The sequence below is a fragment of the Candidatus Paceibacterota bacterium genome (genome assembly GCA_041661265.1).
Classification (GTDB): Bacteria; Patescibacteriota; Minisyncoccia; order JAHIHE01; family JAGLIN01; genus JBAZUT01.
Genome location: JBAZUT010000001.1, coordinates 1 through 230,686, shown reverse-complemented (window position 1 = coordinate 230,686; position 230,686 = coordinate 1). Strand labels below are relative to the sequence as shown.

Here is a 230,686-nt window from a genome sequence, read left to right as displayed (position 1 = left end):
CCTTCTTATTTCTTCGAGCGAAGTTACGCCATTCAGCGCTTTCAGTATCCCGTCTTCTTTCATGGTTATCATTCCGTCTTTTCGAGCCGCTTCAAGCATTTGAGATGACGATGTATCGCCCAAGATGATCTTTTCTATGCCGGGCGACATGCCGAACATTTCATATATTCCGATTCGTCCTGAATATCCGATGAAGTTGCACTTTGCGCATCCTCTGCTCCTGTAGAGAACCTTGATTTCCGTCGGAATGCCCAAGCCGTCATTTTTTGGGATCTGGTCGATTATTTCCTTGACCTTGTCTATTGTTTCTTGGGCAGGTACATATTCTTCTTTGCAGTGCGTGCAGAGTTTTCTGACGAGTCTCTGGGCGATTATCGCGTTTATGGACGGTGCGATCAAGGCGGGATTCACTTTGAGATGGAGAAGCCTTGGAATCGCGCCGGCAGCGCTGTTCGTGTGTAGCGTCGAGAGCACCAGATGTCCGGTTAGAGCGGCCTGAACGGCAGTTTCGGCAGTTTCGGCATCTCTGATCTCTCCGACCATTATGATATCAGGGTCTTGCCTGACGACCGATCTCAGGCCCTCGGCAAATGTTATCTGCATATTTTCTCCGACCTCGGTCTGGGTTATGCCTTCCACTTTATATTCCACCGGATTTTCCAGAGTTATGATCTTTTCACTCGGCTCATTGAGGCGATGTATCATGGCGTATAGCGTCGTGGTTTTTCCGCTTCCGGTCGGTCCGGTAGTGAGGACCATTCCATTCGGTTTCAGCATTTGTTCTTCGATGAACTCGAGATAATATTGATTGAAGCCAAGCTCATCCAGTTTCAGGCCTATAGAGCTTTCCGAGAGAAGCCTCATTACGATGCTTTCTCCGAAACTGGTGGGGAGGATCGAGGCCCTGATGTTGACAGTAGTATTTTCAAGTTCGATGCTGAAATGTCCATCCTGGGGGACATCTGACACGTTTAATTTCATTTTTGAAAGCATTTTTAGCCTGGAAACTATGGTTTTATGGACTTGTTTCGGCAAATTGATTATATCCTGGAGCACGCCATCGATCCTATACCGCAATCTTATCTGATTCTCTTGCGGTTCTATATGCACGTCGCTTGCCTTGGTCTTTATGGCTCCTGCCATGACTATATTAAAAACTTCAGTCGTGTGTATTTCGGCTATCCTTTTTTTCAGTTCAATGAGATTGTTTATGCCTTTTTCGAATTCCGTGAGATCTTCCTGTTTCAATGACATTCCCTGGTTTTCGTAGGTTTCGGAGACGCTGCCCTTGCCATAGCTTGACCATGCCTTGTTCAGGCTGTCGCTGGAGACAATGACCAGGCTGTAGTTTATGCCTTCATCTTTTTTTATTTTTTCCAGAAGCTTTTTCGTTTCGTAATTTTCGGGATCCGTTACGGCAACCTGATATTTCTTGCCGACCTTATAGATCACTGCAAGGTTCGCTTTTTTTGCTTCTTCCTCGGATATCGCATTAACTGCATCGTCCGTAACCGGGATCAGGCTCAAATCAACATATGGCAGTTTGAATCTGGTGGCGACTCCATTCGCTTTTTCTTCCTCGCTCTTGTGGTATAGCCGCTTAAGGGTTTCTTCTTGTATCTTATCTTTGACCTTTGTGCTTTCTGCGGATGTACCGTCTTGTTTGGTTGTGTGCTGCATATGATTGAACGATAAATGGTTATCTGTCTTCATTTTACTTTATTGAGAAAAAAATGACAAATAAAAAATACCCCGCCACGAGGCCGGATACCGATATGATAATAGTTTGGAAGCGGATCTATCCTTTCAGGCCATCGGCCCAGTCCTTGATATTTTTCAATGTTTCTTTTTCCGCATTCTCTATGAGCTGTTCCTTGCTGGCAAATACGATCTGTCCATTGTCAACTTCTCCGCCAAACGATCTGGCGAGGGAGTCTATGGGGGCTTTTTCCGAAAAATTTATAATTCCCTTTATCGCATTGTTCTGCTTAAAAAGAACAAAAAGAAGACTGAACTCCGGAGAACTGCTGCCGAGTTCTTTTATCGCTGTCCGCAGGTTTTCCAATTGCGCGTCGTCGGACGCGAACTCTTCATTGATGACGGACCATCCGAGTTTGTATTGGCTGTTGTATTTCAAATTGGACATGACCTTGCCCATCAGTTTCAGGAGTGAAATGGATTTCGTCTTATATAGGAATCTGGTTATATTCTGTTTATTCGCCCCGAATGAAACAAGCGATGCGGCCGCCAGGAATGCTTTTGGCGTCGTATTTTTGTTCTGGAAGCTTTCTGTTTCGGAGATGATTCCCGCAAGCAGATTTGTCGATATGTTTTCGTCAAATAGTTTTTCGTCGATGGATGATATCAGGTTGAAAATTATTTCCGAACTGGATGAAACCGTGACATCCACAAGGTTTATTTTTCCGAAATATTCATTTGACGGATTGTGATCTATATTAACAACCGGAGCTTCATAAAAGAGCTCCGAATTGTCATCATAGATAGTTCCCAGGTTCTCAAGATCTCCCGTTCCAACGACGATAATGAGGTCATATTTGAATCTTGCAGACTCGATCGATATGTTGTTTTCTTTCAATTCTCCGCTTTTTGCAGTGATATAGATCCTCAGTTTCTTTTCACTGACCTCGTATCTGAGCTGTTGCAGCTTCTCTTTATCTATGTCCAAAGAAAGGACATAGTCCTTTGCGCCTTCCAGTTTGTGAGTGATGAGGTTCGCAGACGGAAGGAACAGATATTTGCTCACTATTCCGGTGGGGCTTACTATATCGGTTTTCTTCCCGAGTTTCTTCAGGGCCAAATAAAAACCCAAGGCAGCGCCTAGGGCATCACCATTCGGGTTTTTGCTGGTACATATCAAAATGGTCTCGCTCTTGTTGATCTGGTCTATTATTTGTTCTTTTGGTGAAAGCGCCATAGCGTTAATTAGAGGTATTATATCGGTTGATTAAACATTCTAACAGCATATTTTTCGGGTGTCAATAGCCATTTGTGTCTAAATCTAAACATTCTATTACATCGGCAAGCATTCGTCAAGGGGGTGCGGATTTTGCGAGGATTTGCGTATGCCCAGGCTGCAGATTGATATATTCATTGAGGAAGTGATATAATTAGCATAGCCACAAATATCCGTTTAACGGGATGATTATGGCTGAGTTACGGAATAAATCTATTGAAAAAGATTATGAAAAGAAAAATCGTTTTCTCGGAAAGTCCGGCAGATACGCGGGTCCTGGCGAAGATCCTTCTTCGCGGATGGCTTGAGGCGAACAAGAAAAAAAACTCCAATTGGCTCATCTGCCTTTCGGGGGAACTTGGTTCCGGGAAAACTGCATTTACGAAATCGCTTGCCGAAGAACTTGGAGTCGGGGGGATCGTAAACAGTCCGACTTTTGTGATAATGAAAAAATATTCCTCAAAAAAGAATAAGAAATATACGCTTTATCATTTTGATTGCTATAGGATTCGGGAGGCGAAGGAAGTCTCGGATCTCGGTTTTGAAGAGATATTGCATGGAGAAAACAATATAGTCATCATTGAATGGCCCGAAAAGATCAAAGAAGCATTGCCCAGAAAAAGATTGAATTTGAAATTCGAGGTCGTTGACGAAAACACCAGGAGAATCGAACTTTCATAATGAAACTGAGACAAATGATATTATTTTTATTGTATCAGCATGCCGACATGTTAAAATGCTAATAGGTTAAAATGATTTTTTATGATCACAAAAGCATATCTTGACGGGAGATTAAGCGACCTTGAAGAAAAGCTGGAAAAGAGGATCGATATTAAGATCAGTCAGGCTGTTCAAAAAAGGGAATCCGAAGTAGCGAAACTGAAGGACGATCTCAAGGTGCTGGAAGAAAAAAAAGTTGATGGAAGCCTGCTCGATGAGATCGGGTCACTGAAGGGGAGAATTGAAAGGCTGGAAGGTTCTGTTCCGGGAGCAGGGGCAGTGCGGGAGTCTAAGGAAGAATTGAAAGAGAGCAAAGAAGAGCCTGACACGATAACTCCGGACGAAATTTGAATCGGGAGTCATTGACAAGGACCCGATGTTTTGATAATTTTACATTACTTAAGGGCGACTTAAGAGGATGTGATTTGATTGCACGAAATTAATAAGATAGATGAAAATATTTCATTTCCGGAGGCTATCGGGCTTGTTGTCCGGATAAGAGATGGAGAATTAACTCTTGCTTCCCTAAGAAAAGAGGCGTCCGACGGGCTGATCTTCCTGATTAAGGATAAACTGGGCTGGATAGCTGCGCCAGGCGAAGACTCCAAGATCGAGATTTCCGCCAAAGTGCAGGAATATGTCACCGAATACCGGTCGATGATCGTTTTGGAAAACATAAAGAACAGAATGGAGATCGGGAACAACAGAAAGGGGATGAAAAAGTCTGACTTCGAGAACAATGCTCCTCCTGGCACAGTTGATTTCCTGATCAATAATAGCCTTGTTAAAATCGTGGAATATCCGGCTGAGCAAATTATTCACATGACAGACAAGGGTGAGCTTGAACTGAAGGAGTATTTCAAAAAAGAATATAATAAAAAAGAGGAATAGGATTTCCTCATTTTTTTTGGATATGAAAAAAGTAATAAGGTGGTTTTCTCATTCTTTGAGAAGGTCTTATTACTTGTTTGGTTTAGCCATATATGGCTAGACTGTTCGTCTCCTCGATGTTTTCTTGGAGATCTTTCTTGGCTGCTGTGTTGGCAGCAACAACTTCTTCTGCTTCCGTTGCAGCTTCCTCTCTTGCTTTCCTGAGCTGCTCGATCTGTTCTAGCAGAGCTTTTTCTGCCTGTTCTTCCGCAGTTGTTATCTGGGTATTTGCCGTGCTTAGCTCAGAGACCTCTTTGGTCATCATGGCAACTTCCTTCTGGATGTCTGCTTTAACAGTGTTTTCGACGTCGAGAATGTTAAGCATTGCAGTTACTGTGTCAATGCTCACTTTCTTGCCATCTTCCAATGCTTCTTGCAGTAGCCGGGCTTCTTTTAAGCCAAATTTCTTTCCAAACAACAGTTCCAATAGTCTTGATATTACATTGCTCATATACATTTCCTCCGTAATTTTTCATATACAATTGCTTAATCCCAATTTCCTAGGATTCGGGATTAAACCGCTACTATGCATAGATTTATAGCAGCTTTATAGCTCGTTTCCTGTGCGGGCTCTAAATCTGCTATAAATTGCACTGTATTCAAAGATCATAAATCAACTGCTTATTATATCATATCCACAAATTTTGTCAATACCCCCCTATATTCATAAATACTGCTCATAATAGTATGGGAAAAAATGAAAATTGGCAATATTTTTTTGCTCCGATGGATAAAAAAAGCTATAATTAATCATTATCAATATTATTCCCGAATGACGAAGATGAAGAGTAAAAAATTAATTTTAATTGACGGTAACGCCCTGATGCACAGAGCATATCATGCGCTTCCGCCCCTCACAACCAGAAAGGGCGAGCTGGTCAATGCGGTATACGGGTTCACATCGGTGCTGTTGGGGGTCATAAAGGAACTGAAACCGGATTATATGGTTGCGGCTTTTGATGTGGCCGGAGGAACTTTCCGCGACAAGATATATGACAAATACAAGGCGGGAAGGGTGAAGCCGGACCAGGAATTCTATGACCAGATACCTAAGATAAAAGATGTGGTGAGGGTTCTGAATATTCCCATCGTCGAAAAGAAAGGATTTGAAGCTGATGACATCATCGGAACGCTGGCCAAAAAAGCTGCACAGGAAAAACTCGAGACAATGATCGTTACGGGGGATCTCGATGTTCTTCAGCTGATCAATGACAATACGAAAGTTTACACTTTGAGAAAGGGGATCAAAGATACGGTCATTTATGATGCCGCGGCGGTTGGTCAAAGATACGGCCTTACGCCGGACCAGATCATTGATTTCAAGGGATTGCGCGGAGACCCTTCCGACAACATTCCCGGCGTAAAGGGAATAGGCGAAAAAGGGGCGACAGATCTTCTGAAAAAATTCAAAACTATGGAGGGGATCTATGAAGCCCTGGAAAAAGGAAAGAGTGGGGATCTTATTAAGCCGAAAGTCCGGGAAAAGCTCGTCGCTCAGAAAAAGGAAGCTATGATGAGCAGGGAGCTTGCCACGATCAAGAGGGATGTTGATGTGGAATTGGACCTTGTAAAAGCGGTTTGGGGCGATTACGACAAAAACGAGCTCAATAAGCTTTTTAAAGAGCTTGAGTTCTACAGCCTCATCGAAAGAGTCGAGAATGTGAATACCCTGGAAAGATCTGAAAGGCCCAAGGAAAAGACAGCAAGTTCAAAAAATATAAAATGCGTTTTGATTGAAAGCGATACTGAGTTCAAGCGCTTCCTCGATGAGCTCAAAAAACAGGAAAATATTGCCATGAGAACCGAGCGCGAAGACGGAACTTCGGGCGGGGATATCATATCCATATCTTTTTATTTTGGAAAAGGCAAAGCTTATAAGATACCAATCAAGAAATCGGAGAATAAGCTTGATCTTTTCTCGGCTTCCAAAGGAGAGCTGCCCGGCGATCTGGGCGCCTTGAAGCCTTTTCTGGAAGATGCCGGGTTGAAAAAGATAGGATTTTTCCTGAAACCGGACATAGAAACGCTTCTTGAAAACGGAATTGCGATTGATGGCCTGTATTTCGATTCCAAGATCGCAGCCTATCTCCTTGATCCGGGAAAAAGGGACTATGGCGAGGATAAGATCATTTTCAGCTATCTTGAAACTGTGCCTTCGGGCGAGATCATCTTTGAGAAAAAAGGAAAAACGGAAAAAGGCGAATCCAAAGAGACCGCAAATCTTGGGGTTTCATTTGAACTTATGGAAAAGCTCGAAAGCGAACTCGAGAAGGCGGGGATGAAGGATCTTTTTCACAAGATCGATATGCCACTCTTAAGAATACTTTCAAAAATGGAGGCTAGGGGTGTGAAGATAGATTCGGTGATACTCAAGAATCTTTCAAATGAGGTTGAAGAGAAAGTAACCAAGCTTTCCGCAAACATCCACAAGCTTTCCGGCGATGATACTTTCAACATAAATTCCTCTCAGCAGCTTTCCGAGGTCCTTTTCGGAAAAATGAAGCTTCCGACAGCAGATATCAAAAAGACTACGACGGGATATTCGGTCGCTTCCACCGAGCTGGAAAAGCTGCGCGACAAACATATAATCATTGATTTCATATCGCAATACAAAGAGCTCACGAAACTGAAGAATACGTATATCGACGCCCTGCCGAAGCTTGTGAACAAGAGGACGAAAAGGCTTCACACGACATTCAATCAGGATGTCACATCCACCGGCAGGCTTTCTTCCTCGGACCCGAATCTTCAGAATATTCCCGTCAGGACGGAAGAAGGGCGCAGGATCAGGAGGGCTTTCATTGCGGAACCGAAAAGAAAACTGGTTTCCTGCGATTATTCGCAGATCGAGCTCAGGATCATCGCCATGATCGCGGATGACAGGATAATGAAAGATATTTTCAACAAGGGGCTTGATATTCATGCAGCAACGGCGGCCGAGGTCAACGAAGTTCCGATAGACAAGGTCACTCCTGAAATGAGGAGGGCGGCAAAGGCGCTGAATTTCGGCGTGATCTATGGAATGAGCGTTTATGGATTTTCCCAATCGGCGGGGATCGATCGCGCCAAGGCTAAAAAATTCATTGACAGCTATATGAAAAGATTTTCGGCGGTTGCAAAATATATCGAGAGATCAAAAACGGATGCGAGGGAAAAAGGCTATGCCGAAACGCTTTGGGGCAGAAGGAGATATCTTCCGGAACTTAAATCTCCGAATGCGATCGTGAAGAATGCGGCGGAAAGGATGGCCATCAACATGCCGATCCAGGGAACCGCGGCTGACATCATCAAGATCGCCATGATAAAGCTGGATAAATGGATCGAAGACTACAACCGGAAAAATGAAGATGCGGTTTGGATGCTCCTGCAGGTGCATGATGAGCTCGTATTTTCGATCAAGAATGAAAATGCGGATGAGGCAAGCACGGATATAAAGCGCATCATGGAAAACGGCCACCTTGAGCTTGACGGAAAGAAAATAGATTTTCCGGTGCCGATCGAGGTGGATGTTAAGATCGGGGATAATTGGGAAGAAATGGAGGAGGTTTAGCTTTTCAGGTTGTATTTGTCCATGGCCTATTATATAATATAGAAGTAATAATAAATTAGTTTCTGTTGAAATAATGATGATTTCAAGTGTATTGCGAGGCTCAGCAGAGCCGTGGCAATCCCGATACTATGCAAATTATGCCTTATTCTATAATTTTTTCGGCTTATCTCAGAGATTGCGGAGCTTGTCCCGATGAATATCGGGATCGTACCTCCTCGCAATACAGCCAACATCATACTATTTCAATAGGAACTACTTATATAAAATAAGTTTTAAATAAAAAAATGGCGGAGAAAAAGAAAAAGATAATGATAGTTTTGGCTTCCTTTGCGCTTCTTGCAACCGGTGTTTTCGCCTCCAATCCGCAAAGCTGGATGGGGGACAGATCGATCAGCATAGAGAATGACGGCACGGATACGCCGGCGCAAAATCCGAATCCGGAGGAAGACGAGGCCGAGGAACCGAAAAAGGATGCCAATCCCTACACGGGAACCGAGTGCGACAACGCGAAGAGGCGCCCCTTTGCGGTCATGATGGCGGGGGATCTTGAGGCGTGGCCTCTCTCGGGGATCGCCGATGCTGACATTGTTGTTGAAATGCCGGTGATCACCGACAGCATAACAAGATACATGGCTGTTTTTGTCTGCAATGATCCCAAAGAGATCGGAAGCATAAGAAGTTCCCGGCATGATTTCATACCGCTTGCCATGGGATTCGATGCCATATATGCGCATTGGGGAGGATCCTATCTGGCTTTGGAAAAACTGGACAATAAGATCATGGACAATATCAACGCCCTTTATCTCGATGGAAGCGTTTTCTATAGGAAAGCGGGGCCTCCAAAGCCCCATGACGGATTTACGACCATTGAAAGGATGGCGGATTATGCGAAAAGAATGGGCTATCGGCAGGAAAGCATTTTTGAAAGCTATAAATTCTATGATGAAGAGAATCCGCAGGGGAAAAACGGAAAGTTGACCATAGGATACCCTTCCATTTTCAAGGTTGATTATGATTATGATTCCAAGACAAATTCATATTTCAGGTTCAAGGGGGATAAAAAAGATGTGGACAAATTGACCGGGCAGCAGATCGAAGCGAAGGATGTTGTGATCATGTTCGCAGCGTCCAGGCAGGTTGATGGGCAATATAATGACATGGACATAGAAGGAAAGGGGGATGCAATCATCTATCAGAACGGATGGGAAATAAAGGGCACGTGGAAGAAAGACAGCGGAGACCAAAAAAGCAAGATATTTTTCTATAACGAATCCGGAGAAGAAGTTAAGTTTGTGAGGGGCAAGATCTGGATCCAGGTCGTCCAGCCGAATCAGAAAGTGGCGTGGAGCGTCGAGTGACGAAAATGAAAAGATCAAATATCAAAATGGAAAATGATAATGTAAAATTTAAAATCACCAAACATCAAGATACAATAATCAGACAATAACCAATTTGTAATAATCAAACCCTCCGCATTATGTTCATTTGGTAATTGAAGTTTGTTTGGTGTTTGTTTCTTGATTATTGGTTATTAAATGCAAGCTTTTTATCATTTTGATCTGTCATTTTTATTTTTGATATTTACATTTTGATTTTTTATGGAATGGATGGAAGATATAGAAATCCTATAAAGATATATTATTATGCCAAAGGACGAAGATAAAAAAACAATTCATTTCTGGTTCGGGGAGGACGATTTTAGTATTTCCGAAGAACTCGCAAAAAGGAAAGCCGATTTTGCAAAAAAACATGGCGCTATGAATATTTACCAGATCGATTGGAAATATGACTCTGCCGATGAGCGGGAAAAGATGTCCCGGCTCCAGGTCGGCCTTTCATCCGATTCGCTTTTCAGTTCCGATAAACTGCTGATCCTGAAAAATGTCCTTTCAGTTTCAAAGAAGAAGAAAGAAAAAGGATATTCTGAGGATGAAACGGATGAAGATAAAGGCAGTGCAAAAGACGATATGATACTGAAATATTTTGCAAAACCCAAAGACGGCATCGAACTGTTCATCATCGAGGAGAGCGTGGACCAGAGAAAAAAAACCTACAAAGAGCTTGTGCGTCTTGAAAAAGAGGGGATGGCGGAATTGAAGGAATTCCTGCTTCCCGTTGATCGCAGTTTTGACGCGTGGATCTGGCAAAGGATAGAAAAAAGCGGAGGAAATATCAAGAAAGACGCTCTGGACATTCTTTCCGTATCGCTCGGAAAAGGCTTTTCCCAGCGCGACAGGAACAAGAAGGTCACGCAGTCCTATAATCTCTGGGAGGCGGACAACGAGATCGGGAAGCTCGTTTGCTTTGCCGAAGAAAGGGATATCACGAAAGAGGATGTCGAACTTCTTGTGAGGTCCAAGGTGGATATGAATATTTTCAGCCTGACAGACAGCATAAGCCGGAGAGACAGGCAAAAAGCGATACTCATGCTTAATATGCAGATCGAGAAGGGAGTGAATGAGATATACATTTTGACAATGCTGATCAGGCAATTCCGGAATCTGCTTATCATAAAAGATCTTTTGGAAGAAGGTCTTTCTGATTCTCAGGTGGCCCAGAGAGCCAAAATGCATCCCTTTGTCGTGAAAAAAACCATCGAGCAGTGCCGTAATTTCAAGCTGCCGGACCTGAAGAAGATCTATCGGAAGCTCTATGACGCCGATGTCGCCATAAAGACGGGGAAGATGGAGTCCGGATTGGCCCTTGATCTTCTGGTCGTATCGATCGCATAAAAAATATTTTTGGATATAAAACAAACCGCCTTTTGGGCGGTTTGTTTGGGTCTATTCCTCGTTTTGTTTTTTTGGGTACGTCTTTTTGTTTTCTATATTATAACTGCCTTATTATTTTTTCTCGATCTTATTGATCTTCTGGGCGAGGTTTGATTTCTTTCTTGCAGCGGTATTCTTTTTCAAAACTCCCTTTTTCACGGCCTTGTCGACTGCCTGATATACTTCCGACAGTTTCGCATAGGCTTCCTTCTTGTTTTCGGCGGTGACTTTTTTCGAGGATTTTTCAAGACTATTTAAAAATGTGTTGAGATCCTTCATGAGCTTTTTTATATGATTGCTTTTTGCGAGATTCCGCTCCCTTTTCTTTATGTTTTGCTTCAGGGCTTTCCTTGCAGATTGTGTCATTGGCATAATTCTGTAGTTTTAAGATTATTATTTAGGTTAATTTCGTGTAAATTCCAGCGTTTACGTTAATTGCATACTATTACAATTTGCTGGAATTGTCAAATGGCATTATCATATAAACATGAAACGTGAAACATGGAACATGAAACGGTGATCGTTTGTGCAGTTCCAATTTTCCGATTTTTAATCTGTAATTCCTAACTCACGCACATGATCTCATACGTAAAAGGGCAAGTTATTCTGAAAAAAGAAAAGTTTGTCATTGTGTCTACGGGAAACATAGGATATAAGGTGTTCGCTTTGTCCGATTCAAGCAAGATTGGAGACACGGTGGAGTTTTTCACATATCTGAACGTCCGGGAAGATGCGCTCACTCTTTACGGGTTTCCGGATTATGGGGATCTGGAGCTTTTTGAGCATCTGATCTCTGTTTCGGGGATCGGACCGAAAACGGCTCTCGGTGTACTGTCTCTTGCGGATTCGAGAACGATCAAGATCGCGATCGCGAAAGAGGATTCAAGCATCCTGACTCGCGTTTCCGGGATCGGGAAAAAAACGGCGGAGCGTATCATTTTGGAGCTCAAGAACAAATTCTCAATTTCCGATGTCGACAGATCGGAGGAGAAAGGCAAGGAGATCAGCGACCATTCTGATGCCTTTGAGGCTTTGGTGAGTCTGGGATACAGCTCATTCCAGGCGAAGAAAGCGCTGTCGGAAATTTCTCCCGAGATAAAGGATGTCGGCGAAAGAATTAAGATGGCATTGAAAGAGCTTGGACGAAAGTAGGCGATTCACTGGCGTTTATGTCATATCACAAGGCGAATGGAAAAATGATATCCTTTCTTCATTGGAAACCGTGAGTAATATTATTCGTATGACTTGTTTTTTTAATGTGGTCTGTCTTTAAAAAATAGAAAAAGCACGGTGCTATTTCCGTGCTTGATTAGGTCATTACGATGATATAGAGGAGAAGCGGGGTTATTATAAATGATATTATAAAAACGATTGCTGATCCTCTGCAATCTTGGTTTGTTGAATGGATGCTCCATTCCAATTCAGATAGCGGAGTTCCGTTCTTGATCTTTTCTTCGATATTTTCCAAATATGTCCTGTTCCACCAGTCTTCAAAACTTTCTTCTCTCGGCATTAAGTCCCTCCTTTTTCGCCATTGTAACACAAATAAAGCATAAGGCAAGGATTACCGGGGGATTATAATCTGGGAACATCCGTCGGAATTGAAGCGATGAAGTCATCGAGAGAAAGACCTTGCATATTTTGGGATTGTTGACAGGATACAATTTCACTGTTATTGTCTTTTTGGAGGAAAATTATGATCGAAGTGATCAAATATGCGCCTCCGGAACTGAAAGATAAAGTTCTGGATCTGCTGTATCAGAACCTGAAAATAAACAAAAATGTGAAAAGCGGAGGAAATATAACCGGCATCCTGCTGAAGGGATATCGGGAACAAAGATGCATGCGCCTTGAAACCCTGATCGAGCTTCATGAAGAAATTCTTGAGAGGGAAATATATGAAACGAAAGAAAGCATGCTGAATGTTCAGATCTTGAGGAACATCCTGAATACGCTTTCCGAGATAAGGTATGAAAATGAGGTTAAGGCATACCTTAAGGGTGTTATGGCCAGGATCGAGGTATCGAAAGAAATAAGGGGAAAAACGAAGGAGGACATCAAGAATGTTATAAAGGTATTTATGGAATAAAACCATATCGGTTTTGCAGAACACAGAGCGGGCAATAAGCGCGCTTTTTTATTTCATTATCGGAACCATACGGGCCGGTACTTCGCAGCTTAGCAGAGCAGGGTCCATTGACTTTCGTTGTTTAAGTGGTAAAATTTTATAGAGGTGAGAGTATTATGAGGACGTTGTTGATTATGGTAGTTCTGATAAATGGCCTTTTTGTTTTGGGAGCGCAGTTTGCGCTGAATATCGGCTATATATCAGTCCAAGAAGCGGTAATGGGAATAGTTTTTATGGGAGTTTTCGCTCTATGGTTCATGTGCGATACCTATTTTGCATGGAAAGACCTTGGCTACATAAATTAAAAAGAGGCTTGATCTCCAAGCCTTTATTTTTTTGAAACATACTCATTATTTTTGATATAGAATCTCAGCAATTTATCTTTCCAGGCTCCCGCATAATCCACGCCGATACGCTTGGATTTTTTTATCCGATCTGGTCCTATTTTTTCGCCATCTTCGATCCAAAGCTTTTTTCCGGATGTCAGGTCCCAGCCGTTCAACTCTTTATCTATTTTAAATTCTCTGCAAAGTTTTGCAGGACCATTCAGTTGTTTATATTTTGTGTTGTCGGAGCAGAAGACTGTCGGTTCTAGCGCTCTTATTAAAACCGCACACGGATTTCCTTCTTTTTCTGAGACAATATTGAAACAGTGATACATGCCGTATATGAAATAAACATAGGCGCGTCCAGGAGGTCCGAACATAACCTCATTTCTCGGAGTTTTTCCCTTTGAGGTGTGGCAGGCGAGATCTTTTACTCCCAGATACGCTTCCGTTTCTACGATCTTGCCCTTAACAACCTTGCCGCCTATTTCTCTGCATAAAAAACTGCCAAGAAGTTCTTTGGCAACAATTTCAGTAGGGCGATCGTAAAATGATGTCGGTAAAGCACCCATTTATTTATAATTAAGCATTTCCGTCATTGTCATAAATTCATAACCTTGCGTTTTTAATGCGCTGATTATTCCGGGCAGGGCCTCGGAATCAAGTTGGGTTTTGTCGTCGGGATTGGTCCCAAGGTGCATCAGGACGATTGCGCCGGCAGCGGCTTTTGAAAGGACCCTGCTTTCGACCGATTCCTTTGTCATTCCGCCGGAGGTTCCTTCCCATCCCAGGGAATCGACTGTCCATCTTATGCTGATGTAATTTTTGCCATTTATGGCGTAAATTGTCTCCCTATTCCTGTCGCCGTATGGAAAGCGGAAAAAAGGATGGAATTCCAAATTCAATTTCAAAAGGGCATTTTCGGTTTTTTCAAGCTCGGTGTTGATCTCCTCGCCTGTTAATTTCGTAAAATACGGATGGGAATAGCTATGATTTCCGACATTGCCGCCGCTTGCGAATATCATTGCGGTTTCACCGGGATATTTTTCGATGAATTTTCCCGTGAGGAAGAATGTTCCTTTTATGCCGTTATCTTTCAAAATAGATAATATCTTTCCAGCTCCATCCGCGTTCGCTCCGCCGTCAAATGTCAGCGCGATGAATTTTTTATCCGTCTTGATCCGGGAAATGTCCTCTCCCTTCCATTTTTCAACAGTAGCTTGCCGATCGATCGTCTCGGTATTTTCTTTTTTAATGCTATCTCCGGAGGGCTTGTCGCCCTGCGGACTGTTTTTAATTATTTTGCCTCTGTCCCCATTGTCGTAATTTATGGTTATTTTTTCCGGAGGATCATAGGACAGCACAAAGAACGCGGATAAAAACGCCGCAATTGCGAATAGGATCAAAGCCAGCCGGATTTTGCATTTCTTTTTCATATCAATAGCTTATCATACAAGACACACTATGACGAGAGCGGTATTTTTTGTGTTCTTCAAAAAAAGCCCTTTGAAAGATAATATCAAAGGTCTCTTACATTGTCATGGAAATTCTGTTTTTTCCGGTTATTTTTATGTTTTTGACGATGAATTGCTTGATATTTTCGGGCACTGTTCCATCGATAATGAATCCTTTTTTTTCCAGAATATTTTTTATATCCGCGGGTATTTCGAAGTTTTCGTCATGGCATTTTCTCACAAGCGGGTGCAGAAGCGCCGGTGCGGCATAAAACATTTCACTAATCGTGTTGAGAAGTCTTTCTTCTTTGGTTTGTATGTTGATTCCTCCTTTTTCCAATTTTATATTGGAAATATAATAAATAAAGCAGGAAAAGGAAACGATGTCAATGATCTAAGTCACAGGTTTAGTCTTCATGATCCATATTTTATGATGTTTGTGATGGTTTTGTTTGAAACCGATACGTTATTGCGATATAATATATATGGAGCAGCAGCAGAGATTTTTTATTTACCAATAACCAAAAAAATATGATCTGGCAAGACGGTGTTATATCAGTTGCAAACGTGCTTTTTTCCGTTTCACTGATCTTTCAGGCTTATTATGGCTTTAAGGAAAAAACTGGACCCATAAAGTTCCAAGCCTCGATCCCGACCTTTGTCGGCCTGTTCGCCATGTCCATTGCTTTCTGGAGTCTCGGATTATATTCTTCCGCCGCAATTTCGATCTTAAATGGAACCCTATGGTTCGTTTTGTTCATTCAAAGGATCTTATATGGCAAAAAGAAATGATCAAATCTTCTGCAAAAAACATTATGAATGGAACCAAGGTCGTACTATTCGATGTCGATGGAGTTTTGATAAATCTCCCTCACTATTTCAGTAAAGAATTGCAGAGGCAGGGATATGAGGATGCTCAAGAGAGTCTGAATGCATTCTATCAGGGAGAGGACAGCCGGCAATGTTCAGAGGGGAAGGCTGATGCGCAAATATGCATTATGCCATATCTTGAAAAATTCGGATGGACCGGATCGGCCGGGGATTATTTTGAGCGGCAGTTCGATTTCGAGAGGAAATATCTGGACAAGGATCTGGTTTCTCTGGTGGCAGAACTCCGGGGCGGGGGAGTGAAGTGCTATTTATGCACTGATCAGATGGCAAACAGGGCGGAATTTCTTTTGAGGGAGATGGGCTTCGGGGATATCTTTGACGGTCATTTTATCTCATGTCGCATCGGATTTCGGAAATGCCATGAAGAATTCTGGGATCAGGTGGCGGCGGAACTGAAAAAGGAATTCCCGGAACTGAAGCTTGATGAGGTCGTATATTTCGACGATATCCAAAATAACATCGATGTTGCGTCAAGATTTGGAATTCGGGCATTTTTATATAATGGTATAGATCAAGTGAAGGCGTCGGTTATTTAGAGTCAGAATTATTTATGGAAAACAAAAAGAAACTTTTTTATTGGGATTTTGCGAGGATCATCGTACTTTTTTTTATCTTTTATCCGGTGTTCGGCGGAGCCGAGATCGATCAGGCCGATCTTTCCGGATGGGCGATCGAGACGGGAATAAGCGAGCTCCTCACGAATGACGGACATGTGTGGGGGGACATCCCCTGGATACTTTTCAATATTGATTTTCGCGGACAAATTTGGATCTTTGCCCAGCCCGTCATAGTGGCACTAAGTTTTTTGTGGGCATATAAAAATTCGGTAATTGCGAAAAGACTAAGGATAGCCAATTGGTTCATTGCGCTCTGTCTTTATGCAGGATGGACTATATTTTATCCGACGACCCCGAAGTATGATTATTTTATTTTTGCTTACGTTTTGTCACAGACCGGATGGCCGCCCATATTGCTTGTTTCATTCCTAATATCCATTTTAATGATGTGGGCCGGAGTCGTGCTGGTTTCCGGTTATTATATCTATAAATCGCTTCTGGATGAAAAAAACGGTCTGGAAAAAATAATTCCGCTTGCAATGTCTATGGGCATACCGGGCACCGGTCATTTTGCTGTCGGAAAGCGCAGGCGCGGAGCAATTTTTCTTTTTATGGGATCTCTTGTTTGGGCAATTGATTTCTATTTATTTTTTATAACACCCCTTGCATTCATTCCAACGCTTTTATTCTGGGCGTATTCAGCATATGATGTGAATAGGCCGGAAAAATCTATGCGAAAGTCTAATGGTTTGCGCGAACGATAGATGCTGAAATATTAATGAATAATAACAAATAAATATCAATAATATGTCCGGAAAAAACAGATACAGGCTTACGAATATTTTTGCGGTGATCTCTCTGACGAGCGTCGCAGTGATGTGGAGGAGCAGTTTAATGGTATTTGCGGTTTTGCTTGTTATGGCAGTGCTGATGCTCTCGATCGAAAGATCAAAAGAAGAGGTGAAAACTTTTCTTCTCTGTTCGATCTTCGGCTCGATCGCCGAATATATTGCGATAAGCCTTGGGGCGTGGACCTATGAGAACCCGGATGTTTTCAATATACCCATATGGCTTCCGCTTCTTTGGGGCATCGCCTCAGTGTTCATCGTCAGGGTCTATAAGAATTTTTCGAAATAATATCAGTCGGGCAGTCCTATAATTCATTTATGCAGCTTCAATAGATCAATTCTATGTGGACAAAACAACAAATAGAATATCATAAAAAAGCGGCGAGATCGCTTATCAAAATAAAAGATCTGACGTTTGATCTTCTCAGAAGAGATAGATCCATTTCCGAGCATGAGACGCAGCAATTCATAATCGGGAAATATAATGAGTACGGTCTGGAAACCGATAAATATCCGCCCATAGTGGCATTTAATAAAAATTCCGCAATTCCATTATATTATCCCAAAAAAATTTCTGAAAAACTGAAAGACAACACCCTTGTTCTCATTGATCTTTGGGCAAGGATGGGGACGGAGGGTGCTCCTTTTGCGGATATAACCTGGGTCGCCTTTAGCGGTAAAAAAGTCCCCACGGAAATTAAAAAGGTATTCGATATTGTGATAGACTCCAGGGACAGTTCCCTGGGCTATATTGTTGATCGGTTGAAAAACAATGAAATTCCCACCGGAAACGACATAGAATCGGTTGGTTTCGGGATAATCAAAGAGGGGGGATATGAAAAGAACATCTTGCATGAACTCGGACATTCGATCGGAACACGGGAGGATCATGGTCCCAAGCCGAATTGGATCTATAAAAGAAATAAGCGAAGGCTGGTAAAAAATCTGGCATATACTATTGAGCCGGGGATCTATCTTAAGGATAAATTCGGTATAAGAAGCGAAATAGACTTTTTTATTTCGGATAATAACGAAATTGTTCTAACTACGGATCCGCAAAAAGAAATTGTTTTGTTATAAGGCCCTGTGGATCATCTGCGGATTGATCGAGAATAACTGTATTGCCGGAATTATCATCTGACATTCTCAGTTCCTATAAATACCTTTTTATTTGTCCGGATTCATGTTTCATTACATGGATCTTTTTTGTAATTATTTTTTAAACGATGCGTCTTTGCTTTGGTGGGCAGGTAAACGATCGATAAAATTTTATAAGATCGCGCGAAGTTTATCACTAACATGAATATTATGGAAAAAAAAACAAGACTAAGAAGGATGGCTTTAGGCATTTTAACTTTAGGATCCCTCCTTCTGGTATATCCGATGCTGGATATTGGAAGTGCCAGGCGGATAAATGCGCAAACTATAGATCCTGCAAATATGGCAAAGCATAACGCTCCCGGCGACTGCTGGCTCGCCATTAACAATAAAGTTTATAATGTCACTAATTTTCTGAGCCGGCATTCAGGTGGGGCTTCCGCTATCACCCCATATTGCGGAAAAGACGCTACGGCGGCTTTTTCGGGTAAGCCCCACCCGGGGAGCGATCTTGCCGCCCTGAGTGCATATTATATAGGGGATATCGGAGTCGTTCCGCCTCCTCCTCCAAGTCCGGCCCCACAACCGCCCCCGCCTCCCGAAATATCCCCGGTCCTAACAAAGATCATTATTTCGCCGGCGATAGTCGAAATGAAAGCAGGAGATACTGAGTTGTTCAGGGCCACAGCCTATGATCAGAACAATAAGCCGATGGCGGGAGTTGTGATTACATATTCCAGCTCTGATGCCAGCGTCGGGAATATCGATGACGGCGGATCATTCCATGCGCAAAGCCCGGGATCTGTATTGATCACAGCTTCAAGCGAACAGACCAGATCGACTGCCTCGGTCACAGTCAAGGAGAACCAGCCATTGCCGGTCCCTGCCGTTTCTCCCGGTCCGCAGGCAGTATCTGATACGGACCTGTTGAAAAAACGCTGTGAAGAAATATTCGGAAACAATGAAGACAATGACGATGAAGATGACAGCGAATATATGGAAGAAGAAAAAGAGGATGAGCAAGATGATCAGGAAGATGAATATGGCGATGAAGAAAGAGATCAGCCAAGGGCGTCAAGAAGCGGAGAACGGGCAGGGGGCCGCTATGTCATGTAGATGAAATTATTGGAAAGCTTAGAAATAGCAAGTTTACTCACACGAAAAACCGCTTTTTAACCAGGCGGTTTTTTGCTATAATATGATCAATAAGCTCGGAACCATGAAAAACAGTTTAACGCCATATAGGATCAAAATAGCCGAAGAAAGAGACGCTGAAACCTGCGTCAAATTAAGCATGGAGTCATGGCCCGAATGGTGGAGCAGGAACATGACATCAGGCGAAATGCACATAAAAGAATGCATTAAGGAGAAAAGATCCCTTATCGCGGTTTCCGGCGGCCGGGTGGTCGCATATTGCGTCTGGGGACGACTCTGGAACAAGATCCATCTTCAAGATATATTCGTAAAGAAGAAATGCCGGAGGACGGGTCTGGCCTCGCGGTTATTTGAAAACATGAAAAAGATCGCGAAAAAACAGGGGATAAGGGAGATCATGAGCGATTGCGATATCGACAATGAAGCCTCGATAGGATTTCATCTCAAAAAAGGCTTTAAGAAGTGCGGATATATTAAAAATAACTGGGCGAAGAAAGACTCATTGGTTTTCTCAATGAGAATTTAATAATATTTTCAATGGATCGCATGTAACTTGGCTTTCCGGGCGCATTTAATCATTATAATAAAAAGATCATGAAAAAAGTTGTCATTGCTTCGAAAAATCCGGTTAAGATCGAAGCGGTAAGGCAGGGATTTGAAAAAATGTTTATCGGCGAGAAGTTCGAGTTTGTCGGAGTCTCGGTTCCTTCCGGGGTCAAGGATCAGCCGTTTGATAATGAGGAAACTCTGAGGGGCGCAACAAACAGAGTTGATAATGCATTCGCCGAGGATAGGTCTGCGGATCTCTATGTCGGCATTGAGGGCGGGATCGAACCGGTCGGCAAAGAGATGGAAGCTTTCGCGTGGGTGGTTATAAGGTCGTCAAAAAAATATGGAAAATCCAGGACGGGAACTTTTTTTCTGCCGAAAGAAGTTGTGAAACTTATCAAAGAAGGAAGAGAATTGGGGGAGGCGGATGACATTGTTTTCAAAAGGAATAATTCCAAACAGCAGAACGGAGCTGTAGGCATATTGACCGGAAATGCGATAGACAGGACGAAATATTATTCGGAAGCGGTGGTTCTTGCGCTCATACCTTTCAAAAACGCTGATCTGTATTAGATCCGGAGAAAATCTCCGTGATTGACAATATCCGACAGGGGACTATAATCGATCTTGGTCTTAAGGAGGTTTGACATATGGACCTTTCGCAATTAATGGATTTGGCATATAGCATCCCGAATACGGTAGACATGCAGCAGGTCGCGGCAATATTAGAGACGGTTTATTTTATCATAATCATCGTTTTTATAATGATGTTGCCTGCCGAAGACGATTTAAAAAGAAAGATGTCGGCGGTTCTGAAAGACCTGTGCCTGCTGCTTGCGATATTGTCGGTGATCCTGTTCGCGATAAAGGGATCCCAGCTCTCAAGGAGCTTCTACCTGTTATCGCTAATAGCCATTATTGTGTATGCTATATTGAAAAAATATTTTCCAAAGATGATCGAAGCGCAAGAATAAAAGCGCTTTTTTTCTTATTCGGATGCCCGGGACATGTTTTTGTGCGCGTTGAATTTCGGAGTTCCGCACAAAGTTTGACCGTTCGGTCCCTTGATTATAGAATTATCATATAATGCAAATTAATCTTTTATCGATGGCGAATGTTGTCATAGTTCACGGTACAGGGGGAAGCCCCGAAGGTAATTGGTTTCCATGGCTCAAGTCGGAACTTGAAGGATATGGGTGCCAGGTTTTTGTCCCGAGATTTCCGACGCCCCTGGGCCAGTCTCTTGAAAAGTGGCTGGAAATTTTCAACGAATATGAACGATATCTGAACAAGGATGCCATTATTGTCGGGCATAGCCTTGGAACCGCGTTCCTGCTTTCAGTGCTAGAAAGGATCGATCATCCGGTCAGAGCCGCATATTTTGTTGCGGGCTTTACGGGACTTCTCGATAATCCCGACTTTGACGTACTGAATAGAACTTTTACGGTGAAGGCTTTTGATTGGAACAAAATAAAGCGCAACTGCATGCATTTCTATGTCATCAATTCAGACAATGATCCATATGTTCCGGTCCAAAAGGGGATAGACCTCGCAAGAGATCTGAACGTTGAGCCGGCAGTTCTCCGGAATGCGGGTCATATTAACAGGGATTCAGGTTATGTCGAGTTTGGGTTTCTCGCTAAGTCAATAAGGGAAGAAATAAAAAATTAGATGCCGATATTTCATAAATAAAAAGGATCCCGCTGTTAAGCAGGATCTGTTTCGTCTGATGGAGAGATATATTCCTTCTGGAGAGTGAACATTTTTGCCACTCTTACGATGTTTTTGGCATCGTTCTTTCTGAAGGTCAGCATCCTCCATGCCTGGTCTTTCAGATCAGCCATGTTTATCGGAATGTTGCAGCCGCATTTCTCGCAGTCTACATTTCCTCCGATAACGCAAGGATATTTATCCATATCCGCGGGATTCCGCGATCTGACCCATCCGGGTTTTTCCGGACTGGCTTTCAGGCTGCAGTTCGGAACATGCTCCTTTGTGACGAACAGGTCGATCATCCCTTCTGTCAAAAAGACAATATCAGGGTTCTCCCGAAGAACTTTTCTCAGCATTCCCGCTGTTTCAAGAAGTTCTTTGCCTTGAAGTGTCAGCTGATCATCCGGATCGGCGGGATGTTTTTTCTTCTCAGGAGTATAAAGGCTGAAAGTTATGCCATAAACTCCCAGTTCGCGGGCCAGTTGGACCAGCTTCTCGATCTCTTTGTAATTCGTCATTGAGATCGTCGGAGCCAGTATCACTCGCTTATCTCCTCTGATGTTTTTGAGGATCTTTTTAAATGTGCCGGGTTTTCTTCTTATACTGTCATGCAGCTCTTCTGTGGCTGCATCAAGGCTTATGAAGACCCTGGTTTCAATCGCCAGCGGGAATTTTATGGTTCCGTTGCTGATCAATATCAACCTTCTTCCAAGAACTCCAAAAGCTTTTTTTACGAGCGACATGCGAAGCGCCGGCTCTCCTCCTGTGAAAACAAAAGGTTTGTCGCTATTCTCGTTGACGACTTTCATCCAATATTCGTCCTCGAGGTCTCTATTTTTTCCACAGTTCCATTCCCTGTGGAAATAGCAATGTTCGCAATCCAGCGGACAATCGCCGGTTATCTCGATATTGTAGACCAAAGGGGTTCGCAATATTCGGAAACATGCATAATTGTAGAGGAGGTTTCCGCCACCCTCCAATACAGCCTGAATGGTTTCTACTGCAGTCATTTAATTCTTACCTCCTAAAAGTATTTTTGTTTGATGTTTGATTATAGCACAAAAACATCATAATGTCAACTGCTGCAAGAATCAGCTTAGAATCAGCTTAATGGGCTATTGATTTATGTATGAAAGTGTGCTATACTTATTGCACGGGTGAGCATACAATCTATTGTATGCTTAATTAATTAAGCAAATAATATGGAAAGATTCATTGATTCCATGCTGGACATGGCGCTAAGCGTAACCATAATGGTCCTTTCGGGGACATTATATGGCGTGGTGGCATATTCTGCAAGCGTCATGTAGCACCCAATTTGAAAATTGATAGACACCGCTTTATTGCGGTGTCTTTTGTAATATAAGCGCTGTGTGTTAATTCCAAAAAATCACTTGACATGATCAATAGAAAGTGTAGAATATTAATGCGATGCATAATAACATTCAGCCATGAGCCCTATTGAAAGAAAACTAATATTGTCTTCGTCATCCAGTTCATCATCAGTTGGACGGTTTTTGCGTGTCTAGGACATACATCAAAAGATACGCAAAAGCGGTTCACAAAGAAGGTGAGCTGTTTTTTAAAAATAACATATAATAATGAAGATGCAGGATCGTACGGATGTGCTTGTAAGTCCCGACAAAAACAAAAGTCCGCGGCTTAAAGACGGTTTTAGTAATATTATAATAGACATTGACGGAGTCGTCTGCGAAGATATTCCGAATGAACAGCCCGAAAGGATGCCGTCGGCGGGGGAAATCGAGGGATCGAAAGAGAAGATCAATGAATGGTTCAATGAGGGTCATATAGTTACGTTTTTCACTTCCAGGACCGAAGAGCACAGGCGGGTAACCGAAAAATGGCTCAAGGCGCATGGGTTCAAATTCCATAAAGTCATCTTCGGAAAGCCCAGGGGAGGGAACTATCACTATATAGACGACAGAGATATCAAGGCGACCAAATTTACCGGCAAACTGAATTTTGAAATAACTTGATCCCATAAATAATAAAATGACATTAGATCGCAAAAACCTATCATCATGTTTGAGCTCATCCGTTCCGGATGGACGGTTTTTGTGTATTTAAAAAACATTTTAAACACATAAAAGCGGTCCATCGGGAAAAGATGGGCTGCTTTAAAACAGGAGGGATAAATAATGGCAAATTGCATCAGTCTTGGAAAATTATTATCTTTGAATGTACGGGATATAGAGGATCTTTTCGGGAAAGAAAGGCTTCCGGAGATCCTCGGAATACTTCGCACAAATAAAAAGATAATAGAAAAAGACGCGATAGAAGAAAAACTGAAAGAGATCGAAAGGGATAGAAAAGAACTTGCCAAAAAATTGATTTTGGCGAAGAATGAGCTGGAAAGCATGGGAATAGCGTACTAGGAGGAATGAGTGATGAAGAACGGAAAACAAGAACAGGAAAAAGAAAAAGCTGTTGAAAAAGGTTTTGAATGGGATCAGAAAGACGATTCTCCGGTAGGGGAAGCGAGAAGAAGCTTCTATAGCGGAGCGTAAATAGCAGGATCAACGCATCTTGCTTTTTTTTTATTTGACTTTGCCGGTATAATTAATTAAAATTGTCCAATGGAGGAAGATAAATGGAGAAAGAAAAGAGAGAGTCATCTTTGGATGAAGTGATCGCGAAGATGAATATCGAGCGCGAAAAGATCATGAAAGAGCAGGAGGAGGCAGATAAAATAAAGCGGAAAGAGGAATATAAAAAAACTATAGAAAAAATATATGATGCGGTTTCCGCCGGGAATCCCGAAAAAGCTTGCAGGATACTGAAAGAATTTGTGGAAAAAGAAGGATCGGGGATCGCGATGACTATGCCTGACGATCCGAGGCTTCCAATACGACATGTATATGGAGGAAGGCCATCGCAAACGATATTTTTCTAACCGGAAACAAATGTTTCCTTTTTTATTTGAAAAAAGACTGAAATAGTCATTCAGTCGTTATTGTTTGTGACATCGATCCTGATCATGTCGCGGGATTCTTCATTTGATATGATGTTCATGAATTCCATATTTGCCAGGATCCATCCGATCCATCGTCCCGCTTTTGCGGATTGGTCGCACTTCATGTTCTCGATCTCGCCAAGCATCCATAGGATATGACCGATCGTTTTCTGTTGTCCGGGTTCCCGCATTCCTTTTTGAGCAGGATATATTTTTGTCCGTATAGTCTTTATGCTATGAGGATAATACATAGCCCTCCTATTCATGTATGAATATAAATGTGATTATGAATGATGTCAACTTCATATCGATTATGGGGGTGGTACTTTTCGGAAGATCGTGCGTATCGATAATAATAAAAAAGCCTATTAATAATAGGTTTTTAGCAATTTCCCATACCCGAAGAGAAAAGCGTTGCCGAAAATGCAATTCCGAAAGCAATATAATGTGCGATTATTGATAATGCGGATTTTTCCACTTCGCCGCTCATCAGGCTAAAGATTGTAAGTAGTGTGGCCAGAAATGATATAAAAAATATCACTTCTCCTAGTTTTTTGTTCTGGTATAGGATATAATGCCTGAATCTTTTAAAAATACATTCCGTTTTCTTTATTGTTATCCCTCCTATTGTTGATTATTGCTATTATAATCATTTTGCCCGATTTGTCAACGGGCATAAGATGGAAAAGAATAAGATGGAAAAGATGGAAAAGATGATTTGATATTGAAAAGGCAGGTGGGTATCAAATGATATTTTATAAAACTGTTTCTTGTTTTCGTCACAGAATAATTAGCAATTGATTATGCTTGACATATTGTCTTTATGCTATATATTAAAGCTAATCAGGAGGGATCAAATGAAACATATAGAACTCAGCAGGGCTACAAAGATAGCGTCTCTAGTGACAATTGCAGGATTACTTGTCGCAAAAGCAGTATTTCCCGAAGCCGTGCTTGCCGTTCCGATAGTCATAACGCTTGGCATGATGATCTTGCTTCCGGTATTGAAAAAGGGAGGAATTACGGGATCAGCGGAGTATGCACAAGCTGGATTCGTGGTAGTAGCAATCTCATTTATTGTAATTATATTAATGATGCTAACGGCACATACAGCAAAATAATGCTGTTTTTTTAATAAAAAAAAGTCCCTGTTGGGGGACTTGTTGCTGATCTATGGCAGATAGTAATCCGCATTTGTGGGATACCATTTTCCGCTCGGAGACATTATCTGAGTTATCGGCTTTTGGGAAAGTCCGACTCTTATAATGGTCCAGTTCTGGTTGTTTCCAGGATCGGCATATTTGTATGCACTTGCTTTTTTGGTCAATGTTACGGTCCTCGAATAGGCATAGCTTCCATATGCGCATTTTGCGAATTTCTTTGCTTGGTTCGGATTGTTCACAAGATACGCATAGCTTTTGTCCCAGCACTTCTTGGGAACCGGAACGACGGTTATATTCACCGTTGCCGGAGCGCTTTCCAGCATGCTATCGTTCGCTGCGAATTCAAAATGGTCCAAACCGGTAAATCCCGGATTGGGATTGTAGGTGGTATTGCCATTCGAAGCAAAATTCGGATCGAGATTCAGAGTTCCGTTTGTCGGATACGAAACGATCCTATATTTCAGGTTGCTGCTGTCCACGTCGTTTGCCGTACCGGTTATTTTCAGCGCCGTATTTTCATTGGTTATCGCATCTTGCGAATTTGCTGTCGGAGCGTCGTTCACCGCGTTTACGGTCACTTCAACAGTTGCGGGCGCACTGTCGATCAGCCCGTTGTTTATCCTGAAAAGGAATGGATCTATGCCGTTAAAGTTCAGCCGCGGCATATACGTCAATTTTCCATTATGGATAAAATCCGGATCCAATCTTATTAAGCCATTTTGAGGCTGAGCTTCCATGAAGAACTCTATGGGATTTCCAAGCGGATCATGACCCGCTAAGGTTATATTGATGGAATTGTCTTCATCTGTCGCTACATTCTGCTCGATCGCTGTCGGAGGGCCGTCCGGAGGCATTTCCGCCGCTTCGCCCAGGACGCTGACGTCATCGATGTACCATCCTTCATAATAGAAGATGGAGTAATCAGTGCCGAAAGTGAATCTGATCATCACGTTATCGTTTCCGATATAGTTTGAAAGATCGAACGTTTCCTCAGTCCAGCCGGGAGCCGATCTTCCGCTATATGCCGGAACTGCTCCGAGCGGGTTGCCTGAGGACAAGGCGTCTTCGGGATATCCATTGATGGGCGCGATCTCGGACCATGAAGTTCCTCCGTCAAATGAGATTTCCACTATTCCTCCGTCATAATGCGGTTCGGTCGAATAGTAGTGCCAGAATCGCAGAATCGCAGATTTCAGATTCTTCAGACTGAAAGCGGGGGATGTCAATGACTCCTTCATATTGTCATATTGATAGTTGCCGTTCAAATTGGTTCCCCAGACATTTACTCCCGAGTGAGCCGATATGATAGTTGAAGAACCTAATTGCCAATTATCATAGTTTCCGGAATGCCACCATCCATTAAGCCCATTTTCGAAGTTATGGTTCATAACAATAACGGGAATCTTTGTGATCCCATTGGCAACATTCGAGATGTCCGCCGGATTGCCGACATTATCGACAGCTTCTATGGCAAATGAATATTCGGTGTCGGAATTCAAATCGGTAATTTCCAAAATTTCGGTCAAACCTGCCTCTTTGGGAATAATGACGCTGTTCAGTTGCGTCGCTGTGTCCCATTGGAAATTCACTGCCGGAGCATATCTTATGATATATGCGCTTGCTCTTCCTTCCATGCCGTCATCTCCCGGAGCTGTCCAGGTTAGTGTTGCGGACATCGTAGACGTGCCGCTCACATTCAGATCGGAAATTGCTGCAGGAGGAATTATGTCGGTTTCCAGAGCATTGAACGCATTCAGTCTTCCTCCGGTCACTGTTTTTCCGGATAGAGACGGGATTCGATCCGTTCCGCCAAGAAGCCGGGCTTCTATTGCCGGAACGTTGCGCCTGATCTCATTGAATTGCGAGATGATCAATCCAACGACTCCTGAAACATGCGGTGTTGCCATCGATGTTCCGCTAAGCGTGTTGTAGCCTGTTGGGCTGCAAAGAGCGCAAGTTCCATTCGGAACCGTGGAATAGATATCAACTCCCGGAGCTCCGAGGTGAACCGTGTTTTTTCCATAGCTGGAGAAATATGCAAGCTGATCGTTATGATCCGTTGCTGCAACTGATATTACCCCGGGGTAATTCGCAGGATATGCCGGATAGGCATCGTTGTCGCTTGCGGAATTTCCCGCTGCCGCTATGAACACTACGCCTTTTTCAATTGAAGAAGTTATGGCATTTTCCAGAAGCGAGGAATATCCTCCTCCGCCCCAGCTGTTGCTCATCACATCCGCGCCATTCTCTCTGGCATAATTGATCGCATCGATCGCATCGCTCAAATATCCCGAGCCGTCAGCACCGAGGAATTTCACTGCCATGATCTTTACATTGTGGTTTACGCCGGCAACACCTATGCCATTATTTGCAACGGCTCCGATCGTACCGGCGACGTGAGTGCCGTGCCCATGGTCATCCATAGGGTCGGAATCGTCATTAGCCGTATCTATTCCATGAATGTCGTCAATGTATCCGTTTCCATCGTCATCGATCCCATTTCCCGGGATCTCATCGAGATTGATCCATATGTTGTTTATAAGATCGAGATGAGTATAGTCGGTTCCGGTATCGATAACTACTATAACGGTTGTGTTATTTCCCGTCTGAACGTTCCAGGCTTCCGGTGCATCTATATCGGCATCCGGAGTACCGCCCGTTTGGCCTACATTATCCATTCCCCAAAGCTTTTGGAACTCAGGATCGTTTGGTACGGAACTTATATGAACAATATAATTCAAGCTTAAGAATTCGACATTCTTATCCTTGCTGTATCTCTCAAGTTCTTTAAGTTCGGAACCGGGCGACACCTTTATTTTTTTATATTTTTCATCCCCTTTGAATTTGATCAGGATCTCTCCTGGAGCAAATTTGTCTTTTTCCTTCTTGTCTTTCTCTATTGTCTGTGCAGACACTACTGCAAGGGCCATTGATGCCACAAGCATCATAACGATGGCAACTGCCAGTGTCTTGACTAGATTTCTGTCTTTCAACTTTTCACCTCTGTATTTTGTTGTCAAAAAACATTACCCTAACAGTTAGGGTAACGCTATGATAGATTATACTGAAACTTCTGACTTGTCAACCCGCTTTTCTGCAGATACGCTGCTGTCATTGACATTTAGCTAAAATATGATACAATGTTGGGTACTTTAAATAATAATTACCGGTTAATATTTAAAGGAGATATTTAAATTTCGGAGGTGATCGGATGAAAAAAACAGTTTGTTTAATAGGCCCTTCCGGAGTGGGGAAGAGCTTCTATGCGAAGCTGCTTGTGAAAGAACTGGATTTCGCAAGGCCCAAAACCATTACAACAAGGAAGGCCAGGCCTGACGATGACAATCACATATATGTCAGTTCGGAAGAATTTCAGGGCATGATCAGAAACAGAAAACTTTTGGAATGGGATGAATATTCCGGAAACTATTATGGAATCATGTTGGATGAATTCCGGAATTTGCTTCTGGATGAAAACAACAACGGAGTCGTGATGGATCTTACGCTGAACGGATGCAGGCAGGTGATGGAACTTTATGGAGAAGTGATGGTCATAGCGCTGCTTCCCGATGATGTTTCATGGCTCAAAAAGAGGCTTGTTGAAAGAGGAGTGAACGGCGTTGATGAGATCGAAAAGCGCATGAAAATATCCGAGAAGGACATAAATGCTATCGGAAAAATGGACGCCTTGATCGTATATTGCAGATTCGAACCGGAAAATACAGATGAGGTTCTTGGCGATATCGTCAGGGCCATAAATAAGGATAAAAAAAACTGAATGTTTCATGAACACATCCGCAGGGCATAAGCCGGCGGATCTTTTAATTGTATTCAGGAATGAAAACCGGAATCATTGACTTTTTCCGATATCTGTGCTAAAAACTTTACAGGAGGAATCGGAAATTGACAGAAATGTTCTGAAGAAAGAAACGATATATGTAGATGATCTTATTGAAGAGCTGGAGCTGTTCCTTTTGAAAATAGATGAGAAATTGAAGCCGGAGCACATTGCATCAGCCGTGACGGCTGAAAAATTTGTTTCTGATTTCAGGCATAAGGAATATATGTATGAGCTGCTTGGCGTGAATACCGAAGATATCAAAAAGGATGTCGCGAAAATGGAGGTTCACCTTGGCAATTACAGGGAGACGGCTCAATTGAGGAAAAAGATCACGGACCTTCTTGAAAAGGCGAGAAAACTGAAATCGGAAGGCAAGGAGTACGCGATAATTCCTGTGAATCATTAGATCAAACGGATCGCTTTATGAGCGATCTTTTTTATTGTGGCGCCAAAAAGCCTGATGGTTCGTACAGTTGTTGGTTTAGATCCGGGAAATAAAAAAAGAGGAACCCGATCTTATTTATAAGATATCCTCATTTCCACTTTTTTTCTTAAGCGATATATTTTTTTTCGCATTCGTCGCACACAAGGATGATCGCGTCAATTCTTGAAAGGATGAACTCCGACAGAGTGCTATTCTCAAGTTTCACGGAATAGACATTCCCGGCATCATCCTTCCGGATCTCTTTAATAATGCCCATCACACCGTCGTGCGAAAATCCATGTCCGTTCCGTCTGCTGAGCGCATCTGCGTTGAAGAACAGCGCTATTCTCTGAGCAACGCGCATTTTCTCTTTTTCTATTTTTTCACATAGCCTGCAATCCGGCAGGCGTTTTTCGATATTTATCACGTGCATTTTTTCCTCCAGGCAACAGCAATTGCTGTCGACATGGAATTATACGGGAAATATGCTGATCTGTCAACCACAAACTACTTGATTTATTCAAAAAAATATGCTATAATTAAATCATTAAAACAAAAATAAAAAACAAAAATGCTAAAAATTGCCTGTAAAAATCAAAAAGGGAACGTCAACATGTTCGCCATTATCATGATCGCGGTCGGGTTATTGTCAATTGCTGCCATATTGGCAGTTATTTTATATTCCGGCAGGATCGGGAAAAACCGTGAAGATATTCTTATTGAAAAAGATTTCAACGGTCCGCAGGAAGTAATCGATTATTCGGTCCAAAATACTCTGAGCCAGAAAACATATTCCATAAATGGAAATATGAACCTGGATATGGGGATAAGATCGACTGAAGCTGCCGGTACGGGTTTCTTGACCATTATGCCGGATTATCGGGTGGCTTATAAAGCGAATTTCAAAGAAAACGTCGATCAATCGGAAATTGGAAACGAGAGATCGTCGGCAAATGTCGGATTGGATATCGAGATGTCTTCTGAAGGGGGGAGCGATGATTATAGCGCCAATTTTGATGTAATGCTTTTCGGCAAGGATTTTGCCTATTTCAAATTGAATAATTTTGATCTGGGCATGATGGGGTTGATGCTGGGATCACAGGCAAAACAATATAAGGGGAAGTGGTACGAAATGAATCTTGAAGAGATGAGGAAGAAGAGCGAAGGAGATTTTTCATTCGACAAATATTCCAGCGAAGAAGTAAAAAAGACGCTTAGCGAATTCAAAATAATAAAATTTTCCGAAGATCTGGGAGTTGAAAATATCGAAGGAACCGATTCTCAGCATTATAAGGCAAAGATCGATGCACAAGCGGTTCTGGGGTATTATAAGGCGTTATTGGATATGCGGGACGCCGAGGCGCGCGGAAGCGATCTGAAAGAGATAACTTCGCAGTCATCCAAGGAATTCGATGAGTTTACAAACAAATATTTCGAACTGATAGGCAGCGTCCTTGAAAAGATCGATATCGATATCTGGATCGGCAAAAAAGATTTTCTTGTCCGAAAAATGAGCCTGAATGGCGTTTACGATAAGGACTTTGTGGGAGGGATCATCAAGAAGACCGTTGCCGAGGAGCAGGTAAAGGCGAGATTGCAGTCGAAAGATTCCTCAGTTAAAAGCTACGCACAGCGCATGAAGAGGGATATGGATGCTTATTATCAGAAGAATGGGAGTTATGAAAGTTTCAAGAAAAGCTCTTCATGGGGAAGTTCCTATTCGGATTCGGTCAATTACAATTCAGACAGCAATTCATATGTCATTTGGACAGCTCTTGGATCCACGGATGATATTTGGTGTATTGATTCCGCGGGAAGGGAAGGATATGCTCCGCTTGGCTTTAATGAATGGGATTGTTCGGAGGCAAGCAGTGAGCCGAAAGGCGCGCCGAAGGACATATCCGTGCTTGTTGATGAAGAGATGGCCAACATAAAAGCGGAGATGGATTTCGGGCTGAAAGCCGATATTATTTTCGGAGAATTCAATGTTCCAGTCGATATTCAAAGACCGGAGAATGCCGAAGACATGTCAAAAATATTCGATAATATGTGAGTTTTTCATTTCGTATAGTTATCGAAAAAGAACGGACGTGTCCGCTCTTTTTTCTATGCAGCCTCAAGGGGAGATCATACTGCTTATCCCGAGTCCTCGGGACTGCGCTCCATAGGGCTTCTGCCCTCTGGCGTTCAGCTTCGGCAAGCTCAGCTTCACTGTCACCCCAGGCGGGTAACTTCCGTTCCCCGACCCCCTCCCGTCCGACTCCCAAATGTACATAAATAAAAAAAACGGAGCAAGTCCGTTCTTTTCAATTATGCAGCCTCAAGGGGAGTCGGACCCCTATTACCAGGATGAAAACCTGGTGTCCTAACCGTTAGACGATGAGGCCATGATCACATTAACATTCTAGCATATTAACATAAAAACAAGAATGCAGGATAAATATGCTTAAAAATAATAGTAAGATATTTATCACTGTCGTATGTTATCAGGAATATGTCCTTTTGTAAAGAGACGGGCCTTAAGACTGAATTATTGCATGTTATTAATGGCGTTTGTTTCAATATAAGATTATATTGACAAATACCGCGGAAGACATTAAATTAATTCCAAAACCCAAAGAAGATGAAAGCTTAAATGACAAAAATAGAAAAAGAACAGTTGGTTATTGCGAACGTAACATTAAAGGCGGGCGGAGCGCCAATTGTCTTGGATCTGCCGGACGCTATGTCGGAAACATTTGGAGAAATAAAGTTGAGGCTTCTTGAAGGACATCTCGGTTTGTGGGAAAGAGAAGTCGGAATCATGTTCCCAACTTCATTCGAGATGAGCAAAGAAGAGCTTGTGCTGGAGATCGAAGAGAAAGCGAAAAAAAGAAACATTTTATTTGAAAGGCATAGCATCGGACTGCTTGGACTGGGAAGCACTAAATTCAGGGAAGAGGGTATTGGAGGGAACAACCTGGATTGGCCAACTTCGCTCTTTATAAAAACAGTCCATTATAACAGAGAAAGAAAGGTAACTTGGGTTGACCTTTATGTTCTTATGGACTGTTATAGTGAAAATGAAACGATCATTGAGAGGCTTATGAATAGGATCAGGAAAACACCTCAGAAGTCCGGCAAGCTCCTCTCGCTAAGGGATATTCTTGAAAGAAATAAATCAGCTGGATAAAACCGGCTTTTTTTATCCTCGAAATTTATTCGGTCGTAAAAAAGTATCTAGATTTTTAATATATCTATGCTAATATGTTATTATGCTAATATGTTAAAATGACTTATGATCATCCTTTCCATAGAAACATCCTGCGATGAAACGGCCGCGGCAATTGTTGAGTTTTCCCGCGGGAGAGCAAAGATCTTCTCCGACGTAGTTTCATCTCAGATAAAAATTCACCAAAAATATGGCGGGGTCGTACCTTCGCTTGCTTCCAGGATGCATCTGAAAAACACGGTCCCCATTTTGCATAAGGTTTTCAGGCAGGCAGGGATCAAGAAGGATAAGATAGATTATATTGCCGTGACGAACGGTCCGGGACTTATTCCGGCGCTTATGATCGGTGTGAGTGCGGCAAAAACCTTGTCATTCGCTTTGAAAAAGCCTTTGATCGGGATCAATCATATCGAGGGGCACATATATGCAAATTGGCTGAAAGATAGTTCGAACAGTAGGGACAGGTCGCGACCTGTCCGTACAAAAAATGCCGAGATGGAAGATCAAAATATTTTTGATCTTTTGAAGCCGGAATTTCCGATCCTGTGCCTCACTGTTTCAGGAGGGCACACTCAGCTCATCCTGATGGAAAAAGATCTGGATTACAGAATTGTCGGGGAAACGATCGATGATGCGGCAGGGGAGGCATTCGACAAGGTGGCCAAACTTTTGGATCTGGGATATCCCGGCGGGCCGGTCATAGAAAAAATGGCGAAGTCGGGGGATGAACAAAGGTTCAAATTTACGCGTCCTATGATGCAAAGCAGGGACTATAACTTCAGTTTTTCAGGGCTGAAGACCGCTGTATTATATGAGATCAGGAAAAAAGCAGGCGATGTCGATCCGGAATATAAAAGAGATATGGCGGCATCATTTCAAAGAACGGTCATAGACGTCCTGGTCTCAAAAACAATAAGAGCGGCAAGGGAATATGGCGCAAAAACGATATTGCTTGGCGGAGGAGTGTCGGCAAACCAGGCGCTAAGAAAAGAACTGAGTATTAAGATAGGAGAAGAGCTGCCACTTTCCACTTTCCACTTTCCACTTTCCAGCCTGACTACCGATAACGCTCTTATGATCTCTATGGCGGCTTATTATCATGCGTTGAATAAGAAAGGAATAGCTGACTGGCGGGATATAAAGGCGGACTCGAACTTAGCATTAGCGTGAGGTGTAAAGTTTACAGTATTAAGTATCCGGTATGAATATCTGAAAACATATGCAGGTAATCAAAATAATAGAAAATCAAAATAATATTTGGAACGATTTCATAGCTGAAAACAATTCGGAGTGTTTTTTGCAGAGCTGGGAGTGGGGGGTGTTCCAGAGAAGCGCGGGAAAGAAGGTTCGGATGCTCGCTGTTTTTGATAGGAATAAGATAGCGGCCTTGGCGCTTATCATAAAGAACGATCTGCCGTATTTCGGAAACTATCTTTATTGTCCGAGGGGTCCGGTTATGGATAAATTAAAATATAAAAATGAAAAAATAAAGATTTTGGAGCATTTATTCAATGAAATAGGAGATATGGCAAAAAAGGAAAAAAGCGTGTTTTTGAAGATAGAACCTCTGACGGAGTCCGACTATGAATTGCCCAAGGGTTTCAGAAAGTCGAATATGGATATTCAGCCGAAAAATACGCTTATGCTTGATCTTTCCGGACCGGAGGAAAATCTTATGGCTGGAATGAAACAGAAGACAAGATATAACATCAGGCTTGCTGAAAAGAGGGGGGTTAAGATAAGGATCTCCTCGGACCTCGCGGGCGACTTTCCAAAATTCTGGAATTTGATCGAGGAGACGTCCAAAAGAAATAATATAACTTCCCATTCCGGAGAATACTATTTGAAAATGCTGGAGTCTCTGAAGGAGAACTCGGAGACCGTGCGGAATAGGCTATTCTCACGCCTGTATCTTGCCGAATATAACGGAAAGGTGATCGCTTCGAATATTGTTTTGTTTTTTTCGGATCTTGCGATATATCTTCATGGCGCATCGTCTGACGAAAACAAGAACGTCATGGCGCCCTATCTTCTTCAGTGGAATCAGATCCGGGATGCAAAAAATATCGGATGCAAAAAATACGATTTTTGGGGAATAACGATTGACGGAGAAAAGGAAAGCTGGGCGGGGATAACCAGATTCAAGAAAGGATTTGGCGGTTTTGAAAAAAGATATCCGGGATCTTTTGATCTTGTATATGACAAGATAGGTTATTTCGGATATGGAGTGATAAAAAAAGTTCGAAAGATCCTCTAATTTCAGATCATTGAGACGGATGCGTTCGTCGTATCCGAATAGCCATTATGCAACAAAACGAGCTAAAGGTATAGCTCGTTTTTGTTTGTGCGGAATATATCTATTTATATATTCTCGAGGATCAGCATCAGGATCGATGTTATCACAAGTCCCATGACGGCGCCGACGAAAACTTCCGTAGGCCGATGTCCGACCCTTTCGCGAAGTATCGGATAGTTATCTTTTTTGATCCCGGTCAGTTCTCTTATCAGGTCGTTCATAACCTTTCCGTTGTATCCGATATTGGTCCTTATGAACATGGCATCGTAGATGACTATGTATGAAAAGACGAAAGTTATTGCAAAAAGCATGGAAGACAATCCTTCTTTGATCGCGACCATTGATGTCAGGGAAACAACGAAGGCGGTATGGCTCGATGGCATATGTCCGGAGGTGAGAAGGTATTTAACTTCTATTTTTCCGTGCTTTACGATGGACAATATGAATTTTGTGGCTTGTGTTATGCATCCGGCGATTATCGGGATGATGAAATAGGGATAGATCATTTTTTTTGATATGATTATATCTGAATTATAGCAATAAATCCTTAAAAAATAAAGATATGGGCCGCACATTGTTTTCGGCTGTTGACAGTCCTTGGAATAGTGATATAATCGATATATATCGATATAATAACAATAAGCCATGTTCCCATTCCCAAAATTCTTCAAAGCCGTCGGAGATCCTGTCCGCCAGAGGATACTTTTTTTGCTGAACAAGAATGGCGAGATGCCGGTAAAGGATCTGGTGGAAGAGCTTGGACTTGCACAGTCGACCGTTTCGCATCATTTGAGCATTTTGAAGAAAGCCGGTATTATAGAGGCGCGCGAAGAGGGGACTCAGGCTTATTATTGCGTATGCTGCGATATGATCGCAGGATGCTGCTCGTGCATGAAAAAATTCTTCAAAGGAAAATCGTGATATTTTTTTATCTTAATTAATCGATTTATATCGATGAATAACGCAGGAATCGGCCGATTCAATATAATTAACTAACTAAAAAAAATGAATGAAAGCGACAAGAAGATCGGGGAGAAAATTATGAAATTCCTCGAATTCATAAAGAAAGAATGCCCAGGCTGCTATAAGAAAATGCAGAAGTGCTGCCTGGAAGATGATTGCGGATCGAAAGAATAAAAAAAGAGGGGCTGCAGCCCCTCTTTTAAAATTATCCCGAATCGGATGGATCAGTCTTTTTCAGGTGAATTTTCGAAGGATAAAAAAAGCGATACTTTGTTGTATCGCGGTCATTCAAACCGGAAGAGAGGTTTCGGCTCTTCGGGAATGGCTATTTGATCCCTTGATCTTTTTATTTCTCGGGCATGGTTGGGATGGCACAAGACATAGTCTCTGTCAGATGCATATTTTTCCAAGGTTGACCTCATATATCTTTCTCTGAGAAAATTCAGCCTTTTCCTTATTAGTTTGCTTCTGTCCATAAGTCTGTCGATCCTGTGATAGGTCCAGTATATTATCCAGCAAGCACGATCAACATCCTCGGCCGGAATTTGTGGCAGGATAATTTTCATTATTTTCGGGATAGTTTCCTGGTGGTCAAAACAAGCCAGTCTTACAATGTCGTATATTATTTCCAAAGCGAATTCCGGGGAGCTTTCTTTGAACAGGAAATTGATCGCTTCTTGGGACAGGTTGGCCTCAAGGTCCATGTTGACGACCCTTCCTTCCGTTCTTGTGATGATATAATCACTGGCTTGTGCAAAGGGGTCTTTTGCGGCCATTAGCTTTTCCCATATTGAAGGTTCTTCCCGGAAGTCTCTCCTGATGTCCGCATGGTCATCTGCTATTTTCTTGAGCCTTTCAGTATAATAGTCCTTCTGCTTTGGCGATCCTTGTTCCACAAAAAGCGTATGCTTGCCGATACAGTTTCCCATCGCTTCAAATATGAAATCCAGGTCTTCCTTGCTCCCGTGAGGACATTCGATGAAATTCAACCGTTTCGTTTCCCCGGATTCCAATATTAAATGTACACAGTGAGCGGTTCTCGTTGTTATGATCTCGGGAAAGATTTCGTCCGGATTCGACCTTTTCGTTTCATGCATATTCGCTCGCCTCCCTACCGGAATTGCCACCATTTTCTCTTTATTGTTTTTTCAGGGGCAGTTTTTAAAAGCTCTTTCTTCAGAGTTTCCATCACCATATTAATGGAATCTTCTTTTGCTTTTTCAAACTCGGCAGCGTGTGCTGCAATGCCGCTGATATCAACTGTTATATCTCTCTCTATGCTTTCACCAGGAGCCGGAGTTTCCCCGTCTTTCGGCAATGCGAATTTGACGTCCCAGCTTCTGAGCTTTAATTCGGGAGTATATATGATCCGATTGACTGTTCCGTCCCTTATTGCCATTATGAGATCGGCAAAATCTTGCGCACCCATCTTGAATTTATACATTCCGTAGATTACTATTCTTATCATTTTCTGGTCACCTCTTGTCAATGAACTTTTTCCTATGGTTGATACAGGAAGCAGGCCGGTTAACTGTTAAGCCTGACCGCATATTATATGCTAAAAACATCTTTTGTCAACACTAAGCTTGCCGAATTCTTCAATTAAAAACTCAGATCAAATAAAAGAGCGGTACATGTTTTGTACCGCTATTGTTTATTGCTATGAGAAATCATGAGATTCTGTCTGGCCATCCTTTTTTATCGTTATCCGAATATGGTCCGGCAAGACATGCTGTTTTATGGTGATCTCTCTTGGCGCAGTTTCAATTTCCTGCTTGAAATCTTCGGGTAGCAGACCCGTTCTGGCCTTAGCCTTACCGGAAGGAATAGAGAATGAGATCTCATAAGTCCCCGGATCATAGAACCTGAACGTCAGGTAATCGTCGCTATTCCCTGTTTTTGTCTGCCGGTATTCAACGGCAACTGTGCCATTGAAATACGAAGATTTCGAATAATATTCCGTACATCCGCTCAGCGATACGATTATTGCAAGCGCCAACAAAAGTGTTGTAGTTTTGGACATTTTCCTCCATTCACGCTTTTTATCGCGTTTTCAGCTCTATATTCACTTTCCATTTCAAAAGCAGTTCATCAACCGCTTTTTCGAAGTCTATTTTCATTTTTTCCGCTTCAGGGCCTGACACGACATTCGGGTCGAATGAGATTCTTACGACTTCGTCGATCCTTTTTCTCGTTGTCTCGTCATAGAGCGGTTTTTCCCGCCAGAAGAAAAGTTTGGCATTATCTTCTCCTCCGTTAAGACTGGAACCGAAGCGTAATCCGCAGGAAAGATTGTTGCGGATATATTCCAATCTCAATGCCATTGGCTCTGATGATCTTTGAAGGGCATATTGTCTTACATTCCCTCCGACGATCTTTTCATAAAGAAGCAGGATGTCCCTTAGTCTTTCTTCGTTCAACTCTGAAAGTCTCATACCGTACATTTTTTCCTCCTGGCGTATATTTTGCGCTATAGATCAATGTTTACGCCCCATTTCACGAGAAGCTTATCGGCCGCTTCTTCAAAATCTGACCGCATATTTCTCGACTCTTCTGTATCGATCGAATGCGTATCAAAGGAGAAGCGGATCAGCTTATCAGTGAGTTTTTTATCCTGATAGAGACCGCTTTCATACCACACTATAAGTTTGGTATTCTGTTCTCCGCCATTGAGATTAGAGCCGTAGCAGAATTCCGCCGCGTTGCCTGAGCTGAATTGTTTGTTAATGTATGCCAAATGCGTTGCAAAGGGCGGGGAGGACTGCATGAGCGCGTAGTCTCTTATTCTTCCTCCGATTATCCTGTCGTAGAGCAGGAAAATTTCCATCAGTCTCTTTTCCGTAAGCTGTGAAAGCATCATTTTATACATTTACGATTCCTCCGTTACCAGAATTTTAACCAATGTTTTTTCTTTTTTATTTCCGATTCGGTAGCATCTGCACTTTTTAATATTTCTGTTCTTTTGCCCATTTCGATCACCTTTTGTGTTTTTAATGAACTGTTTTTCTCTTTATCTACATTGAATGCAGGTTGAAGGTATTTCAGCCTGACGGAGGATTATATTATAAAATAAGGCTTTTGTCAATATTTCCAGGTAATGCAAACAGCACTTTTTTGAGATGAGGCTATATAAAATCAGATTAAAATCAATATAAGAGGAGATTTGCATGCCGGATATGGCTGATCATAGCGGATAATTATCGGCAATTGTCATAATATATAAAATATGCTAAAATACCACTATAGTTATTTTTATACCAAATCTTTATGGAGGATAAAGAAATAAAATATATATCTCTTTCCAAGGCGGCAAAGATGACCGAATATTCTCAGGAATATATCAGCTTGCTTTGCAGAACGAAAAAAATGAAGGGCGTTAAGCTCGGAAGGAATTGGGTCACGACAGTAGACTGGGTCAGGGAATATATCGACAGAACGAACGGAAAAAGCGAGTTTGTGGTTCCGGTGAGGATTGAAAATAAAAAGAAAGAACCCGCTCCACAGAAGCCTGGATTTATTGTCTACAAGCCTCATTATTTATCATTCAGCGAGGTGACCGTTTTCACGATCTTTTTTGGGATTATGCTTGCGGCTTTCGTATATTTCCAGGAAATGCTTTTGCTTCGAGTTCTGACATAAAGTGAGTTTGCGTCGGGGATTCGATATGAAAGCGGATATATAGGCACGGTTTTGGCCTATTTTGTTTAATTGTCTCATTTTGATCGATAAAATTCTGATAATATATTTTGACAAATTTGCATTTTTCGCGACTTGTTCTACAAAAGTGTTTTGCAAAAAAGTTAAACGGTATTAAAATATAACAAAAGATTGAATAAATATAGTCAGATTTTCGCAAATTAAGTTAACGCGATATTATCGATAAATCAGTTAATTTGGATCAAAGTGAATAAATATATTTTAATAATTTTTAGCCTGATTTTACCTTTCCAGGCACTAAGCATGGAAAGCGCTAATTATAAAATAGAGAAGGATTCGGTCAACATCGGCGGAGTGGATTCCGGACAAAGTGCCAATTATAACTTGAAGGATACGGCGGGTGAAGTTGGAACAGGATCATCAGATAGCGCCAATTATACAATAAAAGCCGGATATAGGCAGATGGAAGAGGATGCGGTTTTGACCTTTGCCATCCGAAACTCAGCTGAAACTGCCGACACCAATGCCTGCGCCCTGGGAACCTTGAGCACGTCTTCTGTTTCTTCCTGCTCGTATAGACTGAAGATCGGCGCAAGCACATCTGCGGGATTTCAGGTGGGACTTTGGGCGGATGATCAGCTTAATCAAGCTTCTGCTTCCATCGACATAGACGATATCGCGGAAAATGGGACGGTTTCTGCCGGAACCGAGGGCCACGGAATTACTGTCGCTTCTCCAACCAATGCCGGAGCAGCTGGAACGGCTACGACCTGGACTGAGCAATCGCCGTTCGACGACGACGACACTCCCATTCCCGTTGGAGAACCCAATATGGATGTCATCTTCTCTTCCAACGGAACTCAGGATGTCGACATGCTGGGAACGGGAGATACCGATGGCACGACCTTGATCACTCACGAAACTGCGATTTCTACGGCGACCCAGGCGGGAAGCTATGATCAGATCATAACTTATGTGGTTTCAAGCATATTATAAAAGATATAATAAATCATTGATCAATCAACATGCATCATAAAACAAAAAAAATCATTGCTTCGGCCATGATTTTCGTGCTGATTTTTGCGATGAACATTATTTCATCTCCGATTCAGACGGCAAAAGGAGCGGTGATCTCTTCGGCGCAGATCCAGCTTTCAAGGATCGGTCCAAGCGAGAATCACAGCCAAATTCTTACCTTTACCATAAATGACGCATTCAGTTCTGCCGATCAGACAATGATCATAACCTACCAAAGCGATTTCGATATAAATGGCAGCGGAAATGATCTGGACTTTTCCGACATTGATTTCATAGATGACGTTGCGGACGTCGCTCTTGCTGCCAGTCCGGCGGCTTCCACTCTCGGGGTTGGAGTTACAGCTTCGGCAATAACTTTTACTCAGCCTGCCGCGACCCCGGTTTCTATTGCTTCCGGATCGGTGATAACAATAAAAATTGGAACGAATGTAGCCGCAGCAGCTGATAAGCAGCCGATCACTCCGACAGCTGGGGGAACTTATAGTATAGTAACAAGCGGGACTTTTGGCGGAACGGGCACCTTGTATGTTCCAATCACAACGACAGTCGATGATGATCAAGTTACTGTTAGCGCTGAAGTTCCCGGAACATTGACCTTTGCCATCCGAAACTCAGCTGAAACTGCCGACACCAATGCCTGCGCCCTGGGAACCTTGAGCACGTCTTCTGTTTCTTCCTGCTCGTATAGACTGAAGATCGGCGCAAGCACATCTGCGGGATTTCAGGTGGGACTTTGGGCGGATGATCAGCTTAATCAAGCTTCTGCTTCCATCGACATAGACGATATCGCGGAAAATGGGACGGTTTCTGCCGGAACCGAGGGCCACGGAATTACTGTCGCTTCTCCAACCAATGCCGGAGCAGCTGGAACGGCTACGACCTGGACTGAGCAATCGCCGTTCGACGACGACGACACTCCCATTCCCGTTGGAGAACCCAATATGGATGTCATCTTCTCTTCCAACGGAACTCAGGATGTCGACATGCTGGGAACGGGAGATACCGATGGCACGACCTTGATCACTCACGAAACTGCGATTTCTACGGCGACCCAGGCGGGAAGCTATGATCAGATCATAACTTATGTGGTTTCAAGCATATTATGATATTCAACAAAATAAAGAAAATAATTTTAGGCAGCTCGTTGTTTTTCGCGATTCTTTTGAATGCGGAGCATGAAGCGAGCGCAGTTTCGATTTCCCCTCCGGTTATTGACGTTGCAGTGGATCCCGGGGTCGCCATAGAGAGATCGATTATCATTGACAATGAAACAGACAAAGAAAGGACATATTCTGTCGGGGTGATGAATTTTGAAATGACCGGAGAAGAGGGATATCAAAAATTTATTCCGGTGGAAGCTGATAAGAATATCGATCTTGCGGGATGGATTAGATATAACGAAGACAAGATCGCAGTTCGCCCCAAGAGCGCGAAAAAATTCATATTTACGATTAACATTCCTTCGGATGCGGATCCCGGAGGTCATTATGCTTCGATCTATTTCAGTACGGGAGTAACGGAGGCTGACGAAAACAAAGAATCAGGCGTCGGCATTCAATCGCAAATAAACTCTCTCATTCTCCTTCAAGTATCGGGCGATGTGAAAGAAAGCGCCTCGATTGACAATTTCAACTTGGAGTATGGCAGCATGTTGCTAAGCAGTCTTCCTGTTAAATTTGTCTATAGGATGAACAATCAAGGAAATGTGCACATCAGGCCGAAAGGGAACATAGAAATAAAAAACATTTTCGGAAAAAGGACAGTGCTTCTTGATGCCAATTCAAAGAACAACAGGATACTTCCTCAGAACATAAGAAAAATTGAGTCACAATGGGGGGATGATCTGAAATATTCGTCAGATCCCGTAAATAAATTCATTGAAGAAGTTAAATATGACTTTGGAAATTTTGCTTTTGGAAAATATACGGCTCGATTGGATGTAGTCTATGGAAACGGAAACGGAAAGTTTCTTTCAAAAGAGCTTGTTTTTTGGGTTTTTCCATGGAAGGCGATCTTGTTTTCGGCGCTTTTTATAATAATTATCCTGATCTCTTCAGCAACTTTGATCAAAAAATACAATAGATGGATCATCAAGAAACACGTTCAGCTTGCGCAATGATGACGTTAAAATATTTGCCCCCGGCAAATTGATGAACGCAAATCTCAATAAAAATACCATAATTTGTTTCCAGGAAGCTTAATTCGGGATTTCTTTTTTAATGAAGGCGCCGAGCAGTATTTCCAAACAAAACATTAATAAATCTCAATGCGGAATAAATCGATCAAATTACTGGTAAAAATATTTATAATAGTCTTATTGCCCGGTTCATTCGCAGTAAAAATATCAGATGCCCAAGAGGATCGGGTTAATATTTCGGCAAGTGTTCCTTCCGGAGAGGTTGCAAATCCCGGAGGCGGTGCCCCCATTATTGATTCAGATCCTCCTCAAATATTTGCAGTTGAAATTGATGATATATCGTTCACCGGGGCGGATATAAGATGGAGAACAAACGAGAACTCTTCGGCATATTTGTATTATGGAAAAACATTGTCATATGAAATCGGCGTTCTTGAGGATCACGCGGAGAGCCTGGTTTCATCGCACAGGATCGAGATCCGAGATCTTGGGGGAAATACCGTTTATTACTTCCAGATCAGATCAACCGATAGTGCCGGAAACCAGGGAATAAAGGACGGATATAGCTTCAAGACGCTTTCTGAAAAAATATCTCCCGAAAATGTAAGCGGTCTTAAAGCAATTGCGGGGGATTCCAAAATAGCGCTTTCCTGGAATAATCCTTTCGGACAGGATTTTGACAAGCTCGTTATCCAGAGAAGCGAAATATTTTATCCAAAAAACACAAGCGAGGGTCTTGAAATATATTCAGGAAAAGAAAGATCTTTTGTCGATGAGGATCTCATCAATGGAACAAGATATTATTATACTGTTTTTTCTTTTGATGAATTCAACGATATATCTTCAGGGGCGGTTGCATCTGCGATTCCCGACAAACCCGCTGCGGAAAAGCCGGAGCTTCTTCCCGAAAAACCAGAAGGTCCTCCTGAAATACCGCCTGAAATACGGCCTGAGTTCCCTCCGGGAGAACCTCTTTTGCCTCCAGAAACACTTCCGGACATCGAAAAAATAACGATCGATGATTTTAATTTTATTCAAGACGGCTCAACGATAAAGCTTGAAGGAGGAAGGATAGAGATCGATCAGGGGAAAGAGATCGTTGTTGTTGTTGACTCGACAAATATCCCAAAAGAGATTGGCTCGATCATGATAATCCTGACTCGAGAGAATGAGGAATATTCATATTTGATGAAAAAAGACGAACAAGGAGGGGGGTATTCTGCATCGATCAAGCTTTCAGAAGAAGGTTCGTTTGACATAACCATAGTTCTATTGGACAAAGAGAATAGGATAATAAAGGCGCTAAATGGCAGCCTGTCGCCAACGATCACAACAAAACCTCCGGAAAGCCGCTTTTCTCCAACAAACTACATTTTCCCGCTTATCATTTTTATATTGATAATTATATTATACAAGATCATAAAGCGACTGCCGCGCGATCGAAAGAAACAAAAAAATAAAATGGACGGTGGGGTAGTATGAGATTAAAAAATGGTCATGCAATGACGGCATTGTTATAATTCTTTCAAGTTGTTCAAGGCAACAAGGCTAGTTTTGGCTTCAATAAGAATTTTCCAGCTTTATCAATAAACTTGGTCAGAATGCTAAAACAGTTTCACAAACTGTTGTTTTTGTTGTATAATTAAGGCAAATAAGAGAATATAGTCCAGAATTGGTAGAGCTCTTAAAAGAAAAAAATGGAGAGCTGTATCGATAGAAAATTTATTCTAGTTTTGCTAGCAGCCGTTTTGATTTTCGGTTGTTTTGACGTTGTCCGTGCAGCATTTAACGAGAAAATCAATTATCAGGGAAAGCTGACGAATACAAGCGGCGTCAGTGTTCCGAATGGATCATACAACATCAGATTCCGACTTTGCACGGCATCGAATTGCGCCGGAGGCACTGATCCGATTTGGATTGAAACGCTTTGCTATAGTCCGGATTCCGGAACAACTTGTGATGGAACGGGAACTGATCAGAGAGTTTCAGTATCAAATGGGTTATTCAGTGTTTTGGCAGGCGGCGTTTCCAGTTTAGCGAGTGTTAATTTCAACCAGACTTTATATCTGGAAGTGCAAGTCGGGGGTTCGGCAGCGACGCCTTCATGGGAGACGTTGACTCCTCGCAAAGCGCTTGGCGCGGTGCCGGCGGCTTTTGAAGCGAAACAGCTTGGTGGAAAAACATGGGCGGCGCCGGACGCAATCGGGTCCGGAACTCCGGCCGGCGGTGCGTTCACGACCTTTTCTTCAACCGGACTCACTACTGTTGGAAATAATTCTGCCACGGTGGCGATTGATTCTTCAAGTTGGGATATTTCTACTGCCGGCGCAATGACTGGAATTCCCAGCATTGCATCTAGTGGCGCGCTAAATTTATCGGCTGCTTCCGCTTCAACTTGGACGCTTGCCAATGTTGCCAATGCATTGAATGTTGATTCGGATACTTTAACTATTGATGCTTTGAATGGTCGGGCGGGGATTGGCACGGCTTCGCCAAGCGAAAAATTGCATGTTTACGGAACAGCAGCGCAAACGAACGCTATCATTGGAACGTCTCAGGGATCTTTAGATATGCTGTCTTTAAATCTGGGAGGAAACGGCTATGTTGATGTTTCCGCAAATGCTTATTTTAAAGCCAGTGATTTAACATGGTATAGACGAAATGATTTGAATGATTCCTGGACAAACTCTATGACCACAACTGCAGACAATAGCGGTAGCTGGCAGGTGATGCATAAAAACGTCGGAACGGGTGCTATAGGATCATTTGAATATCCATTTACGATTTTAGCTAATGGCAATGTTGGTATCGGCGATGCTGTGCCGGATTCTCAATTTACAGTTGGGACCACTTCTCAATTTCAAGTTAATTCTTCCGGTCAAATTGCAGCGATTGCCGGTTATACTCAAGCGACAGGAAATTTTTCTATATCTGGTACCGGTACTTTCGGCACCGGTACCGGCGCTGTATCTTTGAACGGCGCCACTTCCGTTACGGGTACGAATACTTTTACCGTCGGCACCGGACTTACCACTCTTGGCGGCAACTTAACTGTTACTGGCACGGCTTGGACTGCTGTCCCAACTATTTCCGGACTCATTACTGCCACTTCCGGCCTGACTTCCAATGGTGCGGTGACTGTGCAAAATAATTCTAATTTTTCTCTTGCTTCCGGAACTGGAACTTTTACCCAAACCTATACAGGCACTGGCAATGCTTTCTCGGTCGCTTCATCTTCTACTACCGATTTAAATAAGGCTCTTAATATTTCTCAGTCAGGGGCTACCGTCGGAATCGATTACGGATTATACGCCGTCAATACCGGAGCTGGCACAACCAACGTCGGTGGATATTTCTCGGCATCCGGAGCCACGAATAATTATGGATTGATTGTGGAGAATGGCAACGTCGGAATCGGGACGGCGACGCCGACATCTCTTTTGCAGTTATCATCAGTTAATCCACAGGTTAGTTTGATAGACATTACAAATAGTTCTAGTGCCGGTATAGTTAATGTTTCTACGCTATCTATAAATGGAACTGATCCTGTGATGAATTTTGGTTTTGGCGCAGCAGAAGGCGCATCGCGTCATTTTAATTTTCGTGTCGGTGGAGTAAATTTACTGACTATTCGCGGATCAGGATATGTTGGTATAAATGATATTACGCCTGATGGTTGGTTAGATGTTGAGCCGACTGGTGCGACAACAGTAGCCAGTTATGGAATCAATCTTAATAACACAGCCACTTCTTCCACCGCTTCCATCAACAAATATGGCGCCTATATTTCCTCCACCGGTACATGGAATGGCGCCAGCGCCAATAATTATGGATTGTATGTTGATACCCCGACCGGCGGAACAAATAATTACGCTGCAGTTTTTGCCGGAGGAAATGTTGGAATCGGAACGGCGACTCCGGATGCGGCATTAAACGTGGCATCGGGGCAAATTTCGTTTGGGTCAGTTTATAGTACTACATTGTTTAACGTATCTACAAATTTCTCTTCTGCAGGAAATGCTGTAGGCATGCGCTTAGTTTCTGTTCTTACTCCAGGTTCGGGCAGCAGCGTGTATGGCTTAAATCTTGCGCCGACTGCCGGAAGCAGTACGGAAAATATTGCGGACGCCGCTACTATTCTTGTTACTCCTCCGGGAAAGGGTAATAGCGGAACACTGACAAATCTTTACGGATTAAAGATAGCAACCAGCGCGTCTACAAGTACAAATGCGTATGGTTTATATGTTGACGCGCCAACAGGCGGAAGCAGCGTTAATGCTGCGGCGTATTTTAGCGATAAGGTTGGAATTGGAATAACAGCGCCAACTGAAATATTGCATATTATTAAAAATCAAAACGCCTCTACAAAAATTCTTGTTGAAAATACTACGGCTGGCGCGGCGGCTTCTGCAAATATAAGAGTATCAAACGATACGGGTTTGCAAAATCAAATCGGCATTTATTCCGCATCAACCACAGCATTCGGAGCGATCGCGGCCAGCGATGCTTATTTATATTCAACTGCAGCCGGTTTGAATTTGATGGCTAATAATGCAAGCGGTATTATAAAAATTTCAACTGGCGGCAATGCGGAAAAAATGCGAATTGATAATTCAGGCAATGTCGGCATCGGCGATACTGCCCCAACGAATAAAAAATTATCCATTTCCGCTTCTGGCGCTCAAACCGCCGCCTATTATGGCGCTTATCTTGCCAACACAGCCACTTCCTCCACTGCCTCCATCAATAAATATGGCGCCTATATTTCCTCCACTGGAACATGGAATGGCGCCAGCGCCAATAATTATGGATTGTATGTTGATACTCCGACCGGTGGAACAAATAATTATGCCGCAATCTTTGCAGGGGGGAATGTGGGGATTGGGGTCATAAACCCAGCATCACTTCTATATATGCAAAAGGATCAAAACTCCGGCACTTATTTGACTGTTAGAAACGCGACAGCAGGAACTGCTGCTTATGAAACTTTTCGTTTGACGGAAGATGATAGTAATAAAGCGTTAGATATTTTTCATTTAAATACTTCTTTTACAACTAATGGCATTTTGACAGCGAATACTAGTTATATTGATAGTTTAGATTCGGGAGGACTTGTCTTAGGATCGAGGAATACTGCTGGCGTTGTTAAGTTTTTTACTGGCGGGCTTGCTGCAACTAACGAAAGAATGCGAATTGATAATGCAGGCAATGTCGGCATCGGAACTACGACGCCAGCTTATAGTCTTGATATACAAAAAGATGGAGATAATGCGATTGTAAATACTACTACTTATGGTGCAACTTTTGCCGGGTCATTTTATGGTGCTTCGGCACGCGGCACACAAGCTTCTCCGACAGCGAGTCAGCTTGATGATCTTTTAGGCGTATTTGGGGCAAAAGGTTATGGCGCTACCGGATTTTCTGCCTGGAGTAAAGCGGTAATTATGATGAAAGCGGCGGAGAACTGGACTGATTCCGCACAAGGAACTTATATGCTGTTTGCCACAACTGCGGCTGGGGGGACGACACGATCAGAAAGAATGAGAATTACTGATGCAGGATATGTTGGTATCGGCTTGACGCCGACATATCAATTTCAGCTTTCTACCGATTCGGCAGCCAAACCTTCGACGAACACATGGACAATTGCTTCGGATGAGCGGATAAAAAAAGACATAACGCCTTTTAGCGATGGTCTTTCTGTGATTGAAAAAATAAATCCTATTTGGTATAAATACAATGGATTAGCGGGTTTTACGGCAGATGGAAAAGAAAATATCGGAGTTTTGGCGCAGGAAATAAAAGATGTTGCGCCATATACGGTCAGTAGTTATATGACTAAACTGCATTCGGACGATGCACAAGAAACAGAATTGTTTAATTTTAATTCTCATGCTTTGACCTTTATTATGATAAATGCCATTAAGGAACAGAAAAAACAAATCGAAGAATTAAAGCTCGCAGTTAATCCAAGTGGAAATATTATCGATTCTAGCGGCGAAGCAATTATCGTCTCGCTCGGGCAGAACCAGAGTTTCAAAGATTTGGTGGCAAGTGCCGTGAAAGATGCATTGACGTCTTTGAGCGGCACTATTGCAACGGCAGGGGAATGGACATTCGGAAAGATTACCACGAAAAAGTTATGTGTCGATGATGTCTGTGTCGATAAGTCGCAGTTGCAGGAATTGCTGAATAAAAATGAGACTGAGAGCCAATCAAATATTGCGGATCCAAACGATCAAATAATCGACGTTGACAATACCAATTCGGACGCGTCTTCATATTTTGAAAATAATTAGACAGTTTTTCCAATAAAAGTTAAAATTATAAGTAACGTTTATTCTTCAAGCGATCTGCCGGTTTCCGTCTCGACGATAGCAAGAGTTCTCGACTTGCGGATTATCGCTCACTCGAACAATAAAAAGTTTTGTAAATGTTATGCAAAAATGGAAATGGTACGTATATATTATAGAATGTGAAGATGGTTTGTATTATACTGGAATGACGTGGAAGCCAGATCAAAGATGGACTCAGCACATTTCAGGATCAGGATCTAAATTTACGTCAAAACATAAGCCAAAGAAAATAGTTTATCTGGAAGAATATGAAAATCTCGAGATGGCAAGAAAAAAAGAAATACAAGTAAAAGATTGGAGCCGAAAGAAGAAGCTAAAACTTATCGAAGGACGCTGGGGAAAGTGGGAGTAAGTTTATTCTTCGAGCGAATGTACTCATGAGTCGAGAAGCTTCAAAACAAATACCGCAAAGATTCTCGACGCGGGAGTACCCTTGCTCGAACCATAATAATGCGTTATCGCTTGTTCTAAAAACAACAACCGAACGACCGCTCACTTGAATAATAATTATTATTCGATAACTAATTATTCATAATCAACATAAACAGAAAGAAATGGTTTCAAAATTCCAAGATGGAAAATTAGCAAATATAAGCAGGACTATTTTCCTGTTTGTAATTTTTCTTACGCCCCTGTTCTTTCTTCCACTGACTATTCTGCCGGTTGAGATCAACAAACAATATATGGCGCTTTTTCTCGTGATCTTTTCTTTTACGTTCTATCTTTTAAATGCAATTTCCACGAAAACGATCATCTTTCCAAGGTCAATTTTTGCGATTTTAGTTCTTGCTGTTTTTGTTTCGGTCGGCATAAGCGCCGCTTTTTCCGATGCGAAAACCGTAAGTTTTTTCGGAAACCTGTACCAATCGGACAGTCTGATGAGCTTTTTGGTCTATTTTATCGCTTTTATAATTTCATCGACATTGTTCAGGAAAAAAGATTTTGTTTTCATAGGGATAGCATTCATTGCAGGCATTGTTCCAGTTTTGATCCTGAGCCTTCTTCAGATGAGGGGATATTTTTATCTGCCGTTTGAATTTGCAAAAAATGCCGGATTCAACATAATGGGCATGACTTTCGATTTTGGCTTTTTCATATCGTTTGCGCTTGTTCTGATCATTGCCATATTGTCCGAATTTAAATTAACGATGGTGCCAAAAATTGTTTTGGCAATGACAGGTCTTTTGATCCTTTCGAATCTTATCATTTTAAATCAGAGATTTTTATGGGCAGCAATTTCAGTCGCGATGCTTTTTGTTGTCGCCCGAAAATTTTCCGAATCAATAGATCCGCATGAACCCCATACGGCAAGCAGTCAAAAAATCGGAAGAATGGAAATACCCCTTCTCGTGATGATCATCTCATTCCTTCTTTTCGTGATTAGCGTGTCGCTTCCGCCTTTTGCCGATCTTCCGGTTCAGGTCAAGCCGAATCTCTCCTCAACTCTTGATGTTGTAAAATATAATTTTTCGGCAAAAAACATAATGATAGGCTCCGGACCTTCGACTTTCGGCTATGCCTTTTCATCAAGCAGGCCAATAGAGCTCAACAACACTGATTTCTGGTCGGTCAGGTTTATTGAGGGATACAGCTTTCTTTCCACAGCTATCTCAACTTTTGGCATTCTTGGAGCTGCGCTGCTGGCTTTTTTGGTAATATATCTGGCCGTGTTCCTTATAAGAAACGGAACAAAAGGCAAGCTGTTTCCCATTTCCCTCGGGATCTTATTTCTTGCAGCCGGATGGTTTGTCTTTAATTCATTTTTCGTGCAGATGCTAGCCATATTTATCGGGTTGGGGTTGATTTCGACGCTTAGCCGGACACATAGCTATATTTCTCTTGAAAGAACATCAAAGAGTTTTTCATTTATAATTTTTATCATAATAGTTGTTTGCATAACCGGAAATTTGGCTATTCTTCTTGTTTCGAGCCAGAAATATGCTGCAGCTGTCTATTATCAAAAAGGACTGGAAGCAAGCAGCATCGATGATGCGCTCAAAAATCTCGACCTTGCGATCAAACTTGATCCGGACTCCGATCTATATCTTAGAACCGCGAGCCAGTCTCTAATTTTAGGTGCAAAAAATGAAGCATCAAAGGAAGATAAGACAGCGCCGGATATATTAAATGCGAGGATCCAAAATGATATAGCCCTTGCAGTGCAAGTTGCACAGAAAGCGACCGTGATCAATCCTGCTGATTCTTTGAACTGGGCGAATCTTGCCAACGTTTATGAGCAGATAATTCCTATTGTTGATGGGTCTGACTTGTTCGCGGAAAATAATTATAAACAAGCTTTGAAAAGAGACCCTAAGAATTTCGAGCTCGAGTTTGCTTTAGCCAGGACGTTATTAACTTCTGCCGACAAAATTAAACTTCTGGATTCTCAAAAAGAAAATAAGGAGGGGGAAAAATTGGTCATTAATAGCGTTTGGAGCGATAAACTCGACCAGGCGATGTCAGCTCTTGAAAGATCCATTGCCCTTAATGGCAATTATGCGCCGGCGCATTTCCAGATCGCCATGATCTTTATGCGCGAGAATGAGGTTGATAAAGCGATTCAAAAACTTGAAGAAACAAAAAATATTGCACCTTATGACAGCGGTCTGGCATACCAGCTTGGAGCGATCTATTATGATAAAAAAGAGATAGCAAGGGCTCAATTTGAACTTGAAAGAGCTGTTGCTCTGAATGATAAATATTCCAATGCTCGATATTTACTCGGATTGATATTCGACGAACAGGGCAAAAAGGATCTGGCGATCGAACAATTCAAGAAGATATCCGAACTGAATCCGGACAATGAAGACATCAAGAAAATTTTATCGAACTTGAAACAAGGAAAACCGATCGCCGAAGAAAAACAGCTCCTGCCAATGAAAGAAGAGGTTCCAGGCGGAGTTCTTGAGAATATTCAGAGTAATGGCATAGGGGAACAGAGTGGAAATGGTGCAGAGCTTTTGGTTGAAACGCCGAAATAGAAAGTAATCCGGAAGAGCTGAAATAATAATTAAAATCAATGAAATATAAATTAAAAATCGAAGTTATTGGCGTAAAAGCGAGCCTTTTTTTGCTGGCCAAAAAGGGAAATGCAGTCGATGAGTTGAGCTGGATCGACAGCAGGGATCTTGCGGAAAAAATTCTTGAGAATATCGAAGCCTTGTTCGTGAAAAATCATATATCGATCAAAAACATATCCGAGGTTGTCTTTGATTGCGATTCGCCGTATTATAAGAAAAAGAAGAGCGCCTCATTCGGGCTCGAGAATGAAAATTCAAAAGGAAAATGCGGATTCACTTCATGGCAGATAGGGGAGATGACTGCAAAAACATTGAATTACTGTCTCAGGAACAAGGCGGAGTGGTTCTGATCTCAGTTGCCAAATTTGTTGAGAATATTATTAGGTTGTGGTACAATGTATCCATAACAAATAAGCATATGCTTATGACCCATACCGATAATTTAAAAAAAAGAATATCGTACACTTTGCTTTGCATGCTGTTCGGTTTCAGTCTGGGTGTGATCTTTCTATCTTCGGTCATTAATCTCGGGGATGCCGGATCAAGATTGAAGAATGCCGCAAGTATCGGAAGAGAAGGAAGCGTCCTGAGCGACAGCAAGAACGAAGAAGACTGCGTCATAACTGATAATCAGGCTATCCGGGACAACAGTGAGAATGACACTCTTTTCATAGGCTGTAATGGGTTTTTTTAGAGCAGGTTCGTGGCAGATTTCACTCCACTTTAATGAGCCGATATGCTTGAAATCAAAGATCTTCATGTTAAATATAAGAATACCGGAAAGATAGCTCTTCGCGGTATTTCTTTGATAAGATCCCGCTTTCGGACCGTCCAATAATAATATTAAGAACACTATGACAAAACGAAAAACACTCTTTGCGAGAAAAATAAATCTGTCGTCCAGATCATCATCACCAACTTCGAGAACACCTTCGGGTGGGTGAAGAACATAGGGATGTAGGGTTGATAGTCGAAAGTCTCTAAAGTCAAAGGTCTGTAAAGTGGAAATGCGAGATGTAACAAAAAAACCTTTCTGTTCGGGAAGGTTTTTTGTTTAGGGTATCCATATTTGAGAAGATCGATACTAATTATGCATATATTTTTTATCTATTATTTCTTTTGCCAGTTCCAGATCCCGAATCGCCTGCGGGGACATTTTATATCTGGTTCGAAGATATTGAGTAAAGTCCGGAAGGAAATCCGATTGTTTTTTCGTGAAACCCGCTTCTTCAAGCATCGATGAGATCGATATGCCATAGAATTCGGAGAGGCTAACGAGCGTACTGATCCCGATCGTATTGAAAAAGCTGCCATTCTCGATCTTCGAAAGATAACTGGGAGAGATGTTGTTCTTCTTTGCGACGTAGCGTATGCTGTATCCATTGTCTATTCTTATCTTTTTCAGATATTTACCCAGATTGTCGATGCATCTTGGATTGTTGTTTCTGCCATTGTCTTGGGTTGTGATGTTTTTTACAAAAGGCATTATTATGAAAATTAGTTGTTATCCTTCAGCTTCATGCTGGATCGCAAGGAATCCGATCAGATTATTTTTATCATCAACGATCGGGTTGGTGTAATCTTCTATTCTGATCAATCTGCCATCTTTCGTCTTGTTCAGTATCTTGCTTTTTATAACCTGTCTCGCAAAGATCTTTTGTTTCAGGTCTTCGTGTTCTTTATCGCTTATTTCATGACCCCTTAGAAGCTTATAACTTGCTTTTCCAATGATTTCGTTTTTATCATATCCATAGATTTTCGTGAATTCCGGATTTATAAAAGTAATTACCCCGTCTTTATCCGTCATGAAGATGACCTCATTCGAGTATTCAACCGCCTTTTTCATTTTGGTCAGTTCCTTTTCCCGCTCTTTTCTTTCTGTTATGTCGAAAAATACAGCCATCCAGGCGGTCGGTTCTCCCTTGCTGTTCTTAATGGGGGAGTGCAGTCCCAGTACGAAAAGCGTTTCTCCGTTTTTTTTACGGAATTTCAATTCGAAACTGCGCATTGGGACCTCTCCTCTAACCTTCTTTTTTAATCCCTCCGAGATCGCTTGCGCATCGTCCGGATGCCAAAAAACAAATGGCGGTTTCTTGCCGAGCAGCTCTTCCTCGTTGTATCCGGTCATCGTGCAAAAAGCGGGGTTGACATATGTCATAACTCTCTCAAGATCGACAATCGCAATTCCTACAAGAAGCGAGTGTTCAATGGATTTTCTGAAAGAGTATTCCTTCTGCAGTTCTTTTTCTTGCGCTTTTTGTTCGGTAATATCCCTTCCGCAGCTTACCGTTCCGATTATCTGGTCTTTTTTGAATATCGGCGCGGTATTTACGGATAATATAAAGATGTCTCCATTTTTCTTTTTTACCCTGATTTCGTATTTATTGACATTTCCGGACATAACGCTTTGAAAAATAGCTCTGATCCGGTCAATATCTTCTGTAAAAAGCAGAAGTTCAAAGCTTGCACCTACCACCTCCTCGGGCCTATACCCACTTATTGATTCAGCTGCTTTGTTTATATAAACAAACTTGCCGTTCGTGTCCAACGACCAAATGACATCATTTGAATTTTCGACTAGCGTACGATATCTTTCCTCGCTTTCCAATAGCAGGTTTTTAGAAATTTTTTCCTCAGTAATGTCTTTTGCAAAACTTACAGTGCCGATAATTTTTTCGTCCTTGTATATTGGTGCCGTATTCACTGATAAGATCAGCGAACTTCCGTCAGCCTTATTGACCTTTGCTTCATAATTGTTTTTTTCTCCCCGCAATGTCCTGGTGAAAATATCCTTTATTCTGGGAATATCCGCGGGGGATAGCATTAATGTGTAGCTTTGTCCTATTATTTCTTCTTTTTTCATGCCACTGCATATTTCGGCCGCAGGGTTTATGTAGGTGATCTTGCCTTGCGTATCAAGAATATAGATCATGTCATTCGAGTTTTCAACCATTGTGCGGTATCGCTCTTCGCTTTCGATCAGAAGATTTTCAGACTTCTTTTTTTCCGTGATGTTCCTGCCGATAGCTATCAGGCCCTCGATCTTTCCATTCTTATAGAGAGCGTTAAGCTTAATCCAGACGTCGATCAATTGGCCGCTCTTCTGTTTTATTTTAACCTCAAACTGTTCTGGATTTCCGGAAAAAGCGGATACTATTATTTTTTTTAAGCGTGGCAGATCCTCCCTCGGGATTAACGGCTCGTAGCTTCTGTTTTCGAGCTCACCCAATTGATAGCCGAATAATTTTTCAGCTTCTTTGTTGAAAAATGTTATATTTCCTCTGAGGTCTCCGACCCAAATGGGATCATTTGAATCTTCGATGATGTTCCGGTACTTTTCCTCGCTTTCTTTCAGCAATTCTTCCATTTCTTTTCTGTCGGAAATATCGATTATTATTCCCCTGAGCCCGTCAAATTCTTTTCTTTCATTTAAAATAGAAGAGATATGTATAAGGGCGGGGAATGTGCCGCCATCTTTTTTCTTTGCGATCTTTTCGCAAGAATGGAACTTTTTTTTTCTGATGAAGTCTATGGTGCAATCTTTGATCTTGATGGCATTTTCTTCCACAAACAACTTGTCAAAGCTCATTCCGTTCGCATAATCATTGCTGTTATAGCCAAAAACCGAAATGGCATTATTGTTAAGAAAGGTCAGATTGAAACCGGGATCGGTTTCGAATATGATCTGTGGCAGGGAATCCGCGAGTTCCCTGTACCTTCTCTCGCTTTCAAGGATATTGTCATTTATAGCCCCGACGATCTTGGACGAGGGGCGTTTTTTGATTATTGTTTCAATTGATTTTTTGAAATTGCCGAAAATCATGGATATTATTGATTATTGCTGGTCAAGGGAGTTCGATTAAAGTGATTCAGATAAAATTGAAATAATACGAGTAATAGCATGTTAAGAATTGTTGAAACAATAGCTAGAATCGCCTGTGGATAACTTTTATATATTTTATCATACGATTTAACAGATGTAAATATCTATATGCATTGTGTAGATTATAGGACTCATTATTGGCCAGTAATAAACATAAAGATCGTGTAAAATACATTTAAGCGATCACAAAAAGAAACATCTGTGTATTATAGGATATGATATTGACCGTGTATTGAATAATACAATCCCCGATGATACAATAAATACATCAGAAACTTCACATACTAAGATAATAACCAAATACAGATGAAAACGACCGAATACAGAAAGCACGATCAATTGGTGCATTGCGCGAAATGTAACGGAGTATTGTTAAAAAATGTCGAAAAAAAGGATATGTCAGGAGAGGTGTCTTTCTTAACGAGATGTCCTCATTGTGGAGGTATTGTGGATATCAAATTATCCCTGCAAGGCAATTTTTTAGAAATGAGTGCGGGGACATAAATGGAGCATGGGGGAATCAGGCCAGGGAGGGGTGTTTTTTGGCTGGCAGACCGGCTTGACAGGATTATTTATTCGTATATAATATACATATATCTAAGTTTGAAGTTAAAAACTTAAACTTTATGATTTATAAAACAATTTAGAAGGAGTTATGGAGTTGTGCCGACAGCGCGCGCTGTTTTGGCTTGTTTTTGTATCTTAAAAAATATTTTTGCATAGATAATAACAGGATATCGATAGTAGATCAAAAATAGATCAAAATTCACTTTGTAAAATAATTTATTATATATTTATTTCAAGCATAATCTAAAAGAACATGCCCAAAAAAGACCTGCTACCATTAAGATCAACGCGAAGATTTTTTAGAAAAAGAAGAGAAGTGGTGGAGCCGCCATTTCTGATCGAGTCGCAGATACAATCATATAAGTGGTTTATCGAAAAAGGACTCAGGGAACTTCTGGAAGAAGTTTCTCCGGTGGTCAGCTTTAATAAAGAACTGGAATTGGAATTTGTCGATTACTATCTCGACAAAGTAAAATACGACGAAGAAACATCAAAGAAGAAAAACATTTCATATGAAGCTCCGCTCCGATGCAAAGTGAACCTGATAAACAAGAAAACCAAAGCATCCAAGGAACAGGAAATATATTTTGGAGAATTTCCGATCATGACGGATCGGGGCACTTTTGTGATAAACGGAGTGGAGCGAGTCGTGGTGAGCCAGCTGATCAAATCGCCCGGCGTGTTTTTCCATTACTCGAGCGAGAAGGAAGAGAAAAAATTCTTCGGGGCGAAATTGATCCCGACGCGCGGCGCATGGCTTGAGATCGATACGGAATCCAGTGGAGCGATCTTTGTAAGGATCGACAAGAAAAGGAAAGTTGCAATAACATCCCTCATGAGAGCGTTTGGGAACGGTACTGACGAACAGCTCTTGAAGCTGTTCTCGGATGTTGATACGGGAGAGATCAAGTTTATAACCGAAACCATCAAGAAGGACGTCGCCAAATCACAGGCCGAAGGATTTATTGAGGTTTACAAAAGAATAAGGCCGGGAGACCTTGCGACATCTGACAATGCCAAGCAGTTGATCGAAGGCATGTTCTTCAAATTCGACAGGTATGATTTGGGAAAAGTCGGACGCCACAAGATCAACCAGAGATTGAAGATCGACCTTGCTGATAAAGTGGAGCATAGGGTTTTCCAGCCGAACGATCTTATTCTGGCGGTCAAGGAGATCATCAAATTGAATAATTCCATAAATGCTTCGGCAGACGATATCGATCATCTCGGAAACAGAAGAACGAGATCGGTCGGAGAGCTTATCCAGGAAAGGTTCCGCTTGGGGCTGATGAGGGTTGAAAGGAATATAAAGGACAGGATGAGCACCATAGATTCAAATACGGCGACCCCTGCTCAATTCATAAACACCAGGCCTCTCATTGCTGTGATCAGGGAGTTTTTCATGTCCAGCCAATTGTGCCAGTTCATGGATCAGGTCAATCCTCTTGCCGAGCTTGAACACAAAAGACGGCTTTCTGCCATGGGTCCGGGAGGACTCACAAGGGAAAGAGCCGGGTTCGAGGTGCGTGATGTGCACAGAAGCCATTATGGAAGGATCTGCCCGATTCAGACCCCTGAAGGTCCGAACATCGGATTAGTCGGACATCTTTCGATTTACAGCAAGGTGAATGATTTTGGTTTTTTGGAAACACCGTACAGGAAAGTTGTCAACGGAAGAGTTACAGACGAGGTTGTATATCTCGATGCGGCGGTTGAAGAAGAAGCTTCGATCGCGCATGCCAGCGTTCCCACTGACGAGAGCGGAAAGTTCACTGAAACGGAAGTACAAGCCAGGATCAAGGGCAGGCCGGGAATTATCAATGCGAAGGAAGTCGATTATGCCGATGTGTCTCCCAATCAGGCGATCAGCGTCGCAACATCTCTCATACCGTTCCTTGAACACGATGATGCGCACAGGGCGCTCATGGGTTCGAACATGCAACGACAAGCCGTGTCATGCATTTTGCCGGATTCTCCGGTTGTCGGAACCGGGCTTGAGATGAAAGCAGCAGTCGATTCGGGGCATGTGATCCTTGCCAAGGAGCCGGGAGAAGTCGTCGAGGTGGACGGTTCTCATATAAAGATAAAGCATAAATCAGGATTCGATGAATATAATCTATATAATTTTGTAAGGTCCAATTCCGCAACCTCTATGACCCAGCACCCAAGGGTCGGAAAAGGGGAGATGGTGAAAAAGGGAGATATCCTCGCCGATGGAGCCGCAACGCAGAACGGAGAACTTGCATTGGGCCAGAATCTTCTTGTTTCCTTCGTTCCGTGGGAAGGCGCGAATTTTGAGGACGCCATCATAATATCCGAAAAAGTTGTGGAAGATGACCGATTCAGTTCGATCCATATCGAAGATTTCTCAATCGATGTCAGGGATACCAAGCTGGGTCCGGAGGTCATCACCAGGGACATCCCGAACGTCGGAGAAGAAAAATTGAAAGATCTTGATGAAGACGGGATCATCCGAGTCGGAGCGGAAGTCAGGTCTGGAGATATTTTGGTCGGAAAGATAACGCCTAAAGGCGAAAGCGATCTGACTGCGGAAGAAAGATTACTCCGATCCATCTTCGGAGAAAAAGCGAGAGACGTGAAAGACACTTCATTGTATCTGCAGCACGGCGAACAGGGAAAAGTCGTCGATATCAAGATATTTTCAAGAGAGCAGGGAGACAAGCTTTCCTCGGGGATCATAAAAACGATCCAGGTCAGCGTGGCGCAGCTCAGGAAAGTACAGGTCGGAGACAAGCTTGCGGGGCGTCACGGGAACAAAGGTGTCATCTCGAAGATCCTTCCGGTTGAAGATATGCCATACCTCGAGGACGGAACCCCGGTTGATGTCATCCTGAATCCGTTGGGAGTCGCCAGCCGTATGAACATCGGCCAGATCCTTGAAACGCATCTTGGCTGGGCCGCTCAGAAGCTCGGTTATAAGGTTGCGTGCCCGGCGCTGGACGGAATAACCGAAGGGGAAATAAAACGCGAGCTTGAAAAAGCGGGACTTCCGACCGACGGAAAAGTTGATCTTTATGACGGCAAGACCGGGAGAAAATTCGACAACAAAGTGACGGTCGGGATCGTATATATAATGAAACTGAACCACTTGGTCGAGGACAAGATCCATATGAGGTCTATCGGTCCGTACTCTTTGATAACACAGCAGCCTCTCGGAGGAAAAGCGCAATTTGGCGGACAGAGATTCGGAGAAATGGAAGTCTGGGCGCTGGAAGGATATGGAGCGGCTCACACTTTGCAGGAAGTCCTGACCATAAAGTCGGACGATGTTCTCGGCAGGTCCAAGGCCTATGAATCGATAATCAAGGGAGAGAAGATCAAAAGTCCGCATGTTCCGGCTTCGTTCCATGTTCTTGTGAACGAGCTCAAGGCGCTTGCTCTCGACGTCGAGCTGATGGGTGCGAAGAAAGTTGAAATTCCGGAAGAGGGGATCGCGGAAGCCGAACCCAAGGAAGCAAAGTAGTTTTCGGACACAAAAATTTTCAATAAATTTATTTATAATTTCATAAATCATGTCAATAAACACTAAGGTTGAAGATTTTAATGCCGTAAGGCTTAAACTCGCAAGTCCGGAGGAGATCCTGGAGTGGTCAACCGGGGAAGTGACGAAACCCGAGACGATCAATTACAGGACTCAGAGGCCTGAAAAGGACGGGCTGTTCTGCGAGAAAATTTTTGGTCCGACGAAAGACTGGGAATGCTATTGCGGAAAATACAAAAGGATAAGATACAAGGGGATCGTCTGCGATAAATGCGGGGTCGAAGTGACCAAGTCGATCGTAAGAAGGGAAAGAATGGGGCACATCAAGCTTGCCGTTCCGGTGGCGCATATCTGGTTTCTCAGGGGTGTTCCTTCGAGCATCGGTCTTACGCTTGATATGTCTGTCCAGAATCTCGAGAAAGTCGTCTATTTTGCAAGCTACCTCATTACCAATGTGAACGAAGAGGAAAGAAAGGTGGTATCTGATCAGATAGAAGCGGAATATAAATCCAGGGCAAAGGCGGGAAAATCAAAATTGACCGTTCCGGAATTGAACGAACTCAAAGAAGCGAGGGACAAAGCGAAAGAAGATCTGAAGAGCATCAAGAAATTGAAGGTGATCTCTGAAATGGAATACAGAACTCTGTCTTTGAAATATGCTTCGGTTTTCAGAGCCGATATCGGAACCGGCGCGATCAGAAAAGTATTGGAAGAGGTTGATCTTCCCAAACTTTCCAGAAAACTTGAGAAAGACCTCGATGAGATCCCAAATGCCTCAGCTCAGAGGAAAAAGACCATGAAGAGATTGAGAGTCGTGCAGGGATTCATAAAAGCGGGGATCAAGCCGCAATGGATGTGTCTTGATGTCCTTCCCGTGATACCTCCCGACCTTCGCCCGATGGTTCAGCTTGACGGAGGAAGATTTGCGACATCCGATCTCAATGACCTATATAGAAGAGTGATAAACAGAAATAATCGTCTGAAGAAATTGATCGAGCTCGGGGCTCCCGAAGTCATTTCCAGGAACGAAAAAAGGATGCTTCAGGAAGCTGTTGACGCTCTTATAGATAACAGCGCGAGAAAAGGCCAGGCAACTATGGCCGCAACCGGCAAAAAGAGGCAGCTGAGGTCTCTTGCGGACATGTTGAAAGGAAAACAGGGAAGATTCAGACAGAACCTTCTTGGAAAACGCGTTGACTATTCTGCGCGTTCCGTTATCGTCATCGGTCCGACTTTGAGGCTGGACCAGTGCGGACTTCCGAAGAAAATGGCCCTTGAACTTTTCAAGCCGTTCGTAATGAAAGAACTTATTGAAAGAGGTTTTGCATATAATGTGAGGAGCGCAAATAAATTGATAGAACAGGGTATAAACGAAGTGTGGGATATCCTCGAAGAAGTGATCCAGAATAAAGCGGTACTTTTGAACCGCGCTCCGACTTTGCACAGGCTCGGTATCCAGGCATTCTATCCGGTGCTGATCGAGGGAAAAGCGATCCAGATCCATCCGATGGTCTGCAAGGCGTTCAATGCCGACTTCGATGGAGACCAGATGGCTGTCCATCTTCCTCTCACCGAAGAAGCGCAGAAAGAGTCCAGGGAGATCATGCTTTCGGCAAGGAATCTTCTAAAGCCTGCGACCGGAGATCCGATCGTGACGCCGAGCCAGGACATAGTTCTCGGATGCTACTATATAACCAAGATGATCGACGGCAAAAAGGGAGAGGGCAAGGCTTTCAATAATTTTGACGAAGCCATAATGTCTTATGAGCTTGGTATGATCGATCTGGTTTCAAAGGTAAAACTGAAGACTTCGGTGATAAAGGACTATCCTTCGAAATATCTGACTGCGGAAGAAAAGAGCGGAAAATATATTGAAACTTCCGTCGGAAGGATAATATTCAACAACTCTTTGCCGGATGAACTGAGGTTCATCAATAAGGTCATGGATTCCTCATCCCTGAAGGCGGTTGTTGCCGATTCTCTCGAACTGTTAGGCGCGGAAAAAACCGTGTTGCTCGTCGATAAGATAAAAGAACTTGGATTCTATTATGCGACAAGGTCGGGAATCAGCTGGGGAATGGATGACCTGAAGATTCCGGGAGAAAAGAAAGCCATTTTCAAGGAAGCTGACGGCAAGATCGAAGAGATCAGGAATCAATATGAAGAAGGACTTCTCACGAATAATGAAAGAAGGATAAAAGCGATCGAAGTCTGGACCGCCGTAAAGAATACGATATCGAAAATGACGCCCGGAACTATCGGAGAAGCCAGTCCTGTCGCGTACATGATCAATTCCGGCGCACGAAGCAACTGGGCTGTTATAACCCAGATGACCGGCATGAAGGGGCTCGTTGTGAACCCGTCCGGAGAGACGATCGAACTTCCGATAAAGAGCAGTTACAAGGAAGGATTCAACGTGCTGGAATATTTCATTTCCACCCACGGCACAAGAAAAGGAATGGCCGACACGGCTCTCAGGACCTCGACCGCAGGATATCTTACGAGAAGGCTTGTCGATGTTGCGCAGGATGTTATCGTCCATGAACATGATTGCGGAGACCCGACGTCAATGGAGATCATTGCCGAAGAACATGAAGATATTGGAAGGAGGCTTTCCATGAGGATCGCAGGAAGGACGGCGTTTGCGGATATAAAGAATCCCAAATCAGGGAAAGCCATAGTCAAAGCGGGCGGGCAGATCAGCAAGGATGATGCAAAGCTGATCGAGAAGCTTGGAGTGAAGAGCGTGTTTGTCCGAAGCGTTGTGGATTGCAAGACAAGAAGAGGGCTTTGTCAGATGTGCTATGGATTCGATCTTGGAAGGAATAAGATGGTGGAGATCGGACAGGCCGTCGGCATCGTTACCGCGCAGGCGATCGGAGAACCCGGAACCCAGCTTACCATGAGGACATTCCACAGCGGAGGTGTTGCCGGAAAAGATATCACTCAGGGACTTCCGAGGGTTGAGGAAATATTCGAAGCAAGGCTTCCGAAAGGCAAGGCAGTCATCGCGGAAGTTGATGGCAAAGTTGATGAGATCGAAGAAGGTCTTGAAAAGAAAACCATAAAGATAAAATTCAATCCGGGAGTCGAAGCGCTGTCGGCAAAGGAGAAAGTCGATGATATAAGGAGCTACACAGTCACTAAAGACACTGCGCTTCTGGTCAACAAGGGAGATCTTGTGACCATTGGACAGCAGTTGGTTGAGGGACATGTGGATCTTCAGGAGCTGTTCCTTCTCAAGGGCATCGAAGCTGTGAAAAAATATATCATCAAGGAAGTTCAGCAGGTATATACGGCGCAGGGAGAGGGGATCGATGATAAGCACATCGAGATAATCATACGCCAGATGCTATCAAGGGTCCGCATCAAGGATCCGGGAGATACGAACCTTCTGATCGGAGACGTTGTAGAGAAAGCCCAGCTTCTTGATGCGAATGACAGAGTTTTAGCGGATAACAAGAAGAACAAAGCTATTACCGATAAGATCAAAAAGAAAGCGACTCATGATCAGATCCTGCTCGGGATCACGAAAGCGTCGCTGACCACCGAGAGCTTCCTGTCTTCGGCATCGTTCCAGGAAACAGCGCGCGTTCTCATAAACGCTGCGATAACCGGAAAAGAAGACAAGCTGAGGGGACTCAAGGAAAACGTGATCATTGGAAGACTGATCCCATCCGGGACAGGATATAAAGGAAGGATCGCGCAAGGCGAATAATATCTTTCAGGATAAAAAGATCCGGCCATGGAAATGGCCGGGTTTTTAAATCGGTATAAAAGGATATAATAATATAAAAAAATAAGCCCATTTTGAGCTTGTTAGCAAATTTTAGATTTTTTTATGGAAGCGAAGCTTGATCCCGGACACATCATCAGTTTTCTGACGGTTTCAAAATACGTTCTTGGATTTTTTATTTCGGATAGAACCTCTATTTTTATTCGTGTATCTTGGGGCTTATTACCAGCTTCCATATCTCCACCCTTGGAAAGAGATATTATGATACAGGGCATCAATTCCAAAGGCGTTTAAGTCTTAGCAATTTATTTCTCCGACGGGAACGAGTTTATAACTTGAACCATGAGTTTCTGACTTATAAAGCATAGGAATAATTGATTCAAGTCAGAGATATTGAACCAGCAAAAAAATAAAGCTCGTTGTTTGAGCTTTTATATATTGTTTGAACCTGGATTTGCCATCTTTAGAGTTGAGATTTTTTTATTTTGGCGCAACTTTTGCCCGGACACATAAAGACGCTGTATACCGTTTCAAAATATGTTTGCGGATTTTTTATCTGAGATACATCGGTTATTTTTTCCGGTTTGTCGAAGGGCGTATCGTTAGTTTCCATATCTCCACCTCTGAAAAGTAATATAATATAGATAGGGGAAAATGTAAAGATTTTATATCTGATATTTAACATTGCATTTTCCTAAGGCCGAGCTTTAGGATTATTTCTTCCGGCAGGCAAGTCTGTTCCTGCAAGAGGTATTATAATTTCCAATATCTAATATCCAATTTCCAGTTTACGATCCATTTGACACGTATGGCAAATGTTTATATAATAAGAATAGCTTGAAAAGCAGAAAGTTATTTATGAGGCAAATTCCCGTAATACTTTTTTATTTAAGCAAAACAAAAAATGTTTCAAGGGGGGTCTAAAAGAAAAAATATAAAAAAAATAAATAATGCATCGGATGTTAATGCGAGGTTTTTTGTTCTCTCGTATTTTTTGTTTTCAAAAGACCGGAATTCAACAACTTTTTCATATAATTTAATCAGCAAGCGAACAGTCCTTCGAGGTTTTCAGGGGCTGTTTTTTAATTTGTAAGGAGAATACAAAAATGAAAAAAACAAGGAAAGAAATAAAAAAGGGCGCGAAGAAATTTTTTGCGTCTTTTCTCCTCGTGGCCACATTGGTGTGGTCATTGGGTTTGCAGTTCTTGGTTCTCGTGCCGGCGGCGAGGGCGGCTTCGACTTTTACTTTTTCAACCCAGGGAATGCCAACCCAGATGCCCGGTTCTCCGATACCGGCAAGTTCAGTAGCGACTGCTATGTTAAGAGTCGGCGTAACCGCGTCGCAAGCCGGTCAAACTTTAACTTCAGTTACTGTGAATTTCAGCGGTACGGGGTTTGGCACTTCTGACTTGGCGGCGATTGCCACTAATAATACTTCAGGCGTTGCTTTATACGATGATGCCGGAGGCGGAAATACCGGCATGTTTGGTGCGGGAGATGCGGTTGTAACTTTGGGAGGATCTCCGGCCTGGTCTTCCAGCAGCATCACTTTAACGCCGGCTACTCCGGTGGCGTTAGCTAATGGGACCGAAACATTTTTCTATGTGGTAATTAAAACATCAGGCACTATTGCCGATGATGATCGTATTATTGCCGCTATTCCGGCGACTACTGGCGTGGTTACTTCTGACGGAAATAATGGCGCTTCCACTTTCACTACCAATGATTTGAAGGCGGACACCGCTCCTGCGACGATCGTAAAAGCCACCGGAGCTTCAGGCTCTGCTGCTGTGAATGTAAGGTTCAGTAAGTCGGTGCAAAAATCAGGCGGTGGAAGTTTGGTTGCGGCTTCGTTTACTTTTATCGACAATGGAACAACAGGCGGACACACGATTTCAAGCGTTACTCATAATCCCGGAATGGAATTTGCGACCGTTACTTTAAATGGAAATTTGGATTCTGGCGATTTTGCGGATGGCGGAAATGGTATAAGTACGATCGCCGCGGCAAATAATGCCATTGTCGATATGGGTGGAAATGTGGTAGGCACTTTAGCCGTCAATTTAACCAATGCGCCTACGATTACCACTACCAATATTCCTTCAACTACAGTTGGAACGGTTTATAATACCACTACTCCTTTGGTAGCTTTGGAGGCGACTGGCGGTGCCACAGGCACATACACATGGGCTGCGGCTGATCAATACGCCATCGACGTTTTGGCAAGTCTTAGTTTGACGCTCGTGGCAAGCGGAGCTGATGGCGGCAAAATAACGGGTACCGTTGCCAATGCGCCGGGAAGCTACACAATAAGAATCAAGGTTACGGATAGCGCGGTAGATGGAGAGAAAATGTTCCAGATCAACGTCGCGCCTTCCGGCGGCGGAGGAATTCCCGGGATTAACATGGTGACTCCAGGAGGCGGAGCAAAAGGCTCTTCTCCTTTTACTGTTACGATAACCGGTTCAAATACTCATTTTACAGCTTCAAGCACAGTGCAATTCTTGCTTAGCGGTACTAGTACTAACGACACAAATGCGACAGCTGGTACGGTCAGCTCCACTGGTGCTACTAATTTAAGTTTCCCAGTCACAATCACGGCTGATGCCACAGATGGAAGTCGCGATGTCAGAGTCACGACAGGCGGCGAAGTCGTGACAATGCCGAATGGCTTCGGTGTATATTCAAGTTCTGGAAGCGGTCTGAGCTTGTTTGTTCCGTCGAACAATGCCACTAATATTCCTATTCCGCCAAACTTCAATTTCGGCCCTTCAAACAATGCCACATTTAATAGTTATAGACTGACTGTAAATACCGCTTCTGATTTTACTGGTACCACGGTTTGGGATTACACTTTTCCCAAAACCGCGAGTCATTGCAATGCTTCAAGCTGCAACGTAAACTATGGGGCGGGACAATACCTGATCTTGACACAACCAGCTCCTCTTAATCCGAATACTGCTTATTATTGGCGCGTAAAGACCTATGCGGAACTAATGTCTACTATAACTTCTGCGAACGTGGGGAGTTTAACTGCATTGGAAACAACCGGCACCAGCGGTTTTACGACCGTCACAGCCGCTTCCGATACGATGCCGCCAAACATCATGCACCGCCCTATTTTCCAGGCGGCGGCCAGCACCAATCTTGATGTCATTGTCCGCGTAATGGATAATTTTGCCAACGCTTCTTCAACGCCGGCTCTATCCAGCAAGCTTTATTACTGCGCCGGATCCGGATGTACTCCGACATACGTGAGCGATTCCAATCATAATGGCTCACACTTGGGAGGAGGATTTTATAGACATGTGATTCCATCCGCAACAGTTGGAGCGGCAAATACTATAGTGAGGTATTACCTCGAAGCTACTGACGAAACAAATACCCAGCAGATGAAAGATATGAGCGGTAATCCGTTCCAATTGACCTCTGTTACTGCAGGAAACAGCACCAATATCATGGGAAACATAAAAGATTCAGCCACTCCTACGCCGAACAATCTTGCAGGCGCTTATATTTTTGCCGAAGGCACCGGATTCCTCTCGGCGGCAACAGGCGCTGACGGCAATTTCACCATTGGCGCTGGTAAATTATTTGCCGGCACCTATGATCTGGTTGCTTTTAAAGAAGGTTTTGCTGATCGTATGATGAATGGAATTCCCGCGGGCGCTTCCGGCATTAACTTTCAGCTCGGACAGGGCGGGGGAGGAGGCTTTGGAGGCGATCTCACCAATCCGCGCATAAAATGGAACGGACCAATGGATGGATCAACTGGAATTCCTGGCGGAGATACTAATTTCAAGATTTTTGCAGCATTTAACAAAGAAATGAGTCAGACTTCCATTACGGCCGCCGGAAATATGACGGTCAATGAAGTCAATATGTCCACCGGTGAGTTGACCAATATCACGAGCACCAAAGGCGCTTGGGCATATTATACTACTCCGCCATCCGCGCCGTTGCCTCCGGATTCAAATCTGGCCGTCTGGTCATTTACGGGCGGAAACACTTTTGGCGACAATAAGAATATTGCGGTAAAGATCACTCCCAATGTGACAGATACGGCAGGCAACGCGATCCAGGGCAATCAGTCCGATGGAAGCTATGTATTTTTCTTTACGACAGGTTCGACTGCGACATTTTCCGGAGGAGTTCTGCAAGGCGGTGGAACTTTCGGATCAGGCGCGTTTGTGCCTCCGCATGTGAACGGAGTAATGCCCGCTCCCGGTTCGTTTGACGTGCCGCTTAACATGAAAATCGTCATCAATTTCTCTGATCCGATGGCGGATGACGGGGGAGGATATCTCTTAAAGAACAATGTGAAATTATATACTGTAAGCGGCACCACGGAAACGGATGTTTCTTCAAGCGCGATTAGCACCGTCTCTCTTGATAACGCCAAGATGGTTTCCACGGTCACTTTGGCGGCGGGCTATAACTCCGGAACTTTTGCCGCCAGCACATCTTATCGTTTGAAGGTCCTGGGCGGGGCAAAGGCTGCGAATGGCATGACCATCGCTCCTCCCGATCAGGCATCCTTCCCAATGTTCATGTCGGATTTCAAAACCGGCACCACGTCTGATATTATCGCACCTACGGTATTGGGAACATATCCTGACAATGGCGCCACTGCCGTGCCGGTCAATATTGGGGCGATAAGCATGAGCTTCAGCAAGGATATGGATGTTTCGACCATCACCACTTCCACGGTTTATGTTTCTATCGGCTCGACGGCGATCAATGGCACGATGGATTACAGAGGGCTGGACCGGCAAGCTTATTTCATACCGAAATCAGTGCTAAATCCGAATACGACTTACACGATAAATGTTACTACGGGCGTAACCGGAATTAACGGATTTGCCATAGCCACTGCGGTGGCGCGAAATTTCACCACCGGTGCGGCGGATTCCTCTGTGCCGACAGTCACTTTTATGAACGCTGATGATTATGCCGCTGCAATTTCATTCTCCGAGCCCATGAATTCTGCAAAAGCCACGGATTCGCTTAATTGGGCGGCCAGTGTTATAAATCCGTCTAATTACGCCACGGTGAAATACGGGACGGCTGTATTCGATCCGGCAATTGCGGGAACCGCAGTGCCTCTGACCAGCGCCACCTTCAAGTATGATTCTGTTACCAACACCGTAATGATCGAAGGATTGAATCTTAGCGTTGCAGCGGGGCAGGAATTATATGTAGCCCTCGGCACTGGCGCTAAAGATTTGTCTGGTACGGCCATGGGAGGAACCGGAAATTCCGCCCGCGCTACGATCCAAAACAGCATGACCACCAAAGGCGCTCTAGGGCCAATGGCCATGGGAGGAAGCGCGTTTGATAATGGCGGAGGATTCGTGCCGACCAATTTCTCTTCAAGCACATTCGGGTTTGCGCCGCCGATCATGGTGAAGCCATTCAACATGATGGCCGGGCAGACCACGATTTTCGGAGTCGATCTTCCGATCTCCAGCCAAATTCCGGCGGGCGGATCGATCGTTCTCACTTTCCCGAGCGGTTTTGACGTAACGAATGCCAAGCAAGATGTTAACAGTCCGATGAGAACGGATCTGAACGGTCCCGGCACAGGCGCACCGACATTCAAATGCGCAACTGCCGGAGCTCCGACAGGCGCTTCCTGTTCGGGAACTCTCAATGCCGACGACACCGGAACGGCCCAGGGAGGACTTGCAGGTGACGGCGTAGTGGTTAACACTTCGGCCAGAACGGTAACCATCTATCTTTCGGCGGCTACAAATGTCACGGGCTTTGATTTCTTAAGAATCGATGTAGCCAGCATAAAGAACTCGACCGTGCCGAAAGGATTTGACACTTCGGGCTACACCGTCGACATCAAGACTAAGTCAGCCGACGGTTCAACCGTTATTGAATCATTAACGTCGCAGCCATTCTTTATTCAGTCCGGCGGAAGCAACACTTTGCAGGGCACGATCACCGCGGGCAGCGCCAACGCCGGCACGATGAATGTTTTCCTGATGTCGCCAATGACAGGTCCCATGGAAGCCGCGTCTGCTACTTTCAGCGGCGGTTCGGCAGCTTATAGTTTCCCCAATTTGCCCAGCGGAGATTACATGCTATTCACCGATCAAACCATTACTTTGGACGGAGCGGATTATCTTGGCAAATCTATGCCGGAAATGGTGCGCGTTACATCAACTCCTACGACCTATGACTTTACTCTCACGAGCGCTTCAAGCGGAACGGCGGTTACAGTGAATATCACGGGTCCGGCCAATACGCCATTGGATGTTTTTGCCGGTTCGTCTACCGGATTCAGGGTCAAACAAATAACGTTGAACGGAGGAGGATCCGGATCCGCCACTTTGTATCTTTCCGACGGACAGTGGTTCGTGGGAACCGGCCCTCAAATGCCCAAAGGCCCGATGTCCGGTCCGCCTCCAACGCCGAATTATCTTCCTCCTCAGCCCGTGAATGTGAATGTGAGCGGAGCGACGGTTACGGAAAATAATGGAACGGCGAATGATGGAACGATAGCGTTTACCTTAACCTCTTCCGATAAGACGATCAAAGGCGTGGTGAAAGACGGATCCGACAAAGTCATCGCGAATGCCGAAGTATACGGCTATTCGCCAACCGGCGGATTCGGAACCCATGCTCAGGCCGATTCGAGCGGTAATTTCACTTTGAACGTAGTTGATGGCAGTTATGTGGTTGGCGCGTTTGTGCCGGGCATGCCTTCTTCGAAAGAAGTGTCGGTAGTTGTAAACAGCGATACGACCAAAGGCGGACATGCAACCAATTATCTCTACATCGATGGAGCGTCTGTTGGAATCGCTCCCGCTACGGCGTTAACGACTTTCGTTCTGAAGCTCGCTAAACCGGATTATACGATTTCCGGCAAGGTAATCGACGGAACCAACGTCGTGCAGGGTGCCTCAGTGTATGCTTATCGCACCGATGGTCCGGGAAATGCCAATGCCATGACCGATAATTCCGGAAATTATACATTGTATGTTTCCGCCGGCACCTGGAGAGCGGGATCATTCCTGCCGCAATACGGACAGCTGGCAGAACAAACGGTGACCATCACCACTTCAAGCGCTTCAAATATTAATTTCTCGCCTTCCCTGACCGGAACCGGAAATTTCTATACGATCCAAGGCCGGGTGTACAAAGACGCGAATGGAAGCTCAAGTTATAACAACGGAGAAGAGCTGTCTAACGTGTTTGTGAAACTGATGGGAAACGGAACCTTTAATGAAACAATAAGCGGAGTGGACGGAACATACAGCTTTAAGGCGCCGGAAGGAAACGGATATGTGATCAAGGCATTTGCTCCGAATATCGGCGAATTGCTGCCGCTCGCTTCGTTCAATGTTGCGGGAAATATCAGCAATAAAGATATAACGGTTGGCGCCACGAGAACAATCACATTCACATTCTCCTCAAGCGTTTCGGAAGCGTTCATTGAGGTTTTCAATAACACCGGAGTCGGGAATAAGATGAGGATCACGAATAAAACGACGGCTACGATGTCTCTTCCCGACGGATCGTATACGGTTAGAGTTGATGTTCCCGGCATGCCCAAATCCGCCTTGACCATTGCCGCGACGGATGGTAATACGACTTATAATAGTTCATCTGAATTGTTGACTGTAAATAGTGATGAAGGTCTCACGGTGACCTTGCCTACGCTGCGAACAGTGTCCGGCACCGTGACAGATGGCACCAACAATCTCCAGAATGCCTGGGTTGAGATCGGCGATCCGACAACGGGCGTGCACTTCGGGACCTCGACCAATGCCAGCGGAGCCTTCTCCTTGCAAGTCGTAAACTCCTCTTCGGACTATTTTGTGCAGGCCATGAAACCGGGTTATGTCAGTGATCTGGCCAATATTACGGTAAATACCGGTGTGACCGACGGAAACCTGGCCAGCGGAACTTACACGCTTGCCGCAACTTCCTTAACCATTCAGGGACAAATTAAGATCGGTGCAACCGGGGCTGCTAACGCTTTTGTCCGAGCTGAAAAACAAGGAGGCGGATTTGCCGGAACGCAAGCCGATACTAGCGGTAACTATACTTTATATGTTACTGCCGGAAGCTGGAAAGTGTATGGCGTAGCAGAGGGCTATGCGGAAGCAGCTTATACCTCAAACCCGATCGCGATTACGACTGCATCCGTAACAGGAAAGGACATCACTTTGACGACTCAGGTGACTCTTTCAGCGCCTAAATCCAAACCGATAACACCGGCCAGCGGAGGAACTCTTGAAGACACCACTGCGGGCGTGAAGATTACGGTTCCCGCGAACGCGCTCGGCAGCTCGACATCCGCCGGAAATATACAGTCGAAAGAAACGAACAATGTCCGCCAGACAAGTTCATCTAAACCGGTAAAGAAGTATGATTCCGCCACTGGAACCTATATCAATGCGGCCAAAGAAATAAAGGCATCCGACTCCGATGGCAATCCCATCACAAATTTGAATGATTCCGTAACTGTGGAAATGACCTACAGCAAAGCGGAAATGGCCGCGACTCCGTCAGGCAGTGATGCCTCTATCAATACCAAAGCGGAAGCGGACATGCTCAAAATGTCCTATTGGGATGAGACCAATTCAAACTGGGTAACTTTGCCAAGCACCATCACATACAAAGATGCCAGCGGAACAGTAATGGATTCCAGTACTGCAGGCCTGACTCCTTCCGACACGTTGTCCAATGTGTCCACGGTCCTTATCTCCGCTCCTACAAGCCACTTCTCGCTTTATGCGCCCACTTCATCCACAACCGGAGCGCCTTCAACTCCGTCGGGACTGTCAGCGACTGCAGCAAGCTCAAGCTCGATCAATCTCTCCTGGACCGTGACAAGCGGCGCGACGAGCTATGACATCTATCGTAGCGCTTCTTCCGGCGGAACATTCGCAAGGATTGGAAGCGAGCCCACGGTTTCATCCGGGTCCACCACTTCCTACACTGATACCGGACTTTCCGCATCGACCCCGTATTATTACAAGATAACAGCCCTGAATTCCTCAGGTGAATCCTTGCCTTCAAGCGAAGTTACAGCTACGACTTCAGCAGCTGCTGCTCCTGCCGGTGGTGGTGGAGTGTCAGCTCCGGCTATAACGGCGGTGACTGGCGCTTCGATCTCAGTTGCAGGAGGTGCGGCAAGCACGGCTGGTGCGGCTGTCACATTGACACTCACGGCCACGAACGCGACGCATATGGCGATTTCCAACACTTCCAATTTCGATGGAGTAAGCTGGGAAACATTTGCGACATCAAAGGGATGGACATTGACTTCCGGAAACGGAACGAAAACCGTATATGCCAAATTTAAAGACTCGGCCGGTGTTCAGTCATCTGTAATTTCTGATTCGATAACTTTAGGTGAAGCTGCAACTCCAATCACCGAGACTCCGACAACCGAAACTCCCGCAGTCTCGACTCCGACCACTGAGCCTGAAGGGACATTGTTCAAATATTCCGATTCCCCGAAGGTATATGTTGTGAAGAACGGGAACCAGGTCTGGATCCAGACGCTTGAAGAGTTCAATGCAGGAGGATATAAATGGTCTGACGTGAAGGTTGTTTCTGCAACTGTAGTGAAGACTGTCGGATCCGTAACGCTTCTCAGGGCTGAAGGGGATAACAAAGTTTATGTCATCCACAACAACACTAGAAAGCATGTGAAGTCCGCGGCCGAATTCAATGCCGCCGGCTACAAATGGTCCGATGTGAAAGTAGTAAGCGTTGCCGAGCTTGGCACTTATGCGGAAGGAACTCCGGTCGAAGAATCGACAAGGGTTGCTACAATCACCGCCACCACTCTCCGCATCCGCTCTGTGAATAGTACCACCGGAAAAGTATTGGGCTTTGTAAAAAAGAACGAAAACTATTCCGTTCTTGAAGAGAATAACGGCTGGTATAAGATCACCACTCCTTCCGGAAAGACAGGCTGGATCCTGGGTTCATACACTTCTGTTGCCGGCGCATCTGCAACTGTTGAACCGGCGCCTTCTGCAACAGGAACCTTGATCATAACCACGAAGTGGTTAAGGGTGAGGTCTGTAAATTCCACCCTTGGAAAAACCCTAGCATTTACCAAAGAAGGCGAGACGTATGACATTCTGGGCGAAAGTGGAAATTGGTTCAAGATCAAAACCGCAAAGGGAATTGAAGGATGGGTTTCAAAGGATTACGCGAAGAAACAATAGATCCATAGGTTCAGTTCAGATAAAAACAACCCCGCAATAAAAGCGGGGATTGTTTTTATATTTATATTCAGAACCGACGTGATTGGAAAATATTTAAGGAGCTAAGCTCCTTCTTGCTTTATCCGAACTTTAAAAAAACTCTGCTTTTTCCAGCAGAGGATCAGATTATTAATATTTCTCCGTTTTTCACTTCGACGGTTTGTCCGGACAGGACTAGCGTGTTTTTTGGTATCTCATATACTCTTTCCGTTCCCTTGTCGTTTGGCGGTTTTCTGAGCCAGACGCGGCTTATTCCGTTGAATCTCTCGCTGTTGCTTTCTGCAATAAATATCCCGTCTTTGAGAGGTGCCGGAACGCCAAGACTGTTTCTGCCGGCTATTTCGGCTATCTGCTGAATATTGGCTATGGCCAGCATGGATATGATCGAAACTGAGACCACTATCATCATCGGATCAAAGTTCGAGCCGTAGGAAAATACTCCCATTGTCGTTATGATAGCGACTCCTGATAGAGTGGTGCATATAAGAAGTCCGACCAATGTCGTATGCGGTTTGATCCTATTTTTCCCGATATTCAGAAGCAAGGCCATCATCGATACTATCCCAACGATTCCGGACACATAGAAATACAAATCGAATTGACTCATAGACATACTTGTTCCTCCTTAATCATAACTCCAAATCGGGAGCCATAATTAACACTATATCCTATCAGAAATCCGGAAAATGTCAAGTGCGCTGTTTTTGCTTTAGTATTATTTTTAAGCTATAATATGAAGGTAAACATCATAAAAAATACCCCATATATGTCAAGAAGAAAAAGGAAAAATAACAGTTTTCTGGAACCGAAGCTGGAACTTCCCAGGATCAGCATAAGCGATAAAATAAAAAGAGATATACTCGGAATTTTTATATTTTCATTTTCAGTGATAATAATTCTCAGTTTTTTCGATCTGTCCGGAAGTCTGGGAGAAGGGATCAATAGGATAACGAAATTGCTGTTCGGATATGGCTATGTACTGTTTCCTTTTGCGCTTATAGCTTGGGGCTGGAAAATAATACGGTCAGAGGAAGACGAGAATGAACGCGCGAGCGAAGCTTCGATCTTCGGAGTCGCGATGATGCTGGTTTCCATCGTTTCTTTCTTTCATGTGTTCTATGATCCGGGAGAAATGTTCAGTGTTGCGAAGGCGGGAGACGGAACGGGAGGAGGGTATATAGGCGCAATTTTCGCATGGCTTTTTGTCAGTCTTGCAGGGTCTTCCGGGGCTATAGTCGTGATCGCAATGTTCTTTCTGGTCTCGATCCTCATAGCGTTCAATGCTTCGCTTTCCGATATATTGAAAAAATTTCTGGCGAAAAAACCGAAAGAAAAAGTTCAGGTGAAGGAGAAAGAAGAAGTATCCGAGGTGGAGGAAGTGAAAGACATAAAGATCAACGTATCCGGACATGAAGAGAAAAAATCCGGTATTCTGGCTTCGATCGCTGAAAGATTCAGATCGAAAAAGAAAGAAGAGCCGATAGTGGAAGAGATTCAGGAAGATTCAGGATTCTCCGTGAAGCCTGTTGAAGTTCCCGGTGAAGCGGAAGATGTTCCTCAGGAAGCGGAAAATTCAGTTAAAGACGAGGAAGGAGATTCGGCTGGCAATGACGAAACGATAGAAGAGATCGAGGAGAAACCAAGAAGACCGAAAAAGATCGGAAGCTGGAAACTTCCATCCGTGAATATTCTTGATGGAGTGGACAGCGAGCCTACGAGCGGGGACATAAAGGCGAATTCGAATATCATAAAAAGGACTCTGGCGAATTTCGGTATCGCGGTGGACATGGCGGATGTGAACGTCGGTCCGACCGTCACTCAATACACACTGAAGCCTGCGGTGGGAATAAAACTCAGCAGGATAACCGGTTTGCAAAATGACCTTGCGCTGGCTCTTGCGGCAAGATCGCTCCGAATCGAGGCTCCGATCCCCGGAAAATCCCTGGTCGGCATCGAGATCCCGAATCAGGCTGTGGCAATGGTGAGGCTAAAAAGTATTCTGAATTCGAAAGAGTTCCATAACAGAAAATCAAATCTGAGCATTATTCTCGGTCGCGATGTTTCAGGAACTCCTATCATCGCAAATTTGGCCAAGATGCCGCATCTTATGATCGCCGGAGCGACGGGGAGCGGAAAGACGGTCTGCGTCAACACTCTGATCACCGGACTGTTGTTCCAGAATTCTCCCGAGACCATCAAGTTTATCATGGTCGATCCCAAGAGGGTCGAACTCACTTCATATAATGAGATCCCGCATCTTCTGACTCCGGTCATAACGGATCCGGATAAGGCCATAAATGCCCTCAAGTGGTCGATCGGAGAAATGGACAACAGATATGAACTTCTCAGCCACATCGGATGCAGGAACATCGAATCCTATAATAATGCGGTTATTACGAAATATACTCAGCTGGATGTCCTTCCATATATCGTGATCGTCATTGACGAGCTCGCCGATCTTATGGCGACGCACGGACGGGAAATGGAAGCCACGGTCGTCCGTCTTGCCCAGATGGCGAGAGCTGTCGGCATACACCTTGTTCTTTCGACGCAGAGGCCTTCTGTTGAGGTCATAACCGGACTTATCAAGGCGAACATAACGACCAGGATCGCGTTCCAGGTCGCAAGCCAGATCGATTCAAGGACTATTCTCGACATGGGCGGCGCCGAGAAGCTCCTCGGAAGCGGAGACATGCTGTATCTGTCCAATGAATCGAATAAGCCCAGAAGGATCCAGGGAGTTTTCGTTTCTGAAGAAGAGGTCAATAAGGTTTCGGAATACCTGAAGAGCCAGAAAGAAGGAGAGGTCGAATATAACGAAGAGGTGACCGCGAGCAAGAAAAGCAAGCTGGGATTCGATTCGGAAAGCGAAGATTCGGAAAGCGAAGACGACCGTTTTGACGAAGCGGTTGAAGTCGTAAGGAGCGCGGGAAAGGCTTCGGCATCGCTTCTTCAGCGGAGGATGAGCGTGGGTTATGCAAGAGCCGCGCGGCTGCTCGATCTCATGGAAGACAAAGGCATAATCGGGCCGGGAGAGGGAGCAAAACCCAGAGAGGTCTATGCCGATAATACAATTTCGCAAGAGGATGCTTCAACGGATGGGAATGGAAATTTAGTTGAAGAAGAGAATTCACAAGAATCATATTAATTTATGCTAGGAAAATTCAAGACAAAAAAAGTCGTAGAAAGCGTAACTGTAGGGGAGTGTTTCAAGTCCAAAAGAGAAGAGATGGGGATCACAGTGCATGATCTTGGAGCAAAGTTGAAGATCAAACCCGAATATATCGAAAGCATAGAGAACGACGATTATGGCAATCTTCCGCCGGAAGTCTATGTGAAGGGATTTATCAGGGCTTATGCTGAATTTGTGGGTTTTGATGCTTCGAAGATGGTAAATATGTTCAAGAGAGAAGTGACTGTGAACGATAAGATCGAAAAAGCGCCGAAAGAAACCCCGAAAAAAGCAAAATACGACTCGAACTATCCTATTGTCACTCCGAGGGTGGTCACTGTTTTTTTCAGCGCGATCATCGTCGTTGTGGTCGGATACTATTTGTGGCATCAGATCAGTTCGTTCAGTTCAAAGCCGTACCTTCTTGTGAAAAGCCCTTCGGAGAATGCTATCGTCGAAAATCCCGAGATTTCAGTTGAAGGAGAGACTGAGAAGGAGGTCTCCATCGAGATAAACGGCCAGAGTGTTTATGTCAGCGCGGACGGAAAGTTCAAGGAGATCATATCGCTTCAGCCGGGGAGGAATCAGATCACCGTCGAAGCAAAGAACAGGTTTGAAAAATCCACCAAAGAGGATATTGATGTTGTGTATCAGAAAAAGATCGATGCTGTTCCACAAGACTATTTGAAAAATAATATCGAAGGATAATATTAAATAATTTCGAATATTAAATTGTAACCAATAAAAAAATATGGCAAAAGAAGAAAAAAAGAAGCTGGCGGAAGAAAAGAAGTCGACAGAAGAAAAAGACAAGAAAGACAAGATCATCAATGACACGCTTGATGAAATAAAGGGCAGGTTCGGAGAAGGGTCCATCATGAAGCTTGGAGAAGCAAGGACCATGGATATCGATTTTATTCCGACAGGATCGATCTCGCTGGATATAGCTCTCGGCGGAGGGATCCCGAAAGGAAGGATAATCGAGGTGTATGGTCCGGAAGCCAGCGGAAAGACAACGCTGACACTGCATGTCATCGCGGAGCTCCAGAAAAAGAAAGGCATAGCGGCGTTTGTGGATGCGGAGCATGCTCTTGATCCGGAATATGCCAAAAGGATAGGCGTCAAGATAAACGATCTTATCATCTCGCAGCCGGACAGCGGAGAGCAGGCTCTCGAGATCGTTGAAGCTCTGGTCAGGTCCGGCGCAGTGGATCTGATCGTGATCGACTCGGTGGCGGCGCTGACTCCGAAAGCGGAGATCGAAGGTGAGATGGGCGACTCTCATATGGGTCTTCAGGCCCGCCTCATGAGCCAGGCGCTCAGGAAACTCACCAGCATCGTCCACAAATCGAATGCCACCGTTATTTTCATAAACCAGATCAGGATGAAGATCGGAGTCGTATTCGGAAATCCCGAAACGACGACCGGAGGGAACGCGCTCAAATTCTATTCTTCGGTGAGGATAGAAGTGAGAAGGTCCGCCCAAATAAAGCAGGGCGACAATGTGATCGGAAGCAGGGTCAAGGCCAAAGTGGTCAAGAACAAGATCGCTCCTCCATTCAAGATCGCCGAATTCGATCTGATGCACAACGAGGGGATAGCATATTTCGGAGACGTTCTGAACACAGCGGTAAAATACAATATAGTTTCCAAGGGCGGCGCCTGGTATAACTACGGATCCGAAAAACTCGGACAGGGATATGAAGCAAGCAGGAAATACCTCAAAGAAAATCCAAAGCTGACGAGTGAGCTGGTCGCCGGAATATACAAAGCCGTAAAAGAAGAAGTGAAGAATGCGGCATTGTAAAAAAAGTTTTCACATAAACAAAACAGCCCCTGATCGGGCTGTTTTGTTTATTTTATAGATCGCGCTTCTTACTTTGAAATATAAGGAAGCAGACCTATGAATCTCGCTCTTTTAATCGCGTTTGCAACCAATCTCTGGTGCTTTGTGCAAGCTCCGGTCTTCTTGGGTTGCATGATCTTAGCTCTCTGATTGATGAATCTTCGGAGCGTCTGAGGATCCTTGTAGTCCACATTCCTTTCTCTTTCGATGCAGAAAAGGCAATGCTTTTTCGGTACATTTATCTCTCTCTGGTTGTTGTTCATTCTCATTTATTTGGCTTAAAGTGTGTTTAAATGTTTCTGTCTCGTTCAAGCTTAGAACGGGATGTCTTCGATCTTTATCTCTTCTTCGCTCTCGTTCTGGCTTGGCTTGGGAGCATCTTCGGGCTTCGCTTTTTCGCTTGTCTTGGCCGGGCTCTTTGCGTCATCGCCCTGCGGAGCGGAATATCCGCCTTTTTGTCCCGCTCTAGGGCCCATCTGCATATTTTCGGCGATTATTTCCGTCCTTGATCTTTTCACACCATCCTGTCCGTCCCATGTCCTGGTTTCGAGGCGTCCTTCGAACATGACAAGCTGTCCCTTGGTGAGATATTGGCCGCAAATGTCGGCTAATTTTCCCCAGGCTACAATGTTGTGGAATTCAGTCTTTTCCTGTTTTCCTCCGCTGTTCGAATTCCAGACCCTGTTGGTCGCGACTCCGATCGAGGCGACATTCTGGCCGCTGGGAGTCGTTCTCACTTCCGGATCTTTGGTCACTCTTCCAATGATTATAGCTTTATTAAAGTTCATGTGTTTGAATGAATTGTTAAACTGTTGTATTGCTCCGTTGCTGTCGATCATTATCGCATCGCCTTTCGGCAACAGGATAATGCAGCGATGCAGTAATGTGAATAATACAATTCTATAACAAAATGATGAAAGCGTTGCTATAGATCATATATGATATAAATACCGTATCTGCCGTTTATATCATCGTATCTTCGAGGATCTCATCAAGCTTGTCTTCAAGGTCTTCCAGCTTGATCTTCTTTTTCCTCTTTCCGCTGTCTTTCTTTTTCTCTTCTTTAGGTTCTTCTTCGGACTCTTCGGACTTTTCCTCCTTAGGAGCTGTCTTTTCTTTCTTCACTTCTTTCTTTTCCTTCTTGGGAGCTTTCTCTTCTTCTTTTTCTTTCTTCACTTCTTTCTTTTCCTTCTCTTTTTTGGCCTCAACTTCTTCTTTTTCTTCCTTCTTTTCTTCTTTCGGAGCAGCTTCTTCTTTGACTTCTTCCTTTGCTTCTTCTTTCTTCATTTCTTTAAACACCGGTTTTTCGATCCTTGCTTCCTTCTTTTCTTCTCTGGCTTCTCTTTCTTCTTTCTCTCTGTCCTTTTCTTCTTTTTCCTGCTCGGCTCTTTTTCTTGCGAACAGTTTATGAAGCAGGGCGAGCTCATCCACGGTCATAGGATCAGCTTGGACGATGATGTATCTAAGGACGGTGTTGTTGAGAGCGAGATATCTGTCGATCTTATGAACGTCCGCTCCCTCGATACTGAAATTAATAAGGCAATAGAAACCGATCTTATTCTTTTTGATGGGATAAGCAAGTTTCTTTTTTACTATAGTGAGGCCTTTCAATTCCTCGGTTTCTTCCTCTCTTGAAGCTTCCGCTTTTACGAGGAATGGGTGGTCAACGAGAGTTACAAGCATTTTAGCGCCCAATTTTTCGATATTCTCTCTTATATCCTTGAAATTATCGGCAATTTCCTTGCTTGTGAGGCTTGAGGGCAGAATGTACAAGACTTCGTAATTTGTCATTTTTCTTTGATTAAATTTGATTGATTAAAAGTTCACCGAACACAATAAAAACAGATATACATGGACCTTTGGACGTATAAAGTATGTCATATACGCCATATATCTAAGTGTTTTTATGTTAGCACGGGCTTTTCTTTTTGGCAAGAGCAAAAGTTGAATTAAGCCCTTATTGACACGTGATTATATTTATGATATAATATAAATACATTTTGCGTGATTTTATTTGCGTGAAACGAACAAAGCGAATGAAATCCGGAGGATTGAAATATGAAGTTGTATGGAACGTCTAAAGAAAATATGTTAAGACTTGTCGGCTTTATGATCGTGGCGGCAGTGGCTTTGCCTGTGATTGCGGGTTTGATCCAATTTGATCACATAAAACGATATAAAGTGATCTCTGAGATCATTCCGGCGGTCGCATTGATAGTTGTGACCTACATGCCGCCCCTAAGGAGTAGAACATAAAAGAATCAGTTGCCTGCAGAACTCTGAACGAACAGATTATGCAGGTTTTTGTTTTGGCAAAATGATCATTTCACGCGAAGTTTCATGTATTCTTTGATAACATGCATTGTGTATGGTTCCACTGGCAGTTTCAGGGCCTCCTGCAAACCGGTCCAGATAAACTCTTGCCCTTCGGAGTTAAGCGTGACCTCTGCAGAATCTGTTTCGCAGGCAAAATCAAAGAAAATAAAGTGTTTCTTTTTCCAGCACTCATCACCGAAAATAAACTCCTGGAAGCAGATAAATTCTATGTCGCGTATATCCATTCCGGTTTCCTCCTTGACCTCTCTTTTCACTGTGTCCGGCATTTTTTCTCCCAGTTCGATGTGGCCTCCGGGAATGACATATTTATCTTTCCACTTATAGGATCTCATCAAAAATATCTGTCCTTTTGGATTAAAGATCAGCGCGCCGCATGTCGGTTCGGGATATATTTGTTCGCTCATGTGGATTTGTTAATGGATAAATATTGAAAAGCCAAGTCTATGTTCTTTGAGAAATTATTCGATACATCAAAGTACGGAATATCATATTTATTGCATTCTTTTTTTATAAAGGCGCTATAATCGGTCATTTCTGCAATTAATTGCATAAGCTCCTCGTTCGATGAGTTCTTTGTCCAATTATTTATGGGACCAGGATTTTGTTTTATCTCTTCCATTTTGATTGAAGGGTCGGCGGACGCATAACCGAGAAAACAAGAAATAATTTGGTTCGGATATTCTTTTGAAAGCCTGCTTGCAAGTTCCGGCAATATTTTGTCTCCCTCAACGATATAGTCCGGTTCAATTTCTGTGATATTTCTGATCATTGATTCCAGCTGAGGCTGAATCTTCATTGCAGCATCAAAAGAAGGTTTGTTGTGCAGTGTTCGATCGATGGCGCTGACAAGATAATCAATGCAAAAGTAGGGGATACTTTTTCCAGTCAGCAGTCTTTTTGAGAGAATTGTTTTGCCACTCCGCGCAGCTCCTCCGATGAGATATATCATATGAATTATTATTTTAACAATACCTTATAAAAGTCATAGGAGTAAGCCCCGTAGTAGTTAATCGTTAGGGAACATTATTCGAGCGAATTCCACATAAGACGAAAAGCCATTCTCAACATTTGGCTTATTTCTTTGCTTTCTATTATAACTCCCATGAAGTTCTCTTTATAAGATATGAGAGCTATTTTATTACCGTATATCTCAGTGTCTCCGTCGAATCGAAAGTCGGAGTTATTAACTATTTTGATCTCGCGAAGCTCTCTTGCCGCATTTTTTTGCCATTCATCGGTTATTTTTGATCTCAGTGCGATTACTTCTATCCTTATTTTTCTTTTGATTCTCTCTTTAATATACCACTCTGAAAAATCTTTGGGAATAAGTTTGTAAAAATCGGTAAGTCCAGTATAGCTCAAAAGCGTATCGCCTGGCGTAAGACTGTCCAAAGTATCCCGATATAGAGCTTTTGCTCCACCCCCTCCTTCATAAAAAGTTATCCTTGGTTTGGAGGGGATAGTGTTTTGCATGGCTCTCAGTTCAGGCAGGGATTTTTCGATTGTGCCCATTTTTTCTTCCAGACTTGTCTTGATTAGAGAGGGGTCTTCTATGAAGAAGAATCCCTTTTTGTTTTTAACAGATTTCTTTACCAGGCCGTCGATTATCAATTCCGGAAGGATATTATAAACCGTAGTCCGTTTGATGCCGGCTTTTTTCGCGATCTCTATTACCGAGGCTTCTCCCAGCTCCAAAATGGCTAAATATATCTTAGTTTTTTTTCTCGAGAAGCCGACAGTTTGCAAAATATTTTCTATATTCATGCTCATCGTTGATTAAAAATGTCTACTATTTTAGACAACATAAAAGTATAGCGCATGGAGCAAAAATGTCAAGCAAACAAAGGATTTTTGGCCATTATTATAAAAAATAGCCCATGAGGATTTAATTTTTATTGAAATTAAGACAAATATTATAGAAGTGGTATGTTAAACAGTCACGATACAAAGGTCATTCGTGGCTTACACAAACAAAGGAGGAAAACAAATGAAGAAAAGACAACTGTTTAATTTAATGAAGAATACCGCAGAGGATATCGATAAATATCTGATTGAAAAGCTTGAAGAACTAGAAAAAGAAGACAGGCTATTGCATGAGTCAGTGTCTCGTCTGGTTAGTTTAAGGAGAAATAAGCCAAAGTTGCGCGCTACATTAGGCAGGCTGATCTATGAATATTGCGGTGGTAAAAACTGGCACGATATTCTTCCGTTGCTTGGTTTTATGGAATTATCAACCATCTCTACGTATGTGCTTGATGATATCATTGATAGTCAACCAGAGAGAGAAGGAAAAATTGCTACACATGAAGAATTCGGCCTAAATTACGGGATTATCGCCGGAAGTTTGCAGGCATTTATCTCTATCAAGCTGTTATCGGATTTAAAGATCAAGGATTGTTCCAAATTAAAAATATTAACTCTGGCAAACCAAATGTGGGAAATTCTGTGGGTAGGCGAAGGAATAAACGAGGATATGAAGGATGACACAACAGCTGCAAAATATATCGAAAGATGTTATAAGATTTGCGGGGTGATGTTTGAAACTATGGCTAAGACGTCTGCCATAGCAGCGGATTCCAGTGATCGCGAGGTCGAACAGTTTGGCGAGATAGGAAGGGTATTCGGGACTGGCGTAATGGCGAGAAACGATCTAACGTGTTTTTTGCCGGAAGAAATCATGCGCAAAAACTCTAAGGCACTATCGAGGATTTCTTTCGAAGACGTAAGAAAGGGAATATGGACATACCCGATCATCTGTGCAATGGAAAAAGAAGAGAGTGATAAAGCTCAAATAAGAAAATTGCTGGGCAATAAAAAAGCTTCAGGGGAAGAGCTGCTGGATCTGACTAAAACATTGATCCGGCTCGGGTGCATTGATGAAACACTGGACTTGATCACTTCATATAAATTGAAAGGCCTGGATCGTGTTGATAGATTAAACGAATCCGATCCCAAAGCGTATCTCGTTGAACTATTTGAACTTTTGGAAAATACGAGAGAATATGTAAAGGAACTTTAAATTGGATAAAAAGAAAATCTAAAACAAAATAACCCTGCAGTAAACTGCAGGGCATTTTTAATACACTTGCAGGACTTGCATCATAGAAACACATCATTTTTGGGATTAAACTTAGGAGAGCAAATCAAAAGATATCTCAGTTTGCCAATAATATTATAGGGCGTATTCTTTGGTACAAATATCAAATCATTTTGACTGATGTTACTTTCCTCATCGTTTATAATGAACATTCCTTCACCGTCTAGAATAAAATAAATTCTATCTTCCCCGATGCACTTAAGTTTTCCGTGAGCTCCATTAATCTCAACCAGAGCGGCGCTAAAATAAGAATTTATTTTATATTCATTTATGATCATTGGACCTATTATTTTCTGAATCGTTCTTTGGTTTTTTATTATCATGTTATATTTATAATTTCATTAATGACATCTCATAGCTGTGGTAATCTAATAGAACGAAAATAATCCTATGCTGCTCAAACTATTTGAATCAAATATTGGTAAGTATCTCATCTATCTTTTCTGAGAAATCATTTGATACATCGAAATACGGAAAGAGGGTTTGTTGTGCAGTGTTCGATCGATGGCGCTGACAAGATAATCAATGCAAAAGTAGGGGATACTTTTTCCAGTCAGCAGTCTTTTTGAAAGATTTGTTTTGCCACTCCGCGCTGCACCCCCGATGAGATATAGCATATGTATGATATTAATGATTTGGACGCGTTTTTCATGTCCAGAGCAGGTTCGCTGCTCCTCAGCTTTGATGTGAAAAGTTTTTTGCATAATTACCCTTCACCTCAACGTCAACCTTATCGTCAACAATATTGACCACTGCGTGCGTTTCGCTTGCTAATCCATTGTCGCCCTCATTTTCAACCAAAGACTGGATCGTGAAATAGGGGATACCGTCATGAGAGTCTTTCTTGTCCCAATGCAAGTGGCTGTTGAAAACCGCAATAACTTTTTTTGATTCGGAGACTATGTGCCTGATCTCTTTTCTGTTTTCAATAAGGCAGTATTCAGGTTTTTTTTCAAACCATGGGTTTCCCGTCAGGTCCTGGTCGGCTAATCCATGATGGACGAAAACAACGCATTTTCTGTCCGTCGAATCCAGATCCTTCTGAAGCCATTCCTTTTGTTCATCCGAGATCCTGATCGTTTCATCTTTCGATGCCCTCGAAAATAGAACGATGAAATGAAGATTGCCGGAATCAAATGAATAGTATAGCTTTTCATAATGAAACAATTCCGCCAGATCTTTTTCTGAAATGTTCCTAAGATCATGGTTTCCGGCAGCATAATAGACAGGACACTTCAACTTTTTCAGCAACTTTACGATGTAGCCGACATTATTCCTGTCATTGGCCTCATTGTCGTCCTCGACCAGATCTCCGAGGACAACCGTGAATTCAGGTTTTACATTCCCATTCATTTCCTCGACAAAATCGTCCAAAAATATTTTCACATCCTTGTTTATTTTGCGAAGAATGCCCCTGAAGCGGCCTTCCGGGCCCAGATGAATATCGGTTAATATGGCGAATTTCGTCATAAGTTTATTTTTATCTTATCAATTGAAGTAACTAAGTCAGGAATGGACTTATCTATATACTCAAACACCTTCAACAATCGATTGGATAGCGGACCGGCTGAGCCGGGCGGATTGATCCTGATCGAAGTTTTTTCATTCTTGCATATTTCATTATACAACATGACTTCTTTGTTGAATTTCTCCCGTACCCAGTCTCGGTGGGATTCATCCATGGCAATGATGATGTCGCTTCGTGCCAATATTTCTTTTGATATTTGGGTTCTTTTGTGCCGCGATGCATCTATTCCCATTTCATCCAATTTGCCAATGTGATCCATGCAAAATGAGCTGGTGTCGCTTGTCGCATTTGTCCCGCAAGAGGAAACCTCGATGTCATGCCGGTTGTTATTTTCCAGCCAGTTTCTCAAAAGATATTCGGCCATCAGGCTTCGGCCTATGTTATCGGTGCAAACAAATAATAGCTTAATCGTTCTGTTATTCATAAAGGCGTATGACGATATTTAATGAATATTACACTTGCAAAGAAATTTATGGTTCAAGCCTGGCTGCTCGCCTCGCTGTCAGCCTCCGGCGAAGCGGGCCGGAAGGCAGGTGCGAAGACCTGAACCGGCAGAGAAAATCTATGCTTATTTCACCTGTTTCATTGGACATTTGACGGAACCATAAGAGCAATACACGCAGCAATCGCCTGGTTTTGGCTCGATGCGTTTTTGGCATTTTGAACAAATATAAAAATACTGGCAGGCGTCTTGGGGCATTGTTTCTTCTTTTTCAAACCCGCATTGCGGGCATTTGATTGTGGATTTTAGCTTCATAATAGTTTTATAGTGCCTTATGTTGATTTATTCTAAACTTATCATGCTGTCATTCCTGCGAAAGCAGGAATCCACTAAATAGATAGCAACGTGATTATGGGTAGATTCCAGATCCTCCCAGAGGCGAGCAGGCAAGTCCGGAATGACATTCGAAAAGAAATTTATGGTTCAGGTGCAAAAACTTGAACTGATAGGGGAGGGATTTATTCTTCAATAAAATAATCAGAATCTATTCTTTTAATTTCATAAGCGCTTACATTTGATACCCCAATGTTATTTTCGATCATAAGGTCGGTCAGCATCTCACCGTCAATTAAAATAACCTTATGAGGAATATTCTTAACATAATCAGTAGCACCACTTGTAAAATGAGATGTAGTTATAAATACGCCTTTATTCGCATGTTTTCCTGCAAGACTTCCGACGAAATCTCTAATTACGGGTTCACCAATGGAATTTTCTCATCGTTTAGCCTGAATATATATAATATCTAGTCCAAGTTTATCTTCTTTAATAATGCCATCAATACCACCATCACCACTTTGCCCAATTGCCTTTCCGGCGTCTTTCAATGATCCGCCATAGCCCATCTTGAGTAGCAATTCAACAACCAATTTTTCAAAAAACTGCGGCGAGCTTTGCTTCGTTTGAATTAATATTTCCTGTGAAAGTTCTTTTTTGATTTTCTGATAGCCATACTCAATCAGTTCATGAGGAGTCTGTGATTCCATCTCTGTATTTTCGACAATTGTTTCCTTTCTTTCACGATTCCTCTCTTTTAAACTTTGCTTAAATTCAATATATTTTGGATACGTTTCAAGCAATTTTAAATTAACCTGCTTCGGTTTTTTTGCTAAAACTCCTGCGCCATCATCAGAAATTTTTATAAAACTTTTTTGAGTTGATTCCAATAAACCCGCTTTTAGTAAATATAAACGAGCAAATCGCGCCTTATTGTTGAAGATATAGGCGCTTCCAGTTGGATATTTTCTAGTTTTTTCTTCTTCGGTAAGCTTAAAATAATCAGCTAAAGCATCTAGGATTTCATTCATATTATGGCTTTCCCCATCAGAAACAGCTTCAAGGAAGGGGAGCATAATTGTCTGAAAATTTTGTGGTATTGGCATATTATTAACACTATTTTTATAATTTGAAGATAATTTTTTTGTTGCGCGGTATGCGACAGATTTTGAACCAATGCTTTGACAGGCTCAGAATGACATTATTTAGAATGACATTTGACGTTTAGTCATTAAAAATTGATTAGAAATTTGAAATTAAAAATTAGAAATTCAAATCGTCTGTTGCATAGATTCCCGCTTTCGCGGGAATGACATCTAAAAATAATAATTCTATATTTTAAATTCTACGACATCTCCATCCTGCACGATATATTCCTTTCCTTCGGTGCGGAGGAGTCCTTTTTCCACGGCGCTTCCTTTCTGAGAGATAAAAACAAAGCCTCGCTTTTGGAGGACTTTGATGATCAAATTTGAAGAATAAAGTTTAGACATGGCAGATGGATATTTTTACTAGCGTCGGTCTCTCTATCTTAGTTACTTTTGGTTTTTTATTATCTTCAAAATATAGTCCCAAAGCTTCATCTAAGTTCATCAATGCTTCTTTTTTAGTTTTTCCAAAACTTGAAATATCCACATTTAAACACTGAGCAACATAGTATTTGCCCTCTTTCCAGACCACATTTTTTAGATCAATTTTTCCCATAGTTTTGCTTAATTTCTATTTCAATAATACCGTTTTGGTTTCAATAAGTCAAATTTGATGGAGTTAAAAATCATTTTAATGTTGTTCGAGCAAGGGTACTCTGCGTCGAGAACCAAAAGATAATAACTTCTCGACTCTCCCGAGTATTCGGGATCGCTCGAAGAATAACAACATTCAAACAATATAACACTGTAGCAATTAGATTTTAAATTCAATCACATCTCCATCCTGCACGATATATTCTTTCCCTTCGGTGCGCAGGAGTCCCTTTTCCACAGCGCTTGCTTCCGAGCCTGCTTCGAGAAGTTTCTGCCAATTAATGACGCTGGCGCGGATGAACTTTTGTTCAAAATCGGTGTGGATGGCGCGGCCCGCCTGAGGCGCGGTCGAATCTTTTTTGATCGTCCAGGCTCTAGTCTCGTCCTCTCCTGTCGTGAGGAAGGTGATAAGCCCCAAAAGCTCATAGCATCTGGTGATAAGTTCGTCGAGGCTTGAAATGTTCTTGTCCATGTTCGCTTCTTTTCTGAATTCAATCGCTTCCGGTTCAGCAAGTTCCGCAAGGTCCAGCTCGAATTTGATCGGAACGAAGATCTTGTTCTCTATTTCCGGCAAAAACTTGTCTTTGTCTATCTTCTGATTTTCATTTACATTCACAACAAAAAGTACCGGCTTGTTGGTGAGAAGGCTGATGCTTTTTGCCGCTTCTTTTTCTGTTTCTTCAATTTGCACCGTGTTTGCCATTTCACCCTTTTCCAGCGCTTCTTTATATCTTGCCAAAATATTTTTTTGGATCAATGCGACCTTGTCTCCGGATTTCACGTCCCTTTCGGACTTGCTTAGCATCTTGTTGACCGTTTCAAGATCGGCCAGTATTAACTCTAAGTTTATCACTTCGATATCGTTCTTCGGATCCACCTTATTTCCGACATGGATGATGTTTCCGTCTTCAAAGCCTCGGACGATGTGCGCGATCATGTCCACTTCCCGGATGTTGGCGAGGAACTTGTTTCCGAGGCCTTCTCCTTTGTGCGCGTCTTTCACCAATCCTGCTATGTCCACGAACTCGATCGCAGTCGGCACAATTTTCTTGCTTTTTGAAAAAACAGCCAGCTTCTCAAGCCTTGCGTCCGGAACTTTGACGATCCCGATATTCGGATCGATGGTGCAGAAAGGATAATTGGAAATATCCACTTCTTTTTTGGTCAATGTTTTGAATAGGGTCGATTTTCCGACATTCGGAAGCCCGACTATCCCGACTGAAAATCCCATATCTTTGGTATTAAGTATTTAGTATTTAGTATTGCCTGAATCTCGCTGATTTTATGGCTTTTTTCCTCCTCTTGGATAAGGGGAGGTCAGGAGGGGTTGGAATAAAACTCAAAAATACAAACCACCCCTCACCCCTTCTTATCTAAGGAGGGGAAGGCTGCACGGCAAAATACTGAGCAAAAAGCTTCTTCTTATAGCTTAGTTTAAAAGTCCGGCAAGGTCAACCGAATGCGATAAAAATAAGGAATAATTAAATATTATTCCTCGATATTAACCTTCTTTTTTTTACCGTTTTTCGGTGACTGCAGAATACTGCGACGAACCAAGCTATGGCGGTTACCCCCATTAGAGGGAAGGCAGCGCCGTCCTTGATGTTGTTTCCGTATAGGATCGATAAAATTATGATTCCAACTGCAGCTACGTTGGTTAGTATGTTTATTTTTTTGAACATTTTTTGACCTCCTGGTCCCACTTCATGCAATTCTACATGAAAAAGCCGCCTTCGTCAATCCTATTTTTTTGCTGATGCGAGATGTTTTGCGGGAAATAAAGCTATTTTGAGAGCCGATTGCTTTTAAAATATGCGGGTTTATGCTACAATTACGGTGTAATATCCGGCCGGTGTTATGGCTTGGTGGCCAATTTCTTATCGATATTAATAAAATTAATCCAAAAGAATGAAAATCGTAATAGATTTCGATGATACTATCTTCGATACCTATATGTTCGTGCAAGAGATAATTGAACATTTTAAGAGAGTGGGATTTACGTCGGATGAATTCAGGGAAATATACAGGAAATCGAAGGAAAAAATGAAAGATTTCGATCAGAAGGTCGTAGTTGATCTTTTTTTTCAGCTGAAACCTTTTGACAAAGAGGAGGTTGTGAGTGAGATCGATTCCCTGATCGAGAGGTCGGAGGAGTTTGTTTATCCCGATTTCAAGAAGTTCGCCAATGAACGTCTCCGGAAGGAGCTTATTCTTCTTTCTTTCGGTTCGACCGATTTCCAGAAGAGAAAGATCGACAACGCGAATATAGGCAATTTTTTCGACAAGGTCCATATAACTGATAAGGACAAGGTGGTCTATCTGGAGAACATCTACAGGGGCAATCCGGAAGATCTGATTGTTTTCATAGACGACAAAGCTGTGGAGATCGACAAGGTCAAAGAAAAGTTTCCGGATGTGGTCACGATCAAAATGGAGAGGCCTAGGGGCGGGCATGTAAAGATCAAATCGGAAAAAACCGATTATGTGGCGAAGAATTTTTCCGACGTGAAGAAAATAATTAAAAAAATAAGCGAAGCATATGAATCAAGTGGACCGATCAATATTTAAGGCGTATGACATAAGAGGGATCTATCCGTCGCAGCTTGATGAGGATGTGGCCTATAGGATTGGAAAGGGGTATGCGACTTTCATTCTCGGAGAAAATCCGAAAACAAAGAACATAGTGGTTGGTTGCGATATGAGATTGTCGAGTCCGGCGCTCAAGGAAAAGCTGATAAGCGGGCTTGTTGATAGCGGGCTTAATGTCATTGATGTCGGGCTGGTCAGCACTCCGACATTCTATTTTGCGGTGGCATATTACGGATATGACGGAGGGATCCAGGTATCGGCGTCTCATAATCCCAAGGAATATAACGGCTTCAAGTTGGTGAAAGCAAAGGCGCTTCCTGTAAGCAAAGATTCCGGGATCATGGAAATGCTGGATATCATTGAAAAAAACAGGTATGTTTCGTCCGATAAGAAAGGAAGCGTTTCAAAAAAAACCGGGATCATGGAAGATCTGGTCAAAGATCAAACCTCTCTTGTGAATATCTCCAAGCTGAAAAAATATAAGATCGTCATTGACGCAGCAAATTCCATGGGAGCCCCGGACATGGAAGCATTTTTTGAAAAAGTTCCGGCGGATATCGTCAAGCTAAATTTCGAGCTTGATGGTTCTTTTCCTTCGCATGAAGCCGATCCGCTGAAGGAAGAGAACCTTGTCCTCTTGAAGAAAAAAGTGGTTGAGACCAAAGCTGATTTCGGCATTGCATCCGACGGTGACGGAGACAGATATTTCCTTGTAGATGAAAAAGGGGAATCGCTGAGACAGGAGATCTTGAGGGGGATCATGGCGCAGGAAGAGCTGAAAGAAGATCCGGAAGCCCTGGTTTGCTATGATATAAGGCCGGGAAGGATCACGAAAGACATGATCGATGAAATGGGCGGAAAGTCCGTGGTCACTCCGGTGGGACACTCGCTCATAAAGGCGATGATGATAAGGAACAATGCGGTATTCGGCGGGGAATCTTCCGGGCACTATGCCTACAGGAGGCCCTATGGCACGTTTGAAATGCCGGTGATCCTGGTTGCCAAATTTTTGAGATATCTTTCCGGAAAAGACGCGCCTTTTTCCGAGATCATGAAACCCTACAAGATATATTTCCATTCCGGAGAGGTCAATTTCAAGGTGAAAAGCGTTCCCGACAAGCTGAAGGAGATCGAGAGCAAGTTCTCTGATGCCGAGATCGGAAAGCTTGACGGAATAACGGTCACATATCCGGATTGGTGGTTCAATGTCAGAGGGTCGAACACCGAACCTGTCATCAGGCTGAATCTTGAAGCAAAAAGCGAGAAGCTCAGGAAAGAGGGGATCGAGAAAGTTTCAAGGATAATCGAGGGTTAGAGATCGTTATATATAATATCAATAAAAAACAGGTATTTCCTGTTTTTTTAGATCGTAAATAATAAATAATCAATCTCGTTCTGTGTGGATAAGTTTCGTGTTTGCATACTTATTGAACTATGTTACAATAGTATGACAAAGTATGACATTAAGATAAATTTAATCTATGGCACGAAATAAGTCAAGAATAACAATAACGCTGGACGAGAAGCTGCTCGCAAATCTGGACAGGCTGATAGACGGCGTAAAGATAAAGAACAGATCGCATGCTATTGAATACTATCTTTTGAAGAATCTGAGGCAAAAAAAGATAAGGATCGCGGTGATACTTGCGGGGGGAAAAGGAATATGCTTAAATGGAAAAACAACGATCACATCCAAGGCCATGGCCGAATATGAGGGGCAGCCGATAATAGACCGCATGCTCAAGTGGCTGAAGAGAGAAGGAATTGAAGAGGTGATAATATTTGCGGGAAAATTTTCCGAGGCGATAAAGAAACACATAGAAAGCCGGGAAGATCCCGGCCTCAAGATATCCTACGAATCATCGGATTCGGGTACGGCAGGGTCATTGAAATATCTGAGAGGCGCTATGGGCGAGACATTTATTCTGGTGAACGGAGACGTTCTCTGTGAGGCCAGGATCGATGAGATCTTTGAATTTCACAGAAAGAACGGAGGAGACTGCACTATCTGTATGACGAGCAAAAAAGACCCGCGTTCTTTCGGTTCGATCAAGCTGAACGGAAACCGGATTGTTGATTTCATCGAAAAGCCGGATTCCGGTAAAGTGGAATCCTATCTCATAAATGCAGGGATCTATCTGATGGAACCGAAAGTGTGTTCGATCGTTTCGAAAGAAGGATACAGAAGCCTGGAGCGAGATCTTTTTCCTGCGCTTTCAAGACAAGGCAAAATCTATGGATACTATTTAAATAAAAAGTGGGAACATTTAATAGGATCAGAAAAAAAACAAAATGAAGATAAATAAACATCTGCTGAAGCTAAAACACATAAATTTTAAAAGACTATTCAAATTTTCTGTGGTCGGGCTGACCAGCACTTGCATAGATTTCGCGATATTGAACCTTTTGAGCGTTTCGACCGGGATAAACAAGGGTGCATATGCGGCGGTATTCAGCGTCATATCGTTCCTTGTGGCGAATGTCAACAGCTATCACATGAACAAGAACTGGACTTTCAAGTGGAACAGCAAGGACGCGAAATACAGAAAATATCTGAAGCTCAGTATTGTGGGAGTGGCCGCGAATCTGGCGTTTGTGTATTTTTTTACGGAGTTTGTCCATCAGGACCAATTCTCAAGCATCGTTTGGCTTAATGTTTCAAAACTGACGGCAACGGTCCTGGCAGCATTCATAAATTACTATAACTACAAGAATCAAGTCTTTACTAATCCACAGGTTAATGAACAAACAGTATGATAGGGGCGATATTATGCGGAGGTTTCGGGAAAAGGCTGAAGCCGCTTACGGACCATATTCCCAAGCCGCTTCTCGAAATAAAAGACAATTATACGATCCTGGACAGGCAGCTTCTGCAATTCAAGCATGCCGGCATCGACAGGGCTGTGCTTCTTTGCGGTCACCTGCATGAAAAAATAAAGGAAAGATTCCAGAGCTGTTGGAACGGAGTGAAGGTGGACTATCTCGTGGAAGACAGGCCTCGCGGGACCCTTTATGCCATCAACAATCTCTTCAAAAATTTCGATTCCGATGATTATGTCATAAGGAACGGCGATATCGTCTGCGATGTGAATATTAAAGAGATGATGAATAATCACAAGAATAAGATGCTGATGTACATAACGCCGCTGATCTCCCCTTATGGGATAGTGGAGCTTTCCGAGAGCAAGATCATAGGATTCAGAGAAAAACCGAAGCTCAGCAATTTTATCAATGCGGGAATATATATAATATCCAAAGAGCTGAAGCCTATTCTGTTCCAACATGAAGAAGGGGATATAGAGAAGCTCGCATTCCCCAAAATATCTTCTTCGGGACTCTTGAATTTCTATAAAGAAGATGTTTTTTGGCAATCCGTCGATTCTATCAAGGATCTTGAGATCGTCAAAAAGGAATATGAGAACAAAGAAGATAAGCCTTGGGGATATGAAAAGATATTGGTCTATACGGAAAACTATCTGACAAAGGAACTCTATCTTATGAAAAGCGAAGGAACATCGCATCACAAGCATCTCAAGAAAGACGAAACGATGCATATAGTGCAGGGTGAAGCGGTCGTAAGATTCGACGATAGTGAAGTCAATTTAAAGGTGAATGAAAAGATCAGGATAAAACCGAATACGCCTCATGCCATATTTGCGCTTGAAAATACGATACTGCATGAGTATTCGACTCCTCATCTTGATGACACCATCAGGATATTGGATCAATATGACAGGGTCTGATTAAAGGATCCCAATCTTTGCGAGGCAGGCATATTTATTGGAATCAGGCAGGGGGAAGTGATCGTTCATCGGTCATTTTTACCCTGTTTTTTGTCAACAGTTTGGAATTGACACGTATATACTGAATCTGTTATATTTAAAACTACTTCGGGCGATTTCCGGTTATATCGAAACTGCCTAGCAGCCAACTGAATCCCGAAAATTCGGGATGACAGCCAACTGAGGGCTTGTAATTTCTAGCCACTTAAATGGTGGTTAGTAGCTACGAGCCTTTTTTGATATAGGACGTTTATCTCATGACGGAATATGCAAGATGGTCGTGTTTGATGTATTGCAGAAAGCAAAAAGTTATCAATAATACCGAAGCGATGAATTCCAACTCCATATCAATAATAATTCCGACTCTGAATGAAGAAGGCAATGTTCATGAACTGGCCTGCCGCATTCATAGTGCCTTGAAAAAGGCGGGTATCGTCTATGAGATCATATTCATCGATGACCATTCTTCGGATGGCACATGTGAAATGATCAGGCAGCTGTCGGCCAGCTATCCGATCATCCTGTATTCGAAGCTTGGCAAAAGGGGCAAGGCCCATTCTTTGCTCGAGGGTTTTTCCTATGCTAATTTTGACCTGATCGCGATCCTCGACGCCGATCTCCAATATCCCCCCGAGGCTTTGCCCGACATGGTTGAAAAAATAAGAGCGGGCTGTGATGTCGTCGTGGTAAATCGCACCATGAGGTCGATAAGCCCCGTTCGGCGGATAATAAGCGGGGGTTTCAATTTATTTTTCTCCAAAATGTTGCACGGATTTGATTTTGACGTGCAGGCCGGAATGAAAGTTTTCAAAAAGGAGGTTGTCAAAGAGATCAAGATAGATCCTTCCCCCTGGACCTTTGATCTTGAATTTTTACTTAAGGCAAGATTTTACGGATATATGATCGGAAGCGTTGATATTGATTTTGCGAGCCGGAAGCAGGGAAAGTCAAAGATAGAATTCCAAAAAGCCATATATGAGATCGGATCCAATGCCATAAAGTTGAAATTCAAAAAAATACCTCAGATCGCGATCTTTCCGAAAAAAGGATCTGCCATGATGGGCGCCGGGGTGGCTTTCAGCAAAAAACGCTTCATCACTCACACAACTCTGGATCAGAAATATTCAGCCGCTATAACTTTTGTTCCATGGCAGAGGAACGTCGCTTTATTGGCGATAGCTGTCTTTTTGACCGGCTTGTATATCGATCCGATCGGGATCCTTTCGGTGGTCGTTGCTCTGCTGAGCGCAATTTACTTTCTTGACACAGTATTCAATCTTTATCTTGTCATGAGAAGCCTGAAGGATCCTCCGGAAATAAAGAGTGAAAAATGGGAGATGGACGAGTTGGAAAAAGAATCCCTTCCGGTTTATACAATTTTTTGTCCGCTTTATAAGGAGGCGCATATGCTGCCGGGATTTCTGGATGCGATCGGAAAGCTCGATTGGCCGAAAGATAAGCTCGATATCTTGCTTCTCTTGGAGGAGAGCGACAAGGCGACCATCGAAACGGCCGAACACATGGGCCTTCCGCCGCAGGTGCGGATCATCGTGGTTCCCGAGTCCCTTCCCAAGACCAAGCCGAAAGCCTGCAACTATGGTCTGGCTTTTGCCAGAGGAGAATATACGGTAATATACGATGCGGAAGACATTCCCGATCCCTTGCAGCTCAAAAAAGCATATCTGGGTTTCAAGAAAGTTCCGCGGTCGGTCGGATGCCTGCAGGCCAAGCTCAATTACTTCAATCCTAATCAGAATTTGCTGACCAAGCTTTTCACAGTGGAATATTCTCTTTGGTTCGATATGATCCTGCCGGGGCTGCAGTCGATCAACACTTCCATCCCGCTTGGCGGAACCAGCAACCATTTCCGGACGAAAGACCTTCTTGAACTTGAAGGCTGGGATCCTTTTAATGTGACGGAAGATTGCGATCTGGGAATGAGGATATTCAAAAATGGTTTTACAACAACCATTATAGATTCGGTGACTCTCGAAGAGGCGAACAGCGATCTGAAGAACTGGCTTAGACAGCGGTCGCGGTGGATCAAAGGCTATATTCAGACCTATCTGGTGCATATGCGCCATCCTATGGATTTTTTCCGCGAGAACGGAGTTCATGCTCTCATCTTCCAGCTTGTTGTCGGAGGAAAAACTGTTTTCATTTTTATTAATCCTATTTTGTGGATGGCGACCTTTTCCTATTTCGCTTTATACGGTCTGGTCGGACCGATGATCGAGAAACTGTATCCGTCAGTGATATTCTTTATGGCGGCAACCTCCCTTGTTTTCGGAAATTTCCTTGCCATGTATTATTACATGATCGGGTGCGCCAAGCGCGGACAGTGGTTGCTCATCAAATATGTCTTTTTAGTTCCGTTCTATTGGGCTCTGATGAGCGTCGCGTCCGTGATTGCGGTCTACCAGCTGATCATGAAGCCGCACTTTTGGGAGAAAACGAATCATGGACTGCATCTTTTGAAAAAGACGGCGGAAGCCCCTCGGGAGATTTTGCCTGTCGCAAGGAAAACAGCGCCTGCATTCAATTGGGAAAAAGTTCCGCATCCGGAATATGCCGGGATGGATCATGGATCGCTTTTGCCGGAAAAGCCGGCGGCGGCGGATCTTTCTGCCGGAAGAAAAAGAAAGCGGGGATTCAGTTGGAGAAAAGTGCCGCTTGGCGGATATTGGAAGATGCTGTTTGAGCCCAAAAATATATTTATTGCGGCAATAATGTTTTCCAATGTGATCAATTTCATCTTTAATATATTTCTGGGGAGGGCGCTATCGTTTGAAAATCTTGCACTGGTGACTCTGGTAAGTTCGCTCTGGTATCTGGTTTCCATATTCACCAGTGCCTTGTCGTCAACAGTTAACTCCGAAACTGGATATCTTTCCAGTTCGGGAAAAAAAGAATCGAGCGTCATGTTCCTGGAATTCGTGAAAAGTAGGGGGGTGCTTCTGTCTCTGATCGCCGCGTTTGCGTGGGTGATCGCGGGACAATTCCTGTCAGAATTTTTCAATATCAAAGACCATTATGTTCTATTGCTCTTTGCGCCCGTTTTTATATTCGGGATAATTTCGGCTTCCAACAGCGGATTCTTGCAGGGAAATCTTTATTTTTCTTCGGCCGCAGTTGTTATGGCCGTTGAACCGATCTCCAAACTTCTTTTCGCTATGATCCTTGTTTATTCCGGGGCATCGGGCTGGGTCTATGCCGCGATCCCTTTCTCGATCATGGCGGCCGCGATTGTGTCTTCGTATTTCATCAAAAGAAAGAATAATTTTGTCCCGGAAAAGATAAAATTAAATTTTCCGAAAAAGTTCTATCTCTCATCTCTTGCTGCCGGAATTTCCATGATGCTGTTCTTCAGCATGGATATAATACTTGTTAAGCATTATCTGCCCGAGCGGATGGCCGGGGAATATGTCATGCTGTCTTTTGTCGGAAAGATGATCTATTTCATGGGAACGCTTCCCATTGTATTCCTGATCCCGCTTGTCAGCAGGAATATGGGGCAGAAAAAAGATTCCAAAAAGATCTTCTCGCTGGTATATATCTCTTCGTTCTTATTATCGATCTTGGGGGTATTTTTTCTGGGAGTCATGGGAAGGGTTACTGTACCGGGGATCTTCGGACCGAAAGTTTCGGGAATATTGCCATATCTCAATATCTACGCCATTTCGGTTCTGCTTCTCGTAATTACGAATGTTATAGTGACCTATCATCTGGCCAGAAAGAGATACATTTATTCCTTCATGTCGATTATGATCCCGCTGGGAATGGTTCTGGGTCTGTCGCTTTACCACAATTCTATCCGGGATGTTGTTGCGGTGATCTTCTGGTCAAGCTGTTTCGGGTGGGTCCTGATGGAGGCGATGAGCGTTCTTGAGGGCAGGGCTAAGTTCATAAGGAACAACCTGAACGATCTGGCCGATGTTTTCAAGAGCGGCTATCCGAGCGTCGGTCCTACCGGCGGAGACCAAAAAAAGATCCTGATCTATAATTGGAGGGATACGCGCCATGAGTATGCCGGCGGAGCCGAGGTCTATATACAGAAGATCGCTGAAAATTGGGTTGAAGATGGCCATAGGGTCACTATATTTTGCGGGAACGACAGCCACTCGCCGAGAAGTGAAAAGGTGGGCGGAGTTGAGATAATCAGGCGAGGCGGATTCTACTTTGTTTATTTCTGGGCTTTTGTCTATTATATTTTGCGTTTCAGGGGAAAATTCGATGTGATCATCGATTGCGAGAACGGGATTCCGTTTTTCGCTCCTCTTTATGCCAGAGAACCGGTGTTTTGTCTTATGCATCATGTTCACCAGGAAGTGTTCAGGTTGTCTTTAAGCAAACATCTTTCGGCTCTAGCATGTTTTTTGGAAAAGGTTCTGATGCCGGCCGTTTATAAAAAAGTTCCTTTCATAACGATATCCGAATCAAGCAAAAAAGAGATCGAGTCGCTGGGACTTGGAAAAGCCGGTATTAACATTGTAAATCCGGGGATCGAACTCAAATGCCTTATGCCGGGCAAGAAAAGCGAGAGGCCGGTCATTCTGTATCTCGGAAGGCTGAAAGCATATAAATCAGTCGATATTCTCATCAGGGCATTTGAAGTGATATCCAGGAAAGATTCGAACGTTTCGCTGGTCATAGCCGGGAGCGGAGAAGAAGAGGGAAAATTAAAAAGACTGGTAAAAAAATTGCGTTTGGATGGAAAGACGGTTCGATTCGCGGGGAAAGTTTCCGAGAGAGAAAAGATATCACTGCTGCAGAAGGCATGGGTGCTGGTTAATCCTTCGTTTATGGAAGGATGGGGGATCGTGGCGATCGAAGCCGGAGCCTGCGGAACTCCGGTCGTTGCGTCCGACGTGCCGGGACTGAGAGATTCGGTAAAGAATTTCGAAACGGGATATTTGGCGTGCTATGGAGATATAGGATCTTTTGCGGACTGTATCCATAAGATAATACAGGACAATAAACTTCGCAGGAGAATGGGCATCCGGGGCCGGTTATGGGCGGAAAATTTTGACTGGGCGAAGAGCAGCAAGCTATTTTTTGCGATCATATCAAGTTTGCAGATCCGGCGTATAAAAGATGAACTCGCCTTTTACAAAAATCGCGTATTGTGATATGCAGATAATATATTTAGATAAAAAACTATATGCCTGAAAATAATAAAGACATTACCGTAACAATAGGTGTGCCTGCCTATAACGAAGAAGCCAATATAAAAGAACTTCTTGATTCTTTGATTCGCGTCCGGGAAGATGGTTTTGTGATCAAGGAGATATTTATCATTTCCGACGGAAGCACGGACAAAACGTCCGCGATTGTCGCATCTTTCAAGGACGAAAGGATACGGCTGATAGATTCTCCCGAAAGGAAAGGCAAGCCGGCAAGGATAAACGAGGTCTTTTCTGTTGCCGGGTCGGATATTGTCGTGATCCTGGATGCGGATATCAGATTATCTTCGCCGGATGTCATAAAGGATCTTATCAGGCCCATTATTGAGGGAAGGGCTGTATATTCATCCGGCCTTGCTTTTCCGCTCCCGCCCAAGACATTCGTTCAAAAGATAGCTTTTACGGGAGTCGGGATCTGGAATGACCTCAGAAAGTCGAAATATGCCTCGCCTTTATATTTCTCGGAAGGAAGCGTCAGGGCTTTCGGGAAGACATTATATAAAGAAATGAAATTTCCTGAAACGTCGGCGGACGATGTTTTTCCCTTCCTCTACTGCGAACAGAAAAAATATGCTTTTGTTTCAGCGGAAAAAGCTCTCGTTCATTACAAGCTTCCCGAAACTCTTTCCGACTACCTCAAGCAATATAAGCGGTTCATAAAATCCAAAGGGATCCAGGAATTGAGCTATGACAAGGAATTCGTTGAAAAGTATTATACGATAGGACTTGAGGCTAAGGCGGTCTATTTGGCGAGGAGAATGATAAAAAACCCCTTTTGGACCGTACTTTATCTGGGAATGGTCCCCCTGGTGAGAATTCTATGTATGATAGACAAAGACAGAACAGAGGCGAGATGGGAACCGATCTCTTCTTCAAAAAAAATAGAGGTCGGAGAAAGGAAAAAGATAATGATCATTTCATCCTATGACTCTATCGGTAATCCGTATTATAACGGTGGCGGGGCGCTGGTGGTTCATGAAGTGGCCAGACGTCTTGCCGACAGATTTGACGTGAAAATAATTTGCGGTAATTATCCCGGTGCAAAAAAACGCAGGATCGATGGCGTATGCTATGAATATGCCGGCTTCAGTTTTTTCGGTCCAAAGCTCAGCCAGCTGATCTTCCAGGCGTCGCTTCCGTATTATGTTATTGCAGGCGATTTTGATGTTTGGGTAGAAAGTTTTATGCCGCCTTTCTCAACCGCATTCCTGTCTGTTTTTACAAAAAAGCCCGTCATCGGCATGGTTCATATGCTCGCCGGAGAAGATATGCGCCGAAAATATAAGCTGCCTTTCCATATTATAGAGAATATGGGCGTTAAAATGTGTAGAAATTTTATCGTGTCCACAAGAGAAAGCGGGCAGAGAATAAGAGAGATAAATCCGCATGCGCTCATTGAAGTCATTCCCAACGGAGTGGAAATCGATCTTGCGCAAGGCCGGCCGGTAAAAAAACATTTTCTATATATGGGAAGGCTGGAAATAGATCAGAAGGGATTGGATTTGCTTTTGGAGGCGTACAGTTCGATCGCGCAAAAGACAGAATTTTCATTGGTGATCGCCGGAGGCGGACCTCAAAGCGAGAAAGAAAGATTGGTGAAAATGGTCCGTGAACTGGGAATCGCGGAAAAAGTGAAATTACTGGGCAGGGTTGACGGCCAGAAAAAAAATGACGCATTCAGAGAAGCGATCGCCGTGGTCATCCCTTCCCGTTTTGAAACTTTTTCCCTGACCGCCCTGGAGGCCTTGGCTCACGGTGTTCCGGTGGTTTCTTTCGATATCGAAGGATTGAGATGGCTGCCTGGAGATTTTTCATGTAAGGCCGAGCCGTTCGATGCAATGGCAATGGCAAAAATTATGCAGGAATTATCCGTTCAAGGCGGAGAGCGGAAAATAAACATTGAGAAATTAAAGGTATTTTTGAAAGATTATAACTGGGACAATATTGCGGGAAGATATGGAAAACACATCGATGACGTCTTGGGCTATAGGGACAAAGGATCAGATGTCAACTCAATTATCGAGGAGATAATCAGCAAGAGGACGCCATGTGTTTTTATATCGCCTCATTTGGACGACGCGATCCTTTCTTCGGGCGCGTTGCTCTTGCGTCTGGCAACAAAAACTGAAACTACGGTCGTGACAATATTTACCGAGGCACCCCTGCCGCCTTATACATTTTCGACCGGAGTAAATCTGAAAATTTGCGGAGGATATAAGAATGCCCAGGACCTGTTTTGTCTCAGAAAATCAGAAGACGTGGAGGCATGCAAATCCATTGGCGCAAAGCACATTCATCTTGGCTTTCAAGACGCTTCATTCAGGAAGAAAAAAAACGGATCTCCGATCTTGAAAATTATCGGAAGATTCTTACCTGAAGTGGTTCATGTTTATCCGACTTATCAGTTCGATATCATCTCGGGAAAGATCTCGAAGAACGATGCGCATACTTTTGCAATGATCGAAAAGAAGCTGAGATATTTCAAGAAAAGAGCGGGAAACTGTGTTGTCTTTTGTCCCCTTGGCATTGGCGGAAATGTGGATCATGTCATGGTCCGCGAGATTTGCCGGAAAGTTTTTCCAAAGGTTGTTTTCTGGGAAGATTTTCCCTATAATTTGAGGGCCAAAGTAAAAGTTGGTCTTGCCCCGGTGTCGAGCCTGGGTTCACTGGATATATCCGGCCTCGAGGATAAAAAGAAAAGATTGATCTCTTTCTATAAAAGCCAGATTAGACCCATGTTCCCCGATGGCATCGTTCTCAAACCTGAAAATTATCATTCGGCAGACAGCAATGCAAATCGTTTTCCCGAAGTTCCATGATCCCATTTATATATCATTAGTTTATGAAAAAAGAAAATCTGTTTACAATCTCATTTATTCTGCTCTCAGCGATGATCCTGGTATTGACTATCCACGGGCTCAGGGGAAATCCCACGAGCCAGGAGCTTAATTCGTTATATTGGGAGAAGACAGGACCTTTTGAATCGTCGAACGAGCGAGGCCGGTTTGCATTGGCCTACTCTGTTGTCGAGGACAGGTCATTGCAGTTATCTTTGCCGCTTGCCGGTTTTTCCACCCCGGACTTGGCCATCAATCAGAAGGGGCAATATGTTTCCCTGTTTGCTCCCGGCACCGCCTTTCTGATAATTCCGGGATATATAATTGGTAAATATTTCGGATTCTCTCAGCTTGGCGCTTTTGCCGTAATAACTTTGTTCGCTTTTTTAAATCTGATCCTGATCAGGGCTATAGCTATTCGGCTTGGAGCGCATCCCATGGCTGCCAATCTGGGAGCGCTTTCCTTCATTTTCGCGTCTCCTGCTTTTACCTATGGCGTAACTTTATCCCAGCATCATATCACCACGTTTATCGTTTTATTCGGCGTTTATCTGTTATTCAGGCGGAAAGAATGGTATTCTGCGCCGATTTTTTGGTTTTTGTTCGGACTGTCTTTTGTAGTTGATAACCCAAATATATTTTTTGTTTTTCCTATCGCCATATGTTTTATGAAAAAAATCATCAGCATCGACAAAAAGGGTACCGAATTTGTTTCGATCAAAATAAGATCGCTGGGTTTTCTGGCGATGATAGGAATGGTCGTTCCAATCGCTTTTTTTCTGTGGTTCAATGGCGTTTCGCAAGGAAGTTATTTTCAAATTTCCGGTTCTCTGCAAAGGGTCACCTCCATAAACAGTGAAGGCCTGCCGGATAATCCTGTTTTCAATCAGGCGGTTGATGTTCAGCTGCCACAGGGAACGCCTTCCAAAAAAAATGTATTTGCTTTTTTTGATACCAGAAATCTGATCAATGGATTTTATATACATTTTATAAGCCCCGATAGAGGGATCATTAATTATACTCCGGTCGTGCTTCTTGGCATTTTCGGTTATTATTTTCTATATGCCCGAGCTGGAGCTTCATTCAGCAATCTCCTGTTGTCTATCGCAGGATTCAATATACTGCTTTATTCAATGTGGGGCGATCCCTATGGCGGATGGGCTTTCGGTTCACGGTATCTGATCCCGACCTATGCCGTTCTGTGCATAGGCGTGGCTCTGAGCCTGACACATTTCAGAAAAAATATCGTTTTTATAGTTATATTCCTGTTTCTTTTTATGTCGTCTTCCGCCATAAACACCCTGGGGGCTCTGACAACTAATGCCGTTCCGCCCAAGATCGAGATTTTGGCACTGGAGAAAACCAGCGGTAAGGAGGAAAAATACACTTATGAGAGAAATCTGGAGTATCTTAATAAATTCGGATCAAAATCATTTATATTTCAAACGTATTTGAGAGACAGTATCACAGCCAGACAATATCTCGGGATCATTTTTACGCTGATAGCTGTCGGGACCGGGATTTTGATCCTGCGGCTGTATTCGGAAGAAGGCAATATCAAGATCGCTGATAAAATAAAAACATGATCATAAATGTCTCAAAGTATAATATGGAATTGCTTATCAAAAAAAATACCCTGGACGGTCTTGGGCTTTATCTGATAAAAAACTGTATTTTTTTTGTCATTTTATTTTTAACCGCAATATCTGTTGTGGGTTATCTCTATTATTATAATAATGGTCTGGGGTTGGCTTATAACGATGCGCGATCTCATTTGGATATCGGAAGAAGAGTGGTGGAAGGCCTGAATACCGGCATCGCGCAACTTGGAAGCGTGTGGCTGCCGCTTACTCATATTCTGATGATACCTACCATATGGAATGATTTTATGTGGCATTCCGGACTTGCCGGAGCCTTGCCTTCCATGATCGCTTTTATCGGAACGGGGGTTTTGATCTATTACTTTCTCAAAGAATTAAATGTTGGTCTGTCGGGAAGGCTTGTCGGAGTGGCCATTTTTGTTGCGAATATCAATATATTATATTTGCAATCAACCGCAATGACGGAACTTACGCTGTTGGGAACGATGACTGCGGGATCTTATTATTTTTTACTTTGGTTTAAGAGGAGCAATATATTGTATCTTATTTATGCATCTTTCTGGATCATGCTCTCAACACTTGTCCGATATGACGGATGGTTTTTGCTTTTTTTCGCGACGCTTATGATATTCTTTTATGTATGGCAAAAGTGGGGATACGCAAAAAGTGAAGGCATAGTAGTTTTGTTCATGACGCTGGGGGGGTTTGGCGTGGTGCTATGGCTTATATGGAACTTGCTTATATTCAAGGACGCTTTTTATTTTATCTTCGGGCCATATTCTGCATATACGCAGCAAAAGCAGCTAGAAACCGCAGGAGTTCTTGCGACTAAAAATAATTTATTCTTATCTGCGGAAATTTATATTTATGCACTTGCTTATAACTCCAATGCTTTCACGTTGATCATCGGTCTGATCGGAGCAATGGCACTGTGGACGAATAGGCATATTTCTTGGCATATTCGTTTTGCAACTATGATTTTAGTTGCTCCTCTCCTATTCAATGTCATTGCCCTGTATTTAGGGCATTCGGTTCTTTATGTGTACGGACTCTCTGGCAGAACATGGTTTAATATACGCTATGGGATCATGATGATGCCCTCGATCGCTATTTTTATCGGCTATATTGTGCATTATGCCCCGAAGATGCGCGTTCTCATTATTTCTCTCTTGGCCATGGTCACTTTTTTTTCAGTTGTCAACGGAGACGCGGTGGTAGTTGATGATGCGCGCTTCGGTTCAAGCCAGAAAAATGTGACTGAAGTGAGCGGGTGGCTCAGTGAAAATACAAAAGATGAACCCGGATTCATTCTGATCTCTGTTGCGTCGCATGATTCGATCATTTTTTCTTCGGGCTTGCCGATGAAAAAGTTCATTCACGAAGGCGCCGGGGCTTATTATGAATCTGCGCTCATAAATCCCGACAGATGGGCGCGCTGGATCGTGATGAGAAGCAATTCCGATGACGACTCAACCTGGAAAGCAATGAAAAACAATGCCGGATTTGAGCGCTTTAAACTTGTAGATCATTATCCGTTCGCCGATATATATCAATTGAAAGATGAATATCTGAAAGATCTCATAACAGAACCGATACTTGAACACAGGTAAGTATTGTAAAAATCCGCAAATATAGTTATATTAAATTAGCATCATTTAATATGAAACAAATGAAATTTCGTATACTGTTTATTTTTACGATCATCATTTTTACGATTCTTGTCTTTGCGGATTCTTATAATGTTTTTTCGCACGCAGATGTCTATTATACGAGGCCTGATCTGGATTTCTGGAGCTTCAAATCGGTTGATACGATGAAATATTCCCGCGATCTCAGCCGTGAGAAGATGGAAGACAAGGATTTCGATGCCGTGATAGACGATCAGGTAAAGAACATTGCCGCGATCGGTTCAACTCATGTGGCCATAGCCACTCCTTACGACAGTGAGTTCATTCCGATGCTCAAGCGCTGGGTGGGCGCTGCAAGAAAATATAAATTAAAAGTATGGTTCAGGGGCAATTTTTCAGGATGGGAGGAGTGGTTTGATTATTCAAGGATCACAAAGGAGGAGCATCTGAGAAATACCGGGGAATTTATCCGCTTCAACTCCGACCTGTTCGAAGACGGGGATATTTTTTCAAGCTGTCCCGAATGCGAGAATGGGGGACCGGGGGATCCGCGTTCAACGGGGGACGTGGAGGGATTCAGGGAATTTATTATAGGCGAATATAGGGAAGCCAAGTCGGCCTTCAAGAGCATAAACAAAAAAGTTCAGGCAAATTATTTTTCCATGAACGCTGATGTTGCGCGATTCGTCATGGACGAGGAAACGACCGAAGCCCTGGATGGAATCGTGACCATAGATCACTATGTCAGCACTCCTGAACAGTTGGCGCAAGATGTTGAGGATATTGCAAGTGGGAGCGGAGGTTCTGTTGTTCTGGGTGAGTTCGGCGCGCCTATTCCTGACATTCACGGCGATCTGTCGGAAAGCGAACAGGCGAAATGGGTTGAACGGGCGCTTTGGATCCTCAAAGACTCGGGCAAGCTGAAAGGTATTAATTATTGGACAGCTGTCGGCGGATCCACTTCGATCTGGGGGGATGACGGAAAAGAGAAAGAAGCAGCTGGCGTTCTGAATAAATACTATGATCCAAAAACTTTCTATGGGGTCGTCTATAATGAGCTGGACGAGATCGTTCCGGATGCAAAAGTGTCGTATTCCGGAAAATATATACTGTCGGATACGAGGGGCTATTTTGAATTTCCATATCTGGATGATGTTAATGCTGTTGTAAAGATCTCGGCGCGCGGATATCTTAATAAAGAACTGGCCATTGATCCCGCAGGCGGGCAAGCCGAGATTGTCCTGGTCAAAGAGAGCAAGGATCTTGGCTTCAGATTGGAGGAGCTTGTAAAGAAGATCCTGTTCAAGTGAGATTGTTTTGGGATGTGCATTCTCCGCTATTGACACTGATTTTCAAAAGTAGGATAATTACGGATAGAAATAACGACTAGCTTGAATGTAATGGAAACAAGAATAAAAAAGAAGGTAAAGAAGCCGCTACGCCCTTTGTTTGAATTTTCAAATTTATATTTCATAGAAAAGTAATCCCGCAAGTCGGGATTATTTTTTTATAGACATAAATTGTCTATCTGATGCGAAGAGGAGGAGAAGAATATGTCCATGTATGAAATGTCCGGAGAAGCAGTTCTCATTCCCGGCTTGGACGGGGCTTTCACAAGGAGATCACTGGGGGAGAGTCCTCAAATTCCGGTGCTTTGCGGGGGTTATTGCTGGACTTGCGGCAACTATTCACCCAATCCCGGCTGCAGGAAAGAAGCTGACCTGAGGATCCCTTTCGAATCCGCCTGTCCGAAATATTGGAATGAACTGCTAAAATGGGAGTTGATAAAATAATATCAAACTCCCTCTTTCTTTTTTGTGGATAGCGCTGTTGACATAATATCTGCACGTGGTATTCTTTACATTAAGAGTAAAAAATAATTTTGAAGAATGATATACGGGATGCCAAAAAGGAACAGAAAAAGATTTTCCCAAACCGGATATTTTTATTTTTCATTCATAAAAAAGTAATCCCAATAGTCGGGATTGTTTTTTTATGAGCGAAAACATTCGTTCATGTGTGAAGTTTGCCAGGAGGTACAGTATGAAGAAAGATAAAAAAGAGGATTGTGAAAAGATAGCGATCAAAAAGCTCAAGGGATTAATGGGGCGGAATAAATTCATGTGGCGGAGCAATCTTGTTAGGTTACTCGCAAGCGAACTTTCCATCGAGGAAGGCAACGCCTCGGAATTGGTGGATTTTCTCGAAGAGAGGAAACTGATCGGATATACCGGCGAATTGACGGAAGTGACGCCGAAAATAATGGCAAGGCAAGTCGTCATAACGCAGCAAGGAGAAGAAATAATAAGATCCGGGAATATCCCCGGCATGTACTAAAGAGGCAAAAGCCTCTTATTTTTTTCGTTTCTGGTCATATGCCGCAGTGATATGCTTTTTCGGCATAGATCCGGATTTTCCGTTCCCGGGTCACACTGTTGACATAAATGTATATGTGTGATATCCTTGATATCAAGAGTAAAATAATTACAAAGAATGATATACGGCATGTCAAAAAGAAGCAGGAGAAAACACGTGCAAACCGGTAATATTTTTAATTTTACGTTTATAAAAGAGTAATCCCGAAAGTCGGGATTATTTTTTTATGGGCAAAAAATTTTGCCTGTTTAAAAAAATCATAAAAGAGTGTGGAAGAGGAGGAATGCAAATGTACGAGCTGTCTCTCGAAATTGAACCTGGTGAATTGGAGAAAGGAATTGAAGATACGCTTTTGACGGTCGAAGAGATCAGGGGAAGCGGAAGTGAAGTGATATACTTTGATCTTCTGAAGATCCTTGGAGGAAAGATGGGCAACAATGTCGCAGCTATAATACTGCGGACAGAACAGCGCGGGTTGATAGGCCGGGGCGAGATCAGGGAGGTCAAAAATGGCAGAGCGCGTCCGATCATCATCACCGAAGAAGGGAAAAAGCGGTTGAAGGAAATAAAAAAAACAAAAAAGATAGAACGAAAAAATATATAAAAAGATTGCATAATAAAATGCAATCTCTTTTTTTTATCAATGTTTAAATAACCAGTCCGATCTTTTCTTTTACTTCTTTCATGGTTTCATGTGCGATCTTTCTTGCTTTTTCCGCTCCCTCGGCGAGGATCTTTTTCACTTCATCCGGTTTTGCTTCAAGCTCTTTCCGTCTTTCCCTGAATGGAGTGAAATAGTCCGCGATGTCCTGCCCAAGGGTTTCCTTGAATTGGCTGTATTTTATGGTGCCGTTCTTGTGCTGAGCCAGGAACTCATTATAATGTTCTTTTTTCCCGAAGATCTCCATGAGGAGAAACAAATTTTTTGAAGCGGGCGTCATTTCTCCCGTCGTTCCCATGTCCGTCGTTGCTTTCTTTATTTTGTCTATTATATTTTTCGGTTCGTCATTTATGCCTATGTAAGTTTTCGGTCCGTGTGACTTGCTCATTTTTTTTGTTGGATCGATCAAAGACATGATTTTTGGCGTTTCGGTCAGAATCGGCTCTGATTCCGGAAATGTCTTTCCAAATTTATTATTGAAAAACCTGGCAATATTCCTTGTAAGCTCAACATGCTGAACCTGATCTTGTCCTACGGGGACAAGATCCGCTTTATAGATCAAAATGTCGGCAGCCTGAAGCACGGGGTAGTCGAACAACCCGACGTTTACGTTCTGTTTTTGCGCGAGCGCCTTATCCTTGTATTGCGTCATTCTCTCCAGAAAGGCCATCGGAGTGATCGTATTGAATATCCAAGCCAGCTCCGCATGTTCGCAGATCTGGGATTGGATGGCAATTGTACACTTGTTCGGATCGAGTCCGGCGGCAAGCATATCCAAGGCCAGGTTCATGATTTGTTTCGGTTTTTCTTTCGGATCGTAATTTTCAGTGATCGAATGATAATCGGCAATGAAAAAAAAGCATTCATATTCATTTTGCAGTTTAATGAAGTTCTTCAATGCTCCAAGATAGTTTCCGATGTGAAGCTCTCCTGAAGGCTGGATCGCGCTAAAAACTCTCTTTCCTGTTTGATTTGTCATAGATTTATATTTCGTTAATGAATCGTATTAATATGTCATAGAATTTTTCAATACTTTTTATTTCCACCCATTCGTTTTTTCCATGCTTATTACCGCAGTTGGGCGTCATGATGATCACGGGGATTCCTTTCGCTGAAAAAAATCTTGCATCCGATGCGCCCGAGGCTTTTGTGATCACAATGGGTTTATAGATGGTTTTGCGAGCTATATTTTTGAATTTTTTAAGATATGGATCTTGGGGGTCGGTTTCCAGCATTTCTACGACATCAGTTACTTCAAACTTCAATTTGTGTTTCTTACTTAATTTTTTCAATGTTTTTATTATCTCCGATTTGTGCATTTTTTCCGAATACCTGATATCAAGGAACATCTCTGCGCGGTCCGGAACGCTATTTATGCTTTTTCCTCCGTTCATTACCCCGAGATTTATTGAAACCCCATCCTGATATAGTTTTTTGGTTTTTTTAAGTGGCGGAAATATTTCCTCAAGTTCGTAAAAGAACGTCATGAGCTTCAGGACGGCGTTTTCACCTAGCCATGTTCTTGAGCCGTGCGCGGATTTTCCGCTCGCTGAAACCTTTATCCAGAATCCGCCTTTCTCCTTGACGATCATTTCGAAGTTATGTCCGCCATCCGGAACTATGGCAACTTTGCATCTGTATCCGATTTCATTTAAAAGATAACCAACTCCGTTTCCTCCTGAAAGTTCCTCATCGGAGGTAAGCATGAGAGCAACGGACTTTTTTTCTTCGCTTTCGACAATATTTTTGAAAATATGCATCAATGTCGCAATCTGGCTTTTCATATCCGCCGCGCCCCTTCCAAAAAGTTTACCGCTTTTAATAATAGGTGTAAAATCTTTTTCTTCCGCATTGACAACATCGATATGTCCGTTCAGAATAATGTCCGGTTTTATGTTTTTTTGGCTTGAAAAAACGATGGAATGCAGGCCATTCTTTTCATATTCAACGACGTATATCTTTCCCGACTCGATCTGGGGTTTGAAATAATCCTTAATAAAGCAGATGCAGGCTGCAAATTCATCATTTTTGCCATTGACCGTCTTGAATTCTATCAGTTTTTTGATAAGTTCTGTTATTTCCATTTGCATATTGATGTCTGAGTTTAGTTAATTTAATATTAACATAAATTTTAACAATATAAAATATGAGACAAGGAATAAAAATATATTGTTTTTATTCCTTGTTTGGCATCTCGCTGCTTCCTAGAACACCAATGGTCCGGATAATGCGTCTGGTGTGCCGTGGATTTTTAAGTTCTTTCGTGCTATCCATGCTCCTCCCAATGGAATATATCTTGATGTCGATGGATCATATCCGAAAAAAAATCTATACATCATGGCATATTCCTTGAATTGAGGTATCGGGCATTTCATGGGTGCAATGAATGGCTGTATATACATTTTAGCATTGTTTCTCATCATTCTTTCAACCTGATTTCTGGTTGAATAGCCCTTAATTCCCTGATCTTTTTTAGCCAGGAAGATTACTACGTCTTTACATTTGCTGCCCACTAATGGCTTAAGAACGAAGTCGTTGTTCCATGGCAACTGACTGACATCATTGGCCTCTTTCCAGAGTTCAAGGTGCACTCCATAGCTTTTATTTCCCTTTTTCGCGACGGTACTGACAGATCTTTCCTGAAATATGTGAAAGTTTTTTTCACTCGGCTCTGCTCTGACTAGCACTAAGCTGTCAAGGTCATTTTCTAAAGGCATAAGCCAAAGATTATCATCTCCCTTTTCTCGTAGCGGAGAAATGATCAATTTAAACTCTGGCCACTTCAGCTTTATTTCGTTTAATCTTTCGCAGAATTCAGCATTGATCTTTGAACAAATGCCCATTCCAGCTGGCCTTTCTTCTATTTCATAGATAAACAGATTATCATTGTTTATTACGCAGTCGATTCTTATGAACAGAGAAGGTATTCGAAATTTGTTCTGAACCCATGTATTTTCTTTCGGAAAAACCTTTGCCCATTTTTCAATGAGTTTCAGCAGTTCTTTGATAGCTTTTTCGGGAAATATTTCTGAGTGCGACGAAATTTTCATTTCCCAATTTCCGATTATTTTTGTTTCCATTTTGTTTTCCTCCTGATTTTTTTAAGCAGCCTTTTTGCTGCTTCGGAGTGCACTCAAACTATTTCAAGAGAACGCCAAAACAGCCTAAATTGTTTTGGGTTTGCCAGCTTGATGATAGATTTAAATTCATTTTCTTAATTAACATAAATTCAATTAATATATTATTATCTAAGAATCGGATAGTTTTAAATCGGATAGGGGATGCATTTTCCATCCCCTATATGCTTTTCAGCTTTATTTTCGCTTTTTTATTTATGCAATCGATGAATATTTCTTTGATAAATATCAGATCGCACTTTTTGCAAAGGCGTTTATTTCCGAGTGGCGAGCATTCATCTGTCTCTTTTGTTTCAGTGCCGCATCTCGGACAAAAATTGCTTTTGTCCGCAATTTCATACTCACCGTTTTTTTCCAGAGCTTCCATGCATTCCATGACCCATCACCTCCTATGGTTTTATGAGAAAGAATTTATTTCCCATTTTTATCCTCATGAATGAATTCTCCCCGCAATTGTCGTTATCGCAGAACCACATGACTTTTTTTGAGAAAGTGTGATTTTCCTGAGATTGGAGTCTGTGACCGCATGCGGGACATGCAGGTGATTCTTCGCATTCGGATAGTCCGGTTTTATTTGTGGAGATGCCTTTTTTTGTTTTTTCAATAAGCATTTGTTTCATCAATATTCCTCCATAACAAAAAACAGCCTTTAAGCTGCTTTGTAATTTATTTATATCAAAATATAATAAAACACCAAAACAGCCTAAACGCTGTCCGGCCACCAATTCAAATCAGATTTTGTATAAATATTTATCATAAGACAATATTAGCAGGCAATTTTCTATAAGTCAAGTCTGGCCGATGCTCGCGTTTATACTTCCTTGTTTTTGGTGTTCTTTTTCACTATATTTTTGAATTCGGTGTAGCAGACGGTTTCGCTCGGTACGTTCTCTCTTATGAGCGAATTCGGGCCGATCTTTGAATCCGCTCCGATCAATATTCCGGGCATGGTGTTCACTGCGGTTCCGAGATGAGTATCGTCGCCGATAACGGCACCCAGGGAAGTAAGCTTGGTTTCAACCTTTTCTCCCTTGACCGTAGGCTGTATCTCTTTACGGTCCATTCTGACGTTGGCTGTGATCGTACCTGCACCGATCCTTGCATTGTTGCCGATTATGGAATCCCCAAAAAATCCGCTATGGATATGGCTCAATGGCTGGAAAATGCTTCTTGTCACTTCGGCGTTCGCTCCGACAAGGACTCCATCCTCAAGGTCCGTATATTTTCTTATCAGGGCGTTATTTCCGATTATGCATCCTTTTCCGATATAGGCCGGGCCCTTGATGACGGCATGTTCAAAAACAATGGCGTTGTCGCAGATCCAGACCGGTCCTTCGATGATCGCGCTTTTCGAGACTTTGGCGGTTTTGGAAACGCGTTTCTTTTTTATCAGCGTGTTCATTATGATCTCATTGATCTTGAAAAGGTCCCAGGGATATTTCAGGCTCGGAGTGTCGTTCTCGCTCATCACGAGACGCACATCATTCTCTTTCATATACAGCGAAAGCGCATCTTCAAAAGCATATGTCTGCTCTTCCACTTTGCGGTAATAATCAAAGAATTCTTTAGGAAGGAGATAAATATTCGTCGCTTTTACGTCCGAAGGTTCCTGTCCCTGGAGGGGTTTTTCGATTATGGAAACGACCTTGTCTTCCTTCAGGCCGAGCATTCCATAGTTCCAAGGCTTGTCGGTTTTCACTCCCAGCAGTACCATTTTCGCGCCGGAATCCTTCTGTTTTGCCGACATCAGGGCGATGAAATCCTCTGCATTGAATGCATATGGATTCAGAACAAAAAAAGAATCTTCTTTGATGAGAGGCTCTGCAAGCATGACCGCATTTCCCATCCCTTTGGCTTCTTTTTGCACCCGATAGGAGATGTTAGCTCCAAAAGCCGAACCGTCTCCGAGATGTTTTTCAAGCTCTGCGCTGGGAGATTGGATTATTATGATATCTTTGATATTCGCTCTTCCCAAGGATTCGATCGTCCACTCGATCAATGATTTTCCCACGATCTTTACGAGCGATTTGTGTTTTTTTTCCGATAGCGGCCAGAATCTCGAGGATTCTCCGGCTGCCAAAATTATTGCCTGCATGTGTTTGAAAGATTAGATTTATGAAATATCGATGATCATTTTTATCAACTTTTCGGCGTCATGATGGAGCGGTCCTTTGTCCGCAAGGATATCTCTTCCGATGTACTTGTTCTCATCAAGATTCCCGTTTATCTTCACGAGATTCAGCGTAGTCGGCTCCTTCTTCTTATATTCCATGATCCTCTGTTCGGAAGGGATCTTTGAGTTGTATATGACATGGTCAAGTTCGCATCCGAGATATTTCTCAACTTCGTCTGAAAAATCCGAAACCGAGAATTCGTTCGTTTCTCCGAGCTTTGTCATTATGTTGCAGACGAAAATTTTCTTTGCCTTGCTCTTCACAATTTCCTCTTTCATTCCTTTCATGAGAAAGCAGGGGAGCGAGGAAGAATAAAGATCCCCGGGTCCTATTATGACAACGTCTGCTTTTGCGACCGCCTCAAGGGATTTTTCATATGCATCAACCTCGGGATCCAGATAGATGTTTTTTATTCTGATGCTTGGATTGTGCGTCTTCGGGATATCTATTTCATCCTCTCCCTTGACTATTTCTCCATTTTCAAGAATAGCAAGCAATTGCGTATTTTGTATGGTCGCCGGCAGAGCCCTTCCTTCAACTTCCATGAATTCATGGATAATATCGAGAACTTTTTCATAATCTTTCGTGATATGCTCCAATCCGGCCATGAACACGTTCGCAAAATTGTGGCCTTTGTGCCCGCCGTCAAAGACTTCGCGTCCGAATCTGAAGGAAAGAAGATCCTTTTTCCATTGAGGCGCTTTTGAGAGCGCCAGTATATGGCGCCTTATGTCTCCCGGCGGAAGAATTCCAAAATCCTCGCGGAGCTGTCCCGTCGATCCGCCATTATCCACCATGGAAGTTATCGAAGTGATCTCGGACGAATATTTCCGAAGGGGTTCCAGCACCACTTTGGGCATGGCGCTTCCGCCTCCGAAACATACGAATCTTTTGCTTTTTTGGGGTTGTTTTGCCATATTTATCGCTAATTTCCGATTAATGTTCACATCTCAAGTCTAGAGGAATTATGGGAAAAAGTAAATATCCAAGAGGCGCAATTGCTGAAAAAAAATGGAGTCTTTGCTCCATTCGTCTTCATTTCAGGAAGTCTGTTATAATTTTCACGTCGTAGCCTTCCCTGATCAGGATTTCGGATAGTTTTTTTACGTTTTCCTCCAGGCGGGGATCCCTCAGAATTATTTCGATGGTATTCGTATCTTTATGATACCGAACCACATTATTGCTGCCAATTTTGAAAAATCTGGAGATCTTTCCGCTGATATTGTCGCCGTATCTGGTCAGTTCCCATCTCGATCCGTCGTGGTAGAAAAAATGTTGCAAAGAAAATCCCATTTTTTCCGCTATCGGTGTTATCTTTTCCAGCGCGCTTTTCTGTTTTTGATCCATATGTTCTTCTATGACTATTATTCCCGTCACGAGATCACCTCTTCGTTGGTCTTTTGTTACAGCCATCCCCGGAATGTTCCGTTCACAATGATCCGATTCACGTTCATTTCATTGCGTTTATATTCAGGATCGTAATAAACTGATGTCCCGTCAACCGTTATGTTTTTGCCGACGCATCCCATATCATCGCACGGTCCCGGCATATTCAAAAAGAATCCTGCATCGGTCGGATAAATATAGTGATGGACCTTTATTCCTTCTTCCCATCCGTTCCCGGTTATGGTGACATTTTTACCATGCGCATACATCTTGGCCTTGGTTTCTTCTTCGGGTACGATGCACCCTGAAAATAATAGCGATAGGATCATGATCGCTATAAATATTTTCTTCATATTTCTACCTCCTTAATGATCGCTCCGTTTCACATACCGTCATCTCTATACATTAAAAGACGGAAGACTGGCTTTTGAGAGTCATAAGCCAATATCCCGTCTTTTATGCGATATATCTATCAATGAGCAACATGCCATTGTACTTAATAGATATATCTTTGTCAATGTTTCGCTTGTCGCTACACTTCGATCACGACCGGAAGCACCATGGGCCTTCTTTCGGTCCTGTTGAACAGGAATTGTCCGATGTTGTCCCTGATGTTGTCTTTCACATATGCCCAGTTCGTATTGTGTTCAGCAGTTGATTTTTTGTTTACGAGTTCAGTGACTTTAGCCTTGGTCTCATTGATCAGTTCCATGGAACCTTTCATGTATATGAACCCTCTCGAGATTATGTCCGGTGTTCCGACTACCTTTCCGGTTTTGCTGTCCACGATCACGATGATGGTGAACATTCCGTCTTTGCTCATCTGCTGCCTGTCTCGGAGGACGACATTGCCCACATCACCGACTCCGAGTCCGTCAACCATGACATAGTTCGATGGGATCTTTTCTTTCGTCATCATTGCCGAGTTTTTTGTGAACTCTATGACCTTTCCGTTTCCCGCGACGATAGTGTTTGCGGCTGGGATGCCTACGCTTTCAGCGATCTTAGCATGAAGCCTCAACATGTAATAGTTCCCGTGTATGGGAATGAAATATTTCGGTTTTATAAGATTTATCATCATTTTCAGGTCTTCGGTCAGTGCGTGTCCTCCGGCATGAACGTCCATCATCTGATAGTGGATGACATTTGCACCCTGTCTGTAGAGCTGGTCTTTGAGGTTCTGGACGGTCCTTTCGTTTCCCGGAACAACGGATGAGGAGAAAATGACAGTATCGTCCTTTTTGACCCTCACATATCTGTGTTCGCCGTTCACTATTCTCATCAGAACCGCTTTTCCTTCTCCCTGCGCTCCGGTGCACATCAAAGACACTTTGTCGTCGGGATAATTGCTCATCTGCTCCGGCTTTATCAAGGTTCCCTTTTTTATCTTAAGATAACCCAGTTTATTGGCTATTTCTACGGTTGTTCGCATGCTATATCCGTCTATGGCGACCCTTCTTCCGTATTTCTCGGAAAGAGTGATTATCTGCTGGACTCTGCTCACCAGAGATGAGAAAGTTGCTACGATCATTCTGCCTGTGGCTTTCGAAAAAACGTCATCAAGTGTTTTCTGGATCTCGAATTCGCTGATCGAATATCCCGGTTTTTCCGCTCCCGTGCTGTCGGAAAGAAGGACCAGAACGTTCTGCGCGCCAAGATAGGCGATTCTTCCGATATCGGCTGGCTTGTCGGTTGTCGGGCTGTTGTCGAACTTGAAATCTCCCGTATGAATGACGAGGCCTTCCGGAGTATGGATCGCGATCCCGAGAGTGTCGGGGATGCTGTGATTCACATGGAAAAATTCCACTTTGAAATTCCCGAGAGCGACCCTGCTTTCGAAATTCACGACTTTGATGTTCAGCGTCTGTCCGTTCGGATAATCCTCCTGCCTTCTTTTTATTATTCCGGCCGTCAGCGCGGCTGTAAAAAGAGGGGGATTGCCCAGTTTTGGCATGAGATGGGGGATCGCACCGATATGGTCATAGTGGCCATGAGTGATGAACACTCCTTTTATATTCTGCTCTTTTCCCTTCAGATAATTTATGTTTGGAATTATATAATCGATTCCCGGCATATCTTCTTCCGGAAATTGAAGTCCCATGTCGACTATGATAATTTCATTGCCATACTCGAACAGGGTCATATTTCTTCCCACTTCTTCAAGCCCTCCCAATGGAATAATCCGCAACTTTCTTGTTGCTTTGGGCCTGATTAATTTACTTTGCATCATGTATTGTTGTTATTTGATTATATGGTTCGCCCCTTTTTGATTAAGAAAAACAAACCATCTGATGTTGCATGGCAAATTGCCATGTAAAGTGTGCCGAAGAGAGGACTTGAACCTCCAAGGGCTTACGCCCACAGCGCCCTGAACGCTGCGTGTTTGCCAATTTCACCACTCCGGCATAATAAATGAAAAATTGAAATATCAAAATGTAAAATGACAATGCAAAATCTCAAAATAATAGTTTTAATTTTAAACTGTCATTTTTATTTTTGATCTTTACATTTTTAATTTTTCCCGCTAAGCCCAACATCACAAAGAAGCTCATTAACGGATTTTATGTAAATTCCGCTATAATACGAAATATGTTCTCCTTGCTTTTCTCAACCCCGGGCTGATCGCATGGATTAACGCCCCTCAAGATCGCCGAATAGAAAGCGGCATATTGAAAGAATGCCATGAATCCTCCGACGGAATATCCCGACAGATCGTCGATCTCAAAGTTGATCGCAGGGATCTTGTTGTCGGTGACATCCTGCCATGTTCCCTGAAATTCGGCATGGATGATGCTTTCAAGCGAGATCTTATTCAATTTTTCCATCGTGATATTTCTGCATATCACTTTTTTAAGGTTATCGTCTACGTTTATCCCGATCTCTTTATGAGAAAAGTTCTTTATGGTCAAGAAAACTCCTACCGAATTCTTTCTTCCCGAGATGAATCGCTGCAATGTGTGGTGCTGATTTTCCGGCGCCTCTCCGCCGTATATCGTTTGTCCGACTCCGTTCTTGCAGACGCCTTCATGAAAAAGCTGGGAGATGAGGTTATAGAACCCGGCAAGTTTTTTTGAATATATCGATAAAAACATTTCATTATATCCTATTTTTTCCAGGCTGTCAAGCGTCAACGCGAACCGGAGGGCGATATTGTCTTTTATATCCGCTTTCGGATCGCACATCTCGTGCATGTCTTTTCCTCCCTTGATCATTTCCTCTGAATTGATTCCGACGATTTCCGAGGTGGTGAGCGCCGATTCCGTAAGGCCTGTGAACCTGTCGGTCATTTCAACACTTGGGTAGAAAGAAACGCCATGGTTATTGATCTTCCTGATCTCGTTCAGCGACCCCTTGTTGTCCTCGGTTATGATCAGAATGGGGAATTCTTTCAGTGCAAAATAGTTTGCGAGCACCTGGATCCTGGTTCCCGATTTGCTCGTAAGGATCACCAGGGTATCTTTGGCGTCGCATGATCTCATCAGGTCGAAGATATAGTCCGGGTCTTCGGTGTCCAGCATGTAGACATTCTTGCTGCTTTCGGCGGAAAGGGCGGTGAATATGCTTCGGAAATTTTCTATGGCGCCTCCGTTTCCCTCAACGATCACATTCTTTTTGTCGCTGTATTTTTCTCTCAGCTTTCTCAATTTTTCTATATCCGGAATATATTTTGCGAAATTCGGGGTCGGGATCCTTTTTATCTTTTCGATCTTCTCCCGGAATTTCGAGGAAACGAGATCGATATTTGCGTGATCGAGATTCAAATTGTATTTGCTTGACATGTTATTTGTTTATGATAATGTATGCTGTTGGCCGAAACAAAATAGTTCATTTAGACTTCGGCTGGCCGATAAAATATACAAATATGAGGTGCATATGAAATGACAGAAGAAATTACGTTGGCATTGAAAGCTATGGGAGTGTTTATTTTCGGATTATATTCGATCTGGCAGGTTGTCTTTGACAAGAAAGACGATAGGAGGGCGGCCTATTTGACCGTGGCATCGGTAATTGTGATAATTTTAGGGATTCTGGTGATGTTCAAAGAGGCTTCGTTGGGATTGGTGGTCTTTGGCATCGGATCCATAGCTCTGATAATGTCATCCACCACGGAACTGAAACAACAATGCGAGCTCGAAAACGGAGAAATCTCCAGCGGATTAGCTGATTTTTTCTTCGCATTTTTCGGGATCATCTGCATAGCGGGAGCCATTGTGGGCTACAGGCTGGCTTTGCCCGGATTTCTCGAGGGGTTCCTTATAGTTTTGGCTGTGATCACATTCCTGTTTGCCTTTGTGGCCAAAACCGTCAAAATCGCATATGTATTGGCAATAGCAATAATATTGATATTGCTTGCAATATCTTCAGTTTTTTTGTAAAAGATCGGATCTTTTTCCTGTTTTGAAAAAACAATTGCAGGAAGAAGATTTTTTTATTTCCACAATCTTTTTGTTTTTGCATACCAATTCTCGATCCCGTTGAATCTATTGGAAGGTATGACGATGCTGTTCAAATTCGTGCCGCCAATGGACCTGTTCTGCACATAAAGATAATAAGGGCTGTATAGGAATATCGCAGGCATGTCCTCAACGACGAGCTCCTGGAATTTTTTATATTTTTCTATTTTGAGGCTCTGATCCGTTTCCTGCCTTGCTTCTTCCAGGAGTTTATCCGCTTCCGGATTGTCATATAGTGAATAGTTCAATCCCGGATCTTTTTTCTGCGAAGAGTGCCAGAAGGCGAATGGGTCCGGATCGTAATTCAATATTTCTCCGAACAGAAGCGCTTCATATGATCTCTGCTTCACGTAGTTGTTTTGTATATCGTTTATGTCCAGATTTTTTATCTCAACATTAGCTCCGATCTCTTTCCACATGTCTCTAAGCTTCAGAGAAACCTCTTTTGCCTCCTGCCAGTCGGTTGTGATCAGGGAGAATTCGATCTTAACGCCGTCTTTTTCCCTGATCCCGTCTCCGTCGCCGTCTTTCCACCCCGCGTTTTCCAGGATGTTTTTTGCTTCCTCGGCGGAATATTCATAGGTTTTTACGTCGGGATTGCTTCCCATGATCTGCGACGGGATAGGGGAGTCCACAATAACCCCCTCTCCGGAATAAACTTCGTCAACAAGCTTTTTTCTGTCTACTGCATGAGCGAGAGCGATCCTTACGGCTTTATCTGAAAGAGGCTTGCTTTTTGTCTGATTGAAAAATATCGCAAAATATCTGGGAATGTTGAGCCTGTAAATATTTGTGTTCTCGGAATCAACTATATTCTTTCTGCTGGACGGCAAAATATAGTTTATGCCTTTTATCTCCCTTCGATTAAAAGCCGAAATGATCTCATCTTCATTTTGAAAGAACTTGATGATAACTTTTTTGATATAAGGCTCTTTGAAATAATAATTTTCATTGGAAGCAAGTTCGATGGAATTTATTCTTCCGCTCTTGTCTTTTGAAAATTGTTTGAATTTATAAGGGCCGCTTCCGACCGGCTTTGTCAGGTTGTACTCTGCGAGCGGAAAGTTTCCGGAACCTATGAACTCCCAAAGATGTTTGGGGAGTATTCCGAACGTGAGATTGTTGAGGAAAGGCGAATATGCGTTCTTCAGCGTGAATTTTATCGCATGATCGTCTATTTTTTCCGCCCTGATCCCTTTCCAATTGGTCCGGAGCGGGCTGTTGAAGTCCTTGTTCTGGATGGTTTGGAGCGTAAAAATGACATCATCCGCCGTAAGGTCTTTTCCATCATGCCACTTGACGCCTTTTTTCAAATAAAAAGTATAAACAAGCTTGTCCTCGCTTATTTCATATCTCTCGGCTATGTCGTTCACGAGATTTCCTTTTTCATCGATTTTCATGAGACCTGAATAGATCAGAGTGGACAGGTCTGAATCGATGTCGTTGGTTTGCGCCAGAACCGGGTTTATGAATCTGGGCTGCCCGACCATTCCTTCCACATATTCTCCGCCATAGTCGGGAGCTTCTTTTGTATTATTCAGATAATAGGTTATGGCAAGATAATTGCTGCTGGCTATTATGAGGATCAGCATCACAAAAACAACTATTTTTTCCTTTTTGCTCAGGACTGAAACCAGCCGTTTTATTTTCCTGGGGATGATATTAAATGCAATAATATTATTTTAATTTTTAAAATGCCAACAAGGCAACTAGTCGGCCAAACAAAAAAATGTGTCTGTCCGGCTTTTGCCTTAATTGTTGTGAGGTTTTAGTATTGTTTGATGAAACTTACGAACGCAGTGCCTACGAATGCAACAGCAAGAACGATTGTTGCAATGAAGAGAAACTTGTCAAAGCCTCTTTTTGTCTGATAGATATTTCCGCTTCCTCCGAACGTGTCGCTCAGGCCGGCGCCTCTATTCTGAAGCAATATAGCCACAACGAGCAGTATAGCAAATACAGTCTGCGCAATTCCCAGGGTTTTATCCATAATTCAGTATTTAGTATTTAGTATACAGTATCCAGTAAAACGCTGAATAATGCATACCGCTTACCACATACTACTTTTATTTTCCACATACCACCTTCCGCTTTCTACGTTCCAAACTATTACTTTTTCGAGAATGCCCCAATGAAGATGTTCACGGCGCTGATGACCAGCATTGCCCAAAAAGCGGCAGATAAGCCTTCTATCCTCAGTTCGGGGACGAAATAATCCAGCAGGAAAAGCATACCAATATTTATCACTATTGTAAAGAGGCCGAATGTGAAGAAGATCAGCGGAGTGGAGATCAGCTTCAGGACGGGCTTGATGAAAAAATTGATCAGTCCGAATATGAATCCGGCGGTAATGAGCGTTATAAAGCTGTTTTCGCGAAGAATGAATCCCGGAACGATTATGCTTGCGATATAAATGGCGACCGAATTTGTCAGGATCTGTATGATCAGTCTGCTGAACATATGTTTAAGCATTAGAATTAATGGAAAACCTCCTCGAAACTATATCTATAAAATATCACAAAAATCTGCACATGTCCATTTATTTGCATTGATATTGGGCTATGAATAATGAATCTTGAAAGCGCAATCTTGAAAGCGCAAATCTGCTTTTGCACGAAGATAACGAAAAGATATTATGCGACTTTTTTCCGTGTTTTGTTATTACTTAGCTTCGTATGTTTTAGGAAATTTAGACTTATCCCAAGCGTTTTTATTTGATTTTAAGCGTGAATTGCGATAGACTTAAATAATAATGGTTTTATGCCATGTGGCAAAATGTCATTTCGAAAAATATGGCAATGTGCGTATCATCATGCTAAAAACACATTAACATTTTTTATGCTTGAAGATCATCTGAAAAAATATTTCAATTTTTCCGAGTTTCGTCCGGGGCAAAAAGAGATCGTGGAAAGCATTGTTGCGGGGCGGGATGTGGTGGCGCTGATGCCGACCGGGGGAGGAAAATCGCTTTGCTATCAATTGCCTGCGATTCTGAGCGGCAAACTGACGGTGGTTGTTTCTCCGCTCATTGCGCTAATGAAGGATCAGGTGGACAGCTTGAACGCGCGCGGCATTCAAGCTTCTTTTATAAACAGTTCTCTCAAGGCTGGTGTAATTGAAGCGAGGACCAAAGAGGTAAAGGGCGGTAGAATCAAGATCTTGTATATCGCTCCGGAACGGCTTGCGAGCGAGGGATTCTTTGGTTTGTTCGCGAATCTTGATATTTATCTTTTGGCCATAGATGAAGCTCATTGCGTTTCGCAATGGGGGCATGATTTCCGTCCGGAATACCTGAAGATCAAAAATTATATTGAAAAATTAAAAAGGCGTCCTATCATTGCCGCCTTTACGGCAACCGCAACGCCGGAAGTGAAAGATGACATTATTCAAAGGCTCGGGCTGAAAGATCCTCAAGTATTCATCCGCGGATTCGATAGGCCGAACCTGAAATTTTTTGTGAAAGAAAATTTATCCAAAAAAGAGAGGAGAAGCGAAGCTTTGAGGATTGCCAGATCGATCGATGGAGCCGGGATATTTTATACCATCACCAGAAAAGAAGCGGAGGAAACGGCTGAGTTTATGCAGAAAAACGGAATAACTTCCGCTTTTTATCATGCGGGAATGAAGTCGGAAGATCGAAACAGAATCCAAAATGATTTTATGGAAAATAAATTCAGGGCGATTGTAGCCACGATCGCTTTTGGTATGGGAGTGGACAAAGCCGATATCCGCTATGTTATTCATCTTGGAATGCCGGGCAGTCTCGAGGGATATTATCAGGAGGCGGGAAGAGCGGGACGGGATGGCGAAAAGGCTTATTGCATTTTGCTCCATAGCGGCAGGGATACGGGATTGCATTATTATTTCTTGCAAAAAAGCCGCGATGAAATGCTTGCTCAAGGAAAAAGCCGGCAGGAAATAAACAGTGTTCTTAGCATCAAATACGATCGTTTGGAAAAGATTCTCGATTACGTTTCAAAAAAGAAATGCCGGCGAAAGATGATCCTTGAATATTTTTCCGATCCGGACCTGAAAAATCATGGAAACAATTGCCAAGGATGCGATGTGTGTCTGGATTTCAAATGGCCAAGCGCCACAGAATCGCAGGATAAAAATTTCGACAAAGATAATTTCATAGTCAAAGGCGAACAGCCGGAGACTTTGTCGGATACGATCTTGGAAACAGTGAAGCTTTATAAATCAGATTACGATCTTGATCAAATCGCCAAAATGAGGAATTTGGGCAAGAGCACGATCTTCGGTCATCTGATAAAATGGTATTCGGCTGGCGGAGAATTGGATCCGGAAAAGTTCATCACTCGTGAAGAAGAAAGACAAATTCTTGTTGCGATGTCCAAGGCCGAAAACTATCAAAAATTAAAGCCCATCAAAGATCATTTGCCTGAAAGCATCAGCTATGAAAAAATCCGTTTGGTGATCGCAAAAATTCGGAGGATCAATTTGGGTTAACTTAGAAACCCTATTTTCAAGTTTTTTTGTAAGTTTTTGTTTGATTTTAAGCGGATTTTGGGGTAAGATTAAGGAAATGAAACTGTTGGTTTTAAAAGCCGATTTATCGCTAAATGCGGTCGTAAAAATTGAAAATGGCGTTAACCGGAACTCAACAATCGAAACCCTAACTAAAATCGCCAAAGCGTTTGAGGTCGGTGTTGATGATTTAATAAATAAGATAAAATAATCTTATGAAAAATCAAAGTTCGTTGGTGATTTTTGAAAATTTTAATGTTCGCCGTATTTATGATGAGCAAAAAGAGGTGTGGTATTTTTCGGTAGTGGATATTATAGCTGTTTTAATTAGTCAGACTGACCATAAAAAAGCTCAAAGTTACCGGACAACATTGAAAAATCGTTTAAAAGAAGAGGGAAGTGAGGTCGTCACAAAATGTGACCAACTGAAAATGCGGGCTTCTGATGGAAAATTTTATTTGACTGATGCGGGGAAATGAAAAAAATGTAAAATAAAACTATTAAAAAAACATGAAAAAAATACCTGATAATCAAATCGCTTTTTATCAATCGCCGGACGGTTCGGTGAATATTGAAGTTCTATATTCTGAAGAAAATATTTGGCTTTCCCAAAGGCGTATTTCCGAACTTTTTGATACTACTCCGCAAAATATCACACAGCACTTGAAAAACGCTTATGATGATGGCGAATTGGACGCATCGGCAACTTGTAAGGATTTCTTACAAGTTCAAAGAGAAGGAGGCAGGGATATACAGCGAAAAGCCAAAATGTATTCTTTGGAAGCCATTATTGCCGTCGGTTATCGCGTGAATTCCGAGCGAGGCACGCAATTTCGCCAATGGGCAACTGAAATTTTGAAAAATTATATTCACAAGGGTTATGCTTTAGATAACAACAGGATGAAATACGGCTCTCGTTTTAGTACCCGATATTTTGATGATTTATACGAGGAAATCAAAGACATTCGCACCAGTGAACGGATGATTTATCAAAAAATCACTGATATTTATGCTACGGCGATTGATTATTCGCCAAAAGCTCATGAAAGCAAGGAATTTTTTGCGACAGTGCAAAATAAACTTCATTTTGCCATAACAGGCAAGACCGCGGCGGAAATCATTGCAAATCGCGCGAGCAGCAAGAAAGATAAGATGGGATTAACTTCTTGGAGGCGTTCTCCGCAGGGAAAGATTATGCCGAGCGATACAATAATCGCTAAAAATTATTTGGATAAAAAAGAAATGGAGCATTTAAATCGAATTGGAAATATGTATTTGGATTATGCCGAAATGCAAGCGGCGCGCAGCAGGGCGATGACAATGAAAGATTGGATTGTTAAGCTGAATGCTTTTTTGAAATTCAGCGAGTATGAAATTTTAACTAACGCCGGAAAAGTCAGCCATGAGGTTGCGGAAGAATTAGCGCTTAAGGAATATGAAAAATATAGAATAGAACAGGATAAGAATTATATTTCCGATTTTGACAAAGAAGTCAAAAAACTTTTGAGAAAAAAATCGAAAAAATAAGAAATAAAAATTTATGCCATGTGGCAAAATGTCATTTCGCTTCTTGGATATGCGAATCAATATGATGGGGAGAATAAAAAGAGGAAATAATAGAGAAATTATGACAGAAAACCTGACGCCGCAAGAAAAGATCAATATCTACAAAAACATTTTTATCGGAAGAAAAGATGTTTTTGCTGTTTATTGGGAGAATAAAGATAAGACCAAAAAAAGGCTATGCACCAGTTTGCGTGAATGAATGGAAGGCGGGCGTCTGTATCAAGCTTCAAAAGGGAAAATGCAAGGATTGCAAGCACAAAAAATACGCGGAATTCAATGACTATCACATCGAACAGCATTTGAGGGGAAATGAGATCTATGGAATATATCCTTTGTTAGACGACAATTCATCTCTATTTATTGCTGCGGATTTCGATGGGAAGAATTGGCTGAAAAACTCGAAAGAATTCATGAAAAAATGCAATGATAACGGGCTATCCGCACATCTGGAAAGGTCAAAATCGGGAAATGGCGGCCATGTCTGGATGTTTTTTTCTGACAGATATCCTGCGCATAAAAGCAGAAATGTTGCTCTTAATATTTTGAAAGAAGCCGGAATTATCGGTCAATTCGAAAAAGAGGAAAGTTTCGACAGGCTTTTCCCTAATCAAGATTATCTTGGAGGCGCAGGTTTCGGAAATCTTATCGCTTTGCCGTTCCAGGGAAACGCTAGAAAGTCGGGGAATACTGTTTTTCTTGATCCCGTCAACAGCTTCGAACCATTCAAAGATCAGTGGAGTTTTTTGCAGAAAGTTGAAAAAATATCTCCAGCGACAATGGACGAGCTTTATGATAAATTTAACAATATAAGAAGTAATGCCGGAAAACCGTCAAAGAATTGCGTAAACATTATACTCAAAGAAAAATATTTATCAGCAAGGATGGCATATCCAAAGCCTTTGCCAGTTTCCTAAAAGACGAATTAAATTTCGTTAATTCAGAATATTTGATCAAAAAGAAAATGGGCGTTAGCGTTTATGGAATGGAAAGGTATTTCAAGTTAATAGAGGCAGATGGCGAGAATATATACTCCCGTGGTAACGGATTTGCTTGGAGCAAAATTGTCAAAATCGCTTTATGTCGGAGATCTTTATAAGCATATACCCCGAGGGTTTGCTGATTTTGATGATTTTATGTTAGTCTATGGAAAAGAAGGATTGGAAAGATTGTGGAATCATATACGCGAATGGTCCAAAGATCCGGCGTATATGGATCGCGATTCTTACTCAATTCTCTACTTTTCCTTGTTGCTGGAGAATAAGTTGAAAGCGGCAAAGATTATGGGGTAATTATTATTTCACAGGAGGAAATATGAAAAATATAAGGCAAACTACGTTATTTGACGCAAGTACAGATGAAAGCAGCCAGTGGCCGGAAGATTATATTTTGGTTAGTATATCCCCTAAATACTATTATGACCTTGCCATCGCTAAAACAAAAAAATACGAGTACAGGCGAGGCCCGTTCTTTAACGGGTCTGCTACTGCGTTTGTTTACGCAACAACTGGAAAGGGTAAGGAAAACATAGGGTTTCCGAGTGCGGAAATTGGAGCTGTTATTAGGCTTGGCTCGCCAATTATAGGCATAGAAGAAGTTATTGCAATTAAGGAAAGTGAAGATCCTGGCTCCGAATCTATGATGAGAGAATGGTTGAATAACTCCAAAACGGCTTCAGCGTATCCTGTTGAAGTTGTGCACCTTTTCAAAAAACCATTGTCGCTCTGGGAGATAAGGAAAAAGTTCAAGGATTTCTATCCTCCTCAATTGTACATACTTCTCAACCACAAAAAGGAACTTCTTAAATATTTAAAAGAAGAAAGCGGTGTTTTCTGAGAGATCGTTGGGCTGCATCTGTATACAAACAATTATACAATCAGCCCCAATTTATTTTTGATTATTTTGTTTGCTCTGCTATGTGTTAATTTATATTTTCTGAATTTTATGAATAATAGAGGAATACATATTTTAGCTGATTTTTATGAATGCGATTTCGATAAGATATCAAGGCTTTCAAAAAAAATAAAACAATTATTTTCTTCTATGATTAAGGATAGTGGACTGACAGAAGTAGGGAGCCTGTATCATTTTTTTGATAAAATTAACTTTACAATGATTACTGCAATCAGTGAATCTCACGTAGCTGTACATACTTGGCCCGAAGATCATTATGTTTCGGCTGGTATATTTGTATGTAATTACTCGAAAAATAATGAAGTTTCGGCAAGTCGAGTATATGAGGATTTACTTTTGTTGTTTTCTTCCAAAAAAGCTCACAGGAGGATTATAAATAGATAATTTATATTTTAGGTATATTTTGTAAATATTGTTAAATAGCTTAAATTTGCATACTTATTTATTATAGAGTGTCATAATATTTTTGGGCATTGAAGCGCTTGGGAAATAGAAAGAAAAAAGCGGTTTGAGTGATGCCGACTTTTTTTATTTGAGAATGGCTTATTTGATCGCATCCATTTGATTTTCAACATCCCCCAAAAGACCCTTGATTTTTTCCAAAAGTGTGATAGACTTCTAGATGTTATATTCATTCGATTTTAATAAGAAAAATAAGGGCTTATTTAAGGCAAAAAAGCGCCTTATGAATTCATCCTAAAAATCCAATCTATGAACAAAGCAAAAATATCGATCAAGGGAGCGAGGGTGCACAATCTGAAAAACATCAGCGTGGATATTCCGAGAGGAAAGCTGGTGGTGGTGACCGGTCCGTCCGGTTCCGGAAAGTCGTCATTGGTATTCGATACGATCTATGCCGAAGGCCAGAGAAGATATCTTGAAAATATTTCGGACTATCCGAAGCAGTTCGTAAATCTTCTGAATAAGCCCGATGTGGATCAGATCGAGGGTCTTTCTCCTTCGATCTCGATCGATGAAAGAAGCGCGAGCAGAAATCCCCGTTCGACAGTTGGAACCATGACGGAGATCTATGACTACATGAGGATAATGTTCTCGACGGTGGGCGAGGTCCATTGTTCGAGCTGCAAAGGCGAGCTGAAAAAACAGACCTCCGGCCAGATCGTGAACGAAATCGTGGGTCTTGCGGACGATGCGCGGGTCATAATTATGGCGCCGCTTGGAAACCTGGATAAGGACGGCTGCATAAGGGCGATCAATAAATATTCCAAAACAGGTTATCAGAGGGTCAGATTTGACGGAGAGATAAAGCAGATGTCGGAGATCGACAAGGCCGGATTGGGCGAAAAAGACAAGCATGGGGTTGATATGGTCATCGACAGATTCAACAAGCAGGAAAAGAAAGTTGCATATGAAAGCATCCTGGATTCGGTTGAGACGGCTTTTTCGATGTCGGGAGGATTTGTGATCGTGAATTATTTCTCTTTGAAAAAAGAAGAGAGCAGGGAATTGTTCTTTTCAGACCATCTGTATTGTTCGAACTGCAGGACGACATTTCCGGATATTGAGCCCAGGCTGTTCTCTTTCAATAACCCCTATGGCGCATGTCCGTCTTGCACGGGACTGGGTGTCAAACTGGAAATAGACGCAAAAATGATAATTCCGAACAAATCCCTGACCCTGGCTGAGGGCGCGATCAGGCCCTGGGCGAATCTTCTCAATAAGTGGGAAGAATATATCAATACCCTGGATCACATTTCAAAAAAGCATAAGATACCCATCGATATACCGGTGAGCAGAATGTCCAAAAAAGACCTTGATTTCGTTTTATACGGAGACAAAGAAGCGGAAGAAGGGAAGAGGGGGGCGGAAGTTTCCGCGGGCCATGAAAGCTTCCGGGGCGCAGTGAAGATACTTGAAGGAAAATATTATGAAACGAACTCGGACTATGTCAGAAGCGAGCTTGAAAAATATATGACAAAGAAGATCTGCCCGGAATGTCTCGGAGACAGGCTCAACAGGAATGCGCTTGCTGTCAGGATCTGCGGCAAATCCATAAGCGAAATAACCAAGCTGACCGTGCTTGAAGAGATCGGATTTTTCAAAGCGCTGGCGCATGACAGGAAATTTTCAGGATCAAAACCGCTGATCGAGGAGATCCTCAAGCGATTATATTTTTTGGACGATATCGGACTGAATTATCTTTCGCTCATGAGATCTTCCGAGACCATTTCGTCCGGAGAGGCAAGAAGGATCAAGCTGTCCACCCAGCTCAGCGCAAGACTGCAGGGGATCCTATATGTCCTGGATGAGCCGTCGATCGGACTTCACAGGAGGGACAACGGGAAACTTCTTGACGCTATGAAGAACCTCCGGGACCTCGGGAATTCGGTGCTGGTCGTCGAACACGATGAATTTTTCATAAGAAATGCAGATCATATAATAGACATGGGGCCCAAGTCGGGCGAAGCGGGCGGAAGGATAATCGCAGAAGGTTCGCTGAAGCATATAATGGGCGAACAATGCATCACGGGCTGTTATCTTTCGGGGCGGAGGAAGATCGAAGCGCCGAAAAAATACAGGAACGGAAGCGGACATTTCATCACCATAAAAGGCGCGACGGATCACAACTTGAAAAATGTCGATGCAAAGATCCCTCTTGGAAAATTCGTATGCGTGACGGGGGTTTCCGGTTCCGGAAAATCAAGCCTCATCATCGGGATCCTTTCCAAGGCGCTTTCGAAAAAATTCCACAGAGCTCAGGCTGAGCCTGGAATACACAAAGAGATATTGGGATATGAAAAGCTTTCAAAGGTGATAAACATCGACCAGTCTCCGATCGGGCGCACTCCGAGGAGCAATCCGGCGACATATACCGGGATATTCACGCATGTGAGGGATCTTTTCGCATCCACCGGCGAGGGGAAATCCAGGAACTATAAGGCAGGGCATTTCAGTTTCAATGTGAAGGGCGGGAGGTGCGAGAACTGCAAGGGAGACGGAGCCACAAAGATCGAGATGTATTTCCTGCCGGATGTTTATACCAAGTGCGAACAATGCAACGGAAAAAGATATAATAGCGAAACTTTGGAAATAGAATATAAAGGCGTGAACATCGCCGATGTTCTCGACATGACCGTAAGCCATGCCCTGAAATTCTTCAAGGATACGCCGGCACTTTTCACAAAGCTGTCGATTCTCGATAGCGTCGGTTTGGGATATATGAGACTGGGTCAGAGCGCGACTACCCTTTCCGGAGGCGAGGCGCAGAGGATAAAGCTGGCAACCGAGCTTTCCCGTCCCGCAAAAGAGGGGAAGACTCTTTATATTCTCGATGAGCCGACCGTGGGATTGCACTTCGAAGATACAAGAAAGTTGCTTGGAGTTCTGAACAGGCTTGTAGACAGGGGAAACACAGTTCTGGTGATCGAACATAATATGGAAGTCATAAAGTGCGCCGACTGGGTCATTGACCTTGGTCCCGAGGGCGGAGACAAGGGTGGATACATAGTTGCCCAGGGGACTCCGAAACAGATACTGAAAGCAAAGAACAGTTACACCGGAAAATATTTGCACGAAGTGATGTAGGTCAAATTAAAAAAGTTCCATGACCATGGAACTTTTTTGTATGCTTCCTTTTTCAAGCCTGCCGGTATCGGTAAGTTTGAAAAAAGGAAAAATAGGAATAAAAAAACAATAGCGATCATTTCAGAAGTTCTGTGAAATTATCCACAGAACCGAAAACAGGCCAATGAAGGCTTAGGCCGAGCGTACCTGAATCCTGGCTCATAAATTCATTGATGCTGACAATGTTCTCTCCAAGATGTTTCATGATTTCTTCGATGTCCCTTTGGAATGTCGGTGCGGGAATGTCTTGGTCCAGCCACATGGTAGTGTCGATCAATTCAAGCTTCCCATCAGCCCTTTTTATCAGCAAGATCACTCTTTTTGCGGATTTGGCCTTCAGGACTATGTTTTCGTTGTCGGGCAGTTTTTCAAAGAGGATGCGGATCTTTGATCTGGATTCTTCCATAGTTTTTCTTTTTTTCATTTCTTTTTCAATCAATTCTTCTACTCTCTCTATTATATCCTTAGTCATATATATACCTCTGGTTTTTTTATATACTCACCATCATTCTGGAGATGGATAAACTGGACGCTAAAAGCTATCGCCCAATTTATCCATCTCCGGGGATCTCTTCCTATTTTATTTAAAAAGAACTTTATTATTAGCTATCTTATGGTATTATTACATTAAGAAAGCTAACCAAAGACTGTATGCCAAATTTACGAAAAAGTTAAGAGCCTGAAGTGCAGATTCCTTGCTACTGGACATTGTCTGCATGCGAGTTGGGGTGATAGGTAATTCAATAAAAATATGTTTAAAGAGAATCAAAATTTTGGAATAGAGAAAAAAGAATTGATAATTCCTGAGTTTGAAGATCCGGAGGAATTATGTATTACAACGTTTCAGGGAAATAGACCGGCTGTATCCAGGGATGAAACTCCCATCGCGACAACAGGATGCGCTTTGTGCTCTGCGCTTTTAATGCGGCAAGGCGATGTTTCCGTTCTGTTTCATGTTGAAAATTCCGGGCTGACAGTGCGGCAGAGGGAAAGCTTGAAAGATCTGCCAAAAGGAAGCTATGTGGGGAAAAAGATAGGAAATGAAGTAAGCAATATGGTGCAGGATATAATAGAAATGCTGAAAAATGAAGGAGACATCATTGTTGATGCGGAAGATGTAAAAGTTGAAACCGGCGGTGGCCGGTATGACGTTCTTTATAGGCCCGGTGAAAATAAAATATATGTAAAAATAAAAGGAGCCGATAGTGAAAATATCATAGAGGTCGAAGGTTTGAACCTGGAGAAGGAAAAAATAGATAAGTCGCCGAAAGCAATAAAAGACTATGCAGGATAATATCCGGAAGAAGTGATGAAGTATTGTTTTTGTGGGTTAATTTCCCGAGAGCTTGGCGATTAGATGCTAATTTTGTCATTGAAAAGGTATGAAGCTGCGAAAAAATCTCTATTTTCGGGCAATAAAAAAATCCTCTCCAGAAAATAAGAAAAGTTAAGATTTCTTAAGTTTCGGGGAGGGAATTGGATCTCTCTTCTTTCATAAGGCATGCTCCTCTTATTAGGCAAAAAACAATAGCTAACAAGAAGAAGTACGCTATATAGATTGGCCACCAGCCTTTCGGGGCAATGAACACAGCGGCAGTCGCTGCAATCATCGTGATTACTAGCGTTCCAATAGTAAATACTTTTTTCTTTGGATTTATTTTCAATTCCTTAATTCCTATGAAGACCGCGTAATTTTTAAAAAGGGCCACGAAAATTCCTATTAGAAGCGCTACAATTAAAGCACCGTCAATAGCTCCATAAGAAAGTACTCCTTCCTTGTGAAAGATTCTTAGGCTTACGATAAAGCTTAATATCCCTACACATGCAGTAAAAATTATTGATTCACCTACATCATCCATATCATCCATAATATTCCTCCATTGGAACGGTTCCTTTGTCCATTTGCCTTTAGAAACAGGGTAAAATGATTGCCAAAAATTGACAATCAAACTATCTGCTTCGAAATTTGTTATTAAAGGGCTGTTTCTGCAGCTTTCTTGTGGTATTATTATATTAAGAAAGCTAACAAAATATTATATGCTAGAATCAAAAAAAAGTCAAGAGCTTCAAAGGCAGATCCTTGCCACGATCGCATACTATGACATATTTGATTATCCTCTGACTTCGAATGAGATTTTTTCATATCTGATTAGAAGAGGCGGGAACGAAAACAGCAAGAGCGAAGGAGCGTCAGGGGATGTTTTGGAGTGTCTGGAAGAGGGCGAGATGTTGAGAAGCAGGATCGGTGTGAAATACGGTTTTTATTTCCAGAGAGGCCGGGATGAGATGGTCGCCAGGAGGCTGGAGCGGAAAAAAATAGCGGACCAAAAATGGAAGAAGGCCAGAAAGATCTTTTGGCTGATGCAAGTCACGCCATTTTTGAAAGGCATCTTCATAAGCGGGTCTCTTGCGCTCGGGAACAGCAGGCGGGACTCGGACATAGACCTTATCGTTGTGGCAAAGTCCGGAAGGATATGGACGGTGAGGACGTTCATAACCATTCTGACTTCGCTTCTTTTTGCAAAAAGGCATGGCAAGGTGACGAAAGATATGATCTGTCTTAACCATTATATTACCGACAGATCTCTCAAGATACCTTTTGAAAGCTTGTATAACGCCGAGAGCTATATACATCTGGTCAATTTATACAAACATCCGAAAGACCTCAGGCTTTTTCAAGAGTTTCAGATAGAAAACGAATGGATGGGAAATTATGTCGAAAATTGCAGGGGTTCAGAGCTTGGGAGCTCGAGGAGCATAAAAAGAAGCGCTGTGCTTTCTTTTATTTCTTCAGTATCCGGTTTTATGCTGTCGAACGTGATCGGGGATGTGCTGGAGAAAAAACTCTCCGAATTTCAAAGCAGAAGAATAAAGAGCGATCCGTTGTATAAAAAATCCGGAGGCCGGATAACGATAGGCGATGATCAGCTCGAATTTCATCCGGATTCTCATGAAAGATTCGTGATCCCGGAATTCAACTCCCGCATGGAAAAGATGGGGCTTGCTGAATTTGCAGGGCAGAAAGATTCGGGACTGAATAAATAGCTTTTCAGTTTGTAGCTTATTGGCTTTTTAGGACAACCGATGTCAATGTTTGCCTTAGACTTTTTAAAAGCCTTTTTTATTGTTCCGGAACTCGTTTATTGGCAGTGGATTTGGGTATATTGAGATAGGACTATTTTCCTAATTTGTTGTTAAGCTTTCTCTTGACAAATATCAAAAAATGTGATATACTTTAATTTCAAGATAAGAAAATAGATAACAGTAAATGAACATTAAATATACAGATTAATGAAAGGAGAGAGTCATTAATGAGTTGTATAAAGGAATATAACCGAATGCTTGCTTAGTAATAGATTAATAATCAATAAAGCAAACATTAACATATTTCTATATACTTAATAATGTCATACTAATCGCATGGATTAAAAAAGCGATTGGAAGGATCTCTCTTTCGATCGCTTTTTTGATTAAGAAGGGCATTGCCCTGAGAAAGAATGACGAAGCGATCCGTTCCCCGATTTTCCAAGTTTATCTTTTGCTAAGGTAAACTTAGAAAAGCTTCGAAAAAATTTCGAGGCCTAACCCGGTGAGATAAAGGTTTCACGGGTCAAGAAGTCTTCAAATCGTAGAAATACGAAGAGAAGCATGCCCGATGTCGCGTAAAGCTATGTCGCGGCGATGCACATTGAAAAAGGGGAAAAATAATATCAAATCATGTTCCTGATTCATCGGTAATCTTCACGTTCTCGATAATATTTATGCGGGCAAAGTGTTTGTTGACCAGCAATCCAGCAAACGCTTTAACCGCATAAATAAAATTCTCTGTTTTTTGTCTTTTGACTATACGCGGTAAGGCAAAATAAAACAAGACAGGGAGAGGTGAGGATATGAATGGACTAAAATTTGTTTTTGGCATATTATTATGCCTAACGTTTGTAATATGTGCTGGAACTTTATTGTATAAGGCCGAGATCACGTTTGAGCAGGAGATAGGCGGCCATATGCAGAGAGCCGCTGATTCGAATACCATTGACCTCGCAACGAAGGAAATGGAAACCGTGATTGAGAACATGAGGGTGAATGGGTATACGCATGGGTATACCACGATAATAAGTTTTTTGAGAACCCCGGATGAAGATGTAGGGTTCTGGTATGAGAACATGAACGCATCTCTTTGGGAACTCAAAAAAGTTCCTGAAAATGCTTCACAGCTCGACAAGAGCAACGTGCTCATGAAGTTAAGGGAAACCTTAACGAACAAGGGCGAACAGGGTTCTGCTGTGACAGTGCCTCCGGGAATCTCCAGATTCCCAAACAACTTTGCCTGGGCGCTTGCATTCTGGTTCACACTGGCATTATTTATCGTTGGCTTTGTATTAATAGTTAAGTCAATTGATGAATAAGTAACTTTTTCCCCTTTTCAATTTTTTTCCAAGCTTATCTTTCATAAAAAGGTAAATTTAGAAAATTATTTAGTACAGAGTAATTTGTTTATCCTGAAACAAACGGTTGCAATCCCGCTGGGGGCGGGTAAACAGGTTACTCTTTGTTAAAATGAAAATTTTAAAAAGGGTTCCTGAGAATGTTTCAGGATGAACATTGAAATTTAGGAGGCAGAAAGTAATGATAAAAATATTGTATTCTTCAGAAAAGACGAACTCATTCCGTCCTATGCCATGGAATTGGTCAGTTGAACCTTTTCCGGCGTTTCGTGGAGCTGGAGCACGTTATAGTGCATTTCAGCCAGTCGCAAGCGGCTATGTTCCAAAGTTTAAGGGGAAAGAGCCATCGGCAGACGGATATTCCTGTCCGAATGTGAGTGTTGATGATCAGCCGTCAAAGTTGATCGAAACACAAAAAGGAACACTACTTATTGTTCCGTGCTCGGAAAAACAGGACGAGAAGCTAATGCTCATAACTCTGCGTGGCGGATTCCGTGGAAATTATAGCAGGGTTGAAGCCATCGGTGCCGAAATTTTGTCTAAGAAGGACGGCAATATACATTGTTGTCCCACAGGACATTTGGTTGTTCGGCTCACAGATCCGAAAGGATATGTGTTTGCAGAAACGGGTCGGCGATGCGGAACCGGTCTTGTCGAGATTTTTTCTTGGGATGGCTACAAAACGATGCCAACTGAGGAGTTTGAAGTCTGGCGAGAGACATCAGAAGAAATCCCTAGCCGCGGGTAATGCGGAGTTTAAAGCTCATAGAAAAATTAGTCTTTCGAGCACAAAGAGAAGAGGTGAATAAAATGAAATTGTACACAATATCTTCGCCGGGAGATAATCCGGTAATGATGGAAATGGATGTCCCTTGTCCTAATAAAGGAAAAAGCGATATAACTTTCATCGATCCTGGAGAGAATAATCCCGGACCATGTAAGGAGTGCGGGGAGCTATGGGCGCCCTACGAGAAAAAGGGGACTGTGTGGGAAACATATCACCCGAAAGCAGGGATTATAAGATCTCGTGATAGCATTGTTATTGGCGAAAGTGGTCGCGGACGAAACGAAGGAATTATTCCCATTATTGGTAATGGTTCCGAGGTTCGCGCCAAGAAGACAGACACGGGAATCGTCCTTGTTCGTGGAGACTGGAACGACGAGGATCGTTGCCTGGCGGTAATCAACGCCGTGGGGTCGTATGATCGTTGTCGGTCATATGGTATCCATGATGCCCAAGGAGTGGAAACGATTATTTCCGGCACGATTGCTTTCGGGCAGGCTGGCCGGACGAACCATGGCGAAGAGGTTCTTGCGATTCTTTCACCGGGCGCAATTTTCCGGCTTAATTCTAAGTACTCATCCACGTGGTATATGTGGACCGGAAAAGAATGGGTTGTTGAAACGCCGGAAAGACGCAAGGCTCGACTGGCACTGGTGATAGTTGAAAATGGCGGCGGGGAATGGTTATGAAAACTCCCCATATCGCCTTGACACTTCGCGGAAACAGTGTCAGCAAGGGTATTGGTGTCGCTGACGGACAAGTACCATTCAGTCCACAGTCGGGAATGACACGTCATGATACGGGACTTATTGCGAGCACTCCTGCATCGGATGGCAATTTGGATAAAATCTACATTGTTATCACCAATGAGGGAGTCGTATTGATCCCCTGCGAGGAAAATCCTCAAATGGAATTGGTGCTTGTCGAGCAGTATAGTCCGGGCTGCGGAGCCAAGCGCTGGCCAAGCTTTCATGTGGAGTTTGGATCGGAAGTCAGAAAACTTTCCGAAGTTTCCACTGGCGGAGGCTCTGGCGGAGAAACTTGGGTTCTTGTCTCGGCGCCGTTCGGCTGGGCACAGAACATAGCATCTCAGTTCGTGGATGAACGAGATGTTAATGGACAAACAATTTCGTATAAGAAGGAAGGAAAAGGAAAAGAGACGAAAATCAAAGAAGAAAAAATGGGGGCGGTTGATATGATCGCCCAAATGAATACTATGTTTAAATAGAAACATGGTAAAAAAGACAGGAGTGTAAAGTCCGCACGACCAAGCACTCCTTCCAATTTTCCAAGTTCGCAAATATTTTTGTGAATTTAGAAAAATTCCCGAATTGAAATCGGGAACGAAAAAAGCTTTCGGAATTTGCAGAACAAAAAGATTCGGGATTGAATCAATAGCTTCTTAGGATGCATTATTCGCATCTTTTTTTAATGGTTTAATTCCGATAACATCTAAAAAGCTACAACCTAAAAAGCTAATGGGCTGTCCTCTTGACACCCGCTGAAAAACGAATAGAATGGTATTAGCACTCAAACAGAGAGAGTGCCAAAATCGTTCGGAAGATTCGAGGTAAAATTTAATAAAGCCTGATCAGAGCCCAATTAACAAGTTAATGCGTCTGCCGAAAAGCAGGTGCGGAAAGGAAAGTCATATGAAGCTGAAACCTCTCGGAAACAAGATCATCCTGGAAGCTGTTTCCAAAGAAGAAAAAACAAAAAGCGGGATCATAATTCCCGATACGGTTGACAAGGACAAGCCGGAACAGGGGAAAGTTCTCGCTGTCGGTCCGGGAAAAATTGACGATGCCGGAAAGCGGATCCCGATGGATGTCAAAGTCGGTGACACTGTGCTTTTTTCAAAATACAGCCCGACGGAGATCAAGATCGACGGCAAAGAATATCTTGTCGTTTCGGACGAAGACATTATGGCGATCGTTGAAGGAAAATAGTGAGTAAATTATGCCAATCAGGATTGTGATGTGCGGCGAAAGGTGTTTTGACACAAAAGTGCAAAATTGAAAAATCAAAGTGCAAAATGACAGATCAAAAAGACAAAATTATCCGTAAAATATTTTAATTTTACATTAAATTTTGATTTTTGATATTTGATTTTTAAATTAGACGTCAGTTCATCCCAAGCGCCTGAGCAGCAACAACTCGCTTGAAGAAAAAACATTTATAATTAAAAGAAAATATTATGGCAAAAGATATAAAATTCGACGAATCGGCAAGGCAGGCCATTAAGGCGGGAATAGACAAGGTTGCCAATGCCGTGAAGATCACGCTGGGCCCCAAAGGAAGAAATGCGATCCTGGACAAAGGCTATGGAGCTCCGACCATCACGAATGACGGAGTTTCGATCGCGAAAGAAATCGAGCTTGAGGATAAGTTTGAGAACATCGGTGCGGAACTGGTGAAGGAAGTCGCTTCCAAAACGAATGATGTTGCGGGAGACGGAACTACGACTTCTGCGGTCCTGACCCAGGCCATCATCACTGAAGGTCTGAAATATGTCGCTATGGGCGTGAATCCGGTCGGCATCAGACATGGAATAGAAAAAGCCGGAAAAGAAGTTGTGGCCGAGCTTCGCGCGAATTCACAGAAGATCGAGAGCAAAGCCGAGACGGCGCAGGTCGCTACGATCTCCGCGGAAGATGTTGAGATTGGGAACATTATTGCTGAAATTATGGAAAAAGTCGGAAATGACGGAGTTATAACCGTTGAAGAATCTCAGACTTTCGGTATGTCCAGCGATATAGTGGAGGGAATGCAGTTCGATAAAGGCTATATTTCTCCCTATATGATCACCAATGCGGAAAAAATGCAATCAGAACTGGCAGATCCGTATATTTTGATCACGGACAAGAAAATTTCCACATTGAACGAGATCCTTCCGATCCTGGAAAAGATAACCCAGACCGGGAAAAAGGATGTTGTCATCATTGCTGACGAAGTCGAGGGAGAAGCTCTCACGACTTTGATCATCAACAAGCTCCGCGGAACTTTCAGCGCCTTGGCGATCAAAGCTCCGGGATTCGGTGACAGAAGGAAAGAAATGCTCGCTGATCTTGCAGCTGTCACAGGAGGCAAGGTTATAACCGAGGACCTCGGATTGAAACTTGAAACTGCGACTTTGGATATGCTTGGAAAAGCGAGGAAAGTCGTTTCCACGAAAGACAATACGACTATCGTTGACGGACGGGGAGATAAGAAGGATATTGAAAAGAGAGTTGCGCAACTGAGAAAAGAAATAGAAGCTTCCGATTCCGATTTTGACAAGGAAAAGCTTAAGGAAAGATTGGCCAAGCTTGCCGGAGGAGTTGCGATCCTCAAGGTCGGAGCTGCGACTGAATCCGAGCTTACATACAAGAAACACAAAGTTGAAGACGCCTTGGCTGCAACAAAAGCCGCTGTTGAAGAGGGTATAGTTGCGGGAGGCGGAACCGCTCTGGTGAAAGCCGGTGTCGCCGTCAAAAAGAAATTCGATGAAGGAAAGTTTGCTGCATCCAGTCTGGATCTGCAGGATGAATATAATGCGGGATTCAAGATCCTTCTTCGGGCGCTTGAAGAACCGCTTCGCCAGATCGTTCAGAATGCCGGAAAAGAAGAGGGCGCTGTTGTGGCGAATCTCGTCAGAAATTCCAAGCTGAAGAACCTCGGCTATAACGCAGTATCGAATAAAATGGTGGACGACATGGTGAAAGAGGGGATAATCGACCCGGTGAAGGTCACAAGGTCCGCTCTTGAGAATGCCATCTCGGTCTCCGCGATGCTTCTTACTACGGAAGTAGCGATCACCGATCTTCCGGAAAAGAAAGAACATGCGCATGGCGGAATGCCGGGCGGCATGGGTGGAATGGGCGGCATGGGAATGGGGATGTAATGTTTCGGTTTGAATAGAAAAGAGTCCCGAATGGTTCGGGGCTCTTTTTATGTGCATGGAAACGTTTTGTGAAAAATATATTTTTATGTTATAATTAGCCATATAAAATAATCCAGCTTTTATATTAACAATTAAGAAAAAAACATGGATGCGATTTTAACGATTCTGCTTATTGCCGTGATCATTCTGATCACTTGGGCTATAGGCATATACAATGGGTTTGTGACCCTTCAGGTCAGGACAGATGAGGCATGGAGCGATATTGATGTCCAGTTGAAAAGAAGATATGATCTGATCCCGAACCTTATCAACACGGTAAAGGGTTATGCAACTCACGAGAAAGATGTTTTCGAGAAAGTGACCCAGGCCAGGGCGAGCGCCATGAGCGCGCAAGGTCCCGAGCAGAAAGGAATGGCGGAAAATATGCTTGCCGGAACGTTGAAAAGCCTGTTTGCGGTTTCCGAGAGCTATCCCGAGCTGAAAGCGAACCAGAACTTTTTGGAACTTCAGAAGGAGCTTTCCGACACGGAAAACAAGATCCAGGCTTCGAGAAGGTTCTATAACGGCAACGTCCGCGACCTGAACACCAAGATCATGGTTTTCCCCGACAGCGTAATTGCGGGCATGATGGCGATCAAGAAACGCGAATTCTTCCAGATCGAAGATGCGGCTCAGAAAGAAGCTCCAAAGGTCAGTTTCTAATGAACACGATCTCTAGCTGCCTGATGCCTGATGCGGATAATTCATTATCAGCCTAAACGTATAAACATGTTTCAAGCGCGAAACAAATTGATGTTGTGCATTGTTTTTGCTTTTGCCTTTTTTTTGGGAAATGTTGAAAATGCAAGGGCAGTGTGTGCGCCGGAAGATCCAACTGTTGTTATTAATCCAGCTTTAAACTTTGGAGCAGAAGAAAGCGTATTGGGTTACACTTTGACCGTGACCAATAATGACGATGATCCTCCTTGCGTAGCCGGCGTAGATGATAGAGTTTTTTCATTAACGATAACATTACCAGCAGCTCCATGTATAGAAGATAGCTGGACTGAAACTCTTCCTTTAAATACTCCTGCAATTGTTCCCGGAGGTTTTGTTAATATTCCATTCACTGTAACTTCCTGCAGAGGGCCTTATACTTCCGCAGACAGTTTTTCTTTCACAATAACCGCATCGCAGGGAGGAGATTCCGGGAGTGATTCGGCCGTTTATGACATCACCGGTTCATCCTCTGAAATATGTGACGATAGTCCAGGTTTGCCGGCTGACGATGATGGAGATGGGTTTATTAATTGTGATGATTCGGATTGTCTTGGAAATCCGGCTTGTTGCGGAAATGGCATAATAGAAGGCTTGGAAGCTTGCGATGGTCTGACGAATTGTCCTTTGCCTAAATTGTGTAGCGTTTCTTGTGGTGCATGCAATTTGCCCCTAACTCCGCCGTCAACCGCAGGACCTTGTGAGCCTCGGGGAAAAATAGGGGGTTTGGTTCCTTGTGGAAGGGTCTTGAACGATCCCGTGACTCCCTGGAATGAAACGGCGCCATGCAATCTTTGCCACGTTGTTCCCACGATCTATAATATAATAAATTATCTCATCGGGATCGTCGGCATATTCACGATACTTTTCATCGTGCTCGGAATGCTGATGTCCATAACTTCCATTGGGGGATCGGGCGGATTGGCTGCTGTTAAGTTGGTGATTTCCAAATCCGTTCTTGGATTTGTGGCTGTTCTTGTTGCCTGGCTTATTGTGAATTTGGTCATGGTGCTTTTTGGATTCAGCGATCCGATGGGGGACGGCAGCTGGAGAAAGATCAGCTGTAATCTGGATACCACTTTTTGCGGTGATGGAATAGTGAATGGGGTTGAAGTTTGTGAGCCTGGTGTTACTCCCGACATGGATTGCCAGGCCGTGCTTGGTGTAGGCTATCCTCTTCATTGCGCCGGTATTGAGGTTGCTGGAAAGCGAAGTTGCAATTGTACTTGCAATGGCTGGAATGAGTGCACTGCTAATGCGCCAACGCCAATCGATGGTAATTATGGTCAATGCAATAATGCCACAACCTATGTTCTTGATTATGCCTGCTGCGATTTGGTAAGTTGCGGAGCTGATGCGTGCTGTGGGGGCGCCAACAGTGGTCCTTCATCGCTTCCTCCTGGATATGTGTTCAGTGAATCCATTGGTTATAGCGGGGGTAATTGTGTATTGGGACAAAGTACCAGAGATTGGGCCATAGGAATAAATCATACAACCGGCTATTTTCAATGCTGGAAATAATCATCCTTATGTTCAGTAAGAGAATAAAAATAATAATTGTCGGGGTTCTGGCAGTGATCTTGGCTGTTGTTTTGATATTTTCTTTCGGACTCAAGAGGAAAAAACCAGATACGGGGAATGTAGTGGATCCTAATGGAAAAACAACCGAAGAAAAGAAGGTCGAGGACATAATAAGCGAAGATAATGATATTTTGAATATTTTGGCGGATTTGAAGAGAGATCATCCGGAATTCAGCGAAGCGCAAATTGAATTTTTCCGTGAAACGGCAAAACACAGCATAAACTCCATCGGCCCATGTTTGGGAAGGGGTGATAGAAGTGAATGTATCGCGTCCGTCGCTTTTATCAGGGCGGATAGCGGTATTTGTGGAGAGATCCAGATCCAAGAAAAAATTATTGGATGTATGAATGTCATTGTGGAAAAGCGTAGCGAGGGGAGGATCAGCAAATGCCAATCGCTTGATGGCGGGAATTATGTGAATTGCATAGGACAAATATTTATACTCTACAATAGAACGGAAGATTGCGTGAATTTGAATTCCGAAAAAGCTCTAAATACATGCGAGGAGGTATTTCTTTACAGAAAGGCATTTGTAGAGCGCGATCTGAAAATATGCAGTGAAATTATTGATGATAAATTGAAGAATTTTTGCCTCGAAAATAAAATGATCAAGGATAGCGATGGCGACGGGCTTTCCGATGGCGATGAAACTTTGAAATATAAAACCGATCCCGATGACTCCGACACTGATGGCGACGGTTATTCCGATGGCAACGAGGTGAAAAACGGATTCAATCCTCTTGGTGCGGGAAAAATGGAATAAAGATGGCTTTTTGCTCTGATTTACCCTATAATCAAGGTAAAGAGCTGTTTTTTAATGTTAAGTTAACTCTATGCCAACTCTATATACACAGGCAGACAACAACAAAAGGAGCACCTATTTCCTGATCACTGTTTTTCTTGTTTTTGTGATCGCAGTCGGATGGGTTTTTTCCGAAGCGATAGGTTCCAGCGCGATCCTCTGGTTTGCGGTGATTTTCAGCATGCTTATGAGCGTCGGAAGCTATTGGTATTCCGACAAACTTGTGCTCATGATGAGCAATGCGCACGAGATCGATCACGACAGTGCGCGCGATCTTTATCATCTTGTTGAAAATCTTTGCATCACTGCCGGTCTTCCGGTTCCGAAGATCTATATCATTGAAGACACTGCGCCCAACGCTTTTGCGACAGGGCGGGACCCTCAGCATGCCGTGATCGCCGTTACGACCGGACTTCTTCAAAAATTGGAAAAGTCTGAATTGGAAGGAGTGCTTGCACACGAACTTTCCCATATAGGAAACCGGGACATCCTTCTTTCGACTGTTGTCGTTGTGCTTGTCGGAGTCGTTGCGCTTCTTGCGGATTCTTTCAGACATTGGGCTTGGTATGGAGGAAGAAACAGGGACAGCAGGGGCAAGGGCAGCGAGTATATAATGATCATCGCGATCCTGCTTTCAATTATCGCTCCTTTTTTCGCGATGCTCATTCAGCTGGCAATTTCAAGAAAGAGAGAATTTCTTGCTGATGCTGACGGAGCTCTTCTGACACGCTATCCGGAAGGACTTGCCAATGCGCTTCGGAAAATATCCGCCGATCAGGAGCCTCTCGAGGTTGCGAATCGCGCCACGGCGCACCTCTATATCGCGAATCCATTCAAAGGCCAGAATGTGAGCAAGATGTTCATGACCCATCCTCCGGTCGAAGAGAGGATCGCGGCATTGATGGGGATGCCCGCCTCCGGCGGGTCCGCAGAAGGCGGAGAGGTAGGGAAATAAAAAATGAAAAAATCTCGAGCCCAAGGCTGATGAGCCTATGGCTCAAAAATGGAAAATGACAATGTAAAATTAAAAATTATGGTCGGCAAAAATTCAATCAAACAATTTATGAAGCTGGATTAGGGAAGGATTTTTTTACGGTGATTTAATGTTTTATAACATCTTATTTTTTGATTTTCGTTTGGGATAGAATTGGAAAGAAGAAAGTTGCTTGATTCATCAACTTAACTTATCTAAGCTTCATGCTGAAAAATCTGAAAAAAGCGAGTTTGATAACATTGAGTGTCTTGTCCGGTTTTGTATTTACGATCTTTTTGGCTGCAGCATATATTCTCGGGGAAATAAATATCCCTTTTTTGATCTTGGCGACGATCTTTTTTAATATCATCATGTGGCTCGTGGGTCCGTCGATCACCGATGTGATGCTCAGGATCTTCTATCATATGAAATTCTATGAATATAGGGATCTTCACAACAATCATCCTGAAACGGCGGCATTTCTTGAAAAGGTCTGCAAGGACAACAAGATCCGTTTTCCGAGAGTGGGGATAATCGAGGACGACAACCCAACCGCGTTCACATACGGTTCTCTTCCCTGGAATGCGAGGATGATTTTTTCAAGAGGACTTTTCACGTATCTCAAGCAGGATGAGCGCGAGGCGGTGCTTGCGCACGAGGTGGGGCACATAGTTCATTACGATTTTGTCGTGATCACCATCGCCAGCACTTTTCTCCAGATACTCTATGAATTCTATGTGATATTCTCGACAACCAAAAGCCCGTCTGCGAGGAAGAGGGGAAATATTCTGTATCTGTTCATCGCCGTCATGTCCTATGCTTTCTATGTTGCCGGTACCTATATACTTATGTATCTCAGCAGGCTTCGCGAATATTATGCCGATGAATTTTCGGCAAAGACCACCGGAAAGCCGGAGGTCCTTTCATGGTCCCTTGTGAGGATCGCCTATGGGATCGTTGCAAAAAAGGATGACGAGAGATCGCACCGGCTGATGGAAAGCACCAGGGCTTTGGGGATAATCGATGTGCACAGTGTGAAGAGTTTGGGGCTGGTCGCCAATCTCTCGGATTCTCCGGAAATGATCTGCAAGGTCATGGCATATGATTTTATAAGTCCCTGGGCATTTATTCTGGAACTGGGTTCGACCCATCCTTTGACCGGAAAAAGGATCGAAAGGCTGAATGAGCTTTCGCTTGCCATGGGAAAGAGCGGCCCTTTCAATATCAGGAACACCGTCAACTCGATCCCGATCGACAAGGTCAGGCTTTATCATAATTTTTTTCTCGGATTGTGCATAAGTTTTTTGCCGCAGATCGGAACGGCCGTGGGGACGTTCATGGCATTTGTGAGCGGCGGAAGCGTCGGTTTCGTATTCCTGCTTCTTGGCGCGGCGATGATCATAAAAGCGATCTACAGATTTCCGAACCTTGCGGCCGAAAAAACGACGATCCGGGAGCTTATGTCGGATATCTATGCCTGTCCCGTGAGAGGAAAAAAAGTAGAACTTAGCGGAAAAGTCGTCGGGCGCGGAGATGCCGGCGCGGTGCTTGGGGAAGATATGATGTTCGAAGATAATGGCGGGCTGATCTATCTTGATTATAATTCGAATTTGAGCGTGCTCGGGAATTTGTTTTTTGCGCTGAATAAGTTAAAGGGTCTGATCGGCAGATCGGTCATGGCCGAAGGCTGGTTCTTCAGGGGGATGGGACAATATGTTTCTTTGGACAAGATCAACGATCAGGGATCTGTGATAAGGAGCTATCCTCGCCTGTGGGATATAGTTCTCGGAGCTTTGTTCATGCTTGTCGGACTTGTTTCTATATTAAGATGATCTTCATTTAAGTTCATATGGATCAATACGAACAGATACAATCATATAACAAGAAGTTTTTCCGGGGAGTTGCCGTGAAGTTATCGCTCGCAGCCCTGGTGCTTTTGGTTGTCGCCGGCGCTGCAGGCCTGACTTGGTACTATCGCGATCTTGACGAGAGGAAGATAGGTCTTGAGGAGGCGAAAAAGATCGGAAACTGGGAGCTTATAGACGATTATTTTGTTTTTCAGGGCGCTTTCAAATTAAAGATGTTCAACGACATGGCAAAAAATGTTGAAATACTGGACGAAAAGAACGGAAATGAAATAAATATTCTGGCGATGTCAAAAGGTTTCTCCGACGCGCATCTGAGATATGATTCAACCAAAAGCGAAGACAAGAAATCGAATGACGAGATATTCATAGAATTTTATGCGGCGGACAGTTATGCGGTGAGAGGAACGGGCAAGATCGAAGACGGCAGGGCGGAAGTGAATTACAATATGATAGAAAATGAGGGATATCAGAACCTTAACGATAAGATCTCGGGTTTTTTAGGAAAGATAGATTGCGCGGATAGCGTCATTGTGATCCTTATAACGAACAAGGCGGACAAATTCAACAGTGATCGTGCATTTGATTTTGTCAGGAGGATGAGTTGCGCCGGCTCTATATCCCCAGTGAGCGGACAAGAGGAAAGCGGGAATATTCCTGCGGGTGATGCAAAAGATCCTGTCGATGCAAGCGTCGGTGAAAGCGGGGACACTTCTTCGATGGATACGGATGCCGGGGATGCTGCGCCCTTGCCGGAATCAAGCTTGCCGGAAGAAGATAATATTGTTAAAGGGGAGGATAACGACAGCGATGGGCTTTCAAATAATGTAGAATTTGTCGTTTCGAGTGACCCGAACAAAGCAGACACGGATTCGGACGGATATAATGATTTCAGTGAGATAAAATATGGGCACGATCCGCTGGTCGTTGCTCCCGCAGATGTTTTTTTTCCGGACGACTACAGGAAACTGAAGGAGCAGATAAGGATCATAGACGAGGAGAATTATAATAGGCTATTTCGGCAATAAAAAAGCATTATGATCGGAGATCTGATTATTCTTACATTGCTTTCTATAATTTGGTGGAAGCTTCTGAAATTGAAAAAAGATAATTTCAGGGGGTTTGTTTTCGAGTTCACTATATACCTTCTTGTTTTTGCAGCGTCCATAGCGCTATATAAGATCTCTTTTTTTCTGTTATCTCTTGTTTTTCAGTTCGAGCTTTTCCCCAGCATTGTCGGAGTTTTCAGCCTGAGCTTTTTCCTGCTTTATTCATTGGTCAGGATCTCGCTCATTTATCTTTCAAGGAAAAACAAATTTACTCCCGAGGCCAGGGAAAGCATAACCGGGGGATTTGTGAGATTCTATGACCGCATATTTCCCAATATCGCTGAATTCGAAAAAGCGGTGAGGATATTCATGGCCATCAACATCGTGATCATTCTGACGCTTTTCAATAGTTTTTTCGATGCATTCACACACCAGAGGATTTTGAACTATGAGAACAGCGCAGCTCTGGACGAGAAGGCCGGATATCTCCTCCGAACGGCAAAGGGACCCTTATCCGGCATCAAGAACCTTTCGGACACTCTGGATTTTCTCAGGGCCATTGATCCGAGAGCATATGAAAAGATCGTTTCCAATACAGAATCCTTCGTATTTCCCGCAAGGGATATGGGTCTGTTCCTCGGGCTTGCTCATATGCCGGATAATCTCATTGAGATAAACGGTGTTTTTGCTTCTCCTTTTGATTCGGTCGAGGATAATATATTTTTTGCTTCGGTTCTTGTGCACGAAGCCGAGCATCTGAAGAATTTCCGGAGCGATGCGGGATTTGTCGGAAATATAGTAAACTATGCCATTCTCAGCGCGAGGTGCAATCCGGTCACAAATTATGAATATTTTTCGGATATTACCCGGTCGATCTTCATGTATGGGGATGAATGGTGCGCGCAGGTGAGCGAGGTGAAGTTCTTCCGGCAGTTCAACGTGGATTATCGGAGCGACTGGATGCGGAATTTTAAAGTCGATTGATCCGTCGCCGGCGTTTAATGAGATAATCAAAGAAAGGGATCATGCAGATACAATTTTATGATATACTGGGTATTATTTTCGGGGCCATTGCCATTGCTTTTGCCATCATTGCTTCAAGGAGCAATGGATTTTCATTGGGTCTGAAGATCATAAGATTATCCTGGGCGGTGTTTTGCCGGAACAGATCTTTGTATTTTTTACATATATCGTCAGTTGTTCTGGCTCTCATCATTCTTCCGGCCATATGCCTGTTCCTTTTTTTCAATCTCGATACAATGATGGATATTCTGACCGGGCCCGGATGGTCAGTCAGTGTCACGTCGATATTCTCTTTTGAGATGATATATGCTCTGTTCAGCATTGCCGTCATTATCATCTGGATCACGATGCCATTCTGGTTCTTTCTTATTTTGATGCCGGCGATCATAACTTTTTTGAACGTGGTCTTTTTCAAGAAGCTGTTTGAATCGGTGTCGAACGAGAATGCGAATCATTCCTATTCTCAGATATTCAGAGAAGAACTTTCCGATATTTCCGGCATCCTCAATCTGACTTTTCAGAAATTGTGGATCAGGTATTATGTACACAATACTCTTTGGCATATGAGGAGGAGATTTCTTTTTTCAAGCGACACCGGCATAAGTTTCAGCCAGTATTTTTCGATCGCAATGGTCTCAAACTTGATGAATTACACTTCTATAGATTATGCATATTATCGGAGTTTGCCGAAGCATGCTGCTATAAAGAGTTATCTGATAAACAAAAAATGGTCGTCGGTGGGCATGTTCGGACTTGTCTTTTCGATAGCTTTCTATCTTCTTATATTTTCGCTTTATATCTTCCTCTGCCAGCTGATATTCATTTTGGGAAGCGACTATATCAGCCTTTCCGATCCCAATTCGGCGCTGGTCTATTGGATCGCCGCGGTGCCTTTTGTGATCATCAGTACCGTCATCGCCATGTTTTTTCAGACCTATTATTTTATTCTCTATATAAGCTATAATAACTCATGTGTAAGACAGCGCGAGGACGGAGGGACCCGGAACGATCTGGCGATCGGCGACCTTGACCAATATTTCGATTATGTGGAAGATTTTCTGGTGAAAAAACTGAACATAGAGAATATTCCGTCATATGAAAAACTCGTGCCGGTCAAGGAGGAATATGGCAATTATATCGATATTATTTCATAGATAATTATTATCATGCCGACAACATATAACAGGATAGACGAGAACATGAAACAGACGATGATATTTGTTTCGGTTTTTGTCATCTTTCTGGCTATTGCCGCCTATATAGTCGATCTCATGCTTCTGAGAAATCACTTTTATGCCGCATTGGCGCTGGCGATCTTGCTGGCTGCGAGTTTTGGCGATTACATTTTTTCGAATAAGCTGATATTGAAAGAAAACAGGGCGGTTGCGCTTGACCGGAAAGATCATGAGGACCTTTATAATACTGTCGAAAATCTGAGCAAGGTCGCGGGGATCCCTGTTCCGAAGATCTGCAAAACTCCGGATATCGCGATCAATGCTTTTACGATAGGAAAAAAGCCTGAAAATGCCGTCCTGGTTCTGACCGAAGGAGCGCTTTCAAGATTGGATAATCTTGAGCTTGAGGGGGTGGTCGCTCATGAGATCGCGCACATCGAGAATAATGATGTCATGCTCGCAACTTCCCTGGTGTTCCTTATGGGGTTCATAAGGAGGATCGTGGATATCGTGGTAAACATGATCAAATGGTTCTCAGAATTCCTGAGTTCCGAAGATGCTGCGGAGTCTTTGATCAAGGCTTTCATTATGAGCATGTTCTATGGCATAATACTTATAGGAATGTCTCTTGCCCTGGTTCTCTCCTTCATTCCATTCATAGAAGAGCTTGTTTTTTACGGTATATCGAGAAAGAGGGAGTTTCTGGCCGATGCGGAAGGAGTGCTTTTCACAAGATATCCGATGGGGCTTGCGCTGGCGCTGGAAAAGATCGCAGCTGACAGCCATCCTCTTGAGACCCGGAATTATTCGACAGCCCATCTCTATATTTCAAGCCCTTTCAGGAAAGGATCAGGACCTTGGTGGGAATCTTTTTTTCACAGCCATCCGCCGATCGAGAGAAGGATAGAGATCCTGAAGCAGATGGATGAATATGGAAATGTGGGCAGCAAGGTGGCCGGTTAATAATTTATCATAATCAAAAATATGAAAAACATAAAAAAAATATCCATGCTGGCGGTGCTTATTCTGATTGCGGTGTATTTTTCCGGGTGTTCGATCAGAAAGAAAGAGGAGGTTGCGGATACACCCGCGCCGGTTGTCACCGAAAAAAAAGAAGAGCCGAAAAAAGTTGACACGGACGGCGATGGGCTGTTCGATGATGAAGAAGAAAAACTTGGGACCGACAAAAATCTGGCCGATACGGATGGCGACGGTCTTTCTGATTTTGATGAAGTGAAGACATGGAAAACGGATCCACTTGTAAAAGATACTGACGGAGATGGTTATGAAGATGGCGTTGAGGTGTCGGCCGGCTATGATCCCAACGGTCCTGGGCAATTGGACAGCGATAGCGACGGTCTCACTGACCCTGAAGAAAAAAAACTCGGAACGGATCCTTATAAATTCGACACGGATGGTGATGGACTTTCCGACAAAGAGGAGATCGATGCAGGAAGAAATCCGCTGGTTGCAGAATAAATTGTTATGATCGAATATGTTTGATTTTTGGAGCATGAATTTGAGATCCAATATCAGGAAATTCTATCTCATGGGATTTCTCGAAGCACTTTGGTTTCCATTGCCTATTTTCATTTTGTATCTGCTGCATAGCGGGCTTGTTCTCGGTCGGGTTGGTATCCTGCTAAGTACGCTGGTCCTTGTGCAGGTCATTTTTGAGATACCTTCGAGCGTTTGGGCCGATAAATATTCCAGAAAGAATGTTTTGATCATCGGTACTGCATTTTCCTCGCTTTCATCCTTGATGCTGTTTTTGGGAGGAACATTTGAACACTTCTTCATTTCGATGGTTTTTATGGGATTTTCAAGCGCGCTCCGGTCCGGAACCGATTCTGCGATCGTTTATGATACGCTTCTTAATCTTGGCGAGGAAAGCAAATATGAAAAAACGCAATCCAAGATCATGGTCTGCTTTTTCTGGAGCAGGATCGTGGCTTCGGTCGCGGGAGCTTTCGCTTATTCGATCGATCTCAAGCTCCCGTTCCTCCTTGCTGTTTTTTCAAGCTTGGGCTTGATCGCTGTTCTTTCAACACTGAAAGAACCCGCATATCAGAAATCCATAGGCGGCCATTTTGGCCAGGTGAAGGACGGACTGAAATTCCTGATGAAAGAAGGGAATGTCTGGCTGATCATAGTCACATTTTCCCTAATGCTTGCCGCGTCGGACGTCTTGTTCTATTACTATCAGCCGGTGCTGGACTTTGCAGGCCTGACCGTTCTTTATCTCAGTTTTGTGTATGTGGGGGTCAATCTTTCGAGTTCGATGGGGTCGATGTCCTATCCCTATTTTGAAAAAAAATTCAGCCAGAAAAAAATAATTGTTTTTTATCTCCTCGTTACGGTATTTTGTTCTTTGGCTTTTATGACAAAGAATCTCGCGCTGATCCTGTTCTTCATCGCTCTTCTTTCTTTCAATTTTGGAACTCAGTATGTTTATATCACGAGCCTAATAAACAAGATCGTGCCTTCCAGTCACAGGGCGACGACGATCAGCATCCAGTCGCAGCTTTATCTTCTCCTATTCTCGGTGATAATAGTCATGGTGGGAAAAGCCTCCGGCGAACTCTCGATCTTTTATGGAATGGCCATAAACCTTTTCTTCGTTTCGGTTGCCGCGTTATTGTTTTTCTATAACAACTTCAGGAAGGCTGTCGGAAAAAACTGACGGTATGTTTCAAAAACGCGGTATTATTGGTATAATATAAAAAGATCCGATCGTATCTAAGAATATCATTTAAGCCATGGAAATAAAAAGCAATTACAGAAAAATAATCATCATAGCGATCGTTGCAATGATAATTTTTGGCGGATATTCTGTCTGGAAAAGCTATTCCGATCAAAAGGGCATCACTGAAGGGGAAAGCGTTGTTGTGCCTGTGAAGGAAATAGATACGGGAGAGCTTCCCGAGGCGGTTTCACCGGAAATTCCAACTGCCAACCAGACTCCCGACGATCGCGATAATCAAAGAGTAAAAGATCTCGGCGATATCAGTTATGCCATAGATGAATATGCAAAATACAATCAGAACGAATATCCGATAACGAACGGATACGAAAAGATAAGCGACGAAAACAGCTACATATATAAGCTTCTCCGCCAAGACTGGTATCTTAAAAAGAACTATATAGACCCCCTTTCCGGTTCCCGTTTTTACGGCTATAGATCCGACGGAAAAAGCTATGAGCTGACTGCGGCGTTCGAAGATACCAATGACCCGAGATGCGAACCCTTTGGAAATTTATGTGTATATATAGTAAAGAAGCCTTAAGCGAAAAAAAATATGGGATCGGAAAACATACAGATCAAAGAGATAAAGTGGGAGATCAGCGAGAAGGGAATAAAAAGAAGGATGGACCAGAAGTTCCTGTTTATCATGACACTGCTGACAATAGGACTGTCAATCGTTTTTTTGCTGATATTTTCCAAGCCGCTGGCGATCATTGTTCTCGTGTCTCTTATAATTCTGGCATCTTTCACTCACTATATAAATGCCAAAGTAAAATATAACAGCGGGGAGCCTCTGGAGTCCTATAGGATAGACGAGAAAGGAATTGAAATTGTGAGATCTCGGGAGAAGAGGAAGGAATTTTTCATGTGGTCGGAGATCTCGGGTTATCACATATCCGACAAGAATCTTATGGCGGTTATGGCGTATTTTTTTGATATCTTGGGCAGGTCTATAATCATTTTCATAAACGATCACAGGAGATTTTCCCTTAACGTGGAATCCGGAGAAGATTATGAAAAAGCCGTGGCGGAACTTTCAAAACGGGTCGGATCAAGATAGGGTAAAATATCGGAATACAGTGCAAAATCGGACTTTTGCGGTATTCGATTATATGTTATAATGTATATGCTTTAAAAACACTTAAACAATAATAAAATAAAATGGAAAACAGAAAACAAAAAAACATATTATGGTACAAGGAAGTGACGAATAAAGATGTCGGTCTTGTCGGTGGAAAGAATGCCAGCTTGGGCGAGATGTATCAGAAACTCACGAAGAAAAATGTCAATATTCCGAACGGATTCGCGCTTTCTGCTCATGCCTACAGGCATTTCATGAAAGATTCCGGGCTTATGGAGAAGATCAGGGAGATATTGAAGGATCTGGACACTCATAATATGAAGAATCTTGCGGAAAGGGGTGAAAAAGTGCGCCATACGATCATGGCCGCCGAACTTCCGGAAGATCTCAACAAGGATATCGCGGATGCATATCATGAAATGGAAAAGCAATATGGCGAATATGTGGATACGGCCGTCAGGTCCAGCGCTACCGCGGAAGATCTTCCCGATGCTTCATTTGCCGGACAGCAGGAAACCTATTTGAATATCAGAGGCGTGCATAATGTCCTTTACGCGACAAAACAATGCATCGCATCGCTTTTTACGAACAGAGCTATTTCATACAGGGAAGACAAGGGATTCGATCATTTCTCAATCGCTCTTTCAGTCGGTGTGCAGAAAATGGTGAGGTCGGACAAGTCTGTGAGCGGCGTCATGTTCTCCATAGATACTGAATCGGGATTCAAAGACGCGGTGGTCATCAATGCGATCTATGGTCTCGGAGAAAATATCGTTCAGGGAAAAGTCACTCCCGATGAGTTCTATGTATTTCAGCCGACTTTGAAACAGGGATTCAAGCCTATTATTGAAAAAAGGCTTGGATCCAAATCATACAAGCTTGTATACAGCACATCAGGGAAGATTTCCACCAAGAATGTGGCGGTTCCGATTGAGGATAGAAAAAAATTCTGTCTGAAAGAAGAAGAGGTCATCAAGCTTGCTGAGTGGGCCACTATCATTGAAGATCATTATGATCGAGCTATGGATATGGAATGGGCAAAGGACGGAGTAACCGGAAAGTTGTTCATTGTTCAGGCCCGTCCTGAAACCGCGCAGAGTGTGAGAGATGCGAATATCCTGGAAGAATATAAGATCAAGAGAAAGAGCAGGATTTTGTGTTCCGGCGCGAGTGTCGGCTATAAGATCGGAAAAGGCAAAGTAAATGCGATAAAGGATGCGAGCAGTATTGAGGATTTCAATAAGGGAGAGGTTCTTGTGACTGAAATGACCGATCCGGATTGGGAGCCGATCATGAAGATCGCGGCGGCCATTGTGACGAATTCCGGCGGAAGGACCTGCCATGCGGCGATCGTTTCCAGGGAGCTGGGGATCCCGTGCGTGGTCGGAACCAGGAATGCAACCGAGGTCCTGAAGACCGGAAAAGAAGTGACCGTGAGCTGCGCTGAAGGCGAGGAAGGGTATGTCTATGAAGGCCTGATCGATTTTGAGATAAAGAAAACGGATCTCAAAAATCTCAAGAGGCCGAAGGTCAAGGTTATGATGAATCTTGCAGAACCGGAACAGGCGTTCACCCAGTCATTCATTCCGAATGACGGAGTGGGGCTTGCGAGAGAAGAATTCATCATCAACAACACCATCAAGGCTCATCCGCTGGCGCTTATGGCCCTGGACGGCAAGATCAAGGGAGTGAGGATCGACAAGCAGACCGCGAACAAGATACACAAGATCACCGCGGGATACAAGAGCAAGACCGATTTTTTCATCGATAAATTATCGCAGGGGATCGGAAAACTGGGCGCGGCATTCTATCCGAATGACGTGATCGTGCGGTTCTCCGATTTCAAGACAAACGAATACGCCAATCTTATCGGTGGAACATATTTCGAGCCGCATGAGGAAAATCCGATGATCGGATGGCGAGGCGCATCAAGATATTACGATCCAAGATATAAAGAGGCGTTCAAAATGGAATGCCAAGCGATCAAAAAGGTCCGCGAGGAATTTGGCCTGACGAATGTCATTGTCATGATCCCGTTCTGCAGGACCGTCGAGGAAGGCAAGAAGGTTCTTGCTGTCATGAAAGAAGCCGGGCTTGAAAGAGGAAAGAACGGACTCCGGGTCTATGTTATGGCGGAAATTCCGGCAAATATAATTTTGGTTGATGAATTCGCGAAAGTTTTTGATGGATTCTCCATCGGAAGCAATGATCTCACTCAGCTCACCCTGGGCATCGACAGGGACAACGGAGGTCCGATCGCATCGATCGCAAACGAAAAGAACGAAGCCGTGAAGATCCTCATAAGGCAGCTCATCAAGGGCGCACACAAGAGAAAGAGGAAAGTGGGAATTTGCGGACAGGCTCCTTCGGATTTCCCCGACTTTGCGGAATTCGTGGTGAAGGAGGGGATCGACAGTATTTCTCTCACTCCGGATACGGTGCTCAAAACTATACTTTATTTAGGAAGCAAGAAAAAGAGAAAATAATCAATTCATAAAGAAAGGAACCATGGGTTTGGGATTCAATGCATTTGAAAATTTTGTAGAAACTGAGGATGATGGTCTGATAAAATTCACTCCTGCAGAAAAATCGGAAGAAGAGACGGATGCTAAGGGGAAAAAAAATAAGGGAGTCAGGCGGGGAATGGAGAAGGAATACGGGGATTAGCGGTAAGCCGCCGAGGATCGGCAAGGAGAAGGCTGGGTGCGTTCTGGCGGCAGATGGGGCAAAATAATTAACATAAGAAGAAAGGAGATATGGGGTTTAATCCGTTCGAAAAGATCAAAAATTTTGTAGATGGCAATTTGAAGAAGATCACTCCCGAGGCAAGATCAGAGGAAGATGAGATCGATGAAGAAATAGATGAAAAAACTATGCAAAAACTAAGAGAAGATTGCCATGCACCTGATGATGAGATTCTTAAAAGAGAAGAAAGATATAGAAGGGAAGAAGAGCTTAAGAAGACGAGGGAGAAGATAAAAGAAGTCAAGGGATAAAGAATTCAGACAAGCTGCCTTTTGCGCAGCTTGTCTTTAGCAAGGAAGTTAATTGTGCGTATATGAAAAATAAAATAAAGGCGGAAAAATATTTCTATCTGGCCGGCGGTATCGTGCCAACGAATCCGGGAGGGCTTTCCTCCGATCTTTCCGGCGTGATCCTGAATGCGACCAATTTCATTTTGGGCTTTGTGGCTTCCATGGCGGTTCTTGCCATAATATGGGGAGGGCTGAAATACATCGTATCGATCGGGAATCCCGAGGAGATCTCAGGGGCAAAAAAAGCGATAAAGTATGCCCTGATGGGGCTCGTGATCTCAGGGCTTTCCTATGCCATTGTCCGGGTTATGGTGGACGTAATTTTAAAATAATATTATTTTTATGGAAGAGCAAAATGGCCAGACGCCAAAAGCGAATGCGCCTAAGCCGATAAACAATAAAGTCCTCTGGTTTGCTTTTTTTGTTGCGATATTTGTTTACAATATCGTTGCAATATTGATAGCGCAAATGCCGAGTGAATCTCGGATAAAGACTTTTGCGCCAAAGCTTGCGGGTTCGGATATCGAGACCATAGTCCAGTCTCAGGATAGATTTATGGGATTTATAGGCATGGACGGCGGGACATATTCATTAGTATTCTCGGCATTTCTGATCATCTCCATAATTAATTTTGTTGTGATATTCAAATTGAATCCGAAAGCAGAGTCAAAAAATGCAATCTTTAATTCATCTGGTGGTCCGATCAATTACGGTCTCTTGCGGATCGCATTTGCGGAATCAATGGCGATCTTTGGGCTGATGCTTTTCCTTATCAACGGAAACTTCAGTCATCTTATTCTTTTCACGGCATTGGCTATAGTAGGCATGCTTCTGGTCTATCCGAGGGAATAAGCGGATCATTCGCTTCGGAATAAACAGACATCGGAAACACAACGTCCAATAAGGAGCTTAGCTCCTTATTGGGATCAAACTGTGCATTTTACAGTTTGTTTTTGTTTTTCGGGTGGGATATAATGTAAATGCAGACAAATTAGAGCAATTAGGGCCATTGTATGCGAAAAACAAGCTTTGCAAATGGGGAATATTATCATATATATAATCGTGGCGTAGATAAACGGGATGTTTTTTGTGATGCCGAAGACTATGCTAAATTTATGGTAAGTATGAAGATGTTCAATAATTTTTCGAGTTATGAACAGCGAGCTATCATTAAGAACAACTCATCCAATAAGGAGCTTAGCTCCCGGAATTTGGAGCTAAGCTCCTTATTGGAATCAAAGCTGGTGGAAATTGTCTGCTATTGTCTTAATCCGAATCATTATCATTTGATATTGAAGCAGACCGGGGACGATGGGATCAGGATGTTTATGCACAAAATCGGCACCAGTTTTACAAATTATTTCAACCAGAGAAATGATCGTTCCGGATCGCTTTTTCAGGGACCGTTTAAGGCCATCCTCATAGATACCAATGAGTATCTATTGTGGCTTTCGGCATACATCAACGGCAATGCGGGCATACATAGATTATCAGATGCAAGAAACTATAAATGGTGCAGCTATCCTGATTATTTGGGAAGCAGGGCGGGAGTTCTATGCAGCAGGGAGGCCATTATGTCCAATTTCGCGGATGAAAAAGAGTATGAGAATTATGTCGATATGGTGATCTCGGAGTCCGGAAGCAGAAAAGATCTAGAGAGGTATTATATAGAAAGCGCGCAACAAGGAGCTTAGCTCCTTAAATTTTATCAGATGAAAAATATGGTTAATAAAGTCCACACAATCCCTCTGGCTGACAGAATGCGTCCGAAAACGCTGGCTGATTTTATCGGCCAGGAAAAGCTTTTGGGCGAGGGCAAGATCCTGAAAAAAGCCATAGAAACGGACAATGTGCCCTCAATGATCCTGTGGGGTCCTCCTGGTTCCGGAAAAACAACCCTGGCTTCGATCATCGCAAAAGCTACAAAAGGGGAGTTCATAAAATTGAGCGCGACAACGAGCGGAGTGAAGGACCTCCGCGCTGAGGTGAAAAAAGCGGAAGAGCTTAAAAAAACGGGGAAAAAGACGATCATATTCATCGATGAGATCCACCGGTTCAACAAGTCCCAGCAGGATGCTCTTCTCCCGCATGTCGAAAATGGCACAATAATCCTGATCGGCGCTACGACGGAGAATCCCAGCTTTGAAGTGAATAACGCTCTTCTTTCGCGTTCCCGCGTTTTTGTGCTCGATAAGCTGTCTAAAGAAGACATTGTAAAAATTATCGCAGGCGCTCTAAAGGACAAGGAATCGGGACTTGGAAAGTTGAAGATAGAGATCAAGACAGAGGACATAGAATATCTTGCCGACATGTCGGGAGGGGATGCGAGGATCGCTCTTAATGCCCTTGAATTCGCGAGCGATATCGACAAAAAAATAGAAAAGAACATGATCGAAGAGGCTCTTCAGCGTTCTCTTGCCTATGACAAGGATGGAGAGGAACATTATAATATAATTTCCGCACTGCATAAATCCATGCGAGGAGGGGACGCAGACGCCGCTTTATACTGGCTCACAAGGATGCTTGAAGCGGGGGAAGATCCTCTTTATATAGCCCGCCGACTTATCAGATTCGCTTCCGAGGATATCGGGATCGCGAATTCATTTGCGCTTGACCAGGCGGTTTCCGCCTATCAGGCTTGTCATTTCATCGGAATGCCCGAATGTAATGTGAATCTTGCTCAGGCCGTCGTCTATATGGCCAGGAGCAAGAAAAACAATGAGCTTTATACGGCCTATGGAAAAGCCGTTTCCGATGTGAAAAGATACGGCAATCTTCCCGTGCCGCTGCACATCAGAAATGCGCCTACCAAGCTCATGAAAGAACTGGACTATGGAAAGGGATATAAATATTCTCCAAATTTTGACTATAAGGAGGATCAGAAATATATGCCGGAAGAATTGAAAGGTAGGAAATATCTTGATTTCGGGAATTGATCCGATCGGCATATCTCAATTTGTCCCAAGTGTGTTATAATATAAATAGAATTATGATAAACAAAATAACATAAAAATATGGAGATCGATCCCGGCAAAATAAATTATGGCAAGATGGTCCAGGCGAAGGGGAATATGAACGCTCTTAATACCGGGAAGAAGCCCGAGGTTCAGGGTCAAAACGTTCCGCCAAGCGTGGTTCAGGGTCAAAACGTTCCTTCTGCTGTCCGGCAAGATAATGACACCGTCACTGCGGATGGCAATGCCGGGGCGGATGCTTTCAGCGAAGGCATTTTGTTGAACGGGAAAAAGCTGTTTGATATGTCGCTGGACATGTTCAAGGAGAGGCTCGGTAAATTTTTGGCGCTTGTCGTGCTGGCAGTCGTTGCGCTAAGCGTTATGGATCTTGCCATAAGCCTTCCGCTCAGTTTCTTTTTTGATTCCACGGCCATATTGAAATATAACATCGTTCATCTGTATTTTGTGTCTGCGCTGATATCCATTGTCGTTTCCATACCGTCGATGATCCTGGGAATTTCGATAATAGAGACTATAAAGGACCAGAACCTCGAGGTTCGCGAATCGATAAAGAGAGCTTTTGGAAAATTCAAAGATTATTTATCTGCGTTCGTTATCGGGAATTTTATCTATTCCGGAATAATCCTTTTGGTTCCGGCTGTCGCATTGATTCAATTTATCACTTCCGGAGAAGAATTTTCCATGAAACCCGAAGCCTGGGGAATGTCTTTTCTGATCATCATTATAGGATTCATTCTTATCCTTCCGCTTCTGTATATTGTTGAGATCTGGATATTCATCACTCTGCTTAGCGTGATCCTGGACGGCCTGAAACCTTTCGAAGCATTTTCCTATGGATACGAGCTTATAAAGGGGAAAGCTTCTCAGATATTCTGGAGGATGATCAGCCTATCTTTCAGGCTTTTTATTTATATCATAGTCATTGAGATAGCATTTGGAGCGGCCGTGGGAATTCCTGCCGGAATCCTCATATCGATCGCCGGACAAAACAGCGTGGCTGCGCAGGCGGTGTCATATCTCATGAATGTCCTGAGCAGCGTTGTTGATCTCGGCATCACGTCCTTTGCGCTGGTTTTTCAATATAACATATATCAAAATCTTAAAGCCATAAGAAAGGATCTTCCGCAGGATTACAGGACGATGCACCAGGGGACAATAAAGATAATTGTGGCCTTGGGTCTTTTGCTGACCGGCATGTTTTTGACGACGCTGGTCTATTATGCGCCGGTCATCGATTCAACTTTCAGAAAAGAGGTTATGACCGAAGAATTTATGAAAGAGAACGGCCTTATCAATGCTTCAACCCCGGCTCCGGGCGACGATAAAAATGAAAATACGGGCGAGAGCGTGCAGCCGGAGGAAAAAAAGGAGGGGGTGCCAACCGAGGCTGAAGAGATCACGGGAAGAGACTTGAAGCGCAAAGATGATCTTGGGAGAATATCTCTTATGGCGTATAGCTACAGAGAGATATATGGAAATTTTCCGGTGAGCCCCGTTGCGTCAAAGCTTAACGAGGAAAATGAAGTGGCACTCGGTCTCAGGTCGGCGGGCGGGGAGGACCTGCCGCGCGATCCGAAGGATCCTGAATACTATTATGCCTATAAGTCTTCTGATGGACAGAATTTTGAATTGAGTGCCAGACTGGAGGATCTGACAGATCCTCTCTGCGATCAGAACGTAAAAAGCATCTGTCTTTATGTAGGCAAATTTTAATCAAAAATAATTTAATGAATATGAAATGTCCAAAATGCAGCAGTGATTCGCTGGAAGAAATAAAGATAAACGGCATCAAGCTGGATAGGTGCAAAAATTGCGGGGGATTGTGGTTTGACAGGGATGAGCTCGGCGTTGTCCGGGACAATAGGGATGAAAATCTGAGCTGGCTGGATTTCGACCTTTGGGAGGATGAAAAGAAGCTTTCGGCAAACGGCTCATTGGTTGATTGTCCTCGGGACGGCAAACCTCTCTTCAAGATCAAATACGGTTCGACCGGGGTGATGGTCGATGTTTGCCTTGACTGCCGCGGCGTGTGGCTCGACAAGGACGAGCTTGATAAGATAGTCTCCGGCCTGAAGGATAAAGTGAACTCGGAATCTATTCCGGAATATCTCAATGATCTTGGCGGGGAAGTGAAGGAACTGGTGACCCATCCCGACCATGCGGGAACGGAACTCAAGCACATTATGATAGTGATGAAACTTTTGGAATACAGATTTTTCGCTTTGCATCCACGCCTCGCGGAGCTGATCTCTGTTCTGCCGGACTAGAGCCTAAAATGAAAATGCCTCGCAAGAGGCATTTTTTATGCCGGCATATTGACGGAAATATGAATCGGTGATATCATTTCCCGTCAGTTGTTGTTTGACAAAGGAGGAAAAAATATGGAAGTAGTCTATGCAAACGAAGAATTTCCGAAAGAAGCGGAAAAAATGATATTTCTCGTGGGGCCGACTCCCAGAAAAGAAGGCGTCATTTCATGGAGGATCGAAGCCCTAAGGATCCTGGAAGAAATGGGATATGATGGACATGTGTTCGTTCCTGAACCGAGAGACGGGAAGTGGCAGAGAGATTATTATGGGCAGATCAGATGGGAGAAAAAGGGACTTTCCATGGCGGATTGCATTCTTTGCTGGATCCCGCGAAGTGAAGAAAATCGGGCATATACGACCAATATAGAAGTCGGTATGTATGCAAGTTCCGGGAAAATCGTCCTTGGCGCTCCGAAAGACGCTCCAAAGATGAAATATCTCCGGGCCCTTGGAGAAGATTATAATGTTCCGCAAGCGGAAACTCTGGAAGATACGATCAAAAAAGCGATGGAAATGGTAGGCGCTGGCGCGTTCCGAAAAGGCGGAGAATGCGATGTGCCGCTGCATATATGGAAGATAAAAACTTTTCAGAATTGGTATAAATCGCAAAGGAATGCTGGAAACGAATTGGTAAGTGCGCGCGAGATATATAATGTCCGACCGGGGTCCAAGAAAAATTTTGTTTTTATCTGGATCTTGCATGTTGTGATGTATATCACAAAAGAAGACAGATACAAAAAGAACGAATTTATTTTGGGTAGGCCGGATATTTCATCAGTCTTGATGTATAGAAAAGGTGAAAGCATTCTGGATGCAAAGATTATTATGGTGAGAGAATTCCGAAGTCCTGCAGTGACGTCTGATGGATTTATCCATGAGCTTCCAGGGGGATCATCGAAAAATGAAACGGACCCGACCATTGTCGCTTCCGATGAGGTTTTTGAAGAAACCGGACTCAGGATTGATCACTCAAGGATAAGAAAACATGGCGCTCGCCAGCTCGCAGGGACATTGTCCGTTCACAGATCTGATCTCTTCTCGGTAGAAATAACCGAAGAAGAATTTCAGGAGCTGAAAAGCCAGCAGGGGATAGCTCATGGCGTAATCGCGGATTCCGAAAGGACCTACGTTGAAATATCCACAATGAGAGAGATTCTCAGTGAAAATCTGGTAGACTGGAGTATGATCGGAATGATCTCGGCAGTATTGATGGAAATCTATAAAAATGAATAAAAAAAGCGGAAAACATCACCGCTTATTTTTTTATGTATTTGAGCTTTTTTGCGGCGGATTCCATCGGAAAAGAAAAAAGCCAACCTCGATGACATATCGGGTCGGCCGCAATGCCGTAAATATTTTAAGTTTTGTCTGATACAAGCGCAGCAATGGCAAGTATGACATCGGGATCTGTGAGGGAGTGATATTTGTCACCAAGGCGTAAATGTGCAGTGCCCCAAGGAAAATATCCATCCAAATTTTGTCCGTCAAGTTTGAGATCACATCCGCCCCAGGGCAGACTGCCTTTCAGTCGGGTTCTATCAATGGTTAGGTTCACACCTCCCCATGGTATTTTTCCCGACGAACGGCCGTTGTTATAATTCAGATCCACGCCTCCCCATGCGGTTGATCCAAATATTCGCGAACCGTCTTGCTGCAGTTTGGCATGTCCCCATGCAGTATGACCCTCAACGCTTCCGTCATCGTTTTTCTTTAATTCTACACCGCCCCACGGAGCTTGTCCTGAGAGAACAAGATTGTCAGATGATGATTCGATACATCCCGTGATCATAACAGCAATTGCAAGCAAACAAAACACGCTTATAAACCTTTTCATCCAAATTCCTCCTTTAGAACTGTCCTATCTGTTTATACTCAGGCGTTTGGACCGAGTATCATTATCTTGTATCACAAAATCTCCCATCGGTCAACAATATCCTGCTATTTTCCGAAAAAAGCCTTTTGACCTCCATTATTTACAAATCCCCGAAATAATAGTATATTTAATTAGCAAAAATATCGATTGATAAACGGCTTGTTCTTTGTTTCAAGTTTCATGTTTTTTGCTACATGACACATTTGGAGAGGTCGCATAGTGGTCGAGTGCGCCGCCTTGGAAAGGCGGTAGACCGTCAAAAGTCTCGAGGGTTCGACTCCCTCCCTCTCCGCCAGTTGGAAAACTGGGGGGAATTGGCAAGGGTTCGCCAGCCGATTTTCCCTTTAAATAAGAATTTTTTATCTTTCAAAATGAAGTTCGAGCCGATATTTTTTAGAAATGCTCGGATTTTTTGATTGTCGCCTTGCGACAAAAGAATTTTGGCTTGGCTACTGGCTAAAATCATTTCTTTCATCGGTTCGAGCCGATTATTTCCCATTTGTTCAAAATCCTTTATCCGCTGTTGTATGTCCAGCTTCTCATTGAGAAGTTTTTGTTTTTTAGCTTGGTATTCTTCGGGCTCAATGCTTTTGCCTTCAATAAAAAGATCAAGCAGTTTTTCGGTTGTTGTTTCAATTTCAATTTTTCGGCTATAAAGATTTTGAACAATATTTTTTGTTTCTTCGTTGACTTGCTCTTTTTCTTTGTCTATCTCTAAAAGCATATTTTTCACCCAATCGTCAGGCAAAGAAACTTTTTGAATAACTGCTTTCATTTGTTCAACAAGTTTTTCTTCCCGCAAATATTTTTCATCGCACTTTTGCTTTTTCTTGGTGCAGCGATAATAGTGATGTCCTTTTTGCTTTTCGGCGGTTATGAGGCAATCACAAGAACCGCATTTCATCAAACCTGAAAAAGCAAATTCACGCTTTCTCTTTCTTTGCTTTTTTCCTCGATTACTCATGACTTGTTGAACAGTATCAAAAAGTTTCTTGGAAATAATCGGCTCATGCGTTCCGTCGTAAACTTAGCCATTGAAAGAAAATACGCCGTAATAAATCGAGTTTTGAAGCATACGCTGGACACTGGAGACGGAAAGAACATTGCCTTTGTAGCTTTTTAGCCCCGCTTGCCCCAAAACCTTTACAATGGCTTTTAGTGTGTATTCACCAGTTCCGTAAAGCTCAAAGGCTTTTCTAATAAATGACGCTCTTTCAGGGTCAATATCAATCCCTTTGGTTTTGTGGTTATTCAAATAACCAAGCGGGGCAAAAGTCGGCCAAATGCCTTTTCGTAGTTTTGCTCGGTGTCCACGCTTGATATTCTCGCTTAGATTGTCGATGTAATACTTACTTTGGCCAAAGGCAATGTTTAGCATAAATTTTCCCTGCGGCGTACTATCAAACCAAAATGTCGGAAACTTCAAATCTTTTATTTTTCCAGTGTCCAGCAAATAAATGATTTTACCTCCGTCAATTGAATTTCTAGCCAGTCGATCCGGATGCCAAGCCAAAATTCCGCAGGCTTCGCCTTTTTCAATCCGATCAAGCATTTCGCCGAACACAGTTCGGCCAGGTTCTTTGGCAGTTTTTGCCTCGCTTGGCGAGGCGACGATTTCAAGTTTTTCTTTGGCGGCAAATTCTTTTAATTCGGAAATTTGAGATTCAATGCTTAAAACTTGCCTTTCTTCACTGTCCGTTGATTTTCTTGTGTAGATAAAATATTTCATAGTTTTTAAAATTAAATAGAAAATTCGGGAAGCCCGCTTTTGGCCTGCCCGCTACTGCGGGCAAAGATAAAAAATTCATAAAGGGAAAATCGGCTGGCGAACCCTTGCCAATTCCCCCCAGTTTTCCAACTGGCGGTGTGCGTTCGAAAATATCCGAACCGATTTCAGCGAAAATTAAGCGGAGCGGGCAGAATTTTTACCCCGTAGCGAGCTCGCTCTGCTTCGGGGCACCCCCAAACCCCCCTTCCGCCCGCCCGCGGAGGCGACCATTTCAGAATTGAAAAACTGCCAAAGAACCTGAAAAAATATCGGCTCGAATTCATTTTAGGCCAAAAGCGGGCTTCCCGAATTTATAATTTTGTGATAGTATTATATTGAAATAATATCATATCAGTATAATACTATCAAATTATTGAAATTATGGCAACAGAAATCAATATTGGAGAAAATATAAAACGATATCGCGCAAAGCTAGGTTTATCGCAGGAGGATTTTGCCAAAAAATCTGGTGTTAAATATACCACCCTGACAAAAATTGAGAGTAATGTGATTAAAAAACCGTCTGTGTTAATTATGGCAAAGATTGCTAAAGCTCTTGGCGTTTCAATTGAAGATCTAATAAAATAAAATAATAATATGGAACAAGAAAATATGAAGGGAAATATTATGAATCGTAAAATACCTATGTTCATTGGCGTAATTGGCGCCATTGTTGTCTCTTTTGCTATTACATTATTATCTAAGGCACATGCTCGAGATATTTTGGTTGTTTTAGTCGGATATTTTGGCGGCGTTTATTTGGGTGTAGGACTGTTAACTGCCAGCCTAAAGAAGGCTGCTCTTCAAGACGGAGCTTCCGCGGTTTTTTTCGTTCTCGCGCTTGCAGGTCTTTGGGTGAATCCATTATTTCTCGCGTTGGCATGTTTTGTACATGCTGTCTGGGACATCATCATTGAACATCCAAAGACTCTCAATACATCCGTTGCATTTTGGTATGTGCCTACATGTGTTGCTTTCGACATTCTGCTCGGCGTGTTTATTTTAGTTTGGTGGCGGTAAAAATGATAAATATTAACTATTAAATTTTATGAACTATGAGTGAAAAAAACAGAGGATTAATATTAGGAATAATTCTATCATTGATAACGATTATTATTGCTTCGTTTTTTTCAAAGCCAAAAGAAATAGAATTCTTTGCAGTAGTTCTTATGGGAATTGCTGCGGTTTATTTTGGTTATGCTTTTTTGAGCGGGGGCGCTAAAGAAATTATTATAGAAGTAACGAATATTACGCTATTTTTTATCTTAATACTCGCTGGTTTATGGATTAATCCTTTAGTTCTCGTTATCGGTTATTTTTGGCACGGGATATGGGATGCGATTCATCGCAGAGAATCTCAAATTGTAAAAACAAAAGTGCCGGAATGGTACATTTATTTTTGTATGATCTATGATTGGATTATCGGAGCTTTTATTCTTATAAGATTAATATAGTTTATGCCGGACAAAACGACAATTTTTAGCGTTGAGTCCCGACTTTCCGAATTAAAAGAATTTGCCGCCAAAGAAAACTTGAAATCGTCCAATCTGAAATGGTCGCCTCCGCGGGCGGGCGGAAGGGGGGTTTGGGGGTGCCCCGAAGCAGAGCGAGCTCGCTACGGGGTAAAAATTCTGCCCGCTCCGCTTAATTTTCGCTGAAATCGGTTCGGATATTTTCGAACGCACACCGCCTTCGCTTCGCCGAAGCGAAGCTACGGCGTGACACAGTCCGCTCGCCTTGGCGTAGCCTCCGGCGAAGCCAGGCCAGTAGATTCGCGAAGGCGAGCTTGATTAAAAAAAACTAGATTAATTTTACGTATTAAATTTACAGTTTGAAATTTAAGGACGGACATCGTATTGTTTATTAAATAATATTTATAAATATGGAATACAACAATATCACCACGGTGCTCGAATTGCCGGGCAAGAAAATAGTTAAGAATTTCGGCTTGGTGAAAGGGATCACGGTGAGATCCAGATCGATTTTCGGAACTCTTGGCGGCGCGCTTCATACTCTCGTCGGAGGGAATATCACTCTGTTCACAAGTTTATGCGAAAGAACGCGTCAGGAAGCTTTTGATCTGATGGTCAAGCACGCGGAAGAAATGGGCGCGAATGCCATTGTCGGAGTCCGCTATGATGCGAATGAAATTATGTCAGGAGTGACCGAAGTGCTTTGCTATGGAACAGCAGTTTGGGTTGAATAAGCGAGGTTTGAATGAGAAAGACTTAGGGAATGTCAGCAAGCCGTAAAAATCCGCTTTAAGGCGGTTTTTTTGTTGATTTTTCCTATAGTTTAAGCTATCATTGGTTCAAGGAGTTTTATGTACCGATGGCCAAATGTAACTAAAATAACCCGATATCTTTTCCGAACAATAAAAATATTTAAATGATATTTGTCCAATTAATTTCAATTTTTTTCGCCGGTGTCCTTTCCGGATTTGTTGGAGCGGTAGCCGGCGGAGGGGGACTATTTTCGATATCTCTCCTACTGCTTTATGGCATTCCGCCGCAGATAACTTTGGCGACGAACAAATTCGGCGGGATCGGGCTCAGTATCGGCGGGTTGTATAAATTTATAAAAGAAAAGAAAATAGTTTGGAAATATGCCATTGGTTTAAGCGTCGCTGGTATTTTTTCCAGCGTGATCGGATCAAAAATCTTATTATCCGCTGATCCCGCTTCATTAAAAACTCTGACCGGAGTCTTGCTCCTTCTTCTTGTGCCGACTATTTTTCTTAAAAAGGATTTTGGTTTGGAAAACAAAACCACTTCAAGAAATTATAAAATAGTTGGCTATATCCTGTATTTTCTAATTTCAATAATTGCCAGTTTTTTTGGCGGCTTTGGCGCCATTTTGATCAGTATCGTTGTTTTCTTTTTTGGACTGCCGATGATCGAAGCGAATGCCACCGAACTGGTTTCCTTCACTATTTTTTCCGTTGCCTCGGTTATAATATTTATGGCTAATGGTATAATAGATTATCAGATAGGAATCCCTTTGTTTATCGGAATGCTGATCGGCGGTTATTTAGGTGCTCATATCGCAGTGAAGAAAGGGAACAGATGGGTAAAAGCTTTTTTCAGCACTGTTGTTATAATTTCCGCTATCAAAGTGCTGATTGGATAAAGTCACATTTTTCAAATTATTATGAATACAGTTTCTGGAATCTTGGAATACATTATTCCAAGAACAATAGAATTAAATAAAATTCATATATTGGATGAATCAACAAAAGTAAACTACTCGGCGATTTTTTGTCAGAGTAGGGCTGAATATGAAGCGCTGAACAGGGAAGCCTCTGAGCTTGGTGATGTTGTGGAGGATAACTCGACTGGACCTCTTTATAAATTTTATAAACCGCTTCAAACTCTTGCCGGGCCTCTTTGGCTTCTCAAAGTTCGCAAGCCAGATCCAGCACGTCTGGAGCGCGGAGACGCCGATTTTACTCTCAGGGATTACAATTCTTTCAAGGAAAAGTATTTGAAAGATGACGAGCATTTTAAGCTTATTGATCGTGTAAATTTCGAGATGATCGAATTAAAAGATTCAAAGTTCGATGTGCTTTCTTATTTTTCAAATATTCCTTTGACTATTCAGTTGGGGACAGAATAGCTGTTTTATTTACCTAATAATACAATGGAATAGTTGTAAATTAAAATCGTTAAAGTATAGGCGGTTTCAATCAGAGATTTAATTAAACATCCGCAAGTTATATAAATGTATGGAACAAGGTCAAAAAACCAAAAAAGATGAAAGAAAAGAGATCATGCTTTTGCTTGATAAATATTTTCGTATAATGGAGGAAACTTCAAATCTCGTAGATCCAATAATATTAAATTATTTTGAAAAGTCGAAAGGCAGAATATGCAATAATGACGAGATTTATAAAAAACTATACGAAGCAGCCATAGGAAGACTTGGTAAACCAAAAATGAGATCTCACATTGCAAGATTGGGATATGAGATTTGCGGTGGTAAGGATTTAATAAATTTTTTACCGATAGCAGCATCAATGGATTTGTTAGAATTTTCTTATTACTGTTGTGACAAAATTTTTGATTATCCTGGATATTATCAAAATCGTCAAAATGTACAGGATAAAATTATAATCTCTCATATACTTATTAGCTTAGCCTATGATTTAATTGGAGAATCAATAGAAAAATTAAAATTAAATGAGCAACAAACACATTATATTTTAAATACTGTATCTAGCTTTATAAAGGATATTTATGAAGGATTTTTTATTGAAAATCATAATAATGAACCCTCTATGGATGTTTACGAAAGAAGAACTTATGCATATAATTATTGGGAGCATATTTTAAAAATTGGTGGAATTGCCGCCGGTGGCAGTAATGAAAGAATTAATGCATTATCAAATTTCGGTGAAAATATCGGTATAGCTTATATGGTTACCAATGATATAAGCGATATTATAAAAGATTTTGAAGACATAAAAAATGGTCGATATACAATAATAAATATTTTATTTCTAGAAAAAGCAAGTAAAAATGAAAAAGAGTTGTTCAAAAAAGCTTTTGGTAATCAAAAAGCGCAAAAGAATGATCTTGAAAGTATAGCCAAAATTATGGTTGAAAGAGAAATTATTAAAGAATCGCAAATTTACGCTTCTAAGTTTATCGAAAAAGCTTTGCCATATTTACAGTTATTTGACAATTCTTTAGAGAAGAAAATGCTCGCCGTTGCTACTCGTGCTGTATATAGAAATCAATGGTATCGTTCCTTAAATGAATTATATGGCTATAAACGAGCAGTTTCAGCTTGCGGATTAGAGTTGGCGGGGATAAATGATCTACGAATATAAATATTTAAAAGGTACCGGATTCCTTTTCTGACGCCGCGGAAATTTCGAGGTGATTGAATTAAAAGATTAGGAGTTTGATGTTCTGTTCTATTTTTCTAATATTCCGTTAACTGTTTGGTTGGGGGTATAATTGGATATATATTTTTCAGATAATAAAATTCGCTCTAAGAGTTTTAATGTGGTTAATTTAGAAGGGATAAGTTTTTTGTTTTAAGAATTAATTATAAAATAATTAAAATAAACATAAATATCATTTATTATGCCAACCGTAAATATTTTTTATAAAGATTTAGGTCAACAAAAAGACGTTGGTCGGCAGCTAATGTCGAATTCACTAAAAGATGATCTGAAAAAGTTTATTGCTCAAGAATTAACTTGTAATGATATTAAGCTTAAACCGGAAGAAGTAAGTATTCGTCTCGTTAATGTTAGCGGTGAGGGAATGATCGGTGATGTAGAAATTGAAATAACGGCTCACTCTTTTAAGGATCGGGTAGAAAGACAAGACCAAATATGTTTGAACATCGCCAAGTATCTTCAAAAAAAGGATGCATTGTTTGGTGAAGTTAGGGTATGGCTAATACTTGCTGAATTGGGGCATAGCTGGGAATCAGCCCAATTCGGGAAAGGGGGGTAGGGTGGTTGGTTACAATCTAAGGAGCTGGACATTCTAATGCATGAGTTATTAAACAATATGATAATCACTCAGATAAGATCCGCACTCTGGCGGGCAAAAATTCCCATTCTCACTGTGGCAGCAACATATTTTGTTTCTGTTGCGATTGGAATTGTCATGGTACATTCGGGAAACCAGTTTGCTTTGTCATATCGGGATAATTTGGTGGCGAAAGCTCATGCCGGCGTCATCTTGAATCAGAAGAGTCAACTATCAAAAGGGCTGGCTGATTTTGGCGGTAATTCTATCGGGGCGGCGGCTGATACTTTGGGAGGGTTCGGGATTATTTTTCCCTATCCTGTGGTTGCATATAGAGGATGGGTCGGGGGAATTGTTTCAGTTGATTCTGATCATATAAGCCGGTTGATTCATCCGAAGCAGGCTTTCTATTATTTTTCCGTCGTGTTTATGCAACTCCTCGCATATTCGCTTGCTGCCGGAGCGGGCATCCAGGCGGGCCTCTCCATGTTCCGTTCGCGGCTCAAAAACGCAGGATTTATGTGGTTCGGGATTCCCAGGGAAGCGCTGCGGGATATTTTGTGGATCTATTGTCTTGTGCTGCCGATATTTTTGATCGCGTCTTTGTGGGAATTTTTGAGTCCGTGGAACTAAAGAGTTGACGATTGGCGTCTGATCCCCTATAATTTTAAAAATATGAAAAGACCAAGGTCCTTAGTTTCGTTCAGGGACGAGGCAACTTTAGAGCTTGTGAAAAAAACCGAGAAGAAAACTTTGGCTGTTTGGGCGATCGATTGCGCCAAGCGCATTTTGCCATATTTTGAGAAAAAACATCCCCAAGACCGTCGTCCCCGGCAAGCTCTGGAAACACTCCAGGAATGGATAAATACGGGAATATTCAAAATGGCGGTTATTCGCAAAGCTTCGCTTGACTCTCATGCCGCCGCTCGTGAAGCGGGGGAGGATGATGCGGCCCGCTCTGCTGCCCGAGCTTGCGGCCAGGCGGTTGCGACCGCGCATGTTCCCAGACATTCTATCGGTTCAGCAATTTATGCTCAGCAGGCTATTTGTAGAGCCACGGATTCCAACGATGCCATAGCCAAGGAACGCAATTGGCAATATCAACATTTGATAGATCTAAGGGAACGCCATTAGGTTTCAGTGAATATATTAATTAGTTTATGATGAAATAGTGCTAATTCTGCTTGTCATTGCGAGCCTGCCTGACCGGTAGACAGGGAGGTACGACCCTTCGAGCTTACTCAGGGTAAACTCCGCAATCTCGTATTTATGGCTTGGATAAGGGATTGCCACGCTCCTTCTGGTCGCTCGCAATGGCCCGATTAATAACTGTTTCAACAGAAATAAATTATAAGATGAAACAATAAAGCATTTTAGATTCTACTTATATTGCGATATATTTATATTAATATGTATTTTCACATGAAGATGAAAAATAATCTTGGTTTTAGCCTTTATGTCATAACCGACAGGAAGCTGGCCGGATCAAGGTTGATAACTGATGTTGTGAGACGGGCTGTCTTGGGCGGAGCAACGATCATACAGCTTCGGGACAAGGATGCCAGCGATGAAGAATTGATCGCTGTCGGGAAAGAATTGATGAAAATAACGCAGGGGAAAATTCCGCTTATCATTAATGACAACATCAAAGCTGCCATGGCGATCGGCGCCCAAGGGATCCATTTGGGACAGAAAGACATGCCGGCTCTGAAGGCGAAAGAAATGATCGGGGATGCGATGATCCTCGGCGTGTCGGCAAGCAGCGTTGAAGAGGCGATCAGGGCCGAAAAAGATGGAGCGGACTATATCGGCGCAGGTCCTATTTTCCCGACCTCGACAAAACCGGATGCTTCTCCCGCCATCGGTCTGGAGGGATTGAAGAACATAAAGAATGCGGTTTCAATTCCTGTGGTTGCGATCGGAGGCATCAATATGAAAAATGCCGGAGAAGTCGCGAAAATAGCCGATGGCGTTGCGGTTGTCTCAGCGATCATGCCGGCCAGGGACCCGAAGCGGGCGGCCGAAGAACTCTTGAAAATATTCATAAATGTTAAAAATAACAAACAACAACGTGGATAAAATAAATACCCGGGTTTCGGAATTATTGGGCGAGATAAAAAAACAAAAACCGCTCATACATCACATCACTAATCTTGTGGTGATGAACGACACGGCGAATGTGACGCTCTTTCTGGGAGCGCTTCCCGTCATGGCTCATGCCCATGAAGAAATGGAAGAGATGACAAAAAATGCGGGCGCTCTGGTTTTGAATATCGGGACTCTGACGGAATATTGGATCGAGGCGATGCTCTTGGCAGGCGCTGTTGCCAACAAAAAAGGGATCCCGATAGTGCTTGATGCGGTGGGAGCGGGGGCAACGTCATATCGGACAAAAACGTGTGAACAGCTTATGGAAAAATTGCATATTTCGGTCATCAAAGGCAATGCCGGAGAGATCGGGATCTTGAGCGGAGCGGGAGGAAAGGTCAGGGGAGTGGAAAGCGTCGGCAGTTCGATCGATCTTGTATCTGCGGTGAAAAAATATGCAGCGAAAACAAAGGCTACCGTTATTGCGACAGGAAAGAGGGATATCGTTTCCGACGGCAAGATAGTTTATGTCGTCGACAATGGAAATTCCTGGCTGCCCAGGATCACGGGTACGGGATGCATGTCCACTACGGCAGTTGCAGCATTTTGCGCCGTTGATCACGATCAAGCTCTCGCAAGCGCGGGCGCTCTGGCCTGTTTCGGCCTCGCTGCGGAATTGGCAGTGAAAAAAAAGATCGAAGGTCCCGCCAGTTTCAAAGTCGCGTTTCTCGATGCCATTTATAATATGGACGAAAGAACGCTGGCAGCGGGAGCGAAAATAACAGAAATATAACTGAAGAAATCTATGGAAATAGAAATATTGCAGAATATCGAGGGCGCAAAAAAAGCGAGGGGTCTCGCGGTAATCATTGATGTTTTCCGCGCTTTTTCTACGGCTTGCTATGTTGTTGCCCAGGGCGCAGAGAGGATCATCCCGGTAGGAGACATAGAACTTGCCTACAGATTGAAAAAAGAAAATCCCGATTTTATTTTAATGGGTGAACGCGACGGGGCCATCCAGCCAGGTTTTGATTTTGGAAATTCTCCTTTCGAGATCCAGGGCGTTGATTTTGGCGGCAGGACAGTCGTGCACACCACAGCCAATGGAACGAACGGGATGGCCAATGCTATCAATGCTGCAGAGATCATCACGGGAAGCTTTGTGAATGTGGCGGCAATTATCGAATATATAAGATCAAAAAATCCTGAAAATATTTCGCTGGTCTGCACTGGAACGGCCAATGAAACCATTCTGGATGAAGACGCAGTATGCGCGCGATACATCAGGAATGCCCTGCTCGGAGAACCCAATGATTTTGGTGCGATCGTAGAACATTTAAAAACGGCCGGCTTTGCGAAGCACTTTTTTGATCCCAAGATCGAATCCCATCCGGAAGGGGATTTTCATCTTTGTATCGCCTTGGACAGATTTTCCTTCATCCTGAAAGCTGAGCCATATGAAGATGGCCTGGTCTATCTGAAGAGGATCGAAATGAAAAAGTAGCGGTTCCCGCATTACGCTATCACAGTTTAGTAATGCTGAAATATCAAAAGATCATGCTCCGGGCATGATCTTTTTTGTTAAACGCATAAAAAAATAAGGCTTACATCGTAAGTCATTTTATTTGTGTTTATATGTGGATAGGGTGTGAGGAGTAGTATAGTACTGCCATTATTGCAATGCACATTAACATGCTGATCACTGAACCGATCTCTAATACTCTATCGCCATATTCGTATGTTTCCATTAAATTATACCTCTGCTCATATAATATCATAAAAAACGTTATTTGTCAATAGCGGATGTTTCTTGCGCCAAGATAGGTCTTATTCAGCATCCAAAATGTCTGCGTTTGGAACGGGCCGTTTTTTTTCTTTGCCATTTCCAAGTTTCTCCGTATCTTCGCCGGCATTATCAAAAAGAGAGCTAAGTGTTTCTCGTGCCTCCCGGATCTTTTTATCTGTGTCCTGTCTATATCCTTCCTCATTTCCGATCACTGTGTTTTCTGCATCTTCCATGGAAGCAACAACCGGAGCTGCCTCTTTAGATATATTATTTTTTACATCGAATATTTTCGCACCCTCGAGATCTTCATCAGAACTTAATTTTTCTGCCATTTTGGTTTCGTTTGGAAAAACTTTCGCTTCATTGGCATTATCGATCTCATCTTTCGTCTCATTATTTTCAGTTTCTTTTTCTGCGTGTAAAGTTTCCATATTTTTCATGTATTTATGTTAGGCAAGTGAACCGGGACGGATCTAACTTAATTCTACAATAAATAGCTTTTTATGCAATAAGTTCTAGCCTTTCTTATGGACATTATCGGTTTTTTGGAGGAGCAGGCTGCAGAATCGGCTAATCCGGATTTGACTTAATGTTCGGTCGTGCTAGAATCAGAGATCAAAACATGCCGTTTTGATCGGAAATAAATGGAGGTGTAAAGATTGAAAAATGAAGGAATAGTAAACGTGAATAGCAGTTCGGAGGATCCAATAGAAAGAATATTGGATAATTCTTCGGCTCACCGGTTCTGGATCGGACGCGAATGGATGCCCCGCGTGGATATATTCATAGAGTGGCTGAAGTTTCCTGAAGGCGATCCGATGAGGTCTCTCATCATGAAAGCTACACCGCTTGAAGCGAGGCTTCTTGGCGCCAGCGCCAAGAATGATTTCGTTTATTGGCGGGGCAAGAGAATCGTCTATGATTCCGATGCGCATCATGAGCTTATCGCAAGGGCGATGAGGTCCAAATACAGGGACAATCCGGATGCGATGGAGGCGCTTCTTTCGACCGGGAAAAAAACCATAACACATGAAGCGGATTCGCAGGGCCAGGATACGTCGCTGCCCAAGGAGCTATTTTGCAAGACGCTCACGGCAATACGCAAAGAGAATGCTATTTCAATGAAGGAATTGGTCGTCATGAAATATGCCGATAACACCTGCTGTGTCCAAGTCGTTTCCGTGAAGGAAGCCATGGAGGAATATGATGATGGGTTTTTCGGCATTGATCTTGCCAAGAGGATCTGGAAATTCGGAAGGAGAGAATTCAGGATCGGATCTCGCAGGTCGTGCGAACGCGGATCGCGCGGAGGAGTGATCGGAGTATACAACCGGCGCAGTATAGATCATATAGATTCACTCGCGCACACCGCTATCGATGCGGTCAGCGCGGATCATATTTGGAACGCGGATTAAAAATGATAATAGGCAAAAGCCTATTTTTTTTCGGATATTACGATTGCCGGCCCATAGTACGGGGGGTGGGAGAAAAAAAATAAAGCGATCTTCAGGGAGTCGCTTTTTGGTATGCTTAATTTTTCCCGATATTTTCCAATATTTTTGCGATCAATTCTTTTTTCCTGAACTTTTTGGGGACAGGCACACCAAGGATCGATGCTAACCTCGGGAGATAATTTTTGGGAATGTCCGAATATTGATAGACGCTTCCGGTCTTGCGAGTGATCGCATCCACAAGATATTGTATGCCCAGCGTTATTGTTTCGGCGTTTATGACATCCGCAAGATCATCTTTATTTCCGATCAGCTCCTCATATCTTTCATAGCGTCGGGGGCTTGTTCTTCTGAACCATTCCAGATCAGCCTTTGTCGCTCTTCTCCTCAATAGTTCAAGCATGGTCTCAAGATCAGGCCTTAGCGTTGTTGCTGTCATTTTTTCACCCCCCTGTGAATATCAGCAAAATAAGTATATATACGGGCGCGAATAAGCCAATGTTTTTGCATGCGGAAATGTCCGGCGTGTCTGAAGGAGCATTTCGAATTATTCGGACCTCATGGATTATTTTGTTTTATGCATCAAGAAATGAATAACGGCCGGAAAATAAAAAAACCGAATCGATCAAAGATCGTCGGTATTGCTTCCTTTTTTTATATATCTTTCAAACATAGACATCCATAAACTGTATTTTCCCCCAGATGCTGATCCCGAATTGGGAAAAGAACTTTCTGATAAAATTTCAGTGTCCAATCCCAGGTCTGCAGGATCGCAAAAATGGAGCTCTATTTTCCCGTTCTTATTGAACGCCAGTCCTGCCCTTATTGATGTCATATTAGTCTCGATCTGAACATTCAATATGGCCATTTTCATGTTCCCGTTCATGTCAACACCTCCCGTTGTCAACGCATAATGATAATACAAAATAAGGAATATGTCAAGAATACGACGTTTGATTTTGGCAACGCCTTTTTTGATATTTTACGATAAATATCGGGAAGTTCATTCCATTTTCCGCATATTTGGTCTATAATTTATATATGGACAAAAAATACAGGGGATCGACCGTAGGGGCTGAAGAGAGAGCGCTCCGGTGCATTTCCCGACAAGCCTCTCTGTGAAAATCAAAAAAATAATTTAATGAAAAACTATGATCGCGGATTTTATCATCACGTTCCGGGAAACTTTCGAAGCCGCTCTCGTGGTCGGGATCGTTCTCGGATATCTTTCGAAAACAGGCCAGACGAAATATAACAACGTCGTTTATGTCGGAATTGCGGCGGGGATCATAGCCAGCGTGTTTGCCGCTTTCATATTTGAAAATATATATGGCGGATTCAGCGGCAGGGGCGAGATGATCTTTGAGGGAGTCACGATGTTCTTCGGCGCATTCCTTCTTTCGACCATGATCTTCTGGATGATGGGGCAAAAGCATGTCGCGCAGGATCTCCGGAAAAATATATCCTTGGAGCTTTCGGCAAAGCACAAGGCCGGACTGTTTTTCCTGGTTTTCATATCGATCTTGCGGGAGGGAGTGGAAACGGTCATCTTTCTTGGTGCGGCGAGTTTTGCATCGGGGAACAGCAATTTGATCGGGGCGGTGCTCGGAGTTTCTGTTGCGGTTCTTTTGGGATATGCCGTTTTTGTGGGCTCGATGAAAATAAATGTGAAAATGTTTTTCAACTTCACGAGCCTGATCCTGATTTTTTTTGCGGCCGGACTGGTGGCTCAGGGCGTGCACGAGTTCGAGGAGGCGGGAGCGATACCTGTCTTGATCGAGCATGTCTGGGACATAAATCCTCCGGTCAATTCCGACGGCTCTTTTCCCGCACTTCATGAAAACGGGTCTGTTGGAAGCATATTCAAAAGCCTGTTTGGATACAATGGGAATCCGTCGCTTGTCGAAGTTTTGGGCTATTTTGCATATATCTCAGGCGCTTATTTTTTTTGGAAAAGAGCCGGGAAGAACGAATGACTATGCTAATTTGATAATTCATATATATGGACACCGATATTCTTACTTTTTTAAGGCAGTTCCGGATCGGAGGTTTCACCGTTTTTGATACGGCAGCCTCGTTTTTGGCGGTTTATCTTCTTGCCCCGCTTCTTTCCAGACTGTTCAGACTTGCGGGTCTGGACATTTCGCGAAAGAGCTGGCTATATCTCGTTTTGCCGATCGGCATCCTGGCCCACTCTTTTTCCGGAAATAAAACGCCTATGACGGAGGAATTTCTCGATCCGAAAGGCTACTATTTCCTGAAAGCCGTTATTCTGATATTGGTGATCTTGGGATTCAGGGAGATCAAGATGAACAGAAAAGACAAGAAAGTATGAATAAAAACAATTTTAAATCAATTTACCATTCAGTGGATATGAAACAAAGATTAAATAAAGCTTCATTTGTTCTTCTGGGCATATTGTCCGTTTTTGATCTTGCTTTGGCTCAAGTGAACAATATCTCTCCGGAAATGATTCAGCAATATCAGAGGCAGGTCAATAGTGCGAGCAATGTTCCCGATGCTTCCGGGGGCGGGGTGTCGCCGGCAATCAATCCGGAATCTGTGATCCAGCCCCAAACCGGCCAGGCGCCATCTTCGGCATTGGAAACTCCGGCTGCAGAAAATAATATAATTGCATCGGATGAAGCATTGCCGGAGGCGCAGACACAGGCAGAGGATAAAAATATACCGTCAGATAAATACAGTCAACAAATTATCGATCCAGTTTCCCCACAGGGATTTAAAAACTTATTTTATCTTGCAGTTATTGCCGCTATTATTTCGGCTTTTTTCGGATTTGAGTGGTGGCGCAGGCTGTTGAAAAAGGACAAGAAACGTGAACTGCCGGCTGAAGATGACGGAACTGTTTGCAAGACTTGCAGCGGAAGCGGAAAAGTGGAGCAAAAAAGGAAAAAGACCGTTGATTGCGGAAGCTGCAAGAAAACGGGCAGGGAATTGTGCAAATACTGCAATGGAACGGGCAGATATGGCGTGGGGCTCACAGTACCGGAGACCGAAGAGAATCTCGAAAGCTATATGAAATGCGATTATTGCGGCGGAACGGGATTCATGGAAACACCATTACCTTGCAGCGTCTGCAAGGGCAATAAGAAGATCGAGATCGAGGAATCCTATCAGGCAGCATGTCCGGCATGCAAGGGAATCGGGCGCACTTCAGAGCTAAATGATCCGAAATAGCTGAACATGTTATCCGGCGCAATGATAAATGCTGATCTTGGCTTTAAATGATTTTCATGGGGGTGATGGAGATGACGGACTGATGATTTCCACCAAAACGCTAAAAAATTTGATGCAAAACAATATGAAACTAAAGATCGCCGTCGCGCAATTCATGATCGATCAGCTATCTTGCGATAATAATCTGTTGCGCGCTGAAAAATTCATAAAGAAAGCCGCCGATTCGAAAGCCGGAGTGGTCATTTTTCCCGAATATTTCATTGACGGAACGAGAAAGCGGGATCTCGATCGTTTTAGCCATGGAAATGAATATGTGGAATATTTCCGGAATTTGGCAAAGGTCCACAGGATCGATATTGTGGCCGGATCGATGGTGGAAAGGGACAAGAAAAAACTATACAATACTTCATACTATATCGATCGCGGCGGGGAGGTGCTGGGAAAATACAGGAAGATCAATCTTTGGGGCACAGAAAAGCCGAGTCTTTCCGCCGGGAGCGAGTCCTCCGTTTTTGATACGAGGTTCGGGAAAATCGGGCTTGTCATCTGCTGGGATCTTTTCTTTCCGGATATATTCGCCGGAATGTCGGCAAAGGGGGCCGAGCTGGTGTTTTGTTCGAGCTATTGGCGTCTTGAAGATGCGGGCATCGGGATGAAATATGACAAAAATTCCGAGATAAAGCTCATTGATTCCATCTGCACAGCAAGGGCGTTTGAGAACGGGATCATTTTTGTTTTCTGCAATGCCGCCGGAAAAACGAAGGTCGGGAATTCAATGGACACTTTGGCGGGACATTCACAGATAGCGGTTCCGTTCAAGGGGTGTTTGAAAAAATTGCCGCACAGCAGGGAGGCGATGTTTGTCCGGGAAGTTGATATGGATATTTTGAAAGATGCGCGGAAGGTCTATGAGATAGGGAAAGATCTTTCGTAATGATAGCTGCTTTCAAAGAAGGCAATTTTTTCATCTTGGTTCTTTTACCTGTTAATAATTATCTTGCATCAGCTCTTTAATGTTATAGAATATAAGAAGGAGGGTGGCTGTATCATTGAAAATTCGGATCATGGAATTCGTTGCATAAACATTCATAACAGATATATGAAGATGGATAATGCCAGAAGAAATATATTCACGGAAAATGCAGAGTTTTTTCGAGCGCTTGTTTTTTAAAACAGGCGCATTTTTTAAAAGCCGTTTTCATATGTCGCGGGCCGATCGATCTCGGCATAGAACTTATCGAAGCCTGCCAGATAATATCCGGAATATCTTCCGCGTCATTTTCTGAGATCAAAGTCCAGCTTTAATTATTAAAACAAAACCATGAAATAAACTCATTATAGAGAAGACGTACCCCGCATATTTCAGCTTTAATAATTAATATAAAAATATGAATCAAAAAATTATCATCGCCATAGCGGGAATTTTGATCGTTATCGCCGGGGCTGCCTATATCATGCAGACCAGATACAGTTCGCCCTATTCTCCTGCCAATACAGTTCAGGATCAGCAGGCGAATAATAACCCGGCTTCTCCCGCACAGGGGCAAATCGATGTAATGGTCAAGAACAACGTTGCTCTTGGGGATATTTTTACTGATGGCAACGGAATGACTCTATACACCTACAGCAAAGACACGAAGGACGTAAGCGCTTGTTATGGCGGTTGCGCCGTGAATTGGCCGCCTCTATTAGTGAGCGCCTCTCCCAAGATCGGATCCAACCTGATCGCAAGCAAGTTTGGCGTCACAACCCGGACCGATGGGGGAAAACAGGTAACTTTTGAAGGCATGCCGCTATACTATTATATCCAGGATAAAAAAGCGGGCGACACCAACGGGCAGGGCGTGGGGGGAGTTTGGTCGGTCTACAAGGTCGCATCTGATAATCTGGTCCCGGCCGGCACTGCTGCGTCGCCGAGCTCGTACTGATCTTTTTGAGTTTCTTGCCTGATTTAATCGCTAAAAATTAAAATATGATGTCGCAAATACCCGATGGCAGCAAGAAAGTGGCCAAAGAAGATATAAACAAGGAGATCTTGCGCGTTGGAATGATCGCGGAGCTGGATGCGATCAATCTATATGAGCAGCTGGCAGCGGTTACGGATAGCAAGATCATCAAAGAGATACTTCTTGATATCGCCAGGGAAGAAAAAACCCACATGGGGGAGTTTCAGACTTTGCTTCTCAGGGACGATCTGGAGCAGGTCGTTGAGCCGGAAAAGGGAAAGAAAGAAGTGCACGACCTGATTGAATAATATAATTCAGAATTGGACGGATAGTAATGAAATAAAAAAAGCAAGATGTTTCTTGCTTAGTCTTCTCCGATCTCGAGGTTTGTGAAGAACATGTCCAAGATCGCGATCTTTTTTTTCTGCATGAGATTGCACGATCTTTTTTCTAGAGCCTCCGTCAGGATCGGGATGATCCCTGCGTTATATTCGGTCTGTCTGAATGAGCCGGAATCGGATAGTCCGACCGGCTTTTTGTCTTTTTCCATTGCGGCCATCAGCTCGACTCCCGCTCTATAGCTTCGGAGCCTCACCGGAGTTTGTCTTGCGGTCAGGACATCCAGAAGTTTCAGGATCCCTTCATTTATCGCAATTATTTTCTGCACTTCTTCATCTTCTTCCCACAGTTCGTCCAGTCTTGTGTATTTCATTTGTTCTCCTCCCTTTTTGGGGTATTTGAAGAATAAGACGGAATATTGATGATGTCAATAAGGAGAATGAAGATCGCCTTGAAAGACTGGACTTCTCGCCATAAAAAAACCCCTGATTTTTGGGGTTTGGAAATTTATCGGAAAATAACATACTCACCGGATCTTTTCATAGTGTATCCGAACTTTTTCGGGAAGATCTTGACACTATCGGGGACCATTTGAATAAACGGTCCATTGCCGGATTTTTCGAAGTTGGTCAAACAATGATCAGATCTGACTTTGATAATAGGAACTTCCCCCTTCCGTCTTTTTTCAATAATTATTTCGCCGCAATGCTCTATGTTGGAGCAAAACAGGACAGCGAACAACCCTTCCGGATCTTTTTCTAACATTGAAGCCTCCTTGGCAATTGTATATTCATCTTATAAGAACGCTGTCTTTGGGTCAAGTTCAAAACAATTTTCCCCGTCAGGGCATTCGGAAGCATTGCGGACGCCTAAGAATCCCTAGCCGTCTTCTTTTTTTGCATATTCAAATTAACAATGAGTTGATATATATATATATATATTAAATTGACACCAGCGTGAACATTTGCTAGAGTTTGAATACGAATTTTTTTGGAGGAATGAAATGAGAAGAAAGAAAATGGGAATAACCGGAGAAAAAACAGCCGAAGAAATTGTAAAAGGAATAATTGAAAAAGGCGATTGGGAGGTGTTAACCGACCTGATCATAGGGTATGAAATAAGGCGAACCAATTCGCCGCTTTATGTCCCACGCAAAGAAATCGAAAAAGAAACGAATATGAAAGAGAAAGATCTTTTTTGCCAGGTCTGCGACTTGCTGCTTAATGCTAAAATAATCGCCGTACAATTCGATGGTAGTGTATTGAGGGTATCGGGCGCTGAAAACGGCTATGCGCATATCAGTTGCTTGTCGGTATTCGGAATAAGCTCGTCCGGTTTGGATAATAGAACATTTGTATGTAAAACAAGAGAGGATGCAAATGATTTTGCGCGGGCCTACAGGTCCTCGCACCAGAAAGCGCACGATTATAAACCGGAAATAAAAATAGTTCTTGTAAAAACAGTGGAAAACTATGTATACGAAGGTGATTAACTCACCTTTCTTTTTTTCTCTACTCGGGGGCTTCAAAAGAAATCCGATGAGAATAAAACATGCCTTATTGAATAGGCAATCCTTTTAGCTTGATCTCCTTGTAGTATGGGTGATGTTGGAATATAATTTAAGCAGGAGGAATGTATTCGCACCGGATATTTCCGGTAACTGATCGCAGGAAGAAGCTCCGGAACTATTTTAAAAAGCATGATAAATTTATGGAAAGAAAGAATATTTTCAAACTTCTGGAGAAAAAGATCAGGGATATCAATTTGAGCCATCCCGCCAGGGTCGCGATAGACGGCGTTGATGGATCGGGAAAGACCGTGTTTGCCGATGATCTTGCGGATCATCTCAAAAGGACGAAAAGGCAGATCATCAGAGCATCGATCGATAAATTTCATAACGCGAAACAAGTGAGATATCAGAAAGGGGAATATTCTCCCGAAGGCTACTATTTTGGTTCATTCGATAACCGGGCGTTGATTGATAATTTGCTTGAACCCCTCGGGTCGAACGGGCCGATGGAATACAGAAAAGGCATATTCGACTATATGAGCGACAAGGAATCGGATTCGTCGCCGGAAAAAGCCCAAAAAGATTCAATATTGATCTTCGACGGGATATTCCTTTTCAGGCCGGAACTTTTTTCTTTTTGGGACCTGAAAATATTTCTCGATGTTCCTTTTGAGATCACACTGGAAAGAGTTCGCAAGAGGACAAAGGATAAAAAATATCTGGGGACGGATAGCAATATCACAGATAAATACGAAAAACGTTATATCCCCGGGCAGAAATTATATTTCAAAAACGCGAACCCGAAAGAAAAAGCGGATATAGCCATCAACAACAGCGATTTTGATGATCCGGTCGTGGAAAGAATGCCGTCGCAGGAATTAGCTTAATTTGTTCCATAAGATAAAATATCAACAACCATGTCCAGGCAAAAGGTCATATTATTAGCTGCCATCCCGATCGCAATATGCGCGATGGCTTTGCTATATGTCCGGATGTATTCCGGTTTCGGGAACAGCAACCTGGAAAAAGCCATAAATAATTATCTTCTGACCCGGAGTTATTTCAGCTGGAAAAATCAGGCGAACAGCCGCAACTATTGTGAGATCGAGAATTTGGATCCCGGACGCGAATCTTTCCCCGTGTATGTCTGGGCGCTGTGCGAAGAACTGTCGATGGAAAGCGGCGCCCTGAAGATCATAAGCGGTTCTTCCGGGCCTGTGAAGATAAACTATTCCGGCTTGACGGAGAACTATGATCCGAGCATGTTCTCTTTTGAAGCGCCAAGCGACGGATCCCGATATGCGGAAGACGTCAAAAAGATCTTTCCTTTGAATGTCCAGTTGCGCATCCGGGCGCATGACATCCGCCCCCTGGAAATGAAACTTCAGAAAATCGCGCGGGAAGAACTCTTGAATTCCGGCGGCAGCGTGGATATATTCAAAACCAATTCCACCCCCAAGAACCCTTTAAATCTATAATAAACATATGAAACAATTTCTTCTGGGATTCCTTTCTGCAACTTTGATCTTCGTGGGAGGATACTTCGCCCTCAATAATGGCGCTGACACGAATATAACAAAACAGCTGTATCTTCTCCAGAATAACGGGGCCAAGGCGCCGGTCGATGGAAAAGAGAAGCCCCAAGGAACCGTCCTTTGCGAAATCCAGACAAATTCCTGCTCCGCGTTCAAAAAACCCGAAGATTCGGGAAATTTGAAAGTGATGGTCACGGCCGGAGGGAAGCCGATGGCAAAGGTGGAAGTTGATTTGGGGACTGTTCCGGGAGCCAACAAATACTACATGATGGAAACGGACGACGCGGGGGCCGCGCTTTTCGAGAATATTCCCACGGGATTTTATGCGATCTATTTCAATCTCAATAATTTTCCGAAAGAATACGACTCCTCGCAGGCGGTCTCTGTCAGGATAGTCAAGATCCTGACGACGGAAAAGAGGATCGAGCTGCAAAAATAATTTAATCAAAGCTATAAAGTAAACAGTATTTCCAAATTAATTTATAATGAAAAAACTATGCCAGCATGCAAAGATTGCAAATTTTATAAAGCCTACGAAGACGATTCGGCCAAGGGGGATTGTTTCGGCCATGAAGTGGAGGCGGAAAAGGACGCGAACTATTGTCCGCAAGAGAGCTTCCAGCCAAAAGATATCGAAGAATAGGGATCAAAAAAGCAATAACCACATTGATTGCCCGCTCTGCCGCTTCGAGTCCTTCGACCCTTCGATAAGCTCGGGATAAACTGGAAAAAGCGCGGCGATCCGTTTGCTTTTCTCTGTGTGCATAGTTTTTTTGCCCGGAAGTTTTGATTATAATATGATTAGATCAAAGCAGGATTTTCCGGTCTTCATGCATTGATCGAACAATATCCAAGAAAACATTCCGGATAAATAATCATAAAATAATATGGCAATTGAAAAAAGCGATCTTATTGTGACCTATCAATTCAATGCTCCGCCTGCAAAAGTGTGGAAGGCGTGGACGCATAAGAATCAGATCAAAAAATGGTGGGGACCCGATGGTTTTGTTGCGACACATATCGAAATTGATCTCCGCGTCGGGGGAAAATATCTTTATTGTATTCGCGGAGTCAACAGTCCCGGCGGAAAGGAACGGGATTTTTGGAGAGGTGGAGTCTTCCGTGACATTTCGTCGCCGGATTCGATGCAGCAGGGAAAGATCGTGATGATCGATTCTTTCACTGACGAAAAAGGGAATAAAGTTCCTGCTTCATATTATGGAATGAACGAAAATTTCCCTTTGGAAATGATGATAGCGGTTACATTCAAAGAGGAAGATGGAGACACGAAACTTACTCTGCAATGCCCCGATGTCGGCGGAATCAGCTCCGACGATCTATTCAAAATGAAGGAGGGTTGGAAGCAGTCTCTGCGCAAGCTTGAGAAAGTGTTGTAGTAAGCGGCTGTTAATTTGTGAAAGCGCGAATGAAAAAGAACGATGAAAATAATCCAAAGTTATCGGTATAATAAATATTTTCGTTAATTAATCTTTTATATAAAACTATGCCAGTATGCAGAGACTGCCAATTTTACAAAGCCGATGAAGACGATTCAACCAAGGGGGATTGTTTCGGCCATGAAGTGGAGGCGGAAAAGGACGCGAATCAATGCCCGCAAGACAGCTTCCGGCCGAAAGATATCGAATAATAGGGATCAAGAAACAATAATCATCACATATGGCGGCCTCCTGCGGAATCCGTGAGATCCGTTCAGCCTCGCGTCCATAATCCTATTGACCTTCCAATATTATTGCGCTAGCATGGATTAACGGAGGAAAATAAATGGAAGACAGGATTCCAAGCGAGATCGGCGCGGGAACGGGCGATGAAAAGATCGAAAAGAAGGACGCAAAAACGAAATGGGTCTATCCGAAAGCGCCCGAACACGAGTCCGAACTCGATAAGGTAATCGCGAAAATGACAGAAGAAATGAAGATCGCGGAAAAACAGCGCCTTGAGGAGGAAGAGAAAAGGCGGGATGAGGCATACAAAGATGCGATTGAGAAGATCTCAAAAGCGTTTGTGGCGGGCAAGCCGGAAAGAGCCCGCAAAATACTCGAAGAATTAGTCGAAACAGAAGGGGCAAAGATCGCAATGGAGCTCAGCTCCAAGCGCCAATATCAATATTCTGGATGCGGAAGGCCTTCGCATACGATATTTTTCCGAAAGGGAAGCTGAACGCTTCTCTATTTTTTTATCTTATTCTCTTGTAAAAATGGCACAAATAGCTTATAATTTGGGCGAAAGGAAAGTCCTAGAGATGAATTATTTTAAAAAGTATTTAGCATCCTCTAATCTTTATAATCCAAATAAAATATGCAAAAAGATCATGGAGATGATTGTTGCGCTATTAACTTAGAAAATTCCGGGAATAAAAATATTAAAACGGTTTTGATCATAGTGTTTTTAATTAACTTTGGGATGTTTTTTGTAGAAATAATTGGCGGTTTTATAGCACATTCGAATTCTCTGCTTGCCGATTCTCTTGATATGCTCGGGGATGCTTTTATTTATGGGATTACTATTGCGGTAATGTCGAAACATCCTTCTGTCCGAGCCAAGGGGTCTCTTGCAAAGGGTATCATAATGCTTCTCCTGGGAGTTTTTGTTTTTGCCGAAATCATATTCAAAATTATTAATCCTGTTGTTCCAACTGCCGGAACGATCACTATCATAGGCTTTGCGGCATTAATGGCAAATGCTGTCTCTTTTATCTTGCTTTATAAGCACAGGTCGACAGATCTAAATGTCAGGTCATCGTGGCTCTGTTCTCGCAATGATATGCTGGCGAATGTTGGTGTCATCGCAGCCGGCTTTTTGGTGGCGCATTTTAATTCTATATGGCCGGATATCACCATTGGCTTTATTATAGCTCTTATTGTTATTCGTTCATCGTTACAAATAATTATAGAATCCTTAAGACATATTAATAACAGAGAAGTTTGTGATAAGGAATAGGGCCTCCAAACGGGAGCTGGTCGTACCAATTCTGTCATTGCGAGCGATCCGCCTGGGGCGGAGAGCGTGGCAATCCCATGCCTTATCTCATCTAGCGGAGCTTGTTCCGATGGATATCGGAAGCACTGCTGTCCTTCGCAATACACCGGGATTATAATAGAAAATATAAATGGAAAATCTTGAACACATCAAAAAAGCGACGCCGCACAAGGTCATCAACAATGTACTCTGCTTTTTGACAGAGGGGATTCAGAATATTTTTGCCGATGATCTGGTCGGGATCTATCTCACCGGATCTCTATCCTATGGCGATTTCAACAAAGAGCGGAGCGACATCGATCTTGCGGTCGTTCTGAAAAATCCGGCGCCTGGCGAAAAGATCCAAAAAGTGAAACAATTGCACATTGACGCGGAGAAAAAATTCCCAAGATGGGCCAAAAGGATCGAGTGCTCATATATTTCACTTTTCATGCTTGAAAACATTCTTCCGCCCAAAGAAGGACGGCCCTATTTCGGAGCGGGAAAATTTTGTCCCATGGCGAAATATGGAAACGAATGGATCATTGATCAGTATGTTCTTGTTCACGATGGAATTGCGCTTATCGGTCCGGAGTTCAAAACGCTCATCAAGAAACGGATTGAAAGCAAAGATTTAATCGAAGCTCGCATACGAGACTTGTTCGAGGAATGGGAGCCGAAAATAAAGGACACGGCATATCTGAACGATCCGCACCAGCAGTCCTATCTCGTGTTGCACCTGTGCCGGATCCTCTATACGATCTTGACTGGGAAACTTGCTTCCAAGCCGAAATCCGCCGCTTGGATTAAGAATGAATTTGGCGAATGGAAAAACCTGATCGAAGAAGCCGAGGCTTGGCGCTATGGTCAGGAGATGAAACGGCAGAAAGAGGTGGTGGAGTTTATAAGATTTGTGATCGGGAAGGTGGGGGAGCTGAACAAGCCAAAGAAATGAAATCCGGTATTCGTTGGTTTTTTCTTTCCTAGTAATTTCCCTCTTTGGAAAAGAGGGATTGAGGGAGATTTGTTGGGGGTAGAAGGTATATAAATTAAGACTGTCATTTTGATACACGACACAGTGCCGGCAATCCCATACTTTATCTCGTCTCATAGTGGGAACTGTTTTGTAACCAGTTAAAATTAATTGAATGAAAAAAACATCAGTAGGAAAAGATCCTTCCAGGCACAAAGATTGGATAGTGAAGAGATCAAAGATACTTGGCAAGGGCGTGTTTGCGGCGCGCGATTTCAAAAAAGGGGAAGTTGTCATCGAGTGGGACTTGAAGAGTCAAGTGAAAAAAGAAGACATTCCGGATCTTCCGGATCCGATCAGAAAAAATGTCTATTACTACAAAGGAAAATATATCATTCCGACGTCTCCTGGGAAATATCTAAATCATTCCTGCGATGCAAACACATTCGCGAAAAATGCCCGTGATATCGCTTCCAGGGATATCAAAAAAGGCGAAGAGATCACGATCAATTTTTCCGAAGAATCTATAGTCGGTTTGAAAATGAAATGCAAATGCGGAAGCAAGAAATGCAGGAATAGAATAAAGAGCAAGCCGGAGAAGGCTTGATAGTTTTGAATAATTATAGGGCAGGGAATGCGCATATTTTGGTTCTTACCCTTGAAAAAGGGGATTTAAGTAAATCCAGCCGAAAGGCTGGATTTTCTTGTAATATCAATATAAATGAAGTATAATTTGGGTGAGATAAAAACCCTTTATTGGTAACTTTTAAGTGGTAGAATTCGCGAAAACAATTAAACTAATTCATTATGGCTATCCCAACTTATGATAATTTATTTAATCCAGTAATCAAAGCCTTGCATGAACTTGGCGGCTCCGGTTCTATTGCTGAAATTGAGGAAAAAGTTGCTAATTTATTGAAACTTAGCGAAGATGAAATTAATGAAATTCATCGGGGAAACAGAACCAAGCTTGGTTATCGCCTTGCTTGGTCGCGTAATTATTTGAAGCGTTTTGGTGTATTGGAGAATTCATCAAGAGGAGTATGGGCCCTTACAACCAAGGGAAGAGAGGTGAATAGCGTTGACAAAAATATTGTGAATCATTTTGTTAAAACCATCGATCGTGAAACTGATTCAATTGAGGCGGAGGTTGCAGAAGGTACTGAGCCGGAAGGTGCGCCGAAACTTTGGGAGGAAGAATTACTTGAACAATGTTTGCAACTGAGCCCGGAAGCTTTCGAGAGGTTATGTCAGAGAATTTTGCGTGAATCAGGTTTTGTCCAAGTAGAAGTTACTGGTCGTTCGGGTGATGGCGGTATAGATGGGAGGGGTATTATTAAAATTGGAGGCCTATTGAGTTTTAGAATTATATTTCAATGTAAACGTTATGCGGGAAGTGTCTCGTCACAACAAATACGAGATTTTAGAGGTGCGATGGTAGGTCGAGCTGACAAGGGTCTGGTTATTACAACTGGCACATTTACTCGGGATGCCAAACAAGAAGCGACGAGAGATGGCGCGCCTCCTATTGATTTGATCGAAGGAGATGAACTGGTGGAAAAAATGAAAGAACTCAAAATTGGAATTAATCTCAAGACGGAAGAAGTTGTAGAGGTGAATAAAGAATGGTTTATAAACTTTTAATATATGCAAAAAAAAACAAAAATAAGAGCAGTTGACTTTTTTTGCTCGGGAGGTGGAATGACGAATGGTCTAATTCAGGCAGGGATTGACGTGATTGCTGGCATAGATAATGATTCTTCATGCAAAGAGACATATGAAAAGAATAATCCCAACTCGCAATTCATAACGGCTGATGTATTTGCTTTAAAAGAAATTGATCTTGCGAAAAGACTTGGATTGAAAAAAAACGATGATGAGATTGTGTTTATTGGTTGCAGCCCATGTCAGTATTGGTCTATTATTCAGCATGATAAAACAAAATCGCAAAAATCAAAAAATCTTCTTATTGAATTTAAGAGATTCGTTGACTACTTTAACCCTGGTTATGTATTGGTTGAAAATGTCCCGGGAATATTACGGAAAAAAGATCAGAGCGGCTTGAATAATTTTGTTTCCAATTTAAAAGACAGGGGATACAAGGTTCATTTTGAGATTGTGAATATGAGTGATTATGGCATTCCTCAGGCTCGCAAAAGATTTTCCTTGGTTGCCAGCAGAGTGATTGACAAAGAAATATTTCCAGAATATTCAATAAATAAAAAACGTACCGTTGCTGATGTTTTAGGGGAGAAAAATGGATTTCAAAAAGTGAAGGCTGGATTTAGGGATGATACGGAATTTAATCATTCGGTTGCCGGCCTTACATCAAAGAATTTACTTCGTCTTAAGAAGACTGCAAAAAATGGAGGTTCTTGGCTTGATTGGGCCCATGATAAGAATTTAAAAAGGAAAAAATACAAAGGTAATGGTTTTATTGATAATTATGGTCGTATGAGCTGGGATAAGCCTGCCCCGACTATTACGACTAAATTTTTAAGCATTTCTAATGGTAGGTTTGCTCATCCTGAAGAAAATAGGGCTATTTCTATTCGAGAAGGTGCGACGCTGCAAACATTTCCCAAAGACTATGTATTTTATGCGAAGAATATGTCAGATATTGCGCGAATGATAGGGAACGCTGTTCCTCCCGAATTTGCGAGACAGCTTGGTAAAATTATAATTGAAAATTATGAATCAAAATGATCAAGAAAAGGATATTTTAAAAATGACATTTGATCCGGCGACGATTGAACATCTTGGCGTTCGAATGTACTCAACGTTACCACCGGTTCTCGCTGAGTTGGTAGCAAATTCTTATGATGCTAATGCCTCAGACGTGACTGTTTTTCTATATGATAAATACGGAAAACGGGAAATTGCTGTCAAAGATAATGGTATTGGAATGAATCTCGAAGAAATCAATAGTAAATTTCTTCGTATCGGTCGTAATAGACGAGATGAGGAAGAAGTAGAAAGTATTACAGGAGGGAGAAAAGTAATAGGGAAAAAGGGCATAGGGAAGTTATCATTTTTTGGGATTGCTGAGGAGATTGAAGTGATTACGAAGAAGAATTTAAAAATGAACGTTTTTATTCTTCGATGGCAAGACATAAAAGAATCTAAAACCGCTGAATATCATCCGCAACTTATAAAGATTGATGAACCTTGCGATGCTAAAAATGGTACAACAATTATCCTTCGTGGACTTCATCGTCAAACCGAATTTGATTCGTCAGCTCTTGCTGTTGCATTGTCAAAAATCTTTATTGTAGATAATACTTTTAAAGTTTCTATCCAGTATAATGAAGAAAACCCTTTTTTTGTTGAAAACGAGAAGAAGTATGCGGATTTAAAAAAAGAAGTTGAGTGGGACGTTCCAAAAGAAATTAAACTCGAATCAGATTATTCAGAAAAAAATAAAGTTACTGGATATCTTATTGCGACAGAAACGCCGATTTCACCAAAAACTAATATGCGTGGAGTTACTTTATTTTCTAGGAAAAAATTGGTAAATTTACCGGAGTATTTTTCTGAAAGCATGTCAAGTCATTTCTTTTCGTATTTGACTGGTTGGCTGGAAGTAGATTTTATTGATGATCTTGATGAAGACGTTATAGCTACAGATCGAAAATCTTTAAATTGGGGTCATCCGGAAATGTTAAAATTAAGAGATTATTTAAGAAAAGTTATTAATTGGCTGGAACAAGATTGGCGTAAAAGAAGAGCAGAAATAAGATCAAAAGAGGCAGAAAATAAAACTGGCATGAGTATTGGTGAGTGGCGAAATCATATACCTGAAAATATTAGAGAAGATCTTGATCCTATCATCGGTGCTTTATTGAAAGATTCTGAGATGACAGAAGAAAAGCTTGTAAGCAGTTTAAAGGGTCTTCAAAATATAATTAAACCATATCCGTACTTTCACTGGCGCAATTTGCATCCAGTTTTAAAAAAAATTGTCTTTAATTATTATAAAAATAGCGATTATTATGGTGCCGTACTGGAGGGTGTGACTGAATATGTTAATCAGATTAAAGCTAAAACCGCATCCAGTAATGTTGATCTTAGATTGATTAAAGAAGCTTTTTCACCGGATCAGCCGAAACCACAAAACCCGCCTCTGCCTCCTGTTCTACCAATATTATCTGTAACAAAAAAGTATAAACGGCCCGATGGTACAGATTTTAAGCCACTTACATTGGAAAACATTTCCAAAGGACATGGTCTATTGGCTCGTGCGATGTGGATGGCTTTTAGAAATCCAAAGGCGCACGAAACTGCTGAAGATTTGAGACAGTCTGGCTTATATACGGAACAAGATTGTCTAGACGCATTAAGTCTTTTATCACATTTATTCAATCGATTGGATAATGCGGAAACAATCTAAAGTATATGGATATTTACTCAAAAAAGAAGCGAAGCGAGATAATGTCTAAAGTCCGAAGCAAGGACAGCAAGCTGGAGATTGAATTTAGAAAAAAACTCTGGAAAGTGGGATTTCGTTACTGTAAAAATTCATCAAAATATTTCGGGAAGCCCGACTTGGTTTTATCAAAATACAAGGCTGTCATTTTTGTAGATTCTTGTTTCTGGCATGGATGCAAAAGGCATGGGAGTATGCCAAATACCAGAAAAAGATTTTGGCAATTAAAGTTAGCACGGAATGTTGAAAGAGATAGGGAAGTAACGAAATATTATAAAAAAATTGGCTGGAAAATTTTTCGAATTTGGGAGCATCAATTAAAAAACGGCCAGAAAATTATAGATCGAATTATTCAAAGGATATAGTCATGGTTGCATCTTTTTATTTTCTTGTTAGAATATATACATCCTAGTTTCATAGCCGAAACACATTTGGGTTATCAATTTGTGTCTTTAGAGAATGGCCTCTCTAAACTGATGATGGCAGGCGACATAATATTTGTACGTACCTTAAAATTGATGCTGTTTTTAAGATTAATAAATACAATAATTCTTACTGTTATGAAAATACTTTATCTTCTTTTATTTTATCTTGAGGCCATTTTTCCTTATAAGCTTAGCTTACTGATGAGTCTGTGAAAGTCAGACGAAAAGGATTTGTTCGGGAAAAAAAGTGTAAGGTGCTTTTTTCACCTAAAAAAATTACACGATTTTCGTGTATTTTTGTTATCCCGCACCGGAGTGCAGGCTTGCTTGATATGCAGCTTTATCTTCGAAATATCCGCAATCTTCGCAAACCAGCCCTTCCTTGGTCCACTTTGCTCTCAGGTGATATAATCCCGTTTTACATCCGAAGAAGATGACCATCTTCATGAAGATGTCCGTGAGAAACATATTCCTCCTCAAATTCCCACGATCTGCACTTTTTCATATTTCTTGAAGACTTCCTTCTTCGCATCGATCCTGTCTTTGAGCGTGAAGACATATATCTCGTCGAATCCGAGATAGAATGCTTTCACCATGTTGTCGCCATTGATGGGACAGAGCACGGAAGAGGCTTCAAGAAGGGGAGCCAGGACGGAGATTCCTTTTCCGACGAAAGAATCCTGAAGATCCTTTTGCTCCTTTTCAAGAATGTCGCGCGCGATCTTTCTTTCTTCCCATGTCTCGGTCACTCGTCCGTGGTCGTTGAATTTGATCTCGAACCCCGCATTCTTCAGCGCCTGGTTGATCTGGGATCCTCCTCCGCAGATCACCACGACATAATTGCTTTTCGCTTTTTCAATGGCGAATTCCCGGAATGCGGCGAGATCGCTCGTGTCTCCTGAAGTTTTGATCAATACATTTTTTATCAAGTTATTCCTCCTGCCGGATCGGCATTTGCTATGACATGATAATGAAGAAAGACGTTGGTGTCAATAATAGTTATATTTTTTTGGAAAAAATAAAGGTGTCACGTCCCTTTTTCATGGACCTGGGACGATAAATTCAGTAGGCTTGCTCAGGGTGACAATTCACACACCCCTACGCCCCTCTCAAGAGGGGAATTGTCAGATGAAAAAGAAAAAAAGTGCTTTAGGCACTTTTGGGTGAGAAAATCTTATGTTGCATCCAGTATAATCCGGGTGCAATTACCATATTGCCCATCGCGATGGCGAATGAGGCAATGCTTATGCGGAAAAACGTAATTGATTCACGGGGAACATAATTCGGAATTCCATAGCTATAGATCAGAAGGCAGATCATAAACAATGGAACGAATATTATCGTCAATTTGCCTGCTATTCCCATGATCTGTTCTTTCTTTATATAATCACTCTCGCTTTTCAAAAGTGATTCCTCCGCGCTTTCCAGATGCTGAACGATGGCTTTCCGTTTGGCCGGATGCATTGATGTATCGTCCTGGATCTTTTTTGCGAGTTCTTGAATTCTCTTTATACTATCTTCAATTGTCATAACAACCTCCTGCGAGATACTACCTCATTTCTTGTCTTTTGTCAAGACGGCCGAAATGAGGGTGTCGGATGTCTTTTTCAAATTCAACACACCCCCGCCCCTCTCAAGAGGGGATTAGATTGCCACGGTGTTGCCGTGTCTCGCAATGACAAGTTGAAAAGTAAAAAAAAGGCATTTAGGTGCCTTTGCTTGTTATGTTTACTTCTTCATCCTTTTTTCTTTCGGATGGCAAGCACAGCGTTACTAATGCCCATATGCCTGCAATAACCCAGAACGCTATATTCATTTCGAATGTAAACTCGATTTCTTCAATGAACATTATTCCGTAAAAAACGAAAAATACTATGACGCCGATATATATCGACAGAATATACGGATAATTCCACATGCTCTTGGCTTTATATAGGCATAAACCAAGAGATGCTGCAATTAAGAGCGCTAGGATTCCCATGCCGAGTATCAACGGATCCGACGAGACTATTTTAAAACCTCCTGTGATATAGACATTAATTTATATTCTGCGCTTTGTCAATCCAGCTGCTTGTGAAAATAGTCCGGCTCGCATATGATCTGAACAAAAGGAAACGTGTGAATAAAAAAAGTTGTAGCGAGACTGCATGCTACAACATAAGTAATTCATATAGCTGTTCCTTCTTTGGGTTTTTGTAGATATCAGGGTGCACGTCGATTCCCTGGCAATATATATTTGTATTGGTACTCTGCTTCAGATTTGTGCATAATACGATTCCCCGATAATAAAAATCCGATCTTATGCGGATATTGTTGTGAAGCAAGGTGAATGATACGCACTTACAGGGGAATTTTCTGCATGAAATAAATTTAGAGAAAAATATTTCGAAATCCTTGCTGTTCTTGACCGCTTCTATCGCTTTCTCCAAACTTGCCACCGTTCTTCCGCTATCCTGCAATGATCCGTCAGCTTCCGCTTCCTTTGTGTGTTCAAGCATTTTGTTCAAATGCGCGATAACTTTTTCTTTCGACATTATGCCTCCTTTTCAAACTTTAACCCAAAAATAAAAAATGTCAATAATAGGCTTAGGAGAACTGCCCGTTTTCATTTTTTAAATGATAATCATTACATTACTCTTGACAATTTTACAATAAGTAGTAATCTGTTTAGTTGGCCTGGACGAGAAAATATGTTCAGAGTCAATTATCGCACTTTACAATTTGCTGATTGAAGGGACATGGAGGAGTGTTCTGAGGGTGCATGATAGATGGGTCGAACGGAAGAGTCATCAGATTTTCCGCGGAGAAGAAACAAAAAGCAGCTATTTATTAGTTGCAAAAAAAGGTAAGTAAAGAAAAAACAGAAACAAAAAAGGTGAAAAAATGAATAGAAATGGAGACATAGTAAGGGCAATAATATTTGCCGCAATGGTGCTTCTGATGGCACCATCGACAGTTGGTGCAGTGGAAATGCACAAAGGAGATCAGTATCCGGGATATGATGTTGTGGTAAAAGATTTCGGATGCGGAGAAAGGTGTTTGGTTACATTAACCATTTCAGGAGAAGATGTATTTTACCAGGAAGGGGCAATAAATACGGCTCACGGGCATATTTATATAACAGTCAAAAGAGTTACAAACTCCTTTGCGGATATAATTATTTCAGATACACCGATTGCGTATTCGCAGTGCAAATATCTGGTAATTTCATCCAGTCCGTCAGGAATTGATATAACTGAGTTTAATGTAGGCTGGATAGGCACTACTCCGTTTAAGGTTGAGGTTTGCCAAGGAGATACTGGTAAATTACTTGTTTTTGAAAGTTCGGAATATAGAACTCAAACAAAAAGAGTTGATTTCAGTAGTTCTGATGTATTCGTCACTTTAGAAGAAAAGCCCGTAGCAACTCCGGAGCCAACCGTAGCTCCTACGGCAGTTTCAACTCCGGCACCAACCCCCGAAGTAACTCCTGAACCGGTAATTACTCCGGTCCAGCCATGGTCTGTAACATTGAACCTTGCTACCGGAGTGCCAGATGGAAATGTTTGGCAAGCACCGAAAGAATCAGGTGTAACCAGCACAAAGATTTTTAAAAATCTTACAGGAGTAATAGTCTGGCATTATAATTGGTCCAATAGCGCATGGATATTCTACGATCCTGCTATGGATAATCCGGAATGGGCATGGGCAAATAAACTACAGAATATCACGCCAAGTGATTCCTATTCCTTTTATTCCGATGCGGATAGGAGGATAACTTTTGAGCTCGAAAAACCAACTCCAGAACCCACGCCGGAACCGACTCCGGAACCGACTCCGGAACCCACGCCAGAACTAACCCCGGAACCAACCCCAGTAAATATTATTGGCGACAGCGGGTTTGAATCAGGAACATTGCCCTGGATATTTTATGCAAAAAAAGCAGGAACTTTCAGTATTGAGCCTTCCAACGTTACGGGAAATGTTGCAAAGCTTGCAATTACCGGCAACAGTTCAAATATCCAGTTGTATCAAGCTGGAGTAGTATTGGAATCGAATACGCGATATCGGTTGACCTTTGCGGCTTACTCGAATGTAGGTCGAAATATAAAGGTTAGGCTGATCAAGCACGCATCGCCATATACTCCTTATATGCCGGATTATTATGTTAATCTTGGCACTGGCTGGCAGACATTTACGACTGAATTTACCACAACCGGTTTTACCGGTGCGGTAAATGACGGACGCTTAATGTTCTGGCTTGCGTCCCAAGCAGCGGCAGGAGATATATATTATATCGACGATGTAAAGCTGGAGAAAATTGAAGAATCAAAACCTATATTGTCAGTACCTAATTCGAGAATGTACAGTTTGAATGAGGAAATGACATTGGTAATAAAAGGAAATGCCTGTACTCTTTCGGGCGTTGATTCACAGCCAGAGACTTGGAAGGTTTCGTCTTGCTTGAATTACATCCTTGAAAACAAGGATATAAAATTGAAAAGGAATGTAACTTCGGATAGCTGGGAAGCAGCTATAGTCCAGTACGAGAGTATTAAGGATAAATACATACTAAATAAAGGTATTGAGACCGAAGTTTATACTTTCAATAAAACAATTTTATATGACGGTAAACCTATGTATCTTCTTAGCAGGCTATCCTATCCTCAATATAACTATAGCCTTAGTTATGAGTATAGTGTTAAAGATGAGAATTCAGTAAACTTAAGTTCCGTTTTAATAAAAGGAAATATTCCAGATAATGTATTGAACCAAACGGTATATTATATTGATTTGGAGTATCTTGAGTTTATTGCATTTTCGGCACCAGTAGTACAAGGTACTCTAAAGATAGGATATAGATATGTAGGGAAAAAAGAGGCAAGAGAATTAGCCAAAAAAGCATATGAGTCTCCGGCGGAATTCAAAAATACTATAGAGAAAACAACGTCGGAGTTAAGGCAAAAAGAATTTGCTGAAGGAGTCAAATTGGAAGTCAAGAATCTGGGTGACTTGACAAAAGAAGAATTGATAAGACTTCGTAAGGTTTTGTTTGAATAAACAAAATCGGAATAAGTAAACATTTGATCTCTCTCGCGATATCATAAAATATTGCAGGGAGATTTTTTTTATACAAAATAAGATATAGAATAATCCGTACTTTTAAAAAAAGCATTAATTATTACTCCGTCATCGCGTTTTTGTTTGAATAAACTTCGGAAATTTGTTAGGATATAGAAAGTGAAACTGCTAAATTGCAATCCTATGAATGAGATAATAATAAAGATCGCGCCCATATTCCTTATATTTCTATCGGGAAACATCCTGAAAAGGATCGGCATTTTTAAAAAAGAAGACGCGGACCTTTTTTTGAAGATAGTTTTTTATGCGGCGGCGCCGTCTCTCGTCATTGTTTCAGTTTCGAGCCTCGCGCTTGAGTTCGCTTTCATTTATCTTCCGGTGATCGCCATGCTCATCATCTTGTGCACCTCGGTGCTTGCTCGCGCGACGGGTAGGAAGCTGGGTCTTGAAAGGCCGACCCTTGGGGTTTTCCTGGTCGGCTCGATGATCATGAACACCCACTTCATCCTTCCTTTTGTGATCGCTGTCTATGGCAAAGATGGGATGGCGAGATATTCTTTGTTTGATCTCGGAAACGCGCTGGTTGTATTTACGTTCGTATATTATGTCGCCTGTAAATATGGAACCAATGGATATGATCCCAAAAGCATATCGAGAAAATTGTTTTTCTCTCCGCTTCTTTGGGCGCTTATGATCGGCATCACCCTCAACGCTTACAACATTCGCATGCCCGGCGTGGCGGATGATTTTTTCCAGCTTCTGGGAAACATGGTCACGCCCCTCGTCATGCTGGCGCTCGGGATATATTTCAGTCTTAATATAAAACATGCCGCTCCCGCCGCTTGCGTTCTTTTGATCAGGATGTTTTTCGGATTCATTCTCGGATTGATCTTCTCGCAGGTGTTTGGTCTTGAGGGGCTGACGAGGACGATCGTGCTCCTTTCCTCCGCCGCGCCGGTAGGCTATAACACTCTGACGTTCTCATCGCTGGAGAATTTGGACAAAGAATTCGCCGCGGAAATAATCTCGCTTTCGATCCTGCTTGGATTCGTTTCCACCTCGATCATAATGATATTCTTTTCCTGAATTGCTTCGATCCGATCCGAGCTTGAAGACAATAAAAAAAAGGCATTCAGGTGCCTTTATTTGTTTCAATTATTATTTCTTTTTCTACTTTTCTTGCCGGCAGGCGGCTGGTGATGTATCCCCAGACGAATGTGACTATGCAGAAAAGAATGATAGCTGTGTTCGAAATAGCTATTTGCAGGATGAGCACTATCCCGGAAAACACTGAATATATCACAATGGCGATATACATTGATGCTATAGGCGGATAGTTCCATATAGATTTTCTGAATATCAGACAAAGTCCAAAATAAGCCGCGCCCAAAAAAAACATTGCTCCAAGGGCATCCATTATAAAATCTGGCGTGATCATTGTCGAAGCCTCCTGCGAGATACTACACCATCTTTTGCTGTTTGTCAAGATGGCCGGCTTTAAAAAGCCGTTTGGTTTTGCCATGGACTGTTGACAAAATGAACTTTCCATGCTATTTTGTCCAGTTCTGCGCAAATAGCAGGCGGAGGTCTTTAACATGAAGAAAAAAACTTTGAAGAAACAAACTCTATTTGAAAAGGCCAGTGAATTCATTGACTCATTTTTTGATGACAAAGAAACAACCAATGACGATAAAGAGGCAATGAAAAACCATTTCCGAATAATTCTGAATAAAAATGGTACGGAAATAAATTGGCCATTATATCTGGAGGGAAAGAATAAAATGTATATAAAATCACACATGGAATCGCTGAAAATGAAAGGCGGTAATGATAAAGGCGTATTCTTTTTCTGGGAGCAGATTCTATTGGTTGCATGTGGAATTATTTCCAGGAAGCTGAATAATGTTTATCTTGTGTCCAATTCATATAATTTATTCTTGAATAATTATGAAGATACTGAAGGAGAATATCTGCTCAAAGATATGTACTTTATTTCCAAAAAGGATGCAAAGAGATTCGCAAAGGCTGCGAATAAATATTTCGAGAATATACTTATTTTCAAGGTGAACAGGATAAAAGGTGAATAAATCACCTTTATTTTTTTTTCGATAGCAGTTTTTTTTTCGAAGGCCGCCATAAAGAATTCATTGACAAACTCCGTCAATCATTTAATATGAAGGCAACAAAAGAGGTGATTATGTGTTCGATAGAATAATAGGACCAATACTGAGGTTCATAAGGAATATGTTTCCCCCGGAGGCGGAAACACTAAATGATTTTGCACAGGCGGCGATCGAAAACGGAAACCCCATTGAGATCATGGCGACATTCGAGATCCAAAAAAGCCAGAATGTCGTTTCGGACAATTATTTGTTCTTTACGGAAATTGTAGGACGCAGATATTTTGTCCGGCTGATGTCCACAACCAGAGATGGAGAACAATTTATTTACAAGAGATTCATCGGATTTCTGTCCGCCATGAGCGGACCGGACGAAGAAAAAAAGTTATTGGAAAAAACCGCCAACCAGGCGAAAATAATCTTTGAAAGGATCAGCATGAAGTGGCCTGATATCCGGGCAAAGATCGTCAATACATAAAACCGACTCCTCCCGGCACCGCCGAGGGGATTTTTTATCGTTGAAGATAGAACGTAGCATGTGTGCTGGCCGGGCTTGACATTTCCAAAATTGTATGATACACTTTGAAGTTAGTATCAAAAAATCCTATGACGTATAATTCACAGTTCGAAACAAAGGTGCAGTTGGATCGTCAGAACCCCTTATCATTAAGGGGTTAGCTTGGTTCGTCTTTTATAAAAATTTAAGGACCTTTCCTGAATAACCTCTTAGTGATAAGAGCGTTTTTTGTTTATGGGAAGGTTTTTTATTTGCCTCTGATCGTTTTTTGAAGGCAGGGATCGCACCTTGAAAATCGAATTAATAACGAAAACAAAAAACTTTGAAGCAGACAATATGGGCATTTAATATAATGAATGTCCAGGTTGCCTGCTCCAAAGAGAAAGAGAATATTCTAACAATTTTGGCAGGAGAAGATGAAAAAGAAATGGATGAAAATACAAAGGTAATATTGAAGTTAGAAGAAAGGAATTTCCATGTTGACTCCGCTGGCTGGGAGAAAATCTGGAGGGGGTGGTTGGGACAAAAAAGCTTTTTAATGAATCCGGAAGGAGATATTTGCGAATTCCTTCATGGAAAATTTAAAGGAGAGCAGCTTTTTTCATGGAGAGCAGCAAGGCGTGAAACTCGGAGAGCTGGAAAATTTATGCCAAACAGTGACGAGTGGGAAATATATGGGCTAAGCATTCCAAACATTGTTTTTGCAGGGAGACACTGTATCAAGGTTTGCTGTGGATATAGCGTTGACAGAGTGTTTGAAGATCAGGGTAATCGCGCGTATTTTTGGTGCGATGATGATCTCAATGTGCCTCATTGGCACCGCCTTTCGAGGGAGGCATACAGTTATGAAATAGGCTTGATAGGTTTAAATGGCAGTTCATCTGTAGCTACTCCTAAAAGTTATGCTCAATCTGTCCGTTGTTTCGAAAAAAAATAGATAAAAATAATAAACCTGCCGAGGAAGATTGCAGACAAGAAATAATAAAAAGGTTTGTTGGTTGTTAAAAAAAATAACAATTATGGAAGTTAAGATTTTTTAACTTCCAACTTTTTCCAAGTTTATCTTTTAAAAAGGTAAACTTAGAAGAACTCTGATTAATTATCGAGGGCTTAGCTGCACATTTACAATCCAAAACTTTTAAGCAGGTAACATGGGCATAAACACTGTTTGCGCCTATATTCCCTGTTTCAAAGAGAAGGAAGGGATCCCGGTATCTTTGGAAAGGAATCAGATGGAGGAAAAATATGGAAAAAGATAATAATGTAAATGATAGAACGAAAAAAAACAGATCAGCGTTTACTGAAGCGATCATAGACCCGCTGGTGCTTGCTATATTTGTTTGCTATGAGATCAGGCTGTTCATTCTTTTGTTTGCTGTCGAATTTTACCTGATGTACAAAGGCGTGGATCTGGCAATGATCAATATTTATTCATTGATCGTATTGTTAATAGCGATCAGAAGGGCTTTGGATAATAAGCTTTGCGAACATGCAAAAAGGGTATTCAAATACATGAAAACGGAATTTGAAAACATGCGTCAGGTAGGGGCCTCGCAGCGGGATGAAAAAATAAAAAAAGATTCAAATGTGTGTCATGCGTAATATTGCGTCGGTGCGCATAACGTAAAACTTGAAGGAGGGAAAAGATGAACAATGGAAGTGGAAAGAAAAAAGAGAAAAGGCATCAGCTAAAACCGGAAGACTTTCAAAAAAGATCGCGAAACATTTTTCGCGAACAGGGGGAGGAAAAAAGTAATGAATAAAAATATAGTTCTCCATGTTCTGAAAAAATTAGGAATAAATGTGAAAGGAGATGAAAAAAGAAACATTCTTTTTAAACCTCGGGACATTCCCGATCGCGTTTATCTGTTCGACATCTCCAGAATTACTCCGAGGTGCAACGGCGTTGTGTCGAATTTGTATCTAAAGAGGCTGAAAGAAGATGGTTTTAAATATAATGGCATTATGAATGCCAAATCCGGAACTGCCGTACTGACGCTGATATCAAGTAAAATATGTGAGAAGCACGGGAGAGAATATGTCGATGTGCCGTGCTTGAGGATACGTTTCTGCGAACACTGTACGGCTGAAGCAAGAAACCGGCATCTGCCTGAATAAAAGGGAATAAATGTGTTGGCTGAATTTAATGAACTAAGGAGGGAAAAGATGAGTAGTGGAAAGGAAAAGAAAAATAAAAAAACGGTGTTGGAATGGGTCTTTGCGATTAAGGGAAAGCTTAAAGACATGAAGGAAAGGTCTCTGCGATTGTATGGAAAAAATATTGCGATCTTGACGATAATATTGGCGATCATCGCAGTATTGGTCATTGACTATATAGTCTCGCGCAACTTTGTAACAATAATATATGGCATAATTATTACAGTAGCTGCGGCGCTGGTGATCGGAATATTCTGGTGCGCTCTGGAAATAGTAAGCCGGCAGCTCGATTTCGACCAAAAGATAATATCCATAAAAAATATAGTCATTATTATTCTGCTGCTGGCTCTTCCTGCGCATTTTTTCATTCAGGCGGCATCCGCCGCTTATCTGCTGAACGGATTTGCGGGAGCCATGATCGCCGGAGCCAAGGCATCATTGATCACTTCTTTCATTGAAGCCATAATAATATTATTCTTGTCGGAATTTTGAGCCGAAGAGACTTCAAAAAAAAATAGCATATTTACCTGCGAAAATTCGCGGGTTTTTTTTGCCCGGACGGATGTAATTTGATATATTGACAATATACATGCAAAATCCCGATGTTATCCGATGTAATAAGCATGGGACGAAAAGTACTTTTTAATTTCCAAGGGAACAAAGATGGAATTATATTATGCAAAAAGAAAAAATTCCTTATTGTATTATCTCGTAATTTTTTTGTTCGTATTTTTGGCGGGCGGATACTCCCTTTTCGCGAACAATATCATCCGGCCGCCTTCGGATGAAATCGCAACGGTTGACGAAGAAGAAATCAAAGTTCCGGAAGAAACAAAGATCGAAAAGAAGGTTTTCGGTCAGTCGCAGCAGGGGAAGAACATTGAGGGCTATGAGATCGGGTCGGGAAAAGACAGTCTGCTGATATTTGCGGCGATCCATGGCAACGAGATGGGCACGGCCGATCTTCTCAATCGCCTGGTGCTGGAGATCTCTTTGGATCCTGACATTGTTTCCCAGTCAAAAAAACTGATCATTATTCCGGTTGCCAATCCGGACGGATATGAGGACCGGACAGACAAGCTGAATGCCAGCGGCGTTAATCTGAATCTGAATTTCGCTACTTCCTTGTGGGAGCAATACGGACCCGAGGGGAACTATGCCGGTCCGGCGCCATTCTCCGAAAGTGAGAGTCGCGTGATCAGGGATCTTGTCGAGCAGTATAAACCGAAGGCCATGATATCTTTCCACGCTCACGGAAATCTGATCTCGCCGGAAGCAGGTGAACCTTCCGTCGCCTTGGCAAAATGGTATTCCGCTAGGACCGGATACGAATTCTATGGCGGCTGGGATTATTCGGGTACGGCGACGAAGTGGTTCAAGGAGATGACAGGAAATCCGGCTATCACGGTGGAAATATCGAAAGATTATCAAAGCGATTGGGAAATAAATAAAGGAGCCCTGCTTGAGCTTATTTCTTCCGATAATCTCCCGATCTCAAGCTGATAGGGCATGCAAAAGTCCGGAAAAGCAAATAAAAAAACCACCCGGCATGACGTCTTGGCGGATTTTTTTGAACCTTGATTTATCCGAAAAAAATAAACCATCTTTATTAGATGGCTTCCAGTTCCGCCTGCTCCTTCTCGATCTTTTCAAGATATGAGATCACATATGGCAGATTTTTTGCGGCGAGCTTTTTGCCGATGTCCGTCTGCATATATGGAATTGCTTTCTGTATTTTGGCGCGATACCACTTTGCGGTTTCGGCGATGCTCAGTCCCTGCTGTCCGCACAGCGCGAATACTCTGGCGATCCCTATGGCTCCAAGGCCGTCGAGCTTATCCGCATCGAACAGTATCTTTGCTTCAATGCTGGTCGGCGTCCTGATGCTCTCCGAGGAATGTTCCGAGACTATCTGGAGGACTTTGCGCCTTCTGCATGGAGGATACTTGATCTTCCGCATCAGCGTTTCTCCGTCCGTCATGCTGTTTTCCACATGGTCCGCTTTTTTCCCTTCATAGGATTCGTCCAGATCGTGGAGGCGGCAGGCTGCTTCCAGTGCTTCCATATCGATCACGATATCCAGTTCTTCCATCATTTTCATGGCAATTGCTTTGGCCCTTTTCCAGACCCGTTCCATGTGGTCCATCCGGTGGCTGATCGATTGTTTCTCCTTTCTCTTCAGGGATCTTTCCGCTTCCTGTATGATCTTTTTTATGTAGTTTATTTTTTTGGGCATTTTACCTCCTTTATTCATTTATGTCATTCTATCTTAAATAAGATATTGATGTCAAAGGATAACCCGATACGATAGGTCGTTGCCAAAACTATACCTGTCGTGCAATTTTTCATTCTCGCGAACGCAGGAATCCAATAAAATTGAAATATTTCGTACTAAATGGATTCCCGATCAGGTCGGGAATGGCAGAGGGATGTAGTCACACAAATGCGCTCAATATGTTCCCTGCAATGAACGGCAAATTCGCAAGCTATTTCCGATTTGTTTCGCAGAAATATGCGATAGCATCTCTCATGAAAACAGCAAGTCCCGGGCGGTGCTTGTCATAGTGGGCCGTGAAGCGGGGATCATCCACGTACATTTTTCCGAGGTTCTGGTACATTTCAAGAGGGCAGTCATAGAAAAATTGGATGCCCCGGTAGTGCCGGGCAATAAGTTCCTGCACTTTTTTGTCCCCGACGCCCTTGTCCATGCCGGCGGCAATTTCTCTGGTGCGTTCAATGCCGTCTTTTTTCAGTTTTTCCATTTGGGCCTTGGTAAGTTTTCCGATTTTTTTCATACTCTGCTTGTAGGCATCGGTTGCGCCCCAGCGCCGTTTTGCTTCTTCTTGGTATTCTTTGACGTCGTCATCCTTGAAAGCGTCATAGAGCTCTTTTTTCTCGATCTTATTATTGCTGGTCATATTAAAACATAGTTGTTATTAATTTCACCTTATCATAGTGCGGATCGGCGTGCAACGCCGGTCATCGCATATGCGAAAATGTGTTCCAAAAAAATCTATCGGGCGGGTAAAATAGAAAAAAAAGAGCGACGGCCCTTCAGATTATTTTTATTAAATTTTTCTCAGGTATCGTGACTATCTGCGATTTAACGCACCAGGGTATTTTCGCGAACGATTTTCTTATATCTTCCACCTCTTCTTCCCTGGGGTAGCCGCCTATTATATATGTTTGCACATACACTTTCGTATCTTTAAACGGAGCATCGATCATGTTGAGAATCAGCGAAGCTTTTGACACTAAGCCGATAATTTCCGTGATCAATACGCGGGATACAATATCCCATGCGGCGTCCCTGATGACTTTTTCTCCGCTTTCTCTGTCTTCGCGGCCGATATTCGCTTCTACGACAACTATTATATTTTCTCCTGTCAAAAACAATGCCTCCTTTTTGCAATGAAAGACTATCAAAAAATATGCGTTTTGTCAAGGTGTATGGCGAAGAAAACCGGCGGCCGCCGGAGCGTCAGAAAAAAATGTGAGGCGAAAAAATATCCTCTTTCAAATACACAGGATCTATTATATGATAATAACAGCATGGTAATTATCTATTAAGACTTATATGATCGAAAATCTAGTTTTTGTTGCAGTTGCGGTTCAGCTGATCGGAAAAGCTTCATATATCAAACAAACATTGAAGGGCAGGACCAAGCCGAACAGGATCTCGTGGCTCCTCTGGTCCATAGCTCCGCTTATTGCGGCATTTGCCGCGGTCTCGGACGGAGTGGGGCTTGCCGCGGTTCCGGTCTTTGTTTCAGGATTGGCTCCATTGCTGGTGCTTGCGGCGTCTTTCGCGAATAAGAAATCATATTGGAAACTGGAAAAAAGCGATTATTTTTGCGGGCTATTTTCAATTCTGGCCCTGGTCCTTTGGGGAATAACCAAAGAACCGACGGTCGCCATAGTATTTGCGCTCGTGAGCGACCTCTTTGCCACATATCCCACTTTGGTGAAATCATGGAAATATCCCGAAACGGAAACGGCGGATGCTTTTTCGGCCGGATTTTTCAGCGCGCTTACGAGTTTCACTGCGATCAAAACCTGGAATTTTTCTTCATACGCTTTTCCGGCATATCTTGTGATCATAAACGCGTCGCTTGTCATCTGCATACACAGGAAGAATATTTTCAAAAAGAAATGCCGCTGGCAGAGTTAACGGCCAAGCATTCTGAAAAGGCGCAAGAAAAAAGACAGATATCATTTTTCTGTCTTGGTTTTTATCAGTGATTGCGGCGAGATCATCGGATGCCCGCTATCTATTATTTTTCCCCATTCGTCTGCCAGGCACTCGATGCAAAAACCGCTCGAGATCGCAGGATTTTCATGGCATTTTTTGCATTTTTCGCACATATTCTTGCCTCCGATCTCAACAATAACACACGGTTTTTATGGAAGTCAACCCGGAGTCATTTTTACGAAAGACCTTGAAGAGTTGCGTTATTCATATTAAAATAGGGTATTAATATAATGAGCATGGAAATGAACAAAAAAACGCCGGCCGACAGGCTGAATTACTCGGGAGATCTTGGCCCGGTAGTAGACCGTCTTTGCGGTGCCTATGGGATCGGGAAGCCCGCAGGCTACTATGTGATTGAAATGGGCTATGAAGATTGCAACGTGGCCATCGAAGCATCGGGGGGAAAATATGTGGCGAAAATATTTTCCAAAGAACGTACGCCCGTGATCATTTTGCGATACGGCACTATAATGAAAAAAGCCATAGATGCGGGGGTCAATCATCCCTTTTTGGAAAAAACGAGCGATGGAGGGGTGGTGTATATGGACAGCGCTGCCAACGGTATCTCGATGGTGCTGATGAAATTCATCGAGGGCAAGACATTTTTGGACATGGGCCGCTGCCCTGATGACAGCGAGCGGCGGGCGATAATTAAACAGGCTGCCAAGATAGACAGGATAGACCATCACCCTGCATATTTGTCCGACAGCTGGGCTATTCCAAATATCCATAGAACATTTCAGAAGGTTCGGAAGTTCATTCAGGCCGATGACCTCAAGCTGGTCGAAAGAGTTCTGGCTCAATACGATGCAATTCCGGCCGGCAGTCTGCCTTGCTGTTTTGTCCATGGCGATTTCACAAAAGCCAACATTATAAAGGGCGACGATGGAAAAATGTATATTTTGGATTTTTCAGTTTCGAATTGGCAGCCGAGGATCCAGGAGATATCGGTAATTCTGGCTAATTTGCTTTATGACAAGAATGACTCCTTGTCCTTGCGGGATAAAGCGGAACTGGTTTCAGACGAATATTCCGGGTTTAATCCGCTCACCCAGGAAGAGCGAAAGTATGTCTATCCGTATGCATTAGCCGGCATAGCGATGGAATTCATGGGTGCTCACCAGGAGAAATATATCAACGGCAATGACAGTGAAGAAACCGGATACTGGCTTGATCTGGGACGCAACGGATTGAAAAAAGAATTATCCGACGGATAGAGCGATCGCGGATCAGTTTTTTCCGTTTTCGTATTTTAAATAGAGGCCGAAAGTCGATCGATCCGGCTTCCTTTTTTGTTTTTAGCGGCACTTGCCGACGATAATAAAATCAAGCTGCATTTTCGGATCATGCCGGGAAAATACGCATTTTGTGTTGATAACTATATTCCAATAAACACCGGTGGATGTTATCATATATATGTCGAGAATAACTCTATATAATATGTCTCTTACAAAAAAAATACTTGATTCAAAAAAGCCTTTCACGCTTTTTCACACATATTCGGCAAGCGAAGACATCGTCCGGAAGGCGATCGGCGAGAAGAAGAGCATGGACCTTGATGTATGCGTGGACGGTTCGGGAAAACCGTATCTCGGCCACTCGGAAGAATATTATGAAAAAAGCGGGGAAGCTCGGGCCGTTTCCATGCCCATCTGGGAAGCTGTGGGTCTGGTTTCGAAAGCAATGATCCCTGTCGTTATCGATTGCAAACATCCTGATGCGTGGCCGGTCGTCGAAAAAACGGTTTCCAGGATCGGTGCGCAAAAATGTCTGGTTCATTCTTTTGCGGAGGAATTGAGGTTTGGATATAGCCGCAGGGAAGGGGAGCCTGATTATCTCACGGAGTGGTCAAACCTCGGAAGGCTGCTTTCGTTCAAGAAAAAATTTCCGCAAGTTTCGACCTGTGCGAGCTGCAAATGGCTTCCCGATGACCTCCTGATCTCGGATAAATATGAAAATTTGCTGGGCGGCATCAGGAAACTTCTGAAAGACAATAGGATAGATACGGTATGCCTGAATGTCCCGAACGGCACTTTCTCGGACGGACCGCTGAAATATTTTCTTTCTGGCGGCATTATCTGCCATGTGGGCATTGATGGGCTGGATGTTTCGAAATTTACTGAAATCTATATAGGAGAGACGGACGATCTGGATGCGGCTTCAAGATGCAATTTTTTCGATAATCTTCAATGAAACATATGAATTGCAAAGAGATAATCTCAAAACTTAGAGCCAATGGGAGCCGGAAGAACGTTGAGGGAATGGCGAGGTTCGGCATCAGCTCAAAGAACACTCTTGGTGTGGGTATGCCGTATCTGAGGGACCTTGCCCGGACGGTGAAAAAAGAAGCGAAGAGAGAAAAAGACGTTTCCGGATATCGCCATGATCTGGCGCTTAAGCTCTGGAATTCAAAGATCCATGAAGCAAGGATCGTTGCCGTGCTTGTCGATGATCCGGATCTGGTGACCGAGGCGCAGATGGAGTCCTGGGTTTCGGATCTGGAGTCCTGGGACCTGTGCGACCAGGCCTGTGGAAACCTTTTTGACAGGACCGAATTCGCATATGACAAGGCGGCCGAGTGGAGCGAACGAAAAGAAGAGTTTGTGAAACGTGCCGGGTTCGTGCTGATGGCGACTCTTGCGGTGCATGATAAGTCTGCGAATGACGGCGCATTCATTGATTTTTTTCCATACATAAAAAAAGAATGCGTTGATGAAAGGAACTTTGTGAAAAAAGCTGTCAATTGGGCGCTCCGCCAGATCGGAAAGAGAAATAGAACTCTGAACAAGGAGGCTCTGAAGGTTGCAAAGGAAATAAGAAGATCGGATTCCCGGTCCGCAAAGTGGATCGCGGGCGATGCGATCAGGGAATTGGAGAATAAAAGATTTTAAACTTGTTATCATATAATTTAAAATATATGGAAAAAAATAACAAAAAAGATCCGAGAATAAAGATTATGAAAAACGGTCCCTATAAGGTGACGGGAGGCGTTCCGATGTCAAAGCAGACCATAATCGCGGACGAGCACGGATACTCAAAGGAGTGGGAGGAGGGCAGGCGCTATCCCGACAAGGAAGAATATTATCTTTGCCGTTGCGGAAGGTCCGGGGACATGCCCTATTGCGACAAAACTCATGAGAAAGTGGGATTTGACGGGTCGGAAACGGCCAGCAGGAAGAAATATATTGACTGCGCCGAGAAGCTTGAAGGGCCTGATCTTGTGCTGACGGATCGCGAAGACCTTTGCGTGTCTGCAAGATTCTGCGACCGCTTTGAAGGGACGTGGGAACTGACAGCCAAATCGGATGATCCCGGATCCAAAAAACTCGCAACGGAACAGGCGTGCAATTGCCCGGGAGGCCGCCTTGTGGCTTGGGATAAAAAAACGAAGAAAGCCATTGAGCCGGACTTCAAGCCGTCCATAGGGCTTGTCGAAGATCCCGAGGCCGGTGTCAGCGGTCCGATCTGGGCGCGCGGAGGCATTCCCGTCGAGGGGTCGGATGGCAAGGTTTACGAGGTCCGGAACCGCGTCACTCTTTGCCGGTGCGGAAGGTCGAAGAACAGGCCATTTTGCGACGGAAGGCATAAGGAAGGTTTTTCTGCCGGGATCTGAAGGGAACTTCCGAATATTATAAGATAAAAAAATAAATAAAATGAAGTATTTGAATATAGAAATAAAGGCAAAGTGCTCCGATCAGGACAAGATCAGGAAGATATTGAATTCGCATAATGCGGATTTCAAGGGGATCGACCATCAGATCGATACATATTTCAATGTGAACTCAGGGAGGCTGAAATTGCGGGAGGGGGATATTGAGAATCATCTTGTCTATTACGAACGGGAGAACAAAAAGGGCCCCAAGGAGTCAAGCACGATCCTGTTCGATTCCGATCCGCGATCAAGCCTGAAAGAGGTTCTTTCAAGGTCTCTGGGACAATTGGTCGTAGTCGACAAAAAAAGGGAGATCTATTATATAGATAATGTGAAATTCCATCTGGATGACGTCAGCGGTCTTGGGACTTTTGCCGAGATCGAGGCTGCCGATAAAGACGGGAAGATAGGCAGGGAGAAACTGCTGGAGCAGTGCAACCGCTACCTTGAGCTCTTTGGCATCAAAAAAGAAGATCTTCTTGCCGATTCCTATAGCGACATGCTGATAAAGAGAAAATAACTAACATACAAAAATATGGTAAAGATCAAGATCGGAAAGAATTTTGCGGTTTTTATATTGTTTTTCGGAGTTGCGCTCATTGAAGCGGTTCAAAAGGGGAATTTTCCGGAAGCGCTGCTTTTTTCGGCCCTTGGGACAGTTTTTCTTTTTGCGGACAAAAAAGATAAATAATATTTAAATTAAAAATATGGAAAGTGTCAGTAAGACTATCAAACCGACCGGGTGCTGCGAACCGTTCGATCCCGCACCCTGGCAGGAGAAGGAAATAGTCTGGAAAGATAAATTATTCGTGAAAGATCATGTCGCGTGTTTTTTGCACATTCCGTTGAACATGGGGAAAGTGATCGTAAAAAACATGGAAGCAATAAATGACGCGGATGCTTCCGCTTTGCATCAGCTGATGCTTACCGATGAGAAATCTTTGTGGGGTGCGGACGTCTATATAGATGTGGCCAAGGAAGTTCCGGGCTGCGAGATGGCAAGAATTTCCGGAACGTATCTTACCAGGGTATATGAAGGCCCCTATGGCAATGCGGGGAAATGGGCGCAGGATATGGCGGACTATGTGAAAAACAAAGGGAAAGAAATGAAGAAGCTTTATTTTTCATACACCACCTGTCCCAGATGTGCCAAAGCATATGGCAAGAACTATGTCGTTCTTTTTGCGAAGATAGATTGACCCGTTCATAATTCGTTAATAATTATTATAAATACATGACAAAAACATCGATCTTGCTGATCGCGGTCGCCGCCATTCTGGTTGTTGCTTCTGCATATCTTTTGGGGACAATGCGGACAACTCCAGCCAGTATCATTCCGAATATTCCCGGTGTCGGCGGCGCGAAGGAAATAAATTTAAGCGGAAAGGATCTAACCTCGATCCCGAAAGAAACACTGAGCCAGACCCAGGTGACGAAGCTCGTTCTTTCCAACAACAAACTCCGGTCGTTGCCTTCCGAGATCGGCGGGCTTTCGAACATCGAGGAGCTGTATCTCGATCACAATGAACTTCAGGGATCGCTTGCCGGGGAAATAAGGAAAATGTCCAATTTGAGGATCCTGGATGTCCAATATAACAGCATGACCGGCATTCCGGCGGAGATCGGACAACTCAAGAATCTTTCCACGCTGAATTATTCCTATAACGGTCTTGATACTTTTCCAAATGAGATCGCAAATCTCAAAGACAATCTTAAGACCTTGGACATATCGAATAATAAATATTCCCTGGACAGCGTCAATGAATTGAAACGGCTTCTCCCGAATACGAATATTATTTATTAAATATCAAAATTGCGTATAAGAAATACCGCCGGATCATTCCAGGCGGTTTTCGATGTTTTTTATTTTGGAGCGAGGATCATGGTGATACAATAGAAATATTTTGGCGCTGAATCCCAGCCTGAAAGCGGATCATTGATTTTTGGTTCATAGGCCACACTGTGGCTCAAAACTTTTCGTCCTGATCTTGATGCCATGTTTACCATGAAGTCTAGTGCGTCTTCCAAGGACCGTTCCTTGTCTTCGCTAATGACTTGCTGTCTGTAGATAAGTACATTTTCACTTTCTGGAATCACTATGACGGTTTCCATTTTTCTTTTTATGGCTTCTATGATCTCTTCTTCATAATGTTTTTCTGCTTCTTCGATGGCCTGCCAATCACTATATGTCCACGATCGTGTCTCAGCTGCTCGGGAAAGTCTGCTCATCTCTTCCGGCTCTTTCACATTAATTTGTATAGACATTTGAACTGCCATATTTTTTCTCCCTTGTTTATCCCAGTAAACATTTGTTTTGTTCACAAGCCAGTAATATTTATATTCCAGCCTGAAACATCGCATTCTATTGTAATAAACGTAATTTGTCAAGCCATCGAATTATTCAATGAGTTGAAACGGTTTCTCTCAAACACGAATGTGATCTATTAAGATAAAAAAAGAGGATGCTCTTTCATCCCTTTGTTGCTTTATTTCTTTGGTTTATTTCTGTTATCGCTGCGTGGCATCTTGTTATTATCGCGCTGTCTATCCGGCGGCGCTCTTCCGTATCTTTATTCATATGGTAGTTTGTCATGAACCATGCAAGCCCGACTAATGATGCTATTGTGATTATAACACCCAAAGCTGCAGGGTAGATATATACCACTGTGACACATATTAGACCGGCACCTGCCAGGAATGTGCGTCCGTAAAACTTTCTTTGTTCATCAGAAATGCGTTCGCCCTCGCTGGACGCCCAGGACCACATCATCGTGATAAAACCTGCGGCGATCAAGATCGCATATACTATGTGCAATATTGGATTCATATCCATAATAATCTCTCCTGATATATCTTTTCGTTTGCAAGCTTCTGATGTCTGTATTTCAGCTTGAAACGATGCATTATATTACATCAAACATGATTTGTCAAGCAGTTTATCCTGCATATTTTCTGTGCGATTGAAATTTGAATGATAATTAAAAGATGCCAGCTGTTCGTTGCAACTGGCATTTATATCGCGGCAAAAAATATCGCCGCTTTACTTTCTCCAATAATAATACTTGTTTTCTCTGAATCCTTTCAATTCCTTCTCCAGGGCTATCTTGGGGTCTTTTTTAAAGACGTGTCCATTCTGTCTGGCAAACTCCGCCAATTTTGGCGGCAGAGCCATTCTTGAAGCACGATCTTCAAAGTAGCCTCCCTCAAATCCGTTGTCACATCCGGGACAATATGAAGGTTCGAATCCCGATCCGCAAAATCCGCAAAAATAATATGTGTACGGGTGGCGTCCGTCTTTCAGTTCTTCTGATATCAGAGGATCGGTGGACATTTCGATGATCGCTTCATCGAACAATTTGTTTCTCGGACGCGAATGGTCGCGGGACATCACTTCGCTTCTTTGGCTCATGATGGCGATAATGGTCATTACATTTTTAGGAGCGCCTCCCGGATAGAGCTCGCCATATACGAGATCTGTCGGATCCATTATCCTCACTTCGGCGACTTCCGACCAGCTATCATCGATCAGATATTTTCCCCAGTTATCTTCGGCAAATTTAATCGCTTCCGCCGTATATGGATATTCCGGAGCATAATTGATCTTGCCCGTATGGCCCCATCTGAGCGTCACGGGTTGATTCTTTGCGGCCGGTTCAAGATAGATGATCTGGAATGCGCCCCGAACCTTTAAGCTCGGACAGGCGATGAACATAGTATCGCTTTGATTGAACATTCTCTCTATTTCCTCTGCGGCCAGGTGCGGACATAGCTTCGCGATATCTCCGGCTGACGGATTTATCATAGGATCGTTTCGTAATCTTTTCAGTATTTCTGTATATTTCTTCAGATACATATTTTTCTCTCCTGCATATAAATGTGCATTTCGTTGCATTAAACCATGCAACTGGCATTATCGGGAGTTGTAAAATAACCGATAACATGCTATTTTAGCATATATCCAATTTAAAGTCAATCCTCGCATTTGGCATAAAACCGGTTCTAGTCAATAAAAAACACATAAGTCGTATGTGTTTTTGCAGTGCGTGGCGTATCTTTAATCGTCATTGTCATCGTCATCGTCTCCTCGTATGTTGATCGGAGGAGGAGTGTTGTTGGTGTTTTGGACATTCTGCTGTATTACGGGAGTGTCAACGGTCTGATTCAATGATCCGATGTAATATGAAGCAAGCAGGCTGTCTGCATAAGAAGAATGCCCTTTTCCCTGGAATGCCTGGGTTGCATCTTGTCCGCAATAAGGAGAGATTGTTCCGACTCCGCCCGGATGCGCTTGAAGATAGCTTGTGACGTTGTACACTTTGCTGCTGATAATTATCCAGCAGTCGCCCGTTGAATTATGCTTTGCGATCTCGGCGGCATTGAGAGACGTCTGACTGACCGGGGGCGGCGGAGGTTTCGGAGCCGGATCTGCGGCGGAGGGATTTGGTTGCGGCGGGGGAGGCGTGTTCGCGTTTTGCGTATTCTGTCCGGGTTGAGGCGCGCCGATCTTTTGATTCAGATCTCCGACGTAATACGAAGCAAGAAGCTCATTCGCATATGAAGAATGGGAGGATCCCGTCTCTTTTGTGGCAAAGGCCTGGGTCGCTTCCTTTCCGCAATAGGGAGCGATGGTCGCCACTCCGCCCGCATGGGTTCCAAGATAGGTTGTAACATTGTAAACTTTGCTGTTTATCAGAAGCCAGCAGTCCTGGGTCGATCCGTGTTTTGCGATCTCGGCCGCATCAAGCGTTATTTGTTCTTCCTGGACCGGGTCGCTTGCTCCGGAGGGGAGGACGGAATTTCCAGCCGGAGAATTTTTATTGTTCTGATAAAAGACAAGTCCTGCGGTCAGGATCGCCGCAACAAATGCCCAAAAAACAAAGAGCGAAACGCCTACTAATTTTTTCATAGTTTTATTTTGGAGAAAAATTAAAAATTTCCCAGTGGATCCTTGATTCCGGAATGTCAAGGCCAATAAGCTGAGCATGGATGCATTCCATGAAAACAGGGGGGCCGCAGAGAAATATGTCTTTATCCGAAAAATTCAGGCTTATTTCCGAGATCGCGTTGCAGCTGAGGAATCCTTTGTCGTTGGAGATCCAGCTTATCACTTTGAATCCGGGATGAGACCTTGAGATCTCTTCGAGTTCGTTCAGAAATGCCGCCTCCTCAACGCTTTTCACGCTGTAGAAAAGATCTATCCTATAATCGTCATCCTTCAGGCTTCTCGCCATGCTGAGGAACGGAGTGATGCCGATCCCGCCCGCCACCCAGATCTGATCTTTGCTCGCAGAATTCCTGCGTGAAAATTTGCCATATGGTCCTTCGATCGCCGCCTCGCTTCCGATCTCGATGCCGGCGGCATTTTTTGTGAAATCTCCAAGTGATTTTATCGATACGGACAAATTCGGATCGTCCTCTCCCGAAGAAATGGAGAACGGGTGGACCTCGTTTCCGACGATCTTGCTTGAAAAACGGATGAAAATGAATTGTCCCGCTTCAAAGGTCATCCGTCTGTTCTTCGGAGACATTTCGATCTCGACGATCCCCGGACCGACTTTGGATACTTTTTCCACGACGTAAATATATTTTTTCCGGATGAATTTGCTGAGAAATGCCTGATAGAACGCAGAAGCAAACCCAATGAAAGCCAATCCTAATATATAAGATCTCAACAATGGATCCCGTGATACATCGCTTGTCGTCCTGAATGAATGCAGGATCGCGAAGAAAGCGACCAGGATCATAAAGGTGTGCGAAATTTTCCAGCGCTTGTATCCTAGAGAGGCAAAAAAAGTGAATACTATAAGCAGGATAAAAAGGAGGAGCGAGATTATGCCGTAGTTTATAGCCTGGTTCTGACCGGGAAGAAGGAATAGCGCCGCCTCCCGGAGAGATATGGGCATAAATCTCAGAGCCAGAAACAGGGGATGGAACAAGAGTAGGGAAAAGGAGATCGCGCCGACGATGTGGTGCTTGTTGTAAACATCAACAAGTCCGTGCATGGATCTATCGAGAACCTTGAACCTTCCGGAGAGAATGAGATTTATGGAAAACAAGACCATGCCCATGAGCGCAGTAATTTGTCCGGCACTTCCCATGGTCGCGCCAAAATCCAGGAATCTGTATTCCAGGGGGGAGATCTGGGCCCATCTCAAAACAGGCAGAATTGTCATGAACAAAATCACCATCCACGCTGTGTTTTTTTGCGCCATTGCGTTCATATTTATTTTTATCTTTCGGCAATGATATGATTATAGCATCTATCGATGATTCAGGCATTCCGTAAATGCTGATCTTATCCACTCAAGGTAAAGACGGAACATGCCGTAATAGTATTACAATGCGGATGTGATCCTTATTTCCGGCGGTAATTTGAAACAAAGCCGGAACTTTGATAATATTAAAGCATATCCTTTATGGACAATAATAAATCGTAACTTTTTTATTATGAAAAAAGATAAACCGAGGCCCGGCGTCGGCATTGGCGTCATTATAATCAACAAAGATGGAAACGTTCTTTTTGGGAAAAGAAAGGGGAGCCATGCGCCGTTCTTTTCGATCCCCGGAGGGCGGCTTGAGGCCGGGGAAACGTTCGAGGATTGCGCCATTCGGGAGATCAAGGAAGAGACCGGAATGGATATCTCGCATCCGGAAGTGATCGCCGTAACGAATAATTTGAAAACATACAGGAACGAAGGAGTGCACTATATTTCCGTTGTCCTTCTGGCTAAAGATTTCTCAGGAGAACCACGGATCATGGAACCCGAGAAATGCGAGGGATGGATCTGGGCGGACCCAAAGAACATTCCCATGCCCCATTTTGATGCAAGCGAAAGAAGCATAGAATGCTATCTTAATGGCTTTTTTTACAAGAAATTCGAATAATTCACTCATATTTTGCCTTGACAGATAATGTCCGGGGTGTACGATGATAATAGCTACTTACCGAACGGTAAGTAAGTAAAACAAAAAAAGAGGAAAGAAATGTTCCAAGGAATAGACAGATTCACAACGTTGGTTGCAGAAATGTCCGAGTTCTTCAATGAGCCGGAAGTAAAAGCAGCCAGGACGCAGCAAGAATTTATGGGAGTAGTAGAACGCAGAATTGCGGAGATGGAGAAGGCAAACGTGCCGGAAGTAGAATGAGAGAATAATAAAATTCTCCGATCTCCCTTTTTTTGGTAATAAGAAATTTACATATATGGATCCTAATTCGGAAAAACTAGAGTCGTCGCCGACGAAAAACCTCATAGTCGATGTGGCGGAAAAGCTGTTTTCGAAGTTCGGCTATCTCGGGGTTTCGATGTCGGATATCGCAAAGTCTCTCGAGATGACCAAGGCCGCGCTTTATTATCATTTTCCAAGCAAGGAGAAGCTTTATTTGGAAGTGATCGACGGAGCCTTCAGCGAATTTTCCGGCATGATAAAAAAGATAAGCGAAGGGGATTTCTCGGTCCAGAAAAAATTTTGCAAGGCGATAACTTCCTATGTGGATTTTTGCCTTGAGGAAAAAGACCTTGCAAAGCTTACGAATGAGAAATATGCCAAGGAAGATGAGAATATCGTGGATTTTATTTCCAGAAAAAAGGATGAGATAGCGGGCCAATTCGAGCCCATAGTCAAGGACGTTCTCGTTCTCAGAAAAAAAGATTCCATCTCGAGCAACATGGCGACTCATCTTCTTATTGGAATGCTCAACACGTTCGTTCTTGGAGAGATTTTGGACGGTGGAAAGAACCTGAAATCGAAAGATATTGCCAAGCACATCAATTCTTTATTTTTCAAATAGAGACATGCCAATGCTGATAAGAAAAAACTTGAACAAGAAAAGGGACCTGCTTATAGTTATGGTTTTTATTCTTCTTGCGGTTCTGGCATTGACTGTGGCATATAAGGACAAGATCTACAAGAGCGGGATCGTGGATATAATGATCGAAAAAATGGGAAAATATTCGAGAGATTTTGATAAGTTGTTCTAGGGATCGTGTTTCTTGGGACTTTGGATTTGACGCATCAATTTTGATGCGTTTTGTGTTATAATAAATGCAGGCAGCGATCAGCCGTCGCGCGGTGGCTTTAATAATCCATAATGAAAAAATATGAAAAAACTGGTAGTCTATTATTCGCTTGAGGGTAACACCAAATTCATCGCGGAAGCTGTTGCAAAAGCGCTTGGCGCAGATGTCATGGAACTGAAACCGAAAAAGGAGATCTCCGCAAATGGATTTATGAAATATTTTTGGGGAGGAAGGCAGGTGTTCATGAAGGAAAAGCCGGAACTTTTTCCTTTCTCCGTGGATCCCGGCGATTATGATGCGATCATTATCGGCACTCCTGTCTGGTCTTTCACGTTCTCTCCTCCCATCGGAACTTTTTTTTCGAAAGCAAAACTTTCCGGAAAGAAAATAGCACCGTTCTGCTCTCATAGCGGAGGGATGAAAAGAGCGCTGGAAGATATGAAAAAAGAACTGAAAGGGAATGAATTTATCGGTGAGGCGGATTTTGTCGATGTTCTGAAAAACAAGGATGAAAATGCGAAAAAGGCCATGGATTGGGCCAAAAAAATAGATGAGTCGCTTGCATGATATGTCTTTGCACCTGGTTACTTGATGCAATATGAGGTGGACTAGCACGCCTATTTGTTATATTTTGCAATTTATTGTATAATTCTATTATGAGTTACCCAAATAAAAAAAACAGAAGGCATCTTCTTGCTGATATATTGTAGTTAATAAATAGAGCTAATTGTTATTCCTGAGGTGCATATAACAAAACAAAAAAATGAGGCTTCTTGCTTTGTATGAAAAGATAATATTGCTCACAGACAGGATCAGGAAGGAAATAGAGCAGTCGAAAACAGAAGGGAACAAAGTTCTGATGTTTTTTGACTCTCTGAAGCTATACTCTCTGGAGGCTGCAAGGTTGGTTGTAAGATTTATCTGCCTTCTTTTTGGCGATAGCGCAGAAAATTTTCTCATCTTTTCCAAGCTTGGAAAAGAATCGGTGATATTCTGTAATAATTCTTTCTGTCAATATAAAAAGATGGAAAGAAAAGTCAGATTTCTAAGCAAGACCGCTTTTATTATGATCCTGGTAAGCACGATAGTCACGAGTTCCGTGCTGTATTTTTTTATGCCCGGCAAGCCAAGCGGAAGGGCGGCCACGAATTCATGGATACAGGCGGGCTGGGACATAGCTCCTCCCGCCAATGCCGGAGAATGCACTGCGGTCAATGGAACGTGGGACGGCTCGGTCTGCTATCCGACTCATGCTTCCAACAAAACAGGATGGGCTACCTATGAGAGCAAGGACTCCATCGATTCGATCGTCCTCAACTCGGGCCAGCCTAATGAAGATAAAGTATTGAAGCTTTCTGTCGTAAGCGAAAACGTGGAAGAAACCGCGGATACGCAATTTAACGGAAAGTCCGCTCTTTCCACCGATTCGACTGATGAGAATTTTAATTTAGGAACTCCGGAGTCTGGCAAGGTGCAAATTTTGAGCGGCGTAAAGCTTGACTATGATTATGGCGGCGGCACTGGCGCGGATGGCGCATTGGTCGTTTCATCGTTGAACACGGTTCTGAGTGCAGTTAATTTTTCCACCACTGGTACGATCAGCGCCGGAGCGACTGCTGTCACTTTATCTGCAACGCCAACAGGCCTGGCTGTTAATGATGAGATCATAATAATCAATCTTAAGGGTACTTCTGCGGATTCTGGCAATGCGGGTAATTATGAATTTAAAACGATAACTGCGATAAATACCAACACTCTCACTTTAAATTCCGCGCTTAGCTATACCTATGGCGACAGTACCACGCAAAAAATAATGGTTCAGCGGGTGCCGAATTATACTGATGTTACGATCAATTCCGGCGCATCTCTCATCCCCTCGACCTGGGATGGCACCAAGGGGGGCGTATTGGCTTTTAGATCGACTGGAACAGTAACAGTAAATGCTGCCAATGGGATCAATGCCAATGCTTTAGGCTTTGCGGGAGGAGCCGGAGGAAATTGCGGTGTAAATGCGGGAGGCGGCGAGTCGTATAACGGCACGGGAGGAAGCGGGGGGACTTCTCTTACTGATGGAAATTCCGGACAGGGTGGTGGAGGAGGGGGAGGTGTTTATGGTACTTTATATATAGGAGCAGGCGGACTCGCCGGTGTTGGCGGCGGCGGCGGCGGCGGCGCACTAAGAGGCTCTTCAAGTACCACAAAGGGCGGCGGAGGAGGAGGAGGAGGAGGAGGTTCAGCTGGATCTTTGGGATATGGCGGAAATAATGGTGTTGACGGAGGAGTTCTTAATGGCGGCGGTGGAGGAAATAGCGCAACTTATGCATTAGGCGGCGGCGGCGGCGGCGGCGGCAATGATGGTTTAACCGCGGATGGTACCGGTTCGTCTAATCTTTACAGGAAAGCGATTTTTGGCGGCGGCGGCGCGGCTGGAGGAGGCGCACGTCAAAATTCTACAACTTGTGCAGGCGGCGGGATAAACGGTGGAGGAGGGGGAAAAGGAGGAGGAATTATAGCAATTTTTGCCCGGCAAATTACGATTCCGACAGGTTTTTCTATTTCTGCAAATGGCACAAATGGCACAAATGGCACAATTAATTCTCAACAGTATTCAGGCGGCGGCGGTGGCGGAGCTGGCGGATCAATTATTATTCTTACGCCAAACCTGAGTAATAGCGGAAGCATCACGTCCAATGGCGGTAGTGGCGGGACCATCACATCGGGCTATGCGGGAGGGGCGGGAGGAGGAGGAAGAACCTATGCTAAATATGCTTCCATCAGCGGTACGGCGCCGAGTCCGAATTATTATGCCGCATCTTTGTTATACAATTCATCCGGCACTTTCACTTCCCGCATATTTGATATGGGTGTGAATCAGAATTTTGGAAAAATTGCATGGACCGACAACAGCTCAACTGTCGGAGGCGGATCGTCGGTCACAATGGAAGTGCGATCTTGCGCCAATTCCAATTGCTCAGACGGATCATTTGCATCGGTGACAAACGGAGGTTCCCTTTATAATTTAAACAATAAACGATATATTCAATATAGAGCTACTTTGAATTCTAAAACCGATCTCAGCGCGACCCCGACTTTAAGCGAAGTGAAGATTTATTATGAGAGCACCTGGAATAATGTGACAGTGAATGCAAATGATATAAAATTAAATTATGATTATGGATCAGGAGATGGCGCGGATGGCGCATTGGTCGTTTCATCGCTGAACACGGTTCTGAGTGCGGTTAATTTTTCCACAACTGGGACGATCAACTCGGGGGCAACAACCGTTACGCTGTCTTCAACGCCAACAGGCCTGGCTGTTAATGATGAAATAATGATCATAAACCTCAAGGGGACGTCCAGCGATTATAGTAACACTGGTAATTACGAGTTTAGGACGATAACTGCCATTAATACCAACACGCTTACCTTAGACTCCGCTCTTAGCTATACATTTGGCGATAGTACGACACAGAAGACAATGGTTCAGCGTGTTCCGAATTATACGGATGTCACGATTAGTTCCGGAGCATCGCTTATTTCGACAGCCTGGAACGGCACTAAAGGCGGAGTGTTGGCTTTTCGGGCAACTGGTACGGTCACGGTAGGTGCAGCTAATGGGATTAATGCCAATGGTTTAGGTTTTAGTGGAGCGGCCGCGGCTAGTGCTGCTAGCGGGTCAGCTGGAGGCGAATCTTATAATGGCACCGGAGGAAGCGGAGGCTTGTGTGCTAGCACGGGTAATAGTCTCAATGGTGGCGGCGGCGGCGGTGGTTCTGTTTGGAGTGGAACGCGAGTAGGCGGGGATGGAACTTTAGGGAATGGCGGTGGCGGTGGCGGTGTGGCTACTTCAGGAAGTAACTCTTCAAAAGGCGGCGGTGGAGGAGGAGGTGGTAACGGTTCTCCAGGTAGTGGTGGGGCTGGTTTTAGTACTGGATCCGTTGGTTCAAATTCCAATGGCGGGACAGGTGGCAGTAGTGGTGGTAATATTGTGGGTGGTGGTGGTGGTGGTGGTGGAAATGATGGAAGAACTGCTAGCGGCGCTGGTTCCTCAACACTAAATACGCGCGCATATTTTGGCGGTGGTGGCGGGGCTGGTGGTGCAGGAGCGGGTGGTTGTGCTTGGGCCGCTTCATCTGGTGGAGCAGGCGGTAAAGGCGGAGGAGTAGTTGTAATTTATTCTAATAATTTAGTAATTTCTGCCGGTAGTTCAATAAATTCCAATGGAAATAATGGAGGTAATGCGGCTGTTTCTTCTTTGGATAAAGGTGGTGGTGGCGGAGCAGGCGCAGGCGGTTCTTTGATTATTACAGCTCAAAATATCACTGATAGCGGTAGTATAGGCGCTAATGGCGGCGTAGGCGGAGCAGGCGGAGGAACAGGTAGTTATTCCGGTGGGAATGGCGGTGAAGGAAGAACATATGCTAAATACGGTTCTTTTAGCGGTACCATACCGACACCAAATTATTATTCTACTTCCATAGGATATTATTCTTCCGGCACTTTCACTTCCCAGATCATCGATACCGGACAGAAAGATCTTTCTTGGGGTCTTGCCGAGTGGTCGGCGGCTACAGCTATTCCTTCGAATACCGGAATGACCGTCAAAGTCCGCTCTTGCGACGATTCTGCCTGTTCAGGCGAAACCGCTTTTAGCGGTATTGCTCAGAGCATTGCTATGACCGCTGGCGCCAGCAGCTCAGCATTGAGCGCTCTGAGCTCCATGGTTGCCGGCCATCGCTATTTTCAATATGAAGTAACCATGACCTCTTCCGATGGCGTATCGACACCCACTTTCTCCGATCTCAAGGTTTACTATACTCACTATCCCGATACCGGTGTGTCTCCTCAGACTCTGGTTTCTTCTCCTTATGATACAGGAAGCCCCGCTTCCATGCTCAATACTTTTTCCTGGAATGCTCAGTCGGGAAATCTCGGAGAGAAACCGGCGGGAACGAATCTCAAATTCAGGATCAGGACTGCAGCATCCAAGGCGGGGCTCACAACGGCATCCTGGTGCGGTCCGGGGGACGCGACGAACTGCGACGGCGGAGGAGGAACGCAGACCTATTACGAAACAACTTCATCCGGAGAAACCATAAATTCGACCCAGAGCGCAGGTGCGAATGATCAGTGGATGCAATATAAGGCTTGGCTGGAATCGACTGACGGGTCTCAAACTCCGGTGCTTTCCGATGCTTCCGTCCTCTATGTAAGAAACACTCCGCCTTGTGTCGGGGTTACTGATGATGTGACCGGAGATTGCGTGAAAAACACGATCACTGCGAGCCAGAACAGCGATGCAAGTCCGAGCAACATTGGAAAGATCGTAGTCGGTTCTTATCAGATCTCTGATTTTGAGGAATCGGGACTATCCGACTCGCCCGGAGACAAGGATGGAGGTACTGTCAATATCCAATATTTCTATGATGCCGGAGTTACAACGACTGCCGGAGTTCTGGCTTCAGGCAATGTCAGCGTGAGCGATCCCAATTCGGTTCTAAAAACTTCCGGATACATTATGATCGAGGACGAGGTGATATACTATGATTCTAATAGTGGAGGCGTTCTTACTGTGACAACGGGAAGGGGCAAGTGGCCGGAAGTGGGATATACAACCCTTGCCGTAGCCCATGAGACGGTCCCGACCACAGTATGGGTCTATGCTCTGAGCGCAACCGTAAAAGGGGATGTCACTGGAGTTTCATACACGGAAAACCCCATTGTCACTTCCGGTCTTACTCTTGATCCGGCGTCTGATCTCAACTCAAGAATATATCTGAGTAATGTCAAAGTCCGCATAGCTTTGAACGATGCAAACGGAGGGGGGCAGGTCGGAACAGCGGATAGCTCCAATTTTGCCGTGGATACCGTGATACCGGTCTATGCGACTCCTCCTTTCAAGATCAATGCCAATGCTTCGGGGTATAAGCTTACGGATATCTCTCTCACTGAGAGCTCCACGAAATATGTCCGCTTCGCCAATGCTTCCAATATCGATGGTTCAACTTGTGCCACCGATCTTGCCAGCGATCCTTCCGCTACCGGCTGGGAAGCTATTTCCGCCACCAGAGTCTGGACTCTTTCTTTTGATGCAACCAATATAGCTACTGTATGCTTTCAGGCCAAGGATAATTTCAATAACGAAAATCCGACGATAAAGTTTGTGACCATACCCGCCAATCCGAAAGGGATGAACAAGTCCGACATAACAGTTGTTCCTAATTCCGATTACAGCCTTGTTGTCTGGTGGGAGATAGTGTCGGGTGCGACCAAATATAACGTGTGGCGCTCTACCGATGGCGCCGACTATGGGTTGTCTCCCTTTGTCACGATCAATAGCGGCTCAACCAATTATTGCTACGACGAGGGAGACGGAAATTGCGCGGACAGCGCCACTCCCGGAACCTTAAACAGCACGACTGACTATTACTACAGAGTAACTGCCGAAGATGCCGACGGCATTTCCATATATTCCTCGGTAGTTTCCGCCCGACCCGACGGATCCAGCATCGGAGAGACGCCAATCGGAGACACGACTCCTCCGCGCCTCATTTCTCCTCTTCCTGTTGATTCGAATAATAGCAATACTTCTGCAAGAATAACTTGGTATACGGATGAAAGATCATATTCCATCGTGAAATACAGAAAAGCAGGAACTTCTCCTTTCTTTATTGCAGGCTCAGTCGATAAGGATGATGTCAATTTCGTGCAGGAGATCAGTTCGGTCAATTTCAGCCATACGGTCGATATCACGGGACTTGCAGAGGGAACGCAATATGAATATCAGGTTCTTTCTGCGGACGCGGCGGGCCTTCTTATGAAGAGTCCCAATAATCCTCCGACCGATCCCTATTATACTTTTTCTACCACAAGCACTTCTCCTTCTGTGACTTCGGGACCCACCGTTGTTCCGGGAAGAGATACTGCCACTATCTATTGGCAGACGAATGAGGTATCGGATTCCATGGTAAACTATATCGAATCGACCGAAAATGATTTTACGGTTGATCCCGCAGGAGGATTCTCTACGGCCCTGCAAACTGAAAAAGTTACCGAGCATTATGTGATAATAAACACCAATCTTTCCTCCGGCAAGTTCTATAATTATCAGGTGATATTTTCCGATAATGCCGCAACGCCGAACACTGCAACCTCTCCTTCCGCCGCTCCCTTTTTGCAGTTCGGCACTTCCACTGATCCGGACAGCACGAAGCCGGTTCTGATCTCCGGTCCCGCTCCGGATGGCGTAAGCTCCGGATCGACAAACTCGGCCACGATCACTTGGAACACAAATGAAAGATCATATTCTCTGGTTAAATACAGAATCGGTGCGGCTGAATTTTCCATTGCCGGCTCCGTAAACAAAGACGATGCTGCTTTTGTAACGGAGGTTACTCCCGGTTCGGACTATCTGCACACAGTCGCTTTATCCAGCCTGACATCGGATTCAGCTTATGAATACCAGGTGCTTTCCGCGGATGGCGCGGGAAATCTCATGGAGCATCCCCTCAATCCTCCGACCGATCCATATCACACTTTTACAACCAATGCTCAGGTTCCGGATATCCAAGAGCCAAGCATAACATTGGGTCCTACGGTCACTCCGGGGAGAACCAATGCCACTGTCTATTGGAGGACGGACGAGGCTTCCACTTCACAAGTGAAATACGTTGAATCCACACTGGATGATTTTACTGTGGATCCCGCAACCGGATTTTCAACAGCAACGCAGACCGAGAAAGTTACCGAACATTATGTCATTATTGATGCCAATCTGGCCTCCGGAAGGTTCTATAACTATCAGGTCGTCTCTGCGGATGCTGCTGCAACTCCCAACACAAAAACCTATCCGAATGTTTCTCCATATCTCCAATTTGAGACTGCCGGAGACCAGACAGATACGACCGATCCGACGATAGCCTATGGCATCAAATTGAATCAGGCTCTTGATAATTCCAGTACTTCGGATATTTCTCTCACCTCAACCGATCTTATGGGAAGCTCGGGCACGATCCAGATAGGGGATGAGCACATTTCCTATACGTCCAAGAATAATACTGCCGATACAATATCCGGCATTGCAAGAGGATCAAGTCCCGCTTCGCATAGTTTAAATGATGATGTCGTGGAGATAACCGATAATACCGCATCTCTCGTTTTTTCAGGAACGGATTCGAGCGGAAGCGTCCTTCTTTCGGTTGCCTATGAAGCGTCAGACACTCTTCCTCTAAGCTTCATTAATAAAGAATCGACCAATCCTTCCATGTTCTCGTCGGGAGTTTCAGGAAAGGTCACGCTTGAAGGGCTGACTTCAAACACCAAATATTATTATTCTTTGAAAGCAAGGGATGTTTTTGGAAATCTTAAGGAAGTCAACGGAGCAAGCTACTATTTTACGACAACTTCCGATATTGTTTCCCCCTCCGCCATTACCGATCTTGCGATCAAATCTCCTCAGTCTGACAACCTCAAGCCTGATCATGTGGCATTCTCCTGGACTTCAACGGGAGATAACACAGGCACAGGAACTGCTACCGGCTATGACCTCAGGTATTCAACCGCAACCATAGACGATACGAATTGGGGCACGGCCACCCAAATAGACAATGAGCCCAATCCCCAGATAGCGGGAACAGCGGAAGGTATGACCGTTGCCGGATTGGCTGCAGGCACATATTACTTCGCGATCAAGGTTTCAGATGAGATCCCCAATGAATCAGGCTTATCGAATATTCTCACTGTCATTATTCCCGAAGCCAGAGATTCCGGAGTTCCGACCATAACCGCGAACTCTGTTGTTGATGTGCTTACAACGGGAAGCGAAACCATATCAGCCACCATAACCTGGGATACGACCGAAGCGTCATCATCTTTGGTGGATTTCGGTCCGGACACGGGAACATTGAGCTCTGCAACCTACACCAAGACCCAGGGAGACTCGGAGCCTGTATATACGAACGGCGCCAGCAACCATTCCGTAATATTGGTGGGCCTCACTCCCGGAACGAAATATTATTACAGGGTCAAGTCTTTTGATTCTTCCGGAAACTCTGACAGCAAAGGAGACCTTGATGCGACTTACACCTTTACGACCGATACGGCGGCGCTCGGAACGCAGCCTTTCATAACGGCAGGCCCGACAGCAACAAGGATATCAGCCACGTCATTTGCCATATCCTGGACGACGGATATTGTTTCCGATACCGTCATTGCCTACGGAGAGACGGGATCGACTCCCGCTTATCCGCTGGAGAAAGGGGATATAACCAAGAACAGCACCACGGACCACAGCATAACGCTGTCCGGGCTCGCTCCTTCCAAGCTTCACAATTACCAGGCGAGATCAAGGAACGGGGATCAGGTTGCAACCGCAGTCGGCACTTTCACTACCGAAGCCTCAACCGATACCGCTCCTCCCATTTTCTCCCAGAGCCCTGCAGTGACCTCCGTCACTTCTTCCACCGCTATTGTAACCTGGTCAACGACCGAAAGCTCCGATTCCAACATATACTTCGGAACCGTTACAAGCGTCACCACCGATGGATATTCTTCCTCCAAGGGAAATTCAACGGAAAGGGTTTTGATCCATAGCGTTTCGCTTTCCGGCCTCTCTGCCAGCACTACATATTATTTCCGGGCAAAAAGCGTTGACGCTTCCGGAAATCCCGCCACAAGCGAAGAATACTCATTCAATACCACGGCCGGAACCGTTGTTGAATGTCCCACCGTTTCTTGCGGAGGGGGTTCCTCGATCTCCATAGACACCACTCCCCCTACGATCTCCGGCATCAAGATCGCAGAGATCACTGCAACTTCCGCCACAGTGAGCTGGGAGACGAATGAGAAATCAGATTCGATCGTAAGTTATGGAGCTGACAATAAATATGGCAGTATTGCAGGAATGCATGAGGATAGTCTCAAAACGCATACCATTATACTCTATCAACTTGAGGGGGATAAACTGTATAATTATAAAGTTTCATCCAAAGATTCCTCCGGCAATCTCGCCCAGAGCGACAACCTCACTTTCAAGACCCTGGCCATAGAGGATCTCACCCCCGAAGAACAGAAGACGGAAGAAGAGAAGCAGGGAGACCTGGCACAAGAGATCCAAA

The 230,686-nt window shown here is 43.1% G+C and carries 240 protein-coding genes, 3 tRNA genes, 1 other RNA gene and 1 pseudogene (1 of these 245 cut by a window edge); 165 read left to right on the top strand and 80 right to left on the bottom strand.

The window, feature by feature from the left end; all coding sequences use genetic code 11:
* Both WC788_01225 and WC788_01220 read right to left on the bottom strand, forming a co-directional pair.
* Positions 1-1,713, bottom strand: partial view of a GspE/PulE family protein gene (locus tag WC788_01225; protein MFA6096231.1) — the 5' portion only. It extends 51 nt beyond the left edge of the window; only the first 1,713 of its 1,764 coding nucleotides appear in the window; its start codon is at positions 1,711-1,713; its stop codon lies off the left edge, out of view.
* Positions 1,714-1,798: 85 nt separating this feature from the next.
* Positions 1,799-2,935 (bottom strand): DHH family phosphoesterase, encoded by a 1,137-nt coding sequence (locus WC788_01220; GenBank protein MFA6096230.1) that lies wholly within the window; start codon positions 2,933-2,935, stop codon positions 1,799-1,801.
* A gap of 267 nt (positions 2,936-3,202) precedes the next feature.
* On the opposite strand from WC788_01220, the gene tsaE reads away from it, so the two are divergent.
* The 3 genes from tsaE to WC788_01205 all read left to right on the top strand — a co-directional run bounded on the left by tsaE (position 3,203) and on the right by WC788_01205 (position 4,585).
* Entirely contained in the window at positions 3,203-3,655 is a 453-nt protein-coding gene (gene tsaE, locus WC788_01215) for a tRNA (adenosine(37)-N6)-threonylcarbamoyltransferase complex ATPase subunit type 1 TsaE (GenBank protein ID MFA6096229.1), read from the top strand.
* A gap of 81 nt (positions 3,656-3,736) precedes the next feature.
* Positions 3,737-4,045 carry a hypothetical protein gene (locus WC788_01210; protein ID MFA6096228.1) on the top strand — a complete coding sequence of 103 codons (309 nt, stop codon included), beginning with the start codon at positions 3,737-3,739 and terminating at the stop codon, positions 4,043-4,045.
* A gap of 78 nt (positions 4,046-4,123) precedes the next feature.
* On the top strand, positions 4,124-4,585 hold the full coding sequence (locus tag WC788_01205; GenBank protein ID MFA6096227.1) for a hypothetical protein: 462 nt from the start codon (positions 4,124-4,126) through the stop codon (positions 4,583-4,585).
* 82 nt (positions 4,586-4,667) lie between these two features.
* On the opposite strand, the gene WC788_01200 is transcribed toward WC788_01205, so the two are convergent.
* Positions 4,668-5,075: a hypothetical protein gene (locus tag WC788_01200; GenBank protein MFA6096226.1), complete on the bottom strand. Its 408-nt coding sequence runs from the start codon at positions 5,073-5,075 to the stop codon at positions 4,668-4,670.
* 321 nt (positions 5,076-5,396) lie between these two features.
* On the opposite strand from WC788_01200, the gene polA reads away from it, so the two are divergent.
* The 3 genes from polA (at position 5,397) to holA (ending at position 10,906) form a co-directional block, all read left to right on the top strand.
* Positions 5,397-8,174, top strand: a complete 2,778-nt coding sequence (gene polA, locus WC788_01195; GenBank protein MFA6096225.1) for a DNA polymerase I — start codon at positions 5,397-5,399, stop codon at positions 8,172-8,174.
* 284 nt (positions 8,175-8,458) lie between these two features.
* Positions 8,459-9,532: a DUF3048 domain-containing protein gene (locus WC788_01190; GenBank protein ID MFA6096224.1), complete on the top strand. Its 1,074-nt coding sequence runs from the start codon at positions 8,459-8,461 to the stop codon at positions 9,530-9,532.
* A 285-nt stretch (positions 9,533-9,817) separates the two neighbouring features.
* The gene (gene holA / locus WC788_01185) at positions 9,818-10,906 is read left to right on the top strand and encodes a DNA polymerase III subunit delta (protein ID MFA6096223.1); all 1,089 of its coding nucleotides are present in this window, start codon (positions 9,818-9,820) and stop codon (positions 10,904-10,906) included.
* 111 nt (positions 10,907-11,017) lie between these two features.
* Here holA and rpsT read toward each other — a convergent pair whose 3' ends face one another.
* The gene (gene rpsT, locus WC788_01180) at positions 11,018-11,317 is read right to left on the bottom strand and encodes a 30S ribosomal protein S20 (protein MFA6096222.1); all 300 of its coding nucleotides are present in this window, start codon (positions 11,315-11,317) and stop codon (positions 11,018-11,020) included.
* A 204-nt stretch (positions 11,318-11,521) separates the two neighbouring features.
* On the opposite strand from rpsT, the gene ruvA reads away from it, so the two are divergent.
* Complete coding sequence (gene ruvA, locus WC788_01175) at positions 11,522-12,097, top strand: Holliday junction branch migration protein RuvA (GenBank protein ID MFA6096221.1); 576 nt, start codon at positions 11,522-11,524, stop codon at positions 12,095-12,097.
* Between the two features lie 157 nt (positions 12,098-12,254).
* Here ruvA and WC788_01170 read toward each other — a convergent pair whose 3' ends face one another.
* Positions 12,255-12,458: a hypothetical protein gene (locus tag WC788_01170; protein ID MFA6096220.1), complete on the bottom strand. Its 204-nt coding sequence runs from the start codon at positions 12,456-12,458 to the stop codon at positions 12,255-12,257.
* A 183-nt stretch (positions 12,459-12,641) separates the two neighbouring features.
* Here WC788_01170 and WC788_01165 point away from each other — a divergent pair, with 183 nt between their 5' ends.
* A complete protein-coding gene (locus tag WC788_01165; protein ID MFA6096219.1) occupies positions 12,642-13,034 on the top strand; it encodes a hypothetical protein in 393 nt (130 codons plus the stop codon).
* A gap of 173 nt (positions 13,035-13,207) precedes the next feature.
* A complete protein-coding gene (locus tag WC788_01160; GenBank protein MFA6096218.1) occupies positions 13,208-13,378 on the top strand; it encodes a hypothetical protein in 171 nt (56 codons plus the stop codon).
* A gap of 23 nt (positions 13,379-13,401) precedes the next feature.
* Here the strand turns inward: WC788_01160 and WC788_01155 are convergent, their stop codons facing one another.
* From WC788_01155 to WC788_01140, 4 genes are all read right to left on the bottom strand, one after another.
* Positions 13,402-13,971 carry a DNA-3-methyladenine glycosylase gene (locus WC788_01155; protein ID MFA6096217.1) on the bottom strand — a complete coding sequence of 190 codons (570 nt, stop codon included), beginning with the start codon at positions 13,969-13,971 and terminating at the stop codon, positions 13,402-13,404.
* Positions 13,972-14,835: a polysaccharide deacetylase family protein gene (locus tag WC788_01150; protein ID MFA6096216.1), complete on the bottom strand. Its 864-nt coding sequence runs from the start codon at positions 14,833-14,835 to the stop codon at positions 13,972-13,974. It abuts the gene before it with no gap.
* 94 nt (positions 14,836-14,929) lie between these two features.
* Complete coding sequence (locus WC788_01145; GenBank protein ID MFA6096215.1) at positions 14,930-15,193, bottom strand: hypothetical protein; 264 nt, start codon at positions 15,191-15,193, stop codon at positions 14,930-14,932.
* 262 nt (positions 15,194-15,455) lie between these two features.
* Positions 15,456-15,614: a hypothetical protein gene (locus WC788_01140; protein ID MFA6096214.1), complete on the bottom strand. Its 159-nt coding sequence runs from the start codon at positions 15,612-15,614 to the stop codon at positions 15,456-15,458.
* 54 nt (positions 15,615-15,668) lie between these two features.
* Here WC788_01140 and WC788_01135 point away from each other — a divergent pair, with 54 nt between their 5' ends.
* The 9 genes from WC788_01135 to WC788_01095 all read left to right on the top strand — a co-directional run bounded on the left by WC788_01135 (position 15,669) and on the right by WC788_01095 (position 21,622).
* Positions 15,669-16,280, top strand: a complete 612-nt coding sequence (locus WC788_01135; GenBank protein ID MFA6096213.1) for an HAD family hydrolase — start codon at positions 15,669-15,671, stop codon at positions 16,278-16,280.
* Between the two features lie 14 nt (positions 16,281-16,294).
* The gene (locus WC788_01130) at positions 16,295-17,065 is read left to right on the top strand and encodes a hypothetical protein (GenBank protein MFA6096212.1); all 771 of its coding nucleotides are present in this window, start codon (positions 16,295-16,297) and stop codon (positions 17,063-17,065) included.
* 43 nt (positions 17,066-17,108) lie between these two features.
* Positions 17,109-17,438, top strand: coding sequence for a DUF2878 family protein (locus tag WC788_01125; protein ID MFA6096211.1), 330 nt, complete (start codon positions 17,109-17,111; stop codon positions 17,436-17,438).
* Positions 17,439-17,491: 53 nt separating this feature from the next.
* The gene (locus WC788_01120; GenBank protein ID MFA6096210.1) at positions 17,492-18,229 is read left to right on the top strand and encodes a M24 family metallopeptidase; all 738 of its coding nucleotides are present in this window, start codon (positions 17,492-17,494) and stop codon (positions 18,227-18,229) included.
* Between the two features lie 228 nt (positions 18,230-18,457).
* Entirely contained in the window at positions 18,458-19,363 is a 906-nt protein-coding gene (locus WC788_01115) for a cytochrome b5 domain-containing protein (protein MFA6096209.1), read from the top strand.
* 82 nt (positions 19,364-19,445) lie between these two features.
* Positions 19,446-19,928: a GNAT family N-acetyltransferase gene (locus tag WC788_01110; GenBank protein MFA6096208.1), complete on the top strand. Its 483-nt coding sequence runs from the start codon at positions 19,446-19,448 to the stop codon at positions 19,926-19,928.
* A gap of 68 nt (positions 19,929-19,996) precedes the next feature.
* Positions 19,997-20,524, top strand: coding sequence for an inosine/xanthosine triphosphatase (yjjX, locus tag WC788_01105; GenBank protein MFA6096207.1), 528 nt, complete (start codon positions 19,997-19,999; stop codon positions 20,522-20,524).
* Positions 20,525-20,601: 77 nt separating this feature from the next.
* The gene (locus WC788_01100) at positions 20,602-20,925 is read left to right on the top strand and encodes a hypothetical protein (protein MFA6096206.1); all 324 of its coding nucleotides are present in this window, start codon (positions 20,602-20,604) and stop codon (positions 20,923-20,925) included.
* Between the two features lie 112 nt (positions 20,926-21,037).
* Positions 21,038-21,622 (top strand): alpha/beta fold hydrolase, encoded by a 585-nt coding sequence (locus WC788_01095; protein MFA6096205.1) that lies wholly within the window; start codon positions 21,038-21,040, stop codon positions 21,620-21,622.
* A gap of 35 nt (positions 21,623-21,657) precedes the next feature.
* On the opposite strand, the gene WC788_01090 is transcribed toward WC788_01095, so the two are convergent.
* Positions 21,658-22,674 (bottom strand): radical SAM protein, encoded by a 1,017-nt coding sequence (locus WC788_01090; GenBank protein ID MFA6096204.1) that lies wholly within the window; start codon positions 22,672-22,674, stop codon positions 21,658-21,660.
* A gap of 597 nt (positions 22,675-23,271) precedes the next feature.
* Between WC788_01090 and WC788_01085 the strand changes: the two genes are divergently transcribed.
* The 3 genes from WC788_01085 (at position 23,272) to WC788_01075 (ending at position 24,578) form a co-directional block, all read left to right on the top strand.
* Positions 23,272-23,661, top strand: a complete 390-nt coding sequence (locus tag WC788_01085) for a phosphoheptose isomerase (protein MFA6096203.1) — start codon at positions 23,272-23,274, stop codon at positions 23,659-23,661.
* Between the two features lie 162 nt (positions 23,662-23,823).
* Complete coding sequence (locus tag WC788_01080) at positions 23,824-24,060, top strand: hypothetical protein (GenBank protein MFA6096202.1); 237 nt, start codon at positions 23,824-23,826, stop codon at positions 24,058-24,060.
* A 215-nt stretch (positions 24,061-24,275) separates the two neighbouring features.
* Positions 24,276-24,578 (top strand): hypothetical protein, encoded by a 303-nt coding sequence (locus WC788_01075; GenBank protein ID MFA6096201.1) that lies wholly within the window; start codon positions 24,276-24,278, stop codon positions 24,576-24,578.
* A 50-nt stretch (positions 24,579-24,628) separates the two neighbouring features.
* Here WC788_01075 and WC788_01070 read toward each other — a convergent pair whose 3' ends face one another.
* Positions 24,629-24,904 (bottom strand): hypothetical protein, encoded by a 276-nt coding sequence (locus WC788_01070; GenBank protein ID MFA6096200.1) that lies wholly within the window; start codon positions 24,902-24,904, stop codon positions 24,629-24,631.
* A gap of 591 nt (positions 24,905-25,495) precedes the next feature.
* Here WC788_01070 and WC788_01065 point away from each other — a divergent pair.
* Positions 25,496-25,759, top strand: coding sequence for a hypothetical protein (locus WC788_01065; protein ID MFA6096199.1), 264 nt, complete (start codon positions 25,496-25,498; stop codon positions 25,757-25,759).
* Between the two features lie 50 nt (positions 25,760-25,809).
* Here the strand turns inward: WC788_01065 and WC788_01060 are convergent, their stop codons facing one another.
* Positions 25,810-28,794 (bottom strand): S8 family serine peptidase, encoded by a 2,985-nt coding sequence (locus WC788_01060; GenBank protein ID MFA6096198.1) that lies wholly within the window; start codon positions 28,792-28,794, stop codon positions 25,810-25,812.
* A 218-nt stretch (positions 28,795-29,012) separates the two neighbouring features.
* Between WC788_01060 and WC788_01055 the strand changes: the two genes are divergently transcribed.
* Together WC788_01055 and WC788_01050 are read left to right on the top strand one after the other, a co-directional pair.
* On the top strand, positions 29,013-29,579 hold the full coding sequence (locus tag WC788_01055) for a hypothetical protein (GenBank protein MFA6096197.1): 567 nt from the start codon (positions 29,013-29,015) through the stop codon (positions 29,577-29,579).
* 94 nt (positions 29,580-29,673) lie between these two features.
* A complete protein-coding gene (locus WC788_01050; GenBank protein ID MFA6096196.1) occupies positions 29,674-30,048 on the top strand; it encodes a hypothetical protein in 375 nt (124 codons plus the stop codon).
* Between the two features lie 145 nt (positions 30,049-30,193).
* On the opposite strand, the gene WC788_01045 is transcribed toward WC788_01050, so the two are convergent.
* The gene (locus WC788_01045; protein MFA6096195.1) at positions 30,194-30,499 is read right to left on the bottom strand and encodes a hypothetical protein; all 306 of its coding nucleotides are present in this window, start codon (positions 30,497-30,499) and stop codon (positions 30,194-30,196) included.
* A 138-nt stretch (positions 30,500-30,637) separates the two neighbouring features.
* On the opposite strand from WC788_01045, the gene WC788_01040 reads away from it, so the two are divergent.
* Positions 30,638-32,119, top strand: coding sequence for a hypothetical protein (locus tag WC788_01040; GenBank protein ID MFA6096194.1), 1,482 nt, complete (start codon positions 30,638-30,640; stop codon positions 32,117-32,119).
* Between the two features lie 262 nt (positions 32,120-32,381).
* Here WC788_01040 and WC788_01035 read toward each other — a convergent pair.
* Positions 32,382-32,453 (bottom strand) — tRNA-Glu (locus WC788_01035).
* Positions 32,454-32,701: 248 nt separating this feature from the next.
* On the opposite strand from WC788_01035, the gene WC788_01030 reads away from it, so the two are divergent.
* The 3 genes from WC788_01030 (at position 32,702) to WC788_01020 (ending at position 35,534) form a co-directional block, all read left to right on the top strand.
* A complete protein-coding gene (locus WC788_01030; GenBank protein ID MFA6096193.1) occupies positions 32,702-33,238 on the top strand; it encodes a hypothetical protein in 537 nt (178 codons plus the stop codon).
* A gap of 105 nt (positions 33,239-33,343) precedes the next feature.
* The gene (tsaD, locus tag WC788_01025) at positions 33,344-34,447 is read left to right on the top strand and encodes a tRNA (adenosine(37)-N6)-threonylcarbamoyltransferase complex transferase subunit TsaD (protein MFA6096192.1); all 1,104 of its coding nucleotides are present in this window, start codon (positions 33,344-33,346) and stop codon (positions 34,445-34,447) included.
* Between the two features lie 49 nt (positions 34,448-34,496).
* Entirely contained in the window at positions 34,497-35,534 is a 1,038-nt protein-coding gene (locus WC788_01020) for a peptidoglycan bridge formation glycyltransferase FemA/FemB family protein (GenBank protein ID MFA6096191.1), read from the top strand.
* A 104-nt stretch (positions 35,535-35,638) separates the two neighbouring features.
* Here the strand turns inward: WC788_01020 and WC788_01015 are convergent, their stop codons facing one another.
* On the bottom strand, positions 35,639-36,079 hold the full coding sequence (locus WC788_01015; protein ID MFA6096190.1) for a divergent PAP2 family protein: 441 nt from the start codon (positions 36,077-36,079) through the stop codon (positions 35,639-35,641).
* A 139-nt stretch (positions 36,080-36,218) separates the two neighbouring features.
* Between WC788_01015 and WC788_01010 the strand changes: the two genes are divergently transcribed.
* Both WC788_01010 and WC788_01005 read left to right on the top strand, forming a co-directional pair.
* Complete coding sequence (locus WC788_01010) at positions 36,219-36,494, top strand: metalloregulator ArsR/SmtB family transcription factor (protein ID MFA6096189.1); 276 nt, start codon at positions 36,219-36,221, stop codon at positions 36,492-36,494.
* Positions 36,495-36,578: 84 nt separating this feature from the next.
* On the top strand, positions 36,579-36,710 hold the full coding sequence (locus WC788_01005; GenBank protein ID MFA6096188.1) for a hypothetical protein: 132 nt from the start codon (positions 36,579-36,581) through the stop codon (positions 36,708-36,710).
* Between the two features lie 110 nt (positions 36,711-36,820).
* On the opposite strand, the gene WC788_01000 is transcribed toward WC788_01005, so the two are convergent.
* The 5 genes from WC788_01000 to WC788_00980 all read right to left on the bottom strand — a co-directional run bounded on the left by WC788_01000 (position 36,821) and on the right by WC788_00980 (position 39,405).
* Positions 36,821-37,633, bottom strand: coding sequence for a hypothetical protein (locus WC788_01000; GenBank protein MFA6096187.1), 813 nt, complete (start codon positions 37,631-37,633; stop codon positions 36,821-36,823).
* Between the two features lie 14 nt (positions 37,634-37,647).
* Positions 37,648-38,004, bottom strand: a complete 357-nt coding sequence (locus WC788_00995; protein ID MFA6096186.1) for a hypothetical protein — start codon at positions 38,002-38,004, stop codon at positions 37,648-37,650.
* A 192-nt stretch (positions 38,005-38,196) separates the two neighbouring features.
* Positions 38,197-38,559: a hypothetical protein gene (locus WC788_00990; protein ID MFA6096185.1), complete on the bottom strand. Its 363-nt coding sequence runs from the start codon at positions 38,557-38,559 to the stop codon at positions 38,197-38,199.
* A 19-nt stretch (positions 38,560-38,578) separates the two neighbouring features.
* Positions 38,579-38,980: a hypothetical protein gene (locus tag WC788_00985; protein ID MFA6096184.1), complete on the bottom strand. Its 402-nt coding sequence runs from the start codon at positions 38,978-38,980 to the stop codon at positions 38,579-38,581.
* Between the two features lie 26 nt (positions 38,981-39,006).
* Positions 39,007-39,405, bottom strand: a complete 399-nt coding sequence (locus tag WC788_00980; GenBank protein ID MFA6096183.1) for a hypothetical protein — start codon at positions 39,403-39,405, stop codon at positions 39,007-39,009.
* Between the two features lie 398 nt (positions 39,406-39,803).
* Between WC788_00980 and WC788_00975 the strand changes: the two genes are divergently transcribed.
* The 10 genes from WC788_00975 to WC788_00930 all read left to right on the top strand — a co-directional run bounded on the left by WC788_00975 (position 39,804) and on the right by WC788_00930 (position 53,438).
* Positions 39,804-40,175, top strand: coding sequence for a hypothetical protein (locus tag WC788_00975; GenBank protein MFA6096182.1), 372 nt, complete (start codon positions 39,804-39,806; stop codon positions 40,173-40,175).
* 321 nt (positions 40,176-40,496) lie between these two features.
* Positions 40,497-41,189, top strand: a complete 693-nt coding sequence (locus WC788_00970; GenBank protein MFA6096181.1) for a hypothetical protein — start codon at positions 40,497-40,499, stop codon at positions 41,187-41,189.
* Between the two features lie 29 nt (positions 41,190-41,218).
* Complete coding sequence (locus tag WC788_00965; protein ID MFA6096180.1) at positions 41,219-42,337, top strand: hypothetical protein; 1,119 nt, start codon at positions 41,219-41,221, stop codon at positions 42,335-42,337.
* A complete protein-coding gene (locus WC788_00960; GenBank protein ID MFA6096179.1) occupies positions 42,334-43,350 on the top strand; it encodes a hypothetical protein in 1,017 nt (338 codons plus the stop codon). The genes WC788_00965 and WC788_00960 overlap by 4 nt, the downstream gene beginning before the upstream one ends.
* Before the next feature lie 147 nt (positions 43,351-43,497).
* Entirely contained in the window at positions 43,498-44,850 is a 1,353-nt protein-coding gene (locus WC788_00955) for a hypothetical protein (protein ID MFA6096178.1), read from the top strand.
* A 215-nt stretch (positions 44,851-45,065) separates the two neighbouring features.
* Positions 45,066-49,667 carry a tail fiber domain-containing protein gene (locus WC788_00950; GenBank protein ID MFA6096177.1) on the top strand — a complete coding sequence of 1,534 codons (4,602 nt, stop codon included), beginning with the start codon at positions 45,066-45,068 and terminating at the stop codon, positions 49,665-49,667.
* A gap of 139 nt (positions 49,668-49,806) precedes the next feature.
* Positions 49,807-50,076, top strand: a complete 270-nt coding sequence (locus WC788_00945; GenBank protein ID MFA6096176.1) for a GIY-YIG nuclease family protein — start codon at positions 49,807-49,809, stop codon at positions 50,074-50,076.
* Between the two features lie 202 nt (positions 50,077-50,278).
* Positions 50,279-52,705 carry a tetratricopeptide repeat protein gene (locus WC788_00940; GenBank protein ID MFA6096175.1) on the top strand — a complete coding sequence of 809 codons (2,427 nt, stop codon included), beginning with the start codon at positions 50,279-50,281 and terminating at the stop codon, positions 52,703-52,705.
* A 38-nt stretch (positions 52,706-52,743) separates the two neighbouring features.
* On the top strand, positions 52,744-53,094 hold the full coding sequence (locus tag WC788_00935; GenBank protein MFA6096174.1) for a hypothetical protein: 351 nt from the start codon (positions 52,744-52,746) through the stop codon (positions 53,092-53,094).
* On the top strand, positions 53,025-53,438 hold the full coding sequence (locus WC788_00930; GenBank protein MFA6096173.1) for a hypothetical protein: 414 nt from the start codon (positions 53,025-53,027) through the stop codon (positions 53,436-53,438). Before WC788_00935 ends, WC788_00930 begins: the two co-directional genes overlap by 70 nt.
* A gap of 390 nt (positions 53,439-53,828) precedes the next feature.
* Here WC788_00930 and WC788_00925 read toward each other — a convergent pair whose 3' ends face one another.
* Together WC788_00925 and WC788_00920 are read right to left on the bottom strand one after the other, a co-directional pair.
* Positions 53,829-54,230 (bottom strand): helix-turn-helix transcriptional regulator, encoded by a 402-nt coding sequence (locus tag WC788_00925; GenBank protein ID MFA6096172.1) that lies wholly within the window; start codon positions 54,228-54,230, stop codon positions 53,829-53,831.
* Between the two features lie 18 nt (positions 54,231-54,248).
* Positions 54,249-56,567: a PAS domain-containing protein gene (locus WC788_00920; GenBank protein ID MFA6096171.1), complete on the bottom strand. Its 2,319-nt coding sequence runs from the start codon at positions 56,565-56,567 to the stop codon at positions 54,249-54,251.
* An 880-nt stretch (positions 56,568-57,447) separates the two neighbouring features.
* On the opposite strand from WC788_00920, the gene WC788_00915 reads away from it, so the two are divergent.
* A complete protein-coding gene (locus tag WC788_00915) occupies positions 57,448-60,678 on the top strand; it encodes a DNA-directed RNA polymerase subunit beta (protein ID MFA6096170.1) in 3,231 nt (1,076 codons plus the stop codon).
* Positions 60,679-60,727: 49 nt separating this feature from the next.
* Positions 60,728-64,414 (top strand): DNA-directed RNA polymerase subunit beta', encoded by a 3,687-nt coding sequence (gene rpoC, locus WC788_00910; protein ID MFA6096169.1) that lies wholly within the window; start codon positions 60,728-60,730, stop codon positions 64,412-64,414.
* A 481-nt stretch (positions 64,415-64,895) separates the two neighbouring features.
* Here the strand turns inward: rpoC and WC788_00905 are convergent, their stop codons facing one another.
* Positions 64,896-65,045 carry a hypothetical protein gene (locus tag WC788_00905; protein MFA6096168.1) on the bottom strand — a complete coding sequence of 50 codons (150 nt, stop codon included), beginning with the start codon at positions 65,043-65,045 and terminating at the stop codon, positions 64,896-64,898.
* A gap of 493 nt (positions 65,046-65,538) precedes the next feature.
* On the opposite strand from WC788_00905, the gene WC788_00900 reads away from it, so the two are divergent.
* Positions 65,539-74,634 (top strand): Ig-like domain-containing protein, encoded by a 9,096-nt coding sequence (locus WC788_00900; GenBank protein MFA6096167.1) that lies wholly within the window; start codon positions 65,539-65,541, stop codon positions 74,632-74,634.
* 160 nt (positions 74,635-74,794) lie between these two features.
* Here the strand turns inward: WC788_00900 and WC788_00895 are convergent, their stop codons facing one another.
* Entirely contained in the window at positions 74,795-75,286 is a 492-nt protein-coding gene (locus WC788_00895; GenBank protein ID MFA6096166.1) for a hypothetical protein, read from the bottom strand.
* A 120-nt stretch (positions 75,287-75,406) separates the two neighbouring features.
* On the opposite strand from WC788_00895, the gene WC788_00890 reads away from it, so the two are divergent.
* From WC788_00890 to recA, 3 genes are read left to right on the top strand one after another with little or no spacing between them, the layout of a single operon-like run.
* Entirely contained in the window at positions 75,407-77,821 is a 2,415-nt protein-coding gene (locus WC788_00890; GenBank protein ID MFA6096165.1) for a DNA translocase FtsK 4TM domain-containing protein, read from the top strand.
* Between the two features lie 3 nt (positions 77,822-77,824).
* Complete coding sequence (locus tag WC788_00885; GenBank protein MFA6096164.1) at positions 77,825-78,553, top strand: helix-turn-helix domain-containing protein; 729 nt, start codon at positions 77,825-77,827, stop codon at positions 78,551-78,553.
* Positions 78,554-78,596: 43 nt separating this feature from the next.
* Complete coding sequence (gene recA / locus WC788_00880; GenBank protein MFA6096163.1) at positions 78,597-79,652, top strand: recombinase RecA; 1,056 nt, start codon at positions 78,597-78,599, stop codon at positions 79,650-79,652.
* A gap of 68 nt (positions 79,653-79,720) precedes the next feature.
* Here the strand turns inward: recA and rpsR are convergent, their stop codons facing one another.
* The 3 genes from rpsR to rpsF form a co-directional block, all read right to left on the bottom strand.
* Positions 79,721-79,960, bottom strand: coding sequence for a 30S ribosomal protein S18 (rpsR, locus tag WC788_00875; GenBank protein ID MFA6096162.1), 240 nt, complete (start codon positions 79,958-79,960; stop codon positions 79,721-79,723).
* A 45-nt stretch (positions 79,961-80,005) separates the two neighbouring features.
* Positions 80,006-80,479, bottom strand: coding sequence for a single-stranded DNA-binding protein (locus tag WC788_00870; protein MFA6096161.1), 474 nt, complete (start codon positions 80,477-80,479; stop codon positions 80,006-80,008).
* 175 nt (positions 80,480-80,654) lie between these two features.
* Positions 80,655-81,482, bottom strand: coding sequence for a 30S ribosomal protein S6 (rpsF, locus tag WC788_00865; GenBank protein ID MFA6096160.1), 828 nt, complete (start codon positions 81,480-81,482; stop codon positions 80,655-80,657).
* A 267-nt stretch (positions 81,483-81,749) separates the two neighbouring features.
* Between rpsF and WC788_00860 the strand changes: the two genes are divergently transcribed.
* On the top strand, positions 81,750-81,947 hold the full coding sequence (locus WC788_00860; GenBank protein MFA6096159.1) for a hypothetical protein: 198 nt from the start codon (positions 81,750-81,752) through the stop codon (positions 81,945-81,947).
* Between the two features lie 65 nt (positions 81,948-82,012).
* Here WC788_00860 and WC788_00855 read toward each other — a convergent pair whose 3' ends face one another.
* The 3 genes from WC788_00855 to WC788_00845 form a co-directional block, all read right to left on the bottom strand.
* Positions 82,013-82,432, bottom strand: coding sequence for an NUDIX domain-containing protein (locus WC788_00855; GenBank protein MFA6096158.1), 420 nt, complete (start codon positions 82,430-82,432; stop codon positions 82,013-82,015).
* Positions 82,429-82,977 (bottom strand): hypothetical protein, encoded by a 549-nt coding sequence (locus WC788_00850; protein MFA6096157.1) that lies wholly within the window; start codon positions 82,975-82,977, stop codon positions 82,429-82,431. The genes WC788_00855 and WC788_00850 overlap by 4 nt, the downstream gene beginning before the upstream one ends.
* 74 nt (positions 82,978-83,051) lie before the next feature.
* Complete coding sequence (locus tag WC788_00845) at positions 83,052-83,792, bottom strand: helix-turn-helix domain-containing protein (GenBank protein MFA6096156.1); 741 nt, start codon at positions 83,790-83,792, stop codon at positions 83,052-83,054.
* 223 nt (positions 83,793-84,015) lie between these two features.
* Here WC788_00845 and WC788_00840 point away from each other — a divergent pair, with 223 nt between their 5' ends.
* Complete coding sequence (locus WC788_00840; GenBank protein MFA6096155.1) at positions 84,016-85,047, top strand: polyprenyl synthetase family protein; 1,032 nt, start codon at positions 84,016-84,018, stop codon at positions 85,045-85,047.
* An 80-nt stretch (positions 85,048-85,127) separates the two neighbouring features.
* Here WC788_00840 and WC788_00835 read toward each other — a convergent pair whose 3' ends face one another.
* The 9 genes and pseudogenes from WC788_00835 to WC788_00795 all read right to left on the bottom strand — a co-directional run bounded on the left by WC788_00835 (position 85,128) and on the right by WC788_00795 (position 90,855).
* Positions 85,128-85,448 carry a hypothetical protein gene (locus tag WC788_00835; GenBank protein ID MFA6096154.1) on the bottom strand — a complete coding sequence of 107 codons (321 nt, stop codon included), beginning with the start codon at positions 85,446-85,448 and terminating at the stop codon, positions 85,128-85,130.
* A 352-nt stretch (positions 85,449-85,800) separates the two neighbouring features.
* Entirely contained in the window at positions 85,801-86,595 is a 795-nt protein-coding gene (locus WC788_00830; protein MFA6096153.1) for a metallophosphoesterase, read from the bottom strand.
* The gene (locus tag WC788_00825) at positions 86,592-87,077 is read right to left on the bottom strand and encodes a hypothetical protein (protein MFA6096152.1); all 486 of its coding nucleotides are present in this window, start codon (positions 87,075-87,077) and stop codon (positions 86,592-86,594) included. Before WC788_00825 ends, WC788_00830 begins: the two co-directional genes overlap by 4 nt.
* Before the next feature lie 144 nt (positions 87,078-87,221).
* Positions 87,222-87,410, bottom strand: a complete 189-nt coding sequence (locus tag WC788_00820) for a GDCCVxC domain-containing (seleno)protein (protein MFA6096151.1) — start codon at positions 87,408-87,410, stop codon at positions 87,222-87,224.
* A 203-nt stretch (positions 87,411-87,613) separates the two neighbouring features.
* Positions 87,614-88,507 (bottom strand): annotated as a pseudogene (locus WC788_00815) (restriction endonuclease).
* A 255-nt stretch (positions 88,508-88,762) separates the two neighbouring features.
* Positions 88,763-88,900: a DUF933 domain-containing protein gene (locus tag WC788_00810; GenBank protein MFA6096150.1), complete on the bottom strand. Its 138-nt coding sequence runs from the start codon at positions 88,898-88,900 to the stop codon at positions 88,763-88,765.
* Between the two features lie 16 nt (positions 88,901-88,916).
* Positions 88,917-89,135 carry a type II toxin-antitoxin system HicB family antitoxin gene (locus WC788_00805; protein ID MFA6096149.1) on the bottom strand — a complete coding sequence of 73 codons (219 nt, stop codon included), beginning with the start codon at positions 89,133-89,135 and terminating at the stop codon, positions 88,917-88,919.
* A gap of 198 nt (positions 89,136-89,333) precedes the next feature.
* Positions 89,334-90,404 (bottom strand): redox-regulated ATPase YchF, encoded by a 1,071-nt coding sequence (gene ychF, locus WC788_00800; protein MFA6096148.1) that lies wholly within the window; start codon positions 90,402-90,404, stop codon positions 89,334-89,336.
* 250 nt (positions 90,405-90,654) lie between these two features.
* Complete coding sequence (locus WC788_00795) at positions 90,655-90,855, bottom strand: hypothetical protein (protein ID MFA6096147.1); 201 nt, start codon at positions 90,853-90,855, stop codon at positions 90,655-90,657.
* A gap of 226 nt (positions 90,856-91,081) precedes the next feature.
* Here WC788_00795 and WC788_00790 point away from each other — a divergent pair, with 226 nt between their 5' ends.
* From WC788_00790 to WC788_00730, 13 genes are all read left to right on the top strand, one after another.
* Entirely contained in the window at positions 91,082-91,741 is a 660-nt protein-coding gene (locus WC788_00790; protein MFA6096146.1) for an HAD family hydrolase, read from the top strand.
* Entirely contained in the window at positions 91,713-93,077 is a 1,365-nt protein-coding gene (locus WC788_00785; GenBank protein ID MFA6096145.1) for a phosphomannomutase/phosphoglucomutase, read from the top strand. The genes WC788_00790 and WC788_00785 overlap by 29 nt, the downstream gene beginning before the upstream one ends.
* 166 nt (positions 93,078-93,243) lie before the next feature.
* Entirely contained in the window at positions 93,244-94,068 is an 825-nt protein-coding gene (locus WC788_00780; GenBank protein ID MFA6096144.1) for a sugar phosphate nucleotidyltransferase, read from the top strand.
* Positions 94,055-94,519: a GtrA family protein gene (locus WC788_00775; protein MFA6096143.1), complete on the top strand. Its 465-nt coding sequence runs from the start codon at positions 94,055-94,057 to the stop codon at positions 94,517-94,519. The genes WC788_00780 and WC788_00775 overlap by 14 nt, the downstream gene beginning before the upstream one ends.
* Positions 94,516-95,505: a sugar phosphate nucleotidyltransferase gene (locus WC788_00770; protein MFA6096142.1), complete on the top strand. Its 990-nt coding sequence runs from the start codon at positions 94,516-94,518 to the stop codon at positions 95,503-95,505. The genes WC788_00775 and WC788_00770 overlap by 4 nt, the downstream gene beginning before the upstream one ends.
* A 296-nt stretch (positions 95,506-95,801) precedes the next feature.
* On the top strand, positions 95,802-100,673 hold the full coding sequence (locus WC788_00765) for a glycosyltransferase (GenBank protein MFA6096141.1): 4,872 nt from the start codon (positions 95,802-95,804) through the stop codon (positions 100,671-100,673).
* A gap of 32 nt (positions 100,674-100,705) precedes the next feature.
* On the top strand, positions 100,706-103,546 hold the full coding sequence (locus tag WC788_00760; GenBank protein MFA6096140.1) for a glycosyltransferase: 2,841 nt from the start codon (positions 100,706-100,708) through the stop codon (positions 103,544-103,546).
* A gap of 23 nt (positions 103,547-103,569) precedes the next feature.
* Positions 103,570-105,150, top strand: a complete 1,581-nt coding sequence (locus tag WC788_00755; GenBank protein MFA6096139.1) for a hypothetical protein — start codon at positions 103,570-103,572, stop codon at positions 105,148-105,150.
* Positions 105,147-106,775: a hypothetical protein gene (locus WC788_00750; protein ID MFA6096138.1), complete on the top strand. Its 1,629-nt coding sequence runs from the start codon at positions 105,147-105,149 to the stop codon at positions 106,773-106,775. The genes WC788_00755 and WC788_00750 overlap by 4 nt, the downstream gene beginning before the upstream one ends.
* A 59-nt stretch (positions 106,776-106,834) precedes the next feature.
* Entirely contained in the window at positions 106,835-108,103 is a 1,269-nt protein-coding gene (locus tag WC788_00745) for a hypothetical protein (GenBank protein MFA6096137.1), read from the top strand.
* Between the two features lie 243 nt (positions 108,104-108,346).
* Positions 108,347-108,586: a hypothetical protein gene (locus WC788_00740; protein ID MFA6096136.1), complete on the top strand. Its 240-nt coding sequence runs from the start codon at positions 108,347-108,349 to the stop codon at positions 108,584-108,586.
* A gap of 250 nt (positions 108,587-108,836) precedes the next feature.
* On the top strand, positions 108,837-109,130 hold the full coding sequence (locus WC788_00735) for a hypothetical protein (protein ID MFA6096135.1): 294 nt from the start codon (positions 108,837-108,839) through the stop codon (positions 109,128-109,130).
* A gap of 328 nt (positions 109,131-109,458) precedes the next feature.
* Positions 109,459-109,773, top strand: coding sequence for a hypothetical protein (locus WC788_00730; protein MFA6096134.1), 315 nt, complete (start codon positions 109,459-109,461; stop codon positions 109,771-109,773).
* 43 nt (positions 109,774-109,816) lie between these two features.
* Here the strand turns inward: WC788_00730 and trpS are convergent, their stop codons facing one another.
* The 12 genes from trpS to WC788_00670 form a co-directional block, all read right to left on the bottom strand.
* The gene (trpS, locus tag WC788_00725; GenBank protein ID MFA6096133.1) at positions 109,817-110,809 is read right to left on the bottom strand and encodes a tryptophan--tRNA ligase; all 993 of its coding nucleotides are present in this window, start codon (positions 110,807-110,809) and stop codon (positions 109,817-109,819) included.
* A gap of 4 nt (positions 110,810-110,813) precedes the next feature.
* Positions 110,814-111,914 carry an ArgE/DapE family deacylase gene (locus tag WC788_00720; protein MFA6096132.1) on the bottom strand — a complete coding sequence of 367 codons (1,101 nt, stop codon included), beginning with the start codon at positions 111,912-111,914 and terminating at the stop codon, positions 110,814-110,816.
* A gap of 120 nt (positions 111,915-112,034) precedes the next feature.
* Complete coding sequence (locus WC788_00715; GenBank protein MFA6096131.1) at positions 112,035-112,910, bottom strand: hypothetical protein; 876 nt, start codon at positions 112,908-112,910, stop codon at positions 112,035-112,037.
* Between the two features lie 217 nt (positions 112,911-113,127).
* Positions 113,128-113,343 (bottom strand): hypothetical protein, encoded by a 216-nt coding sequence (locus WC788_00710; GenBank protein MFA6096130.1) that lies wholly within the window; start codon positions 113,341-113,343, stop codon positions 113,128-113,130.
* Positions 113,344-113,356: 13 nt separating this feature from the next.
* A complete protein-coding gene (locus WC788_00705; GenBank protein ID MFA6096129.1) occupies positions 113,357-113,587 on the bottom strand; it encodes a hypothetical protein in 231 nt (76 codons plus the stop codon).
* A 191-nt stretch (positions 113,588-113,778) separates the two neighbouring features.
* Entirely contained in the window at positions 113,779-115,062 is a 1,284-nt protein-coding gene (gene glmU / locus WC788_00700) for a bifunctional sugar-1-phosphate nucleotidylyltransferase/acetyltransferase (GenBank protein ID MFA6096128.1), read from the bottom strand.
* Between the two features lie 18 nt (positions 115,063-115,080).
* Positions 115,081-116,058, bottom strand: a complete 978-nt coding sequence (locus tag WC788_00695) for a gluconeogenesis factor YvcK family protein (protein ID MFA6096127.1) — start codon at positions 116,056-116,058, stop codon at positions 115,081-115,083.
* A 118-nt stretch (positions 116,059-116,176) separates the two neighbouring features.
* The gene (locus tag WC788_00690; protein MFA6096126.1) at positions 116,177-116,554 is read right to left on the bottom strand and encodes a hypothetical protein; all 378 of its coding nucleotides are present in this window, start codon (positions 116,552-116,554) and stop codon (positions 116,177-116,179) included.
* A complete protein-coding gene (locus WC788_00685; GenBank protein MFA6096125.1) occupies positions 116,545-116,880 on the bottom strand; it encodes a hypothetical protein in 336 nt (111 codons plus the stop codon). Before WC788_00685 ends, WC788_00690 begins: the two co-directional genes overlap by 10 nt.
* Positions 116,881-117,059: 179 nt before the next feature.
* A complete protein-coding gene (locus WC788_00680; GenBank protein MFA6096124.1) occupies positions 117,060-118,754 on the bottom strand; it encodes a ribonuclease J in 1,695 nt (564 codons plus the stop codon).
* A gap of 94 nt (positions 118,755-118,848) precedes the next feature.
* Positions 118,849-118,932, bottom strand: a tRNA-Leu gene (locus tag WC788_00675).
* A 156-nt stretch (positions 118,933-119,088) separates the two neighbouring features.
* Complete coding sequence (locus WC788_00670; GenBank protein ID MFA6096123.1) at positions 119,089-120,306, bottom strand: hypothetical protein; 1,218 nt, start codon at positions 120,304-120,306, stop codon at positions 119,089-119,091.
* Between the two features lie 99 nt (positions 120,307-120,405).
* On the opposite strand from WC788_00670, the gene WC788_00665 reads away from it, so the two are divergent.
* Positions 120,406-120,903: a hypothetical protein gene (locus tag WC788_00665; protein MFA6096122.1), complete on the top strand. Its 498-nt coding sequence runs from the start codon at positions 120,406-120,408 to the stop codon at positions 120,901-120,903.
* A gap of 53 nt (positions 120,904-120,956) precedes the next feature.
* On the opposite strand, the gene WC788_00660 is transcribed toward WC788_00665, so the two are convergent.
* The 3 genes from WC788_00660 to WC788_00650 form a co-directional block, all read right to left on the bottom strand.
* Positions 120,957-122,573 carry a peptide ABC transporter substrate-binding protein gene (locus WC788_00660; GenBank protein ID MFA6096121.1) on the bottom strand — a complete coding sequence of 539 codons (1,617 nt, stop codon included), beginning with the start codon at positions 122,571-122,573 and terminating at the stop codon, positions 120,957-120,959.
* Positions 122,574-122,749: 176 nt separating this feature from the next.
* On the bottom strand, positions 122,750-122,971 hold the full coding sequence (gene secG / locus WC788_00655) for a preprotein translocase subunit SecG (protein MFA6096120.1): 222 nt from the start codon (positions 122,969-122,971) through the stop codon (positions 122,750-122,752).
* A gap of 119 nt (positions 122,972-123,090) precedes the next feature.
* Positions 123,091-123,441 carry a phage holin family protein gene (locus tag WC788_00650; protein MFA6096119.1) on the bottom strand — a complete coding sequence of 117 codons (351 nt, stop codon included), beginning with the start codon at positions 123,439-123,441 and terminating at the stop codon, positions 123,091-123,093.
* A gap of 378 nt (positions 123,442-123,819) precedes the next feature.
* Between WC788_00650 and WC788_00645 the strand changes: the two genes are divergently transcribed.
* From WC788_00645 to uvrA, 10 genes are all read left to right on the top strand, one after another.
* The gene (locus WC788_00645; GenBank protein ID MFA6096118.1) at positions 123,820-125,451 is read left to right on the top strand and encodes a RecQ family ATP-dependent DNA helicase; all 1,632 of its coding nucleotides are present in this window, start codon (positions 123,820-123,822) and stop codon (positions 125,449-125,451) included.
* Positions 125,452-125,527: 76 nt separating this feature from the next.
* A complete protein-coding gene (locus tag WC788_00640) occupies positions 125,528-125,680 on the top strand; it encodes a helix-turn-helix transcriptional regulator (protein ID MFA6096117.1) in 153 nt (50 codons plus the stop codon).
* 4 nt (positions 125,681-125,684) lie between these two features.
* On the top strand, positions 125,685-125,948 hold the full coding sequence (locus tag WC788_00635) for a hypothetical protein (GenBank protein ID MFA6096116.1): 264 nt from the start codon (positions 125,685-125,687) through the stop codon (positions 125,946-125,948).
* A 31-nt stretch (positions 125,949-125,979) separates the two neighbouring features.
* The gene (locus tag WC788_00630; protein MFA6096115.1) at positions 125,980-126,996 is read left to right on the top strand and encodes a virulence RhuM family protein; all 1,017 of its coding nucleotides are present in this window, start codon (positions 125,980-125,982) and stop codon (positions 126,994-126,996) included.
* Between the two features lie 100 nt (positions 126,997-127,096).
* Entirely contained in the window at positions 127,097-127,234 is a 138-nt protein-coding gene (locus WC788_00625; GenBank protein MFA6096114.1) for a hypothetical protein, read from the top strand.
* On the top strand, positions 127,227-127,949 hold the full coding sequence (locus WC788_00620; protein ID MFA6096113.1) for a hypothetical protein: 723 nt from the start codon (positions 127,227-127,229) through the stop codon (positions 127,947-127,949). Before WC788_00625 ends, WC788_00620 begins: the two co-directional genes overlap by 8 nt.
* Positions 127,950-128,048: 99 nt before the next feature.
* Positions 128,049-128,324 (top strand): hypothetical protein, encoded by a 276-nt coding sequence (locus WC788_00615; protein ID MFA6096112.1) that lies wholly within the window; start codon positions 128,049-128,051, stop codon positions 128,322-128,324.
* 22 nt (positions 128,325-128,346) lie between these two features.
* A complete protein-coding gene (locus WC788_00610) occupies positions 128,347-128,868 on the top strand; it encodes a hypothetical protein (protein MFA6096111.1) in 522 nt (173 codons plus the stop codon).
* A 108-nt stretch (positions 128,869-128,976) separates the two neighbouring features.
* Positions 128,977-129,330 (top strand): S-adenosylmethionine decarboxylase, encoded by a 354-nt coding sequence (locus tag WC788_00605; GenBank protein ID MFA6096110.1) that lies wholly within the window; start codon positions 128,977-128,979, stop codon positions 129,328-129,330.
* A 327-nt stretch (positions 129,331-129,657) separates the two neighbouring features.
* Entirely contained in the window at positions 129,658-132,492 is a 2,835-nt protein-coding gene (gene uvrA, locus WC788_00600) for an excinuclease ABC subunit UvrA (protein MFA6096109.1), read from the top strand.
* A 115-nt stretch (positions 132,493-132,607) separates the two neighbouring features.
* On the opposite strand, the gene WC788_00595 is transcribed toward uvrA, so the two are convergent.
* Positions 132,608-133,003 (bottom strand): hypothetical protein, encoded by a 396-nt coding sequence (locus WC788_00595; protein ID MFA6096108.1) that lies wholly within the window; start codon positions 133,001-133,003, stop codon positions 132,608-132,610.
* A gap of 279 nt (positions 133,004-133,282) precedes the next feature.
* On the opposite strand from WC788_00595, the gene WC788_00590 reads away from it, so the two are divergent.
* Positions 133,283-133,825 (top strand): hypothetical protein, encoded by a 543-nt coding sequence (locus WC788_00590; protein MFA6096107.1) that lies wholly within the window; start codon positions 133,283-133,285, stop codon positions 133,823-133,825.
* Between the two features lie 163 nt (positions 133,826-133,988).
* Here the strand turns inward: WC788_00590 and WC788_00585 are convergent, their stop codons facing one another.
* Positions 133,989-134,399, bottom strand: a complete 411-nt coding sequence (locus tag WC788_00585; GenBank protein ID MFA6096106.1) for a hypothetical protein — start codon at positions 134,397-134,399, stop codon at positions 133,989-133,991.
* A gap of 169 nt (positions 134,400-134,568) precedes the next feature.
* On the opposite strand from WC788_00585, the gene WC788_00580 reads away from it, so the two are divergent.
* The 14 genes from WC788_00580 to WC788_00515 all read left to right on the top strand — a co-directional run bounded on the left by WC788_00580 (position 134,569) and on the right by WC788_00515 (position 149,654).
* Positions 134,569-135,576, top strand: coding sequence for a nucleotidyltransferase domain-containing protein (locus WC788_00580; GenBank protein ID MFA6096105.1), 1,008 nt, complete (start codon positions 134,569-134,571; stop codon positions 135,574-135,576).
* An 845-nt stretch (positions 135,577-136,421) separates the two neighbouring features.
* The gene (locus tag WC788_00575; GenBank protein ID MFA6096104.1) at positions 136,422-136,937 is read left to right on the top strand and encodes a hypothetical protein; all 516 of its coding nucleotides are present in this window, start codon (positions 136,422-136,424) and stop codon (positions 136,935-136,937) included.
* Positions 136,938-137,157: 220 nt separating this feature from the next.
* Positions 137,158-137,724 carry a hypothetical protein gene (locus tag WC788_00570; protein ID MFA6096103.1) on the top strand — a complete coding sequence of 189 codons (567 nt, stop codon included), beginning with the start codon at positions 137,158-137,160 and terminating at the stop codon, positions 137,722-137,724.
* 62 nt (positions 137,725-137,786) lie between these two features.
* Positions 137,787-138,449, top strand: coding sequence for a hypothetical protein (locus tag WC788_00565; GenBank protein MFA6096102.1), 663 nt, complete (start codon positions 137,787-137,789; stop codon positions 138,447-138,449).
* The gene (locus tag WC788_00560; GenBank protein ID MFA6096101.1) at positions 138,446-138,988 is read left to right on the top strand and encodes a hypothetical protein; all 543 of its coding nucleotides are present in this window, start codon (positions 138,446-138,448) and stop codon (positions 138,986-138,988) included. Before WC788_00565 ends, WC788_00560 begins: the two co-directional genes overlap by 4 nt.
* Positions 138,989-139,412: 424 nt before the next feature.
* Positions 139,413-139,709, top strand: coding sequence for a co-chaperone GroES (gene groES / locus WC788_00555; GenBank protein ID MFA6096100.1), 297 nt, complete (start codon positions 139,413-139,415; stop codon positions 139,707-139,709).
* Between the two features lie 248 nt (positions 139,710-139,957).
* Positions 139,958-141,643, top strand: a complete 1,686-nt coding sequence (groL, locus tag WC788_00550) for a chaperonin GroEL (protein ID MFA6096099.1) — start codon at positions 139,958-139,960, stop codon at positions 141,641-141,643.
* 144 nt (positions 141,644-141,787) lie between these two features.
* On the top strand, positions 141,788-142,345 hold the full coding sequence (locus WC788_00545) for a LemA family protein (protein MFA6096098.1): 558 nt from the start codon (positions 141,788-141,790) through the stop codon (positions 142,343-142,345).
* A gap of 66 nt (positions 142,346-142,411) precedes the next feature.
* Positions 142,412-143,920 (top strand): pilin, encoded by a 1,509-nt coding sequence (locus tag WC788_00540; GenBank protein ID MFA6096097.1) that lies wholly within the window; start codon positions 142,412-142,414, stop codon positions 143,918-143,920.
* Positions 143,908-144,744, top strand: coding sequence for a thrombospondin type 3 repeat-containing protein (locus WC788_00535; GenBank protein ID MFA6096096.1), 837 nt, complete (start codon positions 143,908-143,910; stop codon positions 144,742-144,744). Before WC788_00540 ends, WC788_00535 begins: the two co-directional genes overlap by 13 nt.
* Before the next feature lie 70 nt (positions 144,745-144,814).
* Complete coding sequence (locus WC788_00530) at positions 144,815-145,738, top strand: M48 family metallopeptidase (protein ID MFA6096095.1); 924 nt, start codon at positions 144,815-144,817, stop codon at positions 145,736-145,738.
* A gap of 242 nt (positions 145,739-145,980) precedes the next feature.
* A complete protein-coding gene (locus WC788_00525) occupies positions 145,981-147,588 on the top strand; it encodes a M48 family metalloprotease (GenBank protein MFA6096094.1) in 1,608 nt (535 codons plus the stop codon).
* Between the two features lie 17 nt (positions 147,589-147,605).
* Positions 147,606-148,649: a hypothetical protein gene (locus WC788_00520; protein ID MFA6096093.1), complete on the top strand. Its 1,044-nt coding sequence runs from the start codon at positions 147,606-147,608 to the stop codon at positions 148,647-148,649.
* Positions 148,650-148,658: 9 nt separating this feature from the next.
* Positions 148,659-149,654 carry a hypothetical protein gene (locus WC788_00515; GenBank protein ID MFA6096092.1) on the top strand — a complete coding sequence of 332 codons (996 nt, stop codon included), beginning with the start codon at positions 148,659-148,661 and terminating at the stop codon, positions 149,652-149,654.
* Between the two features lie 55 nt (positions 149,655-149,709).
* Here WC788_00515 and WC788_00510 read toward each other — a convergent pair whose 3' ends face one another.
* Entirely contained in the window at positions 149,710-150,081 is a 372-nt protein-coding gene (locus tag WC788_00510; protein MFA6096091.1) for a hypothetical protein, read from the bottom strand.
* Here WC788_00510 and WC788_00505 point away from each other — a divergent pair.
* From WC788_00505 to WC788_00430, 16 genes are all read left to right on the top strand, one after another.
* Positions 150,068-150,847, top strand: a complete 780-nt coding sequence (locus WC788_00505) for a hypothetical protein (protein ID MFA6096090.1) — start codon at positions 150,068-150,070, stop codon at positions 150,845-150,847. The genes WC788_00510 and WC788_00505 overlap by 14 nt on opposite strands.
* Positions 150,848-150,859: 12 nt before the next feature.
* Positions 150,860-151,831 carry a M48 family metalloprotease gene (locus tag WC788_00500; protein ID MFA6096089.1) on the top strand — a complete coding sequence of 324 codons (972 nt, stop codon included), beginning with the start codon at positions 150,860-150,862 and terminating at the stop codon, positions 151,829-151,831.
* 21 nt (positions 151,832-151,852) lie between these two features.
* Positions 151,853-152,347 carry a hypothetical protein gene (locus WC788_00495; protein MFA6096088.1) on the top strand — a complete coding sequence of 165 codons (495 nt, stop codon included), beginning with the start codon at positions 151,853-151,855 and terminating at the stop codon, positions 152,345-152,347.
* Positions 152,348-152,363: 16 nt separating this feature from the next.
* A complete protein-coding gene (locus WC788_00490; GenBank protein ID MFA6096087.1) occupies positions 152,364-153,551 on the top strand; it encodes an MFS transporter in 1,188 nt (395 codons plus the stop codon).
* Between the two features lie 76 nt (positions 153,552-153,627).
* Positions 153,628-154,155 carry a hypothetical protein gene (locus tag WC788_00485; GenBank protein MFA6096086.1) on the top strand — a complete coding sequence of 176 codons (528 nt, stop codon included), beginning with the start codon at positions 153,628-153,630 and terminating at the stop codon, positions 154,153-154,155.
* Positions 154,156-154,167: 12 nt separating this feature from the next.
* Positions 154,168-154,674 (top strand): hypothetical protein, encoded by a 507-nt coding sequence (locus tag WC788_00480; protein MFA6096085.1) that lies wholly within the window; start codon positions 154,168-154,170, stop codon positions 154,672-154,674.
* 101 nt (positions 154,675-154,775) lie between these two features.
* Positions 154,776-157,181 carry a phosphoenolpyruvate synthase gene (ppsA, locus tag WC788_00475; protein ID MFA6096084.1) on the top strand — a complete coding sequence of 802 codons (2,406 nt, stop codon included), beginning with the start codon at positions 154,776-154,778 and terminating at the stop codon, positions 157,179-157,181.
* A gap of 22 nt (positions 157,182-157,203) precedes the next feature.
* Positions 157,204-157,362, top strand: coding sequence for a hypothetical protein (locus WC788_00470; GenBank protein MFA6096083.1), 159 nt, complete (start codon positions 157,204-157,206; stop codon positions 157,360-157,362).
* Between the two features lie 89 nt (positions 157,363-157,451).
* Positions 157,452-157,691 (top strand): hypothetical protein, encoded by a 240-nt coding sequence (locus WC788_00465; protein ID MFA6096082.1) that lies wholly within the window; start codon positions 157,452-157,454, stop codon positions 157,689-157,691.
* A 62-nt stretch (positions 157,692-157,753) separates the two neighbouring features.
* Positions 157,754-158,062, top strand: a complete 309-nt coding sequence (locus WC788_00460; GenBank protein MFA6096081.1) for a hypothetical protein — start codon at positions 157,754-157,756, stop codon at positions 158,060-158,062.
* A gap of 10 nt (positions 158,063-158,072) precedes the next feature.
* Positions 158,073-158,582 (top strand): hypothetical protein, encoded by a 510-nt coding sequence (locus tag WC788_00455; GenBank protein ID MFA6096080.1) that lies wholly within the window; start codon positions 158,073-158,075, stop codon positions 158,580-158,582.
* A gap of 263 nt (positions 158,583-158,845) precedes the next feature.
* Positions 158,846-159,424 (top strand): transposase, encoded by a 579-nt coding sequence (locus WC788_00450; protein ID MFA6096079.1) that lies wholly within the window; start codon positions 158,846-158,848, stop codon positions 159,422-159,424.
* A gap of 27 nt (positions 159,425-159,451) precedes the next feature.
* A complete protein-coding gene (locus WC788_00445) occupies positions 159,452-160,666 on the top strand; it encodes a replication-associated recombination protein A (GenBank protein MFA6096078.1) in 1,215 nt (404 codons plus the stop codon).
* A gap of 78 nt (positions 160,667-160,744) precedes the next feature.
* A complete protein-coding gene (locus WC788_00440) occupies positions 160,745-162,418 on the top strand; it encodes a hypothetical protein (GenBank protein ID MFA6096077.1) in 1,674 nt (557 codons plus the stop codon).
* Positions 162,419-162,438: 20 nt separating this feature from the next.
* Positions 162,439-162,972: a zf-TFIIB domain-containing protein gene (locus tag WC788_00435; GenBank protein MFA6096076.1), complete on the top strand. Its 534-nt coding sequence runs from the start codon at positions 162,439-162,441 to the stop codon at positions 162,970-162,972.
* Between the two features lie 114 nt (positions 162,973-163,086).
* On the top strand, positions 163,087-164,247 hold the full coding sequence (locus WC788_00430; GenBank protein ID MFA6096075.1) for a nucleoside 2-deoxyribosyltransferase domain-containing protein: 1,161 nt from the start codon (positions 163,087-163,089) through the stop codon (positions 164,245-164,247).
* A 124-nt stretch (positions 164,248-164,371) separates the two neighbouring features.
* On the opposite strand, the gene WC788_00425 is transcribed toward WC788_00430, so the two are convergent.
* On the bottom strand, positions 164,372-164,848 hold the full coding sequence (locus WC788_00425) for a hypothetical protein (GenBank protein ID MFA6096074.1): 477 nt from the start codon (positions 164,846-164,848) through the stop codon (positions 164,372-164,374).
* Positions 164,849-165,092: 244 nt separating this feature from the next.
* Here WC788_00425 and WC788_00420 point away from each other — a divergent pair.
* Positions 165,093-165,182, top strand: a tRNA-Ser gene (locus WC788_00420).
* Here WC788_00420 and WC788_00415 read toward each other — a convergent pair.
* Positions 165,144-165,791: a zinc ribbon domain-containing protein gene (locus WC788_00415; protein ID MFA6096073.1), complete on the bottom strand. Its 648-nt coding sequence runs from the start codon at positions 165,789-165,791 to the stop codon at positions 165,144-165,146. The two genes, WC788_00420 and WC788_00415, sit on opposite strands and share 39 nt — an antisense overlap.
* A gap of 123 nt (positions 165,792-165,914) precedes the next feature.
* Complete coding sequence (locus WC788_00410; protein ID MFA6096072.1) at positions 165,915-166,616, bottom strand: recombinase family protein; 702 nt, start codon at positions 166,614-166,616, stop codon at positions 165,915-165,917.
* Between the two features lie 420 nt (positions 166,617-167,036).
* Here WC788_00410 and WC788_00405 point away from each other — a divergent pair, with 420 nt between their 5' ends.
* From WC788_00405 to WC788_00345, 13 genes are all read left to right on the top strand, one after another.
* Positions 167,037-167,243 (top strand): helix-turn-helix transcriptional regulator, encoded by a 207-nt coding sequence (locus WC788_00405; protein ID MFA6096071.1) that lies wholly within the window; start codon positions 167,037-167,039, stop codon positions 167,241-167,243.
* 9 nt (positions 167,244-167,252) lie between these two features.
* Positions 167,253-167,675: a DUF6010 family protein gene (locus WC788_00400; protein MFA6096070.1), complete on the top strand. Its 423-nt coding sequence runs from the start codon at positions 167,253-167,255 to the stop codon at positions 167,673-167,675.
* 35 nt (positions 167,676-167,710) lie between these two features.
* The gene (locus WC788_00395; protein ID MFA6096069.1) at positions 167,711-168,109 is read left to right on the top strand and encodes a DUF6010 family protein; all 399 of its coding nucleotides are present in this window, start codon (positions 167,711-167,713) and stop codon (positions 168,107-168,109) included.
* A gap of 428 nt (positions 168,110-168,537) precedes the next feature.
* Positions 168,538-168,861 (top strand): YbjQ family protein, encoded by a 324-nt coding sequence (locus WC788_00390; protein MFA6096068.1) that lies wholly within the window; start codon positions 168,538-168,540, stop codon positions 168,859-168,861.
* Between the two features lie 182 nt (positions 168,862-169,043).
* A complete protein-coding gene (locus WC788_00385) occupies positions 169,044-169,784 on the top strand; it encodes a sulfite exporter TauE/SafE family protein (protein MFA6096067.1) in 741 nt (246 codons plus the stop codon).
* 21 nt (positions 169,785-169,805) lie between these two features.
* Entirely contained in the window at positions 169,806-170,270 is a 465-nt protein-coding gene (locus WC788_00380; GenBank protein ID MFA6096066.1) for a hypothetical protein, read from the top strand.
* Between the two features lie 109 nt (positions 170,271-170,379).
* Positions 170,380-171,486, top strand: a complete 1,107-nt coding sequence (locus WC788_00375) for a polyprenyl synthetase family protein (GenBank protein ID MFA6096065.1) — start codon at positions 170,380-170,382, stop codon at positions 171,484-171,486.
* Between the two features lie 259 nt (positions 171,487-171,745).
* Positions 171,746-172,123 (top strand): hypothetical protein, encoded by a 378-nt coding sequence (locus tag WC788_00370; protein ID MFA6096064.1) that lies wholly within the window; start codon positions 171,746-171,748, stop codon positions 172,121-172,123.
* A 57-nt stretch (positions 172,124-172,180) separates the two neighbouring features.
* Complete coding sequence (locus WC788_00365) at positions 172,181-172,774, top strand: hypothetical protein (protein MFA6096063.1); 594 nt, start codon at positions 172,181-172,183, stop codon at positions 172,772-172,774.
* A 42-nt stretch (positions 172,775-172,816) separates the two neighbouring features.
* Positions 172,817-173,275, top strand: a complete 459-nt coding sequence (locus WC788_00360) for a putative immunity protein (GenBank protein MFA6096062.1) — start codon at positions 172,817-172,819, stop codon at positions 173,273-173,275.
* A gap of 288 nt (positions 173,276-173,563) precedes the next feature.
* Positions 173,564-174,220, top strand: coding sequence for a thiamine phosphate synthase (gene thiE, locus WC788_00355; GenBank protein ID MFA6096061.1), 657 nt, complete (start codon positions 173,564-173,566; stop codon positions 174,218-174,220).
* Positions 174,189-175,022 carry a hydroxyethylthiazole kinase gene (gene thiM / locus WC788_00350; GenBank protein ID MFA6096060.1) on the top strand — a complete coding sequence of 278 codons (834 nt, stop codon included), beginning with the start codon at positions 174,189-174,191 and terminating at the stop codon, positions 175,020-175,022. Before thiE ends, thiM begins: the two co-directional genes overlap by 32 nt.
* A gap of 12 nt (positions 175,023-175,034) precedes the next feature.
* Positions 175,035-175,733 carry a 2-phosphosulfolactate phosphatase gene (locus WC788_00345; protein MFA6096059.1) on the top strand — a complete coding sequence of 233 codons (699 nt, stop codon included), beginning with the start codon at positions 175,035-175,037 and terminating at the stop codon, positions 175,731-175,733.
* Between the two features lie 323 nt (positions 175,734-176,056).
* Here the strand turns inward: WC788_00345 and WC788_00340 are convergent, their stop codons facing one another.
* Positions 176,057-176,446 (bottom strand): hypothetical protein, encoded by a 390-nt coding sequence (locus WC788_00340; GenBank protein ID MFA6096058.1) that lies wholly within the window; start codon positions 176,444-176,446, stop codon positions 176,057-176,059.
* Between the two features lie 228 nt (positions 176,447-176,674).
* Between WC788_00340 and WC788_00335 the strand changes: the two genes are divergently transcribed.
* On the top strand, positions 176,675-177,430 hold the full coding sequence (locus tag WC788_00335; GenBank protein ID MFA6096057.1) for a hypothetical protein: 756 nt from the start codon (positions 176,675-176,677) through the stop codon (positions 177,428-177,430).
* A 115-nt stretch (positions 177,431-177,545) separates the two neighbouring features.
* On the opposite strand, the gene WC788_00330 is transcribed toward WC788_00335, so the two are convergent.
* Positions 177,546-177,905 (bottom strand): hypothetical protein, encoded by a 360-nt coding sequence (locus WC788_00330; protein ID MFA6096056.1) that lies wholly within the window; start codon positions 177,903-177,905, stop codon positions 177,546-177,548.
* Between the two features lie 186 nt (positions 177,906-178,091).
* The gene (locus WC788_00325) at positions 178,092-178,352 is read right to left on the bottom strand and encodes a hypothetical protein (GenBank protein ID MFA6096055.1); all 261 of its coding nucleotides are present in this window, start codon (positions 178,350-178,352) and stop codon (positions 178,092-178,094) included.
* 265 nt (positions 178,353-178,617) lie between these two features.
* On the opposite strand from WC788_00325, the gene WC788_00320 reads away from it, so the two are divergent.
* From WC788_00320 to WC788_00295, 6 genes are all read left to right on the top strand, one after another.
* On the top strand, positions 178,618-179,442 hold the full coding sequence (locus tag WC788_00320) for an FTR1 family protein (GenBank protein MFA6096054.1): 825 nt from the start codon (positions 178,618-178,620) through the stop codon (positions 179,440-179,442).
* 26 nt (positions 179,443-179,468) lie between these two features.
* Positions 179,469-179,801 (top strand): hypothetical protein, encoded by a 333-nt coding sequence (locus tag WC788_00315; protein ID MFA6096053.1) that lies wholly within the window; start codon positions 179,469-179,471, stop codon positions 179,799-179,801.
* A 38-nt stretch (positions 179,802-179,839) separates the two neighbouring features.
* Positions 179,840-180,664 (top strand): hypothetical protein, encoded by an 825-nt coding sequence (locus WC788_00310; protein ID MFA6096052.1) that lies wholly within the window; start codon positions 179,840-179,842, stop codon positions 180,662-180,664.
* Positions 180,665-180,788: 124 nt separating this feature from the next.
* Positions 180,789-181,598 carry a carbon-nitrogen hydrolase family protein gene (locus WC788_00305; protein MFA6096051.1) on the top strand — a complete coding sequence of 270 codons (810 nt, stop codon included), beginning with the start codon at positions 180,789-180,791 and terminating at the stop codon, positions 181,596-181,598.
* A gap of 454 nt (positions 181,599-182,052) precedes the next feature.
* Entirely contained in the window at positions 182,053-182,592 is a 540-nt protein-coding gene (locus WC788_00300; protein ID MFA6096050.1) for a hypothetical protein, read from the top strand.
* Between the two features lie 44 nt (positions 182,593-182,636).
* Positions 182,637-182,918: a ferritin family protein gene (locus WC788_00295; GenBank protein ID MFA6096049.1), complete on the top strand. Its 282-nt coding sequence runs from the start codon at positions 182,637-182,639 to the stop codon at positions 182,916-182,918.
* A 56-nt stretch (positions 182,919-182,974) separates the two neighbouring features.
* On the opposite strand, the gene WC788_00290 is transcribed toward WC788_00295, so the two are convergent.
* Positions 182,975-183,322: a hypothetical protein gene (locus WC788_00290; GenBank protein ID MFA6096048.1), complete on the bottom strand. Its 348-nt coding sequence runs from the start codon at positions 183,320-183,322 to the stop codon at positions 182,975-182,977.
* A 134-nt stretch (positions 183,323-183,456) separates the two neighbouring features.
* Positions 183,457-183,714: a hypothetical protein gene (locus WC788_00285; GenBank protein MFA6096047.1), complete on the bottom strand. Its 258-nt coding sequence runs from the start codon at positions 183,712-183,714 to the stop codon at positions 183,457-183,459.
* A gap of 238 nt (positions 183,715-183,952) precedes the next feature.
* Here WC788_00285 and WC788_00280 point away from each other — a divergent pair, with 238 nt between their 5' ends.
* The 16 genes from WC788_00280 (at position 183,953) to WC788_00205 (ending at position 194,861) form a co-directional block, all read left to right on the top strand.
* Positions 183,953-184,441: a hypothetical protein gene (locus tag WC788_00280; protein ID MFA6096046.1), complete on the top strand. Its 489-nt coding sequence runs from the start codon at positions 183,953-183,955 to the stop codon at positions 184,439-184,441.
* Positions 184,442-184,581: 140 nt separating this feature from the next.
* Entirely contained in the window at positions 184,582-185,346 is a 765-nt protein-coding gene (locus WC788_00275; protein ID MFA6096045.1) for a hypothetical protein, read from the top strand.
* 30 nt (positions 185,347-185,376) lie between these two features.
* Positions 185,377-185,937 carry a hypothetical protein gene (locus WC788_00270; GenBank protein MFA6096044.1) on the top strand — a complete coding sequence of 187 codons (561 nt, stop codon included), beginning with the start codon at positions 185,377-185,379 and terminating at the stop codon, positions 185,935-185,937.
* Positions 185,938-185,944: 7 nt separating this feature from the next.
* Positions 185,945-186,433, top strand: coding sequence for a hypothetical protein (locus WC788_00265; GenBank protein MFA6096043.1), 489 nt, complete (start codon positions 185,945-185,947; stop codon positions 186,431-186,433).
* Between the two features lie 57 nt (positions 186,434-186,490).
* Entirely contained in the window at positions 186,491-186,637 is a 147-nt protein-coding gene (locus WC788_00260) for a hypothetical protein (protein ID MFA6096042.1), read from the top strand.
* Between the two features lie 244 nt (positions 186,638-186,881).
* A complete protein-coding gene (locus WC788_00255) occupies positions 186,882-187,391 on the top strand; it encodes an SRPBCC domain-containing protein (protein ID MFA6096041.1) in 510 nt (169 codons plus the stop codon).
* 107 nt (positions 187,392-187,498) lie between these two features.
* Complete coding sequence (locus WC788_00250) at positions 187,499-187,642, top strand: hypothetical protein (GenBank protein MFA6096040.1); 144 nt, start codon at positions 187,499-187,501, stop codon at positions 187,640-187,642.
* Between the two features lie 134 nt (positions 187,643-187,776).
* Positions 187,777-188,172, top strand: a complete 396-nt coding sequence (locus tag WC788_00245; GenBank protein ID MFA6096039.1) for a hypothetical protein — start codon at positions 187,777-187,779, stop codon at positions 188,170-188,172.
* Between the two features lie 138 nt (positions 188,173-188,310).
* Positions 188,311-188,952 (top strand): cation diffusion facilitator family transporter, encoded by a 642-nt coding sequence (locus tag WC788_00240; GenBank protein MFA6096038.1) that lies wholly within the window; start codon positions 188,311-188,313, stop codon positions 188,950-188,952.
* Between the two features lie 169 nt (positions 188,953-189,121).
* The gene (locus WC788_00235) at positions 189,122-189,925 is read left to right on the top strand and encodes an aminoglycoside adenylyltransferase domain-containing protein (protein ID MFA6096037.1); all 804 of its coding nucleotides are present in this window, start codon (positions 189,122-189,124) and stop codon (positions 189,923-189,925) included.
* A 193-nt stretch (positions 189,926-190,118) separates the two neighbouring features.
* Positions 190,119-190,550 (top strand): SET domain-containing protein-lysine N-methyltransferase, encoded by a 432-nt coding sequence (locus tag WC788_00230; protein MFA6096036.1) that lies wholly within the window; start codon positions 190,119-190,121, stop codon positions 190,548-190,550.
* A gap of 200 nt (positions 190,551-190,750) precedes the next feature.
* A complete protein-coding gene (locus WC788_00225) occupies positions 190,751-191,587 on the top strand; it encodes a restriction endonuclease (GenBank protein MFA6096035.1) in 837 nt (278 codons plus the stop codon).
* 3 nt (positions 191,588-191,590) lie between these two features.
* Positions 191,591-192,649, top strand: a complete 1,059-nt coding sequence (locus WC788_00220; protein ID MFA6096034.1) for a DNA cytosine methyltransferase — start codon at positions 191,591-191,593, stop codon at positions 192,647-192,649.
* Positions 192,636-194,333: an ATP-binding protein gene (locus WC788_00215; protein ID MFA6096033.1), complete on the top strand. Its 1,698-nt coding sequence runs from the start codon at positions 192,636-192,638 to the stop codon at positions 194,331-194,333. Before WC788_00220 ends, WC788_00215 begins: the two co-directional genes overlap by 14 nt.
* 5 nt (positions 194,334-194,338) lie before the next feature.
* Positions 194,339-194,734 (top strand): very short patch repair endonuclease, encoded by a 396-nt coding sequence (locus tag WC788_00210; protein ID MFA6096032.1) that lies wholly within the window; start codon positions 194,339-194,341, stop codon positions 194,732-194,734.
* Positions 194,735-194,787: 53 nt separating this feature from the next.
* An RNA gene (locus tag WC788_00205) (hammerhead ribozyme type II) lies at positions 194,788-194,861 on the top strand.
* 233 nt (positions 194,862-195,094) lie between these two features.
* Here the strand turns inward: WC788_00205 and WC788_00200 are convergent.
* The 5 genes from WC788_00200 to WC788_00180 all read right to left on the bottom strand — a co-directional run bounded on the left by WC788_00200 (position 195,095) and on the right by WC788_00180 (position 197,328).
* Complete coding sequence (locus WC788_00200; GenBank protein ID MFA6096031.1) at positions 195,095-195,262, bottom strand: hypothetical protein; 168 nt, start codon at positions 195,260-195,262, stop codon at positions 195,095-195,097.
* Between the two features lie 8 nt (positions 195,263-195,270).
* Positions 195,271-195,723, bottom strand: coding sequence for a hypothetical protein (locus WC788_00195; GenBank protein MFA6096030.1), 453 nt, complete (start codon positions 195,721-195,723; stop codon positions 195,271-195,273).
* Positions 195,724-195,943: 220 nt separating this feature from the next.
* Positions 195,944-196,324: a hypothetical protein gene (locus tag WC788_00190; GenBank protein ID MFA6096029.1), complete on the bottom strand. Its 381-nt coding sequence runs from the start codon at positions 196,322-196,324 to the stop codon at positions 195,944-195,946.
* A gap of 175 nt (positions 196,325-196,499) precedes the next feature.
* Entirely contained in the window at positions 196,500-196,712 is a 213-nt protein-coding gene (locus WC788_00185) for a hypothetical protein (GenBank protein ID MFA6096028.1), read from the bottom strand.
* Positions 196,713-196,944: 232 nt separating this feature from the next.
* On the bottom strand, positions 196,945-197,328 hold the full coding sequence (locus WC788_00180) for a hypothetical protein (GenBank protein MFA6096027.1): 384 nt from the start codon (positions 197,326-197,328) through the stop codon (positions 196,945-196,947).
* 349 nt (positions 197,329-197,677) lie between these two features.
* Between WC788_00180 and WC788_00175 the strand changes: the two genes are divergently transcribed.
* Both WC788_00175 and WC788_00170 read left to right on the top strand, forming a co-directional pair.
* Positions 197,678-199,834, top strand: a complete 2,157-nt coding sequence (locus tag WC788_00175; protein ID MFA6096026.1) for a carbohydrate binding domain-containing protein — start codon at positions 197,678-197,680, stop codon at positions 199,832-199,834.
* A 204-nt stretch (positions 199,835-200,038) separates the two neighbouring features.
* On the top strand, positions 200,039-200,941 hold the full coding sequence (locus tag WC788_00170; GenBank protein MFA6096025.1) for an AEC family transporter: 903 nt from the start codon (positions 200,039-200,041) through the stop codon (positions 200,939-200,941).
* Positions 200,942-200,987: 46 nt separating this feature from the next.
* Here WC788_00170 and WC788_00165 read toward each other — a convergent pair whose 3' ends face one another.
* Positions 200,988-201,293, bottom strand: a complete 306-nt coding sequence (locus tag WC788_00165) for a hypothetical protein (protein MFA6096024.1) — start codon at positions 201,291-201,293, stop codon at positions 200,988-200,990.
* 157 nt (positions 201,294-201,450) lie between these two features.
* Between WC788_00165 and WC788_00160 the strand changes: the two genes are divergently transcribed.
* The 8 genes from WC788_00160 to WC788_00125 all read left to right on the top strand — a co-directional run bounded on the left by WC788_00160 (position 201,451) and on the right by WC788_00125 (position 206,152).
* Positions 201,451-201,942: a hypothetical protein gene (locus WC788_00160; protein MFA6096023.1), complete on the top strand. Its 492-nt coding sequence runs from the start codon at positions 201,451-201,453 to the stop codon at positions 201,940-201,942.
* Positions 201,943-202,054: 112 nt separating this feature from the next.
* Positions 202,055-202,453: a hypothetical protein gene (locus tag WC788_00155; GenBank protein MFA6096022.1), complete on the top strand. Its 399-nt coding sequence runs from the start codon at positions 202,055-202,057 to the stop codon at positions 202,451-202,453.
* 361 nt (positions 202,454-202,814) lie between these two features.
* Entirely contained in the window at positions 202,815-203,429 is a 615-nt protein-coding gene (locus WC788_00150) for a hypothetical protein (GenBank protein ID MFA6096021.1), read from the top strand.
* 308 nt (positions 203,430-203,737) lie between these two features.
* Positions 203,738-204,094, top strand: a complete 357-nt coding sequence (locus tag WC788_00145) for a hypothetical protein (GenBank protein ID MFA6096020.1) — start codon at positions 203,738-203,740, stop codon at positions 204,092-204,094.
* Between the two features lie 28 nt (positions 204,095-204,122).
* On the top strand, positions 204,123-204,248 hold the full coding sequence (locus tag WC788_00140) for a hypothetical protein (protein ID MFA6096019.1): 126 nt from the start codon (positions 204,123-204,125) through the stop codon (positions 204,246-204,248).
* Positions 204,248-204,610 carry a hypothetical protein gene (locus tag WC788_00135; protein MFA6096018.1) on the top strand — a complete coding sequence of 121 codons (363 nt, stop codon included), beginning with the start codon at positions 204,248-204,250 and terminating at the stop codon, positions 204,608-204,610. Before WC788_00140 ends, WC788_00135 begins: the two co-directional genes overlap by 1 nt.
* Before the next feature lie 48 nt (positions 204,611-204,658).
* Positions 204,659-205,141: a hypothetical protein gene (locus tag WC788_00130; GenBank protein MFA6096017.1), complete on the top strand. Its 483-nt coding sequence runs from the start codon at positions 204,659-204,661 to the stop codon at positions 205,139-205,141.
* Between the two features lie 207 nt (positions 205,142-205,348).
* A complete protein-coding gene (locus tag WC788_00125) occupies positions 205,349-206,152 on the top strand; it encodes a M14 family zinc carboxypeptidase (GenBank protein MFA6096016.1) in 804 nt (267 codons plus the stop codon).
* A 106-nt stretch (positions 206,153-206,258) separates the two neighbouring features.
* Here WC788_00125 and WC788_00120 read toward each other — a convergent pair whose 3' ends face one another.
* From WC788_00120 to WC788_00110, 3 genes are all read right to left on the bottom strand, one after another.
* A complete protein-coding gene (locus WC788_00120; protein MFA6096015.1) occupies positions 206,259-206,885 on the bottom strand; it encodes an HD domain-containing protein in 627 nt (208 codons plus the stop codon).
* Between the two features lie 250 nt (positions 206,886-207,135).
* Complete coding sequence (locus tag WC788_00115; GenBank protein ID MFA6096014.1) at positions 207,136-207,567, bottom strand: TipAS antibiotic-recognition domain-containing protein; 432 nt, start codon at positions 207,565-207,567, stop codon at positions 207,136-207,138.
* A 136-nt stretch (positions 207,568-207,703) separates the two neighbouring features.
* Positions 207,704-208,039: a hypothetical protein gene (locus WC788_00110; protein MFA6096013.1), complete on the bottom strand. Its 336-nt coding sequence runs from the start codon at positions 208,037-208,039 to the stop codon at positions 207,704-207,706.
* Between the two features lie 187 nt (positions 208,040-208,226).
* Between WC788_00110 and WC788_00105 the strand changes: the two genes are divergently transcribed.
* Positions 208,227-208,820: a hypothetical protein gene (locus WC788_00105; GenBank protein MFA6096012.1), complete on the top strand. Its 594-nt coding sequence runs from the start codon at positions 208,227-208,229 to the stop codon at positions 208,818-208,820.
* 41 nt (positions 208,821-208,861) lie between these two features.
* Here WC788_00105 and WC788_00100 read toward each other — a convergent pair whose 3' ends face one another.
* Positions 208,862-209,014, bottom strand: coding sequence for a hypothetical protein (locus WC788_00100; protein MFA6096011.1), 153 nt, complete (start codon positions 209,012-209,014; stop codon positions 208,862-208,864).
* Between the two features lie 129 nt (positions 209,015-209,143).
* Here WC788_00100 and WC788_00095 point away from each other — a divergent pair, with 129 nt between their 5' ends.
* The 8 genes from WC788_00095 to WC788_00060 all read left to right on the top strand — a co-directional run bounded on the left by WC788_00095 (position 209,144) and on the right by WC788_00060 (position 214,357).
* The gene (locus WC788_00095; GenBank protein MFA6096010.1) at positions 209,144-210,118 is read left to right on the top strand and encodes a phosphotransferase; all 975 of its coding nucleotides are present in this window, start codon (positions 209,144-209,146) and stop codon (positions 210,116-210,118) included.
* 223 nt (positions 210,119-210,341) lie between these two features.
* Positions 210,342-211,094 carry a hypothetical protein gene (locus WC788_00090; protein MFA6096009.1) on the top strand — a complete coding sequence of 251 codons (753 nt, stop codon included), beginning with the start codon at positions 210,342-210,344 and terminating at the stop codon, positions 211,092-211,094.
* A gap of 5 nt (positions 211,095-211,099) precedes the next feature.
* Positions 211,100-211,792 carry a DNA alkylation repair protein gene (locus WC788_00085; protein ID MFA6096008.1) on the top strand — a complete coding sequence of 231 codons (693 nt, stop codon included), beginning with the start codon at positions 211,100-211,102 and terminating at the stop codon, positions 211,790-211,792.
* 26 nt (positions 211,793-211,818) lie between these two features.
* The gene (locus WC788_00080) at positions 211,819-212,514 is read left to right on the top strand and encodes a CDGSH iron-sulfur domain-containing protein (GenBank protein ID MFA6096007.1); all 696 of its coding nucleotides are present in this window, start codon (positions 211,819-211,821) and stop codon (positions 212,512-212,514) included.
* A 40-nt stretch (positions 212,515-212,554) separates the two neighbouring features.
* The gene (locus WC788_00075; protein ID MFA6096006.1) at positions 212,555-213,073 is read left to right on the top strand and encodes a class IV adenylate cyclase; all 519 of its coding nucleotides are present in this window, start codon (positions 212,555-212,557) and stop codon (positions 213,071-213,073) included.
* A gap of 15 nt (positions 213,074-213,088) precedes the next feature.
* Positions 213,089-213,244 (top strand): hypothetical protein, encoded by a 156-nt coding sequence (locus WC788_00070; protein ID MFA6096005.1) that lies wholly within the window; start codon positions 213,089-213,091, stop codon positions 213,242-213,244.
* Positions 213,245-213,260: 16 nt separating this feature from the next.
* Positions 213,261-213,752, top strand: a complete 492-nt coding sequence (locus tag WC788_00065; protein ID MFA6096004.1) for a hydrolase — start codon at positions 213,261-213,263, stop codon at positions 213,750-213,752.
* Between the two features lie 35 nt (positions 213,753-213,787).
* The gene (locus WC788_00060) at positions 213,788-214,357 is read left to right on the top strand and encodes a hypothetical protein (GenBank protein ID MFA6096003.1); all 570 of its coding nucleotides are present in this window, start codon (positions 213,788-213,790) and stop codon (positions 214,355-214,357) included.
* A gap of 59 nt (positions 214,358-214,416) precedes the next feature.
* Here the strand turns inward: WC788_00060 and WC788_00055 are convergent, their stop codons facing one another.
* From WC788_00055 to WC788_00035, 5 genes are all read right to left on the bottom strand, one after another.
* Positions 214,417-214,830, bottom strand: a complete 414-nt coding sequence (locus tag WC788_00055; GenBank protein ID MFA6096002.1) for a hypothetical protein — start codon at positions 214,828-214,830, stop codon at positions 214,417-214,419.
* A 193-nt stretch (positions 214,831-215,023) separates the two neighbouring features.
* A complete protein-coding gene (locus WC788_00050; protein ID MFA6096001.1) occupies positions 215,024-215,386 on the bottom strand; it encodes a hypothetical protein in 363 nt (120 codons plus the stop codon).
* A gap of 207 nt (positions 215,387-215,593) precedes the next feature.
* Positions 215,594-216,406, bottom strand: a complete 813-nt coding sequence (locus WC788_00045; protein ID MFA6096000.1) for a hypothetical protein — start codon at positions 216,404-216,406, stop codon at positions 215,594-215,596.
* A 201-nt stretch (positions 216,407-216,607) separates the two neighbouring features.
* The gene (locus WC788_00040) at positions 216,608-217,459 is read right to left on the bottom strand and encodes a cytochrome b5 domain-containing protein (GenBank protein ID MFA6095999.1); all 852 of its coding nucleotides are present in this window, start codon (positions 217,457-217,459) and stop codon (positions 216,608-216,610) included.
* Between the two features lie 4 nt (positions 217,460-217,463).
* On the bottom strand, positions 217,464-218,774 hold the full coding sequence (locus WC788_00035) for a ferric reductase-like transmembrane domain-containing protein (protein MFA6095998.1): 1,311 nt from the start codon (positions 218,772-218,774) through the stop codon (positions 217,464-217,466).
* Between the two features lie 226 nt (positions 218,775-219,000).
* Between WC788_00035 and WC788_00030 the strand changes: the two genes are divergently transcribed.
* The 6 genes from WC788_00030 to WC788_00005 all read left to right on the top strand — a co-directional run.
* Positions 219,001-219,438, top strand: coding sequence for an NUDIX domain-containing protein (locus WC788_00030; protein ID MFA6095997.1), 438 nt, complete (start codon positions 219,001-219,003; stop codon positions 219,436-219,438).
* A 99-nt stretch (positions 219,439-219,537) separates the two neighbouring features.
* Entirely contained in the window at positions 219,538-219,699 is a 162-nt protein-coding gene (locus WC788_00025; GenBank protein ID MFA6095996.1) for a hypothetical protein, read from the top strand.
* Between the two features lie 55 nt (positions 219,700-219,754).
* Positions 219,755-220,342, top strand: a complete 588-nt coding sequence (locus WC788_00020; GenBank protein MFA6095995.1) for a TetR/AcrR family transcriptional regulator — start codon at positions 219,755-219,757, stop codon at positions 220,340-220,342.
* Positions 220,343-220,352: 10 nt separating this feature from the next.
* Positions 220,353-220,532: a hypothetical protein gene (locus tag WC788_00015; protein ID MFA6095994.1), complete on the top strand. Its 180-nt coding sequence runs from the start codon at positions 220,353-220,355 to the stop codon at positions 220,530-220,532.
* Positions 220,533-220,652: 120 nt separating this feature from the next.
* A complete protein-coding gene (locus tag WC788_00010) occupies positions 220,653-221,138 on the top strand; it encodes a flavodoxin (protein ID MFA6095993.1) in 486 nt (161 codons plus the stop codon).
* 196 nt (positions 221,139-221,334) lie between these two features.
* The coding region (locus WC788_00005; GenBank protein MFA6095992.1) for a fibronectin type III domain-containing protein at positions 221,335-230,686 on the top strand (9,352 nt) is incomplete at its 3' end.

Excerpts from the sequence above, each read along its gene's own strand:
- WC788_00080 (MFA6096007.1), top strand. The coding sequence starts at position 211,819 with ATGGAAAAAAATAACAAAAAAGATCCGAGAATAAAGATTATGAAAAAC.
- WC788_00625 (MFA6096114.1), top strand. The coding sequence starts at position 127,097 with ATGACAGAAAACCTGACGCCGCAAGAAAAGATCAATATCTACAAAAAC.
- WC788_00805 (MFA6096149.1), bottom strand. The coding sequence starts at position 89,135 with ATGGGAAAAATTGATCTAAAAAATGTGGTCTGGAAAGAGGGCAAATAC.
- WC788_00680 (MFA6096124.1), bottom strand. The coding sequence starts at position 118,754 with ATGCAAAGTAAATTAATCAGGCCCAAAGCAACAAGAAAGTTGCGGATT.
- WC788_00515 (MFA6096092.1), top strand. The coding sequence starts at position 148,659 with ATGATCGGAGATCTGATTATTCTTACATTGCTTTCTATAATTTGGTGG.
- WC788_00645 (MFA6096118.1), top strand. The coding sequence starts at position 123,820 with ATGCTTGAAGATCATCTGAAAAAATATTTCAATTTTTCCGAGTTTCGT.
- WC788_01120 (MFA6096210.1), top strand. The coding sequence starts at position 17,492 with ATGTGGACAAAACAACAAATAGAATATCATAAAAAAGCGGCGAGATCG.
- WC788_00670 (MFA6096123.1), bottom strand. The coding sequence starts at position 120,306 with ATGTCAAGCAAATACAATTTGAATCTCGATCACGCAAATATCGATCTC.
- WC788_00200 (MFA6096031.1), bottom strand. The coding sequence starts at position 195,262 with ATGTTTCTCACGGACATCTTCATGAAGATGGTCATCTTCTTCGGATGT.
- WC788_00025 (MFA6095996.1), top strand. The coding sequence starts at position 219,538 with ATGTTCCAAGGAATAGACAGATTCACAACGTTGGTTGCAGAAATGTCC.
- WC788_00895 (MFA6096166.1), bottom strand. The coding sequence starts at position 75,286 with ATGTCTATGAGTCAATTCGATTTGTATTTCTATGTGTCCGGAATCGTT.
- WC788_00955 (MFA6096178.1), top strand. The coding sequence starts at position 43,498 with ATGCGGAATAAATCGATCAAATTACTGGTAAAAATATTTATAATAGTC.
- WC788_00445 (MFA6096078.1), top strand. The coding sequence starts at position 159,452 with ATGGTTAATAAAGTCCACACAATCCCTCTGGCTGACAGAATGCGTCCG.
- WC788_01070 (MFA6096200.1), bottom strand. The coding sequence starts at position 24,904 with ATGAATAGGAGGGCTATGTATTATCCTCATAGCATAAAGACTATACGG.
- WC788_00830 (MFA6096153.1), bottom strand. The coding sequence starts at position 86,595 with ATGACGAAATTCGCCATATTAACCGATATTCATCTGGGCCCGGAAGGC.
- WC788_00540 (MFA6096097.1), top strand. The coding sequence starts at position 142,412 with ATGTTTCAAGCGCGAAACAAATTGATGTTGTGCATTGTTTTTGCTTTT.
- WC788_01065 (MFA6096199.1), top strand. The coding sequence starts at position 25,496 with ATGAAACATATAGAACTCAGCAGGGCTACAAAGATAGCGTCTCTAGTG.
- WC788_01130 (MFA6096212.1), top strand. The coding sequence starts at position 16,295 with ATGGAAAACAAAAAGAAACTTTTTTATTGGGATTTTGCGAGGATCATC.
- WC788_00250 (MFA6096040.1), top strand. The coding sequence starts at position 187,499 with ATGCCAGTATGCAGAGACTGCCAATTTTACAAAGCCGATGAAGACGAT.
- WC788_00740 (MFA6096136.1), top strand. The coding sequence starts at position 108,347 with ATGTCCATGTATGAAATGTCCGGAGAAGCAGTTCTCATTCCCGGCTTG.
- WC788_00180 (MFA6096027.1), bottom strand. The coding sequence starts at position 197,328 with ATGTCGAAAGAAAAAGTTATCGCGCATTTGAACAAAATGCTTGAACAC.
- WC788_00705 (MFA6096129.1), bottom strand. The coding sequence starts at position 113,587 with ATGAAACAAATGCTTATTGAAAAAACAAAAAAAGGCATCTCCACAAAT.
- WC788_00750 (MFA6096138.1), top strand. The coding sequence starts at position 105,147 with ATGATCATAAATGTCTCAAAGTATAATATGGAATTGCTTATCAAAAAA.
- WC788_00505 (MFA6096090.1), top strand. The coding sequence starts at position 150,068 with ATGCCGGCGATCATAACTTTTTTGAACGTGGTCTTTTTCAAGAAGCTG.
- WC788_00395 (MFA6096069.1), top strand. The coding sequence starts at position 167,711 with ATGAGTGAAAAAAACAGAGGATTAATATTAGGAATAATTCTATCATTG.
- groL (MFA6096099.1), top strand. The coding sequence starts at position 139,958 with ATGGCAAAAGATATAAAATTCGACGAATCGGCAAGGCAGGCCATTAAG.
- WC788_01080 (MFA6096202.1), top strand. The coding sequence starts at position 23,824 with ATGGCAAATTGCATCAGTCTTGGAAAATTATTATCTTTGAATGTACGG.
- WC788_00090 (MFA6096009.1), top strand. The coding sequence starts at position 210,342 with ATGTCTCTTACAAAAAAAATACTTGATTCAAAAAAGCCTTTCACGCTT.
- WC788_00210 (MFA6096032.1), top strand. The coding sequence starts at position 194,339 with ATGGATATTTACTCAAAAAAGAAGCGAAGCGAGATAATGTCTAAAGTC.
- WC788_00255 (MFA6096041.1), top strand. The coding sequence starts at position 186,882 with ATGGCAATTGAAAAAAGCGATCTTATTGTGACCTATCAATTCAATGCT.
- WC788_00275 (MFA6096045.1), top strand. The coding sequence starts at position 184,582 with ATGTATTCGCACCGGATATTTCCGGTAACTGATCGCAGGAAGAAGCTC.
- WC788_00435 (MFA6096076.1), top strand. The coding sequence starts at position 162,439 with ATGAAATGTCCAAAATGCAGCAGTGATTCGCTGGAAGAAATAAAGATA.
- WC788_00565 (MFA6096102.1), top strand. The coding sequence starts at position 137,787 with ATGAAATTGTACACAATATCTTCGCCGGGAGATAATCCGGTAATGATG.
- WC788_01015 (MFA6096190.1), bottom strand. The coding sequence starts at position 36,079 with ATGATCTATCCCTATTTCATCATCCCGATAATCGCCGGATGCATAACA.
- WC788_00715 (MFA6096131.1), bottom strand. The coding sequence starts at position 112,910 with ATGGAAACAAAAATAATCGGAAATTGGGAAATGAAAATTTCGTCGCAC.
- WC788_00030 (MFA6095997.1), top strand. The coding sequence starts at position 219,001 with ATGAAAAAAGATAAACCGAGGCCCGGCGTCGGCATTGGCGTCATTATA.
- WC788_00330 (MFA6096056.1), bottom strand. The coding sequence starts at position 177,905 with ATGACAGCAACAACGCTAAGGCCTGATCTTGAGACCATGCTTGAACTA.
- WC788_00980 (MFA6096183.1), bottom strand. The coding sequence starts at position 39,405 with ATGTATAAAATGATGCTTTCACAGCTTACGGAAAAGAGACTGATGGAA.
- WC788_00775 (MFA6096143.1), top strand. The coding sequence starts at position 94,055 with ATGAAGATAAATAAACATCTGCTGAAGCTAAAACACATAAATTTTAAA.
- WC788_00890 (MFA6096165.1), top strand. The coding sequence starts at position 75,407 with ATGAAGGTAAACATCATAAAAAATACCCCATATATGTCAAGAAGAAAA.
- WC788_00755 (MFA6096139.1), top strand. The coding sequence starts at position 103,570 with ATGAAAAAAGAAAATCTGTTTACAATCTCATTTATTCTGCTCTCAGCG.
- WC788_00455 (MFA6096080.1), top strand. The coding sequence starts at position 158,073 with ATGGAAGAGCAAAATGGCCAGACGCCAAAAGCGAATGCGCCTAAGCCG.
- WC788_00225 (MFA6096035.1), top strand. The coding sequence starts at position 190,751 with ATGGCTATCCCAACTTATGATAATTTATTTAATCCAGTAATCAAAGCC.
- WC788_01085 (MFA6096203.1), top strand. The coding sequence starts at position 23,272 with ATGCAGGATCGTACGGATGTGCTTGTAAGTCCCGACAAAAACAAAAGT.
- WC788_00065 (MFA6096004.1), top strand. The coding sequence starts at position 213,261 with ATGGAAAGTGTCAGTAAGACTATCAAACCGACCGGGTGCTGCGAACCG.
- WC788_00970 (MFA6096181.1), top strand. The coding sequence starts at position 40,497 with ATGGAAAGCGCTAATTATAAAATAGAGAAGGATTCGGTCAACATCGGC.
- WC788_00165 (MFA6096024.1), bottom strand. The coding sequence starts at position 201,293 with ATGATCACGCCAGATTTTATAATGGATGCCCTTGGAGCAATGTTTTTT.
- WC788_00900 (MFA6096167.1), top strand. The coding sequence starts at position 65,539 with ATGAAAAAAACAAGGAAAGAAATAAAAAAGGGCGCGAAGAAATTTTTT.
- WC788_01095 (MFA6096205.1), top strand. The coding sequence starts at position 21,038 with ATGCAAATTAATCTTTTATCGATGGCGAATGTTGTCATAGTTCACGGT.
- WC788_00650 (MFA6096119.1), bottom strand. The coding sequence starts at position 123,441 with ATGTTCAGCAGACTGATCATACAGATCCTGACAAATTCGGTCGCCATT.
- WC788_00535 (MFA6096096.1), top strand. The coding sequence starts at position 143,908 with ATGCTGGAAATAATCATCCTTATGTTCAGTAAGAGAATAAAAATAATA.
- WC788_00220 (MFA6096034.1), top strand. The coding sequence starts at position 191,591 with ATGCAAAAAAAAACAAAAATAAGAGCAGTTGACTTTTTTTGCTCGGGA.
- WC788_00295 (MFA6096049.1), top strand. The coding sequence starts at position 182,637 with ATGATGTCGCAAATACCCGATGGCAGCAAGAAAGTGGCCAAAGAAGAT.
- WC788_00995 (MFA6096186.1), bottom strand. The coding sequence starts at position 38,004 with ATGATAAGAATAGTAATCTACGGAATGTATAAATTCAAGATGGGTGCG.
- WC788_00270 (MFA6096044.1), top strand. The coding sequence starts at position 185,377 with ATGTCCAGGCAAAAGGTCATATTATTAGCTGCCATCCCGATCGCAATA.
- WC788_00215 (MFA6096033.1), top strand. The coding sequence starts at position 192,636 with ATGAATCAAAATGATCAAGAAAAGGATATTTTAAAAATGACATTTGAT.
- WC788_00640 (MFA6096117.1), top strand. The coding sequence starts at position 125,528 with ATGAAACTGTTGGTTTTAAAAGCCGATTTATCGCTAAATGCGGTCGTA.
- WC788_00770 (MFA6096142.1), top strand. The coding sequence starts at position 94,516 with ATGATAGGGGCGATATTATGCGGAGGTTTCGGGAAAAGGCTGAAGCCG.
- secG (MFA6096120.1), bottom strand. The coding sequence starts at position 122,971 with ATGGATAAAACCCTGGGAATTGCGCAGACTGTATTTGCTATACTGCTC.
- WC788_00685 (MFA6096125.1), bottom strand. The coding sequence starts at position 116,880 with ATGAAGAAAATATTTATAGCGATCATGATCCTATCGCTATTATTTTCA.
- groES (MFA6096100.1), top strand. The coding sequence starts at position 139,413 with ATGAAGCTGAAACCTCTCGGAAACAAGATCATCCTGGAAGCTGTTTCC.
- WC788_00430 (MFA6096075.1), top strand. The coding sequence starts at position 163,087 with ATGGAAGTAGTCTATGCAAACGAAGAATTTCCGAAAGAAGCGGAAAAA.
- WC788_00075 (MFA6096006.1), top strand. The coding sequence starts at position 212,555 with ATGAAGTATTTGAATATAGAAATAAAGGCAAAGTGCTCCGATCAGGAC.
- ruvA (MFA6096221.1), top strand. The coding sequence starts at position 11,522 with ATGATCTCATACGTAAAAGGGCAAGTTATTCTGAAAAAAGAAAAGTTT.
- WC788_00070 (MFA6096005.1), top strand. The coding sequence starts at position 213,089 with ATGGTAAAGATCAAGATCGGAAAGAATTTTGCGGTTTTTATATTGTTT.
- WC788_00960 (MFA6096179.1), top strand. The coding sequence starts at position 42,334 with ATGATATTCAACAAAATAAAGAAAATAATTTTAGGCAGCTCGTTGTTT.
- WC788_00310 (MFA6096052.1), top strand. The coding sequence starts at position 179,840 with ATGAAACAAAGATTAAATAAAGCTTCATTTGTTCTTCTGGGCATATTG.
- WC788_00820 (MFA6096151.1), bottom strand. The coding sequence starts at position 87,410 with ATGAAGCTAAAATCCACAATCAAATGCCCGCAATGCGGGTTTGAAAAA.
- WC788_00265 (MFA6096043.1), top strand. The coding sequence starts at position 185,945 with ATGAAACAATTTCTTCTGGGATTCCTTTCTGCAACTTTGATCTTCGTG.
- holA (MFA6096223.1), top strand. The coding sequence starts at position 9,818 with ATGCCAAAGGACGAAGATAAAAAAACAATTCATTTCTGGTTCGGGGAG.
- WC788_00630 (MFA6096115.1), top strand. The coding sequence starts at position 125,980 with ATGAAAAAAATACCTGATAATCAAATCGCTTTTTATCAATCGCCGGAC.
- WC788_00920 (MFA6096171.1), bottom strand. The coding sequence starts at position 56,567 with ATGATTTTCGGCAATTTCAAAAAATCAATTGAAACAATAATCAAAAAA.
- WC788_00925 (MFA6096172.1), bottom strand. The coding sequence starts at position 54,230 with ATGCCTTTTGTAAAAAACATCACAACCCAAGACAATGGCAGAAACAAC.
- WC788_00710 (MFA6096130.1), bottom strand. The coding sequence starts at position 113,343 with ATGGAATGCATGGAAGCTCTGGAAAAAAACGGTGAGTATGAAATTGCG.
- WC788_00760 (MFA6096140.1), top strand. The coding sequence starts at position 100,706 with ATGCCTGAAAATAATAAAGACATTACCGTAACAATAGGTGTGCCTGCC.
- thiE (MFA6096061.1), top strand. The coding sequence starts at position 173,564 with ATGAAGATGAAAAATAATCTTGGTTTTAGCCTTTATGTCATAACCGAC.
- WC788_01000 (MFA6096187.1), bottom strand. The coding sequence starts at position 37,633 with ATGCATGAAACGAAAAGGTCGAATCCGGACGAAATCTTTCCCGAGATC.
- WC788_00635 (MFA6096116.1), top strand. The coding sequence starts at position 125,685 with ATGAAAAATCAAAGTTCGTTGGTGATTTTTGAAAATTTTAATGTTCGC.
- WC788_00780 (MFA6096144.1), top strand. The coding sequence starts at position 93,244 with ATGGCACGAAATAAGTCAAGAATAACAATAACGCTGGACGAGAAGCTG.
- WC788_01220 (MFA6096230.1), bottom strand. The coding sequence starts at position 2,935 with ATGGCGCTTTCACCAAAAGAACAAATAATAGACCAGATCAACAAGAGC.
- WC788_01110 (MFA6096208.1), top strand. The coding sequence starts at position 19,446 with ATGATCAATAAGCTCGGAACCATGAAAAACAGTTTAACGCCATATAGG.
- yjjX (MFA6096207.1), top strand. The coding sequence starts at position 19,997 with ATGAAAAAAGTTGTCATTGCTTCGAAAAATCCGGTTAAGATCGAAGCG.
- WC788_00095 (MFA6096010.1), top strand. The coding sequence starts at position 209,144 with ATGAACAAAAAAACGCCGGCCGACAGGCTGAATTACTCGGGAGATCTT.
- WC788_01010 (MFA6096189.1), top strand. The coding sequence starts at position 36,219 with ATGTTCCCATTCCCAAAATTCTTCAAAGCCGTCGGAGATCCTGTCCGC.
- WC788_00560 (MFA6096101.1), top strand. The coding sequence starts at position 138,446 with ATGAAAACTCCCCATATCGCCTTGACACTTCGCGGAAACAGTGTCAGC.
- WC788_00695 (MFA6096127.1), bottom strand. The coding sequence starts at position 116,058 with ATGGCAAAACAACCCCAAAAAAGCAAAAGATTCGTATGTTTCGGAGGC.
- WC788_00660 (MFA6096121.1), bottom strand. The coding sequence starts at position 122,573 with ATGCTGATCCTCATAATAGCCAGCAGCAATTATCTTGCCATAACCTAT.
- WC788_00160 (MFA6096023.1), top strand. The coding sequence starts at position 201,451 with ATGAAGAAAAAAACTTTGAAGAAACAAACTCTATTTGAAAAGGCCAGT.
- WC788_00050 (MFA6096001.1), bottom strand. The coding sequence starts at position 215,386 with ATGGATATGAATCCAATATTGCACATAGTATATGCGATCTTGATCGCC.
- WC788_01045 (MFA6096195.1), bottom strand. The coding sequence starts at position 30,499 with ATGCACGTGATAAATATCGAAAAACGCCTGCCGGATTGCAGGCTATGT.
- WC788_00040 (MFA6095999.1), bottom strand. The coding sequence starts at position 217,459 with ATGAAAAAATTAGTAGGCGTTTCGCTCTTTGTTTTTTGGGCATTTGTT.
- WC788_00045 (MFA6096000.1), bottom strand. The coding sequence starts at position 216,406 with ATGTATCTGAAGAAATATACAGAAATACTGAAAAGATTACGAAACGAT.
- WC788_00060 (MFA6096003.1), top strand. The coding sequence starts at position 213,788 with ATGACAAAAACATCGATCTTGCTGATCGCGGTCGCCGCCATTCTGGTT.
- WC788_00595 (MFA6096108.1), bottom strand. The coding sequence starts at position 133,003 with ATGACTAAGGATATAATAGAGAGAGTAGAAGAATTGATTGAAAAAGAA.
- WC788_00580 (MFA6096105.1), top strand. The coding sequence starts at position 134,569 with ATGCTAGAATCAAAAAAAAGTCAAGAGCTTCAAAGGCAGATCCTTGCC.
- WC788_00345 (MFA6096059.1), top strand. The coding sequence starts at position 175,035 with ATGGAAATAGAAATATTGCAGAATATCGAGGGCGCAAAAAAAGCGAGG.
- WC788_00135 (MFA6096018.1), top strand. The coding sequence starts at position 204,248 with ATGAATAAAAATATAGTTCTCCATGTTCTGAAAAAATTAGGAATAAAT.
- WC788_00390 (MFA6096068.1), top strand. The coding sequence starts at position 168,538 with ATGGAATACAACAATATCACCACGGTGCTCGAATTGCCGGGCAAGAAA.
- WC788_00585 (MFA6096106.1), bottom strand. The coding sequence starts at position 134,399 with ATGGATGATATGGATGATGTAGGTGAATCAATAATTTTTACTGCATGT.
- WC788_00850 (MFA6096157.1), bottom strand. The coding sequence starts at position 82,977 with ATGATATATCTCATCGGAGGAGCTGCGCGGAGTGGCAAAACAATTCTC.
- WC788_00530 (MFA6096095.1), top strand. The coding sequence starts at position 144,815 with ATGCCAACTCTATATACACAGGCAGACAACAACAAAAGGAGCACCTAT.
- WC788_00845 (MFA6096156.1), bottom strand. The coding sequence starts at position 83,792 with ATGAATATAGAAAATATTTTGCAAACTGTCGGCTTCTCGAGAAAAAAA.
- WC788_00365 (MFA6096063.1), top strand. The coding sequence starts at position 172,181 with ATGATAATCACTCAGATAAGATCCGCACTCTGGCGGGCAAAAATTCCC.
- WC788_00035 (MFA6095998.1), bottom strand. The coding sequence starts at position 218,774 with ATGAACGCAATGGCGCAAAAAAACACAGCGTGGATGGTGATTTTGTTC.
- rpsF (MFA6096160.1), bottom strand. The coding sequence starts at position 81,482 with ATGACAAATTACGAAGTCTTGTACATTCTGCCCTCAAGCCTCACAAGC.
- WC788_00570 (MFA6096103.1), top strand. The coding sequence starts at position 137,158 with ATGATAAAAATATTGTATTCTTCAGAAAAGACGAACTCATTCCGTCCT.
- WC788_00490 (MFA6096087.1), top strand. The coding sequence starts at position 152,364 with ATGTTTGATTTTTGGAGCATGAATTTGAGATCCAATATCAGGAAATTC.
- WC788_01210 (MFA6096228.1), top strand. The coding sequence starts at position 3,737 with ATGATCACAAAAGCATATCTTGACGGGAGATTAAGCGACCTTGAAGAA.
- WC788_00380 (MFA6096066.1), top strand. The coding sequence starts at position 169,806 with ATGAATACAGTTTCTGGAATCTTGGAATACATTATTCCAAGAACAATA.
- glmU (MFA6096128.1), bottom strand. The coding sequence starts at position 115,062 with ATGCAGGCAATAATTTTGGCAGCCGGAGAATCCTCGAGATTCTGGCCG.
- WC788_00175 (MFA6096026.1), top strand. The coding sequence starts at position 197,678 with ATGAATAGAAATGGAGACATAGTAAGGGCAATAATATTTGCCGCAATG.
- WC788_01150 (MFA6096216.1), bottom strand. The coding sequence starts at position 14,835 with ATGAAAAAGAAATGCAAAATCCGGCTGGCTTTGATCCTATTCGCAATT.
- WC788_00170 (MFA6096025.1), top strand. The coding sequence starts at position 200,039 with ATGAATGAGATAATAATAAAGATCGCGCCCATATTCCTTATATTTCTA.
- WC788_00055 (MFA6096002.1), bottom strand. The coding sequence starts at position 214,830 with ATGGCAGTTCAAATGTCTATACAAATTAATGTGAAAGAGCCGGAAGAG.
- rpsR (MFA6096162.1), bottom strand. The coding sequence starts at position 79,960 with ATGAGAATGAACAACAACCAGAGAGAGATAAATGTACCGAAAAAGCAT.
- WC788_01055 (MFA6096197.1), top strand. The coding sequence starts at position 29,013 with ATGAAAAAAACAGTTTGTTTAATAGGCCCTTCCGGAGTGGGGAAGAGC.
- ppsA (MFA6096084.1), top strand. The coding sequence starts at position 154,776 with ATGGAAAACAGAAAACAAAAAAACATATTATGGTACAAGGAAGTGACG.
- WC788_00745 (MFA6096137.1), top strand. The coding sequence starts at position 106,835 with ATGAAATTTCGTATACTGTTTATTTTTACGATCATCATTTTTACGATT.
- WC788_00735 (MFA6096135.1), top strand. The coding sequence starts at position 108,837 with ATGAAGAAAGATAAAAAAGAGGATTGTGAAAAGATAGCGATCAAAAAG.
- WC788_00500 (MFA6096089.1), top strand. The coding sequence starts at position 150,860 with ATGCCGACAACATATAACAGGATAGACGAGAACATGAAACAGACGATG.
- WC788_01140 (MFA6096214.1), bottom strand. The coding sequence starts at position 15,614 with ATGAACAAAACGAACCATAGGGTTCCATTTAAGATCGAAATTGCGGCG.
- WC788_00400 (MFA6096070.1), top strand. The coding sequence starts at position 167,253 with ATGGAACAAGAAAATATGAAGGGAAATATTATGAATCGTAAAATACCT.
- WC788_00245 (MFA6096039.1), top strand. The coding sequence starts at position 187,777 with ATGGAAGACAGGATTCCAAGCGAGATCGGCGCGGGAACGGGCGATGAA.
- WC788_00935 (MFA6096174.1), top strand. The coding sequence starts at position 52,744 with ATGAAATATAAATTAAAAATCGAAGTTATTGGCGTAAAAGCGAGCCTT.
- WC788_01005 (MFA6096188.1), top strand. The coding sequence starts at position 36,579 with ATGAATGAAAGCGACAAGAAGATCGGGGAGAAAATTATGAAATTCCTC.
- WC788_01135 (MFA6096213.1), top strand. The coding sequence starts at position 15,669 with ATGAATGGAACCAAGGTCGTACTATTCGATGTCGATGGAGTTTTGATA.
- WC788_00795 (MFA6096147.1), bottom strand. The coding sequence starts at position 90,855 with ATGTTCAAAAAAATAAACATACTAACCAACGTAGCTGCAGTTGGAATC.
- WC788_00320 (MFA6096054.1), top strand. The coding sequence starts at position 178,618 with ATGATCGCGGATTTTATCATCACGTTCCGGGAAACTTTCGAAGCCGCT.
- WC788_00860 (MFA6096159.1), top strand. The coding sequence starts at position 81,750 with ATGAAGTTGTATGGAACGTCTAAAGAAAATATGTTAAGACTTGTCGGC.
- WC788_00690 (MFA6096126.1), bottom strand. The coding sequence starts at position 116,554 with ATGGCTGTAACAAAAGACCAACGAAGAGGTGATCTCGTGACGGGAATA.
- WC788_00360 (MFA6096062.1), top strand. The coding sequence starts at position 172,817 with ATGAAAAGACCAAGGTCCTTAGTTTCGTTCAGGGACGAGGCAACTTTA.
- WC788_00285 (MFA6096047.1), bottom strand. The coding sequence starts at position 183,714 with ATGTTAGAAAAAGATCCGGAAGGGTTGTTCGCTGTCCTGTTTTGCTCC.
- WC788_00325 (MFA6096055.1), bottom strand. The coding sequence starts at position 178,352 with ATGAACGGGAACATGAAAATGGCCATATTGAATGTTCAGATCGAGACT.
- WC788_00615 (MFA6096112.1), top strand. The coding sequence starts at position 128,049 with ATGGCGAGAATATATACTCCCGTGGTAACGGATTTGCTTGGAGCAAAA.
- WC788_01170 (MFA6096220.1), bottom strand. The coding sequence starts at position 12,458 with ATGCCGAGAGAAGAAAGTTTTGAAGACTGGTGGAACAGGACATATTTG.
- WC788_00825 (MFA6096152.1), bottom strand. The coding sequence starts at position 87,077 with ATGAATAACAGAACGATTAAGCTATTATTTGTTTGCACCGATAACATA.
- WC788_01165 (MFA6096219.1), top strand. The coding sequence starts at position 12,642 with ATGATCGAAGTGATCAAATATGCGCCTCCGGAACTGAAAGATAAAGTT.
- WC788_00315 (MFA6096053.1), top strand. The coding sequence starts at position 179,469 with ATGGACACCGATATTCTTACTTTTTTAAGGCAGTTCCGGATCGGAGGT.
- WC788_00905 (MFA6096168.1), bottom strand. The coding sequence starts at position 65,045 with ATGGAAACTAACGATACGCCCTTCGACAAACCGGAAAAAATAACCGAT.
- WC788_00240 (MFA6096038.1), top strand. The coding sequence starts at position 188,311 with ATGCAAAAAGATCATGGAGATGATTGTTGCGCTATTAACTTAGAAAAT.
- WC788_00510 (MFA6096091.1), bottom strand. The coding sequence starts at position 150,081 with ATGATCGCCGGCATCAAAATAAGAAAGAACCAGAATGGCATCGTGATC.
- WC788_00495 (MFA6096088.1), top strand. The coding sequence starts at position 151,853 with ATGAAAAACATAAAAAAAATATCCATGCTGGCGGTGCTTATTCTGATT.
- WC788_00120 (MFA6096015.1), bottom strand. The coding sequence starts at position 206,885 with ATGCCCAAAAAAATAAACTACATAAAAAAGATCATACAGGAAGCGGAA.
- WC788_01075 (MFA6096201.1), top strand. The coding sequence starts at position 24,276 with ATGGAGAAAGAAAAGAGAGAGTCATCTTTGGATGAAGTGATCGCGAAG.
- WC788_01090 (MFA6096204.1), bottom strand. The coding sequence starts at position 22,674 with ATGACTGCAGTAGAAACCATTCAGGCTGTATTGGAGGGTGGCGGAAAC.
- WC788_00305 (MFA6096051.1), top strand. The coding sequence starts at position 180,789 with ATGAAACTAAAGATCGCCGTCGCGCAATTCATGATCGATCAGCTATCT.
- WC788_01040 (MFA6096194.1), top strand. The coding sequence starts at position 30,638 with ATGCTAAAAATTGCCTGTAAAAATCAAAAAGGGAACGTCAACATGTTC.
- WC788_00340 (MFA6096058.1), bottom strand. The coding sequence starts at position 176,446 with ATGGAAACTTTACACGCAGAAAAAGAAACTGAAAATAATGAGACGAAA.
- ychF (MFA6096148.1), bottom strand. The coding sequence starts at position 90,404 with ATGGGATTTTCAGTCGGGATAGTCGGGCTTCCGAATGTCGGAAAATCG.
- WC788_00855 (MFA6096158.1), bottom strand. The coding sequence starts at position 82,432 with ATGAGCGAACAAATATATCCCGAACCGACATGCGGCGCGCTGATCTTT.
- WC788_00945 (MFA6096176.1), top strand. The coding sequence starts at position 49,807 with ATGCAAAAATGGAAATGGTACGTATATATTATAGAATGTGAAGATGGT.
- WC788_00260 (MFA6096042.1), top strand. The coding sequence starts at position 186,491 with ATGCCAGCATGCAAAGATTGCAAATTTTATAAAGCCTACGAAGACGAT.
- WC788_00405 (MFA6096071.1), top strand. The coding sequence starts at position 167,037 with ATGGCAACAGAAATCAATATTGGAGAAAATATAAAACGATATCGCGCA.
- WC788_00440 (MFA6096077.1), top strand. The coding sequence starts at position 160,745 with ATGGAGATCGATCCCGGCAAAATAAATTATGGCAAGATGGTCCAGGCG.
- WC788_00415 (MFA6096073.1), bottom strand. The coding sequence starts at position 165,791 with ATGAAATGCGGTTCTTGTGATTGCCTCATAACCGCCGAAAAGCAAAAA.
- WC788_00990 (MFA6096185.1), bottom strand. The coding sequence starts at position 38,559 with ATGTCCAAAACTACAACACTTTTGTTGGCGCTTGCAATAATCGTATCG.
- WC788_00470 (MFA6096083.1), top strand. The coding sequence starts at position 157,204 with ATGGGTTTGGGATTCAATGCATTTGAAAATTTTGTAGAAACTGAGGAT.
- polA (MFA6096225.1), top strand. The coding sequence starts at position 5,397 with ATGACGAAGATGAAGAGTAAAAAATTAATTTTAATTGACGGTAACGCC.
- WC788_00765 (MFA6096141.1), top strand. The coding sequence starts at position 95,802 with ATGACGGAATATGCAAGATGGTCGTGTTTGATGTATTGCAGAAAGCAA.
- WC788_00835 (MFA6096154.1), bottom strand. The coding sequence starts at position 85,448 with ATGATAATAAAAAACCAAAGAACGATTCAGAAAATAATAGGTCCAATG.
- WC788_00520 (MFA6096093.1), top strand. The coding sequence starts at position 147,606 with ATGGATCAATACGAACAGATACAATCATATAACAAGAAGTTTTTCCGG.
- WC788_00975 (MFA6096182.1), top strand. The coding sequence starts at position 39,804 with ATGGAGGATAAAGAAATAAAATATATATCTCTTTCCAAGGCGGCAAAG.
- WC788_01020 (MFA6096191.1), top strand. The coding sequence starts at position 34,497 with ATGCAGGTAATCAAAATAATAGAAAATCAAAATAATATTTGGAACGAT.
- WC788_00480 (MFA6096085.1), top strand. The coding sequence starts at position 154,168 with ATGGGATCGGAAAACATACAGATCAAAGAGATAAAGTGGGAGATCAGC.
- WC788_00665 (MFA6096122.1), top strand. The coding sequence starts at position 120,406 with ATGACAGAAGAAATTACGTTGGCATTGAAAGCTATGGGAGTGTTTATT.
- WC788_01200 (MFA6096226.1), bottom strand. The coding sequence starts at position 5,075 with ATGAGCAATGTAATATCAAGACTATTGGAACTGTTGTTTGGAAAGAAA.
- WC788_01160 (MFA6096218.1), top strand. The coding sequence starts at position 13,208 with ATGGTAGTTCTGATAAATGGCCTTTTTGTTTTGGGAGCGCAGTTTGCG.
- WC788_00485 (MFA6096086.1), top strand. The coding sequence starts at position 153,628 with ATGGAAATAAAAAGCAATTACAGAAAAATAATCATCATAGCGATCGTT.
- WC788_01190 (MFA6096224.1), top strand. The coding sequence starts at position 8,459 with ATGGCGGAGAAAAAGAAAAAGATAATGATAGTTTTGGCTTCCTTTGCG.
- WC788_00525 (MFA6096094.1), top strand. The coding sequence starts at position 145,981 with ATGCTGAAAAATCTGAAAAAAGCGAGTTTGATAACATTGAGTGTCTTG.
- WC788_00190 (MFA6096029.1), bottom strand. The coding sequence starts at position 196,324 with ATGACAATTGAAGATAGTATAAAGAGAATTCAAGAACTCGCAAAAAAG.
- WC788_00870 (MFA6096161.1), bottom strand. The coding sequence starts at position 80,479 with ATGAACTTTAATAAAGCTATAATCATTGGAAGAGTGACCAAAGATCCG.
- WC788_00290 (MFA6096048.1), bottom strand. The coding sequence starts at position 183,322 with ATGAAATACACAAGACTGGACGAACTGTGGGAAGAAGATGAAGAAGTG.
- WC788_00610 (MFA6096111.1), top strand. The coding sequence starts at position 128,347 with ATGAAAAATATAAGGCAAACTACGTTATTTGACGCAAGTACAGATGAA.
- WC788_00015 (MFA6095994.1), top strand. The coding sequence starts at position 220,353 with ATGCTGATAAGAAAAAACTTGAACAAGAAAAGGGACCTGCTTATAGTT.
- WC788_01155 (MFA6096217.1), bottom strand. The coding sequence starts at position 13,971 with ATGGGTGCTTTACCGACATCATTTTACGATCGCCCTACTGAAATTGTT.
- WC788_00460 (MFA6096081.1), top strand. The coding sequence starts at position 157,754 with ATGAAAAATAAAATAAAGGCGGAAAAATATTTCTATCTGGCCGGCGGT.
- WC788_00720 (MFA6096132.1), bottom strand. The coding sequence starts at position 111,914 with ATGGAAATAACAGAACTTATCAAAAAACTGATAGAATTCAAGACGGTC.
- WC788_00940 (MFA6096175.1), top strand. The coding sequence starts at position 50,279 with ATGGTTTCAAAATTCCAAGATGGAAAATTAGCAAATATAAGCAGGACT.
- WC788_00410 (MFA6096072.1), bottom strand. The coding sequence starts at position 166,616 with ATGAAATATTTTATCTACACAAGAAAATCAACGGACAGTGAAGAAAGG.
- trpS (MFA6096133.1), bottom strand. The coding sequence starts at position 110,809 with ATGACAAATCAAACAGGAAAGAGAGTTTTTAGCGCGATCCAGCCTTCA.
- WC788_00300 (MFA6096050.1), top strand. The coding sequence starts at position 182,053 with ATGAATCAAAAAATTATCATCGCCATAGCGGGAATTTTGATCGTTATC.
- WC788_00730 (MFA6096134.1), top strand. The coding sequence starts at position 109,459 with ATGTACGAGCTGTCTCTCGAAATTGAACCTGGTGAATTGGAGAAAGGA.
- WC788_01115 (MFA6096209.1), top strand. The coding sequence starts at position 18,458 with ATGGAAAAAAAAACAAGACTAAGAAGGATGGCTTTAGGCATTTTAACT.
- WC788_00930 (MFA6096173.1), top strand. The coding sequence starts at position 53,025 with ATGGCAGATAGGGGAGATGACTGCAAAAACATTGAATTACTGTCTCAG.
- WC788_00790 (MFA6096146.1), top strand. The coding sequence starts at position 91,082 with ATGAAAATCGTAATAGATTTCGATGATACTATCTTCGATACCTATATG.
- WC788_00950 (MFA6096177.1), top strand. The coding sequence starts at position 45,066 with ATGGAGAGCTGTATCGATAGAAAATTTATTCTAGTTTTGCTAGCAGCC.
- WC788_00185 (MFA6096028.1), bottom strand. The coding sequence starts at position 196,712 with ATGTGGAATTATCCGTATATTCTGTCGATATATATCGGCGTCATAGTA.
- WC788_00605 (MFA6096110.1), top strand. The coding sequence starts at position 128,977 with ATGAATAATAGAGGAATACATATTTTAGCTGATTTTTATGAATGCGAT.
- WC788_00985 (MFA6096184.1), bottom strand. The coding sequence starts at position 38,980 with ATGTACGGTATGAGACTTTCAGAGTTGAACGAAGAAAGACTAAGGGAC.
- WC788_01125 (MFA6096211.1), top strand. The coding sequence starts at position 17,109 with ATGTCCGGAAAAAACAGATACAGGCTTACGAATATTTTTGCGGTGATC.
- tsaE (MFA6096229.1), top strand. The coding sequence starts at position 3,203 with ATGAAAAGAAAAATCGTTTTCTCGGAAAGTCCGGCAGATACGCGGGTC.
- WC788_00385 (MFA6096067.1), top strand. The coding sequence starts at position 169,044 with ATGATATTTGTCCAATTAATTTCAATTTTTTTCGCCGGTGTCCTTTCC.
- WC788_00100 (MFA6096011.1), bottom strand. The coding sequence starts at position 209,014 with ATGTGCGAAAAATGCAAAAAATGCCATGAAAATCCTGCGATCTCGAGC.
- WC788_00425 (MFA6096074.1), bottom strand. The coding sequence starts at position 164,848 with ATGAAAAGGTTTATAAGCGTGTTTTGTTTGCTTGCAATTGCTGTTATG.
- WC788_00280 (MFA6096046.1), top strand. The coding sequence starts at position 183,953 with ATGAGAAGAAAGAAAATGGGAATAACCGGAGAAAAAACAGCCGAAGAA.
- WC788_00230 (MFA6096036.1), top strand. The coding sequence starts at position 190,119 with ATGAAAAAAACATCAGTAGGAAAAGATCCTTCCAGGCACAAAGATTGG.
- WC788_00375 (MFA6096065.1), top strand. The coding sequence starts at position 170,380 with ATGGAACAAGGTCAAAAAACCAAAAAAGATGAAAGAAAAGAGATCATG.
- WC788_01030 (MFA6096193.1), top strand. The coding sequence starts at position 32,702 with ATGACAAAAATAGAAAAAGAACAGTTGGTTATTGCGAACGTAACATTA.
- WC788_00840 (MFA6096155.1), top strand. The coding sequence starts at position 84,016 with ATGAAGAAAAGACAACTGTTTAATTTAATGAAGAATACCGCAGAGGAT.
- WC788_00885 (MFA6096164.1), top strand. The coding sequence starts at position 77,825 with ATGCTAGGAAAATTCAAGACAAAAAAAGTCGTAGAAAGCGTAACTGTA.
- WC788_00785 (MFA6096145.1), top strand. The coding sequence starts at position 91,713 with ATGAATCAAGTGGACCGATCAATATTTAAGGCGTATGACATAAGAGGG.
- WC788_00145 (MFA6096020.1), top strand. The coding sequence starts at position 203,738 with ATGGAAAAAGATAATAATGTAAATGATAGAACGAAAAAAAACAGATCA.
- WC788_00020 (MFA6095995.1), top strand. The coding sequence starts at position 219,755 with ATGGATCCTAATTCGGAAAAACTAGAGTCGTCGCCGACGAAAAACCTC.
- WC788_00105 (MFA6096012.1), top strand. The coding sequence starts at position 208,227 with ATGATCGAAAATCTAGTTTTTGTTGCAGTTGCGGTTCAGCTGATCGGA.
- recA (MFA6096163.1), top strand. The coding sequence starts at position 78,597 with ATGGCAAAAGAAGAAAAAAAGAAGCTGGCGGAAGAAAAGAAGTCGACA.
- thiM (MFA6096060.1), top strand. The coding sequence starts at position 174,189 with ATGTTAAAAATAACAAACAACAACGTGGATAAAATAAATACCCGGGTT.
- WC788_00115 (MFA6096014.1), bottom strand. The coding sequence starts at position 207,567 with ATGACCAGCAATAATAAGATCGAGAAAAAAGAGCTCTATGACGCTTTC.
- WC788_00590 (MFA6096107.1), top strand. The coding sequence starts at position 133,283 with ATGTTTAAAGAGAATCAAAATTTTGGAATAGAGAAAAAAGAATTGATA.
- WC788_00965 (MFA6096180.1), top strand. The coding sequence starts at position 41,219 with ATGCATCATAAAACAAAAAAAATCATTGCTTCGGCCATGATTTTCGTG.
- WC788_00915 (MFA6096170.1), top strand. The coding sequence starts at position 57,448 with ATGCCCAAAAAAGACCTGCTACCATTAAGATCAACGCGAAGATTTTTT.
- WC788_00465 (MFA6096082.1), top strand. The coding sequence starts at position 157,452 with ATGGGGTTTAATCCGTTCGAAAAGATCAAAAATTTTGTAGATGGCAAT.
- WC788_00130 (MFA6096017.1), top strand. The coding sequence starts at position 204,659 with ATGAGTAGTGGAAAGGAAAAGAAAAATAAAAAAACGGTGTTGGAATGG.
- uvrA (MFA6096109.1), top strand. The coding sequence starts at position 129,658 with ATGAACAAAGCAAAAATATCGATCAAGGGAGCGAGGGTGCACAATCTG.
- WC788_00235 (MFA6096037.1), top strand. The coding sequence starts at position 189,122 with ATGGAAAATCTTGAACACATCAAAAAAGCGACGCCGCACAAGGTCATC.
- WC788_00450 (MFA6096079.1), top strand. The coding sequence starts at position 158,846 with ATGGTAAGTATGAAGATGTTCAATAATTTTTCGAGTTATGAACAGCGA.
- rpsT (MFA6096222.1), bottom strand. The coding sequence starts at position 11,317 with ATGCCAATGACACAATCTGCAAGGAAAGCCCTGAAGCAAAACATAAAG.
- WC788_00575 (MFA6096104.1), top strand. The coding sequence starts at position 136,422 with ATGAATGGACTAAAATTTGTTTTTGGCATATTATTATGCCTAACGTTT.
- WC788_00545 (MFA6096098.1), top strand. The coding sequence starts at position 141,788 with ATGGATGCGATTTTAACGATTCTGCTTATTGCCGTGATCATTCTGATC.
- WC788_00010 (MFA6095993.1), top strand. The coding sequence starts at position 220,653 with ATGAAAAAACTGGTAGTCTATTATTCGCTTGAGGGTAACACCAAATTC.
- WC788_01100 (MFA6096206.1), top strand. The coding sequence starts at position 20,602 with ATGGACCTTTCGCAATTAATGGATTTGGCATATAGCATCCCGAATACG.
- WC788_00085 (MFA6096008.1), top strand. The coding sequence starts at position 211,100 with ATGAATTGCAAAGAGATAATCTCAAAACTTAGAGCCAATGGGAGCCGG.
- rpoC (MFA6096169.1), top strand. The coding sequence starts at position 60,728 with ATGTCAATAAACACTAAGGTTGAAGATTTTAATGCCGTAAGGCTTAAA.
- tsaD (MFA6096192.1), top strand. The coding sequence starts at position 33,344 with ATGATCATCCTTTCCATAGAAACATCCTGCGATGAAACGGCCGCGGCA.
- WC788_00370 (MFA6096064.1), top strand. The coding sequence starts at position 171,746 with ATGCCAACCGTAAATATTTTTTATAAAGATTTAGGTCAACAAAAAGAC.